The sequence below is a fragment of the Kitasatospora sp. NPDC059795 genome, assembly GCF_042732175.1.
GTDB lineage: Bacteria > Actinomycetota > Actinomycetes > Streptomycetales > Streptomycetaceae > Kitasatospora.
This window is the reverse complement of the sequence record NZ_JBHWID010000005.1, coordinates 54,029-277,454: the sequence shown is the minus strand read 5'-3', so window position 1 is coordinate 277,454 and position 223,426 is coordinate 54,029. Positions and strand designations below refer to the sequence as shown.

The 223,426-nt window shown below is 73.1% G+C and carries 210 protein-coding genes and 4 pseudogenes (1 of these 214 only partly in view); 121 read left to right on the top strand and 93 right to left on the bottom strand.

Features of this window, described 5'->3' with window-relative positions:
* From ACFV4P_RS13220 to ACFV4P_RS13210, 3 genes are all read right to left on the bottom strand, one after another.
* Window positions 1–240, bottom strand: partial view of a hypothetical protein gene (locus ACFV4P_RS13220; RefSeq protein ID WP_380470439.1) — the 5' portion only. It extends 60 nt beyond the left edge of the window; the window shows 240 of its 300 coding nt (coding positions 1–240); the start codon lies at window positions 238–240; the stop codon falls past the left edge of the window.
* 142 nt (window positions 241–382) lie between these two features.
* Entirely contained in the window at window positions 383–1,072 is a 690-nt protein-coding gene (locus tag ACFV4P_RS13215; RefSeq protein WP_380470437.1) for a hypothetical protein, read from the bottom strand.
* Window positions 1,073–1,347: 275 nt separating this feature from the next.
* Window positions 1,348–1,785 carry a hypothetical protein gene (locus ACFV4P_RS13210; protein WP_380470435.1) on the bottom strand — a complete coding sequence of 146 codons (438 nt, stop codon included), beginning with the start codon at window positions 1,783–1,785 and terminating at the stop codon, window positions 1,348–1,350.
* A 532-nt stretch (window positions 1,786–2,317) separates the two neighbouring features.
* Here ACFV4P_RS13210 and ACFV4P_RS13205 point away from each other — a divergent pair.
* The gene (locus ACFV4P_RS13205) at window positions 2,318–3,472 is read left to right on the top strand and encodes a hypothetical protein (protein ID WP_380470433.1); all 1,155 of its coding nucleotides are present in this window, start codon (window positions 2,318–2,320) and stop codon (window positions 3,470–3,472) included.
* Window positions 3,473–3,609: 137 nt separating this feature from the next.
* On the opposite strand, the gene ACFV4P_RS13200 is transcribed toward ACFV4P_RS13205, so the two are convergent.
* From ACFV4P_RS13200 to ACFV4P_RS13190, 3 genes are all read right to left on the bottom strand, one after another.
* Window positions 3,610–4,470: an NmrA family NAD(P)-binding protein gene (locus ACFV4P_RS13200; protein ID WP_380470431.1), complete on the bottom strand. Its 861-nt coding sequence runs from the start codon at window positions 4,468–4,470 to the stop codon at window positions 3,610–3,612.
* A gap of 109 nt (window positions 4,471–4,579) precedes the next feature.
* Window positions 4,580–5,044: a hypothetical protein gene (locus ACFV4P_RS13195; protein ID WP_380470429.1), complete on the bottom strand. Its 465-nt coding sequence runs from the start codon at window positions 5,042–5,044 to the stop codon at window positions 4,580–4,582.
* 157 nt (window positions 5,045–5,201) lie between these two features.
* On the bottom strand, window positions 5,202–5,720 hold the full coding sequence (locus ACFV4P_RS13190; protein WP_380470427.1) for a MarR family winged helix-turn-helix transcriptional regulator: 519 nt from the start codon (window positions 5,718–5,720) through the stop codon (window positions 5,202–5,204).
* Window positions 5,721–5,982: 262 nt separating this feature from the next.
* On the opposite strand from ACFV4P_RS13190, the gene ACFV4P_RS13185 reads away from it, so the two are divergent.
* Window positions 5,983–6,594: a TetR/AcrR family transcriptional regulator gene (locus ACFV4P_RS13185; protein ID WP_380470425.1), complete on the top strand. Its 612-nt coding sequence runs from the start codon at window positions 5,983–5,985 to the stop codon at window positions 6,592–6,594.
* A gap of 177 nt (window positions 6,595–6,771) precedes the next feature.
* Here ACFV4P_RS13185 and ACFV4P_RS13180 read toward each other — a convergent pair whose 3' ends face one another.
* Genes ACFV4P_RS13180 through ACFV4P_RS13170 form a run of 3 tightly spaced genes read right to left on the bottom strand, consistent with a single transcriptional unit; the run spans window position 6,772 to window position 9,685 of the window.
* Complete coding sequence (locus tag ACFV4P_RS13180; protein ID WP_380470423.1) at window positions 6,772–7,539, bottom strand: DUF4097 family beta strand repeat-containing protein; 768 nt, start codon at window positions 7,537–7,539, stop codon at window positions 6,772–6,774.
* Window positions 7,540–7,592: 53 nt separating this feature from the next.
* The gene (locus ACFV4P_RS13175) at window positions 7,593–8,933 is read right to left on the bottom strand and encodes an FtsX-like permease family protein (protein ID WP_380470421.1); all 1,341 of its coding nucleotides are present in this window, start codon (window positions 8,931–8,933) and stop codon (window positions 7,593–7,595) included.
* Entirely contained in the window at window positions 8,930–9,685 is a 756-nt protein-coding gene (locus ACFV4P_RS13170; protein ID WP_380470420.1) for an ABC transporter ATP-binding protein, read from the bottom strand. Before ACFV4P_RS13170 ends, ACFV4P_RS13175 begins: the two co-directional genes overlap by 4 nt.
* A gap of 126 nt (window positions 9,686–9,811) precedes the next feature.
* Here ACFV4P_RS13170 and ACFV4P_RS13165 point away from each other — a divergent pair, with 126 nt between their 5' ends.
* Both ACFV4P_RS13165 and ACFV4P_RS13160 read left to right on the top strand, forming a co-directional pair.
* Complete coding sequence (locus ACFV4P_RS13165; RefSeq protein ID WP_380470418.1) at window positions 9,812–10,987, top strand: histidine kinase; 1,176 nt, start codon at window positions 9,812–9,814, stop codon at window positions 10,985–10,987.
* Window positions 10,988–11,023: 36 nt separating this feature from the next.
* Window positions 11,024–11,689, top strand: coding sequence for a response regulator (locus ACFV4P_RS13160; RefSeq protein WP_380470416.1), 666 nt, complete (start codon window positions 11,024–11,026; stop codon window positions 11,687–11,689).
* 275 nt (window positions 11,690–11,964) lie between these two features.
* On the opposite strand, the gene ACFV4P_RS13155 is transcribed toward ACFV4P_RS13160, so the two are convergent.
* Window positions 11,965–12,996, bottom strand: coding sequence for a serine hydrolase domain-containing protein (locus ACFV4P_RS13155; RefSeq protein ID WP_380470414.1), 1,032 nt, complete (start codon window positions 12,994–12,996; stop codon window positions 11,965–11,967).
* Between the two features lie 194 nt (window positions 12,997–13,190).
* Between ACFV4P_RS13155 and ACFV4P_RS13150 the strand changes: the two genes are divergently transcribed.
* Entirely contained in the window at window positions 13,191–14,087 is an 897-nt protein-coding gene (locus tag ACFV4P_RS13150) for a serine hydrolase (protein WP_380470413.1), read from the top strand.
* A 27-nt stretch (window positions 14,088–14,114) separates the two neighbouring features.
* Here the strand turns inward: ACFV4P_RS13150 and ACFV4P_RS13145 are convergent, their stop codons facing one another.
* The gene (locus tag ACFV4P_RS13145) at window positions 14,115–14,480 is read right to left on the bottom strand and encodes a VOC family protein (protein WP_380470411.1); all 366 of its coding nucleotides are present in this window, start codon (window positions 14,478–14,480) and stop codon (window positions 14,115–14,117) included.
* Window positions 14,477–15,151, bottom strand: coding sequence for a TetR/AcrR family transcriptional regulator (locus tag ACFV4P_RS13140; protein ID WP_380470409.1), 675 nt, complete (start codon window positions 15,149–15,151; stop codon window positions 14,477–14,479). The genes ACFV4P_RS13145 and ACFV4P_RS13140 overlap by 4 nt, the downstream gene beginning before the upstream one ends.
* Before the next feature lie 281 nt (window positions 15,152–15,432).
* On the opposite strand from ACFV4P_RS13140, the gene ACFV4P_RS13135 reads away from it, so the two are divergent.
* The 7 genes from ACFV4P_RS13135 to ACFV4P_RS13105 all read left to right on the top strand — a co-directional run bounded on the left by ACFV4P_RS13135 (window position 15,433) and on the right by ACFV4P_RS13105 (window position 22,227).
* Window positions 15,433–16,275 (top strand): nitrilase-related carbon-nitrogen hydrolase, encoded by an 843-nt coding sequence (locus ACFV4P_RS13135; protein ID WP_380470407.1) that lies wholly within the window; start codon window positions 15,433–15,435, stop codon window positions 16,273–16,275.
* Between the two features lie 5 nt (window positions 16,276–16,280).
* Window positions 16,281–17,669, top strand: coding sequence for a dihydropyrimidinase (hydA, locus tag ACFV4P_RS13130; protein ID WP_380470405.1), 1,389 nt, complete (start codon window positions 16,281–16,283; stop codon window positions 17,667–17,669).
* Between the two features lie 36 nt (window positions 17,670–17,705).
* Window positions 17,706–18,707, top strand: coding sequence for a TIGR03842 family LLM class F420-dependent oxidoreductase (locus ACFV4P_RS13125; protein ID WP_380470764.1), 1,002 nt, complete (start codon window positions 17,706–17,708; stop codon window positions 18,705–18,707).
* Window positions 18,704–20,170: a multicopper oxidase family protein gene (locus ACFV4P_RS13120; RefSeq protein ID WP_380470403.1), complete on the top strand. Its 1,467-nt coding sequence runs from the start codon at window positions 18,704–18,706 to the stop codon at window positions 20,168–20,170. The genes ACFV4P_RS13125 and ACFV4P_RS13120 overlap by 4 nt, the downstream gene beginning before the upstream one ends.
* A gap of 38 nt (window positions 20,171–20,208) precedes the next feature.
* Window positions 20,209–20,688: a macro domain-containing protein gene (locus tag ACFV4P_RS13115; RefSeq protein WP_380470401.1), complete on the top strand. Its 480-nt coding sequence runs from the start codon at window positions 20,209–20,211 to the stop codon at window positions 20,686–20,688.
* Between the two features lie 108 nt (window positions 20,689–20,796).
* Window positions 20,797–21,654 (top strand): nitroreductase/quinone reductase family protein, encoded by an 858-nt coding sequence (locus tag ACFV4P_RS13110; protein WP_380470399.1) that lies wholly within the window; start codon window positions 20,797–20,799, stop codon window positions 21,652–21,654.
* Between the two features lie 72 nt (window positions 21,655–21,726).
* Entirely contained in the window at window positions 21,727–22,227 is a 501-nt protein-coding gene (locus ACFV4P_RS13105) for a MarR family winged helix-turn-helix transcriptional regulator (RefSeq protein WP_380470397.1), read from the top strand.
* Window positions 22,228–22,247: 20 nt separating this feature from the next.
* On the opposite strand, the gene ACFV4P_RS13100 is transcribed toward ACFV4P_RS13105, so the two are convergent.
* Window positions 22,248–23,120, bottom strand: a complete 873-nt coding sequence (locus ACFV4P_RS13100) for an arylamine N-acetyltransferase (RefSeq protein WP_380470395.1) — start codon at window positions 23,118–23,120, stop codon at window positions 22,248–22,250.
* A gap of 254 nt (window positions 23,121–23,374) precedes the next feature.
* On the opposite strand from ACFV4P_RS13100, the gene ACFV4P_RS13095 reads away from it, so the two are divergent.
* The gene (locus ACFV4P_RS13095; protein WP_380470393.1) at window positions 23,375–25,084 is read left to right on the top strand and encodes an AMP-binding protein; all 1,710 of its coding nucleotides are present in this window, start codon (window positions 23,375–23,377) and stop codon (window positions 25,082–25,084) included.
* 28 nt (window positions 25,085–25,112) lie between these two features.
* On the opposite strand, the gene ACFV4P_RS13090 is transcribed toward ACFV4P_RS13095, so the two are convergent.
* On the bottom strand, window positions 25,113–27,473 hold the full coding sequence (locus tag ACFV4P_RS13090) for an FAD-dependent monooxygenase (protein WP_380470392.1): 2,361 nt from the start codon (window positions 27,471–27,473) through the stop codon (window positions 25,113–25,115).
* Window positions 27,474–27,690: 217 nt separating this feature from the next.
* Between ACFV4P_RS13090 and ACFV4P_RS13085 the strand changes: the two genes are divergently transcribed.
* Together ACFV4P_RS13085 and ACFV4P_RS13080 are read left to right on the top strand one after the other, a co-directional pair.
* Window positions 27,691–28,296, top strand: a complete 606-nt coding sequence (locus ACFV4P_RS13085) for an AAA family ATPase (RefSeq protein WP_380470390.1) — start codon at window positions 27,691–27,693, stop codon at window positions 28,294–28,296.
* Window positions 28,297–28,523: 227 nt separating this feature from the next.
* The gene (locus tag ACFV4P_RS13080; RefSeq protein WP_380470388.1) at window positions 28,524–29,006 is read left to right on the top strand and encodes a hypothetical protein; all 483 of its coding nucleotides are present in this window, start codon (window positions 28,524–28,526) and stop codon (window positions 29,004–29,006) included.
* A gap of 22 nt (window positions 29,007–29,028) precedes the next feature.
* Here the strand turns inward: ACFV4P_RS13080 and ACFV4P_RS13075 are convergent, their stop codons facing one another.
* Entirely contained in the window at window positions 29,029–30,147 is a 1,119-nt protein-coding gene (locus ACFV4P_RS13075; protein ID WP_380470386.1) for a hypothetical protein, read from the bottom strand.
* Window positions 30,148–30,207: 60 nt separating this feature from the next.
* Window positions 30,208–31,974, bottom strand: coding sequence for a PT domain-containing protein (locus ACFV4P_RS13070; protein ID WP_380470385.1), 1,767 nt, complete (start codon window positions 31,972–31,974; stop codon window positions 30,208–30,210).
* Window positions 31,975–32,314: 340 nt separating this feature from the next.
* On the opposite strand from ACFV4P_RS13070, the gene ACFV4P_RS13065 reads away from it, so the two are divergent.
* On the top strand, window positions 32,315–33,250 hold the full coding sequence (locus ACFV4P_RS13065) for a hypothetical protein (RefSeq protein ID WP_380470383.1): 936 nt from the start codon (window positions 32,315–32,317) through the stop codon (window positions 33,248–33,250).
* Window positions 33,251–33,265: 15 nt separating this feature from the next.
* On the opposite strand, the gene ACFV4P_RS13060 is transcribed toward ACFV4P_RS13065, so the two are convergent.
* Entirely contained in the window at window positions 33,266–33,952 is a 687-nt protein-coding gene (locus ACFV4P_RS13060; protein ID WP_380470381.1) for a helix-turn-helix domain-containing protein, read from the bottom strand.
* Window positions 33,953–34,015: 63 nt separating this feature from the next.
* Between ACFV4P_RS13060 and ACFV4P_RS13055 the strand changes: the two genes are divergently transcribed.
* From ACFV4P_RS13055 to ACFV4P_RS13040, 4 genes are all read left to right on the top strand, one after another.
* Window positions 34,016–34,819 carry an NAD(P)H-binding protein gene (locus ACFV4P_RS13055; RefSeq protein WP_380470380.1) on the top strand — a complete coding sequence of 268 codons (804 nt, stop codon included), beginning with the start codon at window positions 34,016–34,018 and terminating at the stop codon, window positions 34,817–34,819.
* A gap of 350 nt (window positions 34,820–35,169) precedes the next feature.
* The gene (locus ACFV4P_RS13050; protein WP_380470378.1) at window positions 35,170–35,973 is read left to right on the top strand and encodes a GNAT family N-acetyltransferase; all 804 of its coding nucleotides are present in this window, start codon (window positions 35,170–35,172) and stop codon (window positions 35,971–35,973) included.
* Between the two features lie 79 nt (window positions 35,974–36,052).
* Complete coding sequence (infA, locus tag ACFV4P_RS13045; RefSeq protein WP_380470376.1) at window positions 36,053–36,277, top strand: translation initiation factor IF-1; 225 nt, start codon at window positions 36,053–36,055, stop codon at window positions 36,275–36,277.
* A 98-nt stretch (window positions 36,278–36,375) separates the two neighbouring features.
* Window positions 36,376–37,551: an 8-amino-7-oxononanoate synthase gene (locus ACFV4P_RS13040; RefSeq protein ID WP_380470375.1), complete on the top strand. Its 1,176-nt coding sequence runs from the start codon at window positions 36,376–36,378 to the stop codon at window positions 37,549–37,551.
* A 14-nt stretch (window positions 37,552–37,565) separates the two neighbouring features.
* On the opposite strand, the gene ACFV4P_RS13035 is transcribed toward ACFV4P_RS13040, so the two are convergent.
* Window positions 37,566–38,588, bottom strand: coding sequence for a hypothetical protein (locus tag ACFV4P_RS13035; protein WP_380470373.1), 1,023 nt, complete (start codon window positions 38,586–38,588; stop codon window positions 37,566–37,568).
* Between the two features lie 105 nt (window positions 38,589–38,693).
* On the opposite strand from ACFV4P_RS13035, the gene ACFV4P_RS13030 reads away from it, so the two are divergent.
* Entirely contained in the window at window positions 38,694–39,404 is a 711-nt protein-coding gene (locus ACFV4P_RS13030) for a hypothetical protein (RefSeq protein WP_380470371.1), read from the top strand.
* Window positions 39,405–39,636: 232 nt separating this feature from the next.
* On the opposite strand, the gene ACFV4P_RS13025 is transcribed toward ACFV4P_RS13030, so the two are convergent.
* The 3 genes from ACFV4P_RS13025 to ACFV4P_RS13015 form a co-directional block, all read right to left on the bottom strand.
* Window positions 39,637–40,416 (bottom strand): chitosanase, encoded by a 780-nt coding sequence (locus tag ACFV4P_RS13025; protein ID WP_380470762.1) that lies wholly within the window; start codon window positions 40,414–40,416, stop codon window positions 39,637–39,639.
* Window positions 40,417–41,004: 588 nt separating this feature from the next.
* Entirely contained in the window at window positions 41,005–42,255 is a 1,251-nt protein-coding gene (locus tag ACFV4P_RS13020; RefSeq protein ID WP_380470369.1) for an MFS transporter, read from the bottom strand.
* Window positions 42,252–42,830, bottom strand: coding sequence for an ArsR/SmtB family transcription factor (locus ACFV4P_RS13015; RefSeq protein ID WP_380470367.1), 579 nt, complete (start codon window positions 42,828–42,830; stop codon window positions 42,252–42,254). Before ACFV4P_RS13015 ends, ACFV4P_RS13020 begins: the two co-directional genes overlap by 4 nt.
* A 279-nt stretch (window positions 42,831–43,109) precedes the next feature.
* On the opposite strand from ACFV4P_RS13015, the gene ACFV4P_RS13010 reads away from it, so the two are divergent.
* On the top strand, window positions 43,110–45,263 hold the full coding sequence (locus tag ACFV4P_RS13010) for a M4 family metallopeptidase (RefSeq protein ID WP_380470365.1): 2,154 nt from the start codon (window positions 43,110–43,112) through the stop codon (window positions 45,261–45,263).
* 125 nt (window positions 45,264–45,388) lie between these two features.
* Complete coding sequence (locus tag ACFV4P_RS13005) at window positions 45,389–48,154, top strand: AAA family ATPase (protein ID WP_380470363.1); 2,766 nt, start codon at window positions 45,389–45,391, stop codon at window positions 48,152–48,154.
* A gap of 12 nt (window positions 48,155–48,166) precedes the next feature.
* On the opposite strand, the gene ACFV4P_RS13000 is transcribed toward ACFV4P_RS13005, so the two are convergent.
* Window positions 48,167–51,709 (bottom strand): NACHT domain-containing protein, encoded by a 3,543-nt coding sequence (locus ACFV4P_RS13000; protein ID WP_380470362.1) that lies wholly within the window; start codon window positions 51,707–51,709, stop codon window positions 48,167–48,169.
* 444 nt (window positions 51,710–52,153) lie between these two features.
* Here ACFV4P_RS13000 and ACFV4P_RS12995 point away from each other — a divergent pair, with 444 nt between their 5' ends.
* Together ACFV4P_RS12995 and ACFV4P_RS12990 are read left to right on the top strand one after the other, a co-directional pair.
* The gene (locus tag ACFV4P_RS12995) at window positions 52,154–52,411 is read left to right on the top strand and encodes a hypothetical protein (protein WP_380470360.1); all 258 of its coding nucleotides are present in this window, start codon (window positions 52,154–52,156) and stop codon (window positions 52,409–52,411) included.
* Between the two features lie 104 nt (window positions 52,412–52,515).
* Window positions 52,516–53,172 (top strand): HD family hydrolase, encoded by a 657-nt coding sequence (locus ACFV4P_RS12990; protein WP_380470358.1) that lies wholly within the window; start codon window positions 52,516–52,518, stop codon window positions 53,170–53,172.
* A gap of 61 nt (window positions 53,173–53,233) precedes the next feature.
* On the opposite strand, the gene ACFV4P_RS12985 is transcribed toward ACFV4P_RS12990, so the two are convergent.
* The 4 genes and pseudogenes from ACFV4P_RS12985 to ACFV4P_RS12970 form a co-directional block, all read right to left on the bottom strand.
* Window positions 53,234–55,387 (bottom strand): M4 family metallopeptidase, encoded by a 2,154-nt coding sequence (locus tag ACFV4P_RS12985; protein ID WP_380470356.1) that lies wholly within the window; start codon window positions 55,385–55,387, stop codon window positions 53,234–53,236.
* Between the two features lie 424 nt (window positions 55,388–55,811).
* A pseudogene (locus ACFV4P_RS12980) lies at window positions 55,812–55,993 on the bottom strand (TetR/AcrR family transcriptional regulator); the annotation flags it as partial.
* Window positions 55,994–56,721: 728 nt separating this feature from the next.
* Complete coding sequence (locus tag ACFV4P_RS12975) at window positions 56,722–57,264, bottom strand: MOSC domain-containing protein (protein WP_380470354.1); 543 nt, start codon at window positions 57,262–57,264, stop codon at window positions 56,722–56,724.
* 92 nt (window positions 57,265–57,356) lie between these two features.
* Window positions 57,357–58,280: a LysR family transcriptional regulator gene (locus tag ACFV4P_RS12970; protein ID WP_380470352.1), complete on the bottom strand. Its 924-nt coding sequence runs from the start codon at window positions 58,278–58,280 to the stop codon at window positions 57,357–57,359.
* Window positions 58,281–58,364: 84 nt separating this feature from the next.
* On the opposite strand from ACFV4P_RS12970, the gene ACFV4P_RS12965 reads away from it, so the two are divergent.
* From ACFV4P_RS12965 to ACFV4P_RS12950, 4 genes are all read left to right on the top strand, one after another.
* The gene (locus tag ACFV4P_RS12965; protein ID WP_380470350.1) at window positions 58,365–59,123 is read left to right on the top strand and encodes a succinate dehydrogenase cytochrome b subunit; all 759 of its coding nucleotides are present in this window, start codon (window positions 58,365–58,367) and stop codon (window positions 59,121–59,123) included.
* Window positions 59,124–59,155: 32 nt separating this feature from the next.
* The gene (locus ACFV4P_RS12960) at window positions 59,156–61,093 is read left to right on the top strand and encodes a fumarate reductase/succinate dehydrogenase flavoprotein subunit (RefSeq protein WP_380470760.1); all 1,938 of its coding nucleotides are present in this window, start codon (window positions 59,156–59,158) and stop codon (window positions 61,091–61,093) included.
* Window positions 61,090–61,818, top strand: coding sequence for a succinate dehydrogenase/fumarate reductase iron-sulfur subunit (locus ACFV4P_RS12955; RefSeq protein ID WP_380470348.1), 729 nt, complete (start codon window positions 61,090–61,092; stop codon window positions 61,816–61,818). The genes ACFV4P_RS12960 and ACFV4P_RS12955 overlap by 4 nt, the downstream gene beginning before the upstream one ends.
* Window positions 61,819–62,058: 240 nt before the next feature.
* Window positions 62,059–62,934: an IS5 family transposase gene (locus ACFV4P_RS12950; protein ID WP_380470346.1), complete on the top strand. Its 876-nt coding sequence runs from the start codon at window positions 62,059–62,061 to the stop codon at window positions 62,932–62,934.
* 263 nt (window positions 62,935–63,197) lie between these two features.
* On the opposite strand, the gene ACFV4P_RS12945 is transcribed toward ACFV4P_RS12950, so the two are convergent.
* Complete coding sequence (locus tag ACFV4P_RS12945) at window positions 63,198–64,772, bottom strand: carboxylesterase/lipase family protein (RefSeq protein ID WP_380470345.1); 1,575 nt, start codon at window positions 64,770–64,772, stop codon at window positions 63,198–63,200.
* An 87-nt stretch (window positions 64,773–64,859) separates the two neighbouring features.
* Between ACFV4P_RS12945 and ACFV4P_RS12940 the strand changes: the two genes are divergently transcribed.
* The gene (locus ACFV4P_RS12940) at window positions 64,860–65,237 is read left to right on the top strand and encodes a MerR family DNA-binding protein (RefSeq protein WP_380470343.1); all 378 of its coding nucleotides are present in this window, start codon (window positions 64,860–64,862) and stop codon (window positions 65,235–65,237) included.
* A gap of 122 nt (window positions 65,238–65,359) precedes the next feature.
* The gene (locus ACFV4P_RS12935; RefSeq protein ID WP_380470341.1) at window positions 65,360–65,596 is read left to right on the top strand and encodes a chaplin; all 237 of its coding nucleotides are present in this window, start codon (window positions 65,360–65,362) and stop codon (window positions 65,594–65,596) included.
* A 64-nt stretch (window positions 65,597–65,660) separates the two neighbouring features.
* Here the strand turns inward: ACFV4P_RS12935 and ACFV4P_RS12930 are convergent, their stop codons facing one another.
* Window positions 65,661–66,392: an alpha/beta fold hydrolase gene (locus ACFV4P_RS12930; RefSeq protein WP_380470758.1), complete on the bottom strand. Its 732-nt coding sequence runs from the start codon at window positions 66,390–66,392 to the stop codon at window positions 65,661–65,663.
* A 124-nt stretch (window positions 66,393–66,516) separates the two neighbouring features.
* A complete protein-coding gene (gene ligD, locus ACFV4P_RS12925; protein ID WP_380470339.1) occupies window positions 66,517–67,512 on the bottom strand; it encodes a non-homologous end-joining DNA ligase in 996 nt (331 codons plus the stop codon).
* Between the two features lie 142 nt (window positions 67,513–67,654).
* On the opposite strand from ligD, the gene ACFV4P_RS12920 reads away from it, so the two are divergent.
* Entirely contained in the window at window positions 67,655–68,719 is a 1,065-nt protein-coding gene (locus tag ACFV4P_RS12920; protein ID WP_380470338.1) for an ATP-dependent DNA ligase, read from the top strand.
* Here the strand turns inward: ACFV4P_RS12920 and ACFV4P_RS12915 are convergent.
* Window positions 68,692–69,717 carry a GntR family transcriptional regulator gene (locus tag ACFV4P_RS12915; RefSeq protein WP_380470336.1) on the bottom strand — a complete coding sequence of 342 codons (1,026 nt, stop codon included), beginning with the start codon at window positions 69,715–69,717 and terminating at the stop codon, window positions 68,692–68,694. The genes ACFV4P_RS12920 and ACFV4P_RS12915 overlap by 28 nt on opposite strands.
* A 169-nt stretch (window positions 69,718–69,886) precedes the next feature.
* Here ACFV4P_RS12915 and ACFV4P_RS12910 point away from each other — a divergent pair, with 169 nt between their 5' ends.
* Window positions 69,887–71,116, top strand: coding sequence for an FAD-dependent monooxygenase (locus ACFV4P_RS12910; protein ID WP_380470334.1), 1,230 nt, complete (start codon window positions 69,887–69,889; stop codon window positions 71,114–71,116).
* A 125-nt stretch (window positions 71,117–71,241) separates the two neighbouring features.
* Here the strand turns inward: ACFV4P_RS12910 and ACFV4P_RS12905 are convergent, their stop codons facing one another.
* The gene (locus ACFV4P_RS12905) at window positions 71,242–72,924 is read right to left on the bottom strand and encodes a carbohydrate binding domain-containing protein (protein ID WP_380470332.1); all 1,683 of its coding nucleotides are present in this window, start codon (window positions 72,922–72,924) and stop codon (window positions 71,242–71,244) included.
* A gap of 360 nt (window positions 72,925–73,284) precedes the next feature.
* Here ACFV4P_RS12905 and tdh point away from each other — a divergent pair, with 360 nt between their 5' ends.
* The 11 genes from tdh (at window position 73,285) to ACFV4P_RS12850 (ending at window position 83,748) form a co-directional block, all read left to right on the top strand.
* Entirely contained in the window at window positions 73,285–74,316 is a 1,032-nt protein-coding gene (gene tdh, locus ACFV4P_RS12900) for an L-threonine 3-dehydrogenase (RefSeq protein ID WP_380470330.1), read from the top strand.
* Window positions 74,317–74,365: 49 nt separating this feature from the next.
* Window positions 74,366–75,556: a glycine C-acetyltransferase gene (locus ACFV4P_RS12895; RefSeq protein ID WP_380470328.1), complete on the top strand. Its 1,191-nt coding sequence runs from the start codon at window positions 74,366–74,368 to the stop codon at window positions 75,554–75,556.
* 258 nt (window positions 75,557–75,814) lie between these two features.
* Entirely contained in the window at window positions 75,815–76,753 is a 939-nt protein-coding gene (locus tag ACFV4P_RS12890; protein WP_380470326.1) for a LysR family transcriptional regulator, read from the top strand.
* A gap of 93 nt (window positions 76,754–76,846) precedes the next feature.
* Entirely contained in the window at window positions 76,847–77,026 is a 180-nt protein-coding gene (locus tag ACFV4P_RS12885) for a hypothetical protein (RefSeq protein ID WP_380470324.1), read from the top strand.
* The gene (locus tag ACFV4P_RS12880; RefSeq protein ID WP_380470322.1) at window positions 77,023–77,424 is read left to right on the top strand and encodes a type II toxin-antitoxin system death-on-curing family toxin; all 402 of its coding nucleotides are present in this window, start codon (window positions 77,023–77,025) and stop codon (window positions 77,422–77,424) included. Before ACFV4P_RS12885 ends, ACFV4P_RS12880 begins: the two co-directional genes overlap by 4 nt.
* 127 nt (window positions 77,425–77,551) lie before the next feature.
* The gene (locus tag ACFV4P_RS12875; RefSeq protein ID WP_380470320.1) at window positions 77,552–78,478 is read left to right on the top strand and encodes a Gfo/Idh/MocA family protein; all 927 of its coding nucleotides are present in this window, start codon (window positions 77,552–77,554) and stop codon (window positions 78,476–78,478) included.
* A gap of 226 nt (window positions 78,479–78,704) precedes the next feature.
* A complete protein-coding gene (locus ACFV4P_RS12870) occupies window positions 78,705–79,556 on the top strand; it encodes a hypothetical protein (RefSeq protein ID WP_380470317.1) in 852 nt (283 codons plus the stop codon).
* Window positions 79,557–79,716: 160 nt separating this feature from the next.
* A complete protein-coding gene (locus ACFV4P_RS12865) occupies window positions 79,717–81,255 on the top strand; it encodes an AMP-binding protein (RefSeq protein WP_380470315.1) in 1,539 nt (512 codons plus the stop codon).
* Between the two features lie 107 nt (window positions 81,256–81,362).
* Entirely contained in the window at window positions 81,363–81,983 is a 621-nt protein-coding gene (locus tag ACFV4P_RS12860) for an MBL fold metallo-hydrolase (RefSeq protein WP_380470313.1), read from the top strand.
* A gap of 139 nt (window positions 81,984–82,122) precedes the next feature.
* Window positions 82,123–83,124, top strand: coding sequence for a phosphatase PAP2 family protein (locus tag ACFV4P_RS12855; RefSeq protein ID WP_380470311.1), 1,002 nt, complete (start codon window positions 82,123–82,125; stop codon window positions 83,122–83,124).
* A 429-nt stretch (window positions 83,125–83,553) separates the two neighbouring features.
* Entirely contained in the window at window positions 83,554–83,748 is a 195-nt protein-coding gene (locus ACFV4P_RS12850) for a hypothetical protein (RefSeq protein WP_380470310.1), read from the top strand.
* A 12-nt stretch (window positions 83,749–83,760) separates the two neighbouring features.
* Here ACFV4P_RS12850 and ACFV4P_RS12845 read toward each other — a convergent pair whose 3' ends face one another.
* From ACFV4P_RS12845 to ACFV4P_RS12835, 3 genes are read right to left on the bottom strand one after another with little or no spacing between them, the layout of a single operon-like run.
* A complete protein-coding gene (locus tag ACFV4P_RS12845) occupies window positions 83,761–83,964 on the bottom strand; it encodes a hypothetical protein (protein ID WP_380470308.1) in 204 nt (67 codons plus the stop codon).
* Between the two features lie 34 nt (window positions 83,965–83,998).
* Window positions 83,999–85,057: a hypothetical protein gene (locus ACFV4P_RS12840; protein ID WP_380470306.1), complete on the bottom strand. Its 1,059-nt coding sequence runs from the start codon at window positions 85,055–85,057 to the stop codon at window positions 83,999–84,001.
* 20 nt (window positions 85,058–85,077) lie between these two features.
* The gene (locus tag ACFV4P_RS12835; RefSeq protein ID WP_380470305.1) at window positions 85,078–85,530 is read right to left on the bottom strand and encodes a hypothetical protein; all 453 of its coding nucleotides are present in this window, start codon (window positions 85,528–85,530) and stop codon (window positions 85,078–85,080) included.
* 118 nt (window positions 85,531–85,648) lie between these two features.
* Between ACFV4P_RS12835 and ACFV4P_RS12830 the strand changes: the two genes are divergently transcribed.
* On the top strand, window positions 85,649–86,083 hold the full coding sequence (locus ACFV4P_RS12830) for a VOC family protein (RefSeq protein WP_380470303.1): 435 nt from the start codon (window positions 85,649–85,651) through the stop codon (window positions 86,081–86,083).
* Window positions 86,084–86,131: 48 nt separating this feature from the next.
* On the opposite strand, the gene ACFV4P_RS12825 is transcribed toward ACFV4P_RS12830, so the two are convergent.
* The 4 genes from ACFV4P_RS12825 to ACFV4P_RS12810 all read right to left on the bottom strand — a co-directional run bounded on the left by ACFV4P_RS12825 (window position 86,132) and on the right by ACFV4P_RS12810 (window position 88,348).
* The gene (locus tag ACFV4P_RS12825) at window positions 86,132–86,728 is read right to left on the bottom strand and encodes a GrpB family protein (RefSeq protein WP_380470301.1); all 597 of its coding nucleotides are present in this window, start codon (window positions 86,726–86,728) and stop codon (window positions 86,132–86,134) included.
* Between the two features lie 23 nt (window positions 86,729–86,751).
* Window positions 86,752–87,225, bottom strand: coding sequence for a GNAT family N-acetyltransferase (locus ACFV4P_RS12820; RefSeq protein ID WP_380470299.1), 474 nt, complete (start codon window positions 87,223–87,225; stop codon window positions 86,752–86,754).
* Between the two features lie 167 nt (window positions 87,226–87,392).
* Window positions 87,393–87,776, bottom strand: coding sequence for a glycine cleavage system protein GcvH (gene gcvH / locus ACFV4P_RS12815; RefSeq protein WP_380470296.1), 384 nt, complete (start codon window positions 87,774–87,776; stop codon window positions 87,393–87,395).
* Window positions 87,777–87,916: 140 nt separating this feature from the next.
* The gene (locus ACFV4P_RS12810; RefSeq protein WP_380470294.1) at window positions 87,917–88,348 is read right to left on the bottom strand and encodes a phage tail protein; all 432 of its coding nucleotides are present in this window, start codon (window positions 88,346–88,348) and stop codon (window positions 87,917–87,919) included.
* A 350-nt stretch (window positions 88,349–88,698) separates the two neighbouring features.
* On the opposite strand from ACFV4P_RS12810, the gene ACFV4P_RS12805 reads away from it, so the two are divergent.
* The 10 genes from ACFV4P_RS12805 to ACFV4P_RS12760 all read left to right on the top strand — a co-directional run bounded on the left by ACFV4P_RS12805 (window position 88,699) and on the right by ACFV4P_RS12760 (window position 103,266).
* Window positions 88,699–90,366 (top strand): acyclic terpene utilization AtuA family protein, encoded by a 1,668-nt coding sequence (locus ACFV4P_RS12805; protein ID WP_380470756.1) that lies wholly within the window; start codon window positions 88,699–88,701, stop codon window positions 90,364–90,366.
* Window positions 90,363–91,961 carry an acyl-CoA carboxylase subunit beta gene (locus ACFV4P_RS12800; RefSeq protein ID WP_380470292.1) on the top strand — a complete coding sequence of 533 codons (1,599 nt, stop codon included), beginning with the start codon at window positions 90,363–90,365 and terminating at the stop codon, window positions 91,959–91,961. The genes ACFV4P_RS12805 and ACFV4P_RS12800 overlap by 4 nt, the downstream gene beginning before the upstream one ends.
* Window positions 91,962–91,992: 31 nt before the next feature.
* Complete coding sequence (locus ACFV4P_RS12795) at window positions 91,993–93,942, top strand: acetyl/propionyl/methylcrotonyl-CoA carboxylase subunit alpha (protein ID WP_380470290.1); 1,950 nt, start codon at window positions 91,993–91,995, stop codon at window positions 93,940–93,942.
* Between the two features lie 80 nt (window positions 93,943–94,022).
* Complete coding sequence (locus ACFV4P_RS12790; RefSeq protein ID WP_380470288.1) at window positions 94,023–95,213, top strand: acyl-CoA dehydrogenase family protein; 1,191 nt, start codon at window positions 94,023–94,025, stop codon at window positions 95,211–95,213.
* A gap of 97 nt (window positions 95,214–95,310) precedes the next feature.
* A complete protein-coding gene (locus tag ACFV4P_RS12785; protein WP_380470754.1) occupies window positions 95,311–96,129 on the top strand; it encodes an inositol monophosphatase family protein in 819 nt (272 codons plus the stop codon).
* A gap of 157 nt (window positions 96,130–96,286) precedes the next feature.
* Window positions 96,287–97,864 carry an AMP-binding protein gene (locus ACFV4P_RS12780; RefSeq protein ID WP_380470286.1) on the top strand — a complete coding sequence of 526 codons (1,578 nt, stop codon included), beginning with the start codon at window positions 96,287–96,289 and terminating at the stop codon, window positions 97,862–97,864.
* Between the two features lie 51 nt (window positions 97,865–97,915).
* On the top strand, window positions 97,916–98,530 hold the full coding sequence (locus tag ACFV4P_RS12775) for a TetR/AcrR family transcriptional regulator (RefSeq protein ID WP_073815752.1): 615 nt from the start codon (window positions 97,916–97,918) through the stop codon (window positions 98,528–98,530).
* A gap of 159 nt (window positions 98,531–98,689) precedes the next feature.
* Window positions 98,690–101,215: a SpoIIE family protein phosphatase gene (locus ACFV4P_RS12770; RefSeq protein ID WP_380470284.1), complete on the top strand. Its 2,526-nt coding sequence runs from the start codon at window positions 98,690–98,692 to the stop codon at window positions 101,213–101,215.
* Between the two features lie 86 nt (window positions 101,216–101,301).
* Window positions 101,302–101,760 carry a hypothetical protein gene (locus ACFV4P_RS12765; RefSeq protein WP_380470282.1) on the top strand — a complete coding sequence of 153 codons (459 nt, stop codon included), beginning with the start codon at window positions 101,302–101,304 and terminating at the stop codon, window positions 101,758–101,760.
* A gap of 105 nt (window positions 101,761–101,865) precedes the next feature.
* Window positions 101,866–103,266: an MFS transporter gene (locus ACFV4P_RS12760; RefSeq protein WP_380470279.1), complete on the top strand. Its 1,401-nt coding sequence runs from the start codon at window positions 101,866–101,868 to the stop codon at window positions 103,264–103,266.
* Between the two features lie 215 nt (window positions 103,267–103,481).
* On the opposite strand, the gene ACFV4P_RS12755 is transcribed toward ACFV4P_RS12760, so the two are convergent.
* The 6 genes from ACFV4P_RS12755 to ACFV4P_RS12730 all read right to left on the bottom strand — a co-directional run bounded on the left by ACFV4P_RS12755 (window position 103,482) and on the right by ACFV4P_RS12730 (window position 109,592).
* Entirely contained in the window at window positions 103,482–104,057 is a 576-nt protein-coding gene (locus tag ACFV4P_RS12755; RefSeq protein ID WP_380470277.1) for a hypothetical protein, read from the bottom strand.
* The gene (locus ACFV4P_RS12750) at window positions 104,054–105,457 is read right to left on the bottom strand and encodes a hypothetical protein (RefSeq protein ID WP_380470274.1); all 1,404 of its coding nucleotides are present in this window, start codon (window positions 105,455–105,457) and stop codon (window positions 104,054–104,056) included. Before ACFV4P_RS12750 ends, ACFV4P_RS12755 begins: the two co-directional genes overlap by 4 nt.
* Complete coding sequence (locus ACFV4P_RS12745) at window positions 105,454–106,260, bottom strand: ABC transporter ATP-binding protein (RefSeq protein ID WP_380470272.1); 807 nt, start codon at window positions 106,258–106,260, stop codon at window positions 105,454–105,456. The genes ACFV4P_RS12750 and ACFV4P_RS12745 overlap by 4 nt, the downstream gene beginning before the upstream one ends.
* A gap of 43 nt (window positions 106,261–106,303) precedes the next feature.
* Window positions 106,304–107,122 carry a zf-HC2 domain-containing protein gene (locus ACFV4P_RS12740; protein ID WP_380470270.1) on the bottom strand — a complete coding sequence of 273 codons (819 nt, stop codon included), beginning with the start codon at window positions 107,120–107,122 and terminating at the stop codon, window positions 106,304–106,306.
* Window positions 107,119–107,679, bottom strand: a complete 561-nt coding sequence (locus tag ACFV4P_RS12735; RefSeq protein WP_073815765.1) for an RNA polymerase sigma factor — start codon at window positions 107,677–107,679, stop codon at window positions 107,119–107,121. Before ACFV4P_RS12735 ends, ACFV4P_RS12740 begins: the two co-directional genes overlap by 4 nt.
* Window positions 107,680–107,918: 239 nt before the next feature.
* Window positions 107,919–109,592, bottom strand: a complete 1,674-nt coding sequence (locus ACFV4P_RS12730; protein WP_380470268.1) for an FAD-dependent oxidoreductase — start codon at window positions 109,590–109,592, stop codon at window positions 107,919–107,921.
* Between the two features lie 224 nt (window positions 109,593–109,816).
* Here ACFV4P_RS12730 and ACFV4P_RS12725 point away from each other — a divergent pair, with 224 nt between their 5' ends.
* From ACFV4P_RS12725 to ACFV4P_RS12680, 10 genes are read left to right on the top strand one after another with little or no spacing between them, the layout of a single operon-like run.
* Window positions 109,817–110,959 carry a SchA/CurD-like domain-containing protein gene (locus ACFV4P_RS12725; RefSeq protein ID WP_380470266.1) on the top strand — a complete coding sequence of 381 codons (1,143 nt, stop codon included), beginning with the start codon at window positions 109,817–109,819 and terminating at the stop codon, window positions 110,957–110,959.
* Window positions 110,960–111,001: 42 nt separating this feature from the next.
* Window positions 111,002–111,433 (top strand): cupin domain-containing protein, encoded by a 432-nt coding sequence (locus tag ACFV4P_RS12720; RefSeq protein ID WP_380470265.1) that lies wholly within the window; start codon window positions 111,002–111,004, stop codon window positions 111,431–111,433.
* Complete coding sequence (locus ACFV4P_RS12715) at window positions 111,430–112,692, top strand: beta-ketoacyl-[acyl-carrier-protein] synthase family protein (protein WP_380470263.1); 1,263 nt, start codon at window positions 111,430–111,432, stop codon at window positions 112,690–112,692. The genes ACFV4P_RS12720 and ACFV4P_RS12715 overlap by 4 nt, the downstream gene beginning before the upstream one ends.
* On the top strand, window positions 112,689–113,912 hold the full coding sequence (locus ACFV4P_RS12710) for a beta-ketoacyl synthase N-terminal-like domain-containing protein (RefSeq protein WP_380470261.1): 1,224 nt from the start codon (window positions 112,689–112,691) through the stop codon (window positions 113,910–113,912). The genes ACFV4P_RS12715 and ACFV4P_RS12710 overlap by 4 nt, the downstream gene beginning before the upstream one ends.
* A 27-nt stretch (window positions 113,913–113,939) precedes the next feature.
* On the top strand, window positions 113,940–114,194 hold the full coding sequence (locus tag ACFV4P_RS12705; RefSeq protein WP_073815776.1) for an acyl carrier protein: 255 nt from the start codon (window positions 113,940–113,942) through the stop codon (window positions 114,192–114,194).
* 1 nt (window position 114,195) lies between these two features.
* Window positions 114,196–114,654 carry an SRPBCC family protein gene (locus ACFV4P_RS12700; RefSeq protein ID WP_380470259.1) on the top strand — a complete coding sequence of 153 codons (459 nt, stop codon included), beginning with the start codon at window positions 114,196–114,198 and terminating at the stop codon, window positions 114,652–114,654.
* A gap of 5 nt (window positions 114,655–114,659) precedes the next feature.
* On the top strand, window positions 114,660–114,980 hold the full coding sequence (locus ACFV4P_RS12695; protein ID WP_073815822.1) for a TcmI family type II polyketide cyclase: 321 nt from the start codon (window positions 114,660–114,662) through the stop codon (window positions 114,978–114,980).
* Window positions 114,981–115,026: 46 nt separating this feature from the next.
* Complete coding sequence (gene accD / locus ACFV4P_RS12690; RefSeq protein ID WP_380470257.1) at window positions 115,027–116,715, top strand: acetyl-CoA carboxylase, carboxyltransferase subunit beta; 1,689 nt, start codon at window positions 115,027–115,029, stop codon at window positions 116,713–116,715.
* Entirely contained in the window at window positions 116,712–117,218 is a 507-nt protein-coding gene (locus ACFV4P_RS12685) for an acetyl-CoA carboxylase biotin carboxyl carrier protein (RefSeq protein ID WP_380470255.1), read from the top strand. Before accD ends, ACFV4P_RS12685 begins: the two co-directional genes overlap by 4 nt.
* Before the next feature lie 9 nt (window positions 117,219–117,227).
* Window positions 117,228–118,583, top strand: a complete 1,356-nt coding sequence (locus tag ACFV4P_RS12680; RefSeq protein ID WP_380470253.1) for an acetyl/propionyl/methylcrotonyl-CoA carboxylase subunit alpha — start codon at window positions 117,228–117,230, stop codon at window positions 118,581–118,583.
* 106 nt (window positions 118,584–118,689) lie between these two features.
* On the opposite strand, the gene ACFV4P_RS12675 is transcribed toward ACFV4P_RS12680, so the two are convergent.
* On the bottom strand, window positions 118,690–119,808 hold the full coding sequence (locus ACFV4P_RS12675; RefSeq protein WP_380470251.1) for a methyltransferase: 1,119 nt from the start codon (window positions 119,806–119,808) through the stop codon (window positions 118,690–118,692).
* A gap of 45 nt (window positions 119,809–119,853) precedes the next feature.
* Window positions 119,854–121,089 (bottom strand): nitrous oxide reductase family maturation protein NosD, encoded by a 1,236-nt coding sequence (locus tag ACFV4P_RS12670; RefSeq protein ID WP_380470249.1) that lies wholly within the window; start codon window positions 121,087–121,089, stop codon window positions 119,854–119,856.
* A 227-nt stretch (window positions 121,090–121,316) separates the two neighbouring features.
* Between ACFV4P_RS12670 and ACFV4P_RS12665 the strand changes: the two genes are divergently transcribed.
* Window positions 121,317–121,604, top strand: a complete 288-nt coding sequence (locus tag ACFV4P_RS12665; RefSeq protein ID WP_380470247.1) for a hypothetical protein — start codon at window positions 121,317–121,319, stop codon at window positions 121,602–121,604.
* A gap of 85 nt (window positions 121,605–121,689) precedes the next feature.
* On the opposite strand, the gene ACFV4P_RS12660 is transcribed toward ACFV4P_RS12665, so the two are convergent.
* Window positions 121,690–122,388, bottom strand: coding sequence for a hypothetical protein (locus ACFV4P_RS12660; RefSeq protein ID WP_380470245.1), 699 nt, complete (start codon window positions 122,386–122,388; stop codon window positions 121,690–121,692).
* Between the two features lie 216 nt (window positions 122,389–122,604).
* Here ACFV4P_RS12660 and ACFV4P_RS12655 point away from each other — a divergent pair, with 216 nt between their 5' ends.
* The gene (locus tag ACFV4P_RS12655; RefSeq protein WP_380470243.1) at window positions 122,605–124,314 is read left to right on the top strand and encodes an alpha/beta hydrolase; all 1,710 of its coding nucleotides are present in this window, start codon (window positions 122,605–122,607) and stop codon (window positions 124,312–124,314) included.
* Between the two features lies 1 nt (window position 124,315).
* Here the strand turns inward: ACFV4P_RS12655 and ACFV4P_RS12650 are convergent, their stop codons facing one another.
* From ACFV4P_RS12650 to ACFV4P_RS12635, 4 genes are all read right to left on the bottom strand, one after another.
* Entirely contained in the window at window positions 124,316–125,974 is a 1,659-nt protein-coding gene (locus tag ACFV4P_RS12650; RefSeq protein WP_380470241.1) for an MFS transporter, read from the bottom strand.
* Entirely contained in the window at window positions 125,971–126,525 is a 555-nt protein-coding gene (locus ACFV4P_RS12645) for a TetR/AcrR family transcriptional regulator (protein WP_380470239.1), read from the bottom strand. Before ACFV4P_RS12645 ends, ACFV4P_RS12650 begins: the two co-directional genes overlap by 4 nt.
* 254 nt (window positions 126,526–126,779) lie before the next feature.
* Complete coding sequence (locus ACFV4P_RS12640; protein ID WP_380470238.1) at window positions 126,780–127,175, bottom strand: cell division protein SepF; 396 nt, start codon at window positions 127,173–127,175, stop codon at window positions 126,780–126,782.
* A gap of 395 nt (window positions 127,176–127,570) precedes the next feature.
* Window positions 127,571–128,101 (bottom strand): DinB family protein, encoded by a 531-nt coding sequence (locus tag ACFV4P_RS12635; RefSeq protein WP_380470236.1) that lies wholly within the window; start codon window positions 128,099–128,101, stop codon window positions 127,571–127,573.
* 211 nt (window positions 128,102–128,312) lie between these two features.
* Here ACFV4P_RS12635 and ACFV4P_RS12630 point away from each other — a divergent pair, with 211 nt between their 5' ends.
* Window positions 128,313–128,669, top strand: a complete 357-nt coding sequence (locus ACFV4P_RS12630; protein ID WP_380470234.1) for a YrdB family protein — start codon at window positions 128,313–128,315, stop codon at window positions 128,667–128,669.
* A gap of 34 nt (window positions 128,670–128,703) precedes the next feature.
* Here the strand turns inward: ACFV4P_RS12630 and ACFV4P_RS12625 are convergent, their stop codons facing one another.
* Both ACFV4P_RS12625 and ACFV4P_RS12620 read right to left on the bottom strand, forming a co-directional pair.
* Window positions 128,704–129,483 carry a TVP38/TMEM64 family protein gene (locus ACFV4P_RS12625; RefSeq protein WP_380470232.1) on the bottom strand — a complete coding sequence of 260 codons (780 nt, stop codon included), beginning with the start codon at window positions 129,481–129,483 and terminating at the stop codon, window positions 128,704–128,706.
* A 212-nt stretch (window positions 129,484–129,695) separates the two neighbouring features.
* Window positions 129,696–130,598, bottom strand: a complete 903-nt coding sequence (locus ACFV4P_RS12620) for a deoxyribonuclease IV (RefSeq protein ID WP_380470230.1) — start codon at window positions 130,596–130,598, stop codon at window positions 129,696–129,698.
* A gap of 198 nt (window positions 130,599–130,796) precedes the next feature.
* Here ACFV4P_RS12620 and ACFV4P_RS12615 point away from each other — a divergent pair, with 198 nt between their 5' ends.
* Window positions 130,797–131,441 (top strand): class I SAM-dependent methyltransferase, encoded by a 645-nt coding sequence (locus ACFV4P_RS12615; protein ID WP_380470228.1) that lies wholly within the window; start codon window positions 130,797–130,799, stop codon window positions 131,439–131,441.
* Window positions 131,442–131,615: 174 nt separating this feature from the next.
* Here ACFV4P_RS12615 and ACFV4P_RS12610 read toward each other — a convergent pair whose 3' ends face one another.
* The gene (locus ACFV4P_RS12610; RefSeq protein WP_380470226.1) at window positions 131,616–132,809 is read right to left on the bottom strand and encodes an MFS transporter; all 1,194 of its coding nucleotides are present in this window, start codon (window positions 132,807–132,809) and stop codon (window positions 131,616–131,618) included.
* Between the two features lie 85 nt (window positions 132,810–132,894).
* On the opposite strand from ACFV4P_RS12610, the gene ACFV4P_RS12605 reads away from it, so the two are divergent.
* The 4 genes from ACFV4P_RS12605 to ACFV4P_RS12590 all read left to right on the top strand — a co-directional run bounded on the left by ACFV4P_RS12605 (window position 132,895) and on the right by ACFV4P_RS12590 (window position 137,440).
* Window positions 132,895–134,151, top strand: a complete 1,257-nt coding sequence (locus ACFV4P_RS12605; RefSeq protein WP_380470224.1) for an ROK family transcriptional regulator — start codon at window positions 132,895–132,897, stop codon at window positions 134,149–134,151.
* A 105-nt stretch (window positions 134,152–134,256) separates the two neighbouring features.
* On the top strand, window positions 134,257–134,670 hold the full coding sequence (locus tag ACFV4P_RS12600) for a molybdopterin-binding protein (protein ID WP_073816105.1): 414 nt from the start codon (window positions 134,257–134,259) through the stop codon (window positions 134,668–134,670).
* 197 nt (window positions 134,671–134,867) lie between these two features.
* Complete coding sequence (locus ACFV4P_RS12595; protein WP_380470223.1) at window positions 134,868–135,569, top strand: glycerophosphodiester phosphodiesterase; 702 nt, start codon at window positions 134,868–134,870, stop codon at window positions 135,567–135,569.
* Between the two features lie 365 nt (window positions 135,570–135,934).
* Window positions 135,935–137,440: an AI-2E family transporter gene (locus tag ACFV4P_RS12590; RefSeq protein WP_380470221.1), complete on the top strand. Its 1,506-nt coding sequence runs from the start codon at window positions 135,935–135,937 to the stop codon at window positions 137,438–137,440.
* A 19-nt stretch (window positions 137,441–137,459) separates the two neighbouring features.
* Here ACFV4P_RS12590 and ACFV4P_RS12585 read toward each other — a convergent pair whose 3' ends face one another.
* Complete coding sequence (locus ACFV4P_RS12585; protein WP_380470753.1) at window positions 137,460–138,413, bottom strand: alpha/beta hydrolase; 954 nt, start codon at window positions 138,411–138,413, stop codon at window positions 137,460–137,462.
* A gap of 187 nt (window positions 138,414–138,600) precedes the next feature.
* Between ACFV4P_RS12585 and ACFV4P_RS12580 the strand changes: the two genes are divergently transcribed.
* A complete protein-coding gene (locus ACFV4P_RS12580) occupies window positions 138,601–139,443 on the top strand; it encodes a spermidine synthase (protein ID WP_380470219.1) in 843 nt (280 codons plus the stop codon).
* Between the two features lie 204 nt (window positions 139,444–139,647).
* Here ACFV4P_RS12580 and ACFV4P_RS12575 read toward each other — a convergent pair whose 3' ends face one another.
* Both ACFV4P_RS12575 and ACFV4P_RS12570 read right to left on the bottom strand, forming a co-directional pair.
* Window positions 139,648–140,652, bottom strand: a complete 1,005-nt coding sequence (locus ACFV4P_RS12575; RefSeq protein WP_380470217.1) for a GNAT family N-acetyltransferase — start codon at window positions 140,650–140,652, stop codon at window positions 139,648–139,650.
* 528 nt (window positions 140,653–141,180) lie between these two features.
* Window positions 141,181–141,396 carry a heavy-metal-associated domain-containing protein gene (locus tag ACFV4P_RS12570; protein WP_380470215.1) on the bottom strand — a complete coding sequence of 72 codons (216 nt, stop codon included), beginning with the start codon at window positions 141,394–141,396 and terminating at the stop codon, window positions 141,181–141,183.
* A gap of 393 nt (window positions 141,397–141,789) precedes the next feature.
* Between ACFV4P_RS12570 and ACFV4P_RS12565 the strand changes: the two genes are divergently transcribed.
* A complete protein-coding gene (locus ACFV4P_RS12565; protein ID WP_380470213.1) occupies window positions 141,790–142,350 on the top strand; it encodes a chloramphenicol phosphotransferase CPT family protein in 561 nt (186 codons plus the stop codon).
* Window positions 142,351–142,431: 81 nt separating this feature from the next.
* Window positions 142,432–143,163: a carbon-nitrogen hydrolase family protein gene (locus ACFV4P_RS12560; protein ID WP_380470211.1), complete on the top strand. Its 732-nt coding sequence runs from the start codon at window positions 142,432–142,434 to the stop codon at window positions 143,161–143,163.
* A 25-nt stretch (window positions 143,164–143,188) separates the two neighbouring features.
* On the opposite strand, the gene ACFV4P_RS12555 is transcribed toward ACFV4P_RS12560, so the two are convergent.
* Window positions 143,189–143,683, bottom strand: coding sequence for a DUF5709 domain-containing protein (locus ACFV4P_RS12555; RefSeq protein WP_380470209.1), 495 nt, complete (start codon window positions 143,681–143,683; stop codon window positions 143,189–143,191).
* A 357-nt stretch (window positions 143,684–144,040) separates the two neighbouring features.
* Between ACFV4P_RS12555 and ACFV4P_RS12550 the strand changes: the two genes are divergently transcribed.
* Entirely contained in the window at window positions 144,041–146,890 is a 2,850-nt protein-coding gene (locus tag ACFV4P_RS12550) for an ATP-binding protein (RefSeq protein WP_380470207.1), read from the top strand.
* A 3-nt stretch (window positions 146,891–146,893) separates the two neighbouring features.
* Here ACFV4P_RS12550 and ACFV4P_RS12545 read toward each other — a convergent pair whose 3' ends face one another.
* The 3 genes from ACFV4P_RS12545 to ACFV4P_RS12535 form a co-directional block, all read right to left on the bottom strand.
* Window positions 146,894–147,058: a hypothetical protein gene (locus ACFV4P_RS12545; protein WP_380470206.1), complete on the bottom strand. Its 165-nt coding sequence runs from the start codon at window positions 147,056–147,058 to the stop codon at window positions 146,894–146,896.
* Window positions 147,059–147,195: 137 nt separating this feature from the next.
* Complete coding sequence (locus tag ACFV4P_RS12540; RefSeq protein WP_380470204.1) at window positions 147,196–148,425, bottom strand: glutathionylspermidine synthase family protein; 1,230 nt, start codon at window positions 148,423–148,425, stop codon at window positions 147,196–147,198.
* A gap of 6 nt (window positions 148,426–148,431) precedes the next feature.
* A complete protein-coding gene (locus ACFV4P_RS12535) occupies window positions 148,432–148,686 on the bottom strand; it encodes a hypothetical protein (RefSeq protein ID WP_380470202.1) in 255 nt (84 codons plus the stop codon).
* A gap of 229 nt (window positions 148,687–148,915) precedes the next feature.
* Here ACFV4P_RS12535 and ACFV4P_RS12530 point away from each other — a divergent pair, with 229 nt between their 5' ends.
* Window positions 148,916–149,338 (top strand): DUF350 domain-containing protein, encoded by a 423-nt coding sequence (locus tag ACFV4P_RS12530; RefSeq protein ID WP_380470200.1) that lies wholly within the window; start codon window positions 148,916–148,918, stop codon window positions 149,336–149,338.
* Window positions 149,339–149,418: 80 nt separating this feature from the next.
* On the opposite strand, the gene ACFV4P_RS12525 is transcribed toward ACFV4P_RS12530, so the two are convergent.
* The 3 genes from ACFV4P_RS12525 to ACFV4P_RS12515 form a co-directional block, all read right to left on the bottom strand.
* On the bottom strand, window positions 149,419–150,561 hold the full coding sequence (locus ACFV4P_RS12525) for a homoserine O-acetyltransferase (RefSeq protein WP_380470198.1): 1,143 nt from the start codon (window positions 150,559–150,561) through the stop codon (window positions 149,419–149,421).
* Between the two features lie 8 nt (window positions 150,562–150,569).
* On the bottom strand, window positions 150,570–151,889 hold the full coding sequence (locus ACFV4P_RS12520) for a bifunctional o-acetylhomoserine/o-acetylserine sulfhydrylase (RefSeq protein WP_380470196.1): 1,320 nt from the start codon (window positions 151,887–151,889) through the stop codon (window positions 150,570–150,572).
* Between the two features lie 250 nt (window positions 151,890–152,139).
* A complete protein-coding gene (locus ACFV4P_RS12515) occupies window positions 152,140–153,027 on the bottom strand; it encodes a LysR family transcriptional regulator (protein ID WP_380470194.1) in 888 nt (295 codons plus the stop codon).
* Window positions 153,028–153,118: 91 nt separating this feature from the next.
* On the opposite strand from ACFV4P_RS12515, the gene ACFV4P_RS12510 reads away from it, so the two are divergent.
* A complete protein-coding gene (locus ACFV4P_RS12510; RefSeq protein ID WP_380470192.1) occupies window positions 153,119–154,066 on the top strand; it encodes an EamA family transporter in 948 nt (315 codons plus the stop codon).
* A gap of 35 nt (window positions 154,067–154,101) precedes the next feature.
* Here the strand turns inward: ACFV4P_RS12510 and ACFV4P_RS12505 are convergent, their stop codons facing one another.
* On the bottom strand, window positions 154,102–155,139 hold the full coding sequence (locus ACFV4P_RS12505) for an NlpC/P60 family protein (protein ID WP_380470190.1): 1,038 nt from the start codon (window positions 155,137–155,139) through the stop codon (window positions 154,102–154,104).
* Between the two features lie 195 nt (window positions 155,140–155,334).
* Here ACFV4P_RS12505 and ACFV4P_RS12500 point away from each other — a divergent pair, with 195 nt between their 5' ends.
* Window positions 155,335–156,186, top strand: coding sequence for a DUF4253 domain-containing protein (locus tag ACFV4P_RS12500; RefSeq protein WP_380470189.1), 852 nt, complete (start codon window positions 155,335–155,337; stop codon window positions 156,184–156,186).
* Between the two features lie 421 nt (window positions 156,187–156,607).
* Here the strand turns inward: ACFV4P_RS12500 and ACFV4P_RS12495 are convergent, their stop codons facing one another.
* The 3 genes from ACFV4P_RS12495 to ACFV4P_RS12485 all read right to left on the bottom strand — a co-directional run bounded on the left by ACFV4P_RS12495 (window position 156,608) and on the right by ACFV4P_RS12485 (window position 161,392).
* The gene (locus ACFV4P_RS12495) at window positions 156,608–159,184 is read right to left on the bottom strand and encodes an FtsX-like permease family protein (protein WP_380470186.1); all 2,577 of its coding nucleotides are present in this window, start codon (window positions 159,182–159,184) and stop codon (window positions 156,608–156,610) included.
* Window positions 159,185–159,220: 36 nt separating this feature from the next.
* Entirely contained in the window at window positions 159,221–160,096 is an 876-nt protein-coding gene (locus ACFV4P_RS12490) for an ABC transporter ATP-binding protein (RefSeq protein ID WP_380470184.1), read from the bottom strand.
* A 198-nt stretch (window positions 160,097–160,294) separates the two neighbouring features.
* Window positions 160,295–161,392 carry a hypothetical protein gene (locus tag ACFV4P_RS12485; protein ID WP_380470786.1) on the bottom strand — a complete coding sequence of 366 codons (1,098 nt, stop codon included), beginning with the start codon at window positions 161,390–161,392 and terminating at the stop codon, window positions 160,295–160,297.
* Between the two features lie 110 nt (window positions 161,393–161,502).
* On the opposite strand from ACFV4P_RS12485, the gene ACFV4P_RS12480 reads away from it, so the two are divergent.
* On the top strand, window positions 161,503–161,853 hold the full coding sequence (locus tag ACFV4P_RS12480; protein ID WP_380470182.1) for a 5-carboxymethyl-2-hydroxymuconate Delta-isomerase: 351 nt from the start codon (window positions 161,503–161,505) through the stop codon (window positions 161,851–161,853).
* Between the two features lie 129 nt (window positions 161,854–161,982).
* Here ACFV4P_RS12480 and ACFV4P_RS12475 read toward each other — a convergent pair whose 3' ends face one another.
* Together ACFV4P_RS12475 and ACFV4P_RS12470 are read right to left on the bottom strand one after the other, a co-directional pair.
* Window positions 161,983–162,564, bottom strand: a complete 582-nt coding sequence (locus ACFV4P_RS12475) for a peptidase inhibitor family I36 protein (protein ID WP_380470180.1) — start codon at window positions 162,562–162,564, stop codon at window positions 161,983–161,985.
* Between the two features lie 412 nt (window positions 162,565–162,976).
* Window positions 162,977–163,114 (bottom strand): annotated as a pseudogene (locus ACFV4P_RS12470) (IS630 family transposase); the annotation flags it as partial.
* Window positions 163,115–163,548: 434 nt separating this feature from the next.
* Between ACFV4P_RS12470 and ACFV4P_RS12465 the strand changes: the two are divergent.
* Entirely contained in the window at window positions 163,549–164,055 is a 507-nt protein-coding gene (locus tag ACFV4P_RS12465) for a DUF6624 domain-containing protein (protein ID WP_380470178.1), read from the top strand.
* A 762-nt stretch (window positions 164,056–164,817) separates the two neighbouring features.
* Entirely contained in the window at window positions 164,818–166,095 is a 1,278-nt protein-coding gene (locus ACFV4P_RS12460) for an MFS transporter (RefSeq protein WP_380470176.1), read from the top strand.
* 184 nt (window positions 166,096–166,279) lie between these two features.
* Here ACFV4P_RS12460 and ACFV4P_RS12455 read toward each other — a convergent pair whose 3' ends face one another.
* Together ACFV4P_RS12455 and ACFV4P_RS12450 are read right to left on the bottom strand one after the other, a co-directional pair.
* Window positions 166,280–166,912, bottom strand: a complete 633-nt coding sequence (locus ACFV4P_RS12455; RefSeq protein ID WP_380470174.1) for a hypothetical protein — start codon at window positions 166,910–166,912, stop codon at window positions 166,280–166,282.
* Window positions 166,913–167,054: 142 nt separating this feature from the next.
* Window positions 167,055–167,462 (bottom strand): DUF4345 domain-containing protein, encoded by a 408-nt coding sequence (locus ACFV4P_RS12450; RefSeq protein WP_380470172.1) that lies wholly within the window; start codon window positions 167,460–167,462, stop codon window positions 167,055–167,057.
* A gap of 91 nt (window positions 167,463–167,553) precedes the next feature.
* Between ACFV4P_RS12450 and ACFV4P_RS12445 the strand changes: the two genes are divergently transcribed.
* Complete coding sequence (locus tag ACFV4P_RS12445) at window positions 167,554–168,162, top strand: TetR/AcrR family transcriptional regulator (RefSeq protein ID WP_380470171.1); 609 nt, start codon at window positions 167,554–167,556, stop codon at window positions 168,160–168,162.
* 50 nt (window positions 168,163–168,212) lie between these two features.
* Here ACFV4P_RS12445 and ACFV4P_RS12440 read toward each other — a convergent pair whose 3' ends face one another.
* Window positions 168,213–168,362 (bottom strand): hypothetical protein, encoded by a 150-nt coding sequence (locus ACFV4P_RS12440; RefSeq protein ID WP_380470169.1) that lies wholly within the window; start codon window positions 168,360–168,362, stop codon window positions 168,213–168,215.
* Between the two features lie 192 nt (window positions 168,363–168,554).
* Here ACFV4P_RS12440 and ACFV4P_RS12435 point away from each other — a divergent pair, with 192 nt between their 5' ends.
* From ACFV4P_RS12435 to ACFV4P_RS12415, 5 genes are all read left to right on the top strand, one after another.
* Complete coding sequence (locus ACFV4P_RS12435; RefSeq protein WP_380470167.1) at window positions 168,555–168,881, top strand: helix-turn-helix domain-containing protein; 327 nt, start codon at window positions 168,555–168,557, stop codon at window positions 168,879–168,881.
* 79 nt (window positions 168,882–168,960) lie between these two features.
* Window positions 168,961–170,151: an NAD(P)/FAD-dependent oxidoreductase gene (locus ACFV4P_RS12430; RefSeq protein WP_380470165.1), complete on the top strand. Its 1,191-nt coding sequence runs from the start codon at window positions 168,961–168,963 to the stop codon at window positions 170,149–170,151.
* A 10-nt stretch (window positions 170,152–170,161) separates the two neighbouring features.
* Window positions 170,162–171,103, top strand: a complete 942-nt coding sequence (locus ACFV4P_RS12425; RefSeq protein WP_380470164.1) for a sigma-70 family RNA polymerase sigma factor — start codon at window positions 170,162–170,164, stop codon at window positions 171,101–171,103.
* Window positions 171,104–171,153: 50 nt separating this feature from the next.
* Window positions 171,154–171,969, top strand: coding sequence for an alpha/beta fold hydrolase (locus tag ACFV4P_RS12420; protein ID WP_380470162.1), 816 nt, complete (start codon window positions 171,154–171,156; stop codon window positions 171,967–171,969).
* 14 nt (window positions 171,970–171,983) lie between these two features.
* Window positions 171,984–172,754 (top strand): MerR family transcriptional regulator, encoded by a 771-nt coding sequence (locus ACFV4P_RS12415; RefSeq protein ID WP_380470160.1) that lies wholly within the window; start codon window positions 171,984–171,986, stop codon window positions 172,752–172,754.
* Window positions 172,755–172,756: 2 nt separating this feature from the next.
* Here the strand turns inward: ACFV4P_RS12415 and ACFV4P_RS12410 are convergent, their stop codons facing one another.
* Together ACFV4P_RS12410 and ACFV4P_RS12405 are read right to left on the bottom strand one after the other, a co-directional pair.
* On the bottom strand, window positions 172,757–173,131 hold the full coding sequence (locus ACFV4P_RS12410) for a MarR family winged helix-turn-helix transcriptional regulator (protein WP_380470158.1): 375 nt from the start codon (window positions 173,129–173,131) through the stop codon (window positions 172,757–172,759).
* 102 nt (window positions 173,132–173,233) lie between these two features.
* Complete coding sequence (locus ACFV4P_RS12405; protein ID WP_380470156.1) at window positions 173,234–173,959, bottom strand: class I SAM-dependent methyltransferase; 726 nt, start codon at window positions 173,957–173,959, stop codon at window positions 173,234–173,236.
* Between the two features lie 330 nt (window positions 173,960–174,289).
* On the opposite strand from ACFV4P_RS12405, the gene ACFV4P_RS12400 reads away from it, so the two are divergent.
* Window positions 174,290–174,664, top strand: coding sequence for a VOC family protein (locus tag ACFV4P_RS12400; RefSeq protein ID WP_380470153.1), 375 nt, complete (start codon window positions 174,290–174,292; stop codon window positions 174,662–174,664).
* Between the two features lie 32 nt (window positions 174,665–174,696).
* Entirely contained in the window at window positions 174,697–175,266 is a 570-nt protein-coding gene (locus tag ACFV4P_RS12395; protein ID WP_380470151.1) for a maleylpyruvate isomerase N-terminal domain-containing protein, read from the top strand.
* Window positions 175,267–175,330: 64 nt separating this feature from the next.
* On the opposite strand, the gene ACFV4P_RS12390 is transcribed toward ACFV4P_RS12395, so the two are convergent.
* Window positions 175,331–176,611, bottom strand: coding sequence for a YhgE/Pip domain-containing protein (locus ACFV4P_RS12390; RefSeq protein WP_380470150.1), 1,281 nt, complete (start codon window positions 176,609–176,611; stop codon window positions 175,331–175,333).
* 457 nt (window positions 176,612–177,068) lie between these two features.
* Window positions 177,069–178,268, bottom strand: a complete 1,200-nt coding sequence (locus tag ACFV4P_RS12385; RefSeq protein ID WP_380470148.1) for an alpha/beta hydrolase family protein — start codon at window positions 178,266–178,268, stop codon at window positions 177,069–177,071.
* Window positions 178,269–178,580: 312 nt separating this feature from the next.
* On the opposite strand from ACFV4P_RS12385, the gene ACFV4P_RS12380 reads away from it, so the two are divergent.
* Entirely contained in the window at window positions 178,581–179,153 is a 573-nt protein-coding gene (locus ACFV4P_RS12380) for a YbaK/EbsC family protein (RefSeq protein WP_380470146.1), read from the top strand.
* Window positions 179,154–179,349: 196 nt separating this feature from the next.
* Window positions 179,350–179,856: a peptide-methionine (S)-S-oxide reductase MsrA gene (gene msrA / locus ACFV4P_RS12375; RefSeq protein WP_380470144.1), complete on the top strand. Its 507-nt coding sequence runs from the start codon at window positions 179,350–179,352 to the stop codon at window positions 179,854–179,856.
* 43 nt (window positions 179,857–179,899) lie between these two features.
* Here the strand turns inward: msrA and ACFV4P_RS12370 are convergent, their stop codons facing one another.
* Window positions 179,900–180,469: a TetR/AcrR family transcriptional regulator gene (locus ACFV4P_RS12370; protein WP_380470142.1), complete on the bottom strand. Its 570-nt coding sequence runs from the start codon at window positions 180,467–180,469 to the stop codon at window positions 179,900–179,902.
* Window positions 180,470–180,574: 105 nt separating this feature from the next.
* Here ACFV4P_RS12370 and ACFV4P_RS12365 point away from each other — a divergent pair, with 105 nt between their 5' ends.
* Window positions 180,575–181,438: a class I SAM-dependent methyltransferase gene (locus ACFV4P_RS12365; RefSeq protein WP_380470141.1), complete on the top strand. Its 864-nt coding sequence runs from the start codon at window positions 180,575–180,577 to the stop codon at window positions 181,436–181,438.
* A gap of 2 nt (window positions 181,439–181,440) precedes the next feature.
* Here the strand turns inward: ACFV4P_RS12365 and ACFV4P_RS12360 are convergent, their stop codons facing one another.
* Window positions 181,441–181,809 carry a winged helix-turn-helix transcriptional regulator gene (locus tag ACFV4P_RS12360; protein ID WP_380470140.1) on the bottom strand — a complete coding sequence of 123 codons (369 nt, stop codon included), beginning with the start codon at window positions 181,807–181,809 and terminating at the stop codon, window positions 181,441–181,443.
* A 105-nt stretch (window positions 181,810–181,914) separates the two neighbouring features.
* Here ACFV4P_RS12360 and ACFV4P_RS12355 point away from each other — a divergent pair.
* Window positions 181,915–182,490, top strand: a pseudogene (locus ACFV4P_RS12355) (NAD(P)-dependent oxidoreductase); the annotation flags it as partial.
* Window positions 182,491–182,547: 57 nt separating this feature from the next.
* On the opposite strand, the gene ACFV4P_RS12350 reads toward ACFV4P_RS12355, so the two are convergent.
* Window positions 182,548–183,273: a GNAT family N-acetyltransferase gene (locus ACFV4P_RS12350; protein ID WP_380470138.1), complete on the bottom strand. Its 726-nt coding sequence runs from the start codon at window positions 183,271–183,273 to the stop codon at window positions 182,548–182,550.
* 155 nt (window positions 183,274–183,428) lie between these two features.
* Window positions 183,429–184,517: an alpha/beta hydrolase family protein gene (locus tag ACFV4P_RS12345; RefSeq protein ID WP_380470136.1), complete on the bottom strand. Its 1,089-nt coding sequence runs from the start codon at window positions 184,515–184,517 to the stop codon at window positions 183,429–183,431.
* A gap of 474 nt (window positions 184,518–184,991) precedes the next feature.
* Between ACFV4P_RS12345 and ACFV4P_RS12340 the strand changes: the two genes are divergently transcribed.
* Both ACFV4P_RS12340 and ACFV4P_RS12335 read left to right on the top strand, forming a co-directional pair.
* Window positions 184,992–185,948: a S41 family peptidase gene (locus tag ACFV4P_RS12340; RefSeq protein ID WP_380470133.1), complete on the top strand. Its 957-nt coding sequence runs from the start codon at window positions 184,992–184,994 to the stop codon at window positions 185,946–185,948.
* A gap of 183 nt (window positions 185,949–186,131) precedes the next feature.
* Window positions 186,132–187,202, top strand: coding sequence for an RNA ligase (ATP) (locus tag ACFV4P_RS12335; protein ID WP_380470131.1), 1,071 nt, complete (start codon window positions 186,132–186,134; stop codon window positions 187,200–187,202).
* A 101-nt stretch (window positions 187,203–187,303) separates the two neighbouring features.
* Here ACFV4P_RS12335 and ACFV4P_RS12330 read toward each other — a convergent pair whose 3' ends face one another.
* Window positions 187,304–187,576, bottom strand: a complete 273-nt coding sequence (locus ACFV4P_RS12330) for a hypothetical protein (protein ID WP_380470128.1) — start codon at window positions 187,574–187,576, stop codon at window positions 187,304–187,306.
* Window positions 187,577–187,726: 150 nt separating this feature from the next.
* Between ACFV4P_RS12330 and ACFV4P_RS12325 the strand changes: the two genes are divergently transcribed.
* Window positions 187,727–187,891, top strand: coding sequence for a hypothetical protein (locus ACFV4P_RS12325; protein ID WP_380470126.1), 165 nt, complete (start codon window positions 187,727–187,729; stop codon window positions 187,889–187,891).
* Complete coding sequence (locus ACFV4P_RS12320) at window positions 187,888–188,679, top strand: class I SAM-dependent methyltransferase (RefSeq protein ID WP_380470124.1); 792 nt, start codon at window positions 187,888–187,890, stop codon at window positions 188,677–188,679. Before ACFV4P_RS12325 ends, ACFV4P_RS12320 begins: the two co-directional genes overlap by 4 nt.
* Window positions 188,680–188,695: 16 nt before the next feature.
* On the opposite strand, the gene ACFV4P_RS12315 is transcribed toward ACFV4P_RS12320, so the two are convergent.
* Complete coding sequence (locus ACFV4P_RS12315) at window positions 188,696–189,484, bottom strand: GNAT family N-acetyltransferase (protein WP_380470122.1); 789 nt, start codon at window positions 189,482–189,484, stop codon at window positions 188,696–188,698.
* 153 nt (window positions 189,485–189,637) lie between these two features.
* On the opposite strand from ACFV4P_RS12315, the gene ACFV4P_RS12310 reads away from it, so the two are divergent.
* The 3 genes and pseudogenes from ACFV4P_RS12310 to ACFV4P_RS12300 all read left to right on the top strand — a co-directional run.
* A complete protein-coding gene (locus tag ACFV4P_RS12310) occupies window positions 189,638–190,120 on the top strand; it encodes an aldo/keto reductase (RefSeq protein ID WP_380470751.1) in 483 nt (160 codons plus the stop codon).
* Window positions 190,117–190,569: a DUF6228 family protein gene (locus tag ACFV4P_RS12305; RefSeq protein WP_380470120.1), complete on the top strand. Its 453-nt coding sequence runs from the start codon at window positions 190,117–190,119 to the stop codon at window positions 190,567–190,569. Before ACFV4P_RS12310 ends, ACFV4P_RS12305 begins: the two co-directional genes overlap by 4 nt.
* 33 nt (window positions 190,570–190,602) lie before the next feature.
* Window positions 190,603–190,710 (top strand): annotated as a pseudogene (locus tag ACFV4P_RS12300) (DUF2199 domain-containing protein); the annotation flags it as partial.
* 51 nt (window positions 190,711–190,761) lie between these two features.
* Here the strand turns inward: ACFV4P_RS12300 and ACFV4P_RS12295 are convergent.
* Window positions 190,762–191,976, bottom strand: coding sequence for an MFS transporter (locus tag ACFV4P_RS12295; protein WP_380470118.1), 1,215 nt, complete (start codon window positions 191,974–191,976; stop codon window positions 190,762–190,764).
* Between the two features lie 90 nt (window positions 191,977–192,066).
* Here ACFV4P_RS12295 and ACFV4P_RS12290 point away from each other — a divergent pair, with 90 nt between their 5' ends.
* The 3 genes from ACFV4P_RS12290 to ACFV4P_RS12280 all read left to right on the top strand — a co-directional run bounded on the left by ACFV4P_RS12290 (window position 192,067) and on the right by ACFV4P_RS12280 (window position 195,156).
* On the top strand, window positions 192,067–192,828 hold the full coding sequence (locus tag ACFV4P_RS12290) for a DeoR/GlpR family DNA-binding transcription regulator (RefSeq protein WP_380470116.1): 762 nt from the start codon (window positions 192,067–192,069) through the stop codon (window positions 192,826–192,828).
* A 70-nt stretch (window positions 192,829–192,898) separates the two neighbouring features.
* Window positions 192,899–193,390 (top strand): YfbM family protein, encoded by a 492-nt coding sequence (locus ACFV4P_RS12285; protein ID WP_380470114.1) that lies wholly within the window; start codon window positions 192,899–192,901, stop codon window positions 193,388–193,390.
* Window positions 193,391–193,518: 128 nt separating this feature from the next.
* The gene (locus ACFV4P_RS12280; protein WP_380470112.1) at window positions 193,519–195,156 is read left to right on the top strand and encodes an alkaline phosphatase D family protein; all 1,638 of its coding nucleotides are present in this window, start codon (window positions 193,519–193,521) and stop codon (window positions 195,154–195,156) included.
* 58 nt (window positions 195,157–195,214) lie between these two features.
* Here the strand turns inward: ACFV4P_RS12280 and ACFV4P_RS12275 are convergent, their stop codons facing one another.
* Complete coding sequence (locus ACFV4P_RS12275) at window positions 195,215–195,865, bottom strand: TetR/AcrR family transcriptional regulator (protein ID WP_380470110.1); 651 nt, start codon at window positions 195,863–195,865, stop codon at window positions 195,215–195,217.
* 167 nt (window positions 195,866–196,032) lie between these two features.
* Between ACFV4P_RS12275 and ACFV4P_RS12270 the strand changes: the two genes are divergently transcribed.
* Complete coding sequence (locus ACFV4P_RS12270) at window positions 196,033–196,485, top strand: PaaI family thioesterase (protein WP_380470107.1); 453 nt, start codon at window positions 196,033–196,035, stop codon at window positions 196,483–196,485.
* A 38-nt stretch (window positions 196,486–196,523) separates the two neighbouring features.
* Here ACFV4P_RS12270 and uppS read toward each other — a convergent pair whose 3' ends face one another.
* Window positions 196,524–197,300: a polyprenyl diphosphate synthase gene (gene uppS, locus ACFV4P_RS12265; protein ID WP_380470105.1), complete on the bottom strand. Its 777-nt coding sequence runs from the start codon at window positions 197,298–197,300 to the stop codon at window positions 196,524–196,526.
* Window positions 197,301–197,392: 92 nt separating this feature from the next.
* On the opposite strand from uppS, the gene ACFV4P_RS12260 reads away from it, so the two are divergent.
* The gene (locus tag ACFV4P_RS12260; protein ID WP_380470103.1) at window positions 197,393–198,421 is read left to right on the top strand and encodes a methyltransferase domain-containing protein; all 1,029 of its coding nucleotides are present in this window, start codon (window positions 197,393–197,395) and stop codon (window positions 198,419–198,421) included.
* Between the two features lie 55 nt (window positions 198,422–198,476).
* Here the strand turns inward: ACFV4P_RS12260 and ACFV4P_RS12255 are convergent, their stop codons facing one another.
* Window positions 198,477–199,700 (bottom strand): serine hydrolase domain-containing protein, encoded by a 1,224-nt coding sequence (locus ACFV4P_RS12255; RefSeq protein WP_380470101.1) that lies wholly within the window; start codon window positions 199,698–199,700, stop codon window positions 198,477–198,479.
* Between the two features lie 205 nt (window positions 199,701–199,905).
* Here ACFV4P_RS12255 and ACFV4P_RS12250 point away from each other — a divergent pair, with 205 nt between their 5' ends.
* Window positions 199,906–200,916 (top strand): hypothetical protein, encoded by a 1,011-nt coding sequence (locus ACFV4P_RS12250; protein ID WP_380470099.1) that lies wholly within the window; start codon window positions 199,906–199,908, stop codon window positions 200,914–200,916.
* A 4-nt stretch (window positions 200,917–200,920) separates the two neighbouring features.
* On the opposite strand, the gene ACFV4P_RS12245 is transcribed toward ACFV4P_RS12250, so the two are convergent.
* Complete coding sequence (locus tag ACFV4P_RS12245) at window positions 200,921–201,691, bottom strand: methyltransferase domain-containing protein (protein WP_380470097.1); 771 nt, start codon at window positions 201,689–201,691, stop codon at window positions 200,921–200,923.
* A gap of 141 nt (window positions 201,692–201,832) precedes the next feature.
* Between ACFV4P_RS12245 and ACFV4P_RS12240 the strand changes: the two genes are divergently transcribed.
* Both ACFV4P_RS12240 and ACFV4P_RS12235 read left to right on the top strand, forming a co-directional pair.
* Window positions 201,833–202,513, top strand: a complete 681-nt coding sequence (locus ACFV4P_RS12240) for a heme oxygenase (biliverdin-producing) (protein WP_380470095.1) — start codon at window positions 201,833–201,835, stop codon at window positions 202,511–202,513.
* Between the two features lie 125 nt (window positions 202,514–202,638).
* Window positions 202,639–202,938 carry a hypothetical protein gene (locus ACFV4P_RS12235; protein ID WP_380470093.1) on the top strand — a complete coding sequence of 100 codons (300 nt, stop codon included), beginning with the start codon at window positions 202,639–202,641 and terminating at the stop codon, window positions 202,936–202,938.
* On the opposite strand, the gene ACFV4P_RS12230 is transcribed toward ACFV4P_RS12235, so the two are convergent.
* The 3 genes from ACFV4P_RS12230 to ACFV4P_RS12220 all read right to left on the bottom strand — a co-directional run bounded on the left by ACFV4P_RS12230 (window position 202,935) and on the right by ACFV4P_RS12220 (window position 208,894).
* On the bottom strand, window positions 202,935–205,691 hold the full coding sequence (locus ACFV4P_RS12230; RefSeq protein WP_380470091.1) for a competence protein CoiA family protein: 2,757 nt from the start codon (window positions 205,689–205,691) through the stop codon (window positions 202,935–202,937). The two genes, ACFV4P_RS12235 and ACFV4P_RS12230, sit on opposite strands and share 4 nt — an antisense overlap.
* Window positions 205,692–205,875: 184 nt before the next feature.
* Window positions 205,876–207,393 (bottom strand): HtaA domain-containing protein, encoded by a 1,518-nt coding sequence (locus tag ACFV4P_RS12225; protein WP_380470089.1) that lies wholly within the window; start codon window positions 207,391–207,393, stop codon window positions 205,876–205,878.
* Window positions 207,394–207,460: 67 nt separating this feature from the next.
* Complete coding sequence (locus tag ACFV4P_RS12220; RefSeq protein WP_380470087.1) at window positions 207,461–208,894, bottom strand: HtaA domain-containing protein; 1,434 nt, start codon at window positions 208,892–208,894, stop codon at window positions 207,461–207,463.
* A gap of 159 nt (window positions 208,895–209,053) precedes the next feature.
* Here ACFV4P_RS12220 and ACFV4P_RS12215 point away from each other — a divergent pair, with 159 nt between their 5' ends.
* From ACFV4P_RS12215 to ACFV4P_RS12205, 3 genes are read left to right on the top strand one after another with little or no spacing between them, the layout of a single operon-like run.
* Complete coding sequence (locus ACFV4P_RS12215) at window positions 209,054–210,118, top strand: hemin ABC transporter substrate-binding protein (protein ID WP_380470086.1); 1,065 nt, start codon at window positions 209,054–209,056, stop codon at window positions 210,116–210,118.
* Window positions 210,115–211,200 (top strand): FecCD family ABC transporter permease, encoded by a 1,086-nt coding sequence (locus tag ACFV4P_RS12210; RefSeq protein WP_380470084.1) that lies wholly within the window; start codon window positions 210,115–210,117, stop codon window positions 211,198–211,200. Before ACFV4P_RS12215 ends, ACFV4P_RS12210 begins: the two co-directional genes overlap by 4 nt.
* Complete coding sequence (locus tag ACFV4P_RS12205; RefSeq protein WP_380470082.1) at window positions 211,197–211,982, top strand: heme ABC transporter ATP-binding protein; 786 nt, start codon at window positions 211,197–211,199, stop codon at window positions 211,980–211,982. Before ACFV4P_RS12210 ends, ACFV4P_RS12205 begins: the two co-directional genes overlap by 4 nt.
* Window positions 211,983–212,279: 297 nt before the next feature.
* Here the strand turns inward: ACFV4P_RS12205 and ACFV4P_RS12200 are convergent, their stop codons facing one another.
* Window positions 212,280–212,999 carry a TetR/AcrR family transcriptional regulator gene (locus ACFV4P_RS12200; RefSeq protein WP_380470080.1) on the bottom strand — a complete coding sequence of 240 codons (720 nt, stop codon included), beginning with the start codon at window positions 212,997–212,999 and terminating at the stop codon, window positions 212,280–212,282.
* Window positions 213,000–213,150: 151 nt separating this feature from the next.
* Here ACFV4P_RS12200 and ACFV4P_RS12195 point away from each other — a divergent pair, with 151 nt between their 5' ends.
* The 5 genes from ACFV4P_RS12195 (at window position 213,151) to ACFV4P_RS12175 (ending at window position 218,041) form a co-directional block, all read left to right on the top strand.
* A complete protein-coding gene (locus ACFV4P_RS12195; protein WP_380470078.1) occupies window positions 213,151–214,311 on the top strand; it encodes an FAD-dependent monooxygenase in 1,161 nt (386 codons plus the stop codon).
* Between the two features lie 124 nt (window positions 214,312–214,435).
* On the top strand, window positions 214,436–214,993 hold the full coding sequence (locus ACFV4P_RS12190) for a GNAT family N-acetyltransferase (RefSeq protein WP_380470076.1): 558 nt from the start codon (window positions 214,436–214,438) through the stop codon (window positions 214,991–214,993).
* 157 nt (window positions 214,994–215,150) lie between these two features.
* Window positions 215,151–215,321, top strand: coding sequence for a hypothetical protein (locus ACFV4P_RS12185; RefSeq protein WP_380470074.1), 171 nt, complete (start codon window positions 215,151–215,153; stop codon window positions 215,319–215,321).
* Window positions 215,322–215,480: 159 nt separating this feature from the next.
* Window positions 215,481–216,233: an ABC transporter ATP-binding protein gene (locus ACFV4P_RS12180; protein WP_380470072.1), complete on the top strand. Its 753-nt coding sequence runs from the start codon at window positions 215,481–215,483 to the stop codon at window positions 216,231–216,233.
* The gene (locus ACFV4P_RS12175) at window positions 216,230–218,041 is read left to right on the top strand and encodes a hypothetical protein (protein WP_380470070.1); all 1,812 of its coding nucleotides are present in this window, start codon (window positions 216,230–216,232) and stop codon (window positions 218,039–218,041) included. The genes ACFV4P_RS12180 and ACFV4P_RS12175 overlap by 4 nt, the downstream gene beginning before the upstream one ends.
* Window positions 218,042–218,099: 58 nt before the next feature.
* On the opposite strand, the gene ACFV4P_RS12170 is transcribed toward ACFV4P_RS12175, so the two are convergent.
* Window positions 218,100–219,812 (bottom strand): PxKF domain-containing protein, encoded by a 1,713-nt coding sequence (locus tag ACFV4P_RS12170; RefSeq protein ID WP_380470068.1) that lies wholly within the window; start codon window positions 219,810–219,812, stop codon window positions 218,100–218,102.
* A 280-nt stretch (window positions 219,813–220,092) separates the two neighbouring features.
* Here ACFV4P_RS12170 and ACFV4P_RS12165 point away from each other — a divergent pair, with 280 nt between their 5' ends.
* The 3 genes from ACFV4P_RS12165 to ACFV4P_RS12155 all read left to right on the top strand — a co-directional run.
* Complete coding sequence (locus tag ACFV4P_RS12165) at window positions 220,093–220,773, top strand: ArsR/SmtB family transcription factor (protein ID WP_380470066.1); 681 nt, start codon at window positions 220,093–220,095, stop codon at window positions 220,771–220,773.
* A gap of 355 nt (window positions 220,774–221,128) precedes the next feature.
* On the top strand, window positions 221,129–221,512 hold the full coding sequence (locus tag ACFV4P_RS12160; RefSeq protein WP_073816229.1) for a hypothetical protein: 384 nt from the start codon (window positions 221,129–221,131) through the stop codon (window positions 221,510–221,512).
* 187 nt (window positions 221,513–221,699) lie between these two features.
* Window positions 221,700–223,426, top strand: a 1,727-nt coding sequence (locus tag ACFV4P_RS12155; protein ID WP_380470064.1) for a hypothetical protein, incomplete at its 3' end; no start/stop codon positions are given.

Sequence of the window (223,426 nt, the reverse complement as noted above, 5' to 3'; positions counted from 1 at the left end):
CGCGGGGTCGGACTCGACTTCGGCCATCGTCCCGAGCAGGTCGATCAGTTCGCTCCTCTGGTCGCTCGACAGCTGGCCGGCCAGGTGGGCGACACCCTCCAGGACCTTGACGGCGTCGTCCGAATCCATCTGCTCGTCCTCACTGCCCTCAATGAACCACAGGACATCGACCAGGGCCTCGGCCAAGGCGTGGGTCAGAGACGAGTACACGGGCATGAAGGCGGTCTCCCAGCAGGTCACGGCAGCAGAGTCCGGCCATCCCAGCACACACCACTGACGTCACACTCAGTCAGCCCTTCACGGAAAGTGAGCCGGAACCCGAGAAGCGGCTCTGGCCGCGATTTCGTGAGTCAGCAGTTCAGGCGCACGTTCCTGGCGGGACCTACAGCGGCCAGCAGGCGGCACGACCGCGTGGGGTGAGCTTGAGGCCGAAGAGTGCTCGCGGCAGGCCGCGGACAGCAAGCAGCGCGGCTCCGGCAGATTCAACGGGCTCCGGAACAGTTGCTGACTTCCCCGGTGCGGGGGCGAAGTGGAAGACCACGAACGGGGCTCCACGGTCGCTGCTCGCGTAGCCGAGAGTTTTGGCGAGGTGCGGTGCGGGGTCGCCGAACGTGACCGACGCCGGGCCGAACTCGTCCAGAACGTCGTGCAGAGTGCGATCCGTGCCCGCCCAGACGGCTGCGCGGTCGAGGAGCGCGGCGTGGTCCGTGGCGGAGAGGCTCCGGTCCAGGTGGAGCCAGCCGCGTCGGTACGCGTCTTCGCCGTACTGGGATGCGGTCACGTGGACGGCCGGGTCGGTGAAGTGGTCCCGCACGAAGGGCGCGGAGCTGAGACGTTCATTCGCGTCCGGGATCCACAGCGCGTCCTCGGTCTGCGGGCCGGCTTCTGCAATCAAGTCAAGCAGTAGCGGCAGGACGGGCACTCCGCCGTGGGCCTCAGGTCGGCGAACCGCCTGATTGAGCTTCTCGATCAAACCGTCGGGGGTCAGGCGCCCCGGCCTCGGCCGGGCCGAGCCGGGCTCGGTGGTGCCCGTGTGGTACTCGGAGCCCTGTGTTTCCATGTCCACGGTCATGCGGCCATTTTGGCCGCATGACCCTATGGCAGCAATGGGCTCGCAGTCCGGGCCGGCCGCTGTTCATGGAGCAAGGTCGGAGCCGAACTCAGCCGGCGGCGCGGCGGGCAGTGACGCACCGCAGCCGCGACGAACAGCACACCGCCCGTCGCTCGCGCTGCTGTTTCTCGGGTTCTGGCTCAACTTCCGTGAAACGGCGCCGAACTCACTGCGGCGGACCCAGGTGCGGGCAGTCGACCTGCTGGCTGTCCGGTGTCGACAGGCCTGGCTTCGGGTCAGGTCCGCTTGCGGCGCGCGATCGCGTCAGAGAGCTGCTGCACCTGGGCGGGGTCCGCGTCCCGGGCAAGGGCGACGTAGTGGTCCATGACGGCCGGTCGGTAGCGCACGGGAAACGTCTGTCCTGGGGCGAGTCGGGTGAGCTCGGTGATCGTGAGGCTTTCGTCTGCGATACCGCGGAACGAGATGCCGTCGGCGGTGTCCACGTCGAACATCAGGGCCACGCGTGGATTGCTGTTGACCTCCCGCCAGTCGACGAGAACGCCGAGCGCAAGCGCCCCCGTGCGCAGTTCCGCATTGCGCTTCCGTGCATCACTGCTCAGGAACGGGTTCGGGGCGATGCCCGGGAAGTCGGGCCCGACGCCGAGCGATTCCCGGCTCAGGTCGGGCCTGAGCTGCGCCATCATGTCGTTGAGCTTCTTCCTCGAACCGAACATCCTGATCCCTCCCGCACGCCGGTGCCGGAATCTCGGCCTGGCGCTTCTCCCTCAGTGCGACTGTACGTCGCGGCCATTCCCGACCTCCGTCGACTGCGGTGTCGGTGTGGTTCACTGCGCGAACCTACCCGGCCCGCTCGGCGGTGGGCCAGCGTCTTCCCGCTCCGCTCCGCCCAGCTACGGGAACCGCCGGCCCGTCACCTGTGTGCCGTACCCCGTCGCCAGGGCCCCAACCCGGTGGCCGACAGGCAGGCAGCGCGCAGCGACCGACGCGAACGCCGGGGCCGTCTGCGACCTTCGGGCGGGTGCCGGCTCGAATCCGCCGCCTGCCGCGCCACCCGGCGTGGCCGCACAGCGGATCCGAGGGGTGGGCCCTGACCGGCTGCCGCATCTCCTGGCGACTCGTCGACCGGGCCCTTCAGCTCAGCCAGGACCGGCAGCCGCACCGCCAGGCGAGTTGTCGGTGGTGGCGGGCATGATCGGTCGTGGTCGGCGCGGGCGCGTCGGTGTGGCGGACTCGCGGGCGGCTCGAATGGACACGTGGCAGGAACTCGACGCGGTGGTGGCGGAGCGGCTGAGGTCGGTGTCGTCGGAGGAGCGGCAGGTCTTCGCGGCGGGCGTCGCGGAGCGGCTGATGCGTCGGCACGAGGCCCTGTCCGAGGGGGAGCGGGCGCCGTTCACGCTGAGCCTGCGGCCGCTGCTGGACGCCGTGTGGGAGGGCGTGCTCGGCGACTCGACGGCCTTCGCGGCGATCAACCGCGGCGTCGCCGAGTACATGCTCAGCGAGTACTGCCACAACGACGGCCAGCACGGCCCGGACGACGCCGACGAGTCCGCTGCGGCGGCCGCGCTGTACGCGGCACATGCCTACCTGTTCGGCTGCCGGAAGTACGCGAGGTGGAACAGCGGCCGGGCGCTGGAGGCCGTCGAACTGCACCTGGAGCAACTGTCCGAGACGGTCGAAGTCTTCGACGCCGACCAGGACGAGGCGATGTCCGCCGAACTGCGGCGGCAGCTGCGCGACCTCGACCTGATCGCGGGGTTCTCGAACGAGCTCCGCTACGCCAACCTCGGTCTGCCCGTCGACACTTCGACGCGCCTGCGCGCCGAGCTGCGTGAGCCGCTCTCGTCGGAGTCGCTGCTGCCTCTGCTGGCCGGTGACGAGGACGTCGTCGCGTTCTTCGCCGCCGTCGCGGACCTCGACGCGACGAGCCCGGACGCCCACGAGCTGGAGGACGGGATCCGGCTCGCGTCCGGGGCCCGGCTGGAGCAGTTCGCGCGGGCGGCCACCGGGGACGCGTACTGCTTCGTCGGCGACGGCGGAGAGGAGCGTCCGGTGGTGTACGTGAGCCTCGACGGGGAGGCCGGGCTGATTGCCGTCGGACTGCCCGAACTGGTGCGCCTGTGCCTCGCCGTGCCCTGGTGGGGAGAGGTGCGCGGAGGCTCGCTCGACGGGCTCGGGAGCGCCGCCGCCGACTACCGCGCGGACATCCCCGACCTCGACGCCCGCCGCGACCGCGCCGCCCGGGCCCTCGGCCTCGACCCGACCACGCTGCCCGCCGAGGCGACGGCCCTCGCCCGCCTCGCCGAACTCTCCCGGGGGCCGGTCGCCGAGACGTGCCTCGTCCTCGGCGGGGAGGGTAAGCCGCTGGAACCGCTCTTCCTCACAACAGCGGCGCTGGCGTAGGGAGTTGGCGGGCGCGCCGGTGTGACGACGACGTACGGCGCGGGCGGCACGGAGCCGGCCCCCGGTGCGTTCGGGGACCGGGGAGAGCTCCGGTAGCACTCGATGAGCCAGTTCCGCACGCGCCGAAGCAACCTGAATCACCGGAAGTGGGCGCGGTGTTCGTTCAGGAAGGCGTCGAGGGTGCGGGGCGGCCGGCCGAGCACGTCGGTGACGGTGGTGGTGGGGAACTCGGGTCGGGCGATGGCGAGTTGCTGGATCTCCACGACGTGGTCGGCGAGCCAGACGGGCATGCCGGCCTGGTGGACGAGGTTGTCGCGCAGCTCGTCCGGAGCGAGGTCGATGTACTGGATCCGGCGGCCGGTCAGTTCGGTCAGCCGGGCGGCGAGGTCGGGGTGGGAGACGGCTTCCGGTCCGGTCAGCGTGTAGGTTCCGCCGGCGAGGTGGCGCCGGGTGAGCACGGCGGCCGCGACGTCGCCGATGTCGCGGCAGTCGATGTAGTTGCAGGGCGCGTCCCCCATGGCGCCGAGGACGAGACCCTGGGCCACGGTGGGCGCGAGGCGCAGCAGGTTCTGCATGAATGCGTAGGGGCGCAGGACGGTGCCGGTGAGTCCGGAGGCGTGCAGGTGTTCCTCGACGGCGTGGTGTCCGCGGGATATCGCGACGGGCGCCTCGGGCTCGGCGGCGGGGGCGGAGAGCTTGACGATGTGTCCGATTCCGCTGTGGGCGGCGATGTCGATGACGCGGGTTTCGAGTTCGACCTGTGCGGGGCTGTTGGCCATGGCAAGGAAGAGCTGGTCGGCGCCCGAGAAGGCCGTGCGCAGCGAGTCGGGGTCACCGGCGTCGGCGTACCGGACCTCGACGCGCCGGTCGTGCCGGTCGTGCGGGCCGGTGGTGCCGGGGAGCGGTCGGTGCGGGGTGCGGGTGAGGGCGCGGACGGGGACGTCGAGGGCGCGCAGGCTGTGGAGCAGGGCGGTCCCGGTGGTTCCGGTCGCTCCCATGACGACGATCATCGGGTGTCTCCTCGGTGCTCGGTGGCGTCCGCGGCAGCCGGTGCTGCCGGGGTGGGTTCGGTGCGTCCGGGCGCCGGCGCCCGGGTGTCGGGGCCGGTCACGGCCGGGCTTTCGCGAGGGTGCCGCGCCAGCGCAGGGTGACGATGGTGGTGGCGAGGACGGCGGAGACGGGCAGGTCGATGCGCAGGCGCCGCAGCCAGGGGGCGGCGTGGAGCGAGGTGCGGGCCGGCAGCCACTCGGCGGCGAACCATCCCAGCGCTGCCGCCGCACCGGTGGCCGCGCTGACGAGCAGCGCGGTCAGGACGACGCGCGGCAGGGTCGTGGTCCAGCGTCGCGGCTGCCCGCCGTGCCGCAGCCAGGTGCCGACCAGGAACGCCACCACCGCGGAAGTGCCGGCGATGGAGGTGCAGGCCGCCACTGTCAGATCCGCCTGTCCGGTGACGACTCCCGCGGTACCTGCCATCAGGGCGGGGGCGGCGTAGGCGGTCAAGACCTCGCGCCACAGCGTGAACGGCCGGGCGGCCGCCCGGCGTGGGCCGGTTCTGTCGTTCGTTGCGGGCATCTTGGCCTCTTCATCTCGTGGGAGTTCCGAAAGGCGAAAGGGTGCGGGCGGGGCGTCGGCGGGCCTCTCCCGGCAAGGTAATTAGTTGGCTAATTACAGCCTCGTGAAAAGGGCTCCCATCCACGGGACGGGAGCCCGAGCCCGGCGGTCGGCCGGATCAGTCGGCGGTCAGGGCCGAGCTGCCGCGCACGACGCGCGCGAGCAGGTCCAGGAACGTTGCGCGCTCCTCGGCGGTGAGCCCCGCGACCATCGCCTCCAGTCGCCCGAAATGCTCGGGCGCCATGTCGCGCAGGCGCTGTGCGCCGCGCGCGGTCAGGATCGCGACCGTGCCGCGTCCGTCCTCGGTGGACGGACGCCTGGCGATCAGGCCCTCGCGCTCCAGGCCGTCCAGCAGGCCGGTGACCGTGGCCCTGGAGACATCGAGGTCGGCCGCAAGCTGCGAGGGGGACTTCTCTCCCCCGTGGCCTTCGAGGTCCGCGAGCAGCCGGTAGCGGCCCGTCGACAGCCCGAACCTGGCGAAGTGGGCCTCGGCCGCCCGGCCGACCCTCGCGCCTGCGGAGATCAGCCGCACCGCGACCAGTACCGCCTGCGGGTCCATCTCCAGGCCGTAGTGCCGCAGCTGCCATCCGGCCTGCTCCAGTGTGGGCTGTTCGCCGTCGGGCTCGTCCCTTGTCATGCAAGTAATATGGCAGCTAATGACTTTGGGCGTCAAGGTGCCGGCCTCAGGTCAATGGCACCCGACGGCTCCTGGCCGGCCGACGCCTCCCGGGACGGGATGCTGGTCGGGCGAAGCGTCGACGGGGCGGGCGTCGGGGTCCTCCGGTCGGGTGGCGGCCGAGGCGGCTGATGGCCGGTGATGGCCGGTGATGGCTGCGCCGCACGTCAGGCCGGTCACCACGTAGGATGCGCGGACCGTACTGTCCGACCGAGAGGGAGCGATGAGCCCGCGCAGCACCGTGGCCGAGGCGCGTCGGACCCGGGACCGGATTGTCGACCGGAGCGTGGCGCTGGCGTCCGTGGACGGGCTCGAAGGGCTCACCATCGGACGGCTCGCCACCGATCTCGGGCTCAGCAAGGCCGGCGTACTGGGCCACTTCGGCACCAAGGAGACCCTCCAACTCGCCACCCTGGAAAGGGCGTCCGCGCTCTTCACCAGCCTCGTGTGGGAACCGGCCGCGCACGCCGAGCCCGGGCTGCGACGGCTGCGCGCCGTCTGCGAGAGCTGGATCTCGTACCTGGAGCACGCCCGCGAGGTCTTCCCCGGCGGATGCCTGTTCACCACGGCCGCCGTCGAGTTCGACGCCCACGACGGACCGGTGCGCAAGAACGTCGCCCGCCTGCTGCTCGTCTGGCGCCGCCGACTGGCCGGCGAGGTCCGGCTCGCGATCGGGGCAGGGCAGTTGCCCGCCGACACCGACCCCGAGCAGATCGTCCACGAGCTGACCGGGATCTACCTGGCGCTCAACCAGGCCCTCCAGCTCCTCCGCGACCCCCTCGCCGCCACCCGCACCCGCCACGCCCTGAACCGCCTCCTGCCGCCGGCCGCCTGAGCGGGATCGAGGCCGGGGGATCGGATCGGGTTCCCCACGGGTACGGGAGAGCCGTCGAGCCTTCCTCGGCAGCAGCACCTGGCGGCGGCCATCGCTCCCAGTTGCTTGTTGGCCTTGAGCGCGAGGTTCGACTTTCGCGCTCGATCGAACGCTTCCGGCCCGGTCGCCACGCGGCGGCTAGGACTTCCCGCCCTTGCCGATGGCGATGCTGCCGTTGCGGGTCCGGACGGTCACGGAATGGCCGCTCGCGTCGTCCTTCGCGACGTTCACGGTGACGTCGCCCTTCTTCGCGGCCGTGCGGACCGCGTACGTCGATTCCGGCAGTCCCAGCTCGACGTCGCCGTCCCTGCTCTGCACGTCGACCAGGTCGGGCACGGCGGCCAGGCCCAGGTCGACGTCGCCGTTGCGCGACGTGACGCTGACGGACCGGGCGGAGATCCCGTCGCCCTTGATGCTTCCGTCGCCGCCCTCCAGGGCCAGCTCGGCTCCGTGGAGGTCCGACAACCGGACGTCGCCGCCGGCGGTCCTGGCCGAGAAGTCCGCGGTGAAGCCGGTGGCCTCGATGCGCCCCTTGCCGCTCTCGGCGGTGACGGCGACGGTGCGCGGCACCTTCACGGTGTACTTCGCGCCGCAGCCCACCGAGATCCCCGTGCAGTCCAGCGAGAGTGTGAGCGTGCCCCCTTCGAGCTGCCAGCCGGACCCCACCTCCCCGCCGACCTTCCTGCCGCTGACCCGTCGTTCCACCTGAACGCCCTCGATGTCGGCGGCCACCAGCGCGAGGTCGGCGGAACCGGAGTTGACGGTCAGGCTGCCACCGGCGAAGTCGAAGGACTTCGACTCCACGGTCGCGTCGGCCGATGCGCCGTCCGTGGTGCAGGCCGTGGCGGCGAGGCAGAGGAGCGCGACTCCGCCGAAGGCGAGAAGCGTGCGGGTGGTCGGTTCCATCGAAACTCTTCCTTCGTCGACGAACATGGTGGTGTGGATTCCCGCGCCCCGGTTCACGAGCGCAGCGCCCGGACCGCGACCGTGCGCGACACCCGGGCCGCCTGCAGGACCAGCGCGAGGCAGGTGGTGACCAGCGTCCCGGCGGCGAGCGCCCCGAGCGTGGCCCAGGGGAGGCCCGCCAGGACCCGGACGACGTCGATCCGGGCTCCCAGGGCGATGGTGAGACTCGACACGGCGACGAACAGCGCGCCGAAGACGATCGCAGTCCCCGCGTAGATCACCCCCTCGTAGACCATCGACCGGGTGACCACGCCCGGCCGCGCGCCGGCCACCGTCACGACGGCGGAGTCACGGGCGCGCTCCCGCCCGACGAGGGCGATCACGGCGAGGCCCCCGACCCAGGACACGACGAAGACCCAGCCCAGCACGACCAGGATGTTGTCCAGCCCGGCGCTGCCTCCGGGCATGACCTTCCCCATCACCATGAAGAGGCCGACGAACGACAGGGAGAGCGCGAAGGGCAGCACCGTGGTGACGCTCCTCGTCGCGCGGGCCCGGCACGACTGCACGGCAAGGTGCCAGGCGACGCCGCGCGAGGGCACCAGCGCCGTCCAGAGCTTCATCAGCGGGGTGAGCACCCACGGCCCCATCAGCAGCAGCAGGCAGACGAGGAAGAGGTTCCCGGCGAACGCGAAGGCCGTCCGCTGGGCGAGCCCGCCCTTGAGTTCGAGGCCCAGGCCGGGGACCCACATCCCGACCACACCGGCGAGCAGACACAGAGCGAGGCCGGCGCGGGCCACGCCCGGCCGCGCCGGGGGATCGGAGTAGTCCCGGAAGGCGCGCATCTCCGGCGTCCTGGCGGCCCGCCGGGTGACGCCCCAGCCCCCGAGCAGGCACGGAACCAGTCCGAACAGCACGCTCACGCCGACGTACCAGAACCGGAACCCGACCGAGGCCCCGTGCAGTTCGAGACCCGTCCCCTTCCACTGCGCGAGGGTGACACCCGCGACCAGCAGGGCGAGCGGTGCGGCCAGCGCGCCGGCCACCGCGCCCAGCACCACCATCTCCGTCCGCAGGATGGACCTGACCCGGTGGCGCGGAATCCCGAGGATCACCCACAGGGCGTGCTCGCGCCGCTGGGTCGTCAGCGTCAGACCGACCGCGGAGGCGACGATGCCCACGGCGGCGAGCACGGTGAAGAAGACGATGTTGCCGCCGAGGGCGATCGACGCGGAGACCATCCGTGCGTCACCCGCCGCCCGCGCCGCCGAGACGGCGGTGAACATCGCGACGGCCGAGCCCGCCGAGCACGCCGCGCCGACCGTGGCGCACAGGAGCGCCCACCACCACATCGACGCCTGCAGGCGGATGTCCGACAGCACGAGCCGGATCACGACTCCTCCCCGCCCGCTTCGTCCGCCGACTGCGCGGCGAGGACGGCGTCGCCCACCGCGCGGGAGTCGCCACCGGGGATGACGGCGTGCACCCGCCCGGACCCCATCACCACGACCTGATCGGCCCGCGCGGCCGCATGAGGGTCGTGGGTGACCATGAGCACCGTGCTCCCCTGCGCGGGAAGCGCCTGCAGCCAGTCGAGCACCACATGACCCGACTTGAGGTCGAGCGCACCCGTCGGCTCGTCGGCGAAGACGATCCGCGGCTGGTTCGCCACCACCCGGGCCACCGCGACGCGCTGGCGCTCGCCACCGGAGAGGCGGTCGGGGCGCCGCCGCGCGTGCTTGGCGATGCCGAGCCGCGCCATGGCGTCCTCGACCCGCGCCCTGGGCACCCGGCGGCCGGCGAGCCGCGCCGGCAGGGCGATGTTGTCCTCGACCGTCAGCGAGCTGACGAGGTTGTACTCCTGGAAGACGAAGCCGATGTTCTCGCTGCGGAACGCGGCCTGCTTGCGGGGGCTGAGTGAGCGGACGTCCGTCCCGAGGATCTCGACGGACCCCGCGGTCGCCCGCTCCAGCCCGGCCGTGCAGAGCAGGAGCGTCGACTTGCCCGAACCGGAGGGGCCGACGACGGCGGTCAGCCGGCCTTCGGGAATCTCCAGGTCGATGTCGTGCAGGACGCGCGTAGTCTCGCCCCGGCGGCCGGGAACGGGGAATTCCGTCCGGAGGCCGCGCAGACGAATGCACGGCACGGGAGCAGTAGTGGAAATTGGCATGAATCCAGGAAAGCAGGGCCGGGCAGTGGAGTGCACGGGTGCCTGCACTGCTATTGGAGGTAGACTTGGATCTACCGCCCGACCGGTCCGAACTGTGCGAAAATGTTGATCATGGCGCAGATTCGTGTTGCCCGGAGGCTGCTGACCGAATTCGTCGCAGCGGTCGCCTTTCCGATTCTCCTGATTTCCGTTCTCGCTGCGCCGGTCTCGGTTCCGGTGGTGGCCGAACTGGACCGCTCCAGGGCGCAGTGGTGCGGAGTCCGGACGATGCCGCTGCGACCCGCCGACCGCAGCTGGCCGCAGTGGGTGGCCGGTCGGCTGCGGACACGGTCGGTGTGGAGGACCGACCTCCCGGTGTTCGTCACCGCCGCGCTCCTGTCCGTGCTCTCGCTGGTGGTGGGCTTCTTCGGATTCGTCGGCGCTCTGGCGCTGGTTTTCTCCCCCGTCTTCTGGGGTTTCGGCATCGCCGCGCAAGTCGGCCCGTTCACCCCGGCCGCCCTGTGGGAAACCCTCGTGGCGGTGCCCGCGGGAATCGCCCTCGGTGCGGTCACCGTGGGCGCGCTGGCCGGCATCTCCCTGCTCCGCGACCTGCTCCTGCGGGCCTTCTCGGGGAGCCGGAACCCCGATCTGCTCGCGAAACTGGAGGAACTCCGCGCCAGCCGGGCCTCGCTGACGGCGGCCTTCGAGAACGAGCGCCGGCGCATCGAGCGTGACCTGCACGACGGCGCCCAGCAGGAACTCGTCGCCCTCGTCATGCGCCTGGGAATCCTGGAAGCCGCGGCGACGGCCGCCGACCGGGCGCGGATCGTCCAGCTGGCCCGCCAGGCCCAGGCCCAGGCGGAGCGCGCGCTCGAACGGCTGAGGGAGACGGTGCGCGACATCCACCCCAGCGAACTGAGCGATCTCGGTCTCATCGCCGCCGTCCGGGAACTGGTGGCCAGATCACCGTTGCAGGTCGAACTGACCAGCACCGGTACGGACGCCCGGCTCTCCTCGCCGATCGCCACGGCCGTGTATTTCACGGTCTCCGAGGCCCTGACGAACATCGCCAAGCACGCGGGCGTCGGGAGCGCCCGGATCGAGATGCGGTGCACCGAGAGCGGCGTCCGCGTCCGGGTGGGCGACGACGGCGCCGGCGGCGCGCGGATCAGCACCGGATCCGGGCTCTCCGGGCTGCGTGAGCGGATGCGAAGCGTCGGTGGGAACCTCGAAATCATCAGCCCGCCGGGCGGCGGAACGGAAGTCGTGGCATCCGCCCCGGCCCAACCCCCGTGGTGACGGAATTCGACCGGGAAAAGCGATGGGAAATCGATTGTGAGAATCATCCTGGCGGACGACAGTCTGCTGATACGCGCCGGAATACGGGAGATCCTGGTCTCCAATGCCCACGACGTGATCCGCGAATGCGAGGACGCCGACGAACTGGTCGCCGCTGTCGACGACCTCGCCGCCGCCGGAGCCGCCCCCGACCTGGTGATCACGGATGTTCGCATGCCGCCCGGGAACACCGACGACGGACTCCGGGCGGCGATCGACATTCGGTCGCGACACCAGGACCTGCCGGTACTGATCCTCTCCGCCTACGTCACGGGCCCGTACGTGCGCGAACTCCTGAACGGCCCGGGCGCCGACGGGGCAGTCGGCTACCTGCTCAAGGAGAAGGTGGGCAGAGTGGCGGAGTTCCTGCGGGCCGTCGAGACGGTCTCCGGCGGCGGAGTGGTGATCGACCCCGAGGTGGTCCGCCACGTCACCCGCGCCGACCCGCCGCGGGGCCCGCTCGCCCGGCTCACGGCCCGCGAACAGGAGGTGCTCGCTCTCATGGCCGAAGGCCGCTCCAACGCGGAGATCGCGGCAGAGCTGTTCCTCTCGGGCGCCGCCGTGGCCAAACACGTGGGGAACGTCTTCGTGAAACTCGGCATGCCCTCCGGCGAGGACAACCGCCGGGTGAAGGCCATCCTGACCTGGTTCGAATACAACTAGGACTTCAACGCCGCTGCGTCCACCGGCGGAGGCGTGAGGCACGTCCGTCTTCCATGGCGTGGATCTCGACAGAAAGGGCGTAGGTCTGGGCGGTTTGCGGTCGGGGCCGGCTCGCCGGACCGGTGACTGGTCGACGGCGTGGACGGTGTCGGCCCAGTCGGTGGGGGTCGGCGGGGTCGGTGGGGTCGGCGACGGTCAGGATGCGGTCGGCGGGGCCGCCGAGCCGCAGGGTGGTCAGGGGTGCGAGCGTGGTCGGTGCCACGGCCGGTTCCTCCCTAGGGTTCGGCGGTGATCGCCTTGAGCGCGAGGGCGCGCAAGGGCGCGAGGCGGGTGCGGTTGTCCTGGTGGTGGTAGACCGCGTTGGTGCAGATGACCAGGTAGCGGCCGGTGGCCGGGGCCAGGTAGAGGCTGGTTCCGGTGAAGCCGTGGTGGTAGGCCACCCGGCCGTCGGCGGTGAGGATCCAGGCCAGGCCCCGGTTCAGGCCCGGCTCGATCACCGCCTGCGGGACGGTGCTGCGGGCCAGCCAGCGGCCCAGGTCGGTGCCGTCGCGGTAACCGGCCAGCAGGGCAGTCGCGTAGGTGGCCAGGTCGGCGGCGGTGGTGAAGACGCCCGCGTGCCCGGCGATGCCGCCCAGCAGGGCCGCGTTGTCGTCGTGCGGGATCCCCCACAGCCGCGGGGCCCCGGCCAGGCGTTGTTCGGTCGGCGCGACCCGGCTGGAGCGGCTGATCGGACCGTACGCGGTGCTGGTCATGCCGAGTGAGGTCCACAGGTCGGCGGCCAGGTCGTCCAGGCGGCGGCCGGTCGCCCGGGCCAGCAGGAGGCCGGCGAGGATGAAGCCGCGGTTGATGTACCGGTGCCCGGCCCCGGGTTCAGCGATCAGGTCCTCGCCGCAGATCAGGGCGGCCAGGTCCTGGTTCCGGTTGCGGTACTGGTCCAGGCGGGTGTCGGCCCGAAGTCCCGTGGTGTGGGCCAGGATCTGGCCGACCGTCACCTTCCCGCCGGGCGCCTCGGCCGCCACCGTGGGCAGGAAGGTGCGGACCGGGGCGTCGAGGTCGATGCCGGTGCTGCCGATCAGCGGCCAGGTGGCGACCACCTTGGTCAGCGAGGCCGCGTCGTAGACGGTGTCCGGGCCGGGGCGGGCGTCGCCGCACTCGGGTGCGACGATGCCGGCGGTCAGGAAGCCGGACTCCCCGTCGAGGGCACCGTGGGCGATGACGCCGCCGGGCACCGTGCCGTCGGCGGTCATCAACTCCAGGCACTCGCGCAGGTCGGCGAGCTGGACGGGCTTCCACGCGGTGGCGGTCACGGCATCTCCTGATCAATCGTCAGCCTGGCACCGAGCGAGGCGAGTTTGGGCAGCAGGCCGCCGTAGCCACGTCGCAGGTGGTACCTGCCTCGGATCGTAGAGGTGCCCTCGGCCGCCAGGGCGGCGATCAGGGCGGTCCGTCGGCGGCGGACCCGGGGGTTGGGCCTGTGTGTGGCGCTGGCAGAATCCGCGGCATGACGGGAGACTTGCGGGAGATCTTTGAACGGGCGGGCTGCGAAGGCGCGTTGTGTGTGCGGGAGGTGGCGGGGGGCGGCGAGATCGTGCTGGATGCGGACCGGGTGATGGTGTCGGCGTCGGTGTTCAAGGTGCAGATCGCGCTGGAGGTGGAGAGCGCGTTCGTGGACGGGCGGCTGGACGGGCGGGAGCGGGTGGTGCTGGGGGCCGCCGAGCGGACGTTCGGGCCGGTCGGGACCTCGCTGTTCGAGGACGAAGTGGCCTTGTCCTGGCGGGATTTGGTGGTGTTGATGCTCACCATCAGCGACAACCCGGCCACCGACGCCCTGCTCGGCCGGGTCGGCGTCGACGCGGTGAACGCGACGGCGACGCGGCTCGGCCTGTCCGGCACGTTCGTCGAGTCGGACCTGCGGACCATGCTCGACAGCATCGGCGAGGACCTCGGCCGCGCCGACTGGGCGGATCTGCAGGACTGGGCGGCCGGTGCCGCGAAGGAGCAACTGGCGCGAGCGGACGGGCAGTTGCCGAACACCCGCGCCATGGACCCGGCGCACGGCACCAGGACCACCCCGCGCGACATGGCCGAACTGCTGCGCCTGATCTGGACCGACGGGGCCGGCCCGGCCGCGGCGTGCGCGCGGGTGCGGAAGGTGATGGCGAGCCAGTTGACCCGGCACCGGATCGCGAGCGGGTTCCGCCCGCCGGTGCGGGTCGCGGCCAAGAGCGGCAGCCTGCTCGGCGTGGTCCGCAACGAGATCGGCGTGGTCTCCTTCCCGGACGGTCGCCAGTACGCCGCCGCCGTCCTCACCCGCTCCCCGTTGGGCTCGGACGACGCCGCGATCAACCACGCGATCGGCGAGGCCGCCCGGCAGGCGGTCGCGGCCCTGCGGGAGTAGATCGGGAGTGGATCGGGGGTAGGCGCTTCAGGCGGTGGTCATGACTTCGAAGAGGTTGCCCGCCGGGTCGGTGAAGTAGAGGCCGCGGGCGTACAGCGGGTGGTCGGTGCGGCCGTTGTCGGGCGTGGACGGGTCGTTGCCGTACGGGGTGCCGGTGGCGTGCAGGCGGGTGAGGACGCCGTCGAAGGTGGCCGGGTCCACGTCGAACGCCAGGTGGTGGCCGGCCGGGTCGGGGACGGTCAGGAAGTCCAGGGTGAGGCCGGCGTTGACCCGGACGGGCGCGAAGTGGCGGTCGGGGCCCGCGTACTCCAGGCCCATCACGGTGGCGAAGAAGCGTGCGGCGGCCTCGTTGTCGACGGCCGGGACGACGGTGTGGTTCAGGGCGATGGTCACGATCGGCCTTCCGGGGTCGCAGGGGTCGCAGGGGTCGCGGGGGCAGCAGGGGCAGCGGGGCCGGTGAGTGTGCCGTGCAGGAGGACGTCGACCAGCTCGGCGGGGCTCAGGGGCTGTTCGTCGGCCGCGCCGGCCGCACCGGCGAACAGCAGGCCGAGGAACAGGGCCGCCAGCCGATCGGGCGGCAGGCGGAGCAACTCCCGTTCCGGCTCGAACAGTTCGGCCAGCGCCAGGCGCACCGGCAGCGTCCCCGCGGCGCGGTCGGGCGCCGCGCCGGTGCGGGCCTGTCTGCCGGTGCGGGCCCGTCCGCCAGTGGCGTGCAGTGCGCCCAGCAGTGCGCCCAGCCGGTCCAGGTGGGCGCGCAGTGCGGCGGCGGCCTCGACCAGCCGGTCGGGGAGGGGCAGCGCGAGCGGGATCGCGGCGATCCGGTCGAGCACGGGCCCCGGACGCAGCGCCTCGGCGACGCACGCGTCCAGCACCGCGTCCTTGTCGGCGAAGACCCGGAAGATCGTGCCCTCGCCGATCCCGGCGGCCCGGGCGATCTGCCGGGTCGTCACCCCGCCGCCGTGCTCGACGACCAGCGGCGTCGCCGCTCGGACGATCATCTCGCGCCGCTGTTCGGCGTCCATCGCGGGCGCTCTGCGCCGCCGTTCGGGCGGGGTGTCGGTCATGGCCGCCAGTATCGGAGTGAGTACTCACTCCGGTCAAGGGCCGCGCGTCCGCCGGTTACTCGTCGGCGGCTCCGGCGGGGGTCGCGCATCCGTCCAGTGCGGCGCGCACGCGGGGAGGCGGTGAGGACGAGTTCGCCACCGACAAACAGACGATCCGGAAATCGTGCCGATGTCGAATTTCCGTCGCTTCCCGCGTGGCACTTCGGCATTCCCCTTTCACCTCCTAGTCTCGACGATCTACGGTGCCTTTTCCGTCGGGCCTTCGAGCGAGGAGTGCGACCATGAGTCGTATCGTCAGGGCCGCCCTGTTCCAGACCGCGTGGACGGGCGACAAGGAATCGATGATCGCGGCACACGAGAAGGCCGCGCGGGACGCCGCCGCGCAGGGAGCGGGGATCATCGGCTTCCAGGAGGTCTTCAACGCGCCGTACTTCTGCCAGGTGCAGGAACCCGAGCACTACGCCTGGGCCGAGCCCGTCCCGGACGGCCCGACCGTGCAACGGATGTGCGCCCTGGCACGGGAGCTCGGCATGGTGATGGTGGTGCCCGTGTACGAGGTCGAACAGGCCGGGTTCTACTACAACACCGCCGCCGTGATCGACGCCGACGGCAGCTTTCTCGGGAAGTACCGCAAGCACCACATTCCCCAGGTGCACGGATTCTGGGAGAAGTACTACTTCCGGCCCGGAAATCTCGGCTGGCCGGTGTTCGACACGGCGGTCGGAAAGGTCGGCGTGAACATCTGCTACGACCGGCACTTCCCGGAGGGCTGGCGGGCACTCGGCCTCGCGGGCGCGGAGATCGTCTACAACCCGTCGGCGACCAGCCGCGGCCTCTCCGCGTACCTGTGGCAGCTGGAACAGCCCGCCGCGGCCGTCGCCAACGAGTACTTCGTCGCGGCGATCAACCGGGTCGGCGTCGAGGAGTACGGCGACGACGACTTCTACGGCACCAGCTACTTCGTCGACCCGCGCGGCCGGTTCGTCGGCGAGGTCGCCTCCGACAAGCACGAGGAACTCCTCGTCCGCGAACTCGACCTCGACGTGATCGACCAGGTCCGGCAGCAGTGGGCGTTCTACCGGGACCGCCGCCCCGACGCCTACGGCCCGCTCACCGGGGCGTGAGCGCCGTGACCCGGACCCTGATCAGCGGCGGACTGGTCGTCACGGCCGCCGACGAACTGCACGCCGACGTACTGATCGAGAACGGCACGGTCGTCGCCCTCGCCCTGCCCGGACGCCACCACTGGACCGCGGACCGGGTGTTCGACGCGAGCGGCAAGTACGTCGTCCCGGGCGGCGTGGACGCCCACACCCACATGGAGCTGCCGTTCGGCGGCACCTTCGCCTCGGACACCTTCGAGACCGGCACCCGCGCCGCCGCCTGGGGCGGCACCACCACGATCATCGACTTCGCCGTCCAGTCCAAGGGCGCCTCGCTGCGGGCCGGCCTCGACGCCTGGCACGCCAAGGCCGACGGCCGCTGCGCCGTCGACTACGGGCTGCACGTGATCATGTCGGACGTCAACGAGTCGACGCTGCGCGAGATGCCCGGCCTGATCGGCGAGGGCGTCACCTCGTTCAAGCTGTTCATGGCCTACCCGGGCGTCTTCTACTCGGACGACGGCCAGATCCTGCGCGCCATGCAGCAGGCCGCCGACACCGGCGGGCTGGTCATGATGCACGCCGAGAACGGCCCGGCCATCGACGTGCTGGTCGAACAGGCCCTCGCCCGCGGCGAGACCGACCCCCGCCACCACGGCGAAGTCCGCAAGGCCCTGCTGGAGGCCGAGGCCACCCACCGCGCCGTCCAACTCGCCCGCGTCGCCGGCGCGCCGCTGTACGTGGTGCACGTCTCCGCCCGCGAGGCGCTCGCCGAGATCGCCGCCGCCCGCGACCTCGGCCTGCCGGTGTTCGGCGAGACCTGCCCGCAGTACCTGTTCCTCTCCACCGACAACCTCGCCGAACCCGACTTCGAGGGCGCCAAGTACGTCTGCTCCACCCCGCTGCGCCCCAAGGACCACCAGGCGGCGCTGTGGCGCGGGCTGCGCACCGACGACCTCCAGGTCGTCTCCACCGACCACTGCCCGTTCTGCTTCAAGGGGCAGAAGGAACTCGGCCGCGGCGACTTCTCGAAGATCCCCAACGGCCTGCCCGGCGTGGAGAACCGGATGGACCTGCTGCACCAGGCCGTGGTCGACGGCCACCTGACCCGCCGCCGCTGGATCGACATCGCCTGCGCCGCGCCCGCCCGGATGTTCGGCCTCTACCCGCGCAAGGGCACCCTCGCGCCCGGCGCGGACGCCGACGTGGTGATCTACGACCCGCACGCCCCCCACACCCTGTCCGCCGCCACCCACCACATGAACGTGGACTACTCGGCGTACGAGGGCCGCACCGTCACCGGCCGGGTGGAGACCGTCCTGTCGCGCGGCGAGGTCGTCCTCGACCGCGGCCAGTACCTCGGCCGCCCCGGCCACGGCGCCTTCCTGCCCCGCTCCACCTGCCAGTACCTCTGAGACCCGCCGGCACCTCTGAAAGTGGGAACCCCCGCAGTGGACTTCGGACTCGTCCTGCAGACCGACCCGCCGGCCGCCACGGTCGTCGACCTGATGCGCCGCGCCGAACGCAACGGCTTCGGCTACGGCTGGACGTTCGACTCCGCCGTGCTCTGGCAGGAACCGTTCGTGATCTACAGCCGGATCCTCGAACACACCGAACGGCTGCACGTCGGACCGATGGTCACCAACCCCGGCACCCGCACCTGGGAGGTCACCGCCTCCACCTTCGCCACCCTCAACGACATGTACGGCAACCGCACCGTCTGCGGCATCGGCCGCGGCGACTCCGCGATGCGGGTGGCCGGCCGGGCGCCCAACACGCTCGCCCGGCTCGGCGAGGCCATCGATGCCATCCGCGACCTCGCCGAGGGCCGCGAGGCGGTCGTCGACGGCAGCCCGATCCGCATCCCGTGGATCAAGGACGGCCGGCTGCCCGTCTGGATGGCCGCCTACGGCCCCAAAGCGCTCGCCCTGGCCGGACAGAAGGCCGACGGCTTCATCCTCCAGCTCGCCGACCCCTACCTCACCGAATGGATGGTCAAGGCCGTCCGCCGCGCCGCCGAGGACGCCGGCCGCGACCCCGCCGCCATCACCGTCTGCGTCGCCGCGCCCGCCTACGTCGGCGACGACCTCGACCACGCCCGCGAACAGTGCCGCTGGTTCGGCGGCATGGTCGGCAACCACGTCGCCGACCTGGTCGCCCGGTACGGCGAACACTCCTCCGCCGTCCCCGAGGAACTCACCGCCTACATCAAGAACCGGCACGGCTACGACTACAGCCACCACGGCCGCGCCGGAAACCCCTCCACCGACTTCGTCCCCGACACCGTCGTCGACCGCTTCTGCCTGCTCGGCCCCGTCGAGGCGCACATCGAAAAGCTGCACAGGCTACGGGAGTTGGGCGTCGACCAGTTCGCCGTGTACGCCATGCACGACGCCCGCGAGAGCACCGTCGACGCCTACGGCGAGCACGTCATTCCGGCGCTGACCGCGTGAACCGACGCACCTTCCTCACCCTCGCCGCCCTGTCCGGCACCACCGCGACGGCCGGCCTCGCCGCGGGCTGCGGTTCCGACGCCGAGCCGCACCCCGCACCCCCGCCGCTCGACCTGTCCACCCCGCTGCGGATTCCGCCGCTGCTGAACCCCGCCCCCGAACCCGACGGCCTGCGCCGCTTCGAGCTCATCACGTTCGCCGGGCAGTCCGAGCTGCTGCCCGGCAAACCCACCACCACCTGGGGCTTCAACGGCGCCTACCTCGGCCCCACGCTGCGCGCCGGCCGCGGCGACCGGATCGCGATGACCGTCCGCAACACCCTCCCCGAGGCCACCACCGTCCACTGGCACGGCATGCGCCTGCCCGCCGCGATGGACGGCGGCCCGCACCAACTCATCGCCTCCGGCGGCCACTGGAGCCCCAGCTGGACCGTCGACCAGCCCGCCGCCACCACCTGGTACCACCCCCACCCGCACGGCACCACCTCCCGGCACGTCTACCGCGGCCTCGCCGGACTCTTCCTGATCGACGACGACCAGGACACCCGACTGCCCACCGCCTACGGCACCGACGACATCCCGCTGATCCTCCAGGACAAGAAACTCACCGAACGCGGCGGCCTCGACGGCGACCCGATGAGCGGCCCGTTCGGCATCCTCGGCGACCGCATCCTGGTCAACGGCACCTACAACCCGCGCTTCACCGTCACCACCGCGCGCGTGCGGCTGCGCCTGCTCAACGCCTCCAACGCCCGCATGTACCACCTCGCCTTCGCCGACCGGCGCACCTTCCACCAGGTCGCCACCGACGGCGGACTGCTGCCCGCCCCCGTCGCGGCCACCACCCTCGACCTCACCCCCGGCGAACGCGCCGAGATCCTCGTCGGGTTCGCGCCCGGCGACAACGTCGTGCTGCGCACCCTCGACAACGGCCTCGACATCGCCAAGGGCGACCTCGACCTGATCCGCTTCGTCGCCGCCGAACGCCTGAGCCCCGCACCCGAGTTGCCCGCCGCGCTGCCCGCGCCCGAGCCGATCGTGCCGCCCGCCGGCGCGAAGGTCCGGCACTTCACGCTCAGCGGACGCGACAGCATCAACGGCCGGCCGATGGACATGCAGCGCATCGACGAGGTCGTCCCCGCCGGCGCCGTCGAGATCTGGGAGGTCGAGAACGCCACCGGCACCTCGCACAACTTCCACATCCACGAAGTCGCCTTCCAGGTGCTGGACGCCGACGGCCGCCCCACCGGCGGCCACAAGGACACCGTCTTCACCCCCGCCCGCACCACCGTCCGGCTGGCCGTGCGGTTCGGCCCGTTCAGCGACCCCGTCGAGCCGTACATGTACCACTGCCACCTGCTGCGGCACGAGGACGCCGGCATGATGGGCCAGTTCGTCACCGTCGAGCCCGGGACGGAGAGCAGCGTGTCGCGACGGTACGCGGGCGTCGGGCACGCGCACTGACCGGGGCGGCTGTCGGCGGCGGATGGCAGCATGCCCGGATGGAACAGACGATCACCTACCTGTGCGGGGACGCCACCGCGCCGCAGGGCAAGGGCGTGCGGATCGTCGCGCACGTCTGCAACGACCTCGGCGGCTGGGGCAAGGGCTTCGTGCTCGCGCTGTCGCGCCGCTGGCCCGAGCCGGAGGCCGCCTACCGGCGCTGGCACCGGGAACGGGCCGGCAACGACTTCGGGCTCGGCGCCGTCCAACTGGTGCAGGTCGAGCGGTACCTGTGGGTGGCGAACATGGTCGGCCAGCGCGGCATGAAGACCGGCCGCTCCACCGGCGTCCCCGTGCGGTACGAGGCCATCGACACCGCCCTCGCCACCCTCGAAGGCCACGCCCGCCGACTCGGCGCCTCCGTCCACATGCCGCGGATCGGCTGCGGACTGGCGGGCGGCCGCTGGGAGCGCGTCGAGCCGCTGGTGACGGCCCGGCTCACCGACCAGGGGATACCCGTGACCGTCTACGATTTCTGATTGTCCGTCAAGTCCGGTGCCCGGATCCGGTGTTGACCTTCGGGGCGGAGCCTGCCTAGATTGTCTTTGCTTGCAAACGCAATTCGGGAGCGGGGGAGAGGATCAGCCATGGAGAAGACCTTCAACCAACGGGTCGTCGAAGAATTCCGGGCCCACGGCGGACGGGTCGAGGGCTTCGCCGCGATCCTGCTGCTCACCACCGCCGGCCGCAGCACCGGCCGGCCCCGCACCACCCCGCTCGCCTACCGCGAGGACGGCGGCCGCTACCTGGTGTTCGGCTCCAACGCCGGCTCCGCCGAACACCCCCAGTGGTACCGCAACCTGTTCGCCGCCGGCGGCGCCACCGTCGAAGTCGGCGATGGCGAAGGCGGGGTGACCACCCTGTCGGTGCGGCCCGTCGACCTCGACGGCGAGGAACGCGAGCGCCAGTTCGCCGAACAGGTCCGCCGCGTCCCGGCCTTCGCCGACTACGCCACGCGCACCGACCGCACCATCCCCGTCGTCGCCCTGCACCCGCTCGACCTGTCCGCCGACCCCGCGATCGCCGGCCGGGTGCTCGCCCAACTCAAGCTCCACCACGAGGACCTGCGCCGCGAACTCGCCGACCTGCGCACCCGGATCGACACCGCAGGACCCGTCCCCGGGCCCGACCTCGCCGCCCAACTGCGCGACCACTGCCTGCAGTTCTGCTACGGCCTCGGCATGCACCACACCCGTGAGGACGGCGCCTTCACCGCCTTCGAGAAGCAGTACCCCCAGCTGATCCCCGCCCTCGCCCGACTGCGCCGGGAACACCGCACCGTCGCCGACGCCCTCGCCCGCTTCGAGGCCCGCCTCGCCGCACCCGACACCGACCCCGCCGCGCTGCGCGCCGAACTCGACCGGCTCACCGACGGCCTGGAAGCCCACTTCGCCTACGAGGAAACCCAGTTGGTGCCGCCGTCCGCCCCGCACCCGCCGCGCTGAGCACGACTCCCCGTCCGCTACCGTGAGCGGGCAGAACAAGCCCGCAGGACCGTGCAGCAGCAGGAGGCCCGGATGGTCCACCCGGAACCGGACCGCGACCCGGACGACGGCCTCACCGCGCCCGACGCCGTCCGGGCCATGCTGCTGCTGATGCCCCGGGTCGCCGCGCGGGTCAAACGGATCGCCGTCCCCGACGCCCTGGCCGGACTCCAACTCGCCCCCCGGCACCTGTCGTTGCTCTCCTACCTGGTCTACGACGGCGCGATGCCGGTCGGCACCCTCGCCGAACGCCTCGAAGTCGCCCCCACCACCGTCAGCCTGATGGTCGCCGACCTCGCCAAGCAGGGCGTCCTCGACCGCACCCCCGACCCCGCCGACCGCCGCCGCACCATCGTCTCGCTCACCGCCGACCCCGCCACCCGCGCCGCCATCCACCGCTGGCTCGCCAACGGCGCCGCCGCCTGGCACGCCGCCTTCGCGCCCCTCACCCCGCCCGAACGCGCCCTGTTCGTCCGCACCATGACGGCCTACGAACAGGGCGCGGCCGGCGAAGGGCCGCCGGCGGGACGGTGACGGCCGTGCGTCGCGGACGCTCACGTCCCGCGTGACGCCGGCTCCTCCCGGTAGCGCGCGACGAGCGCGGCGGCGTCCTCGGCGTCCAGCACGATCCCGAACTCCTCGGCCAACAGCCCGGGCAGTTCCCCCGCCGGCACCCGGCGTCGCTCCTCCGTGAAGTCCGGCAGCAGCCGGGCGAGTTCCGTGTCGCGGAGGACCAGCCGGCGGTCGGCGGCAGGCTTCTGCACCAGCAGCCTGCCGTGAAAGGGAGAGAGGGGGTGGGTGGAGGTGAAGTGGCTGGTCACGGTGAAATCGATCGGGAAGCGCGGCTCGCCACCGATCGCGTAGAGGTCGAACCAGCCGTCGGGCCGCAGGAGGCGCAGCACGAGCGGCCCGGTCGTACCCGGGGTCGGGCCGTCCTCCCGGACCAGCCCGTACGTCCAGCCGGACTGCCGCGCGACCTCGCCGTCGCGCAGCCGGATCGGCTCCAGCAGGCCTTCGGCGCCGAAACCGACATCGGTGAACCACGCCTCGCCGTCGAGTTCCATCCGCAGCGAGTAGTGCGTGGCCGGGCGGAGCCGATGCTCGCCCAGGCGTACGCGGGACGCCGTCGCGGTGAAGACGAAGCCGAGCGCGTCCAGTGCGGCGGCATAGAGCAGGGTCTGTTCGCAGCAGGTGCCCCCGCGTCGCCGCCGGACCATCTTGGCCTGGACGGACTCCAGGTCGAGCCGGACGGCGCGGCCCAGGACGACCTCCAGATCCTCGAAGGCGAACGCGGCGATGTGGGCGGCGTGCAGCGCGCGCAGCACCCTCGGCGTCGGCGCGCGTTCTCCCGCGTACCCGATCCGGGCCAGATAGGCGTCCAGGTCCAGCTGCTGACCGCCCCAGACGGAGCCGACCGGCCTGCCCATGCGCTCCTCCTCGAACCGGCTGCACCACCCCGCGTGCCACGGCCGCACGGGGCCGGCGTCTCCGGAGACAGCCGGCCGACACCCGATGGTCTCCTCCTTACCCTTTCGGGTGCGCCGCAGCTTCGCAGGACACACCGGCCGACCCGCCGCCGTGTCAGAGTGCTGGCACGGGCCCGGCGAGCCGACGGGCCCGGGCGCCGAGGACCGGTCCGCATCGGGGGCGCCGTCCTCGCCACCCGAGGGAGCAGGAATCCATGCCGGAGCTGTTCGACGCCATGCGCCCGCTGCCCGCCACCGCCGCCCGCTACCGCGAGCAGGGCTGGTGGCGCGACGAAACCTTCCTGGACGACCTGCGCGACGCCGCCGAGCAGTCGCCCGACCGGCGCGTGATCATCAACTGGCGCTCGGCAGAACGCCGGGCCGTCACCCTGACCTTCGCCGAGCTGGCCGGCCAGGTGGAACGGTTCGCCGACGGGCTGCGCCGGCTGGGCGTACGGCGCGGCGAGGTGGTGGCCCTCCACCTGCCCGACCGGTGGGAGACGGCCGCCCTCACCCTCGCCTGCTGGCGCAGCGGCGCGGTCACCATGCCGCTCTCCCTGCGGTTCGGCCGACGCGAGGTGCGCCGGATGCTGGCCGCCACCGGCGCCGTCCTGCTGGTCACGGCCGACCGCCCCGCCGACCCGGAGCGGATGGCGGACCTCGACGGCCTGCCCGCCCTGCGCCACCACACCGCCCTCGGTGACGTCCCTGCCGCCGACGCCGACGCCGACGCCGACGCCGACACCCGCCCGCGCGCCGTCGACGCCGACACCCGCCCGCGCGCTGCCGACCGGGCCGCGCCGCACGACAGCGCGCTGGGACCGGACGAGGCCGCGACGGTGCTGTTCACCTCCGGCACCAGCGGCAGCGCCACCGCCGTCGTGCACAGCCTGAACACCCTGTACGCGGGCGTCCGCCGGCCGCTGCCGATCCCCGCCCTGCGGCCGGGGCAGCCCTTCCCGGTGCTGACCCCGCTCAGCCACGGCGCCGGGATCCGGAACGGCATGCTGCGGCCGCTCGTCCACCGCACCTGCGCCCTGTACGGCGACGAGTGGGACGCCGGCCGCTGGCTCGACCTGATCAGCACCTACCGGGCCGGCGCCCCGTTCGCCCCGCCTGCCATGCTGGAGGCCCTCGCCACCGAACAGGGCCGCCGACCGAGGGACCTGCCCGAATGGGAGGCCGTGGCCGCGATGGCCGCGAGCCCCTCGCGCGAGCTGGTCGACCTGCTGTGCCGCACCCTGAGCGGGCACGTCGTCAACGCCCTGGGCTCGACGGAATCCGGCGGGATCCTCGCCACCGGCCTCGCCGACCCGCCCGAACGGGCCGCCCGCAGCGTCGGCCGCCCGATGGCCGGCATCGAACTGCGGATGGCGCCCGCCATCGGACCGGACCAGGCCTCGCCGGTCGACCTGCGCAGCGCGTCCACCTGCCTGGGTACCTTCGACCGCGACACCGGCCGCCTGCTGTGGCGCGCGGCCGACACCGACGGCTGGTACGCCACCGGAGACCTGCTGCGCCCGGACGGTGACGGCGACCTGCGCTACGCCGGCCGGGCCTCCGACCGGATCTCGGGCACCACCCAGCTGATGATCCCCGTCCTGGACGTCGAGGCGGAGCTGCGCGAGCACCCGGCGGTCGCCGACGTCGCCCTGGTCGGCTACCCCGCCGAGCACGGCGACCTGCCCTGCGCGGTCGTCGTCCCGACCGGCGACCGCGCCCCCGACCTGGCGGAACTGCGCAGCTGGCTGGCCGGACGCGGCATGACCGACTGGTACTGGCCCACCCACGTCGAGACCGTGGCGCGCCTCCCCCGCAACGAGCTCGGCAAGATCCGCAAGAACGTCCTGCGGGACTGGCTCACCGGTGCCGGGCCACTGCCCGACACCGACGACGGCCCGACCGCTGCGCCCGCCGACCGCTGATCAGGCACGGCACGGTGCGCGAACCGCCCTACGGCGCCAGCCCGTTGCGCCAGCGGCGGTGCCGGGTGGCGGCGGGAGCCGGGTCGGGGCGCAGCGGCGGGTGCGCCCGGCGGGCCTCGACCCGGCCGGGGTGCGGCGGCCGGCCGCCGGGCCGGTACGGGACGGGCCAGAGCGCTCCCGGGCCGGTGTACCCCTGTTCGGCGGCGGCGTGCAGGGTCCAGTGGGGGTCGTACAGGTGCGGCCGGCCCAGGGCGCACAGGTCGGCGCGCCCCGCCAGGATCAGCGAGTTGACGTCGTCGTACGAGGTGATCGCGCCGACCGCCACGACGGGGACCGAGGCGGCGTGGCGGATCCGGTCGGCGAACCCGGAGTTGTGGAGCCGCCCGCGGTCGGGCCGCTCGTCCGGGACGACCTGGCCGCTGGAGACGTCCAGCAGATCGGCGCCGTGACCGGCCAGCGCACGGGCGATCTCGACGGCGTCGTCCCCGGTGTTGCCGCCCTCGGCCCAGTCGGTGGCGGAGACCCGCACGGCGAGCGGGCACTGGTCGGGCCAGCCGTCCTGCCGGACGGCGTCGAGGACTTCGAGCGGGAAGCGGAGCCGCGCCGCCGGCGAGCCCCCGTACGCGTCGGCGCGCCGGTTGGTCAGGGGGGAGAGGAAGGCGGACAGCAGGCTGCCGTGGGCGTACTGGAGCTCCAGCAGGTCGAAGCCGGCCCGCGCGGCGCGTCGGGCGGCCCGGACGAACTCGTCCCGGATCCGGGCCAGGTCGGTGCGGGTCAGCGCCCACGGCGTCGGGCCGTCGGCCGGCAGCGGTCGGTCAGGGCCGTCCCGGCCCGCGTGCGTCGGGCTCCGGAGGCCGGCGTGGCCGAGCTGCACGCCGATCGCGGAGCCGGTGTGCGCGTGCACGAAGTCGGTGACGCGGCGCCAGCCGGCGGTCTGGGTGTGGTTCCACAGCCCGGTGCCGCCGGGGCCGAGCCGCCCCTCGGGACCGACCCCGGCCATCCCGGTCATGACCAGGCCGGCCCCGCCCAGCGCGCGGGCGCCGAGGTGGACGAGGTGGAAGTCCCCGGGCTCGCCCCCGGCGCTGTCGGGGCCCGGCGCGGCGGAGCACATGTCCATGGGCGAGACCACCACCCGGTTGCGCAGCGTCAGTTGACGCACCGTCAGCTCGGTGAACATCGGCGGGGTGCCCGCCGGAACGCCGCAGGCGCGCTCGACCCGGGCCGTGAACTCCGGGTCGCGCAGCCGTAGATTGGCGTGGGTGACCCGGCGGCTGCGGCTGAGCAGGTTGAAGGCGAACTGCAACGGCGGCTGGTCGAGGTAGAGGGCCACGTTCTCGAACCACTCCAGACTGGCCCGGCCCGCCCGCCCGAGGGACTCGGCCACCGGGCGGCGTTCCGCCTCGTAGACCTCCAACGCGGCGTCCACGGTGGGCTGTTCGTGCAGGGCGGTGGCGAGCGAGAAGGCGTCCTCCAGGGCCAGCTTGGTGCCGGAACCGGTGGAGAAGTGCACGGTGTGCGCGGCGTCGCCGAGCAGCACGATGTTGCCGTCCCGCCAGCGGGAGTTGGCGACGGTGTGGAAGGTCGTCCAGTGCGGGGCGGCCCCGCCGAACAGGCGGTGCCCGGCCAGGACGTGCGCGAACAGCCGCTCGCAGGCGGTGACGGGCTCCTTGCGGTCGAGGCCGGCGGCCCGCCACACCTCGTCGCGCATCTCGACGACGAAGGTGCTGGCGTCCGCGCTGTAGGGGTAGGCGTGCAGCTGCATCACGCCGTGCTCGGTGGGGACGAAGTCGAAGCGGAAGGCATCGAGGACGAGGTCGGTGCCGAGCCAGATGTACCGGCAGCGGTGCGGGGTCACGGACGAGCCGAACGCCGCGGACCGTGCGTCGCGGGTCGCGCTGTGCACGCCGTCCGAGGCCACGACCAGATCGTGCTCCGCGGCCAGGAGCCCGGCCGGCGGCGCGGGCCGGCCGAAGCGCAGCCGGACGCCCAGCTCGCGGCAGCGGTCCTGGAGCACGGCGAGCAGTCGGCGGCGGGACATCGCTGCGAACCCGTGGCCGCCACAGGTGATCACCTCGCCGCGGTAGTGCACGTCCAGGTCGTCCCAGCGGGCGAACTCGCGCGCCATCGCCTCGTAGACCACCGGGTCGGCGGCGGCGACGCCTCCCAGCGCCTCCTCGGAGAAGACCACGCCGAAGCCGAAGGTGTCGTCCGGCGCGTTCCGCTCCCAGACCGTGACGTCCGCGTCCGGCGCGAGCCGCTTGAACAGCGCGGCGAAGTACAGGCCGCCGGGCCCGCCGCCGATGCAGGCCACCCGCATCGGGCGGCGGTGCGAACGGGCTGCCCGGGCCGGTCCGCCGTGCGGGGTGCGCCCGGTGTGCGGGTCCGCCATGTCCTGAGCCCCTTCCCATCCTGGCCACGCCACCGGCCGATCGCCGAAGGGCGGCGCGGGCGGCGCGGGCGGCGCGGGCGGCGTGGGTGGCATACGGGGTGCTATGCCGAATCTCCGGCCTCCGGGTCCGCGCCGCAAGCAGCGGCGAACTGGGCCCTGAGCCGGCGGCCGGACCCTGCTTCCCGGGCGGAGTTCCGCCGTCGCCTACGGTGAGCGCATGCGTAGCGATCACCATCCCTGGGACGTCCTGCTGATCGGGGGTGCCTCCGGCGTCGGGAAGAGCCGGGCCGCCGCCCGCCTCGCCGAGGCCCGCGGCGCGTTCACGGTCGAGTTCGACGACGTCGTCGCGGCGCTCCAGGCCGCGACCACGCCGGCCACCCACCCGTCGCTCCACCTCTTCGCGGGCCACCGCGACCCGGAGCGGGAGCTTGGCGCCGACCGGGTTCTGGAGCTGCAGATCGCCACCGCGCAGGCCATGGACGAGGCCGTGCTCGGCGTCGTGCGCAACCGGCTGAGCGTCGAGGTGCCGGCCGTCGTCGAGGGCGACTACCTCACCCCCGCCGCCGCCGCGCGGGCCGCCGCGGAGGCCGCCGAGCAGCACAGGCGCGTGCGCGCGGTCTTCCTCCACGAGGGCGACCCGGCGCGGATCGGCGCGAACTACGCCCACCGCGAGCCGCACCTCGGGCCCCAGCCCGGCCGCGCTGCCGTCAGCGCCGAATACTCCCACTGGCTCGCCGCCCAGGCCCGCGCCCACGGCCTCCCGGTGCTCGACTGCCGCCCCTACGACGCTCTTCCGCAGCGCCTGGCAGCCGCCCTGGCCTGAGCGCTCCTGGGTGCTTCGCCGCTCGGCAACGGTTTCGTGCGGGCCGCTGTCCGGGCGGCGGTGAGCGTGCCGGCGTGGTGATCCGTGCGGCGAGGGCGCGCAGGTCGGCGGTTGCGGGCGGCCGCGGAGCGTTCGGCGGTGCCGGTCCGCGCGCAGGCGGCCGCCGAAGGGCCTGAGCACAGGCAAACGCGTCGCTCCGCGCCGGAGCAGGTGGCTACGCTCGCGCCATGGAACGGGACGAGGCTCTGGAACCGCTGCGCCGGGTACTGCTGGAGCGCGCGCCCGGCGGAGTGGCGGAGGCGGTGGAGGCCGCGCGGGCGGCGTTGGCCGGCGGGGTGGACTGCCCGGGGCTGTGGGAGCTCGGGGTGCTGCCCGAGGGGGACGTCCTGGAGGCGCGCCGGCTGCTGGACGTGATCGCGCAGGAACTCGCTCCGGCGCTGCGGCTGCCCGCCGGCCGGAAGGCCCGGGAGTGGGCGTTGGCACGTTACTGGCTGCGGGATCTGCTGGACGGCCGCCTCGACCCGGCGGAGGCGGCCGCGCGGATCGGCTTCGGGCTGCGCCTCGCGGACGACCCGGGCTCGCCGCTGTGGCCGTTCTACCTGTGGCTGCACCGGGCGGAGGACCAGCGGGAGCACTGCGGCGGGGTGAGCGCGGAACTGGTGGCCGAACTGCACGAGCTGGCCGCCCGGTTGCTCGCCGAGCCCGGGTAGACCCTCGACCGGCGGCAGTGGGTCAGGACGCGGGAGCGCCGTCGCCCGGCGGCCACGGGCCGGCCAGCAGGCGGCGGGCCTCGGTGACCGTCGCGCGGCCGAGGTCGGTGCGGGAGAGGGCGTCCCGGGAGAGGCGATCCGGACTCAGCTCGACCAGCGGGCGCAGCGACTCGGGGCGGCCCAGCGGGCCCCAGCCGCCGTGGGTGATCACGCTGACGCCCGTCGAGGCGCGCAGCCCGCCGTCCAGGATCAGCCGCAGCCACCAGCGGACCAGCTCCCAGCGGGCCCGCTCGTACGGCAGGTCGGTGTCGTCGGCGGGCAGCGAGTCGGTCAACCCCAGCTCCGCAAGCACCTGTTCGAACAGTTGCGCCGGGTCCTCGCCACCGGCCGGCACGGCGAGGCGCGGCAGCGAGGGCGCGTGGACGCCGAGCGCGTCCGCCACCAGGCCCGCCGTGATCAGCTGCCGGTCGTCCACCTGACGGCCCACCAGCCGCTCCAGCGCCAGCATCCGCAGGTATTCGACCGCCTCGGTGGCGGTGGTCGCCATCGGGTCGTGCGGGGTGAGGTAGACGGTCTCCGGGCCGTCGGTCACGAAGTACGACCAGAACGGGACGGTGGAGACCGATACGCCACGATGCGGGCCGCTCGTGAACTCGGCGCGCACCCAGTCGGCCAGGTCGCGGCCGTACTCGATGATGTCGGTCTGGTACACCGACAGCACCGGGTGCCGCGGCCCGAACGGCGCCGCCGGCAGGTAGCGGTGGCCGTACAGCGGCACCAGTTGCGGCACGGTCGCCAGCGCCGCCCGGGCGACCCGCTCCCGCTCCGCCGCGTCCGCGGGCTCGGGGCCCCAGCGCGGGAACCAGTACCCGTGGCTGACGTCGAACAGCGTGCCCTCGACCGGCCAGGCCAGTCGCTCGCGCAGTTCCTCGGGGTCGCCGTACCGCCAGTCCGGCCAGCTCGGCCCGGTCGGCAGCCCCGCCGCCAGGAACACCCGGTGGTCGGGTGCGAACCGGAACCCGAACCGGGCCTCCACCGCGTCCAGTTCACGCTCCGACAGCCCGGGCGCGACATCCCGCAGCCCGCTCTGCCACGCCCTGGCCGTCTCGACGCTCGGCACCGCCACCGCCACCGCCCGCACCTCTCTCCTCGATCACTCCACCGTATCCGCCCCGCCCGGAGGGTTCTCGGCCGGCAGGGGTCAGTCGTGCACCCGACCCTGCAGAGCCTTCGACAACTCGGCCACGCAGGCGGCGAGTTGGGAGTTCGTGAGCTGGTTCGGGTCGCCGCCGCAGCCGCTCGCGGCGGGCTGGCCGTTCGGCTGCCCGCTCGGTTGGCCCGAAGGCTGGCCCGAGGGTTGGTCCGTCGGCTGGGTCTGCGGCTGGCCGCCCGGCGGGGTGATCTGGCCGGTCAGGGAGACCAGGTTGGGGGAGACCGTCGCGTCGCCGGAGAGGTCGATGTAGTCCTGGGTCTGCCCGTTGAAGTCCACGAAGCCGCGCCACATGTCCTTGCCGAACGGCACGAGCTCCTGGAGGGCGCCGCCCTGGCCCGCGCTGATGGTGATCGAGGTCTGCTGCGCCATGTAGGAGACCATGCGGCTGGCCAGCACGTCCAGGTTGACGGCCGGGGCGTCGTCGCTGCGGACATAGACGTGCAGGTCGTTGAGGCCGCCGCCGGCGCGGTCGGCCTGGAGGACGGCGTAGGCGACCACGAGTTGGGAGGAACTCTCCTTCGGGACCAGGGGAGTGACGTAGTAGAGGTGGCCGTCGGCCTTCGAACGGAGCAGGAACTCGCCGGGGTTGGTGGCGTTGGTGCTCGCCGAGGTGTGGTCGAAGCCGAAGCCGCGGTCGTCCTTCGCGCCGCGACCGCCCAGCCACTGCACCTCGTGGATCTGCGAGCGCACCACCGACGCCGGGTACACCGCGCCCGGCAGGTCGCCCGGTGCGACCTCGGCGCGGTAGGTGATGTCCGGCCGGCCGCTGGGCGAACCGCGCAGGACCAGGACGCCGGCGGGCGCGAGGACCGTGCGCTGCTTCCAGGCGGTCTGGCGGGCCACCGAGATCACCACCACCGGCTGCGCGGTGCGCGGGTCGGGGCCGTCGCAGTAGCCCCAGACGTCCTGGTCGCTGTGGACGAGGTCCGGGAAGCGCTCGGCCAGCAGGTTGCGCAGGCTGACCGCGCCCGTCCCGCCGAACGCCCGGTCGAACGCGTGGTCGCCGCGGAAGGCGCAGCTGACCACCGAGTTCGAGCCGCCGTCCCAGACCGCGATGCCCTCCATCGGCTGCTCGCCCGAGCCGTCCAGCACCGCCGTCCAGACCCCGCCGTCCTTCCCGGCGTTCGGCAGGTAGTGCAGGCTGTGGCCCATCAGGTGGATGCCGGAGGAGAGGCCGGCGCTGTCGGTGAGCGCCTTGGTGGCCGCCGCGTAGGAGGCGGTGCGCGCTTCGAAGTCGAAGTCCGGCATCGGCGCGGTCTTCACGCAGGCCGGCACGTCCGCCGTCCCGACCAGGTCGCAGCGGGTGCCGTCGCCGGGGCGGGTGTGCTCCGTCACGGCCTGCACCGAACGGGGGGTTTCGCCGCCCGCCGGCACGTCCAGGACGGTCGCCGCCGCGTAGAAGCGGCCCGCGTCCTTGTCGTTGTCCCAGATGCCCGTTCCGGCGCGCACCAGCGAACCGGCCACGGCCAGCGCCAGCACGGCGGCGGTCGCCCCGGCCCGCCAGCCGAGGCGCGAGCCCGTTTCGCCGGCGGCCCACAGCACCACCGCGCAGGCCGTGCCGCCCAGCCCCACCGCGACCCAGAGCCAGAACAGCGGCGCGGCGTCCACCAACCCGCCGTGCGGGAAGAACTCCCGCTTCAGCCACAGCCGGTAGCTCTGGTCCTGCTGGCCGAAGCCGCCGAACACCACATGCTTCACCGCCCACACCAGCGCGGCGAGCAGCGGCATCCACAGCCACCACAGTGCCAACCTCATTGTCCAGCTACGTACTTGACGCCCCATCGTCGTTCCCCTCCCCGGATCCGCCCCCGGATCCGCCCCCGGACCATCCCCGCTCCGTCGGCCCGCCAAGCCTCCCACCCGGCGGTGACAGCGGCCCGGTGGTTGGCCCCTCCGGTGCGTACGGCGGTTGACGCCGGATTGGCGAAGGTGACGCCGCGTCAGAAACCCTTGCGGGGTCGATCGTTCCGCGTCTTGGAGGAGAAGCGTGTCGAACCCCGCTCCGCCACCCGTCCCACCCGTCCCGCCCGTCCCGCCGGTCCCGCCCGCTCCGCCTGTTCCGCCGCCCGGGCCCGGGCCGAGCCCCGTCCCGCCGGTGCGCTGGTACCGGAAGGCGGAGACCTGGCTCGCGATCCTCGCCCTGGTGGTCGCGGGGGCGGCGATCGTCCCCGGGGTGATGGCGCTCGTCCCCGCGAACCGCTCCGCGAGTGCGGACGCCAACGGGGACCGGCGGGCGCAGCAGGAAGAGGAGGAGAAGAAGGCCCGCGCCGACGGGCCGCCGGTGTCCATCGCCGGGGGAGGGGCCGACTACGTGCCGCAGTACTTCGCGTTCCCGGGAGCGACGACGAGCCTCGGGCCGGCGGCCGGCTACGCGATCGGAACGCCCGCATACCGTTCCTGGCTCGACTCGAACGACGTGCGGGTGGTGGGCGCCGGGGCCGCGCGGTTCACGGTGCGCGCCCTGCACGAGGGCACCGTCATCATCCAGGGCATGCGGCTCACGGATGTCCGGTGCACGGCCCCGACCGACGGCACGCTGGTACTGCCAGGGCCGATCGGCGGACCGGGGGAGGAAGTGGAGAAGACCGTCCTGGCGTTCGACCTCGCCGAGCGCAGTCCCAGGGCCCGCACGCTGCTTCCGGGCGACACCGGGAGCCACTTCGCCCTCGGCGACCCGTACTTCTCCAAGTCGATCTACCTGGAGGGCGGGGCCGCCGGTGACGCCCGGACCTTCGAGGTGTACTTCGTGGCGGGCAGCCAGGACTGCGAGTTCGGGCTCGACGTCAACGTCACGAGCAACGACAAGGAGAGCTGGGTGCCGGCCGAGCTCGCTGAGGGGGTGAAGCGCTCCCAGGTGGCGGCGTTCGCCACGCGGTACCGGTCGATCGTCGCGCCGACCGGCCCGGAGGACGGCTGGGTCGGGCAGAAGCTGGTGCCGGTCGGCACCCCGATCCCGGGGCTCACGGTCACCAGTCCGGCGCGAAATCAAGAGGTTGCGCAGACAGGCGCGACGGGGCACCTCGGGAGATGAAGAGGCACAGGGAACTCAGGCAGTGCACGAAGTCGCTGCGGGGCGCCGGCCAGCGGTGAACGCGGCCGGTGGGACACCCATGAAGTGGCGGAACTCGGCCGTCATGTGGGACTGGTCGTAGTAGCCGGCCGTCGCGGCGATGTCCGCCCAGCGGCCCGTATCGGCCGCGAGCACGGTGCGAACGCGGTCAATGCGTGCGAAGTGCTTGGGGGACAAGCCGGTGGCGTCGGTGAACAGGGCGTGCAGGCGGCGCTCACTGATGTGCAAGCGGGCCGCGGTCGCGGTGACAGTGGTGCCGACCAGGAGACGCGCCGCCTCTTCGAGCCGCCCCGACGGCTCCGGGCGGTCGGCCAACGCTCTTTCGAGAACGGTGACCGGGTCGGCGGCGAGCTGGTCGATGTCCAGGTCCGGTAGTTCGCGGAGCGGCAGGGCACCGTCGGCGAGACCATTCAGCGAACGTCCGAGCAGGGCTTGGGCACGCCCCGGCCGCATCCGAACCCGCACGCACGAGTGGCCGGGCGCGGCGACGTGATAGGCGGCCCGGGTGCGGGGACCCATGACGACCAGCTCGGGCTTGTCCGTGCGCACGAGAAGCGTGGTGGCGTGGTCGGGAACATCGACCGCCGCCGACCCGACCGCCGTAGCGACCTCGATCCCGGCCACCCACCGCAGAAGGGCAGGCGGCACGACGAGAGAACTCACGCGGCCCACGATAGTGCCGAAACTTCCTATCAGGGGCCGCGAGAGCGCTGTCATCGTCGGGGCATGATCCTTGTTACCGGTGCCACCGGCACCATCGGCAGTCACGTCGTCCGCCTGCTCACCGAGCGCGGCCTACCGTTCCGGGCGATGTCCCGCCGCGAGCGGCCCGGCGGGGTGCGGGCCGACTTCGACGACCCGGCGTCGCTGGCGCGCGCAGTGGCCGACGTCGACACGGTCTTCCTCGTCACCGTGCCCCCCGCACCCACCGCGGACCACGACATCGCCCTGGTCACGGCCGCGCGGGCGGCAGGCGTCCGTAAGATCGTCAAGCTGTCCGCCATCGGCAGCGGCGAGCGGTTCGACGGGGCGACCGTCGGCGCGTGGCACCTCGCCGCGGAGGAGGCGATCGAGGCCAGCGGGCTCGCGTGGACGATGCTTCGCCCGCCGAGCTTCGCCTCGAACGTCTTGTGGCACCGGGCGCTGATCCAGGCCGGAGAGCCGATCCCGAACCTGACCGGCGACTCCCGGCAGGCCATCGTCGACCCGAGGGACGTGGCCGCGGTCGCCGTCGCCGCCATGACCAGCGATGCGCACGACGGGCAGCGGTACGACCTGACCGGGCCGGAGCTGCTGACGTTCGCGGACCAGGCCGCGATCCTGGCGGGCGTGCTGGAACGGCCGGTCAGGACCACCGACACGAATGCGCTCGACCGGTTGCCGGCCGGGATGCGCACCGGCGTCGGCTGGGCACGTGCCGGCGGTGCGGCCTACGTCACCGACCACGTGCCGCGAGTGCTCGGTCGGCCGGCGGGCACGTTCGAGCAGTGGGCACGCGACCATCGGGAGGCATTCGCGGCAATGCCGTAACCGACCGCCGCGCCGCGCAACTGGTTCCACAGGGGTTCGATCAGCCATGGCGGCAAGGCGGGCACAGGTCTCACGGTGATCACGGAGCGTCGCAGCCCCGTGATCACCGGGCCCTGTGTCTCTTCTTCTTCCGAGGTGCCCCACCGCGCCTGTCTGCGCGACCTCTAAATCGTTTGGCGGTACCGGAGGACGGCTGCTAACGTGCGGATCACCGTGACAGGATGCGAGGAGGTGAACACCCATGAGAGCTGGACCAAGGTGGGTGCTCCCCCTTTTCCTCACGGTGTGCGGCTGATCGAGTCGCTGTCGGGAGCGCCTTGCTGTGCAGGTACTTCCGAAAGGCGACAGCCATGAACACTGTGATGATCAACCGGGTCGACGAGGCCCAGTGGCAGGCGGTGGCGGACGAGCAGATCGTCGGCCACGGTGACGTCTCCCAGCGGCCCGACGGCCGACTCTTCGTCAGCATCGACGTCTGGCAGGACGAGGCGTTCGACCCGCTGGCCGACGCGATGCTGGGCGAACTGCCGGGCGCCGTGCTCCACACCCTGGTCGGCGGCGAGGACGCCGAACTGGCGTCGCGTTGGCAGCGGGCCGGGTTCACCGTCGAACGGCGCGAGTGGGAGTACCTGATGCCCACCCGCACCGAACCCGCCACCGAACCCGCCACCGAGCAGGCCGACCAGGCCGACCAGGCCGAGCCGGCCGGCGAGGGCGTGACGATCCTGCCCGCCGGCACCGCCGACGAGCAGCTGCTGCGCGCCCTCGACCGGGACGTCCGGGCGCAGGTCGAGGCCGCCGTCGGCTGGCACACCATGCCCGCCGAGCTCAGGCCGCACCCCGCCGGGGACACCCTGATCGACCCGTCGCTGTACGCGGTCGCCGTGCTGGACGGGCAGTACGCGGGCCTGATCCGCGTGGTGTCCCGGGGCCGCCGGGCCCGGATCGGGCTGCTCGCCGTCCGGGCCGAACTCCGCCGCCGGGGCGCGGGCCGGGCGCTGCTCCGGCACGCCCTCGCCACCCTGCACGAGGCCGGCATCGACACGGCGTGGACGGAGATCGACCAGTCCCACACCGCCGCCACCACCCTGTTCGAACAGTCCGGGGCCCGGCGCACGGGCCACCTCGCCGAACTGGTGCGCGGCCCGCACTGACACCGGCGCCCGCCACCCTCGCCACCCCTCACGACCACCCCCGCCACCCCCGCTTCACCGAATCGAGAAACGAGAAACCTTGCCGCGTATCAGCAAAGGCCTGGAAATAGAGGGCACCGTCATGGAGTGCCTGCGCAACGCCACCTTCAAGGTGGAGCTGGAGAACGGCCACCAGGTGCTCGCCCACATCAGCGGAAAGATCCGCAAGAACTACATCAAGATCCTCCCGTTCGACCGGGTCCTGGTCGAGCTCAGCCCGTACGACCTGACCAGGGGACGGATCATGTACCGCTACCGCAACTGACCCGTCCGGAACGGCAGCGGCCGCCGTCGGTGTGCGAAGGCGCACATCGCGGCGGCGGCCGTTGCCCCCGCGCCCGGCCGAGTGACAGAGTGCCGGGCATGGAAGAGTCGCAGGTCAGGGCAGGGGAGCGGGCCGCGCGCCCGGAGACGGTGTTCGACTGGGTGGACGCGGCGGCCGCCGCACGGGAGGCCGCCGGGCTGACCAGGCGGCTGCGCAGTCGCGCCGCCGAGGACGACGTGCTCGACCTCGCCTCCAACGACTACCTCGGCCTGACCAGGCACCCGGCGGTCACCGGCGCCGCCGCCGAGGCCGCCCGGCGGTGGGGCGGCGGCTCCACCGGCTCCCGACTGGTCACCGGCACCACCGCCGCGCACACCGAACTCGAACGCGAACTCGCCGAGTTCTGCGGCTACGAAGCGGCCCTGGTGTTCTCCTCCGGCTACACCGCCAACCTGGCCGTGCTCACCGCACTCGCCGGCCCGGACACCCTGATCGTCTCCGACGCCCACAACCACGCCTCGCTCATCGACGGCTGCCGACTGTCCAAGGGCCAGGTCGCCCGCGCCGCCCACAGCGACCCGCGGTCCGTCCGCGAGGCCCTCGCCGCCCGCACCCTGCCGCGCGCCCTGGTGGTCACCGACTCGGTCTTCTCGGTCGACGGCAACGCCGCACCCCTCGCCGAACACCTCGCCGTCGCCCGCGAGTTCGGGTCCGCCCTGATCCTCGACGACGCGCACGGCCTCGGCGTGCTCGGCCCCGGCGGCGCCGGAGCGGGAGCCGCCGCCGGAATCGCCGGAGGGCCCGACGTGGTCGCCACCGCGACGCTCTCCAAGTCGCTCGGCGCGCAGGGCGGCGTCGTGCTCGGCCCCGAACGGGTGATCCGCCACCTGGTCTCCGCCGCCCGCACCTTCATCTTCGACACCGGCCTCAACCCGGCCGCCGTCGGCGCCGCACTCGGCGCGCTGCGCCTGCTGCGCGCCGAACCCGGCCGGGCCGCCGACGCACTCCGGGTGGCCCGCGAACTCTCCACCCGGCTCGCCGAGTTCGGCCTCGACACCACCGCACCGGACGGCGCGGTGGTGTCGGTGCGGGCCGACGACCCGGAGCACGCCGTGCGCTGGGCCGCCGCCTGCCGCGACGAAGGACTCGCGGTCGGCTGCTTCCGCCCCCCGTCCGTGCCCGACGGCGTGCCCCGGCTGCGCCTGACCGCCCGCGCCGACCTGACCGACGACCAGATCGCCTTCGCGGTCGGCGTGGTGGTCAAGACCCGGTAGGCCCCGCTCGCCGGTCAGCCGCCGGTCAGCCGCCGAACACGACCTGACCTGGCCGCCCCACCCCACTGACGTTCGGAGTCGGCGGGTGGCGTCAGTGCGGCGGCGAGTCGGTCGACGCCGAATCCGCTGATCAGGAGGCGTTCTTTGCGGTTTCCGGTGAGGTGCTGGGTCCAGTCGACAAACCCGCCGTCCGCGACTTCCCGTTGCCAGCCGTGGACGGTGGCGTAGATCTTGTAGCAAAGGCCGGTGTAGTAGCCGCGTCCGGTCGCCCGGTCGGGATCGTCGACAATGTCAACGCCCGGTGTTCCGGCCAGCTCGGTACGTGTGCGGCCCAAGATCGGTGCGGTGGACCCGTCGAGGCAGGTGATGCGGATCTCGGTGTGGCGCACTCCGGCACGTGCCATCGCCCGGACGGCGAACTGCAGGTGCTCGACCAGGTGCTGCTGTTCGAAGGTCCGGCTGCCGGTGTCCCGACTGGCGGTCACCAGCGCGAACAGGTGGAAGTGTGCGAGCATGCCGGGCGCGTCGAAGTGCTGGGCACGCACGACTCGTTGGCTGGCGGCCATCCGGACCGGCACGGCCGAGCGGGGATCTGCGGCCAGGGCCTGGGATCTCCGCCGGGCTCCCTCCAGGGCCAGGGCATTGGTCGGGTCGGCCGCGACCTCGCTGCCACGAATGGTGGCGACGACCTTGCGCGGGTCGACGGTCGCGACCGCTGTGTGTGCTGCCAGGGGGACGAGCGGAGCCAAGGTGAGCAGCTGGAAGTCATCCGGCAGCGCCGCGAGCAGGAAGTCTTCGGCTCGTCGGATGTCCGCGAACGCTGTCGGGGCCGGGGTCACGAACCGGTCGGTGCGATAACGCCGCATCACCTCGGCCGGGGTGAGCCGATCGGCGCGACGTCGGAAGACCTCCAGGAGCAGTGTGGTCAGATCCGTCCCGGTCAGCCCCTTGGCCAGCAGGTCCAGCAGCTCCGGCCCGCCGGCCTTGTCCAGAACTCGTCGCAACGCGGGATCGGCCGAGTACTCATCGCTCGTCATGCGCGCCAGTTTCGCCCGGCCGGCACCGGAGAGACCATCGATTTCCGCGCATCGCGGCAATCATGCCGCCGTTCGGCCGGACTCCCCGCCCGCTACCGTCCTCCCATGGAACGGGCCACCCTCTTGAGCAGCCTCGCCGCGCGCGGAACCGACACCGCTCCGCAGCGACTCGCCGACCTTGCCGTCGAACTCGACATCCCGGCCGCCGACCTTCTTGTCGTCGCGGGCCACCCGGTGCCGGCGGACCTCCTTCCCCCGGAGCGTGACGCCAAGGTCATGAGGGAGTTCGCCTACCGCGTCAGTCACTCCGGCCACTCGCAACTGACCGCGCTGGAGGCCTTCGCTCGTTCGTTGCCCCGCGTGGACGCTCCCGGGGCCTTCGTGGAACCCGCCTGGCCGTCCCGGCGGCCCGCCGAGAGCAGGTTCGCCGCCGTGCTCGGCGGGTTGATCCGCAATCGCGGCTTCGGGCTCTACGAACTGCCGTTCATGGGACTGTCCCGCAGCTCGTTGCTCGGGATGGTGTGGCGCTGGGACCCCAGTCCGCACCGCCGGCACCAGCTGTGTGCCGTCGCCGGGCTGCTGGGTTGGAGCCTGCCCGATCTGTTCGCGGTGGGCGACGAGCCGTACTCGCCGGAGTTCCGCCCGGTGCTGCACTGCCACCACCTCGGGCGGGTCTTCGCGGCGGCCGTCCCCTTGACCACCGCTCAGCTGGTCGAGACCGCGCAGGAGGCGGATCGACTGAGCCCGCGTGGGGACCACGGCGTATGGCAACCCGTCTCGCAGGGCTTTGCCGAGGAGTGCCCGGACCTCCCCTGACGGCAGGGGCCGTCTTGGTGCCGGTGCCGAGCCCCGCCCTTCTGGAGCGGCTCCGGCGTCATCGTCGCGGCAGGCCGTCGGCGGCGGCCCGGCGCGGAGTGGGGGCTTCGCTCCGGCCGGGCGTTCACCACGCTTGGCACCGTCACCGTCACCGTCACCGTGGGCGGGGCACCGCCGGCCTGGGGCGGCTGGTGGTGCCCGGCGCTTCCGGTTGGCGTCGTCCGAGTACCGGTCAGGCCGGGATGGTGTAACTGTCGCCGTAGACCTTCCAGTTCAGGGGCGGCCGCAGGTCGAGGTTGCCGGCCTGGAGGAACACCCGCTGTGCGGTGTCGATTCTGGAGGTGTTGCGGTTCGGGTCGGCGGCCAGCATGTAGGCCTTGCGGGCGTCCAGGAAGGCGTTCAGGAACGCGGTCTCGTCGCCGCCCGTGGCCGGGGTCCTGGCCTTGCCCAGTGCGGCGGTGCGGATGGTGGCGAAGCCGACCGGGCCGTGCACGACGAGCGCGTCGTAGTAGGCGAACTGGCCGAGCGCGTGCAGCCCGTCCGTCTTCGCCTGCTGCACTGACGGGGTGAAGTACTGCCGGTCGCGTTCCTCGTTCTGCGCCTGCTGGAGCAGCGGGTCCTGCGCGGCGAGCCGCCAGTCGCCGACGAAGGTCGGGTCGAGGCCCTGGTGCGAGGCGCTGCCGTCGAGCGCGGCCAGCGCGGGCAGGTACTTGGCCAGGATGTTGTTCGGCTTCAGCGCGGTGTAGCGGGTGATGACGTCCGCCAGGTCGCCGGTGCCGGAGCAGAAGCCGATGATGCCGGCGGTGTAGCCGTTGCCGTCGCCGATGTCCTCGACGTACGGGTACTGGGAGCGCCAGTCGAGGGTGGAGTTCTCCGCACTGGAGACCAGCTCCTGCGCGTACTCCTTCCAGCGCGGGTCGGTGAGGTCCGGCCGTACGGCGGTCGAGGCGGTCGCGGTGGGCGTCGGGGAGGGCGTCGGCGTCGGGGAGAACTGGGCCAGGACGGACGAGATGCCGGAGGGGAGCGCGGTGGCGCCGGCCGGTGCGGGCCGGAACGGGGCAACGGCCGTGGGCGAGCCGGTCGGCGAAGTGGACGCCGCAGCGGGGGAGTTGGACGCGCCGGCGGATATCGACGCCGGGGCCCCGGCGTGCCGGGCGGCGGCCGATTCGCCCGGGGCGCCGGCCGCGGCGAGGCCGGTGGTCATCGTCGCGACCACCCCCACCGCCAGCGCCACCTGGACGGGGCGCGGCCGTCCACCGGTTCTGCTTGCTCCGCTCTGCATGGGAATTCGGCTCCGTTTTCTGTCGGTGACCGCCCCGCCCGGGGGAGCGGGGCCGCAGTGGTCCGACCGGCGGCTGCCGCGCGGCCGGGGTTCCTCCCACCGAAAGCGGAGCATCCGAATCCGGACCGGGGCCTGACGCTACCTCAGTCCCGGGCCGGTGTCTGCCCGGATCGCCCGATCACCCGGGCACTCGCCCACCCGGGCACCCGCCCGGATCGCCCGATCACCCGGGCACTCACCCACCCGGGCACTCGCCCGGATCGCGGTCGGCCCGAGGGAGGCCCGCGAGCGGGCGGCCGGCAGGGGTGGGCAGCACCCTCAGAGGGAGTCGAGGTCGCGGATCCGGGGGACCGGCGAGACCAGCAGCCACAGGGCGGACAGCGCGCCGCCCACCGCGGCGACGAGCAGCGCGGGGCGGAGGCCGAACGCAGTGGCGAGCAGGCCGCCGGTGAGCGCGCCGAGCGGGCGGATGCCGTAGTTGACGGTGGCGAACGCGCCGGAGACGCGGCTGCGCAGGTCGTCCGGGATGACGGCGGCCTGCAGGGAGTTGAGGTTGATGTCGAACAGCATGACGCCCAGCGCGGACAGGAACTCGGCCGCCGCCAGCACCCCCGCCCGGGCCCAGCCGGGGCCGTCCGCCGCCGCCAGCAGGGCGATCGGGGCGGGAAAGAGGACCGAGCCGAGGACGATCGTGCGGCCGAGGCCGAGGCGGCGGGACACCGCCGGGGCGAGCAGCGCGCCGAGCAGGCCCCCGGTCGCGCCGAGGCCGAACGCCGCGCCGATGGTGCCCGCCGAGAGGCCGAGCGTGCGTCCGGCGAACAGCAGTACCAGGCCGTAGCCGAGGAAGGTGAAGAAGTTGACGGTGGTGCAGCAGCCCAGACTCGCCCGCAGGACGGGGTGGCGCACCACGAACCGCAGGCCCGCGCGGGCCCGGGACAGCATCGGCTCACCGTCGGTCGCCGCCTCCGACACCCCCCGGATGCGGCCGATCAGCAGCGCCGATGCGAGGAAGGACAGCGCGTCCACCAGCACCGCGACGGGCGCGGTCAGCGCCTGCACCAGTGCCCCGCCGAGCGCCGGTCCGGCGATCTGCGCGGCCGAACGGGTGGTGCTCAGCCTGCTGTTGGCCGCGAGGTAGGCGGAGCGCGGCACCAGGTGTGCGAAGAACGGCGCGTACGCGTTGTTGAACAGCACCCCGGCCGCGCCCGTCACCACCGCCACCGCATACAGCTGACCCAGCGTCACCGCGCCCGCCAGCGCTGCCAGCGGCAGCGAGGCCAGGGCCGCCGCCCGGACGAGGTCGGCGACCACCAGCAGCCGGCGCCGGTCGGCGCGGCCGTCCACCCAGGCGCCCAGGAACACCGCCAGCACGTTCGGCGCCCAGAGCAGCGCCGTCAACTCGGCGACCTGCGCGGTGGAGGCGCGCAGCGCCGTGACGGCGATCAGTGGGAGGGCCAACTCCGTTATTCGGTCGCCGAATTGGGAGACCGCCTGGCCGGCCCAGAAGCGTCGGAAGCGACGGTCACCCCGCAGTGCACGGGCGGCCGGAGACCGGGTCGCGGTGGTCACTCCTCGCCCTCCGGCAGGGTGTAGCGCATCAGTCGGACCGGGCGGGCGTCGGCCGGCCAGTCGCCGGCGTCGCGGTGCACGTACGGCGCGAGCAGGCGCTCCACCGCGTCGGCGAGTTCGGCGAGTTCGGCGGGGGAGAGGACGACGCGGGTGTCGGCCAGGCCGCCGAGGCGTCGCCACTCCGTCGGCAGGCCCGGCTCGACCTCGGTGATCCAGCGCGTCGGCAGGTCAGCGGAGCGCAGGAACATCTGCTGCGAGAGCGCCCGCGCGGCCGCACCGCCCTCGCCGTCGTCCGTCGGCGCGAACCGGAACCCGCGCCCCACGGCCTCCCACCGCCGCGTCCGCCGATCCGTCCCGGGCTCCGCGTCCCGCACCAGCCCGAACTCCGCGAGGTGCCGCAGATGCCAACTGGTCACCGTCGGCGTCGCCCCCACGTGCGGTGCCAACTCGCTTGCCGTGGCTGCCCCATGACGGTTCAGCCGTTCCAGCACGGCCAGCCGTACGGGGTGGGCGAGGGCGCGCATCGCCCGGGGATCGGTGAGTTCGACATCGCCGAGCGGGTTCTCCGGATTCATTCCTGAGAGTGTCCTCTCACACTTTCTGAGAGTCAACTCTCAGATCCCCGGCGACGATGGGAGCCGACCGGTGGGGTCGGCGGGCCGGCGGGGGTCGGGCCCTGACGGCGAGTCAGAGGGACCCTTGTGCGTCCCTTGTGGGGTCGGCGAGGGCATGTCGGCAGGGGTGTCGGTGGATCTAGCGTCCTGCCCGCCGAGCTGAAACCGGTCGCGACGCCACACCCCATCGGTGTCGTCGGCCGTCCCCCATCAACCCCGGCTCGGTGGGAGGAATACCCGATGAACCGCAAGACCGCTCTGGCGGCAGCCGTTGCGGCGGCCCTCACCCTGGGCACCGCCGCTCTGGCCACGTCGCAGAACGTCGCGCAGGCCAGCGCCGCCGCACAGCCCGGCGCCGGGTTCCAGGCGATGAGCACGATCGGCCGGCAGGCCGCGCTGGACCAGGCCGGCAAGGAGGCCGCCGAGACGGCGAAGGCGCTGGGCCTGGGCCCGGACGAGCGCCTGGTGGCCAAGGACGTGCTGGTCGAGAACGACGGTGCGCGGCACGTCCGGTACGACCGCACCTACCGGGGCCTGCCGGTGGTCGGCGGCGACCTGGTCGTGCACCGCGCGAAGAACGGCAAGCTCACCTCCACCACCTGGGCCCACGACGGCGCGCTCAAGGTCGCCGGGGCCACCCCCAAGCTGTCCACGCAGGACGCGTCGAAGGCCGCCGAGCGCAGCGCCAAGCACGTCAAGCAGGCCCGCACCACCAACCTCGACAGCAGCCAGCTGGTGGTCTGGGCGGTCGGCAAGGTCCCGGTGCTGGCGTACCGCAGCACCGTCACCGGCGCGGGCGAGGCCGGCGCCAACACCCGCGAGGCGGTCCTCGTCGACGCGGCCAGCGGCGCCGTCCTCGACCAGTACGAGGTCAACCCGGAGATCTCCGGCACCGGCAACGGCGTCAACGTCGGCCAGGTCACCCTGGAGACCAGCCAGGGCGGCAGCGGCTACACGCTGACCGACGCGCTGCACGGCTCCACGGTCGTCTACGACTCGTACAACAGCCCGCAGTCGAACCCGGCGCAGAACGCCCGCACCTTCAGCAAGTCCACCAACTCCTGGGGCAACGGCTCGACTTCGAGCCGCGAGAGCGCCGCCGTGGACGCCTCCTACGGTCTCGGCAAGACCTGGGACTACTACAAGAACACCTTCAACCGCAGCGGCATCCGCAACGACGGCCGCGGCGCGCCCGCCTACGTGCACGTCGACAACCAGCTGCTGAACGCGTTCTACGACGACAGCTGCTTCTGCATGTCCTTCGGCGACGGCTCCTCGCAGAACGGCAACACGCCGCTGACCGCGCTGGACGTCTCCGGCCACGAGATGAGCCACGGCGTCACCGCCGCCACCGCCAACCTCAACTACTCGGGCGAGTCCGGCGGCCTCAACGAGGCCACCTCCGACATCTTCGGCACCATGGTCGAGTTCTACGCCAACAACACCACCGACCCCGGTGACTACTACATCGGCGAGAAGCTCCACATGGGCAACGGCTACCTGCGCCGGATGGACAACCCGGCCGCCGACGGCAACTCGCTGTCCTGCTACAGCAGCCGGGCCGGCCAGGTCGACGTGCACTACTCGTCCGGCATCGGCAACCACTTCTTCTACCTGACCGCCGAGGGCACCGGCGCCAAGACCATCGGCGGCCTGCCGCACAACGGCACCCCGTGCAACGGCGACACCTTCAGCGGCATCGGCAAGGACAAGGCCGCGGCGATCTGGTACCGCGCCCTGTCCACCTACATGACCTCCACCACCAACTACTCCTCGGCGCGCACCGCCACCCTGCAGGCCGCCGCCGACCTGTACGGCGCCAACTCGCAGGAGCGGTACATCGTTTCGAAGGCGTGGGCGGCCGTCTCGCTCGGCACCGCGCTGCCCGACCCGGGCGGCTCCACCTCCTCCCCGAGCCCGTCCCCGAGCGGCTCGCCGACCGGCAACCCCAACCCCGGGAACGCCCTCACCAACGGCGACTTCGAGCAGGGCGCCACCGGCTGGACGCAGAGTGCCAACGACATCACCAACTCCAACCAGCAGACCCCGCACGGCGGTTCGTGGTACGCGTGGATGATGGGCTACGGCTCCGCCGCCACCGAGACCCTCTCGCAGAACAACATCGCCGTCCCGGCCACCGGCAGCCCGAAGCTCACCTTCTGGCTCAAGGTCACCACCCAGGAGACCGGCTCGACCGCGTACGACACCCTCAAGGTCAACCTCAACGGCACCACCGTCGCGACGTACTCCAACGCCAACGCCGGCGCCGGCTACGTCCAGAAGACCGTCGACCTCAGCGCCTACCGCGGCCAGACCGTCAACCTCCAGTTCGCCGGCCAAGAGGACGCCTACCTGTCCACCCTCTTCCTGATCGACGACGTCTCCGTCGGCTGACCCCGACGGCCCCCGACCGGGACCCAACCCGGCAGCCTTAAAGGGGACTTAACGCAGGGTCGTGAAGGTGTCGTGTTCATGTGACACCCTCGCGCAACCCGGTCGGAGGCGGCACACTGACCGCCATGACCGGCATCCTCCCCGGCCCGGCCGGACCCGCCAGCACCACGGCAGGTCCGGCCGAGCCCGCACTCGTCGACCGTGCGAACCTGCTCGCCGACATCCGCTCCACCCTTGCCGCCACCGGCGGCGCCCTGCTCCACGGCCCGGCCGGCATCGGCAAGACCGCACTGCTCGACGCACTCGCCCGGGAAGCCCACGCGGCAGGGGAGCCGGTCCTGCGCAGCAGCCCCACCGCGGCCGAGGCGGACCTGCCGCACCTCGCCCTGATCGACCTCCTCGGCGAGACCCTTCCCGCGCTCGCCGAGGAACTCCCCAGCCACCTGCGCCAGGCCCTCGAATGCGCGCTGCTGCACCGCGCCCCCCAACCCGGCACCCCCACCGACCCGTTGGCCGTCCGGGTCGCCGTACTGGAGACCCTGCGCCGACTCGCCGCCCGCGGCCCCGTGCTCGTCCTGCTCGACGACACCCAGTGGCTCGACGAGGCCAGCCGCCAGGTCATCGCCTTCGCCGCCCGCCGCCTCACCGACCGCCGGGTCCGCTTCGCCGTCACCGAACGCACCGAACACGCCGACACCGCCCCCACCATGGGCGCGCTCTGCCCGCCCGCCGCCCGCGACCTCCCCGTCGGACCGCTCGGCGAACGCGGCACCGGCGCCCTGCTGCGCGAACGCCTCGGCCTGCGCCTCAGCGGCCTCACACTCAGCCGCGTGCACGCCGTCAGCGGCGGAAACCCCTACTACGCCCTGGAGTTGGGGCGCTCACTGGCCGCCGGCGGCAGCGACGCCGCACTCGCCACCGACCCCGCCCGCCCGCTCGACGTCCCGCACCGGCTGCGCGCCCTGGTCTCCGCCCGCCTCACCGAACTCCCCGACTCCGCCCGCGCCGCCCTCACCGTCCTCGCCGCCGCCCGCCCCGGCACCGCCCTGCCCGCCACCGTCACCGAACCCCTCGCCGCCGCCCGCCGCCACCGCATCATCCGCCAAACCCCGTTCGGCACACCCCAGTTCGGACACCCGCTGATCGCCGAAGTGGTCCTCGCCGACGCCACCCCCGCCGCCCTGCGCGACGCCCACCGCCTGCTCGCCGCCCTCACCGCCGACCCCGTCGAACAGGTCCGCCACCAGGCCCTCGCCGCCGAACACCCCGACCCCCACCTCGCGTCCCGCCTCACCCGCGCCGCCGACACCGCCCTCACCCGCGGCGCCCCCGGCACCGCCGCCGAACTCCTCCGCCACGCCGCCCACCACACCCCCGACCCCGACACCGCCGGACGCCGCCTGCTCGCCGCCGCCCGCAACGCCGCCGCCGCCGGCCTCCCCGACCTCGCCCGCGCCTGCGCCGAAACCCTGCTCGGCGCCCCCGCCGCCGACCTGCGCGTCCACGCCCGCCTGCTGCTCACCCGCCTGCTCGGCCCCGACCACCCCGACGCCGAAACCCTGCTCACCGACGCCGCCGACGACACCGGCGGCCACCCCGCCCTCACCGCCGCCGTCCACCAGGAACGCGCCGTCCGCGCCCTGCACCGCGGCGACCGCACCGAGGGCTTCGCCGAACTCGAAACCGCCGAGAAGTACGCCGACCACGCCGACAACCCCGACCTGCTCGTCGAACTCCTCGCCCTGCGCGCCCCCATCACCCTGCTCACCGACCCCGCCCACGGCCTCGCCCTGCTCGAACGCGGCTGCCGCCTCGCCGCCGGCCGGCCCCCCACCGCCGCCGCCGTCCTGTGCCGCGAAGGCCTCGCCGTCGCCGCCCTGCGCAGCGGCGACACCCCCCGCGCCCTCGCCGAGGTCGAAACCCTCCGCGCCGAGATCGACGCCTCCGGCCGCACCGAGGACCTCGCCAACGTCCTCTACATCGCCGCCTCCGTCTATGAGCGCGCCGGCCGCTGCACCGAGGCCTACGACGCCGGCCGCGCCGCCCACGACCTGCGCGAACGCATCGAACCCACCCCCGGCCCGGCCCGCGTCCTCGGCGGCGCCGCCGAACTGAACGGCGGCACCGCCGAACGCGCCGCCCACCTCCTCGACTCCGCGATCCGCGCCGCCGAGGACGACCACGACCACGAATGGCTCGCCTACGCCCACGGCCTGCGCGGCCGCGCCGCACTCCTCCTCGGCCACCTCCCGACCGCCGTCCACCACCTCACCCACTGCCAACTCCTGCTCCGGCGCATGCAGTTCACCGACCCCAGCCTCTTCCTGGTGGACGCCGACCTCGCGGAGGCCCGCGCCCTCTCCGGCCACCCCGCCGACGCCGCCGCCACCCTCGCCGACGCCCGCGACCGCGCCGCCCGCCTCGGCCGCGACGTCGTCCTCCTCGGCCTGCACCGCGCCGAAGCCCACCTCACCGCCCTCACCGACCCCCGCCACGCCGCGGACACGCTGCGCTCGCTGCTCCCCGCCGCCCACCCCTACCCCCTCGAACTCGCCCGCGCCCACCTGGCGTTGGGCACCCTCGAACGCCGCGCCCGCCGCCGCGCCGCCGCCCGCACCGCCTTCCAGGACGCCCACGCCCGCTACACCGCCGCCGGCTGCCTGCCCTGGATGCGGCACACCGAGAACGCCCTCGCCTCCCTGGACGCACTGGAAGCCGACCCGACCCCCACCCAGCAGCAGATCCTCGGCCTCGTCCGCAGCGGCGCGACGAACCGCGAGATCGCAGCGACACTCCACCTCTCGGTGAAGGCCGTGGAGGCGAACCTCACCCGCCTGTTCCGCCAGTACGGCGTGCGGGGGCGCACGGAGCTGGCCAAGTATCAGGATTAGCAGGGCTGTTGGTCAGTCGACGATGACGCCGCCGAGTCGGACGATGGCCGCGAGAGTGTCCTCGTCGAACCCGCAGTCCCGCGAGAACCGGGCGCCGCGCAGCCGGTCGGTGAGCGCGACCTGGTGCAGTACCTCGCCGGTGCGGAAGTCGAGCAGCCAGAGCTCGCCCAGGTGCGTGACGGCGGCGAGGCGCTCACCGGCCGGGTCGGCCCAGATCCCGTCCGCCCTGCTGCCGATCGCGCGCTCCCAGATCGGCACGCGACCATCGGCCGCCATCGACCAAGCGGTGAGCCGCCCGCCCTGGGCGAGCACCGCCTGCCCGACGGCCGCGCGGAACACGAAGCCGTCGAGGACGGAGTCCGGGTCGACCGTCAGCGGCAGACCGTCAGGACTGACGAGCGTCTGCTCGGCGACTCCGTCGACCGCCATGACAGGACGCCCATCGAGGACGAGCAGGTGGCAGTGCCCGGAACCCACCTGGATGATGCGGTCGGAGTCGTCACCGAGCTCCACCACCGCGACGGTCCGCCAGCCGCCGACCGCGTCACTGTCGGCGACGACGTACGACACCTGCGGTCCGAGCGCCAGGAGACCGACCCGGAAGTGGCCGGCGAGGATCACCCAGCCGTTGGCTTCGACGGGGATCGTGGAGTCCTCGACCACGCGGCCGTTCTCCGGGTCGTAGATGCGGCCGTCCGTCGGGTCCATCAGGAGCCGGCGGCCACGCCACCGCAGGGGCACCAGCAGCGTATCCGGGTACTCGACGTCGTTCATGGGGCGACCCGATCGCGAGTCGACCAGCTGCCCGCCGGCGAAGTCGGACAACCACCAGGCGGCCTCGCTCCACTCGTGGACCGTCAGCGAGCGGGGGATCTCGAACCGCAGGGGCGGCTCGGACAGCAGGCCGTCGGGCCAGTGCAGCGCCGTACGGCTGTTGCAGGCAGCGAGGGCCCCGTCCGGCGTGAGCAGGCAGCTCCAGAGACCGGCAGTCCAGAGGACGGTCGGAGAGAGAAGTGCCCCCGTCAGATCGGCGCCCGCGAGGTCGGCGCCGAACAGGAGCGCCTCGGCCAGATTCGCGCCGCGCAGGTCCGCGCCCGCCAGCGACAGCGGGCGGCCGTTCACCCGTCGGGCCTCGAACTCGGTCAGGTCCAGTCCGGCCAGCGGGGCATCCACCAGATTGCCGTCGGCCGCGGCCAGCAGGTGCAGGCAGTTGAGCACTGGCCTGCCGGGGCTGCTCGCGCGGGCCAGCTCCAGCAGCCGGGCACGGTGGTCCGGGTGCTCGCGCACCATGGTCGCCAGGAGATCGAGAACCGTCTCGTTCAGCATCTGCGCACCGAACGTCTCGGCCAGCACCCCCACCGGCTCGGGTACGAACGCGGCCAGTCCGGGCAGGCTCCCGTCCGCGCCGCGCGCCCCGAAGTGCTGGGACCACGACCGGGAGTCGTTGTCCTCCGCTGCACCGGGGACCCGGACGGCGTCCAGGAAGTCGCCCGTCAGCAGGCCGAGTTCACCCGCGAACTTCAACGCGACCAGAAACTCCAGCAGTGATTTGTGCGACGGTCCGTAGTCGCCCTCCGCGTTGCGTACCAGCATGCCCTGGTTCCGCATGTCATGTTCCCAGAAGTCCAGGTCTGCGTCGCGCTGCACCACCGGACCGAAGAACGAGCGCAACCGGCCGGGGAAGTCACGGTAGTTGAGGACGAGTCGCTCGGTGGAGAGCATCTCCCAGGCGACCTCGCAGAGGAAGTACACCTTGTCGGCGCGGGAGGTGAAGGTCCGTTCGGCGTGGATGTCGCGATCCATCTTGCGGCACACCGCGTACAGATAGATCCGGGCGAGGTCGATCTCCGCCCCCTGCTCGATCTCGGGCAGTGCCTCGATCACCAGCTCGGACATCAGCGGACGCCGCATCAGCCCGCGCAGGGCGGGGTGCTCCATGATCTCGCGGGCCTTGTCCTTCGGCAGCCGGCATCGGAGCATCCGCTCGATCTGCTCGTCGTCGAACTCGACGAGTTGGACGATCTCGAAGGTCGGCCCGCCCGTCGTCACGCCGTGCCCGGCCGTGGAGATCTTCGCGCCGAACAGGTCGCGCGCCTCCCGGTCGTCCCGGAAGTGCTCCTTGCGGCTGCTCAACAGCACCTTCGCGCCCTGGTCGACCGCCGACGCCAGCGACCAGAAGTTCGCCACCACCGTGTTGCGGTCCGCCCGCGCGGCCATCTCGTCGAAGCCGTCGAAGATCAGCAGCAGCCGGCCCATCCGGTTGAGCACCCGGACCACCTCGGCGCTGCGCAGGTTCACCTGGTGCTTGTCGAAGAAGAACTCCGCCAGCAGCCCCTCCACCCGGGTCTGCTTGACGTAGTCGCGCAGCGGTATCAGCAGCGGCAGCCGGGGGCGGGGCACGCCGCGGCGTTTGGCGTCCCGCCAGGCCTGCACCATGGTGTAGGCCAGGTGCAGCGCGAACCACGACTTCCCCATGCCGAACTCGCCCAGAACGGAGAGGTGTTGCTTGGTGGGATCGTCCAGCCAACGGGCCACGAAGTCGTCCAGGCCGCCGTCCTGCCAGTGGTAGCGGCTGGTGGCGATCGGCTGCCCGCTGGCCGGGTCGATCTCGCTCTTCTCGCAGGACTGCGGCACGTAGCGGGTGTCGATGCCGCGCCGCCGCACCTCTTCCTCGACCCACGCGAGGTACGGCTCGAAGTCGGCCTCCAGGTCGATGAGTTCGTCGAACGAGTAGCAGTACATGCGGCTGCCATCTGCGGCCGCCATGGCCCGGGCCGCCGCGCTGACCCGTAGCCGGGCGATGCCCCATCCCTCCTGGGCCTTGGTCGAATCCACCAGTTCGGCAAGGGTGTTCAGGTGATGCGGGCCCAACTCGTCCGCCACGCACAGCATCACGATCGGGATGCGTCCTCGGAAGTTCGGAATGTCGACCCGCAGCGCGACCGCGTCCTCACCGACGGACCACTTCCGCAGGACGTCGTACCTGACCGCCCGGAACCACTCCTCCGCGTCCTGGGCCAGCCGCTGCGCCGGCGTCAGCTCGGCGCGGCCGGGCTCGATGCGCAGCCGGCGGCCCTCCTCCTCGTCCCGGGTCCGGTCGGCGGTCCTGACGAACTTCTTGACCATCTCCTCGAACCGCACCTCGTGCGGCGCCCTGGTCCGGTCGACCACCTGCTCGAACGTGGCGGCGAACGCGTCGACGTGCTCCTCGAAGCCGTGTGCCAGGTGCCCGAACTCGCCGGTCTCCCGGTTCCGTTCGACCGCCTCCGCGACCTCCCGGCGCACCCGCGCCAGGTCCCGGGCCTCGAACGACCGGCGGAACGAGTCGATCACGTACTGGTCGCGGAAGACGGCGAGCACCGACTCGGCGCGGTCCGCGCAGTACTCGATCAGCGCGTACGCGTAGATGCCGTCGAAGTCCCTCGGCGGCTTTCGCGGATCCAGCCGGACGGCCTTCAGCGCCCGCAGCACCCGCTCCTGCCGCATCGCCGCATCCGTCAGCGGCTTCGCGACCACTTTCCCGAGTACGCCCGCCGCCGTCGCGATCACCGACATCCCACTGCCCCCTTGCTCCCGCACGTCCCCGCCCGCACCCTACCGGCCCGGAGCTGGGCCACGACTCCCGTTGAGGTAGGCCGAGTTGAGGTGGCGGGCCGGTCGTGATGACTGATCGTCAGGAAGGTGATCCGGGCGCCGTCCTCACGGATGCGAATCGGCTGTACGTTCGATAGTGCGGGCAAATTCCTGACGGATGGTCAGCTGTACGTATCTCCGGCGAATCCGCACCCTTGGAAGCGCCTCCCGCCCCCGAGTGGGCGCCCCTCAAGGGTGAACCTTCGAGGGGCTCCGGCCCGGCGGGCGCAAGGGCTCCTGATGTGGCGTCAGGCCCACACGGACGCACGGTCCCTTTGCGGGCCTCCGGAACCCGTGGCGTCCTGGAACAGGCAGGGGCAACCACTGTGCCCCGCCAAGAACCGACCTACTCGGAGGAGAAACATCATGCGTGCCATCAAGCGTGTCCTGGCCGTCGGCGCCATCGCTGCCCCCCTCGTGATCGGCTGCGCCGGACTCGCCGCCGCCGACGAGCCGAGCGCCCACTTCAGCCAGAGCCAGTTCGTGGCGAACGAGGACGGCGCCGGTGAGGCCGGCGTCTCCTCCGTCGTCTCGCCGGACTGCGTCGAGCACATCAAGGGCTGGGTCTGGTCCGGCGACGAGGGCGTCACCGGCTCCTTCTCCGACTCCGGCGCGCACTTCTAAGCCCACAGGCTGACGCTCCGCTCATCCGGTGCCCGGCGGGAACCCCACCCGCCGGGCACCGCTGTGTGGCTACGGGCGGTAGGGGCCGTGGCACGATGGGCCTCATGAGCGACGAACCCCGCCCCCTGCTGGTGGACCGCACGCCCTTCCCGGACGGAATCGACGAGCGCCTGCGGGCCCAACTGACCTTCCTGGTCGAGATCGACCAGCTCAAGACGATCCTGCGGCAGTCGCCGCTGGTGGCCGCCGAGCGGCGGGAGAACGACGCCGAGCACTCCTGGCACCTGGCGATGATGGTGACCGTCCTCGCGGAGTACGCGGACGAGCCGATCGACACCGGCCACACCGTCCAACTCGTGCTGCTGCACGACCTGGTGGAGATCTACGCCGGTGACACGCCGCTGTACGACACGGCGGCGGGCGTCGACCAGGAGGCGCGGGAGGCGGCGGCCGCGGGCGAGCTGTTCGGGCTGCTGCCGAAGGAACAGGCGCTGCGGATGCGGGAGTTGTGGGACGAGTTCGAGGCGCGGCGCACGCCGGAGGCGCGGTTCGCGAAGGCGATGGACCGCTTGCAGCCGCTGCTGCTCAACTGGATGGCGCAGGGCGGTACTTGGCGCACCCCGGGAGTGACGGCGGACGACGTCCGGGCGCGCAAGGCGGTGATCGGTGACGCGTCGGCGGCGCTGTGGGAGGCCGGGCGGCGACTGATCGACGAGGGCGAGCGCCGCGGCTGGTCCCGCAAGGGCGGCGGGCAGAGCTGAACGGCGCCGGCCGTGAGGGTGCCGGGGACGGATCGGCACCCTCACGGCCGGACGCGAAAGGTCAGCCGATCTTCACGTCGTCGACCAGGAAGGTCGTCGCGAGCGACGCGTCCTCCTGGCCGGCGAACTGGAGGTTGACGGTCTGGCCGCGGTAGGCGCTGAGGTCGACGGTCTTCTGGACGTAGCCGGCGCCGGCGTTGGCGTTGGAGTAGGTGGCCAGGGTGGTGCCGTTGAGGTTGACCTTGAGGGTGTCGTACGCGGTCGAGCCGGTCTCCTGGGTGGTGACCTTGAGCCAGAAGGTGAGCTTCGGGCTGCCGGTGGCCGGGACGGCGATGTTGTTCTGCGAGAGGGTCTCGGTGGCGGCGGAGCCGTAGCCCATCATCCACGCGTACCACGAACCGCCGTGCGGGGTCTGCTGGTTGGAGTTGGTGATGTCGTTGGCGCTCTGCGTCCAGCCGGTGGCGCCCTGCTCGAAGCCGCCGTTGACCAGCGCGTTGCCCGAACCGGGCGTGCCGGTCGGGGACGGGGTGGGCGTCGGGGTCGGGGTGGAGCCGCCCGGGTCAGGCAGTGCGGTGCCGAGCGAGACGGCCGCCCACGCCTTCGAAACGATGTACTGCTCCTGCGAGTTGGCGCCGTACAGGTCGGCGGCGGCCTGCAGGGTGGCGGTGCGGGCCGCGGCGTAGTCGGTGGTGGAGGTCATGTAGGTGGACAGGGCGCGGTACCAGATGGCCGCGGCCTTGTCCTTGCCGATGCCGGCGAAGGTGTCGCCGTTGCAGGTGGTGCCGTTGTGCGGCAGGCCGCCGATGGTCTTGGCGCCGGTGCCCTCGGCGGTCAGGTAGAAGAAGTGGTTGCCGATGCCGGAGGAGTAGTGCACGTCCACCGAGCCCGCGTTGCTGTTGTAGCAGCCCAGCGAGCTGCCGTCGAGCGTCGGGTCGTCCATCCGGCGCAGGTAGCCATTGCCCATGTTGAGCTTCTCGCCGATGTAGTAATTCCCGGGATTGACCGGGTCGTTGGCGTAGAACTCGACCATGGTGCCCATGATGTCGCTGGTGGACTCGTTGAGGCCGCCGGACTCGCCGGAGTAGTTCAGGTTGGCGGTGGCGGCGGTGACGCCGTGCGTCATCTCGTGGCCGGAGACGTCCAGTGCGGTCAGCGGCGTGTTGTTGTTCTGGGAGGAGCCGTCGCCGAAGGACATGCAGAAGCAGCTGTCGTCGTAGAACGCGTTCAGCAGCTGGTTGTCGACGTGCACGTAGGCGGGCGCGCCGCGGCCGTCGTTGCGGATGCCGCTGCGGTTGAAGGTGTTCTTGTAGTAGTCCCAGGTCTTGGCGAGGCCGAACGAGGCGTCCACGGCGGCGCTTTCGCGGTTCGCGGCGGTGCCGTCGCCCCAGCTGTCGGTGGACTTGCTGAACGGCTGGGCGTTCTGCGCGGGGTTCGACTGCGGGCTGTTGTTGGAGTCGTAGACGACCGTGGAGCCGTGCAGGCCGTCGGTCAGCGTGTAGTTGCCGCTGCCGTCCTGGCTGGTCTCCAGGGTGACCTGGCCGACGTTGACGCCGTCGCCGCTGCCGGAGATGCCCTGCTCGACCGGGTAACTGTCCAGCACCGCACCGGTGTTGGCGTCGAGCAGGACGGCTTCCTGGGAACCCGCACCGGCCTCGCCCGCACCCGTCACGGTGGTCCGGTAGGCGAGCACCGGGGTCTTGCCGGCCGCCGCCCAGACCACCAGCTTGCTGCTGTCGAGATTGGTGGTGCGGGCCTGCTTGACGTGCTTGGCGCTGCGCTCGGCGGCCTTCGACGCGTCCTGGGTGGACAGCTTCGGCGTCACCCCGGCGACCGTGATCGCGCCCTGGTGGGCCCAACTCGTCGACGTGAGCTTGCCGTTCTTCGCGCGGTGGACGACCAGGTCGCCGCCGAGCACCGGCAGGCCCCGGTAGGTGCGGTCGTACCGGACGTGCCGCGCACCGTCGTTGTCGACCAACACGTCCTTGGCCACCAGGCGCTCGTCCGGGCCCAGGCCCAGCGCCTTCGCCGTCTCGGCGGCCTCCTTGCCGGCCTGGTCCAGCGCGGCCTGCCGGCCGATCGTGCTCATCGACTGGAACCCGGCGCCGGGCTGTGCGGCGGCGCTGGCCTGCGCGACGTTCTGCGACGTGGCCAGTGCGGCGGTGCCCAGGGTGAGGGCCGCCGCAACGGCTGCCGCCAGAGCGGTCTTGCGGTTCATCGCGTTTCCTCCCACCGAGCCGGGTTGACGGGGGGACGGCCGACGACACCGAAGGGGTGTGGTGTCGCGGCGGGAATCGGCTCGGCGGCAGGACGCTAGATCCGCCGGAAGCCCTTGCGACATGTCCGCGTCGAACGGCAAGGGAATCGCAAGGGGAAAGCAAGGGGGAATGCCGCACCGGCGTAGGGTGGGTCCGATCCGACGCACCGTCAGTAAAGCGACGGGAAAAGGAAGTTGTCGGACGATTCAAGGTACCCCAGGAGGCGATTCGAGCACAAGGACTCTTGGCGTCGGCAATGCTCACACCTGGGAGGACCGGGGGCCGATGCGGGGGCGGAAGAGGCCTGCGGATGGCGTGGGAGGCGGTGGTGACGGTCCGCTCGGGAATGCGACTGGGCGGGAATTGCGCGACATTCCGCGCGCGTCAGGGGAGTTGACTTTCGAGCTCGGCGAGGTGGGCGGCGAGAATCTCCTCGAACGCGGCGGGGCGGTCCGCGCCGAGCGGGCGAATTGGGCAGGGCGTTCGGATTCGGCGTCGACCACGGCGACGCGGAACTGCTCCGTGGCCTGCTCGTGCTCGCTGGCGGTGATGCCGGACCCGGGTGCGGTGGTCGAGTGGCAGACCTCCGCGCTGCCCGGGCGCGACCTGCCGGTGCGGGTGTACCGGCCGGCCGTGACGAGGGAGCCGCTGCCGCTGGTGGTCCACGTGCACGGCGGCGGGTTCCCCGGGACGGCGGCGCAGTGCGACTGGACCAGCAGCCGCCCCGCGGCCCGACTGCCCGCCCTTGTCGGCTCGGTCGAGTACCGCCGGCTTGCCCCCGGCGGCACGCTCGCGCACGCCGCCGACGGCTGGGACGCCTTCGTCCACGTGCTGCGGCGCGCCGAGCGGTGGGGTGTCGACCCGGTGCGCAGGGCCTGCGGATCAGGGCGCAGGTCCTGGTCAACGCGGTGGTGGACGTCACCGGGCGATGTCCGACCACGCGTCCGTGGCCGAGTACGCGGACCGCCCGGGCCGGGCCCTGGCGCTGCTGCGGCTCCGTCAGCGGCTGGCCGTCCCGCCGGGCATCGACGCCGACGCCCTGTCGCCGCTGCACGCGGACGACCTGGGCGAGTCGCGCCGACGCTCGTGGTGGTGCCGACCCGCGACGCCGTCGGCGACCACGGACGGCGCTAACCCGAGCGGCTGCGGCGGGCGGGGACGGCCGTGCGGCTCTCCGAGTGCCCGGGCGCGAAGCGCGCGTTCCTCACCCTGCCCAGGCTCGAACCGCAGGCCGGGGCCGCGGAGGCGGAGATCCTGGCGTTCCTCCGTGCGGCGCCGGCGAGCTGGCGCTGCGTCAGACCCGGTCGAGCGGCCGGTGCGGCCCGTCCGGCAGGGTGACGGTGACGGAGTCGCCGGGCCGGACCGGGCCGCCGGCGCGGACGATGCCCATGATGCCCGCTCGGCGGACGATCGCGCCGTTCTCGTCGCGGCCGACGACCTGCTTCAGCAGCCCGTGCTGGAAGTTGTCGATCTGCGCACACGGGTTGCGCAGGCCGGTGACCTCCACCACCGCCTCCGCCCCGAGGCGCAGCAGCGCACCGACCGGCAGACCCAGCAGGTCCAGCCCGCGGGTGGTGACGTTCTCGCCCAACTCGCCCGGAGCGACCGCGAATCCGGCCTCGGCGAGCTCGTCGAACAGCTCGGCCTGGATCAGGTGGACCTGACGGAGGTTCGGCACGGTCGGGTCCTGGGCCACCCGGGAGCGGTGCTTGACGGTCACGCCCGCGTGCACGTCCCCCTCGACGCCGAGGCCTTCGAGCAGCCGGATCGCGTCCCGGTTGGGCTTGGTGAACGAGTACTCGCCGTTGCTGCTGACCGCCAAAACAGTGCCGGACATCCGGACCACCTCTCGCTGTAACGATGTTCCGTGCAGCCACCCTATGCGTGGCCGGGGGCCGGTGGAAGGGTCGTCCGGCTCGCGGACCGGGGTCAGTCGGGAGGCAGCAGCCGGGTGCCCGGGGGGAGGGAGCCGGCGCGGTCGGCTTCGACGAGGTAGGCGAGCAGGGCGCCGCGGAAGGCGTCCGCGGCGTGGGTGAGGGGGAGGTCGCGGCCGTGGGCGAGGGCGATGGTGCGGCCGAGGCCGGGTGGGGCGAAGGGGGCGGCGTGCAGGCCGGAGCGGGCGGCGACCATGCCGGGGACGACGGCGGGGCCGAGGCCGGCCCGGACGGCGGCGAGGACGGCGTCCATCTCGCCGCCCTCGACGGCGTAGGAGGGCTCGAAGCCGGCGGCCCGGCACGCGGCGAGCGTGGTCTCGCGGACGTCGTAGCCCTCGCGGAACATCACCAGGCCCCGCCCGCGCAGGTCGGTGATCCGGGCCCGGCGGCGGGGGAGCGGCTCGGCGGAGACCAGCACCAGGTCCTCGTGCAGCAGCGGCGTGACGGACAGCGCGGCGGGCGCGGCCGACGGCGCGGCGATGATCAGGGCGAGGTCGAGTTCGCCGGCCTCCAGGTCGCGGACCAGGTCGCGCGAGCCGCCCTCGGTCAGGCGCAGGTCCACCCCGGGGTGCAGCGCCCGGTAGGCGCGCAGCACCTCGGGCACCAGGCTGGCGCAGAGCGAGGGCGGCGCCCCGAACCGGACCCGGCCCCGGCGCAGCTGCACCGTCTCGGCGACGGCCCGCCGGGCGCTCTCCGCGTCGGCCAGGATGCGCCGGGCCAGCGGCAGCAGCGCCTGTCCGGCGTCGGTCAGCGAGGTGCCGGAGCGCGAGCGGTGGAACAGCTCCGCGCCCAACTCCCGTTCCAGCGAGCGGATTTGTTGCGAGAGTGACGGTTGTGACACGTGGGTCAGCTCGGCGGCCCGGGTGAAGTGCCGGGCGTCGGCGACCGCGACGAAGTAGGCGAGCTGCTGCAACTGCACACCGGCCATCATAGGCATCGCCTATCGTCGGCAGCGCTTTCATGTCTTGGACACGGCCTGCACGGCCGTCCTACCGTCATGCCCATGGCTTCTGCTACCCGGACAAACCGGGTGAACCGGAATCCCGCCCCCGGTCGGACCCCCGAGACCCCCGGTCCTGGGCGGCGCCCGTCCAAGGCGGCGGCACTGTGGCGCAGCTCCGTCGGCAAGAAGGCGGTGATGGCCGTCAGCGGGCTGGTGATGCTCGCCTACCTGGTGGCCCACATGCTCGGCAACCTCAAGGTGTTCTTCGGCCCCGACGACCTCAACGGCTACGCGCACTGGCTGCGCACCATCGGCGAGCCGGTGCTGCACCACGGCTGGTTCCTGTGGCTGGCCCGGCCCGCCCTGCTGGCGGCCGTGGTCGCGCACGGCGTCGCCGCCTACCAGCTGAGCCGCCGCGACCTGAAGGCCCGCCCGCAGCAGTACGCGCACCGCCGCCGGCAGAGCACGTACGCGACCCGGACGATGCGCTGGGGCGGGGTGATCCTCGGTCTGTTCATCGTCTGGCACATCCTCGACCTGACCACCCTGACGGTGAACCCGCTCGCCGAGGAGGGGCACCCGTACCAGAACATCGTGGCCTCGTTCTCCACCTGGTACGGCGGCGGGATCTACTGCCTGGCGATGCTCGCGCTCGGGCTGCACGTCCGGCACGGGTTCTGGAGCGCCGCGCAGACCCTCGGCGTCAACAACCCGCGCCGCGACCGGGCGTTGAAGCTCGCCGCGAACGGGCTGGCGCTGCTGCTGACGGCCGGCTTCCTGTCGGTGCCGGTCGCCGTGATGGCGGGACTGGTCCGATGAGCCACGACGACACCAACGCCGGAGAGGCCCCGATGAGCTACCTCGACTACACCGTCGGCGCGCCGGTCGCCGACACCCGGGCCCCGGCCGGGCCGATCGAACAGCGGTGGGACCAGCGGCGGTTCGAGGCCAAGCTGGTCAACCCGGCCAACCGCCGCAAGCACACCGTGATCGTGGTCGGCACCGGCCTGGCCGGCGGCGCGGCCGGTGCCACGCTCGCCGAACAGGGCTACCACGTCGTGCAGTTCTGCTTCCAGGACTCCCCGCGCCGGGCCCACTCGATCGCCGCCCAGGGCGGCATCAACGCCGCGAAGAACTACCGCAACGACGGCGACTCGATCCGCCGACTGTTCTACGACACCGTCAAGGGCGGCGACTTCCGCGCCCGCGAGTCCAACGTGCACCGGCTGGCGCAGGTCTCGGTGGAGATCATCGACCAGTGCGTGGCGCAGGGCGTCCCGTTCGCCCGCGAGTACGGCGGCCTGCTCGACACCCGCTCCTTCGGCGGCGTCCAGGTCTCCCGCACCTTCTACGCCCGCGGCCAGACCGGCCAGCAGCTGCTGCTCGGCGCCTACCAGGCGCTGTCCCGCCAAATCGCCGCCGGGAACGTCGAGTTGCACGCCCGCACCGAGATGCTCGACCTGATCGTGATCGACGGCCGGGCCCGCGGCATCGTCGCCCGCGACCTGGTCACCGGCGAGATCCGCACCCACCTGGCGGACGCCGTGGTGCTGGCCACCGGCGGCTACGGCAACGTCTTCTACCTCTCCACGAACGCCAAGAACTCGAACGCCACGGCCATTTGGCGCGCGCACCGGCGCGGCGCGTACTTCGCCAACCCGTGCTTCACGCAGATCCACCCGACCTGCATTCCGCGCTCCGGCGACCACCAGTCCAAGCTGACGCTGATGAGCGAGTCGCTGCGCAACGACGGCCGGATCTGGGTGCCGAAGGCCAAGGGCGACACCCGGCCGCCCGGGCAGATCCCCGAGGACGAGCGGGACTACTACCTGGAGCGGATCTACCCGGCGTTCGGCAACCTGGTGCCCCGCGACATCGCCTCCCGCGCCGCCAAGGTGGTCTGCGACGAGGGCCGCGGCGTCGGCCCCGGCGGCCAGGGCGTGTACCTGGACTTCGCGGACGCCGTCGCCCGCCTCGGCCGGGACGCCGTCGAGGCCAAGTACGGCAACCTGTTCGAGATGTACGAGCGGATCACCGCCGAGGACCCGTACCGGGTGCCGATGCGGATCTACCCGGCGATCCACTACACGATGGGCGGGCTGTGGGTCGACTACGACCTGCAGACCACCATTCCGGGCCTGTTCGCGATCGGCGAGGCCAACTTCTCCGACCACGGCGCGAACCGGCTCGGCGCCAGCGCCCTGATGCAGGGCCTCGCCGACGGCTACTTCGTGCTGCCGCCCACCCTCAACGACTACCTGGGCCGCACGCCGCTGCCGCCCGTCCCCGACGACCACCCCCAACTCGCCGAGGTGGAGGCCGAGGTGACCGACCGCCTGCACCTGATCCTCGCGGTGGACGGCGACCGCACCCCCGACTCCTTCCACCGCGAACTCGGCGAACTCCTGTGGGACAACTGCGGGATGGCCCGCGACGAGGCCGGCCTGCGGCGCGCGCTGGCCCGGATCCCCGCACTGCGCGAGGAGTTCTGGCGGCGGATCAAGGTCCCCGGCACCGGCGCCGAGCTCAACCAGGCGCTGGAGAAGGCGAATCGACTCGTCGACTACTTCGAACTCGCCGAACTGATGTGCCTGGACGCGCTGCACCGCGGCGAGTCCTGCGGCGGCCACTTCCGCACCGAGTCCGCCACGCCCGACGGCGAAGCCGCCCGCCGGGACGAGGAGTTCAGCTACGCCGCCGCCTGGGAGTACACCGGCGACGCACCCGTCCTGCACAAGGAAGAGCTCGTCTTCGAGCACGTCCACCCCACCCAGCGGAGCTACGCGTGAACCTCACCCTGCGCATCTGGCGCCAGCAAGGCCCGGACACCCCGGGCGAGATGACCGTCTACCAGGTGTCCGGCATCAGCGAGGACATGTCCTTCCTGGAGATGCTGGACACCCTCAACGAGGAACTCATCCTGCGCGGCGATCGGCCCGTTGCCTTCGACCACGACTGCCGCGAAGGCATCTGCGGCGCCTGCGGCATGGTCATCAACGGCCAGGCCCACGGCCCCGAACGCACCACCACCTGCCAGCTGCACATGCGGCACTTCAACGACGGCGACACCATCGACGTCGAACCCTGGCGGGCCGGCGCGTTCCCCGTGGTCCGGGACCTGGTGGTGGACCGCTCCGCGCTGGACCGGATCATCGGCTCCGGCGGCTACATCACCGCGCCCACCGGCTCCGCGCCCGAGGCGCACGCCACCGCCGTCCCCAAGGAGGCCGCCGACCTCGCCTTCGAGCACGCCGAGTGCATCGGCTGCGGGGCCTGCGTCGCCGCCTGCCCCAACGGCTCGGCGATGCTGTTCACCGCCGCCAAGGTCGTCCACCTCAACGTCCTCCCGCAGGGCGCGCCCGAACGCGCCTCGCGGGTACGGAACATGGTGAGCGCGATGGACGCCGAAGGGTTCGGCGGCTGCACCAACACCGGCGAGTGCGCCACCGCCTGCCCCAAGGGCATCCCGCTGACCGGGATCGCCCGACTCAACCGCGAATTCCTGCGAAGCTGACCGGCTCGCCGTACAGCCGCCCCTGGTAGACCTCCGGAACACCGGGCTGCTCGGGCGGGAGCGCGAAGGCCCCACCAACTCGGCCAGCAGGTCGAGCAGTTGCTCGCGGTGACCGTCCTTCGGAGTGAGGAAGCCGTACAGCGCGACGAGCTGTCCAGGGCCACCGGCGTGCCGGTGCGACTGCTGCGCTACTAGACCGTGTATCGAAAGTGGATCTTGGGCTGTGAATGATCGTGTTTCATGGCGCGGGGAGATCTCACGGACGAGCAGTGGGCGGTGCTGGAGTCGCTGTTGCTGAGGGGGGCGAAGGCGGGGCGGCCGCCGGTCTGGCTTCGGCGGCAGTCGGTCGACGGCATACGATTCCGGGTCCGGGCCGGAGTTCCGTGGCGGGACATCCTCGCCAAGTACGGGCCCTGGAGCCGGGTCTATGACCTGTTCCGCCGGTGGCAGCGCAACGGCACCTGGCAGAGGATCCTCACCCGGCTTCAGTCCCTGGCCGACGCGAAAGGCGCGATCGTCTGGAACCTGAGCGTCGACTCCACGGTCTGCCGCGCCCATCAGCACACGGCCGGGGCCCGCAAGCAGGGCGACCTGCCGAAGGAACCACCGGACGGCATCTTCACCGAGCCCCGTGATCACGGGTTGGGACGGTCGCGCGGCGGGTTCACCACCAAGCTCCACCTGGCCGTCGAGCAGGGTCAGAAACTCATGTCGATCGTGGTGACGGCAGGGCAGCGTGGAGACTCGCCGCAGTTTGAACCCGTGCTGGAGAAGGTCCGCGTGCCCCGCATCGGACCGGGTCGGCCACGCGTCCGCCCGGATCGCGTGCGGGCCGACAGGGCGTACGCCTCCCGCAAGAACCGCGCCCACCTGCGCCGACGCGGGATCCGTTGCACCATCCCGGACAAGGCCGACCAGGCACACAACCGCCGGAAGCGCGGTTCCCGTGGCGGCCGGCCACCACTTTTCGACCCGGTCGACTACCGCGAGCGTCATGCGGTCGAGTGCGGGATCAACCGCCTCAAGAGGAACCGCGCTGTCGCCACGCGCTACGACAAGCCGGCAGTCCGATTCGAGGCGACCGTGCTGGTGGCAGCGATCAACGAGTGGCTATGACCCTGTCGTACGAGAACCGCGTCAGCGCCCTCGTTCGGTAGCCAAGACCATCCCGTGGCGGGTACCTGGCGTACCTGGGTCATGTCCCACGTGTATTCGGGCAGGAGGTCGGCGACGGCGGTGTGGAGGGCTCCGTGAGGGCCGCGGGGCGGGCCGCGCTGCCGCCGTGCTCGCGCACGCGCGCGGCCCGCCGGGAGCCCTGGCCCGCAGTGCGAGCGGGACCCCGGCGGGGCAGGGCGTTCAGCTGATCGCGGAGGGAGGGTTCAGTCCTCGGTCTTGGTGAGGAAGTCCACGCCGTCCCAGAGCTGCCGCTCCTGGGAACGGGGGTCCTTGACGACCTCGTTGGCCGAGGTGCCGTCCTTGGCGAAGGTCATGACCGGGCGGTCGACGACGTCGTAGGCGGGCCAGTCGTCGCCGGGCTTGCCGGTGCGCGCGAACGCGATCCAGTGCGAGCGGATCGTCTTCGCCAGGTCGGCGGGCGGGTTGGCACCGAGGAGCTCCGCGGTCTCGGGGCCGTCGAGGTTGTCCCAGACGAACGGGAGGTCGACGATGTGGGCGGCGCCGAACGGGACCTTCGTGTCCGTGGAGGCGGGCGAGCGCCACCCGAGCTCGTAGACGTAGGCCGGGGCCGCGCCCTCCCGCTGCCGGGTCTCGGCGACGTGGTAGCTGGGGATGCGGAAGAGCCGGTCCGTCATCACGGCGGCGAAGGTCTCGGCGGGCGTGGAACGCGGGTAGGCGTCCCCGGAGTTGGCCCGGTAGACGTCGTACGCGTTCGCCGGCGCCCCGTAGACGGCGAGCCGTTCCTTGAGCTTGTCGGCGGGCGCGTCGACGATGTCGGAGTACGGAGCGACGAAGAAGCGGTTCTCCTCCGTGGTCGTCCCGATCAGCAGCGGGATGTCCGCCCCCACACCCTCGCGGAGGGACTCGATCGGGGCCTTGGGAACCAGGTAGTCGCCGATGACAGGGAGGAACGACATACCGCACGAGTCGATGGTGGTGTCGCCCCACGACTCGCGATCGGCGGACTCGACGACGGCGCCGTGCACCGCCTGCTGGGCCTTGACCACGTCGGCAGGGGCCTTCTGACCGAGGTAGGCCGCGCTGGGGGAAGGGGCACCGACGGAGAGCGCGACCACGTAGGACAGACGGCGCGCGTCCTCCACGCTCTGGCCGATGCTCGCGGTGCCGCTCTGCACGATCGCCTTGTGGAACAGGCCGTCCTCCGAGGCGACGCCACTGGATATCAGGGCCAGGATGCTCATCGCGCCGGCCGATTCGCCGAAGACCGTGACGTTCCCCTTGTCACCGCCGAACTCGGCGATGTTCTCCTGCACCCACTCCAGAGCCGCGACCTGGTCCTGCAGACCCCGGTTGGCCTCCCCGGTGTCGAGGCAGCCGAAGCCCTCCATGCCCAGCCGGTAGTTGAAGGTCACGAGCACGACCCCGTCGCGCGCGAAGGTGGATCCGTCGTAACAGGTCCCGGCGGAGGAACCGCGCAGGAACGCGCCGCCGTGGAACCACACCATGACCGGCCGCGGATCGGCCTGCTCGCGCGGCGCCCATACGTTGACGGTCAGGACGTTGTCGCCGCCCACGAGCGCAGGGTCGCCGCTCAGCAGCGTGTCGAAGATCCCCTCGGTGGCGCGGGACGGGGCGGGCCCGAACGCGTTCGCCTCCAGCACGCCCTCCCAACCGAAGGAAGGCGACGGCGCCGCGTACCGTCGGGTGCCGACCGGGGGCTCCGCGTACGGGATGCCGAGGAAGCTCCCGACCCCGTTCTCGACCCGCCCCGCCACCGTGCCGGCCCCAAGCTCGACCTTCCACACCTCACTGGACACGTTCGTTCCCACCTCGTCTTCGCATCATGGAGTCGCCGTCCTCCGTGGGGATACGGGGACGGCTCACGGACATCATGATCAGAGAGCGTGAGGCAGGCGGCGACTCACCACCGATTCACCCGATCGAGTGAACCGGCCGTCGACAAGCAGCATGAACAGCGCTTTCGATACGCGACCTACGAGCAGCAGGAGCTGCTCACCGCGCACCGCACCCCCGGCGGCCACCGAGAGTGCGAGGCCGACGCGCCCGTCCAGGTCGGCCGGATCCGCGCCCTGCTCGCCGCCGGGCTCACCAGCCGGACCATCCGCGAACTGATGCCGTGCTACGAGGACGGGAAGCTGCACCCCTGCGTGCGCGACCGGCTCACCGCCCAGCTCGCCGAACTGAACGCCAGGATCGGCGAGTTGAGCACCGCACGGGACGCCCTCGCGGACCTCGCCGCCCGGGTGCCGCAGGCTGCCTGACGGCGGGTCGGGAGGGCGTCCGCGCGGACACGCCCACGATCCGTCCAATTCCGGGGTTCGGAGCGGTCCGGCAGGTGTGATCGAGGCATCCGATTGTCGGATCATCACTCCAGGAGAATTCCATGCGTATTCGCACGTCCCTCGCCGCCTCCGGTCTGGCCGTGGCCTGTCTGCTCGTCGGGGCGGGCTCGGCTGCCGCCGACGCCATCGCGGAAGGCGTTGCCTACGGTTCGCCCGGCGTCCTCTCCGGCAACCAGATCCAGGTTCCCGTCGACGTCCAGCTCAACATCTGCGGCAACTCCGTGAACCTCGTCGGCATCGCCAACCCCGCGTTCGGGAACATCTGCGTCAACCGCTGACCGCCGTCGCTCGGGCCCGTCGCGCGAGGGGGGCGGCGGGCCCGAACGGCTGGTCTCCCGCGCGCTACGCGGCGAGCGCCGCCGCGGCCGCCCGGACGAAGGCCTCCGGGTTGTCCAGCATGATGTTGTGCCCGCAGTCGGGGACGGGCACCACCGACACCCCGGCGGCGACCAGCCCGTCCGCGCCCGGCAGCGGGCCGTCGGCCGCCGGGAAGAGGAACGCGCGCGGGACGGACAGCCCGGTCAGTCGCTCCCGCACCGTCGGCGAGGTGTTGCGGGCGCTGTGGACGGCGCTGCGGTACAGCGCCTCCCGCCCGGTCAGCCGCATGGTGGACCACCAGTGCGGCCCCACCAGGTCGGCGAACTCGGTCCAGCCGCCGGAGACGAACTCCTCCTCGGTGTACGCGGCGATGCCGCTGCTGCCGGGCGATCCGGGGCGCGGGGCGGTCGGATCGAGGTTGGCGTCGACCACCACCAGCCGGGACACCAGGTGCGGGTGCCGGTCGGCGAGGACCACCGCCACCGAGCCGCCCATGCTGTGCGCGATCACCTCGGCGCCCGTCACGCCTGCTGCTGTCAGTACGGCGGCCAGAGTGTCGGCGTGGGACTCCAGGCGGTAGTCGAAGTGGGTCGGCCGGTCGCTGAGGCCGTGACCCAGCAGGTCCACCAGCAGCGAGCGGCGGCCGGCCAGCAGCGGATGGACGGCCGAGGCCGCGAAGTACGCCGGGGCGCTGGACCCCAGCCCGTGAACGTAGACCCGGGCGGGCTCCTCTCCCGCGAACTCCACCCAGCGCATTCGATCGCCCTCGGGCGTCACCGTCGTGGTCTGCACAGTCCCCCAGCTCCCTCTGTGTCCCGGGAATGTGTCCCAGGGATCGATGGGGCGAGATCCTACGGTATTCGCGCGCGTGTTCGAACTGCTATTTCCTCCGCGCCCGGCTGGGCTGCACCCGGGCCGGCTCGCCCGGCATCTTCGGGTGGTCCGGCGGGTACGGCAGATCGCCCGCGTCCTGGTGCGCGTACAGCTCCAACACCCGTTCCAGGGAGAAGCGTTGCGCCTCCATGTCGGCGTGCACGTCGCCCAGTTCGGCGAACCGCTCGGGGATGGTGCGTAGGGTGAAGTCGGCGGGGGAGACCTGTTCGACCTCGTCCCAGCGCAGCGGGGTGGAGGCGGTGGCCTGCGGGCGGGGGCGCAGCGAGTACGCGGAGGCGATGGTGCGGTCGCGGGCCATCTGGTTGTAGTCGACGAAGATCCGCTCGCCGCGTTCCTCCTTCCACCACTTGGTGGTGACCTCGCCGCCGGTGCGGTGCTCCAGCTCGCGGCCGAGCGCGATGACGGCGTGCCGGCAGTCGGTGAACGTCCAGCGCGGCTCGATCGGCACGTACACGTGCAGGCCCCGGCCGCCGGACGTCTTCGGCCAGCCCGTCAGGCCGAACTCCTCCAGCAGCGGCCGCAGTTGGAGCGCGGCGCGGGCGGCGTCGGTGAAGTCGGTGCCGGGCTGCGGGTCGAGGTCGATGCGCAGTTCGTCGGGGTGCTCGGTGTCCTCGCGGCGCACCGGCCACGGGTGGAAGGTCAGGCAGCCGAGGTTGGCCGCCCACAGCACGGCGGCCTCCTCGGTCGGGCAGATCTCGTCGGCGGTGCGGCCCGAGGGGAAGGCGATCCGCGCGGTCGGCAGCCACTCCGGCAGGCCCTTCGGCGCGCGCTTCTGGTAGAAGAACTCCGCGTCCACGCCGTCCGGGAAACGCTGCAGCGTGGTCGGCCGGTCGCGCAGCCCGCGCAGCACCCCCGGGGCGACGGCCAGGTAGTACTCGGCGACGTCCCGCTTCGTGTACCCGGGCTCCGGGTAGTAGATCTTGTCCGGGTTGGTCAGCCGCACCGTCCGGCCGCCGACCTCCAGTTCCACAGCAGAAGGCATGCGCTCCACGCTAGGTGGGGGCCGCCCGCACGTCGCGCGTTGCGCCGCTCCGGGCGTGGCGGGGGCGTTCGGACAGCTGCCGACACGCCGGGTGGGCCCGACACGCCGTGGGGCGGCGCGGGGGACAGCGACCATCGGAGGCATGCAGCTACCCGTGATGCCACCGGTCTCGCCGATGCTCGCCAAGGCGGTGGCCGCCATCCCGCCCGACATGCAGTACGAGGCGAAGTGGGACGGCTTCCGGGCGATCGTGTTCCGCGACGGCGACGAGATCGAACTCGGCTCGCGCACCGGCAAGCCGCTCACCCGGTACTTCCCCGAGGTGGTGGCGGCCGTCCGCGAGCAGCTGCCCGAACGGTGCGTGGTGGACGGCGAGATCGTCGTCGCGCACGACGGGCGCCTGCACTTCGAAGAGCTGCTGGAACGCATCCACCCCGCCGCGTCCCGGGTCCGCACCCTCGCCGAGCGCACCCCCGCCTCGCTGGTCGCCTTCGACCTGCTCGCCCTCGATGACGACGACCTCACCGCCCGCCCGCTGGTCGAACGCCGCGCCGAACTCGCCCAGTTGCTCGCCGACGCGGCCCCGCCCGTCCACCTGGCCCCCGCGACCACCGACCTGGACCTCGCCCGCACCTGGTTCTCCCGCTTCGAGGGCGCCGGCCTGGACGGCGTGGTCGCCAAGCCGCTCGACGCCCCCTACCGGCCCGGCGAGCGCACCATGTTCAAGGTCAAGCACGCCCGCACCGCCGACTGCGTGGTCGCCGGCTACCGCGAACACAAGAGCGGACCCGTGGTCGGCTCCCTGCTGCTCGGCCTGTACGACGCCGACGGACGCCTCCAGCACGTCGGCGTCAGTGCCTCCTTCACGATGGCCCGCCGGGCCGAACTCGCCGAGGAACTCGCCCCGTTGAGGCTGGACGCCGACGACCTGGGCGGCCACCCGTGGGCGGCCTGGGCGGACGAACGGGCCCAGGCGGAGGACCGGCTGCCCGGCGCGGTCAGCCGCTGGACCGGCAAGAAGGACCTGTCCTGGGTGCCGCTGCGCCCCGAACGGGTGGCCGAGGTCGGCTACGACCACATGGAGGGCACCCGGTTCCGGCACACCACCCGGTTCAAGCGCTGGCGGCCGGACCGCACGCCCGAGAGCTGCACGTACGCACAGCTGGAGGAGCCGGTCTCCTACGACCTGGGCGAACTGCTGCGCTGAGCGGCGCCCGCGCCGGCCGGTACGGTGCCCGCGCCGGCCGGTACGGTGCCCGGTCCGGTCGGCGCGGCGCCCGATGGGACCAGTACGGCGAAGCCGTCCAGCAGGCGCTGGAGGCCGAACTCGAAGAGCTGGTCGAGGTCGAAGTCGTAGCCCTCGCGGGTGAGTCGGAGGAAGGTCGGGTGCGCGGCGACCAGGTCCATGAACAGGGCCTCCTGCTGCGCCATCCAGGCCTCGGCGTCCTGCCCGGTGGCGGCCTCGGCGGCGGCCTCCATCTCCAGGTTGAGCGCCGTGCCGCGGACGTAGTTGAACAGCGACAGGTACACCGTGAACGCCGTCGGCAGGTCCAGGCCCTCGGCGACCATGGTGGACAGCATCCACTCGCCGAACGGCAGTGCGTTGCCGACCGGCTGGGGGCGGGTCAGCGACAGCGCCGACGCCAGCCAGGGGTGCGCGCGGAACAGGTCCCACATCAGGCGGGCGGCCAGCTCCAGCCGGGGCCGCCAAGGCAGTTCGGCGTCGGCGTCGGAGAACGCGACGGGAGCGAAGACCTGTTCCATCATCAGGGTGACCAGGCCGTCCTTGTCCGGCACGTGCCGGTACAGCGACATGGTGGCGGCGTCCAGCTCGGCAGCGACCCGGCGCATCGACAGCGCTTCCAGGCCCTCCGCGTCCGCGATCTCCACCGCCGCGGCGACGATCCGATCCGTCGTCAGGCCGCCCTCCGCGGCGGGTCGGCGGGGGATCTGCCGCTCGCCGGCGGCCGGGCGGGACGGGGACCGCACGGGTGGGTCGGCGTCGGCGACCACCGTGCCGACGCCCGGAACCGCCCGGACCAGGCCCTGGCCGCGCAGCTCCGCCAGCACCTTGGTGGCGGTGGCCATCGCCACGTTCCACCGGCGGGTGATCTCCCGGGTGGACGGCACCCGGTCGCCGGGCCGCAGCTCGCCGCGCTCGATGCGCTGCCGCAGTTCGCCCGCGATCTGCTCGTAGCGGTCCACCCGCTCCACCTCCGCACTAGTGCACCAGTCGGCCCATGCTAGCTGCCGAGGTCGGTGCCGCACCAGGGCGCGGGCCTGCCCGGAGCGCACTAGTGCACTAGTGCAGCAGTTCGGGAATCCGCGATGAATTGCTTGCGCAGTGCGGTGCGTACGCCGTACGTTCGGTGACATGAAGAGCGACATCGAGAACGCGGACATCCTCGTCTCCGGCGGCGGCATCGCCGGACCCACCCTGGCGTACTGGCTACGCAGGGCCGGCTTCCGTCCCGTCGTGGTGGAGCGCGCCCCCGCGCCCCGCCCGGGCGGGCAGACCGTCGACCTGCGCGGCGCCGGGCGGACCGTCATCGACCGGATGGGCCTGCTCGACCAGGTCCGACAGGTCGCCGTCGACCAGCGCGGCCTCGCCCTGGTCGACCGGAACGGCAAGCACCTCGCCGAACTGCCCACCGAGGCCTTCGGCGGCGAAGGCATCGTCTCCGACCTCGAAATCCTCCGCGACGACCTCGCCGCCGTGCTCCACCGGGCCACCGCCGACGACGTCGAGTACCTCTTCGACGACACCGTCACCTCCCTCCGGGAGGACGCCGACGGCGTGCACGTCACCTTCGAGAACGCCCCGCCCCGCCGGTTCGACCTGGTGGTCGGCGCGGACGGCCTGCACTCCACCGTCCGCCGCCTCGCCTTCGGCCCCGAATCCGAACTGGTCTCCCCGCTCGGCTGCTACACCGCCTGGTTCACCGCCCGCACCGACCTGGACCTCGACGGCTGGTTCCTGATGTACAACGCCCCCGGCGGCCTGGTCGCCTCCGCCCGCCCCGGCCGGCTGCCCGGCGAGGTCAAGGCGGGCTTCAGCTTCCGCTCCGGCCCGCTCGCCTACGACCGCCGCGACCTCGCCACCCAGCGGCGCCTGCTCACCGACCGCTTCACCGGCCGCGGTTGGGAGTGCGACCGGCTGCTCGCCGCGATGGCCGACGCGGACGACTTCTACTTCGAGTCCCTCGGCCAGGTCCGCCTCGACTCCTGCACCCGCGGCCGGGTCGCCCTGATCGGCGACGCCGCCTGCTGCCCCAGCCCCCTCACCGGGCTCGGCACCAGCCTCGCCCTGGTCGGCGCCTACCTCCTGGCGGGCGAACTCGCCTCCGCCCGCGGCGACTTCACCACCGCCTTCGCCCGCTTCCAGCAGCAGATGAAGCCCTACGCCGCCAAGGCCCAGGAACTCCCCCCGGGCGGCGTCGCCGGCTACGCCCCCAACCGCCGCACCATGATCACCCTCCGCGCCGCCTCCATGCGCTGGATGACCCGCCGCCCCTTCCGCACCCTCATGGAGGCCCAGGCCGCCAAGGCGGGCGACGTCGAACTGCCCGACTACGCCGTCGCGTCGGCCGCGCCCGGGGCCTGAGCGGACGGCCGCGCGCCGGTCACGGAGTGGTGCGCCGAAGTCGGGGCCGCCCGACGACCACCAGTGCCGCGGCAAGGGAACGGCCCCGGCCCCGTGGGGGGAGGCCGGGGCCGTTCGGGGGTGCGTCAGCCGGTGAAGCCGGCCGTGATGGTGCTGAACTGCCAGTCGCTCTGGGCGATGCCGGAGCAGGTCTCCTGGAGGCCGCCGCCCGGGCAGCCGCGGTCGCGGTTGACGGACCAGAAGGCGAGGCGGGCGATGTGGTTGGTGTTGGACCAGTCGCGGATGGCCGTCCAGTTGGCGAGGGAGGTGGTCTCGTTGTTGTCGCTGAGACCGTTCATGCCGGAGATGCCCAGGTGCGAGTAGGCGGTGGCGTCGTCCCAGCCGTACGCCGACTTCAGCTTGTTCTTCAGGCCGTTGGCCGCGCTGACGGTGGCGGCGTACATGTCGGTCGAGGCGTTGCCGAAGTCGAACGGCATGATGGTGAAGACGTCGATGTCCGCGCCCAGTGCCTTCGACTGCTCGATCAGCCGGTTGCCGGGCGCCGTCGGACCGCTGGTGGCGGTGCCGAAGGTGACGATGGTGCGGATGCCCGGGTTCTTCTGCTTGACGATCTTCAGCGCTCCCAGGATGCGGTCCTGGACGGTGTAGTTCTCGAACTCGTCGGTGTTCTCGATGTCGATGTCGATCGCCTTCAACTGGTAGGCGTCGATCACCTTCTGGTAGGCGCCCGCCAGCGCGGTGGCGTCCGCGCAGGCCGGGCCGAGCTTGTTGCCCGACCAGCCGCCGAAGGACGGGACGACGTCGCCGCCGGCAGCTCGGACCGCGTTGACGGTCTGCTGGTCGACGCCGTTCAGCAGCGGCCGCTGACTGTCCCAGGTCGGGTTGCAGCCGTTCTGCGCCAGCACGAACGCCAGGGTGAACCACTTGATCCCGCTGGCGTTCATCACCGTGGTCGGCGACGGCGGGTTGCCCCACCCGTTGTACAGGTACGGCGCGGCCTGCTTGAAGCCGCCCGGCGTGCCGCCGCCGGTCGAAGGCGTCGTCACCGCAAGGGAGTTGGAGGAGGCCGAGACGTTGCCCGCGGCGTCGTGGGCCTTGACGGTGAAGGTGTAGGCGGTCGAGGCGGTCAGGCCCGTGACGGTCGCGGAGGTGCCGGTGACGGTGGTCGCCAGCGTCCCGTTGCGGTACACGTCGTAGCCGGTCACGCCGACGTTGTCGCTCGACGCGCCCCAGGAGAGCGAGACCTGCGTCGCGGCGGTGGCGGTCGCCACCAGGCCGGTCGGGGCCGTCGGCGGCTGGGTGTCGGTGACGGGGCCGCCGCCGGGGCCGTCCAGGCTGACGTCGTCCGCGTAGTACGTGCCCTGGCCGAACCACCCGTTCAGGTAGACCTCGGCGCTGGTCTGGGCGGCGCCGGTGGTGAACGTCACCGACAGCTGCTTCCAGTCGGACGCCGACGGCGTCCAGGTCGAACCGGCGCCCGTCACGCCCAGGTACACGTAGGTGCCGCGCACCCAACTCGACAGCGTGTAGGTGGTGTTGGGCTGCACCGCGACGGTCTGCGCGCACTTGGCGGTGTCACCGGCGGTGACCGCGCCGGCCAGCGCCTTCGAGCCGCCGTGCACGGGGGTGGAGACCACCGAGCCGGTGCCGCCCGAGCAGGACCAGCCACTCAGGGTGCCGGACTCGAAGCCGGGGTTGGTCAGGATGTTCGCGGCACTCGCGGAGCCCGGGACGGCCGCGACCGCGGCGCCCGCCAGCAGCAGCGCCGCTGCTCCTACGGCCGTGGCACGGCGATTGAAGGCATGCATGGGGGACCTCCAGTGGGGGTGGGGGTTGGAGGTGCGGGGAGCGCGGACAACAAAATGGACTGGACCAATCCCGACTGTCAAGACCAGGTCAAGGATCGGACGGTGAACCGACCCGCCGTCAGGGCCCGCCGCGCTGCTCCGTCCGGGTGCCTTCCGGCACGCCGCCGAACCCCGCGCCGCCCTGCTCGGGCACGATCGTTCAGCCCTGCTGTGGCACCCGTTAAGAATTCCTCGATGGACCGAACCCGCCGTGACCAGGCAGATTTCACCCTGCCCGGCCGGTCCACCGCCGCATGCCGGGCCGCCCCCCGGGCCTGCCGACCGCAGGACCACCCGCACTTCGCGTCAGGAGCCCTCGCAGTGAAGGCACTCGTCAAGCTGGACGCCGCCCCCGGCCTGTGGATGACCGATGTCCCGGAGCCGGAGATCGGCCCGGGCGACGTCCTGATCAAGGTCCTGCGCACCGGCATCTGCGGCACCGACCTGCACATCCGCAAGTGGGACGGCTGGGCCCAGCAGACCATCAAGACCCCGATGACCATCGGCCACGAGTTCGTCGGCGAGGTCGCCGCCATCGGCGCCGCCGTCTCCGACATCACCGTCGGCGACCTGGTCAGCGGCGAGGGCCACCTGGTCTGCGGCAAGTGCCGCAACTGCTTGGCCGGCCGTCGCCACCTGTGCCGCAACACCATCGGCCTGGGCGTCAACCGGGACGGCGCGTTCGCCGAGTACGTCGCGCTGCCCGCCTCCAACGTCTGGGTGCACCGCGTCCCCGTGGACCTCGACGTGGCCGCCATCTTCGACCCGTTCGGCAACGCCGTGCACACCGCGCTGTCCTTCCCGATGGTCGGCGAGGACGTCCTGGTCACCGGCGCCGGCCCGATCGGCATCATGGCCGCCGCCGTCGCCAAGCACGCCGGCGCCCGCAACGTGATGATCACCGACGTCTCCCCGTACCGGCTGGAGCTGGCCCGCAAGGTCGGCGTCACGCTCGCCCTGGACGTCTCCCAGCACACCATCGAGGACGGCCAGCACCAGCTCGGCCTGCGCGAGGGCTTCGACGTCGGCCTGGAGATGTCCGGCCGCCCCGAGGCCATGCAGTCGATGATCGCCAACATGACGCACGGCGGAAAGATCGCCATGCTCGGCCTGCCCGCCGACCAGTTCCCGGTCGACTGGTCCGCCGTGGTCACCTCGATGCTCACCATCAAGGGCATCTACGGCCGCGAGATGTTCGAGACCTGGTACGCGATGTCCGTGCTGCTCGAAGGCGGACTCGACCTCAGCCCGGTGATCACCGGCCGGCACCCCGTCCAGGAGTTCGAAGCCGCTTTCGACGAGGCCGCCGGCGGCAACTGCGGCAAGGTCATCCTGGACTGGACCACGCTCTAGGCACCAAGCTCGGCAAGCCAGTTGACCCTTCGTTAGGAGCGACACACCCGTGTTCGACACCGTCCGCGACGACCTCGCCGCCACCCTCGCCGAGATCCGCGAAGCCGGCCTGTTCAAGCCCGAGCGCGTCATCGGCACCCCGCAGTCCGCCGAGATCACCGTCACCTCCGGCAACGGCGGCCAGGTGCTCAACTTCTGCGCCAACAACTACCTCGGCCTCGCCGACCACCCCAAGGTGGTCGACGCGGCCAAGGAGGCCCTCGACCGCTGGGGCTACGGCATGGCGTCCGTCCGCTTCATCTGCGGCACCCAGGACGTGCACAAGGAACTGGAGCAGCGCCTCTCCCAGTTCCTCGGCCAGGAGGACACGATCCTCTACTCCTCCTGCTTCGACGCCAACGGCGGCGTCTTCGAGACCCTGCTCGACGAGCGCGACGCCGTCATCTCCGACGCCCTCAACCACGCCTCCATCATCGACGGCATCCGCCTCTGCAAGGCCCGCCGCCACCGCTACGCCAACCGTGACCTGGCCGACCTGGAGCAGCAGCTCAAGGACACCCAGGACGCCCGCCGCCGCCTGATCGTCACCGACGGCGTGTTCTCCATGGACGGCTACATCGCGCCGCTCGCCGAGATCTGCGACCTCGCCGACCGCTACAACGCCATGGTCATGGTCGACGACTCGCACGCCGTCGGCTTCGTCGGCCCCACCGGCCGCGGCACCCCCGAACTGCACGGCGTGATGGACCGCGTCGACATCATCACCGGCACCCTCGGCAAGGCCCTCGGCGGCGCGTCCGGCGGCTACGTCGCCGCCCGCCGCGAGATCGTCGCGCTGCTGCGCCAGCGCTCCCGCCCGTACCTGTTCTCCAACTCGCTCGCCCCGGTGATCGCCGCCGCGTCGCTCACCGTGCTCGACCTGCTGGAGACCAGCGACGACCTGCGGGCCAAGCTCGCCGCCAACACCGCGCTGTTCCGCACGAAGATGACCGAGGCGGGCTTCGAGGTCCTGCCCGGCGAGCACGCGATCGCCCCCGTCATGGTCGGCGACGCCGCCAAGGCCGGACGCCTCGCCGAGCTGCTGCTGGAACGCGGCGTCTACGTGATCGGCTTCTCCTACCCGGTGGTGCCGCACGGCGCCGCCCGGATCCGGGTCCAGCTGTCCGCCGCGCACAGCACCGAGGACGTCGAGCGCGCCATCGCCGCGTTCATCGACGCCCGGGCCGCGCTCGGCGAGTAGCCGCCACAGCCTGGCGCGGGCACCCTCGACCGCGCCATCCCGACGGATCGCCCCGACCTTCCCATCCCGGGGCGGCCCGCCGCGGCGCGGGGAGCCATCCTGCCGGCTCCCCGCGCCCACTCTCGTCCGTGCGGACCGGCCCCGGACCCGCGCGTGCCCGGACCCGTGCGCCCGGACCTGTGCGCCCAGACCGGCCCGGACCCGCGTGCGCGGACCCGCCCGTACGGAGCAGTCCCGCGGCGCTGGCAGAATTGAGTCGTGATCGACGCACGACGGCTGCGGACCCTGCGGGCCGTGGCCGACCACCGGACCGTGACCGCCGCGGCGGCCGCGCTCTACCTCACCCCCTCCGCGGTCTCCCAGCAGCTCGCCGCGCTCGAACAGGAGACCGGCCACACCCTGCTGGTCCGCGACGGCCGGGGCGTCCGCCTCACCGCCGCCGGCGAGATCCTGGTCTGCCACGCCGACGCCGTCCTCGCCCAACTGGAACGCGCCGAGGCCGACCTCGCCGCCTACAGCTCCGGCGCCGCCGGCGAAGTCACCGTCGCCGCGTTCGCCACCGGCATCGCCATGGTCCTCGCCCCCGCGATCGCCGCCCTGGCCGGCAGCGACCCCGGCCTGCGGGTCAAGGCGCTCGACGCCGAGGGCGACGCCAGCCTGCCGATGCTGCTCGACGGCCGCGCCGACATCGCCGTCGCCGTCGAGTACCGCGGCGCGCCCCGCCCCGACGACCGGCGGCTCACCCGGCTCCCGCTGTACGCCGAACCCTTCGACGCCGTCCTCCCGCTCGGCCACCCGCTCGCCGACGGCAGCGGCCCCGTGGCCGTCGCCGACCTCGCCGCCGAGCCGTGGATCGGCCCCTACCCCGGCAACCCCTGCCACGACGTGGTGCTGCTCGCCTGCGAGAACGCCGGCTTCCAGCCCCGCCTGGTGCACTCCTCCGACGACTTCAGCGCCGTCACCGCACTCGCCTCGGCCGGCGCGGGAGTCGCCCTCGTCCCGCGCTCGGCGCTGCGCGGCACCGACCTCGGCCGGGTCGCCGTCCGGCCCGTCGACAGCGCCCTCGCCACCCGCAAGGTGTTCGCCGCGACCCGGGCCGGAGCGGAACTCCACCCGCTGATCCGGCCCGTCCTGGTCGCCCTCGCGGAGGCCGCCGAGCACCTCGACAGCAGCGTCCGGGCCTATCAGGCGGTCTGACGGACCGTCCGCGGAAAATCGTTGGACGGGCCGTGACTCCTTCACTACCGTCGGTGTCCAAACCGATGGAGACCCGGGAGGGGGCGCGCCGCGATGGAGCAGCAGCACGACCAGCAGGGCCGGCAGGAACAGGACCGACAGCAGGATCTGCGGCAGCGCGCCGAGCAGCGTGTCGAGCAGCGTGTCGAGCGGCGTGTCGAGCGGCGCGCCGCGCTGGTGGCGCGGATACGCGCGGCCAATGCGGAGACGCTGGAGAGGCTGGCCGAGCTGTGACGACCGGTCGGTTCAACGGCTTCACCGACTTCCTGGACGAGGACGACATCGCGTACCTGCTGGGCGAGGTCGCCACCGTCCGTGAGCACTCGTTGCTGCAGTCCGCGCTGGGCCGCCCACGCGCCTCGGTGTTCGGCGCCGACGCGTACCCCGACGTGTGGACCAAGGCGGTCGCGCTCGGTGAGTCCCTGTCCCGCAACCACCCCATGACGGACCGGAACAAACGCACCGCCTTCGAGTCGATGCTGCTGTTCCTCGACTACAACCAGCAGCCCTACACCGACCCGCACCCCGACGCGGCGGTCGACTTCGTGCTGCGCCTCGCCCAGGGCGGCTACGCGGGTCAACTGCCGGACGCCGTCGCTGACTTCCGCCGGATGGTGGGTATGTCGGAGTAGGGCCGGCACGGGGCACGGTCCGTCGTGCGGTCGTGCGGCCCCTGCGTCCCGACTGTCCGGCGCGGGCCCTGGCATATGCTGCCCGGTGGCCCGCGCCGGCCGTCACCCACCTCGCAGGAGAGCACCGATGAGCGATTTCGAGTCCGACCGCACCGCGCTTCCGATCGGCGTCATCGGGCTCGGAGACATCGCGCAGAAGGCGTACCTGCCGGTCCTGACCGCCCAACCCGGCCTGGACCTGCGGCTGATGACGCGGGACCGGGCCAAGCTGGACCGGATCGCGGACTCCTACCGGATCCCGTTCCGCACCACCGACCTCGACGAGCTGATCGACTCCGGCATCCGGGCCGCGTTCGTGCACGCCGCCACCGAGCAGCACGTCCCGATCGTGGAGAAGCTGCTCACCCGGGGCGTGGACGTGTACGTCGACAAGCCGCTCGCCTACGACCTGGACGGCGCACGCCGCCTGGTCGAACTCGCCGCGAGCACCGGCCGTTCGCTGATGGTCGGCTTCAACCGGCGGCACGCGCCCGGCTACCTGCTGGCCGCCGAACGGCCCCGCGACCTGATCGTGCTGCAGAAGCACCGCGAGGGCCTGCCCGAGCAGGCCCGCACCCTGGTGTACGACGACTTCATCCACGTCGTCGACACCCTGCGCTTCCTGGCCCCCGGCGAGATCGAGCACGTGGACGTCCGCTCCCGCACCCGCGACGGGCTGGTCGAGCACGTCGTGCTCACCCTCGCCGGGGAGGGCTTCACCGCGCTCGGCCTGATGAACCGGGTGTCCGGCTCCACCGAGGAGATCCTCGAAGTGTCCGGCGCCGACTCCAAGCGCGAGGTCCACAACCTCGCCGAGGTCGTCGACCACAAGGGCCAGCCCACCGTCCGCCGCCGCGGCGACTGGGTGCCGGTCGCCAGGCAGCGCGGCATCGAACAGGTCGTGCTGCACTTCCTGGACGCCCTGCGGGCCGGCAAGACCCTCGACGCCGCGGACGCGCTGCGCACCCACGAACTGTGCGAACTGATCGTGGAACGCATCGAGTCCGCGATCTGACCTGCCGTCGGGCTCTCCCCGCGGCCGGTCGCTCGAACGAGCGATTCACTCGATCGGTGCGCACCCCGAAAGGATCAGTTCCGCTTGTGCCGGTACGGGGCATGCGCCCAGCAGCGAAGCCGCTGATCAGCTGCCCGGCAGCCGCGGCCGCCGGTCCGCCCGGACCGGCGGCGGCCCGGGCCAACGGTACGGTGGCGAACGAGATCTGACCGCATGGAGAGCCACCGTGACCGCACCCGAGCCCGGGCCCCCGCCGCACGAAGGGGAGCACCCGGACGGCCCGCACCACGACGAGGGCCACGCGCCGGACCGGGTGACGTTCCACGCCTCCCGCGAAGGCGTCTCCTGGGAGGCCCCGGACACCCCGGCGACCCGCCGCGCCATCCTGCTCTCGCTCTCCATCGTCGGGACGGTCGCCACGATCACCGTCCTCGCCATGAACGCGGCCGGCATCATCACGGCCCTGCCCATCGGCGCCAAGTCCGTCGACGCCGTCCGCACCAGCCAGGCCCCGCCCGCCACGCCCTCGCCGCCCGCGCCACCGTCCGTACCGCCGTCACCGTCGCCTTCGCCGGTGCCCTCGCCGTCCGCCGAGCCCGGCCCGAGCGTCCGGGCACCGCGCACCGTCCCGCTCCAGATCGACGTGGTCAGCGGCGGCTACGAACTGATCGACCTGGACGCCCCGAACGACAAGCCGATCTCCACCCTGGTCAGCGACGAGGACTGGAACGCCATGACCGACGCCGACCAGAAGTCCTACGAGATCGTCGTCCACGACCACCCCGCCCCCACCCTCGTCCTCGGCAACCTCGCCGCCGTCCTCCCGGCCGGGGCCGACCTCACCGAGGCCACCTGCCGCGAAGCCGCCCGCGCGGGCACCATCAAGAGCTTCCGCTACGCCACCGCCGCCGAACGCCCCGCCAACGACGCCAAGGGCATCCGCGCCGGCGCCACCCTCTGCCTCACCAGCAGCAAGGGCGCCGTGATCGCCGTCCGGATCACCGACATCCCGTACGACCTCGGCCTGGTCAAACTCGACGTCACCAGCTGGCCCCCGACCACCACCGCCCCGGGCTGACGCCCCGGTTCGCACCCGCGCGCGCCCCCGAGGGTGCTCTCCCTGCTTTCGAGCCCGGCAGCGGAACGTTCGCGCCATTTGCTCGTGGCCGCTCCCCGGCGGAGCCGTTGTGCGGGGTTAGCCTGTGGCCATGGTTGCCCAACGGAATGAAGAAGTAGCCATGTCTGACGGGGAGTTCGTCAGCGGGCCCGCGCTCGTCCTCCGGTCTCTTGCCGCCGACCCCGATCGGCGGGCCATCGTCGACGCCGACGGCGTCGGCATCACCGCGGGGGAGTTCGCCGCCGCGACCTACCGCCTCGCGCACGAGCTGGTCGCCCGCGGCGTCACCGTCGGCTCCACCGTGACGCTGATGACGGGGAACACGCCCGAGGCGCTGAGCGCCCGGTACGCGGCAGGCCTCGCGGGCGCCCGGGTGGTGAACCTGTACGACGGGATGAGCGCGCCGGTGCTGGCCGAGATCGTGTCGAGCGTCGACACGGCGGTGATACTGGTGGACGCCGAACGGTACGCCGGCGCACCGGAGTTGCTGCGGTACGTCGAGGTGCCGACGGTCCTGACCCTGGGCCCCGGGCCGGACGGCGACGGGACGCTCGGGGAGGACGTGATCGCCGCGTCCGCGCACCGGCCCGCCGAGCCGCCGGACGTCCGGATCGGGCCGGACGACGACATCAGCATCCGGCACACCGGCGGCACCACCGGCATCCCGAAGGGCATCCTCACCCGGCACGGGACGTACCGGCTGATCTTCGACGACCCGGTCGGCAACGAGGAGGCGCCCCGCCTGCTGGCCGCCACCCCGCTGGCGCACCTCGCCGGGGTCTTCTCCGACCTGGTCCTGTACCACGGCGGTCTGGTGGTCCTGCTGCGTTCCTTCGAGCCCGGCGCCGTGCTGTCGGCCGTCGAACGCGAACGCATCACCGAGTTCTGGGTGCTGCCGGCGCTGCTCCACCAACTGCTCGACCACCCGGCGCTCGCCCGCACCGACCTGTCCAGCGTGCGGCAGATCATCTACGGGGGCAGCGCCGCCTCGCCGACCCGGATCCGGGAGGCGATGAAGGTGTTCGGGCCGGTGCTGGTCGGCGTCTACGGGATGTCGGAGGCGCAGATGATCTCCGTGCTGACGCCCCCGGAGCACGCCCGGATCGGCAGCGGCGGGCAGGTCCCGGTCGGCAGGCCCGTCCCGAACGTCGAGGTGGTGATCCGCGGCCTCGACGGCAAGGAGGTGCCGACCGGCGAGCAGGGCGAGATCCACCTGCGCTCCGACGCGATCATGGCCGGGTACTGGAAGCAGCCGGAACTGACCGCCAAGGTGATCCAGGACGGCTGGCTGAACACCGGCGACGTCGGCTACTTCGACGAGGACGGGTACCTGTACCTCTCCGACCGGGCCAAGGACCTGATCATCGTGGTCGGCGGCCACGTCTACCCCTCCGAGGTGGAAGACCTGCTGGTGACCCACCCGACGGTGGCCCGCTGCGCGGTCTTCGGCGTCCGCGACGACCAGGAGACCGAGCACGTGCACGTCGCCGTCGTCCCCGCCGCCGGCCGGCAGCCGCACCTGGACGAGCTCCGGGCGTTCGTCACCGAGCGGAAGGGCCGGATCTTCGCGCCCGAGGCGCTGCACCTGGTCGACGAGATCCCGCTGACGCCCGTCGGCAAGCCGGACAAGAAGCGTCTGCGCGAAGCCGTCACGGGCTGACCGCCGTGATCGCCCCTGGCACCGACGAAGCGTCAGGGGCGAGGCGCGTCCGGGGCGGTGCGGAAAACGGGAGGCGGCGGCCCGGCGGCGGCCGGTACGTTGACCGGATGCTGCTGACGAAGTATGCCCACGCGTGCGTCCGGATCGAGGACGGCGAGAAGTCCGTGCTGATCGACCCGGGCTGCTGGACGGCGCCGGAGGCGTTCGAAGGCGTCCGCGCGGTGCTGATCACCCACGGGCACGCCGACCACCTGGACGACGACCTGCTCGCGGCGGCCCGGAAGGCCGCCCCGGCGCTCCAGGTGTTCGCGCCGCAGGACGTCGCGGACGAACTGGGCGACGGCGTACGGCCGTTGACGGTGGGGGAGCAGTTCGAGGCGGGCGGCTTCGCGGTCCGCGCCGTCGGCGGCCGGCACGCCCAGGTCATCGACAACCACCCCGACTGCCCGAACCTCGGCTACCTGGTCGAGGGCGTCTACCACCCGGGCGACTCCCTGCACGTCCCGGACGAGGAGGTGCGCGCCCTGCTGCTGCCCGCCTCCGGGCCGTGGATGACGATGCGCGGGGCGATCGAGATGGTGCGCGCCGTCCGGCCCGAACGGACCTTCCCGATCCACGACGCCAACCTGAGCGAGATCGGCATGGCCAACTTCGACGGCTGGCTCGGCGAGGAGGCCGGCACCCGCTACGCGCGGATCGCGATCGGCGGATCCGCCCCGCTCGACTGAACCGGCACGCGCGGTCCACGGGCCCCCGGATCGGGTGAGACGATCCGGGGGCCCGTCCGTGTGCCGTCTGGGAATTCACTGGGAGCCAGGGCGCGCGGCACGAGGTTTCTCAAAGACGGTCTTGCTAGCTTCGTGACGCATGATCGACTCGTCCCACCTGGCAGCCCGGTCACGATCGTTGGTGGTCCACCTGCTGGCCCGGCTCCGCCCCAGGCACCTCGCCTGGCCGCTGTTCGCCCTCGCCTTCTGGCGCTACCTCGCGGTCTACGGACTGCCCTACGCCAACGACGTGGTCTTCCTCTGGCTGATCGCCGCACTGGTCGCCGCGTCCGTGCACAGCGGAGGCCGCAAGGGCTGGCTGCATGTGCTGCGCGACTGGGTGCCGGTGATGGCCGTCGTCTGGGCGTACTCGCTGCTCAGAGGCTACGGGGCGCACACCCCGTGGCGGCCGCACTACGCCCCGCAGATCGCCTTCGACAAGGTCCTCGGCTTCGGCGAGACCTGGACGGTGCGCCTCCAGCACCTGCTGTACCACCCCGGACAGCCACAGTGGTACGACTACGCGATCGTCGTGGTCTACATGTCGCACTTCTTCGCGGTGTTCGGGATCCTCGCCGTGCTCTGGAAGCGCAACCACGCCCGCTTCCGGCACTTCCTCGCCTGCTACCTGGCGATCACCTTCGCCGGCTTCCTCACCTACGTGCTGTACCCGGCCGACCCGCCGTGGCTGGCCGCGATCGAGAACCACCTGCCGGCCGTCGACCGGATAGTGAACGCCGTGCTGGAGAACAGCGGCCTGCACCGGGCCGGCACCATCTTCGAGAACGGCAGCCGGTTCGCCAACGACGTCGCCGCGATGCCCTCGCTGCACTCCGCCTACCCGATGATGATCGCCCTGGTGTTCTGGCCCCGGGCCGGCCGCACCCTGCGGGCGGTGCTGGCCGCGTACCCCGTGGCGATGGGCTTCACCCTGGTCTACGGCGGCGAGCATTTCATCATCGACGTGCTGGTCGGCTGGGCCTACGCCTGGGCGCTGGTCACCCTCGTCAACCGGCTGATCGCCCGCCGCGCCGCGACCCGCGCCGCGAAGCAGGACGCCGTGGCCGTCGCCGTGACGCCGCCCTCCGTCCCGGTCGGCTGAACGCCGGTCTTCACCCATGCGGGGCACCCGGCCCCGGTCCGGCAAGGTGGCGCCGGACCGGGGCCGGGGCGTTTCCGCAGGACCTCCGCGAGACCGCCGCGCGCTCGGCGCGTTCTCCTCACCGCCCGCGCAACCGCCCCGGAACCCCCCTCCGAGCGGCCGGGGAGTTTCCTGGGCGTTCGCTGGGAGCCGGACGCCCCGCGTCGCCGCCGGTCGGCCCGCGTACCGGAGCTGACCCACCGTCAAGAACCGCAGCCGGGCCGGGTCCCCGAGGGATGCGGCGAAGGCTTTGCCAATCCGTGGCGGAGTCTTGTTGCGGGCGGAGGTAGCGTCGTGCGGAACACCGCAGGAGGACCCCACCATGGCCGCACCCAACCCCCCGTCTGCGCCCGGCGAGCGCCCCCGACCCGCCGCCCGGCCGACGGCCCGATGATCTCCGGCCACACTCTCGCGCCTGCGCTGTGGGTGATCCTGACCCCGCTCGGTGTCCTGCTCTTCGGCGCCGGCCTGGCCTCCACCATCCGCATCCGCCCCGGCACCGACCGCCCCCGCGACCACCTCCTGGGCCCGCTGCTGATCGCCGCCGGCATCGTCGTCGCCGGCTTCGGCCTCTGGCTGCTCTGACCGCCCCGGCGATCAGTCGGCGAACAGCCGCACCCGGTCGAAGGTCCGACGCCACGCCGTCAGGCCCGCCGCCCAGCCGACCAGCGCCCCGACGACGGCCGCCGGGTCGTTCGTGAAGGCCTGGTAGTGCTCGGACGGGACGCCGTCGCGGTACTCCACCTGGTAGCGCCCGGGGTCGCGCAGCGACAGGCCGCGCTCGGTCGTCATCAGAAGCATGGCCGGAGCATGGCGCACCCCACCGACACGTCCCTCAGTCGGCGGCCGCCGACCAGCGGTGGAGCGTTCCGGTCGGGGCGTCGAAGGTCAGCCAGGTGCCGTCGCCGAGCGGTTGGGCGTGGCCGGGGGTGCGGCCCGTCGGGTAGGCGACGCGGTGGCGCGGGGCGAGGGTGGCGGCGTCGAGCAGCCAGTGGGCGCCCCGGTCGTCGTCGCAGTCGAGGGTGGAGGCGAGGACGGTGCGCGGGTCGACGAAGCCGCACGGCCAGTCCCAGCGGGCCGGGCGGTCCGGGTCGGCGGTGGGCGGCGGCGTGCCCTCGGCGAGCAACGTGCCGTCCAGGGCGTGCAGTTGGACGTCCCAGCCGTCGTGCTGCACCGTCAGGTACACGGGCCGCTCCGGGTGGACGCCGGTCAGGATGCGCTCGCCGACCGCCTCCGCGCGGACGTCGTGCAGCCGTGCGCCATCCCAGCGCGCCCAGTACAGGCCGATGCCGTCCTGGCCCATGCCCACGCACAGCCCGACGTGGCCGGTGCCCGGGTGCGAGAGCTGGTGCGAGCCCGCCGCGAAGGACTCCGGCAGCGGCAGCCGGGCCAGCTCCCGGCCGTCGGCGGCGTCCAGCACCACCCACGCCTCGGCGTAGTCGTCCTCGCCCGGGCCGGTCACCGGGATGTGCGCCCACACCGTCCGGCCGTCGTCCGCGACCCGGCAGGAGCCGTGCTCGGAGCCCTCGCACACCTGCTGCTCGTCCCCGCTGTGCGGATGGCCCGGTTCCGGCCCCCAGCAGCTGTGCCGGAACTCCCAGCGGGTCGTGCCGTCACGGTTCACGGCCCGCACCGCGCGCTGCCCGGAGAACACCGCGAACGAGCCGTCCGGGCCCACCGAGTGCACGCCGCCCGACCAGCCCGGCCACGGCAGCGGGAACGTCGCCTCCGGGGGCCCGCCGGCGACCGCGTCCAGGTCGAACACGGCCAGCCGCGCCCCGTCCCGCAGCAGCGCCCGGCGCGAACCGGCGCGCCCCTCGAACCCGAACCCGTGCACCAGCTCCCGCCCGCCCGGCAGGGCGAGCGTGCCGCGCAGCACCGCATCGACCGTCATCCGGCCGACCCTACAACGCGCTACGGGCAGACCCAGCAGTACAGGTGGGCGCCCCGGGCCGTCGAGCGGACCGCGATCGCGGCCAACTCGCCGAGGAACCGGGCGAGTTCGTCCGGATCGGCCGGGCCGTGGAAGGCCTCCTCGGCTGCCGCCCAGCGTTCGGCGACCTCGCGCAGCGCTTCGTCGCCGCGCCGCGCCAGCGCGTCCCGGAAGACGTCCGACAGCGCCAGCACCACCACCTCGCCGTCCTCGATCATCCCGACCAGCGCCCCGCGCCGCCGGTCCGCCCGGAGCTCCGCGTCCGAGCGCCCCGTCAGCAGCTCCTCGGCCGGCCCGAGTGTGACGATCGGGTCGATGCCCTTCACCTCCGTCCCGTCGTACCCCGCCCCGAAGGGCTCGTCGTCGTCCCGGACGATCGCGCCCAGCGCGTCGTCGTCGTCAGCAGCGGCGAAGTAGCCGAACAGCACACCCATGGCCCGGAGCATGGCACCCGCCGCCGACAACGGGTCGCGGACTGCGGCCGCTGCTTCGTCAACTGGCCGCCGTCGAAAAGCAATCGAGGGCAAGATCCACCTTTGCTATGGTGGCGCGATGCCATCGGTCAAGAAGTTCCAGATCACCTTCGACTGCGCCGATCCGGAGCGTGTCGGCCGCTTCTGGTGCGAGGCGCTCGGGTACGTCCCGCCGCAGACGCCGGACGGGTTCGACAGCTGGGAGGCGTACACCGCGGCGCAGCCCGCCGAGCAGCGCGGCTCCTGGTTCGTGGCGAGCGACCCCGAGGGCGTCGGCCCGCGGATGTACTTCCAGCGCGTCCCCGAGGGCAAGGTCGTCAAGAACCGCGTGCACCTCGACGTCCGGATCGGCACCGGCCTGGTCGGCCAGGAGCGCCTCGCCGTGCTGGAGGCCGAGTGCGCCCGCCTGGTCGCGCTCGGTGCGACGCGCGGTCAGCTGCTGCTGGCGGACGAGCACAACGAGTCCTGCCAGAACATGCAGGACGTCGAGGGCAACGAGTTCTGCCTCGACTGACCGGCCCCGTCACCCGGCCCCGTCACCCGGTCCCGTCACCCGGTCCCGTCATTCGGCCTCGGCGTGCGGCGTCCAGCCGCTCGACGCCGCCCAGGGCTCGGCGACGGTGACGACGAGGTCGACGACCGGGTCCTTGACGTCGGCGTAGGTGTCGACGTCGTGGACGACGCCCGCCAGCACGGACTTGAACCGCGCGTACGCCGGCACCGCCTCGGGGTGGGCGCGGAACCAGTCGCGGAAGAGCAGCGCGAGCCGCTCGTTCGGCGAGCCGAGAAGGCGGACGTGCAGGTTGCAGTCCGCGCCGGGGTGTCCGCGTCGCCGCCAGAACCGCTTCGTCCACCGCTCGGGGTCGTCCTCGATGCCCGCGGGCACATGGTCGTACCGGTGCGGGAGGCGCTGGAAGCCCTTCTCGGCCAGCACCCGGTCGAACGCGCGCTCCGCCCCGGGCAGGTCCGCGACGGTGATCTGCAGGTCCAGGACCGGCTTCGCGGCCATGCCGGGGATCGCCGTGCTGCCGATGTGCTCGACGTGCAGCGCCAGCGGCGCGAGGTCCGCGCGGAGCTCGTCCGCGAGGGCGCGGCCGCGCTCCGCCCACGCCGGGTCGTGGTCGAGGACGAGGGGTGCGGAGGTCGTGTCCGTGGTCATCCGATCAAGGTACCCCAGGGCCGTCACGGGGCGACCGGAAGCTCCAACAGCTCCTCGGGCGGCCGGAATCCGGAGCGCCGGTAGAGCGGGGCGCTGCGTTCGGACGGCCAGACGATCAGCGTGTCGAGGCCCTCGGCCTCCGCGTACCGCCGGACAGCCGCCAGCAGCGCCGCGCCCGCGCCCCGGTTCCGGTGCGGCGGCGTGACGTAGAAGTTGGTGACGTACCCGAGCGGGTCGTTGTCCGCGTACGGCTCCGGCACCCGCTCCACCAGGTGCAGGAACACGTGCCCGCAGACCTCGCCGTCGTGCTCCACCACCCAGGCGGGCCACCGCCCGCCGCCGAGCCGGTCGCGCAGCCACCGCTCGGCCTGCTCCACCGGCCGGGCGCCGGCCGCCGGCGACCCGTCGTGGTCCTCGTGCTTGAACGCCCAGCGCAGTTCCGCCAGCACCCGCGCGTCGCCGGGCCGGGCCGCGCGTACGGTCAGATCGTCCGCCATGACGAAGAGTCTGGCCGACCCCGGCGCACACGGAGGAACCGCCCCCGGGACTTCCCGCGGGGGAGCGGCCGTTCGGTCCGCCGCCGCGGTCTTCGGCCACCGCCGGAGCGACCGGCCGGGGCCGATATTCGGCCGATCCCGTTCCGGATCCCGGTGGCCGCAGGGCCTCACTCGCCGATGGCCGCCCGGTAGCCCGCGGCGTCCAGCAGCTCCTTGAGCTCGGACTTCTCGGACGGCTGGAGCTTGAAGATCCAGGCGTCGTAGGGCTCCTCGTTGAGCAGCTCCGGGCTGTCGGCCAGTTCCTCGTTCACGGCGACCACCTTGCCGCCGACCGGCGAGTAGATGTCCGACGCGGCCTTGACCGACTCGACCACGCCGGCCGCGCCGCCGGCCGTGAAGACCTTGCCGACCTCCGGCAGCTCCACGAACACCACGTCGCCGAGCGCCTTCTGGGCGTGATCGCTGATTCCGACCGAGACCGTCCCGTCGCCCTCCAGGCGCGCCCACTCGTGCGACTCGGCGAAGCGCAGATCGGCAGGGATGTTCGACATTTCCTTCTCCTTCAGGGGGGTGGGTCGAGCAGCAGCCTCAGCATGCCCGAGGCCGTTCGGCGGCGATCGGATTTCCCGCGCGTCGCCGACGGAACGTCAATGTCGGTTGACGGAAGGGCGGTCGACGCAGCGCGCGTCCGTCAGTGGAATTCGACCGCGAGCCGGTCGGTGACGAGCATCAGGTCCTCGATCGTGCCCTCCCCGGTCGCGTCGTCGACGTCCCGCCGGCCCAGTCGCACCGGGACGGCGTCGGTGATGGTCCAGGTGGCGAGCAGGGTCTCGCCGCTGCCGTCCGTGAGGGAGACCCGGCAGTCCTTCCGCTCGACCCGGTTCCGGCTGGCCTCGTGGAGCCAGCTGAACAGCGGGCCGTCCTTCGGGGCGACGCCCTTGCGCAGGCTGATGGTCGCGGACCGCCGGCGACCGGGTGCGCGGTACCGGACGTCCTCGGCGTCGAAGGCCAGGCCCAGGGCCGAGGCGAAGAAGCCGTCGGCCCTGCCGTGACCGCCGAGGTCGAGGCGGAACCAGTGGTTCGGAACGCTGTGGCCCGAGGTGGCGAACTCGGTGGGGGCCATGCCGGTGCTCCTGGGCGGAGAGAAGTGGATCAGTCGCACGCATGCTCGCGAACAAACCCCGAGGCCGGCGCGGAAACGCCGGAAGATCACCGGTTCGGGGGACAGCGGCGGGGCGAGGCGGGGCGGGACGGGGCGAGCCGGCCGGGCCGGTGCCGGGTTCGGCAAGAAACAAGCACGCGTGCTTGATTTGTCGGCGGGACGGTGCCACGCTCGGTCCCGACCGGATCGGCGGAGGGCTCGCCGATCCGGCCGAACGACTGTTCTTCGAGCGGGAGTCGAGGAGGTGCGCCGTGTTGCGGATCGGCAATGCTTCGGGGTTCTACGGGGACAGGTTCGCGGCGTTCCGGGAGATGCTGACCGGCGGCCCGCTGGACGTCCTCACCGGCGACTACCTGGCCGAGCTGACGATGCTGATCCTGGCCCGCGACCGGCTGCGCGACCCGGGGCTCGGCTACGCGCGGACGTTCCTGCGGCAGGCCGAGGAGTGCCTCGCGGAAGCACTCGACCGGGGCGTGCGGATCGTCGTCAACGCGGGCGGCCTGAACCCGGAGCGGCTCGCCGAGGCGCTCGGCGAGCTCGCCGACCGGCAGGGCGTCCGGGCCCGGATCGGGCACGTCACCGGCGACGAACTACTGCCCCGCGCCCAGGAGTTCGGCTGGACCGGGGAGGACCCGCGCCGCCCGCTGCTCGCCGCCAACGCCTACCTGGGCGCGTTCGGCATCGCCGAGTGCCTGCGCGGCGGCGCCGACGTGGTGGTGACCGGCCGGGTGACCGACGCCGCGCTGGTGGCCGGACCGGGCATCGCGCACTACGGCTGGACGCCCGACGACCTGGACGCGCTGGCCGGCGCGGTGGTCGCGGGCCACGTGCTGGAGTGCGGGGCACAGGCCACCGGCGGGAACTACGCCTTCTTCGCCGAACACGCGGCCGGGAGCCTCGACCGCCCCGGCTTCCCGCTCGCCGAACTCCACGCCGACGGCAGCAGCGTGATCACCAAGCACCCGGGCACCGGCGGAGCGGTGACCGTGGAGACCGTCACCGCCCAACTCCTGTACGAGACAGCCGGACCGCGCTACCTCGGCCCCGACGTCACCGCCCGCCTGGACACCGTGACGCTCACCCCGGACGGACCGGACCGGGTACGGATCGACGGAGTGCGCGGCGAGGCCCCGCCCGCCACCCTCAAGGTCGGGCTGAACCGGCTCGGCGGCTACCGCAACGAGCTGGTGTTCGTCCTCACCGGACTCGACATCGAGGCCAAAGCGGCACTCGTGCAACGGCAGTTGACGCAGGCGCTGACCGACCCGCCGGCCGAGCTGCGCTGGACGCTGGCCCGCACCGACCACGAGGACGCCGACACCGAGGAACGGGCCAGCGCGCTGCTCCGCCTCGCCGCCCGCGACCCGGGGGAGGCCAGGGTCGGCCGCGCCCTCACCGCCGCTGCCGTCGAACTCGGCCTGGCCGGCTACCCCGGCTTCCACCTGACCGCGCCGCCCGCCCCGGCCGCACCCTACGGGGTGTTCGAGGCACGGGAGTTGGACGCCAAGGAGGTCGAGCAACTGGCCCACCTGCCCGGCGGCGAAACCGTCACCGTCACCGTCCGTCCGGCACCCCACCCCGCACCCCGCCCCGGGGCCCAATCCGCGCAGGAACAACCGCAGTTGCCGAACGAGCCCGGCCCGGGGCCGACCCGCCGCGCCCCGCTCGGACTGGTCGCCGGCGCCCGCAGCGGCGACAAGGGCGGCGACGCCAACCTCGGCGTGTGGGCCCGCAACGACGCCGGCTGGCGCTGGCTCGCGCACACCCTCACCGTCGAAAACATCCGCGAACTCCTGCCGGAAACAGCGGAGTTGACCATCGAGCGGCACCTGCTGCCGAACCTCCGCGCGGTGAACTTCACCCTCCGCGGCCTGCTCGGCGAAGGCGTCGCCGCCCAGGCCCGGTTCGACCCGCAGGCCAAAGCGCTGGGGGAGTGGCTGCGCTCCCGGCACCTCGACATCCCGGAGGCACTGCTGTGACCGTACTGCCCACCCGGCTGGACACCAGCGGGCCCGCGTACACCGCCGACCGCGCCGCCATGCTGGAGAAACTCGCCGCGCTGGACGCCGAGCACGCCGGGGCACTGGCCGGCGGCGGCCCCAAGTACGTGGAACGGCACCGCAGTCGGGGCAAACTGCTGGCCCGCGAACGGATCGAGCTGCTGATCGACCCGGACTCGCCGTTCCTCGAACTGTCGCCGCTGGCCGCCTGGGGCAGCGACTACCCGGTCGGCGCGTCGCTGGTCACCGGGATCGGCGTGATCGAGGGCGCCGAGTGCGTGATCACCGCCAACGACCCCACCATGCGCGGCGGTTCGTCCAACCCGTGGACGCTCCGCAAGGCCCTGCGCGCCAACGAGATCGCGCTGCGCAACCGCCTCCCGCTGGTCAACCTGGTCGAGTCGGGCGGAGCGGACCTGCCCAGCCAGAAGGAGATCTTCATCCCGGGCGGCGCCCTCTTCCGCGACCTCACCCGCCTCTCGGCCGCCGGAATCCCCACCGTGGCCGTCGTGTTCGGCAACTCCACGGCCGGCGGCGCGTACGTGCCCGGCATGTCCGACCACGTGATCATGGTCAAGGAGCGGGCCAAGGTCTTCCTCGGCGGCCCGCCGCTGGTCAAGATGGCCACCGGCGAGGAGGCCGACGACGAATCCCTCGGCGGCGCCGAGATGCACGCCCGCACCTCCGGCCTGGCCGACCAGCTCGCCCTCGACGAACCCGACGCGCTGCGCCTGGCCCGCCGCACCGTCCACCGCCTGCACTGGCGCAAGTCCGGCCCCGGGCCCGACAGTCGGCACCTGCCGCCGAAGTACGACGAGGACGAACTGCTGGGCGTCGTCCCCGGCGACCTGAAGGCGCCGTTCGACCCGCGCGAGGTGATCGCCCGGATCGTCGACGGCTCCGACTTCGACGAGTTCAAACCGCTGTACGGCAGCAGCCTGGCCACCGGCTGGGCCACCGTCCACGGCTACCCGGTCGGCATCCTGGCCAACGCGCAGGGCGTGCTGTTCAGCCAGGAGTCGCAGAAGGCCGCCCAGTTCATCCAACTCGCGAACCGGCGCGACCGGCCGCTGCTGTTCCTGCACAACACCACCGGCTACATGGTCGGCCGGGACTACGAGCAGGGCGGCATCATCAAGCACGGCGCGATGATGATCAACGCGGTGTCGAACAGCACCGTCCCGCACATCTCGGTGCTGATGGGCGCCTCCTACGGCGCCGGCCACTACGGCATGTGCGGACGCGCCTACGACCCGCGCTTCCTGTTCGCCTGGCCCAGCGCCAAGTCCGCCGTGATGGGCCCGCAGCAACTGGCCGGCGTGCTCTCGATCGTGGCCCGCCAGTCCGCCGCCGCCAAGGGCCTGCCCTACGACGAGGACGCCGACGCCGCCGTCCGCGCCATGGTCGAGCAGCAGATCGAGGCCGAGTCGCTGCCCGCGTTCCTCTCCGGCCGGCTCTACGACGACGGGGTGATCGACCCCCGCGACACCCGCACCGTGCTCGGCGTCTGCCTCTCCGCGATCCACAGCGGCCCGGTCGAGGGCGCCCGCGGCTACGGCGTCTTCCGGATGTAACACCAGCCCACTGACGAAGGGGAATTGACGGATGATCACCTCACTGTTGGTGGCCAACCGCGGCGAGATCGCCCGCCGGATCTTCCGCACCTGCCGCACCCTCGGCATCGCCACCGTCGCCGTGTACGCCGACCCGGACGCCGACGCCCGGCACGTCCAGGAGGCCGACACCGCCGTCCGGCTGCCCGGCGCCGCGCCCGCCGACACCTACCTGCGCGCCGACCTGCTGATCCGGGCCGCCCTCGACGCGGGCGCCGACGCCGTCCACCCCGGCTACGGCTTCCTCTCCGAGAACGCCGCCTTCGCCCGCACCGTGCAGGACGCCGGACTGCTCTGGGTCGGCCCGCCGCCCGCCGCGATCGCCGCCATGGGCTCCAAGACCGCCGCCAAACGCCTGATGGCCGCCGCCGGCGTGCCGGTCCTCACCGTCGGCCCCGAACCCGCCGAGGCCGACCTGCCGCTGCTGGTCAAGGCCGCGGCCGGCGGCGGCGGACGCGGCATGCGGGTGGTGCGCACCCTCGCCGAACTGCCCGACGCGCTGGCCGCGGCCCGGGCCGAGGCGGCCGCCGCGTTCGGCGACGACGAGGTGTTCTGCGAGCCCTACCTGCCCGCCGGCCGTCACCTGGAGGTCCAACTGCTGGCCGACGCGCACGGCACCGTGTGGGCCGTCGGCGACCGCGACTGCTCGCTGCAACGCCGGCACCAGAAGGTGATCGAGGAGGCCCCCGCGCCGGGCCTCGACCCCGCACTGCGTACCCGCCTGCACGCCGCCGCCACCGCCGCCGCCCGTGCCATCGGCTACCGCGGCGCGGGCACCGCCGAGTTCCTGCTCGCCCCCGACGGGCGACTCGCGTTCCTGGAGATGAACACCCGCCTCCAGGTCGAACACCCCGTCACCGAAGCCGTCACCGGCCTCGACCTGGTCGCCCTCCAACTCGCCGTCGCCGAGGGCGAGAAGCTCCCCGCCACCGCGCCGCCCGCGCGGGGCTGCGCGATCGAGGCGCGCCTGTACGCCGAGGACCCCGCCCGCGACTGGCAGCCCGCCACCGGTACCGTCCACCTGCTCGAAGTCCCCGGCGTGGACGTCGAGTTCGACACCCTCCCGGCGCCCGCCGGCCTGCGCCTGGACGCCGGCATCGGATCGGGCGCCGGCGACGCGCACGCCGACCGGATCACCGTCCACTACGACGCGATGCTCGCCAAGGTGATCGCCTGGGCCCCCACCCGCCGCGCCGCCGCCCGCCGCCTCGCCGACGCCCTCGCCCGCACCCGCCTGCACGGACCCGCCACCAACCGCGACCTGCTGGTCCGCGCCCTGCGCCACCCCGCCTTCCTGGACGGCGCCGTGCACACCGCCTTCCTCGCCGAGCACGCCGACCAACTCCTCGGCCAGGACGCCAAATCCGCCCAGCTCGCGGCCCTCGCCGCCGCCCTCGCCGACGCCGCCGCCCGCCCCGGCGCCACCGCCCCGTCCGGCTGGCGCAACCTGCCCTCCCAGCCGCAGCACAAGCGCTACCGCACCACCGACGGCGCCGAATTGGACGTCCGCTACCGCCTCACCCGCGACGGCCTGCGCGCCGAGGACCACCCCGACGTCCAACTCCTCGGCAGTACAGCGGAATCCGTCGACCTCGCGGTCGGCCCGCTGCGCTGCCGCTACCGGATCGCCCGGCACGGCGACCAGGTCTTCGTGGACAGCCCGACCGAGCACCACACGCTGACCGTCCTCGACCGATTCCCGGACGCCGCAGCTCAGTTGGCCCCCGGAACGCTGCTCGCCCCGATGCCCGGCACGGTCGTCCGGATCGCCGCCGAACCCGGCCGGACCGTCACCGCCGGGCAGCCGCTGCTCTGGCTGGAGGCGATGAAGATGGAACACCAGGTCACCGCCCCGGCCGACGGCACGCTCGCCGAACTCCCTGTCGCCGTCGGCCAGCAGGTCGAGACCGGCGCCGTGCTCGCGGTGGTCACCGTCACCTGAGACTGCCTTCGAAACCCTTGCGCACCAAGCCGGTTGGGCGATCCCGCACACCGGCCACCCTCGCCCGGAAGGACCCGCCGATGTCCGCACCGCGCACCACCGCCTTGCCCGCCTCCCCGCTGATCGAGTCCGAGGACCGCCGCGCGCTGCGCGAAGCCGTCGCCGCGCTCGGCCGCCGCTACGGCCGCGAGTACTTCCAGCGCAAGGCCCGCGAGAACCAGCCCGTCGAAGAACTCTGGTCCGAGGCCGCCAAGTTGGGCTACCTCGGCGTCAACCTGCCCGCCGAACACGGCGGCGGGGGCGCGGGCATCAGCGAACTCGCCGTCGTCCTGGAGGAGTTGGGCGCGGCCGGCTGCCCGCTGCTGATGCTGATCGTCTCGCCCGCGATCTGTGGCACCGTGATCGCCCGGTTCGGCACCGAGGAACAGAAGCGGCGCTGGCTGCCCGGCCTCGCCGACGGCAGCAAGGTGATGGCGTTCGGCATCACCGAGCCCGACGCCGGCTCCAACTCGCACCGCATCTCCACCGTCGCCCGCCGCGACGGCCAGGACTGGCTGCTCAGCGGCCGCAAGGTCTTCGTCTCCGGCATCGACCACGCCGACGCCGTGCTGTTCGTCGGCCGCACCGAAGACGCCCGCACCGGCAGGCTCAAGCCCGCCCTGTTCGTCGTCCCGCGCGACACCCCCGGCTTCGAGTACCGCCCCATACCGATGGAACTCACCGCCCCCGAACGGCAGTTCCAGGTCTTCCTGGACGACGTGCGGCTGCCCGCCGACGCCCTGGTCGGCGACGAGGACGCCGGGCTGCTGCAACTGTTCGCCGGACTCAACCCCGAGCGGATCATGACCGCCGCCTTCACCCTCGGCATCGCCCGCTACGCCCTCGACACCGCCGTCGCCTACGCCCGCACCCGCACCGTCTGGGACAAGCCGATCGGCGCCCACCAGGGCATCGCCCACCCGCTCGCCCAGTGCGCCATCGAGGTCGAACTCGCCCGCCTGATGACCCAGAAGGCCGCCCACCTCTACGACGCGGGCGACGACCTGGCCGCCGGCGAGGCCGCCAACATGGCCAAGTACGCCGCCGGCGAAGCCTCCTGCCGCGCCGTCGACCAGGCCGTCCAGACCCTCGGCGGCAACGGCCTCACCCAGGAGTACGGCCTCGCCGCCCTGATCACCGCCACCCGGGTCGGCCGGGTCGCCCCGGTCAGCCGCGAAATGATCCTCAACTACGTCGCCCAGCACACCCTGGGCCTGCCCCGTTCGTACTGACGGACCGTCAGGAACCCCCGTGCGCCGGTGCGCGAAGCAATTCGAGGGATCGGCGTCCCGCGCCGGGACGGGCGGTTACGCTCCCGCCATGACGATCATGCACAAGTCCGACGAGCACACCGACGCCGGTCTCGCCCGCCGCGCCGCCGAGGCCGGCGCCGAGGCCGTCCGGGCCCACGCCTGGGCCACCGCCGAGAAGCACCACAAGGGCGGCGGCGACTTCGCCACCGCCGCCGACCTGGCCGCCGAGGCCGCCGTCCTCGACCTGCTGCGCGCCGCCCGCCCCGGCGACGCGTTCACCGGCGAGGAGAGCGGCCGCACCGGCGCGGCCGACGCCGACCGGCGGTGGCTGATCGACCCGCTCTGCGGCACCCTCAACTACGCCGTCGGCACCCACCTGGTGGCCGTCAACGTGGCCCTGCGCGAGCACGGCCGGACGGTCGCCGCCGCCACCGCCGACCCGTACACCGGCGAGACGTACTGGACCGACGGCGAGCGCGCCCACCTGCGCCACGACGGGCAGGACACCCCGCTGGTCCCGTCCGCACAGTCCGCGCTCGTCGACCTCAACCTCGACCCGCCCTACCCGAACGCCGCCGCGTTCCGCGCCGCGCACCTGCTCACCGACCCCGACTTCGAAGCCGCGTTCCGCCCCCGGGTGGTCTCCAGCACCCTGGCCGTCGCCTGGGTCGCCGCCGGCCGCCGCGCCGCCTACATCACCGACGGACACCTCGCCGACAGCGTCCACTTCGCCGCCGGCCTCGCCCTGTGCGAAGCGGCCGGCTGCACCGTCACCGACCTGCGCGGCAAGCCCCTGCACAGCGGCGGGGGCGGCCTGCTGGCCGCCGCCGACGCCGACACCCACGCCCGCCTGCTCGACCTGATCGACCGCCAGTACCACCGCGCGACCCCCTGATCACGCCACGCGCCCTGCCCGCGCCCCTCCCCGCCCCGGCAGCCTTGGCCAACAGCAGGCAGGAGCCCGCACCACCGAGACGCACGCCCGCACCACCGGCACCACCGAACAGGACCGCGCCGCCACCCCGACCGCCGAGCCCGCCCCGGAGGCCCGCATGGTGTTCCACAGCGACTACCCGACCGTCGCCCCGCTCGACCTGCCCATCCACGACGCCGTCCTCGGCGACTGCGCCACCGGCGAGCACGCCGAACGGCCCGCCCTGGTCGACGCACTGACCGGGCGGACCGTCAGCTACCGCGAACTCGACACGGGCAGCCGCCGGATCGCCGCCGGGCTGGCCGCGGCGGGCGTCGGCAAGGGCGAGGTGGTGGCGCTGTTCAGCCCGAACACCGTGGCCTACCCGCTGGCGTTCTACGGCGCCACCCGCACCGGCGCGACCGTCACCCCGGTCGGCTCGCTCGCCACCGCCGCCGACCTCGCCGGCCAGCTGCGCGACTGCGGCGCCCGCTGGATCATCACCGTCGCCGCGTTCCTGCCCGTCGCCCTCGAAGCGGCCGCGAGCCACCCCGTCGCCGAGATCTTCGTCTGCGACAGCGCCGACGGCCACCGCTCGCTCGCCGACCTGGCCGCCACCGACGCCCCCGAGCCGACCCCGGAGTTCGACCCGGCCGCCGACCTCGCCGTGCTGCCGTACTCCAGCGGCACCACCGGCCTGCCCAAGGGCGTGATGCTCACCCACCGCTCGGTCTCCACCAACCTCGCCCAGCTCGACGCGATGCTGAAGACCGCCCCGGGCGAACGCATCCTCGCCGTCCTCCCGTTCTTCCACATCTACGGCCTGACCGCGCTGCTGAACCGCCCGCTGCGGGCCCGCTGCACCGTCGTCGTGCTGCCCCGCTTCGACCTGGAGCAGTTCCTGACGGCCATCCAGGAGCACCGCATCGAGGCCGTGTTCGTGGCCCCGCCGATCGCCCTCGCCCTCGCCAAGCACCCGCTGGTGGACCGCTACGACCTGTCCTCCGTGCGCTACGTGCTCAGCTCCGCCGCCCCGCTGGACGCCGAACTCGCCGCCGCCTGCGCCCGCCGGCTCGGCCTGCCGCACCTGCTCCAGGCCTACGGCATGACCGAACTCTCCCCGGCCACCCACGTCGTCCCGCCGCACGACCCCCACCCGCCCGTCGGCACCGTCGGCCGCCTGCTGCCCGGCACCGAACTGCGGGTGCTGTCCTTCGACGAGCCGCGCCGCGACCTCGGCCCCGACGAGGACGGCGAACTGCTGTTCCGCGGCCCGCAGGTGATGAAGGGCTACTTCGGCCGGGACTCCGACACCGCCGCCACCGTCGACGCCGACGGCTGGCTGCACACCGGCGACGTCGGCCACGTCGACGAGGACGGCTACCTGTACGTCGTCGACCGGGTCAAGGAACTCATCAAGTACAAGGGCTACCAGGTCGCGCCCGCCGAACTGGAGGCCCTGCTGCTCACCCACCCCGCCATCGCCGACGCCGCGGTCATCGGCGTCACCGACGCCGAGGGCACCGAACGCCCCAAGGCGTACGTGGTGCCCGCGTTCGGCTGCGAGATCGCCGAGCAGGAGGTCATCGAGTACGTGGCCCGCCGGGTCGCCCCGTACAAGAAGGTGCGCGAGGTGGAGTTCCTGGACGCCGTGCCGAAGTCCGCCACCGGCAAGATCCTCCGCCGCGAACTGCGGGACCGCGCCGCGCGCGGCTGACGGTCTGCGAGGATCGGGACACGCCGAGAACCAGCCGAGCAGGAGCCGCCGATGACGACCAGCACCCCCGCCGCCCGCACCCCCCAGCAGGACCGCAGCCGCGCCACCCGCCGCCGGCTGCTGGAGGCGGCGGTGGAGTGCCTGGCCGACGTCGGCTGGAACGGCTCCACCGTCGCCGTGGTCGCCGAACGGGCCGGCGTCACCCGCGGCGCCGCCCAGCACCACTTCCGCACCCGCGAGGACCTGTTCACCGCCGCCGTCGAACACGTTGCCGCCGAGCGGCTGGCCGCCGTCCTCGCGCACATGCGGGAGCTGCCGCCGCCCGGGCCGGAACGCACCGAGGCGGTGGTGGAGATGATCGTCCGCCTCTACACCGGCCCGCTGTTCCGGGCCGCCCTGCACCTGTGGGTGGCCGCCGCCACCGAGCAGCCGCTGCGCGAACGGATCGTCAGCCTGGAGAACCACGTCGGCCGCGAGGCGCACCGGGCCGCCGTCGAGTGCCTGGGCGCCGACGAGAGCGCCACCGGCGTCCGGGAGACCGTCCAGGCGACGCTCGACCTCGCCCGCGGCCTCGGCCTGGCGAACCTGCTCACCGACGACGGCCCGCGCCGGGCCGGCATCGTCCGCCAGTGGTCGCGCCTGCTGGACGCCGCGCTGGCCGGCTGAGCCCCGGCCGGGCCGCCGTTGTGGCCGGTCACGGCCCTGACCGGCGGCGAAACCGGCAGATCACCGCCTTCCCCTTGCCGCGAAAGGCCCGGATCGAGGAGACTTCGACCTTCGGTCACATCGCCCGTACGACCACCAGTCGCAGGGGTGCGACAGGCCATGCAGTCTGGTGGAAGCCGGAACGACCGGCGGAACCGGGGAAGGTACCGGGCAGGTGTCCAACTGAGCACGCACGGATTCGAACAGAAGCCCGGTCGCGACGCGGCGGGCGACGCCTCCGCGCGTCTGGCCGGGCACCGCCTGGTCCCGCTGGCCACCGCGCTGGTCCAGGACGACGGCCGCATCCTGCACTGGAGCGAGGAGGCCGAGGCGCTCACCGGCTGGACCGCCCAGCAGGCCCTCGGCGCCCACCCCGCCCGGCTGCTGCTCGCCGACGACGGGGTCGACGACGGCGAGAAACTGTTCGCGAAACTGCTCGCCGGCCGCGGCTGGTCCGGTACCCACCCGGTCCGCCGCCGCGACGGCTCCACCGTCGAACTGGAGTTCCACACCTACCCGATCGCCGGGCCGGACGGCTCCACCCTGCTGCTGGCCACCGCCTCCGACGTGCACGCCCTGCACGAGGTGGAGTCCGACCTCGCGGTCTTCGACGGCTTCTTCAACCAGTCGCCGATCGGCCTCGCCGTCTACGACACCGACCTGCGCTTCGTCCGCCTCAACGGGGCACTCGCCCGGATCAACGGCCTCACCGTCGAACAGCACCGCGGTCGGCGGATCACCGCCGTGCTGCCCGGCATCAACGCCGCCGAGGTCGAAGCCGTCATGCGGCAGGTGCTGGCCACCGGAAAGCCCGTCATAGACGCCCGCTCGCACGGCCGCGTCCCCGCCGACCCGCGCCGCGACCGGGCCTGGTCCGCGTCCTACTTCCGGCTGGAGGACTCCACCGGACGGGTGCTCGGCGTCGCCTCCTCGATCATCGACGTCACCGAGCGCTTCCAGGCCGAGGCCCGCGCCGCCCGGGCCCAGGAACGCCTCGCCCTGCTGGCCGCCGCCGGCGCCCGGATCGGCACCACCCTCGACCTCCAGCGCACCGCCGAGGAACTGGTCGAGGCGGTCGTCCCCCGGTTCGCCGACTTCGCCACCCTCGACCTGCTCGAACCCGTGGTACGCGGCGAGGAACCCGCCCCCATCCAGCCCGGCAGAACCGTCCAGGTCCGCGCACTGGCCGTCGGCGAGGCCTACGGCACCAGCCTGACCGGCGCCGCCGACCAGGTCGGCGGCACCGTCGAGTACGGCCCCGAGCGCACGTACACCAAGTGCCTGCGCAGCGGCCGCACGATGTTCAAGCCGCAGGTCGACGAGGAGGTGCTGCGCGGCATCGTCCCCAGCGAGGACCGGGTCGCCCCCGGCGTCGCCGCCGGCATCCACTCCTACCTGCTGGTGCCGGTGATCGCCCGCGGCATGGTGCTCGGCGGCGCCGAGTTCATCCGCACCCGCAACCCCGAGCCGTTCGGCGCCGCCGACGTCTCGCTCGCCGAGGAACTCGTCGCCCGCACCGCCCTCGCCATCGACAACGCCCGCCTCTACCGGCGCGAACGTGAAACCGCCCTCACCCTGCAGCGCAGCCTGCTGCCGCAGGAGATCCACCGCACCCTCGGCCTGGAGATCGCCCACCGCTACCTGCCCTCCAGCGTGGTCAGCGAGGTCGGCGGCGACTGGTTCGACGTCGTCCCGCTGTCCTGCGGACGCGTCGCCCTGGTGGTCGGCGACGTGATGGGCCACGGCATCCGCGCCGCCGCCACCATGGGCCAACTCCGCACCGTCGCCCGCACCTTGGCCACCCTCGACCTGTCGCCCGAACAGGTCCTCGGCCGACTCGACGAGACCGCCTCGGCGATCGGCGACGGCCAGTTCGCCACCTGCGTGTGCGCCGTCTACGACCCCGTCGACCGCAGCGTCGTGATCGCCTCCGCCGGCCACCTGCCACCCGTACGGGTGGAACCCGACGGCACCGCCCAGATCATGCACCTGCCGCCCGGCGTCCCGCTCGGCATCGGCGGCGGCGCGTTCGAATCGACCGAGTTCACGCTGCCCGCCGGCTCCACCTTCGCGCTCTACACCGACGGCCTGGTCGAACGCCGCGGCCGCGACATCGACGAGGGCATCGACCTGCTCGCCCGCACCCTCGCCACCCCCGGCCGCACCCTGGAGGAGAGCTGCGACGCCGCACTCTCCACCCTGGTCACCGACGGCACCGAGGACGACATCGCGATGATCATGGCCCGGGCGCTGCCCCTGCCCGCCGACCGCATCGCCACCCTGGTCCTGCCCACCGAGGGCCCGCTGCCCGCCCGCGCCCGCCGCTTCACCCGCGCCACCCTGGAGAGCTGGGGCCTGTCCGGCCTCACCGACTACGCCGAACTCGTGGTCAGCGAACTCGTCACCAACGCCCTGCTGCACGCCGACGCCCCCCGCCGGCTGCGCCTGTTCCGCGACCGCACCCTCACCCTGGAGGTCTCCGACGCCGGCGGCCAGCCGCCCCGGCTGCGCACCTCCGCCGAGGAGGACGAGGGCGGCCGCGGCATCCACCTGGTCAGCGAACTCGCCCACCGCTGGGGCACCCGCCCGACCAAGCACGGCAAGGTCGTCTGGGCCGAGATCGAACTGCCCTACCGGCAGGGCTGACACCCGCCCGGCGGACACCGCTCGCCCGTCCGGCGGGGCTGACGGACAGTCGGAGCAACCCCCTCCTCCGTCCGGAAGGCCCCGTCGTGCAGTTCCGCCTCCCCGCCGCCCTCGCCGCCCTCGCCCTGGGCCTGGCCCTCGCACCCGCCGCCGTCGCCGACGAGGAACCCGGCGCCTCCGACGCGGCCACCGCCATCGAGATCACCGGGATCACCATCGACCCGAAGGTCCCCAGCCGCGTCCGGGTCGAACTCGACTACACCTGCGCCCCCGCCGACGGCCCGCGCTCGCTCAACACCTCCGTCGAACAGACCGACCCCGACGACCCCGCCACCGTCGCCTTCGGCTCCACCCGCACCTCGCCCACCCTGGTGGCCTGCGACGGCGCCGAACACAGCCAGAGCGTCGTCGTCCAGTCCAAGACCAGCAACTGGCTGGAAGGCGTCGACGCCGTCGTCATCACCACCCTCGCCGACCTCGGCGCCGCCCCGCCGGCCTTCGCCGACGCCCAGCAACTCGTCCTCGACCTGCCCGCCGACTCCTGACCCGCAGTCGGCCGACCGGCCGACCGGCCGTCAACCCCGGCGCGCCGCACGCCCGCCGCCGTCCGCGCCGCCCAGACTGGGACGCCGGACGGAAGGACACCGCGGATGGCCCAGCCCACCACAGCCGGCGACACCACCACCGAGGTACGCCGCTGGCGGGCCCTCGCGGTCTGCCTGGTCGCCGGCTTCATGACGCTGCTGGACGTGTCGATCGTCAACGTCGCACTGCCGTCCGTGCGCGCCGGCCTGGACATGTCGGAAGCAGGCCTCCAATGGGTGCTCTCCGGCTACTCGCTGGCATTCGGCCTGGTCCTCGTCCCCGCCGGGCGGCTCGGCGACGCGGTCGGCCGCCGGCCCGTCTTCCTCACCGGCCTCGCCCTGTTCACCGCCACCAGCGCGCTGGCCGGCGCCGCCCAGAACGAGGACTGGCTGGTCATCGCCCGACTGCTCCAGGGCCTGTCCGGCGGCCTGCTCGTCCCGCAGGTCTCCGGCTTCATCCAGCAACTCTTCCGGGGCGGCGAACGCGCCCGCGCGTTCGGGTTGCTCGGCACCACCATCGGCTTCTCCACCGCCGTCGGACCGCTCCTCGGCGGCCTGCTGATCGCCGCGTTCGGCGCCGAGGAGGGCTGGCGCTGGGTCTTCTACGTCAACCTGCCGATCGGCCTGGTCGCCCTGCCCTTCGCCCGCCGCCTGCTGCCCGCCCCCACCCCCGACACCTGCGCCCGCCGCGACTTCGACCCCGTCGGGGTGCTGCTGCTCGGCGTCGGCACCGTCCTGCTGCTGCTCCCGCTCGTCCAGGCGCAGTGGCACGACGCCCGCAAGTGGCTGCTGATGGCCGGATCGCTGCTCGTGCTCGCCGTCTTCGTCTGGTGGGAGCGGCGGTACGCGCGCCGCCGCGAACCGCTGGTCCACCCCGAGCTGTTCCGCACCCGCTCGTTCACCGCCGGCTCGCTGGTGTCGCTGCTGTACTTCGCCGGGTTCACGGCCGTGTTCTTCGTCTTCACGCTGTACCTGCAGTCCGGCCGCGGCTACAGCGCGCTCTACGCGGGCCTCGCCATCACCCCGTTCGCGCTCGCCTCCGCGGTCGCCTCCACCATCGGCGGACGGATCGTCACCCGGCACGGCCGCCGGCTGATCGCGTTCGGCCTCGCCACCGTCGCCGTGGGCCTGGCCCTCGCCGCGCTCGCCGTCCACCTCTTCAACGGCCCCTTCGTCGGCTGGGCCACCGCCCTGCCCCTGCTGATCGCCGGACTCGGCAGCGGCCTGGTCGTCTCCCCGAACCAGGCCCTCACCCTCAACGAAGTGCCCGTCGCCCGGGCGGGCAGCGCCGGCGGCGTCCTGCAGACCGCCCAACGGATCGGCTCCGCCGCGGGCATCGCCACCGTCGGAGCCACGTTCTTCGGGCACCTGCACACCCCCGCCGACTACCCGGGGGCGTTCCAGCTCAGCCTCGCCGTGGTCATCGGCTTCGTGCTGCTGGCGCTGGTCGCTGCGCTCCGCCCCTGAGGGCCGGGGAGAGCACCAACAGGGGCGCGGGGAACTGCGCGGAGGGGAACGCACCACGTCCGCAAGATCGCGACGCAGGACAATGACCTGCACGTGATCGCGCCCTTGCGGACGTGGTGTGCGCTTGTCGCGCAGTTCTCCCCCAGCCCTGGCGGGCCGGGAGGTACCCCCACGCGCCCCTGTCTTCGCGCCCTCCCGGGTTCGCGCCCGCAGGGCTATCGTCGCGGCCCGGCGAAGGCGTAGAGCGTGGTGCCGACCAGGAACAGGGCCGACGCCGTCGCGGTGGACGCCGTGGTGCCGGCGGGCTGGTTCAGCCACATCGCCACGCGGCCCGGCGTCCCGCCGATCGGCGGGACCAGCAGCGTGAAGGCGAGCCAGCCGGTCGGCAGCGTCCACCCGTACGTGGTGCCCCAACAGGCGGCGCCGAGCGCGGCCAGGCCCGCCAGGCCCGCGCTGTCACGGACCACCACCGAGGCACCGGCCAGGTGGGGCCCCGCGGCCTGGACGGCCAGCAGGACCGCTCCGGCGGCGGCGCCGATCAGCAGGACGTGCGCGGCCCGGCGCGGCGCCCAGCGGATCGCGGCGGTGCGGTCGAGCACCGCGTCCTGCCCGCCGAGGCCGACGATCGCGGCCAGCACGTTCGCGGCCAGCACGAAGGCGGTGGTCCCCAGGTCGTCAGAGCCGTCCGGGGCACCGTCCACCAGCGCCCACACACTCAGCGCGACGGTCGCCACCACCGCCGCCGAGAGCGGCACCTGACGCGAACGGGCATACAGCACAAGCCAGTTCATCGAGCCTCCGGTCCGGTCAGGACAGTCGCACGGTGGTCCACCGAGCAGGACAGCGCGGCGTCGTGCAGCGCGGCGATCCGGGCCCGCTGCTCGGCCGGGGGAGTGGCGGCGAACGCCGTCCAGGCGGCCCGGGCGTCCTCCCAGCCCTGCCGGTCGTACATGCTGGTGCCCGGGGTCTCCACCGGGACCAGGGCGCTCTCGCCGAGTGCCCAGCTCGCGGCGACGCTCTGCGTGGCGGCGTCCTCGACCATCCCGCCCTCCCGGTCGGTGCGGGCGTAGCAGGTCGGGACGAGGCCCTGCGCGACCAGGGCGCGGGTGAGGTCCCGGCCGCTCGCGTGGGCGAACTCCCGTTCGTCGAAGTCCACCAGGACCGTTCCGGCGTCGATCCGCCGCACCTCGCCGAGGGCGCGCGGCTCGGCGTCCTCGCGGATCGCCTGCGGCGCCCGGTCGCCCAGTACCTCGTGCAGAATGTGCAGCGCCTCCGCGCCGCGCGCCGACAGTTCGGGCAGCCGGTGCCGGTTCGCCGTCGTCACGCACACCGGTCCGTCGCAGACCGGCCGGGCCGCCGCCGCGTCCACCACGTACGTGCGGCGGGCGTCGCCGGGCAGCACCGCCAGCGCCAGGGCCGCGCCCACCAGCACCGGGACGAGGGCCAGCAGCCGGGCCCGGCGGGTCGCGGCGACCAGCAGCGCGAATCCGGTCGCGGCCAGGCCCAGCAGCCACAGCGTCTGGCCGAGGTGGACGGAGCCGGACAGGGTGAGCAGCGACTCCCGCGGATCGACCGTCACCGGGGAGAGCAGGGCGAGCCGGTTCGGTGCGAAAGGGGCGCCGGGCACCGCGCCGTCGGTGGTGAACCGCAGCAGCATGGACACCGTCATCAGCGAGAGCACCACCAGCGCGGGCGGTGTCAGCACCGACGGCACGGCCCGCGCCACGCCCATGCCGAACACCGCGGCCGCCGCCAGGGCGAGCACCGCCACCAGCGAGATCGGCACCCAGCCCAGCGGCCAGTACCGGGTGTCGCCGAGCGCCACCTGCACGCCGCCCGCCACCACCACCAGGCCGAACCCGGCCATCAGCACCCCGGCCATCGCCCCGGCGGGCAGCGCGGCGCGCCGCCAGGCCGGCTTCGGCACGGTGCCGAACAGCTCCGCCGTCCCCGAACGGGCGTCGCGCAGGCCGTACAGCGCGCCGGCGCCGACCGACAGCGGCCACCAGAAGGCCAGCAGCCAGCGCGTCCACATCGCCATCGGCGTCCACTGCGCCGTCCAGCCGGCCGTGCCGCGCCACCAGATGCCGTCGATCGCGAACAGGATCGCCAGCGAGCCGCCGAGCACCAGGAGCCCGGCCCAGGGTGCGGCCGAGCGTCGCAGCTCGGTCCGCAGCACACGTGTGTTCACCAGATGCCCCCGGGCTGCTCGGTGTGGCGGAGCAGCGCCGAGTAGCCGCGCTCCAGCGGGCTGTCGCCCGGGTGTTCGGGCCCGCCGGCGGCGGCCAGGTCGTCCGGGGTGCCCTGGAAGACCAGGCGGCCGTCCGCGAACAGCACCACGTCGGAGCAGGCGGCGGCGACGTCCTCGACCAGGTGGGTGGAGACCACCACGCAGGTGTCCCGGCCGAGTTCCTGCAGCAGCTCGCGGAAGCGCAGCCGCTGCGCCGGGTCCAGTCCGGCGGTCGGCTCGTCCAGCAGCAGCAGGTCGGGGTCGTTGACGATGGCCTGGGCGATGCCGGCCCGCCGCACCATGCCGCCGGACAGCGTCTTCATCCGGTGGTCGGCGCGGTCCGCGAGGCCGACCCGTTCCACCGCCCGCTGGACGGCGCCGGGGATCTCGGCCTTCGGGACCTCCTTCAACCAGGCCATGTACTCGACGAACTCGCGGACGGTGAAGCGCCGGTAGTAGCCGAAGTCCTGTGGCAGGTAGCCGATCCGGCGGCGCAGCGCCCGCAGGTCGGCGCGGTCGGCGGCGGTGCCGAGCAGTTCCAGCTCGCCGCCGGCCGGGCGCAGCACGGTGGCCAGCGCCCGGATCAGGGTGGTCTTGCCGGCCCCGTTCGGGCCGAGCAGCCCGTGGGCGCCGGTCCCCAGGGCGAGGTCGAGGCCGTTGACGGCCATTTTCTTGCGTCCGGCCCGGACGAGCAGGCCCTCGGCGCGGATCTCCCAGGCATGGGTTTTGGGCGCGACGGAGGCCGCGCTGACGGCGCGTGGCATGGAGGTGGTTCCTTCCGGAAAGGGGTGGGTGGAAAGGGGTGGGTCAGGTACGGGGTGCGGAGTAGGCGCGCCGACGGGCGAGCACGGTGGCCGCGCCGAGGACGAGCAGCAGCGCCCAGCCGGGCGACTGCTCGGGCCGCAGCACGAACGGCAGTCGGCCGGTGGCCCAGACGGGAGCCGCGACGGCGGCGGCCCAGACGGCGACCAGCGCGGCGGCGGCCCGGCCGACGCCGACGACGCTGCCCAGGGCGAGCGCGGTGGTGGTGAACGCCAGCGACGGCAGCAGCCACTGCGCGGCCGACATCGCGCCGGTCAGCCCGCCCGCCGCCAGCAGCACCGGCAGCACCACGGCCAGCGCGGCGACGGTGCGCCGCAGCAGCAGCGGAAGGCCGGAGCGCGGAGCGGCGGCGGTCAGTTCGTACGCCGGGTCGAGGCCCGGCGCCCAGGCCGCGGCGGCCGCGCACAGCGGCAGCACGGGTGCCACCAGCAGCAGCGGAGACACCCGGCCGAGCAGGTCCGGCGGCCCGGCGGAGTCCAGCGTCAGCGCCAGCAGCACCACCGCGACGGCGGTCAGCAGCCAGGGCGTCACGGCCGGCACGGCCCAGGCCGGCAGCCACCGGGCCCGCCGCCGCACCGGCACCGGGCGGGCCGTGCCCAACTGCGGCCCCAGCGCGGCGTGCACGGAGCCGACCAGCGCCGCGACGCCGGGCGCCGCGGCGGGCACGGCCGCCGCCAGCAGCCCCCGGCAGGGCGCGCAGCCCTCCAGGTGCGCCTCCAACGCCCAGACGGTGTCCGCGGGCAGGCCGTCGCCGCCGCGCGCGTACTCGTCGATCAGCCCGGCCGAGGCGTGGTCCGCGCTCATGCCAGCTCCTTCCGCATCGCGATCCGGGCCCGGCGCGCACGGGTCTTGACCGTGCCCTCGGGCAGTCTGAGCAGGACGGCGGCCTCCCGCACCGAGAGCCCGTCCAGGACGGTGGCCTGCAGCACCGCGCGCAGCTCGGGGGCCAGACGGCGCAACGCGTCCCCCACGTCCCCGCCGACCGACGCGGCCAGCGCCTCCTCCTCGGCCGCCGGGGCGGCGGCCAGGTGGGCGGCGGCGGCCGGCGGCTCGGCGTGGTGCGCCCGGCGGCGGAAGGCGTCGACCAGACGGCGGGCGGCGATCGTCCACAGCCAGCCGACGGCACTGCCGCCCACCACGCTGCCGGCGAACGCGCCGGCCGCGCGCCACACCGCCAGGAAGGTCTCCTGCATCACCTCGGCGACGATCTGCTCGTCCGCGCAGCGGCGGCGCAGACGCACCGCCAGCCACGGGGCGGTGCGCCGGTACAGCTCGTCGAACGCCGCGCGGTCGCCCTTGGCGACCAGGCGGAGCAGACGTTCCTCGTCCAGCTCGTCCAGTGCTCTCCTGCGTGCTCTCACACCTGCCAGACGCGAGGGCTTGCGCCCGGGTTCTCGGTTCGGCGTGATGCCCGTCACATTTCACGGGGGAGGGTGTGAAACCGGGGAGAGCACCGTCAGGGGCGCGGGGAACTGCGCGAAGCGGAAGGCACCCCACCGCAAAGATCGCGACGCAGGACAATGACCTGCACGTGATCGCGACCTTGCGGACCGGCCTTGCGCTTGTCGCGCAGTTCCCCGCGCCCCTGGCGGTGCTTCTCTCAGGCCAGGCCGGCGATCCCGCGGACGGCGACCCGCAGGGCCGCGGCCGGGTCGCCGACGGCGCCTGTCGCGCGCCAGCCGACGAAGCCGTCCGGGCGGACCAGCGCCGCGCCGCCCGGGTGCAACCCGTACGCGGCGGGCCAGGTGGTGGGGGAGACCGGGCCGGTGGGGCGGGCACCGGAGGGGAGGTCGGCGGGCGGGGGCTCGGGGAGGAGGTCGCCGCCGTCGCCGATCAGCAGGCAGCGCAGCGGCACGCCGGTCTCTTCGGCCACCAGGCGGGCGGCGGCCGGCCAGGCCCCGCCGCCCTCGACGGGGGCCAGCAGCAGCGGACCGGCGGAGAACAGGTCGAGGGTGGAGAGGCGCGTCCCGGCGGCGTCGCGCAGCCACACGTGCGGGGCGCGGGTGCCGGGTTCGCCGGTGGCGGCGAAGCGCTCGGGAACGACGCCGGCCGTGGCGTCCGCGCCGATCAGCGCGCCCTCCGGGTAGCGGTAACCGAGCGCCACCGCAAGGACGTTGGTGCGCGGCCCGCCGGCGGGGGCCGCGTCGAAGCCGGGGTGCTGGTGCTCGACGGACCGGGCCGCCGCGCGGGCCGCGGTCTGCACGGCGACCGGGCGGCGCTCGCTCTCGTAGGAGTCCAGCAGCCGGGGCCCGCCCCAGCCGGCCAGGACGGCGGCGAGCTTCCAGGCCAGGTTGTGGGCGTCCTGGATGCCGGTGTTGGAGCCGAACGCGCCGGTCGGCGGCATCTCGTGCGCGGCGTCCCCGACCAGGAACACCCGCCCCGCGCCGTACCGGTCCGCGACCCGTTCGGCGGCGTGCCAGGGGGCCCGGCCGGTGATCTCCAGCTCCAGGTCGGGGACCCCGGCGGCGGCCCGGATGTGCGCGGTGCAGCGGGCGTCGGTGAAGTCCTCGACGCTCTCGCCGCGCTCGGGGTGCCAGGGCAGGTGGAACACCCAGTTCTCGTGGTTGTCGACCGGCAGCAGCGCGCCCGCCCCCGCCGGCTCGGTCAGGTAGCAGGCGATGAATCGGCGGTCGCCGACCACGTCCGCCAGCCGCTTGGCCCGGAAGGTGACGCTGACGTTGTGGAACAGGTCTCCGCGCCCGGACTGCCCGATGCCCAGGCGCTCCCGGACGGGACTGCGCGGACCGTCCGCGGCGATCAGATAGTCGGCCCGCACCTCGCGTTCCTCGCCGGTGGCCCGGTCCCGCAGCAGCGCCGTCACCCCGTCCGGGTCCTGCTCGAAGGAGAGCAGCTCGGTGTTGAAACGGACGTCGCCGCGCCCGGCGGCGTGCCGCAGCAGCACCGGCTCCAGGTCGTTCTGGCTGCACAGGCACCACGCGGACGGACTGAACCTGGCCAGGCCCCCGCCCGGGTCGATCTCCCGGAACAGCCACTCCTGCTCGCCGCCCGACAGCGTCTCGGCCTGCAGGATGCCGTGGTTGTCGGCGAGCACCGACGCCGCCGCCCGGATGTCGTCCTCCACCCCGGCGGCGCGGAACAGCTCCATCGTGCGCAGGTTGTTCCCGCGCCCGCGCGGATGCCGGGAGGTCTCCGCGTGCCGCTCCACCAGCAGGTGCGGCACGCCGAGCCGGCCGAGGAAGAGGGACGCCGACAGCCCCACCAGGGAACCGCCCGAGACCAGGACCGGAACCCGGTCCGCCATCTGTGTGTTCATCAGCTCTGCTCCATCCGTGCGGGGCGCTGGATACGCCGGACCCTGCATCCATCCCCCGCCGCCGACGGCCACGCAGGGTGCTTCCCTCGGATGGCCGTGAAGTCTCGCGCCCGCCCCCCACCCCCGTGACGATCGAGTGCGAACCACGCCCCGCCCGCCGAGACCGAACGGCACCGCGGCCGGCCGAGGGCCCCGGAGCGAACCAAGGACAGGATTCCGCCACCATGACCCTGCTCTCCGAACCCGAGGAGACCGCCACCGGCCGGCCCGTCGCGGGCCGGCTTCGCGTCGTCCTGATGCTCGACGTCCACGACGGCGCCCAGGACCGCTTCCTCGACGCCTACGAACTGCTGCGCCATCAGGTCTCCGCCGTGCCCGGCCACGTCAGCGACCAGCTCTGCCAGTCCATCGACGACCCGTCCCGCTGGCTGATCACCAGCGAATGGGACAGCGCCGCACCGTTCCTCGCCTGGGTCGACAGCGCCGACCACCGCGAGATGGTCAAGCCGATGCACGGCTGCGTCCGCGACACCCACTCGCTGCGCTACACCGTGCTGCGGGAGACCCACGGCGACCGCACCTTCGACAGCGCTGCCGCGCCGCTGCGCCCCGGCGAGCACCACCCGGGCGTGCCCGCCGCGCCGCGCCCCGGGCCCGACGGCGTGGTCCGGCACGCGCTCAGCTTCACCGTCAAGCCCGGCGCCGAGGCCAGGGCGGCCGAGCTGCTGGCCGGCTACCGCTCCCCGCAGGCCCGGGTCGACGATCGAACCCGGCTGCTGCGCACCTCGCTGTTCATGCGCGGCAACCGGATCGTGCGCTGCGTCGAAGTCGCCGGCGACCTGGTCGTCGCCCTGCGGCACGTCGCCAGGCAGCCCGAGGTGCGGGCCGTCGAGGAGGCCATCAACCCGTACCTGGAGGAGGACCGCGACCTGGACGACCCGCTGTCCGCCCGCGACTTCTTCCAGCGCGCCGCACTGCCCGCCGTCCACCACCACGCCGCGCTCAAATCCGGCCGGGTGCAGCGGCACGCCTACCTGTACCCCGTCCGGCCCGGCTGCGGCGCGGCGCTCGCCGCACTGCTGTCCGGCGAGGACGAGCACGCCGCCGCCGACCCCGGATCGCCGCTGGTGCGCGCCACCGTCCACCGCCGCGAGGACCTGGTGGTACGGCTGGTCGACCTGCTCGCCGACCCGGCCGCCGACCCCGCCACCGCCCTCGGCGTGGCCGGACCGCGCGCCGCCGCCGTGCTCGGCAAGCTCGCCGACATCCCCGCCGAACACCCCGTGCCCAGTGCCGACGGCCTGCGCCACCTGCTCGCCGAGTGCGCGATGACCCCGGTCACCGACCGCCACTCGGCCGACACCTGACCACCCGCCACCCACGTCCCCATGCCCGAGAGGAAGCCCACCGTGACCACCGAGATGCCACGAGTCGTCCACGTCGACGACGCGCCCCCGAACCGCAAGCGCGGCGGCGACCTGCGGGCCATGCTCACCCCGACGGCGGTCGGTGCGACCAGCGGATTCATGGGGGTGGCGATCGTCGAACCGGGGGAGCGGATCGGCGAGCACTACCACCCGTACTCCGAGGAGTTCGTGTTCGTGATCTCCGGCGAACTCGAGGTCGACCTGGACGGGGAGACCCGGCCGCTGCGCCCCGACCACGGGCTGATGATCCCGATCGGGATGCGGCACCGGTTCCGCAACGTCGGCGCCGGCCAGGCCCGCATGGTCTTCCACCTCGGGCCGCTCGCGCCCCGGCCCGAACTCGGCCACGTCGACACCGAGGAGCAGAACGCCTCCGAGTCGGGGCCGCCCGAACCGGCCGGGGCGGCGTCGTGAACCGCCGGGTCGCGGTCACCGGGATCGGCGTCGTGGCCCCCGGCGGCATCGGCGTACCGCAGTTCTGGCAACTGCTCACCGACGGCCGCACCGCCACCCGCGGCATCACCCTGTTCGACCCGGACGGCTTCCGCTCCCGGATCGCCGCCGAGTGCGACTTCGACCCCGTCGCGCACGGCCTGACCGCCGAACAGATCGCCCGCAACGACCGCTACGTGCAGTTCGCGCTGGTCGCCGCCGACGAAGCGGTCGCCGACGCCGGACTCGAACCCGCCCGCGAGGACCCGTGGCGGATCGGTGTCTCGCTCGGCACCGCCGTCGGCGGCACCACCCGCCTCGAACACGACTACGTGCTGGTCAGCGGCCGCGGCGACCACTGGGACGTCGACCACCGGCCCGCCGAACCCCACCTGGAGCGGGCGTTCTCCCCCTCCACGCTGGCCTCCGCCGTCGCCGAACGGCTCGGCGCGCACGGCCCCGTGCAGACCGTCTCCACCGGCTGCACCTCCGGCCTGGACGCCGTCGGCTACGCCGCCCTCGCCATCGAGGACGGCCGCGCCGACGTGATCGTCGCCGGAGCCTGCGACTCGCCGATCTCCCCGATCACCGTCGCCTGCTTCGACGCCATCAAGGCCACCTCCGCCCGCAACGACGACCCCGAACACGCCTCCCGCCCGTTCGACGCGAGCCGCGACGGCTTCGTGCTCGGCGAGGGCGGCGCCGTCATCGTGCTGGAGGAATGGGAGCACGCCGAGAAGCGCGGCGCCCGGATCTACGCCGAACTCGGCGGCTTCGCCACCTTCGGCAACGCCTACCACATGACCGGCCTCACCCGGGACGGCGTGGAGATGTCCGAGGCCATCGACCGGGCCCTCGCCCACGCGAAGCTGCCCGGCGACGCCGTCGACTACGTCAACGCGCACGGCTCCGGCACCAAGCAGAACGACCGGCACGAGACCGCCGCCGTCAAACGCTCCCTCGGCGCGCACGCCCGGCGCACCCCGATGAGCTCCATCAAATCCATGGTCGGGCACTCGCTCGGCGCGATCGGCGCCATCGAACTGGTCGCCTGCACCCTCGCCCTGCACCACGGCGTGGTCCCGCCGACCGCCAACTACACCGAACGCGACCCCGAGTGCGACCTCGACTACGTCCCCCGCACCGCCCGCGAACTGCCGCTGCGCCACGTGCTGTCGGTGGGCAGCGGCTTCGGCGGCTTCCAGTCCGCGGTGGTGCTGAGCAGAGCGGAGGCGGCATGAGCCCCACCCGCAGCGCGGTGATCACCGGCGTCGGCGTGGTCTCCCCGCAGGGCATCGGCGCCGACGACTACTGGAAGGCGCTCTGCCAGGGCCGTTCCGCGCTCGCCCGGATCGACCGCGAGGGCTGCGAGAACCTGCCGCTGCGGATCGCCGGCCTGGTGCGCGGCTTCGACGCCGAGGAGTACGTCGAGCCGCGCTACCTCGTCCAGACCGACCGGTTCACGCACTTCGCGATGGCCGCCGCCGAACTCGCCATGACCGACGCCGGCCTGACGCCCCAACCGGACGACCCGTTCCAGGTCGCGGTGGTCACCGCGGCCGGCTCCGGCGGCGGCGAGTTCGGCCAGCGCGAACTCCAGCACCTGTGGGCCGAGGGACCCCGCCACGTCGGCCCCTACCAGTCGATCGCCTGGTTCTACGCCGCCTCCACCGGCCAGATCTCCATCCGCGGCGGCTTCAAGGGCCCCTGCGGGGTGGTCGCCTCCGACGAGGCCGGCGGCCTCGACGCCCTCGCGCACGCCGCCCGCGCCGTCGGCCGCGGCACCGACGCCGTGCTGGCCGGCGCCGCCGAAGCGCCGATCGCCCCCTACTCGATGGTCTGCCAGCTCGGCTACCCCGGACTGTCCACCACCGACGACCCCGACCGCGCCTACCGGCCGTTCGGCTCCGACGCGGCCGGCTTCGTCCCCGCCGAGGGCGGCGCCATGTTCGTCGTCGAGGACGCCTCCACCGCCCGCCGGCGCGGCGCCCGCACCCGGGCCCGGATCGCCGGACACACCGCCACCTTCACCGGCGCCGCCCGCTGGGCCGACAGCCGCGAAGGACTCGCCCACGCCGTCCGCGGCGCCCTCGCCGAGGCGCACTGCGCACCCGACGAGATCGACGTGGTCTTCGCCGACGCGCTCGGCGTCCCCGAGGCCGACCGCGCCGAAGCCCTCGCGCTCGCCGACGCCCTCGGCGAACACGCCGAACGCGTCCCCGTCACCGCCCCCAAGGCCGGATTCGGCCGCGCCCACTGCGGCGCCCCCGCGCTCGACGTCGCCGCCGCCGTGCTCGCCCTCGAACAGGGCCTGATCCCGCCCACCCCGCACACCGAGGACTGCCCGCACGGCCTCGACCTGGTCATCGGCCACCCGCGGCCCGCGGAACTGCGCACCGCCCTGGTGCTCAGCCGCGGCCTGATGGGCTCCAACACCGCCCTGGTACTGCGCCGGGCCTGACCGCCACCCCACCGCAAGGAGCAACAGATGGCATCCGAGATCACCTACGAGGAACTCGCCACCCTGATCAAGGCCCGGGCCGGCGTCCAGGTCACCGTGGACGAACTCGCCGACCCGGGCTGCATGTTCCTCGACCTCGGCGTCGACTCGCTGGGGGTGCTCGGCGTCCTCTCCGACCTGGAGAACCGCTACGGCGTCTCCATCGACTCCTCCGACCTGCTCGGCCGTCCCGTCGCCGAGTTCCTGCAGACCGTCAACTCCACCGTGAAAGCTGGTGCCTGAGATGCCCGGACACACCGACAACACCATTCTCATCAACGCCCCCGTCGACCTGGTCTGGGACATGACCAACGACCTGGAGCAGTGGCCGCAGCTGTTCAGCGAGTACGCCTCCGTCGACGTCCTCGACCGGCAGGGCCAACTGGTGCGGTTCCGGCTCACCATGCACCCCGACGAGAACGGCCAGGTGTGGAGCTGGGTCTCCGAACGCGAGACCGACCGCGACGCGCTCGCCGTCCGCGCCCGCCGCGTCGAACCCGGCCCGTTCGAGTTCATGGAGATCCGCTGGGAGTACGAGGACCTCCCGAAGAGCACCCGGATGCGCTGGATCCAGGACTTCGCGATGAAGCCCACCGCGCCCGTCGACGACCTCCAGATGACCGACCGGATCAACCAGAACTCCAAGATCCAGATGGAGCTGATCCGCGCCAAGGTCGAACACCGCGCCGGCGCGGCCGGATGACCGGCATGCACCGCACCCTGATCGTCGCCCGGATGAAACCCGGCACCGCCGACCACATCGCCGGCGTCTTCGCCGACTCCGACCGCGGCGCCCTGCCCGGCCTGATCGGCGTCAGCGGCCGCAGCCTGTTCCAGTTCGGCGACGTCTACCTGCACCTGATCGAGTCCGAGCGCCCCGCCGGACCCGAGGTCGCCAAGTACGCCGACCACCCCGAGTTCCGCGACGTCAGCGAACGGCTCGCCGTCTACGTCGACGCCTACGACCCGGCGACCTGGCGCAGCCCCAAGGACGCCATGGCCCACGAGTTCTACCGCTGGGAACGCTGAACACCCGCACCACCACAGGGAATTGCACAGAGAAGGGAGAGCCGCCGTGGCCGAACCGGGCGAACCGACGGACTGGGTGCGCTGCGAGGGCTGCGCCGGCCTGCTCTACGGCAGACGCTGGGCGCGCACCCTGCAGGTGTGCCCCGACTGCGGGCACCACGGGCGGCTCACCGCCCCGCAGCGGCTCACCCAACTCCTCGACCCGGGCACCGCCGAACCCCTCGGACCGGTGCCCGCCCTGCACGACCCGCTCGGCTTCGTCGACAGCCGCCCCTACCAGGACCGCCTCGACGAAGCCCGCGACCGCACCGGCCTGCACGACGCCGTGCTGTGCGCCGCCGGACAGATCGAGGGCCAGCCCTGCGTCACCGCCGTGATGGACTTCCGCTTCCTCGGCGGCAGCCTCGGCTGCGCCGTCGGCGCCCTCATCACGCACGCCGCCACCACCGCGCTCGACCGCCGCGTCCCGCTCGTCCTGGTCACCGCCAGCGGCGGCGCCCGCATGCAGGAAGGCGTGCTGTCGCTCATGCAGATGGCCAAGACCGCGCAGGCCATGGCCGAACTCGACGAAGCCGGCATCCTCACCGTCTCCGTCATCACCGACCCCACCTACGGCGGCGTCGCCGCCTCCTTCGCCGCCCTCGCCGACGTCATCCTCGCCGAACCCGGCGCCCGGATGGGCTTCGCCGGCCCCCGCGTCATCGAACAGACCACCGGCGAGAAACTCCCCGAAGGCTTCCAGACCGCCGAATTCCTGCTCGCCCACGGCATGGTGGACGACGTCGTGCCCCGGATCGGCCTGCGTCCCGTCCTCGGCCGCCTCCTCGGCCTGCGGCCCGCCGGCCCGACCGGGGCCGCCGCCGCACCCGACCCCGCCGCCATCCTGCGCGCCGTCGACGAACTCGCCGACCGCGACCCCTGGCAGAACGTCCGCCTCGCCCGGCACCCCGAACGGCCCACCACCCTCGACTACATCCGCCGCCTCGTCGACGACTTCCAGGAACTGCACGGCGACCGGCTCACCGAGGACTGCCCCGCCATCGTCGCCGGCACCGGACGCCTGGCCGGCACCCCCGTCGTCCTGATCGGCCACGACAAGGGCGGACCCGACCTCGGCGAACGCCGCCGCCGCCGCTTCGGCATGGCCCAGCCCGCCGGCTACCGCAAGGCCAACCGGCTGATGCGCCTCGCCGCCAAACTCGGCCTGCCCGTCGTCACCCTGATCGACACCCCCGGCGCCAACCCCGGACCCGAGGCCGAGACCGGCGGACAGGCCGCCGCCATCGCCGAGAACCTCCGCCTGATGGCCCGCCTCCCCGTCCCCATCGTCGCCGTACTGATCGGCGAGGGCGGCAGCGGCGGCGCCCTCGCCCTCGCCGTCGCCGACCGCGTCCTGGTCAGCGCCAACGGCATCTACTCGGTGATCAGCCCCGAAGGCTGCGCCGCCATCCTGTGGAAGGACCCGCAGGCCGCCCCTGCCGCCGCCGCCTCACTGCGCATGCACCCCGGCGACCTGCTCAGCCTCGGCGTCGTCGACGGCATCGTCCCCGAACCGCCCGAAGGAGCCCACCAGGACCACGCCGCCGCGGCCGACCTGCTGGAGGCCGCCGTCACCGAGGCCCTGCGCGAACTGATCCCCTGGGACCCGGACCGGCTGCGCGCCGCCCGCCGGGCCCGCTTCCACCGCTACGGCGCCGACCGAGGCACCGCCGCGGCAGATTGGAGCCAGCCATGACCGTCGAGGTGAAAGACCAGCCGTCCCACGGACGGATCGCCCTCACCGGTGACGGCTCCGGCGGCCCCGAGCCCGGCGCGGACCTCGCCGAACTGTGCCGCAGCATCGCCGAACTCGCCCGCACCAGCAGCCGCCCGCCCCGCCGGATCCGACTCGAACACCTCGGCACCGCCGTCGAGGTCGAATGGGACGGGGACGGCGCTCCGGCCGCACCCGGGACGGCCGGCCGGCCGCCCGCCGCCGCACCGGAACCGCAGGACGGCCACCACCACGTGTGCGCCCCGATGATCGGCACCTTCTACCACGCGCCCGAACCGGGCGCGCCGCCGTTCGTCAAGATCGGCGACACCATCACCCCCGGCCAGCCGATCGGCCTGCTCGAAGTGATGAAGATGATGAGCCCCGTCGAGGCCGACACCGCCGGCCGGGTGGTGGAGATCCTCGTCGCCGACGGCACCGCCGTGGAGTTCCAGCAGCGGCTGATCGCCGTCGAACCGGCCTAGGAGGACGGCGTGTTCACCACCGTGCTGATCGCCAACCGCGGCGAGATCGCCCTGCGGATCGCCCGCACCTGCCGGGAGATGGGCATCCGCACCGTCGCCGTGCACTCCACCGCCGACCGGGACTCGGCGGTGGTCCGCTTCGCCGACCGCGCCGTCCACCTCGGCCCGGCCGCGTCCAGAGCCAGCTACCTGCACATCCCGTCCATCGTCGAAGCCGCCCGGCTCACCGGCGCCCAGGCCGTCCACCCCGGCTACGGATTCCTCTCCGAGGACCCCGACTTCGCCGAGATCTGCGAAGCCAACGGCCTCACCTTCATCGGCCCGCCCCCGCAGGTCATCGAACAGCTCGGCGACAAGTCCGTGGCCCGCCGGCTGATGGCCGAAGCCGGACTGCCCGTCCTGCCCGGTTCCACCGGCGCCGTCCGCGGCCCCGCCGAAGCCCGCGAGATCGCCGCCCGCACCGGCTACCCCGTCATCCTCAAGGCCATCGCCGGCGGCGGCGGGCGCGGCATGGCCGTGGTCCGCGACGCCGCCGACCTGGCCACCGCCTTCCAGGAGACCCGCGCCCACGCCCGCGCCGTCTTCGGCGACGACCGGCTCTACCTCGAACGCTACGTCGACAGCGCCCGGCACATCGAGGTCCAGGTGCTCTGCGACCACCACGGCAACGCCATCCACCTGGGCGAACGCGACTGCTCCGTGCAACGCCGCCACCAGAAGCTGATCGAGGAATCGCCCGCACCCAACCTGCCGGACCCGCTGCGCCGCGAGATCTGCGCCGCCGCCGTCCGCGGCGCCCTCGCCGTCGGCTACGTCGGCGCCGCCACCTTCGAGTTCGTGCTCGGCCCCGACGGCTCCTTCCACCTGATGGAGGTCAACTGCCGCCTCCAGGTCGAACACCCCGTCACCGAGATGGTCACCGGCATCGATCTCGTCCGCGAACAGCTCACCATCGCCGCCGGCGAACCCCTGACCCACCGCCAGGACACCGTCGCACCGCGCGGCGCGGCCGTCGAAGCCCGGGTCAACGCCGAGGACCCCGACCGCGGCTTCCTGCCCACCCCCGGACTGCTCACCGAATTCGTCCCGCCCGGCGGCCCGTTCGTCCGGGTCGACACCCACGCCTACCCCGGCTGGCCGATCGGCCCCGACTACGACTCGCTGCTCGCCAAGACCATCGCCTGGGCGCCCGACCGCGAACAGGCCGTCGCCCGCCTCGACCGCGCCCTCGCCGAGTTCCGCATCGACGGCCCCGGCGTCCGCACCACCACCGACTACCTGCGCCGCACCCTCGCCGACCCGCGCTTCCGGGCCGGCCGGCACACCACCGCGCTGGTCGCCGAGATGGCGGCGGAGGCGGTGTAGCGCGCGCTCCCGCGCACTCGCGCTCCCGTGCAACGGAGAAGCCGTCCGGACGACCTCCGGACGGCTTCTCCGTCGGCACCGGTCAGGGGCCTCGGGGGACGGTGCCTCAGGGGACACTGCAGGTGAAGGCGTGCAGGTACGCGTTGACCGGGGCCACCGACCGCAGCAGCAGGCCGGACTCCTCGATCAGCGCCGTCAGACTGCCCAGCGTGTGCTTGGCGCCGCCGACGTTCAGCAGCAGGAGCAGGTCCATCGCCGTGGTGAAACGCATCGACGGGGAGTCGTCCACCAGGTTCTCCACGATCACCACCCGGGCCCCCGGACGGGCCACCTGACGCAGGTTGCGCAGCGTGCGGCGGGTGGACTCGTCGTCCCACTCCAGGATGTTCTTCACCAGGTACAGATCGGCCTGCACCGGGATCGCGACCCGGCAGTCGCCCGGCACCAGCCGCGCCCGCTCCGCCAGCGCACCGCCCGGCAGCAGCCGCGGATCGGCGTGCTCGACCACCTTCGGCAGATCCAGCAGCGTGCCGTGCAGCGCCGGATGACGCTCCATCAACGCCGCCAGCGCCTGCCCCTGGCCGCCGCCGATGTCGGCCGCCGTGGCGACGCCCGCCAGATCCAGGAAGTCCGCCAGGTCCTGCGCGGACTGCCGGCTGGACTGCGTCATCGCCCGGTTGAACAGCGCGGCCGACTGCGGCGCGTCGTCGTGCAGGTACTGGAAGAACTCCTTGCCGAAGGCGTCGGCGAACACGCTGCGCCCGGTGCGCACCGCGTCGTCCAGCCGTGACCAGGACTGCCAGGTCCACGGCTCGGTGCACCACAGCGCGATGTCGCGCAGGCTGCCCGGCTCCTCGGCGCGCAGCAGCCGCGACAGCGGGGTGTGGCGGTAGCGGCCGTCGGCGGCCCGGTCGAACACCTGGTAGCAGACCAGGGCCCGCAGCAGCCGTTCCAACGGGCCGGCTTCGACGCCCAGCCGGGACGCCAACTCCTCGGCGGTGGCGGGCTGTTCGTCCAGCGCGTCGGCCAGCCCCAGACTGGCGGCGGCGCGCACCGCGCCCGCGCAGGCGGCGCCGAAGACCAGCTCGCGCAGCACCATCGCGGGCGGCACACCGGCGACTTCGGCTGCCTCGGCCGCCTCCTCTGCTGCGGTGGCCGCGGCGATGGGAGAGGTGGCGGCGGGGGTGGGGGAGGACGGGACGGGTCGGGTCGGGGCGGAGGTCATGGGCGCGGCGGCCTTTCGTCAGGGCTGGAGGGCTCGGATGGCCGGTCAGCAGTGGCCGGCGGGCTGGGAGGTGCGGCAGGCGTTGTTCGTGAAGGAGCTCCCGGTGTCCTGGTCGAGGTCGGCGATGTCGGCGGGCTGGTTGTCGCTCAGCATGTTGCCGGTGATCACCGCGCGGGCGTTCGGCGCGCCCACCACGCTCGGGTACAGCACGATGCCGCCCGACATCGGCGAGGTGCCGGAGTGGTCGGCGACCTGGTTGTCGGAGACCACGACGTCCTCGGTGCCGGTCAGCAGGATGCCGGTGCCCTGGACCGCGTCCAGGCGCGGATTGGGCGCGCAGTAACGGTTGTTGGCGCGCACCACGTTGTCGGAGACGGTCAGTGATCCGGCCCGCGGCACCCCGTCGTCGCCGACCACGAAGATGCCGCCGCAGTTGCCGTACGCCAGGTTGCCGATCGCCGTCAGGTCACGCACCCGGCGCAGCTGCAGGCCGATCCGATTGTCGGTCAGTCGGTTTCCCGCCACCTGGGTGCCGCGGGTCTCCAACGCACCGCCCTTGCGGTCGAACCAGTTGGCGACGAAGATCCCCGCCTGCCCGTTGTCCCGAGCCTCGTTGTCGGTCAGCACCGTACGGGTCGACATCTCGACACTGATGCCCTGCAGGCCGTTGTCGTGCGAGGACACCTCATGGACCGTCAACCGGTCGGTGACGGCCGCGGCGATCCCGCTCTTCGGGAAACCCGCCACCGCCAGCGACTCCACCACCGCGCCGGACACCGGCCGCACCGGCATCCCCCGGTCGTCCGCCACACCCGTCACGCACAGCCCGTTGCCGGCCGCGGCGCACGCGCTGCGGTCCGCCGGGTCGGGCACCAGCACGGTGCGGTTGCCCTGCCCGCGCAGCGTCACGCCGTCGGTGGCGAGGGTGACGCTGCCCGGGAAGGTGCCTGCGGCCAGCTCCACCACGTCGCCCGGGCGGGCCGCGTCCACGGCGGCCTGCACGGAGGCGCCGGGCGCGAGGTGGTGCACGTTCGGGCGGCCGGCGCTGCCGGGTGCGGCTGGACCGGGCTCGGCTGCACCCGGCACGGCTGCTGCGCCGGGCACGGTGGTGCCGGGCACGGTTGCGCCCGGGGCGTGGCCGGGGGCGAGCCAGGGGGATTTGTCGACGGTGAACGGGGCGGGCGTCGTGGCGCCCAGCAGGGCGGGCACGGTGGCCGCGGTGGCGAACAGAACGGCGGCGAGGCGGATGCGCGGACGCGCCGGGGCGAAGAGAGAAGTCATCTGGGAAAGCCGGCTTCCAGGGGTCGCGGTCGCGGACGGCCTTGGCGCGCGCCCGCCGCCTCGAAGCTATGGTCGCGCCCCGCCCGCGGCCAGCCGGGTTCGGTCGCAAGAGTTGCGCACGCCGCCGACCGGGTGGCCCGACGGGCCCGGACCCCCGGTACACCCGATCGGGGGGCACACCGGCCGGGCACCGGGCCCGCCCAGGCCCACCGAACCACTATGGACCCATGAACATGCAAAGTGGACGAATCGCCGAACACACCGACCCAGCCCCCGACGACCTGCGCCCCACCGGCGTCGGCCGCACCGAGCTGTTCCCCGCCGAACCGCACTCCGCCGACCACTACCGCACCGAGCGGCAACGCAGCGAGGAGTACCGGCTCGACGAGGAACTCGCCGCCCGACAGGCCGCCGTGGACGTCGGCCCCGAGACCGAAGCGGAGACCGCTGTCTGGCCGGACGCCGAGGACCCCGCCTGGGACTACGACGACGTCATCCTCCGGTCGGTCAACTGAGTGCCCCTCAGCACGCGGTGCCCGCCGCTCGGCCACGGTCGAACGGCGGGCACCGCGCGCTGAGGGGCACTCAGCTCCGCGGACGTCAGTAGCGCTGGGCCTTCACCACCACCGGCACCAGCGTGGTGTCCGAGCTCTTCGTCGAGAACACCACCGGGTTCTCGGTCGCGCCCGCCGCCAGGTTCTCCACGCCCACCACCGCCGAGTCCACGGTCTGCCCCGAGCCGTCGGTGAAGTCCACCTGGATCGCGTACGAGGCGGTCGCCCCGGTGCTGTTGCGGACCGTCACCTTCGCCGCGGTCAGACCGCCGGTCACCTGCGTCGGCACCCCCGTCAGCGTCACGTCGCCCAAGGCGTTGCCCGCGTCCGGGACGCCCGCCAGCACCTGGGTCGCCTTCTCCCGGCCCGCCGCCAGCTGGGCGTTGGCCGAGGACTCGAACGCCGCCGCCTGCCGCGACGCCGACGCCTGCGCCGACGAGACCGACGCCAACGCCGAGGAGTGCACCGAGGCGAGCGGCGACGCCGGTTCGCCCGAGAAGTTCCCCGCCCCCACCGTGAACGTCGACATCGCCGCCTGGGTCGGGTTCTCGCCCGAGGTGCCGCCGCAGGACGCCATCACCGCGATCCCGGTGGTCGCCGCGCCCAGCGCCAGCGCCAGCCGCACCCCGCGGCGGGCCGGCCGGCCGGGCCGGACCGGCCGGACCGGCGGGCCGACCCGGCCCTGGCGCAGCAGCGGCCCGCGGGGCGCGCCGGTGGGGGAACTGTTCTGGTCCGCGTCTCGCATCGCGCTGCACCCTTTCGCTCAGGACCGCGCCGGCCACTGTGCGCCGCGGTCGATCGGGCGAGCCGTCGGCCCGCGCCAGGACGTGCGGAACCGACGCTCCGCCCACCGTCCCCATCGTCGGAGCGCGCCAACCCCCGGAGCCAGCGGCGCTGCGCCATTGGGAGGAGTCCGACGGGTCGTCAGATCGACGGCCCGGGCGACGGATACGTATGGCGGGTGACCGATGGGCGAAGCAGCGCGGCGACAGCGCCGAGGGCAGTGGGGGAGCAGCGGATCGTACGGCGGTGGCCGAGTTGGAGCGCGCTGGTCGGGGCGGTGCTGTTCTACTGCCTGTCCTTCACGCCGTCGCTGCTGCCCCGCCCGTGGCACCTGCAGGCCGCGGCCGGGGCGATCACCGCGCTCTTCGGCTACGGACTCGGCGCGTTCTTCGGCCTGGTCGCCCGCCGGTGCGGGCTGCGGCCGGCGCCGGCCGTGCGGCGCGCCGGGTGGTGGGCACTGGCCGCAGTGGGCGGCGGGGCGGTCGTCGCGGTCACCGCCTGGAGCGTGCGCTGGCAGGGCGACGCGCGGCGGGCCGTCGGTCTCGACCCGCGGATCGGCTGGTGGCAGTGGGCGCTGGTGCTCCCCGTCGCCGCGCTGCTCGGCGCGCTGCTGGTGCTCGCCGCGCGGGCCGTGCGGCTCGGCACCCGGACGCTGCGGCGGCTCCTCGGCCGTGCCGTCCCCGGCTGGGCGGCCGCCGCCGGGGCCGGCGCGCTCGCCGCCGTCCTGGTCTCCGGCTTCGTCGAGGGCTTCCTGCTGCGCGGCCTGCTCGGCGTGGCCGAACGCGCCGCCGCCCTCGCCGACCGCTCGACCGCCCCCGGCATCGTCCGTCCCGACCTTCCCACCCTCTCCGGCAGCCCCGCCTCGTTCGAGAGCTGGGACAGCCTCGGCGCGAAGGGCCGCGACTTCGTCGGCCACGCCCCGACCGCCGCCGAGATCTCCGCGTTCACCGGACGGCCCGCCAAGGACCCCGTCCGGGCCTACGTCGGCCTGCGCTCCGGCGAAGGGATCGGCCTCACCGACCCGATGCACGTGCTGGAGGACCGGGCCCGGCGGGCCGTCGCGGAACTCGACCGGGCCGGCGGCTTCCGGCGCAAGGTCCTGGTGGTGATGGGCACCACCGGCAGCGGCTGGGTCAACGAACGGATCGCCCAGCCGCCCGAGTACCTGTACGACGGCGACAGCGCCGAAGTCGCCTTCCAGTACTCCTACCTGCCGAGCTGGATCTCCTTCCTGACCGAGGGCGAGGCCACCGACGCGGGCCGGGCCCTCTACGACGCCGTCCACGCGCACTGGTCGCAGCTGCCCGCCGACAGCCGCCCCCGGCTGCTGGTCGCCGGCGAGAGCCTCGGCTCGTACGCCGTCGAACGGGCCTTCCCCGACGGCGTCGACCAGCTCGCCGCCGAGACCGGCGGGGCCCTGCTGGTCGGGCCCACCCCCGACAACCCGCTGCGCAGGACCATCACCGACGGGCGGGCGCCCGGCAGCCCCGTCTGGCGGCCCGTCTACCAGGACGGCCGCACCGTGCGCTTCGCCCAGCAGCCCTCCGACTTCGCCGTCCCCGACGCGCCGTGGCCGCAGCCCCGCGTGGTGTACCTGCAGAACGGCAGCGACCCGGTGGTGTGGTGGCAGCCCGCGCTGATCTGGAGCCGCCCCGCCTGGCTGAACGGGCAGCGCGCCCACGACGTCTCACCCGCCATGCGCTGGTACCCGCTGGTGACGTTCTGGCAGGTGACCTGCGACCTGGCGGCCTCCGAGGCGGTGCCCGAGGGGCACGGGCACCGCTACGGACTGATGCCGGTCGAGGCCTGGGCGCGGATCGTCCCGCCCGAGGGGTGGAGCTCGGCGGACACCGAGCGGCTGGTGGCCCACCTGCGGGAACAGGGGTGAATCAGTGGCGGACCGGGTCGTGCCGGGGAGCGGTGGCGCTCCGGGCGGCGCTCTCGGTGCGGGGGCGCAGGAGGTGGCGGGCGAGGGCCGCGGCGGTCAGCAGCAGCGCGGCCGAGATCCACGCGGCGACGTTGATGCCGTGGACGAACGCCGTGTTCGCGGCCGCCAGGAGCTGTTCGGCGGGGCCGGCCGGCAGCGTCGAGGCCACCTCCACCGCGCCGCCCAGCGACTGCCCGGCCTGGTCGGCGAGCGCCGGGTCCGTGTGCGCCGGGACGGTCAGCGACCCCGCGTACAGGGCCGTCACGATCGAGCCGACCAGCGCGATGCCGAGCGCCGCGCCCAGCTCGTACGCCGTCTCCGACACCGCCGAAGCGGCGCCGGCCTTGTCGGCCGGAGCGGCACCCAGCACCAGGTCCGAGGAGAGGGTGTACACCACGCCCTCGGCGGTGCCCAGCGCCAGGAACGACGAGCCGATCAGCAGGTAGGCGCTGTCGGCGTGGATCATGCCCAGCACCGCGATGCCCAGCCCCATCACCAGCAGGCCGACCGTCAGCACCCGGCGCGCACCGGCCCGCCGCGCCAGCCGGGCCGTCAGCAGACCGCCCGCCACCGAACCGACGAAGGCCGGCAGTTCGGCGACTCCCGCGGAGAGCGGCGAGTAGCCGCGGACCAGCTGGAGGTACTGCGACATGAAGAAGATCACACCGGACAGGCCGATCAGACTGATCAGCGAGGACAGCACCGCCGCGGTGAAACGAGGGTCACGGAACAGCCGGACCTCCAGCAGCGGCGTCGCCAGCCGGAGCTGACGCCGCACGAACAGCGCCAGCGCCGCCGCACCGAGGACGAACACCGCCGGGGTCGTCCAGTCGGACAGGCCGTGCGCGGCGAACTCCTTGATCCCGTACACCGCGCCGATCACGCCCGCCATCGACAGCAGCACGCTCGGCATGTCCCAGCGGCCCGGGCGCGGATCGCGGGACTCCGGCAGCAGCCAGCCGCCGAACACCAGCAGCAGCACCATCACCGGCAGGTTCAGCAGGAACACCGAGCCCCACCAGAAGTGCTCCAGCAGCACCCCGCCCACCAGCGGCCCGAGCGCCGCACCCGCCGTCGCGCCCGCACCCCAGACACCGATCGCGGTCGCCCGCTCCCGGGCGTCCGGGAACAGTGCGCGAATCAGCGACAGCGTGGACGGCATGATCGTCGCCCCCGCCACGCCGAGCAGCGCCCGGGCCAGGATCAACCAGCCCGGACCCGGCGCGTACGCCGCCAGCAGCGAGGCCGCGCCGAACGCTGCCGAGCCCGCCAGCAGCACCCGCTTGCGGCCCAGCCGGTCGCTGAGCGCGCCCATCGACACCAGCAGGCCGGCCAGCACGAACGAGTAGACGTCGCCGATCCACAGCAGCTGGGTGCCGGAGGGGCGGAGGGTTTCGGTGATCGACGGGATGGCGAGGGAGAGGACCGTCGCGTCGACCGCCACCAGGGTGACGGCGAGCACGAGGACGGCGAGGCCGGTCCAGCGGCGGCCGGTGGTCGGGTGGGCGGGCGAGTTGTGAGTGGTGGGGTTGGGGGCGGCCTCGGTGTCGGCAGTCGAGTCGTGGGTGGGCGGCAGGTGGCCGGGCGGGCCCGGCGGGGTCGTGGGGAGGGGGGAACTCATCGGGTATCAGGTCTCCGTAGAGCGCCGCCGAGGAACAACTCGGCGAGCGAGAATGCGCTTTCGCGAGGGGCGAGCCGGCCTTCCTGGACGGCCCAGCCGATGCCGGCCACCAGGTCGAAGAACGCCTCACTGAGCCAGCCGGCCGAGAGCTCGACCCTGAACGCCCCCTCCTGTTGGCCGCGCAGGAACAGCGCGCGGACCCGGGCGTCCTGGAGCTCCCAGAGGTCGTTGATCTCGGGATCGTCGTACAGCTGGTTCTCACCGGCCAGGAAGGCGCACAGCGCGGCATCCGGCACCACCGCGTCCACCAGTCGGCGCAGCGCGGACTCGGCGTCGCCCTCCTCCACCTGCGCGGTGTGCAGCGCGGCCGAGAAGCGACGCAGACCGAGCGCGCCCACCTCGCGGATCAGGGCCTCCCGGCCCGGGAAGATCCGGTGCAGGGTGGCGCGGCTGATGCCGGCGGCGCGGGCGATCTCGTCGAGATGGGCGGTCGGGCGTCGCGAGAGGACGCCGACGGCTGCCTCAAGGACGGAGTCGCGGTCGGTTGCCATGAGAGCAGCTTAGCGCAGGTGAGACATTGGTGTCTCAATTTGGGGGTGGAGGTCTCAATGGTGGTGGGAGTGTGGAGGGGGGCGCACGACGAAGACCCCGCGCGGGGCGCGGGGTCTTCGGGGGTGGCGCTGTGGTATTGCCGTGCGGCCGGGGCGTCGGATCGGGTTGCCAGGGTGGCCGGCTCAGTGGCCGGTGCTGCTGGTCAGCGCTGGTGGCGGCCTTGGTCGTCAGGCCCGGTCGTCAGGCCTGGTCGTCAGCTCTGGTTGTAGAAGCCGGACTCGTCGAGCGGGCGGTCGATCACCATCACCTCGACGTCCGCCGGTGTGAGCAGGAACACCCGGCGGGCGATCCGCTCGATGCCGCCGCGGGTGCCGAAGATCAGACCGGAGGCGAAGTCGACCATCCGCTTGGCCTCGGCGTCGTTCATCTCGGTGAGGTCCATGACCACCGGCGTGGCGGCACGGATGTGCTCGCCGACCGTGCGGGCGGCCTCGAACCCGGTGGGCCGGAGCGAGACGATCTTGGACGGCCCGGGCTGCCCGCTCGGCAGCGTCTCCTCGCCGTCCCACGATTCCTCGTACATCGCGGCCGGGTAGCTGCCGGAGGGCATCAGCCACCCGTTGTGGTGCTCGTCGCGAAGTGCTCCCATAAGCCGCGCCTCCCTGTCTCGTTCCGTACTCGTCCCCCGGGGGACAACGGTCGTTTTGACACGTCATCCACTTGTTGGAACTGTCCGAGTATCGCACTGATCACTGTCGAAGTGCCCGCACGCGACGCCCCAGCAGGTTGTGGCGTGGGCGAATATCCGTGCTTGCCCGGATATTCGCAACGACGCAGTCGGCCGGTGAACGGTTGCGCGCGACGACACTATCGGTGGCGGCCGGAGGACAGTTGACTGTGTGTCAACAATCATGTAACGGCTTCACCTGATGGGGTTCACCTTGGGCGGTCGGTTCGCGGGACTGTGCTCTCTTCCGACCGCGTGTCGTGGGGGTCGGCGGGGCCGGAACCCTGGAAGCGGGGGTGGGCCGGCGTTCGGTGGGGTCACTCGCCGGTGGCGCCGTCGATCCGCTCGCGGAGCAGGTCGGCGTGGCCGTTGTGGCGGGCGTACTCCTCGATCATGTGGACCAGGATCCAACGGAGCGTCACCTCGTCGCCGCGCCGCGGGAGCTTGGCGACCGTGTCCAGCGGGACGTCCTTGACGGCGGCGCGGGCGTAGGCGACGTCCTCCTGCCAGGCGGCGGTGTCGGCCACCGGGTCCGCGTCCTCGACCAGGTCGAAGTCGCCGTCCGGGTATGCCTCGGACCAGTACCGGCTGGTCGGCCCGAGATCCTCGCCGTTCAGGTACCGGCGGAACCAGTGGCGCTCCACCTCCGCCATGTGCCGGACCAGCCCGAGCAGCGACATCGGGGACGGCGGGCAGGAGCGTTCGCGGAGCTGGTCCGGTGTCAGGCCGTCGCACTTGAGGGCGAGGGTGGCGCGGTGGAAGTCGAGCCAGGACGTGAGCATGGTCGCCTCGTCGGAGGCGAAGGGCGGGTTGGTGCGGGTGATGGCGGGGGCGGGGTTGTCTGTCATGTCGCCATGGTGGGGGAGGGACGGGGAGGCGGGCGAGCCGTTTTGGGTGCGGGCTGGGTGTGGTCCGGGGTAGTCGGGGTGCCGTGCGGTTCGGGCGGGGCGGGGTGAGGGGTGGGGAGGCGCGGGGTGGGTGTGAGCGAGGGGTGTGGTGCGATGATCGGGGTAGTCGTTGCTTGTTCATGTGGGTGGGGGTGCGGGTGTGCGCAGGGTGATGACTGGGGCGCAGTTGGCGCTACGTCTGTTGCTGGAGCTGGCCTCACTGGTGGCGTTGGCGGTCGGCGGCTACGGGCTGTGGGGCGGAGGCCCCGTGGTGGTGCGCGTGCTGATCGCGCTGGCGCTTCCGGTGGTGGCGGCCGTGCTGTGGGGACGGTACGCGGCGCCGCGACGGCCCGTGCGCGACTCGGCAGCGGCCTGGTACGGCGTCCAGTTGTTGATCTGGGGCGGCTCGGTCGCCCTGCTGGCGGTCACCGGACACGTGAGCTGGGCGATCTGGCTCGGCGCGCTGATGATCGTCAACACGGTGTGGCTGCGGCTCGTCGGCGAGTGGTCGCCGGAGATCGAGCGGTAGCGAGTGACCGCGTTCGAGCGGTGAGGCGAGGCGGTCAGACGGAGCGGCGGGGGCGGGCACGCCAGAGCGAGACGGCGCTGAACACGCACATCGCCGCGATCACCGACGCCGAGATCAGGAAGGCCGGGGAACCGGGCGAGCTCGCGCTCGCCCCCGCGATGACGTAGGCCGCCGTGGTCGGGACGACACCGAGCACAGTCGCCGCCAGGTACGGCCAGAAGCGGACGCCAGAGAACGCGCACGCGAAGTTGCCCGCCTGGAACGGCGCCCCCGGGAACAGCCGGACCAACAGGACGCTGCGGAAACCCTGCTCGGACAGTCGGCGGTCGATCTCGCTCAGCACCTTGCCGCGCACCAGCGGCCGCAGCGCCTCCCGGCCGAGCGACCGGCCGAGCGCGAATGCCACGATCGCGCCGATCGCCGACCCGGCCACCGCCAGCGGCACGCCCCACAGGGACCCGAACAGCAGCCCCATCCCCGCGTTCAACGCCGGACGCGGCAGAAACGCCACCGTCCCGAACGCGTAGGCCGCCAACGCGATCGGCATCCGCCACGGACCGGTTGCCGCCGCGAGCACCGCCGCCGGACTCCAGAGCAGCAGCGAGGCCGCGGCGGCGGCCAGGACGGCCACCAGCAGACCGAGGCGCAGCAGCGCGCGGCGGTGCGGGTGGGGGTGCGGGTGGGGGCTCGTGCGGGAGTGGTCGGTGGGCGCGTCGCTGTTCGGGCCGGCGCTCGGGGTGGTGCTGGTCGCGCTGGAGTCGGCGTCGGCGGGGCGTGACGCGGTGGGGCCGGGTGTCGGCTGCGGGGCTGGCACTCGGGGAGCTTAACCGGCGCTGTGACCGAGAATTGTCGAGGGGCCCCGGTAGGGGGTGCGCGGCACCGAGGGGCCTCGGCGAAATGCCGAGTGGGCGTGGGAGGGGAGCTCTCAGCAGGGGACCGGTCGCCCCACGCGGGCGGCCGTCGAGCACCATGGGGCCTCTCGGCACTCGCGCCTCGCTGCGGACGCGCTCATGGGCGGGGTCGGGATCAGGCGGCGGGCCGGCGCAGTTTCTTCAGCAGGGTGATGTCGGCGGCGTGGCGGACGCCTTCGACGCGCTCGGGGTCGTGGCGGCCGTCCGGAGTCTCGATGATCAGCGGGACGCCGGCAGTGGCCGGGTGCGCCAGCAGAGCCGCGAACGCGGCGGCACCGATGTGGCCGGTACCGATGTTCTCGTGGCGGTCCTTGCGGGCGCCCGCGACGTCCTGCGAGTCGTTGGCGTGGATCAGCTTGAGCCGGTCCGGGCCGACTGCCCGGTGCAGCGCGTCGAAAAGCTCGTCGACGCCGTTGGTGGCGGCCAGGTCGTGACCGGCGGCGAAGGCGTGGCAGGTGTCCAGGCAGACGCCGACCAGGGGATGGTGGTCGAGCGCGTCCAGGTAGGCGGCGAGGTCCTCCATCCGCGCGCAGAGCGAGCTGCCCTGACCGGCGGTCGGCTCCAGCAGCAGCCGCGGGGCGTCGTCCCCGTACCGGTCGAGGCCGTCCAGGATCGGCAGGACGTGCGCGCGAACCTGGGCCAGCGCCTCCTGCCGGGTGCCGCACAGCGCCGATCCCGTGTGGACCACCGCACCGAGCGCGCCGATCGCCGCCGAGCGGTGCAGCGAATGCGTCAGCGACTCCGCCGAACGCTCGCGGGTCGCCGAGGAGTCCGACCCGAAGTTGATCAGGTACGGCGCGTGGACGTACGCCGGGATGCCCTGCTCGGCACAGGCCGTCCGGAACGCCAGATCGTGCGCGGGATTCCCGGCCGGCGTGGCCCACCCGCGCGGATTGGCGACGAACACCTGCACCGCCTCCGCGCCGACCTTGGCCGCGTAGGCCAACCCCGTCCCCACCAGCCCCTTCCCGGCAACAGGAACATGGGCGCCGATCGGGTTTCGCGGGGCGGAATTCATGGCGACGAGCATCCCACGGCAGGATGGACCCGCTGGTCACCGGGGTCGACGACGGCTCTCCGCCGGAGCGGCCTGCTTCGTCGGCGCAGCTGGCTCGGCCGGGTCGGCGGGGTCGGCCTCATGGTGTTGGTCGGGTCGGCCTCGCAGGGTCGGTCGGGTGGCCGGCGGGCGGACCATGGGACGGAGAGGCGAGAGCAGATGGGCGATTCGCTGGCGCGGGCGCAGCGTGAGCACTGGGAGCGGACGTACTCCGCGCACCCCGGCATGTACGGGGACCGGCCGTCGGAGTCGGCGGAGTACGCCGCCACGGTGTTCCCGCCCGGGGGAGTCGTTCTGGAGCTCGGCGCCGGCCATGGGCGCGACGCGCTGTTCTTCGCCCGCCGGGGCTTTGCCGTCATCGCGGCCGACTTCAGCCCCGTCGGCCTGGATCAGCTCGGTGCCCGCGCCGTCGCCGACGGCTTGGCGGTGACCACCCTGGTGCAGGACGTTCGCCGGCCGCTGCGCCTGCCGGACGGGTCGGTCGACGCGGTGTACGCGCACATGCTGTTCTGCATGGCGCTGACCACGGCCGAGTTGGAGGCGCTGGTCGGTGAGGTGCGGCGGGTGCTGCGCCCCGGAGGCGTGCTGGTGTACACCGTGCGACACACCGGAGACGCGCACTACGGAGCCGGGACCGGCCACGGCGACGACATCTGGGAGCACGGCGGCTTCGCGGTGCACTTCTTCTCGCGCGACCTGGTGGATCACCTCGCGGCAGGTTGGGGCCCGGCCGAGGTCGAACCGTTCGAGGAAGGCGACCTGCCGCGCCGGCTGTGGCGTGTGACGCAGCGACGGCCAGGCTGAGGTTCGGCAACGGGCCGTCGGGCGCGGCGGCGTGGGTCCGTGCGCTCGGCGTGCTCCGTGGCGCGCCCGCCGGTGACGGAGGAGGCCCGGGGCCGCGCTCCTCGTGCGGCAGGGTCGGCTGTCGGCCCGGCGGGAGGTGCCGCCGGGCCGGGCCGTGGTCCGGTCTCGGCGACCTCAGCCGGTGGGCTCCAGGGAACCGGCTCCGTCCGGGGAGCCGGCCTCCTTGCGGTGGCGCATGGCAGTGGCGGACGGAACCAGCGCGGCCGCCAGCAGCGTGACGACGGTGAAGGAGACCGTCAGCGAGCTGGACTGGGCGATGCCGCCCACCACGGCCGGGGCGACCAGGCCGGAGGTGTACGTGATGGTGGCGACACCGGCGATGGACTGGCTCGGGTTGCTGCCGGCCCGGCCGGCGGCGGCGAACGCGAGCGGAACCACCACCGCGATGCCTATACCGATCAGCGCGAACCCCGGAATGGCCGCGTACGGGCTGCGGGTGAGGACCACCAGCAGGCCGCCGACAGTGGCGACCACGCCGCCGACCCGCACTGTGCGTACCGGGCCGAGCCGCCGGACCACCGCGTCGCCCGCCAGCCGGGCGACGGCCATGGTGGCGGCGAACGCCGTGTAGCAGGCGGCGGCGGTCGACGCGGAGGCGCCGGTGATGTCGCGCAGGTAGACGCCGCTCCAGTCCATCGACGCGCCCTCGGCGAAGACGGCGCAGAAACCGACCAGGCCGATGACCAGGGATTCCTTCGGCGGCAGTGCGAAGCGGGGCGGCGCCTCCTGGTCGGTGGTCGGTCGAACGTCCAGCACGCCGCGCGAGACGACCTGCGCGAGCACGACCAGGATCAGCGCCGTCACCGTGTACTGGGCCCGGGCGTCCACCTGCTGGTGCGCCGCGAGCACGCCGAACCCGGAGGCGACCAGGCCGCCCAGGCTCCACATTCCGTGCAGGCCCGACATGATCGACCGGCCGAGCCGTTCCTCGACCTCGACGCCCTGGGCGTTCATCGCGACGTCCGACATGCCGGACGTCGCGCCGTAGACGAACAGCGACAGGCAGAGGACCGCCAGGTTGGGGGAGAACGCCGGCAGCACCAGCGAGAGGCACCACAGCGACAGCAACCCCTGCAGCGCCGCCCGGGCACCGACGCGGTGCACGATGCGACCGGCCAGCGGCATCGCGAGCGACGCGCCGATCGCCGGGAACACCAAGGCGAGACCGAGCTGACCAGGGCTCAGATCCAGCTGGTCCTTGATCCACGGGATGCGGCTGACGAAGGTGCCGGTGACGGCACCGTGGACGGCGAACACCAGCGCCACGCTCAGTCTTGCGCGCCGGACGTCCTTGAGAGTTTCGCCCATGCCGGGCTCCCCCTTGGGTCGGTCGGATTGGCAATAAACTATCAGGTACCCTGCCTGATAGAAACCTCTGGAAGGATGCAGGCTCATGACGACCGCTCGCACCGCCACGCCGAGCACCGCCCGGGCCATCAACGACCGGCTCGCTCTCGACCTGCTGCTCGAACGGGGCCCGCTCACCGCATCCGACCTGCGCACGCTGACCGGACTCTCCCGGCCCACCGTCGCCGATCTGCTCGAGCGCCTCCAGCGCAGCGGACTGGTCGCCCAGGCCGGGGAGAGCGCCGCACTCCGCCGTGGCCCCAACGCCCGCCTGTACGGACTGGTCGCCGATCGTGCCCACCTCGCCGGGATCGACATCCGGGCCACCGGGGTCAGTCTGGTGGTGGCCGATCTGACCGGGCAGACCCTCGGCACGGCCACTGTCGCGGCCACGGCACGGACATCGGCCGGGGCGGACGGCCCAGCCTCGACGTCTGCCCGCGCGGAAGCGGGCGAGGTCGCGGAGGGCGGGGCGGGGGACGGCGACCTGCTCGTGGAACGGACCGTCGAAACGCTGCTCGCGACCGCAGCCGAGGTCGGCGCCCGCGAATTGCACACCGTCGCCGTCGGCGCGCCCGGGCTGGTGGACCCGGTGAGCGGCTCGCTCAACAACTCCGGAAAGCTGCCGGAGTGGCACGGCAAACTGCTCGCGGCCCTGCGTGCCCGTCCCGGTACGGAGGTGATCCTGGAGAACGAGGTGAACCTGGCCGGGATCGCCGAGCATCGGATCGGCGCGGCCCGGGGCCGCAAGGACTTCGCCCTGATCTGGCTGGGCCACGGCATCGGCGCATCGGTGGTGCTGGACGGCCGGCTGCGGCGCGGCGCCTCCGGCGGAACCGGCGAGATCGGCTTCCTGCCCGTCCCCGGGACCAGCGGCCTGCCGGACGCCACCCGGTGCGACGGCGGCTTCCACTCGCTGGCCTCCAGCGCCGCGATCTGCGAACTCGGCGCCCGCCACGGCCTGACGGCCGAGCCCGACGGATCGGAGCCCGGTGCCGAAGCCGTCGTCCGACTCGCTGTACGGAGCGGAGCCGACGACTTCCTCGACGAACTGGCCGGGCGGATCGCCGTCGGAGCCTCCGCGATCTGCGTGGTCCTCGACCCCGGCTGTGTGGTGCTGGGCGGCGAGATCGGCCAGGCGGGAGGCCCCGAACTGGCCGCCCGAGTCGAACGCCAGCTGGCCCGGCTCTCTCCGCTCGCCACCGAGGTCCGGGCCGGCACGGCGGGCGGCGGCGCGGTGCTGGCCGGCGCGGTGCTGACCGCCGGGGACGCGGCGCGACGCGAACTCTTCGGAGGCGAGTGAGGCTCCGGCAACGGCCGAGAGTGGGGTGTGCACGGGGGCGGCTGCCAGTACGGCAGGATGGCGGAGTCTGTCCCGCCTACCGTGAGCCGCCCAGGAGCTGCATTCATGGCCATCCCCGACCGGCCCGTCCACCCGTACCGCATCGGCGAGGCGGCCTCCATGCTGGGGGTGAGTGCCGACACCATGCGACGGTGGGTGGACGCGGGGCGCCTGCCCGCGACCCGTGACGAACACGGACACCGGATCATTGCCGGGGCCGAACTCGCTTCCTTTGCACGCGAGTTGGCGCGCCCGGAGAACAGCGATGCGGAGGGCCGGTCCTCGGCGAGGAACCGGTTCCCCGGGATCGTGACCGCGGTCGTGCTGGGCGACGTGGCCGCAAAGGTGGAGATCCAGGCCGGGCCGTTCCGAGTGGTCTCGCTGATCAGCCGGGACTCGGCGGAGGAACTCGGCCTGGTGCCCGGTGCACCCGCCACCGCCGTCATCAAGTCGACCAACGTGGTCGTCGAGCGTCGCTGACCCGCTGCCCGGTCGCTGAACCGCGGCCGGTGGCCCGACGGCCTTCCGGACCGGCGGGACGCGGCGGCCGCCAGCAGGTGCCGGAGGTACCTGCGCAGTGCCGGACAGGCGCCGCCTAGGATGCGGAGTCCTGCGGCCAACCGCTGGCGAAGCGGCCCGTGGTGTGAGTTGCCCGACCGTGCGAGAGGACGACCCCGTTGAAGAGCCGCGTGCGCGCCGTTGCCCACCGAGGCGAGCCGTATCAGCACCGCGAGAACACCCTGCCTGCGGTCAGCGCTGCCCTCGCCGCAGGAGCGGACGCCGTCGAGGTCGACGTGCAACTCACCCGGGACGGCGTGCCGGTACTGCTCCACGACCGGACCCTGGAGCGGCTCTGGAACGACCCGCGCCCGATCAACCGCGTGACCGCCGAACAGCTCGCCGACGTGGCCGCGCCCGGCCTGCGGATCCCCACCCTCGCGGAGACGCTCACCGTCGTCGCGCAGACCGACGGCCGACAGCTGCTGATCGACCTGGACGACGCCCAGCCGGCCGCAGCGACCTGGCGGACCGTCAGCGACCTCGGACTGGCCGACCGTGTCGCGTTCTGCGGGCCCGTTCTCGCGATGCTCGCGGTGCGGGAGCTCGCTCCCCAGGCGGAGATCTCGCTGACCTGGAGCCGGCCTCAACTGCCCAAGCAGCGGCTGCTGGAAGAACTGCGTCCGACCTACCTCAATCCCCCCTTCGGGCTGGTCGACGAGCGCCTGGTCGCGACCGTGCACGACGCAGGCTTTGCGCTCGCCACCTGGACCGTCGACCTGCGCAGGACGATGCGGCGAATGCTCGACCTCGGCGTCGATTCGCTCACCTCCAACCGGGTGGCGCTGCTGCGCCGGACGATCGACCAGCACCACGGCTGACCGTCGCCGATCGGCCCGGCGGCCGGCGACCCGAGTGGCGGCTCCGGCCAGCGGCCTGAGAAGGCCGACGGCCGTGATGGCGCGTGAAGTCATAGAGGTGTCCGATCTGCTTGTCGGCCCGGCGGCGCGTTCGGGGAGGGCGCGTGGGCGCGGTTGGTGGTCAGGAGGGGGTCTCGGCAGGGGTGAAGCCGAGCGGTCCGGCCAGGTGGTGGCTCGTTCGGTGGTGGTGGTGGTGGTGGTGGCGACGATGGTGCGTGCGGTGCGCCGCACTGCACGCACCGCAGCCAGCTATCTGCTGCGATGACCGTTATGTGCTGAAATGAGACGATCATGACGGCGCGTCAGCGGTGGAGGTGGCGGTGGCAATGGAAGGCTCCCCGGAACCACACGAGTCGAACGAGCACGGCGGACCGCCGACAGAGCCCGACGACGAGGGCGGTCCGGAGCAGCCCGAGGGGAACGGCTCGGATCGGGGTCCGTCAGCAGCAGAGCCGGCTGATCGCAGGCCATCGGACGGCGGACAGGACGGTCCAGCCGATGCCGATGCCGATGCCGACGACGGCGCAACCGGTGCGGCCAGCGGAGAGCGGTCCGACGGTGCTGTCCCCGGCGGGAAGGCAGGGGAGAGCGACCGTGGGGCTGCCGGACCCGGCGCGGCGCACGCATCTGGCGAGCGATCGACATCAAGTGGAACCACCTCCATAGGTACTGAGAGTTCGTCGGGTACGGGTACGGGTATGGGTGCGGGTGCGGCGGTGGCCACCACCGGAAGTGCGGCACCGGACAATCGGAGACCGGCCCTGATGCTGCCGCCGTCCATCCGCGCGGCCGCTGCCTGGTCGGCAGCGGTGATCCTCTTCATCACCGTCGCCGGGTTCGCGGTGTTCGTGGTCGTGGAACTCAGGGCAGCCACCATCCCGATGCTGATCGCCCTGCTGGCCACCGCCCTGCTCTACCCCGTCATGCCATGGCTGGTGAAGCGGGGCGTCAGCCGTGGCACCGCAGCAGGGCTGACCTGTGCCACCCTGGTGCTGGTCGTCACCAGCGGCATCGGACTGCTGGTCAACTCACTGGTGAGCAGCGCCCCGCAGATCGCCGCGGGTCTTCAGCAGGCGGGCGACCGGATCGCCTCCTGGCTCGGACCGCTCGGCGACCGGATCCAGTACGCACTTCGGCAGAGCGCCGGTTCGGGAAGCACCCTGGTGGACTCCCTCGCCAACGGAGTGCTGTCCGGACTCGGCCTGATCACTCAGCTGCTGACCGGAGGTGTGCTCGCCCTCGCTCTGGTCTTCTTCTTCCTGCGCGACGGCCACCGGTTCGGTGACGCCATTCACGAAACGATGCCGGGCAAGCACTCCGACACCGTGATCGCCTGCGGTCAGCAGGCCTTCGCGGCCATGGCCGGCTTCATGCGCGGCACCACCCTGATCGCGCTGATCGACGCGACCTTCATCTCCATCGGACTGCTGCTCCTCGGCGTCCCGGGTGCAGCAGGCCTGGGCGCTCTTGTCTTCCTTGGGTCCTACATTCCGTTCGTCGGCGCCTTTCTCTCCGGGACGGTCGCGGTCCTCGTGGCCCTGGCGAACGGTGGTCTCGGCACCGCTCTCTGGGCTCTCGGTGTGGTGTTGGCGGTACAGGCGATCGAGGGCAACATCCTCCAGCCGGTCATTCAGAGCCGGACCGTCGAGCTCCACCCCGCGACGATCATGATTGCGGTGGTGGCCGGTTCCGGAATCGCCGGAATCATCGGAGCGCTGCTCGCCGTTCCGGTCAGCGCGGCCGGTCTCGGAGTGGTGGCAGTACTGCGCGGCGGTGCGGAGACACCGTGGGTGCCCGCGAGCCGCCGCAAGCGACAGCGCTCGGAGAACTGAGGTGCTCGCCGCGAGGCGGCTATGGAGTGGGGAAGTAGGCGGCGAGCCAGCGGTCGAGCTCCACGAACACCTGGGCCCGGACCGGCTCGGCTGAGAGGACCAGGTCGTGGATGCCGCCTTCGATGCGGATGGTGGTGACATGACGGCCGAGGCGCGGTGCGAGCGCGGCGATGTCATCGGCGCGCAGGACCGCGTCGGTGTGCATCAGAGCGGGATCCCACCGGCTGGTGACGGTGGAAGCCGTGGAAGCCATCATCAGTACCGGACAGTCGACGGAGATCCCGCGCCGGAGCGTGCGGTGCCCACGCTGGATCGCTGCCAGCCAGCCGGCGTAGAGCGGAAAGCCCTCGGCCGGCTTCATCGCGAGGTCGAAATCCCAGCTGCCCCGGTGCTCGCGGTGAAGACTGTGGACGTAGTGCGGGTTGAGCGGGGCAGGCAGCTTCCGGGTGGGGGAAGCGCGGCCGAGGGCATCGAGAGCCGGAGCCCCGAGCGTACGAACCGCGGGCGAGGCAGGCATCGACAGGAACGGACTGTTGAGGAACAACCCGTCGACCAGCCCACGCCCGGCGCGCCGGGACGCCCACAGCGCAGTCACCAGCCCGCCGGTGGAATGCCCGTTCACCAGCAGCCGGGTATGGCCGTCGAATTCCCGGATCACGCGAATCGCCTCGTCCAACTCCTCGTCGTACACGGCGAGATCTGTGACGAAGTTGGGGGAGTGGTGAGGCCGGAGCGACCGGCCGTACTTGCGCAGGTCCAGGGCGTAGAAGGAATAGCCGGCGGCGACGAAGTGGTCGGCGAGGTGGGTCTGGAAGAAGTAGTCGGTGTAGCCGTGCACATACAGCACCGCCCGGCGGGAACCCGGGACCAGCCGGCGGACCAGGGTGGCACTGACCGCCCCTTCCTCGTCCGGGACCAGTGGGAGCTCCGCCGCCTCGTACGGGGCACCCAGGATGTCTTCGCGGAACTCCATGCCAGCCACACCCACTTCCTGCTCTGCCGCGCCGCCCCGGGCTCTCCGAGGCGGTACCACTTCCGCGACCATACCGGGCGGTAGGTCGCTCCGTTTGGGAAGACTGCCCTGGTCGGGCCTAAGCTGCCCGCATGGCTGTCCCTTCGTCGATCGTTTTCCGCCCCGTCACGTTCCGGAGGCCTGTCCGATGACCGGACCGGCCGGACTGCCGGACCCGCGCCCTGTGGAGCGCGAGGTGGCGCTGGGGACAGCCAAGTTGATGCCCGACATCGATGACGAGGGCGGTTGGCTGCTCACCCTCGACGGCACGCCGCAGTCGTATGTCGATCTTCAGGACCCCACGCATCTCGAGTTCGAGTACGTCCAGCGGATCGCTCATCTGCTGGACGTGATCGCGGAGCCCGGGGAGCCGCTCGACGTCCTGCACCTTGGCGGTGGCGCGCTCACTCTGCCTCGCTATCTCGCTCGGACTCGGCCGCGCTCGCGGCAGCAAGTGGTCGAGGTCGACGGCCCGTTGACCGAGTTCATCGCAGAGCACCTCCCCTGGCCGCCCGGTATCGACGTGGTGGTCGGCGACGCCCGGTCGGCACTCGAATCCGTGGCGCCCGGAACGTTCGACGTGGTGGTCGCCGACGTGTTCCGAGGCTCGCGGACGCCGGCGCATCTCACCAGCGTGGAGTTCGTCCGGCTGGCTGCGGCCACGCTCCGGCCCGGCGGATGCTACGCGGCGAACCTCGCAGACGGCCCGCCGCTTGCATTCGCCAAGGCCCAAGTGGCCACCGTTGCTGCAGTTTTCGCCCACGTCTGCCTGGTGGCCGAGCCCAGCGTGCTGCGGGGCCGCCGTTACGGGAACGTCCTGCTGATCGGCTCCGACGAGCCGTTGCCCGCGAAGGAGTTGAGTCGGTTGCTCGCCTCCGACCCCTTCCCGGCCCGGCTGACGGAATCGCCGCAGCAGGCTTCCGAGCCGGTCACAGATGCGACCGCCGAGGACTCGCCGCCCCCACCGGCGGGCGCGTTCTCGTTGAGTTGAGACCGACCTCAGGCTGCGCGGAGTGCTGTGCAGGAAGTCGTACTTGATGGCGAACTCCTTTCCATGGAAGACGACGGCTACGAGTCAGGCACCGGCAGGTGGCCAGCGTCGGCCGGACGGCGAGCTGGAACGGCGGCGGGGGCGGGCCGTCCGGCCGACGGCAGTCATGGGTGGTTGTCCCGACTGGGTATGCGGTGGGGCTGATCAGCCAGCGGAGAGAACCAGCCGGCGCGCTATCTCGTTGTAGCCGAGCAGTTCAAAGGCGGCGATCATGGGGTGGTTGGTGAGGTCGGTGTCGGCACGGACGACGGTCTCCTTGGCCTCGGTGGCGAGGACTCGGGTGATTTCGGCGAGGATCTCGGCCACGAAGCCCCGTCCGCGGAACTCGGGGAGGACACCGAGGTAGCCCACCACCGAGGTGTTGGAGTTGCGCGAGGGGATCCCGAAGCCGACCACCTGACCCGTGGACATCCGGGCTATTCGCCACCAGGAGCGTTCACCGAGCATGTCGTGGCGGTAGAAGGCGACATCGTTCCGGGCTTGCTCCTCGGGACCGACGAGCAACGCCTCGCGTGTGGTGGCCGCGTCCAGGCTCCCGGGGAGAGTGCGGCGGAGGAGATCGACGAACACCTCGTCGTCGGGCTCCGGCGTGAAGACGAGCCGCTCCGAGACGGAGGGGACCGGGCCTTCCGCAGTCCATTCGAAGCGGAGACGTTCGGTGACAACGCGTAGGCCGGCCGCCTTCGACGCCTCGCGGCGCCACTTCACTGCTGCCGCAGTCTCGGGTTGGTCGCGCCAACTCGGCGGCAGGAACAGGTGGTACTCCGGCAGGGCGGTGAGGCCGTCGGCGGCGAAGACCTGATGGGCGGCGGTGAGCAAGGCAGCAGTAGTTGCGATGCGCGGATCGCCGGAAGGCTGGGACGGAGGGAACGTGCGCGCATCGGGACCGGTGAGAACCGATGAAGCAGCGGTGGAGAACAGGCCGTCCAGGCTTCGGGGGTAGGCGTCGCCAGGCATGCCCCACCAGATGGCGAGCAGCAACGGCGCTCGCCCAGGACCTGCCTCTGCGACCCAGATCCACTCCGGACGGTACTCGCCGTCGGCGAGCCGGGACCGGACGACGTCGGCGGAGAGCATGGTGGATGAGTCGGGCTGGATGTAGGAAAGGACAGCGTCCAGCTCTTGGGGAAGGATCGGACGGAAGATCACAGGGCCTCCGGAACAGGGAAGAGTGGGAGGCGATCCCGATCGTGACGATCCGTGATGACCCCCCGCAGGTGGTGGATCAGGTGGTCGCGCGAGCGATCGGGTGCGCCGTGGGGCTGGGACGAGCTATCGGAACCACCGCGGAACCTCCTCTCGAAAGCTGAAAGCGCAAGCTCGGCATCAGTTCTTTGCTGGGCCGGTATCGAACCCTCGGTAGAACCGACCTGCCGTCAGTGGCTCGAAGCCTAGAGGGCTGTCGGACCGCCTGCAAATTATTTTTCGGGGGACTTTTCGCAGGGCCTCGGTGGTCCTGAAGGCGGCGGACTTGGGTGTTACAGCTAATTACCCGAAAGAGTGGACCCGGAAATACTGGCACCGAGCGAGATTGGTGAGGCTGCGGTGGCGGTAGAACTGGCGATGGCGGCGGCGAGCTTGAGAGGAGGTGCCGGCCGATGAGTGGGCAGAGTGACGGGCCGGCACCGGTGGACGGCAGCTGCTAGGGGCTGAGGCGCCCCACGGCGATGCCGTAGGTCAGAGGCGGTCGCCGAGGGCGAAACCGGCAGAGGTGGCGGCGGCTCGGACCTGGTCGTCATCCAGCGGTTGAGCCGACTCGATGATGATTCGGCCGGCCTGCATGTCGGCGCTGACACCGGTGATGCCGGGCAGCGCGTTCAACCCGGCGGTGACAGTGCGCCCGCAGTGGCCGCAGCTCATTCCGTTGAAGGTGAACACGGTGATGGTGGGCATGGATTACCTCCGTTGAACCGATCGGGTGCGGCAGTCGGTCAGTGAGTCGACGATGCCGCAAGGTCCAACGTGGGCAAGGCGGTGTGGGCACTGGGGTGAGCCGTGTTGTGCCCCCATCGGGTGGTGTCCCGGGAGGGCCTTTGTTGATTGTCAGCTAATCATGACTCTTTTGATGGCGATCGGAATGTGCCGCCTGCATTGCGGGTGCGGATTCAGCCGGCGGTCGAGGAAATCGTCTGGCCGATTTTCGAATCAGGAGGAAAGGCGAGTGTTCGGTGTTCATAGTGGAAAGCTCATTGCCCCTGGCTGCGCCGATTCCGGGGGCTGCCGAGTGGTGAGGTCTGCTGATCTGGCAAGGTTGGCTGCAGTCGGAAACGTGACAGGGGTGGTCGTGTGGGTGAGACGGTGGGGCGCATCATTTTTCTCAATGGCACATCCAGTTCGGGGAAGTCGAGCGTTGCGTACGAGCTGCTGGACGTGCTCGACGACGAGGTCTGGTTCCATCTCGGCGTCGACAGGTTCAACGCGATGCGGACCAAGCGGGCCATGGAGCAGGCTCAGTTCGACGAGGCGCTGAAGCGGACCAGGATGGGGTTCCATCGGTCGATCGCCGCGATGGCGGAAGTCGGGAACAACGTGGTCGTCGACCACGTCCTGAGCGAACCGTGGCGGCTGGCGGACTGTCTCGACGTGCTCAGCCCCTACCGGGTCTTGTTCGTAGGGGTTCGCTGTGGCCTGGACGAGTTGATTCGACGTGAGACCGCGAGGGGTAACCGGCCATCCGGGCTGGCGGCCGTTCAGTACGACCTGGTGCACCGTCATGGCGACTACGACCTGGAGTGTGACAGCGGAGCGTACTCACCCCGCGAGTGCGCCGAGCAGATCAGAGCGTTCCTGCCGAACCAACCGGAGTCGACCGCCTTCGGGCGACTGCGGGAAGGCGCAGGTCGGTAGCCTCGTTCGGCTTCCGGGTGAGGCCGGGGCGATGGCGGTCGGTCAAAGCGGGCGGTCGGAGTGTCAGGGAAGGGAAGCGGCATGGTGCAGGTTCGGGTGGCGGCGGCGCAGTTCGAGTGCGTGCCGGGAGACGTGGAAGCGAACGTCGAGCAGATTACGGAGCTGGCGCGGGAGGCGCGGAAGGCCGGCGCAGCTGTGGCGTTCGGGCCGGAGCTCTGCCTCACGGGGTACGAGCTCGAGATGATCGCTACGGACCACGGGCTGTGGACGGAGCCGGACGACAGGCGCCTCGATCCGCTGCGCGAGGTCGGCATAGCCGTGGTGGTCAACGGCGTTGCCGCGGGTCCGGGTGGTGAGCCGCAGATCGTCAGCACCGTGTTCGGGCGGGACGGCGCCGTGGTGACGACGTACGCGAAGGAGCACCTGTACGAGAACGAGCAGGAGGTGTTCACGGCGGGCAGCGGTGGCGGCCGGTTCTGGCTGGACGGGGTCGGCTACTCGCTGGCCACCTGCTTCGACAACCATTTTCCCGAGGTGACGGCACGGAACGCTGAGCTGGGGTGCCAGGTCCACCTCGCCAGTTCGCTGTACGGCACCGCGGGCGGGCGGGAAGAGCGGCGTACGGTGCATCCGGCGATCGCGAAGGCGAGCGGGATGCACGTGGTGCTGGCCAACCACGTCGGTGTCGCCGGGCCGTGGACGGGCTGTGGAGGCAGTGCTGTGTGGGCACCGGACGGGTCTGTGGTGGCGGAGGCGGACGAGACCGGTCCGCAGCTGCTGGTGGCCGACCTGGAGGTTCGGATGAACAGGTGAGACGGACGGGAACGGGCGGCGGACGTCAGCGGTACTCGTCGTCGGGCACCCGGTCGGCCAAGTCGTCGAGAACGGTGAACCCGACCGCTTCGCGCAGTGGCTCGTCGGGGACGGCGTCGTCGAACTCGGCCTCGGCGTCCTCGTCGGGGTAGACCAGGTGCACGGCGGCCTCCTCGGCGCTGGCCGCCCCGCCGTCGGGGCCCACGTCGGAGCCGGCGGTGTCGATTCCGTCCTCGACCAGGCGTCCGGCACGCGGGGAGGGCCCGGCGGTCCAACGGTCGTCGACCACCTCGGAGTTTTCGTCGGGTTCCTCTTCCGACAGCAACTGCTCCAGGGACTCCCCGCGTGCCGCCTCCCCGGGCGTGGTGCCGTACGCGGTCGCGCCGTGGTAGCGGTCGGAGGGGAGGATGCCGGTGTCCAGCGGGTCGTCGTCGAGCCGGTCCGTGAGCAGGGAGTCGGCCGGTTCGAGAACGCCGTCGTCCTCGGCAGGATCCGGGTCCTGGGAGTCCCAGTCGGTCATGACAACACCTGTCCTCGTCACTCGGGGTGAGGTCCCACGCAGCTTCTTCATGCTTGCCAGGGAGCCACCCGGCTCGCAACAGGACGCGGTGGCGGCGGCCTGGGAATGCGTTGCGGGACAGCTGGGCGGAGGCGAGTGAGCGGGGGCACTGGTTGGGCGATGGGCGGAGCTGGACCGGCGTCGGCTTTGTTGAGTGCGAAGTGGTGCCGAGGCGGGACGGCAGCGGCGGAAGGCGGAGGGCGGAGCTGGTCGGGTCGGTGGTGCAGCAGGGAATGTGAGTGGTTCGGAGATCGAGCGGACTGGTCGGTCGGTGCGGTGGGCGGGAACGATGTGGGCGAACGGAGGAGGTGCGCAGTGATGAAGGGCGGCGGAGTGCCGGGGTTCGTCGGGCGGCGGCGTGAGCTGGCTCGGCTGGCCGCAGCGTTGCGGGCGGCGCCCTCGGTGGTGCTGGTGGAAGGCGAGGCGGGTACCGGGAAGTCCGCACTGGTGCGTCAGGCACTGGCGGTGGCCGGGACGGCACCGGAGCGCGTGCTGAGCGGGTACTGCCATCCGATCGCCGAGCCGATGCCATACGGGCCGGTGCTGGATGCGTTGCGGTCCAGCGGTCCGCTACTTGCGGAGGCAGCGCCGTTGCCGGCGAGCACAGGCGCGCTTCGGTCGTGGCTGCCGGAACTCGGAGCGTGGCTGCCGCACGCATCCGACGGCGGGGACGAACGGCATCGGTTGGTGCAGGGCATCCGGGCGCTGCTCGACGCGCTGGGCCGTGTGGTGCTGGTGGTCGAGGACGCGCAGTGGGCGGACCGGGCGAGCCGTGAGCTGTTGCTGCTGTTGGCCAGGGATCCTCGGCCGGGTCTGTCGTTGCTGGTGACGTACCGGGCGGAGGAGCTGGCTGCGGGTGCGCCGGTGCTGGGCGCGGCCTACCGCTGCCCGCCTGGGGTGGCCGGCGGATTGGTGCAGCTCGGGCCGCTGGAGGAGGCAGAGGTACGGGAGCTGGCGGCCCGGGAGTGGAGTGCGGAGGCGGTGCCCGAGCTGGTGGCCGTGCTGGGCGAACGGTCCGGTGGCCTTCCGGCCCTCGTTGTCGAGGACCTGGCGGCCTTGCGGGAGAGCGGTCCGCACTCTGAGCCGGCGATGGCACTGGCGGAGGCCGAGCTGCCACGCGGGCTGCGGGACGTGGTCGCCGAACGGTTGGCCGGGCTCGGACCGGATGCTCTCGCGGTGGCGGAGACGGTGGCGGTGCTGGACGCGCCGACCAGCGAGGAGGTGATCGGCGAGGTGGCGCAGCTGTCGGCCGAACGGGTGGCGACGGCCCTGGTGGACGCGCTGCGGGCAGGGGTCCTGGCCGAGCCCACGGCGGCCCGGTACGCGTTTTGCCGGGAGCCCGTCCGGCAGGTGGCGTATCGGCGCATCCCGGGGCCGGTGAGGTCGGCGCTGCACCGGCGGGTGATCGCCGTGCTGCGTGCTGCCGAGCCGCAGCCGCTCGCCCGGATCGCCGCGCACACCAGGGCCCTCGGTGACCGGGCCGCCTGGCAGGGGGTGGCCGAGGAGGCCGCCGGGCAGACGGCCGAGCAGGGTGACCCGGCGGCGGCCGGGCTGCTGTTGCGGGAGCTGCTGGCGGAGACGGATCTGGCCCCCGAGCGGCGGGTGCGGGTGGCTCGGGCCCTGTCGGCCATCGCCGCGAACGCCGCCGACGACACCGCGAGCACTGCCGCGCTGGGCGGGATCGTCGCCGACCCGCGTCTGCCGGTCGCGGACCGGGGCGAGATCCGGTTGACGCTCGGGCTGCGGGTGGCCGTCCAGGGCGGTGACCGGGCCGGGTTCGCGCAGATCGAGCGGGCCGCCGACGAACTCGCCGAGCGTCCCGCCAGGGCCGCGCGTGCGCTGGTGGCGCTGGCGATGAACGAACGCGACGGTGCGGGTGCAGCCGCCCGGGAGCACATGGCGAAGGCCGCCGCGGCGCTGGAGGTCGAGCCGGACGAGGAGGTCGCCGCCGCCTACCGTGCCACCCTGCTGACCTTCCAGGCCCGCGAGGGCGACCCCGCGCTGTGGCCCGAACTGGACCGGCTGCCACGTGACTCCACCAACCCGGAGCTGGTTCGGCAGACCACTCGGGCCCTGTACAACGTCGGCGACATCGCCCTCGACACGGGGCACGACCAGCGAGCGGGCCGGTTGCTCGCCGAGAGCCGGGCGTTGGCCCGGCAGGCCGCGAGTTCCTACCTGGAGTGCTACAGCCGGATCGCCCTGCTGCGGCTGGACGGGCTGGCCGGGCGCTGGCAGGGTCTCGAGGAACGGTTCGCGGCGCTGGGCACGGAGTTCCCGGACGTGGCGATGGCCGGTGTCGAACGCGCCATGCTGCTGGGGCGATTGGCCGCCGCGCGGGGGCGGCTGGCGGTGGCCAGAGCGGAGTTCACCAGCGCGGCCGAGTACGGGGAGCGGGAGTCGCAGGTCACCGCGGCGCTGCGGGCCGCGGCCGGTCTCGGTGCGCTCGAACTGGCCGAGCACGGCGGGGCGGCGGCTGCAGTCGTGGTGGCACCCGCCGTGGCGATCCTCCGGCAGGCGGGGGCCTGGGCGCGCAGCGGGGAACTGCTGCCGGTGGCAGTGGAGACGGCACGAGCGATCGGCGACATCGACGCCGCCCGGCACCTCACGGAGGAAGCCGCGGAGGCACTGGGCGGTGTCGATGCACCGGCCGCGTACGCCGGACTCGAACTGGCCCGGGGCCACCTGCTGGACGGCCTCGGCGGCACCGGCACCGGCACCGAAGCCGGCGGCGGTGCGGCCGAGGCGTACCGACGGGCACGGGACGCCTGGCGGGCGATCGGCCGCCCGTACGAGGCCGCCCGTGCGGAGGAGCGGCTGGCCCGGGTGCTGGCCGAGCACGACACGCAGGCCGCGGCCGAGTGGCTGACCGCCGCGGAGGCGGCCTTCACCACGCTCGGGGCGGCGTCCGACGCGGCGCGCTGCCAGCACGTCCGGCGTGATCTCGGCCTCGGGCGGACAGCCTCGCCGGGGCGGCGAGGTTACGGCGAGGCTCTTTCGCCACGCGAGCGGCAGGTGGCGGAGCTGGTCGCGCAGGGGGCCGGCAACCAGGACATCGCGCAGGCGCTGTTCCTGTCGCCGCGTACGGTCGAGCACCACGTGGCGAGCGTCCTGCGCAAGCTCGGGGTGGGGCGGAAGGAGGTGGCGGAGGCGTTGGCCGCCAGGTGACGGTCAGTCGACCGTGCGGGAGTGGTGGGGCAGGCGGGCGAGGTGGGCGAGGGTGGCCCGGCGGGTCTGGCGTTCGACGGTGCCGCGGCGCGGACAGCGCGCGGCGGGGTGCTCGGGGGCGGTGAAGTGCTCGCTGGCGTAGAGGCGGAAGCGTTCGCGGCGGGTCATCCGGATCTCCTGACTGGGGGTGGGGAGAGCGGACACCAGCTTCGCCGTGGGTCGGTGGGCTGATCAATGCGTAGGGGATACCCATCCGGAGCGGCGAAGAGTACGTAGTCGCAGTGTGGGTCGGCGGGTGAGGAGGTTCAGCGAATGATGTGCGGGAGGAAACGGGCGCCCTGGTGGGTGATGGGGCTGTCGTCGGTCTCGCGGATGCCGAGGCCGGCGGATTCACCGTCGACGACCCAGGTGCCGAGGACGGGGCGGTTGCCGTCGAAGTCGGGGAGGGGGTGGTACTGCTGGTAGCAGTGGCCTTCGGAGCCGTAGCGGTCCGGGTCGCCCGCCCAGTCGGCGAGGCGGGTCTGGGTGCCGTCGGGTTCGACGATGCGGATGCCGGCGCCCTCGCGGCCCAGCAGCGGCTTGGCTGCGTAGCCGGGGCCGTCGGGGTCGGCGAGTTCGCGCGGGCCGTCGAGGTAGGCGGGCAACAGGTTCGGGTGGCCGGGATTGAGTTCCCACAGGACGGCCAGCAGCGCCTTGTTGGACAGCAGCATCTTCCAGGCGGGCTCGATCCACAGCGTGGAGCCGGTGCCGCCGCCGAGGTCGATGACGTCGAGGAGCCGGTCGGCGAACTCGTCCTCGACGAGCCACTCCCACGGGTAGAGCTTGAACGCGGAACGGATGAAGCGGTGTTCGAGGTCGACGAAGCGGCCGCTCAGGCCGTCCCAGCCGATGTCCTCCATGGCGATGCCGACGGTATCGAGACCGGCCTGTTCGGCGCACTCCTGGAGGTAGAGGGTGGTCAGCCAGTCCTCGCCCTCGGTGTCGCCGCGGGAGTGGGCGAAGTGCACGGGCCCGGGCGGGAGCAGGTGCTTCTGGCGCTGCCAGGAGGCGATCAGGCGTTCGTGGAGGGAGTTCCACTGGTCGGCGTGGGGGAAGCGGTCCTCCATCCAGAACCACTGCGGTCCGGCGGCCTCGATCAGCGAGGTCGGGGTGTCGGCGTTGTACTCGAACAGCTTGGCTGGGCCGGTGCCGTCGTAGGCGAGGTCGAACCGGCCGTACACGCTGGGCTGTTCGTCGCGGCGGTGCCAGGACTCGGCGACGGCCGCGGCCAGTCGGAGGTCGGTGATGCCGAAGTCGGCGAAGCGGCCGGTGCGCACCACGTGGTCGGCGGCGGCGAGGGAGAGTTCGTGGAGTTCCTCGACGACCTCTTCCAGGGCCTCGACCTCGGGGAGGGAGAACTCGTAGTAGGCGCTCTCGTCCCAGTAGGGGTGCGGGCCGCCCTGGTTGCAGGGGTCGGAGCACATCGCGTACACGAGGCCCTGGGACTCGACGGTGGCCAGCCAGTCGGCGCGTGGAGTGATGGTGTGACGGCGCATCAGGGATCAGCCGCCGCCCGAGCCGCTGCTGCTGCCCTTGGGGCAGCCGAAGCCGCCGCGCTTGGTGGCGGCCTTGTCGAAGGTGCCACCGTTGACGGTGTCGGTGCCGTACCCGCAGTAGTACCAGCGGCCCGCGCCGGCACCGCCGGCCGAACAGGAGTGGCTGTCCAGCACCTTCAGCGTGGTCGGGTCGACGCAGCGGCTGGGCGGAGTGCTGGAGGAGGAGCAGCCGGACAGGGTGAGGGCGAGCGTGCCGACCATGCCCAGCGTGACGAAGCCCGACCGGCGGCGGGTACCTGGTATCGGTTGGTCCGGGGCGGGAGCGGCGGGCGGCGGCGGTGTCATGGCGGACCATCGTACGCGGAGGGTGTGATGGTCGGACCATTCCCGTCGGAAACTGACGACCTGCCAGGACGATGGGCTATCTTTTGCCAATCCTTGACCATGGCGCGGCCCGGCGCGGCCGCGCGACCCCGGGGGAGCCCCGCTGATGAACGAGATAGTCCACGGCCTCGGCGCGGCCGCCGTCTACGGCCTGGTCGGCCTGCTGCTGTTGCTGCTCGGCTACCTGCTGATCGACGTGCTCACCCCGGGCAAGCTCGGCCGGCTGATCTGGGCGGAGGGCAACCGCAACGCCGCCCTGCTGCTCAGTTCGGCGCTCCTCGGCGTGGGCGGCATCGTGTACACCGCGATCCGCACCACCTACGACGACTTCGGCAAGGGCCTGGTCTCCACGCTGTGCTTCGGCGTCCTCGGGCTGCTGCTGATGGCGCTCGCGTTCTGGCTGCTGGACGTGCTCACCCCCGGTCGGCTGGGCGCGATCCTGGTCTCGAAGGAACCGCACCCGGCGGTGTGGGTGTCGGCCAGCTGCAACCTGGCTGCCGCAGCGATCGTCGCCGCCTCGATCGCCTGACGGAACACCTGACGGAACACCTGACGGAACAGGTGGCGGATCGCCGGACGGGCCGCCGCCTCCGACGGCGCGTCGCGGCGTCATCGGTGCGTGGCCGGAAGGAGTTCGGCGAGCAGTGGTGCCACCTGGCCGGTCTCCAGCAGGAAGCCGTCGTGGCCGTACGGCGAGGAGATCACCCGGAGGGCGTCGGCGTGCGGCAGGTGCGCGGCGAGTTCGGCCTGTTGGGAACGCGGGTAGAGCCGGTCCGAGTCGACGGCGGCGATCAGCGCGGGCGCGGTCACCCGGCGCAGCGCGGCGGCCGTCCCGCCCCGGCCGCGGCCCAGGTCGTGGGCGTTCATCGCCTCGTTGAGGACGACGTAGCTGCCCGCGTCGAAGCGGTGCGCGAGCTTCGAAGCGTGGTGGTCGAGGTAGGACTCGACGGCGAACCGCCCGCCGCGCCAAGGGTGTTCGCCGGCCTGTGGGGCGCGGCCGAAGCGGGTCGCGAGTTCGGTCTCGCTGCGGTAGGTGATCTGGGCGAGCCGGCGGGCCAGGCCGAGACCGCGGTGCGGCCCGGCGCCGGGCGGCAGATGGTGGTAGTCGCCGCCGTGCCAGCCGGAGTCGGTGCGGATCGCGTGCACCTGTGTGGAGGCGTGCGCGATCTGCTCGGCGGAGGCCGCCGCCGCGGTCGCCAGCACCAGCAGCCCGCCCACCCGCTCGGGGTGCGCGACCGCCCATTCCAGCGCCCGCATCCCGCCCATCGACCCGCCGACCACCAGCGCCCACCGCGCCACGCCGAGCGCGTCGGCGAGGAGCGCCTCGGCGGCCACCTGGTCGCGCTGGGTCAGGAGCGGGAAACGCCCGCCCCAGGCCCGCCCGTCGGGCGCGGGGGAGGACGGCCCGGTGGAGCCCTGGCAGCCGCCCAGCACGTTCGGCGCCACCACGAACCAGCGGTCGGTGTCCAAGGGCCGCCCGGGGCCGACCAGTTCGTCCCACCAGCCGGCCGTGGGGTGGCCGGCCGCGGCGGGCCCGGCGAGGTGGCTGTCGCCGGTCAACGCGTGCAGCACCAGGACGGCGTTGGAACCGTCCGGTGCGAGCGAGCCCCAGGTCTCGTACGCCAGTCGCGCGTCCGGCAGGGTGCCGCCCGCCTCCAGGACGAGCGGCCCGGGCAGCGCGAACCAGCGCCGCCCGCCGGCCGGGTCGCCGTCCCGCCAGGCCCCGGTGGCAGGCGGGACGGCAAGGCCCACAGTGCTGTTCAGGACACGCCCTTCGCCGAACGGAAGCCCGCCTCCAGGTCCGCCTTCAGATCGACGACGCTCTCCAGCCCGACCGACAGCCGCACCAGGCCGGGCGCGGTGCCGGTGGCCGCCAACTGCTCGGCGTCCAGCTGGCTGTGGGTGGTGGACGCCGGGTGGATCACCAGGCTGCGGACGTCCCCGATGTTGGCGAGGTGGCTGAACAGCTCCAGCCCGTCCACGAACCGCCGCCCGGCCTCGACGCCGTCGCGCAGCTCGAAGGAGAGCACCGCGCCGGCGCCGCGCGGCAGGTAGTGCTGGGCGGCGGCGTGCCAGCGGCTGGACGACAGACCCGGGTAGTGGACGGCCGCGACCTCGTCGCGGGCCTGGAGCCAGCGGGCGAGTTCCAGCGCGTTGGCGGTGTGCCGCTCCAGTCGCAGCGACAGCGTCTCGATGCCCTGCAGCAGCAGGAACGCCGAGTGCGGGGCGAGCGCGGGGCCGAGGTCGCGCAGCAGCTGCACCCGCAGCTTGGCGGCGAACGCGCCCGGCCCGAGGGCGTCCCAGAACCGCAGGCCGTGGTAGCTCGGGTCGGGCTCGGTGAAGCCGGGGAAACGCTCGGCGTGGGCGCCGAAGTCGAAGGTGCCGCCGTCCACCACCACGCCGCCGATGGTGGTGCCGTGCCCGCCGAGGAACTTGGTCGCCGAGTGCACCACGACGTCCGCGCCGTGCTCGATCGGCCGCAGCAGGAAGGGAGTCGGCACGGTGTTGTCGACGATCAGCGGCACCCCGGCGGTGTGCGCGACATCGGCGACGGCACGCACGTCGAGTACGTTGCCGCGCGGGTTGCCGAGCGACTCGGCGAACAGCGCCTTGGTGTTCGGACGGATCGCCGCCCGCCAGGCGTCCAGGTCGTCCGGGTCGTCGACGAAGCTCACCTCGATGCCGAACCGGGGCAGCGTGTGCCGCAGCAGGTTGAAGGTGCCGCCGTACAGCGACGCCGAGGAGACCAGGTGGTCGCCCGCCCCGGCGACCGTCAGCAGAGCCAGCGTCTCGGCGGCCTGACCGGAGGCCAGTGCGACCGCCGCCACGCCGCCCTCCAGGGAGGCCAGGCGCTGCTCCAGCACGTCGGTGGTCGGGTTGTGGATCCGGGTGTAGATGTTGCCCGGTTCGGCGAGGGCGAACAGGTCGGCGGCGTGCGCGGTGTCCCGGAACGCGAACGAGGTGGTCTGGTAGATCGGCACCGCCCGGGCCCCGGTCGCGGGGTCGGGCTGCGCGCCCGCATGGATCTGCCGGGTCTCGAACGACCAGCCGGGAGTGGCCGCAGGGCTCTGCTCGGACATGCTGCTCCTGTACGCGTGCGGGGAGGGGCGGACGGCTGCGCGGGCAGGGCGGAGCCGTCACGGGAGGAGGGGCGACGGACCGTCGGGATGTTCGGGCGGCGGAAGGAGGCCGCCGGGACGGTCACGGCGTCAGGTAAGCACAGCGCGGGAACGACCCGCCAGCGGATCGTCGGAGTGGACATGGGGGGACACGCGACGACACATCCAGGAGACCTGACGGTGCATCATCGGACAGTCAGGTTATGTGATTTCAGGCGGTCGGGGCTTCGGGAGGGATGCCCAGAAGGTCGAGGAAGGCGGCGGTCGCCGGAGTCCGGCCCGACCGGCTCCACACCGCCGTCTCGACCCGGGTGGGCGCGTCCGACACCTCGACGACGGCCACCCCCGTCAACCGGGACACGTACGCGGCGGGAAGCATCGCCACCGCCAGCCCCGGGCCGACCAGGCGGGGGATGTACGCGGCGTCGCTGACCTCGAACGCCACGTCACGGACCAGGCCGGCCGCGTTGAACGCCAGGTCGGTCTGGGTGCGGCCGGCCGTGCCCGCGGGCAGGTCGACGAACGGTTCGGCGGCGAGCGTGCGCAGGCTCACCCGGCGGCGGGCGGCCAGCGGATGGTCCGGCGCCACGACCGCGACCAGGCGGCCGCGGGCCAGCTCGCGTGCCGTCACCCCCGGCGGGCGCAGCGTCGGCGGCAGGCCGAGGAAGGCCACGTCCAGCGAGCCCCGCCGGACCTGTTCGATCAGGTCGTCGCTGGCGCCGACCCGCAGGCTGATCCGCACCTGCGGGTGACGGCCGCGGAAGGCGTGCAGCCCGGCCGGGATGTCCACGGCGGTGACGGTCGGAATCAGGCCCACCGCGAGCCGCCCGCGCACCTCGCCGACCGCCGCCGCGACCTCGGCCGCCGCCCGTTCCGCGGCCTCCAGGCACTGGCGGGCGGCCGGCAGGAAGGCCTCGCCCGCCGGGGTCAGCCGTACCCGGCGGCTGGTGCGCTCGAACAGCCGGGCGCCCAGCTCCTGTTCGAGGCGGGAGATCTGGTGGCTGAGCGCCGACTGCACGACCAGGCAGCGCTCCGCGGCGCGGGTGAAGTTGAGCGTTTCGGCGACCGCGAGGACGTAGCGCACCTGTTGAAGCTCCATGAACCCATCCTGTATCCATCGTGATTCCGGATCAATGCGCTGACAAACATGTGTTGGACTCATCGATCGGGTGAACGCCAGACTTTTCGACATGACAGCGACCGTCCCCACCCCGTCCGCCGACCAGCTCACCACCCGTCCACCGTCCGGCAGTTCGGGCCGCGGCCCCGGCGTCCTGCCGCGCACCGCGCTGACCGCGATCGCGCCCGCCGTCTGGGGCACCACCTACGTGGTCACCACGCAGCTGCTGCCGCCCGGACATCCGATGTTCGCGGCCCTGCTGCGCGCCCTGCCCGCGGGCCTGATAGCGCTGGCCGTCACCCGGACGCTGCCGCGCGGCAGTTGGTGGGGCAAGGCGGCCGTTCTCGGCGTACTGAACATCGGACTGTTCCTGCCGCTGCTGTTCACCGCCGCCGAGCGCCTGCCCGGCGGAGTCGCCGGAACCCTCGCGGCCGCCCAGCCGATGATCGTCGCCGTGCTGGCCGTGGTGGTGCTGCGTCAACGCCTCTCCGGCCGACGGCTGCTGTGGGGCCTGGTCGGAGTGCTCGGCGTCGGACTGGTGGTGATCGGCCCGAGTGCCGCCCTGGACGCCGTCGGCGTGGCCGCCGGACTCGGCGGCGCCGCCACCATGGCGCTCGGGGTCACCCTCACCAAGCGCTGGGGCCGCCCCGAGGGCGTCTCCCCGCTGGCGCTCACCGGATGGCAACTCACCTCCGGCGGCCTGTTCCTGCTCCCGCTGACCTTCCTCTTCGAAGGCGCCCCGCCGGCCGTCGACGGGCGAGCCGCACTCGGCTACCTGTGGCTCGGCCTGATCGGCGGACTGCTCACCTACGCCCTCTGGTTCCAGGGCATCACCAGCCTTCCCGTCACCAACGTCGCAGTGCTGGGGCTGCTCTCTCCGCTGGTGGCCGCCCTGCTCGGCGCGGTGGTGCTCGACCAGACCCTCGGCCCGGTCCAGCTGGTGGGCTTCGCCCTCGCACTGGCCTCGATCGTCGCCGGACAGTTGCCCGACCGCCGCCCCGCCCCCGCCCGGAGCTGATCGGCGATCGGATGTCGCGGCCTTCGCCCGGCTCGTCAGACCCGGCGGATCACATTGATCGAGATGGCGTCGACCTTCATCACCTTCACCACGTCACCGGCCTTCGGCGCGTGCACCACCTGGCCGTTGCCGATGTACATGCCGACGTGACCCCGGTCGGACTTGTAGATCACCAGGTCGCCGGGCTGCGCGTTGTGCCAGTCCGTGCCCACGTTGGTGCCGACCGTGGCCTGCTCCTGAGAGGTGCGCGGCAGCGCGACGCCGGCCTTCGCGTACGCCCACACCATCAGGCCCGAGCAGTCGAAGGTGCTCGGGCCGGACGCGCCCCAGATGTAGTCCGCGCCCTGCTTGCTGAGCGCGGCCTCCACCGCGACCTTGGCCGCGCCGGTGGCCGGGGGCAGAGTGGTCGGGTCGACCCGGGAGGCGCTGCGTGAGGCGGAACCGTCGGTGCCCCGGACGATCTCCGCGCGATCGGCGGCGGACACCGTGGCCAGCAGGCGCTGTGCCTCCTGCAGCTTGGACTGCACGGTGCCCTTGGCGTCGTCGAGCGCCCGGGTCTGGCCGTCCAGGTCGGCCAGGACGGCCGAGGCCTCCTGCTTCTGCTGGTTCAGCCGGCGTTGCTGCTCGTCCAGCGCCTTCAGGGTCTCGGCCTGAGTGCTGGCGGCCTGGTCGAAGGAGGACGCCTGGGACAGGTACCGGTCCGGGTCGGAGGAGAGCATCAGGCGCACCGACGGGTCGATGCCGCCCTGCCGGTACTGGTCGCCGGCCACCGCCGCCAGCCCGGTGGACAGTTCGTTCAGCTGCTCCTGGCCGCGCGCGATCTGGTCCTGCAGCTGGTCGGCCTGCTTGCGCAGCTGGTCGGCCTTCTCCTTGGCGCCGTTGTACTTCTCGGCGGCCTGCTCCTGCTCCTCCAGCAGCTTGTCGACCTGCGCCTTCACCTCGTTCTTGTTCGGCTGGGCCGGGGCGGCGTGCGCGCTCACCTGGGCCGACAGGGCCACCGCGGTGGCGGCGGCACCGGTCAGGACGTAAGTGCGGGCGCGGCTCGCTTGTTTCGGGCGTCGATGGGAAGCCATGCGGTTCCTGCTTTCTGCTCCGGTCGAGTGCATCAGTGTGCGTGATAATCCGACAATGAGTTTGAGGCCAGACCGTAATCAGCTCAGGGCCTCCACGTCCACTTCCGCAGGTCGCCAATTGGGCCGAGACGGCCCGGCATTGATTACTTCTCAGTAGGAAGTGGCCCTGTCGGCGAGGCTCGTTAGCGTGCACGCATGACCGACGCCCTCCACGAACTGCGCCACCTGCGGCCCTACGCCGACCTGACCGCCGTCGCCGCCCTGCTCCCCGCCGGACGGCTGGTGACGCCGGACGACCACGACGCGGACACCGCCCCCGTGCTCTGGATGAGCGACGGGCCCGCGCCCCTCGGCCTCTGGGAGAAGCTCCACCGCGAGCACCCGAACACCGGGCTGTGGCCGCTGCTGCTCGCCCCTCTCTCCACCACCGACGCCGCGTTCCGCCCCTGGGGATCCGGCGAACTCCAGCCGCGCGACGCCGGCGAACCCGACTGGTACGACCCCGCCGCGCTGCTGCGCACCGGCTGGGAGTGTTCCACCACCCCCGGCGGCGAGGACGGGGAGGCCGACCCGGAGGAGAGCGCCGAACTCGCCGAAAGCATCGCCCCGTTCACCGACGGCTGGCCAGGAACGGCGCCCATTCCCGAAGGACCCGGAGACCCCGACCGGGCCGCCCGCGCCCTCGCCCGCGAACTGCTGGCCAACAACGCGCACCTGCGGATCGGCCTGGTCCCCGCCGCCACCGGCGCCGAGGCGCTCGCCGCCTGCGGCTGGACCGGGCCGGTCAACCACGAGGGCGACATCGCCAAAGTCTCCGCCGTGCTCCTCGACTGGGAACGCCGCTACGGCACCCGACTGGTCCAGGTCGGCTTCGCCGACCTCGAACTGAGCGTTGGAGCGCCGCCCGAGGACGACGACCTGGCGCTCCGGATCGCCGCCGAACACCTCGCGTTCTGCCCGGACAACATCTTCCAGGGCGTCGGCACGATCGCCGACTACGCCCCCGGCCTGATCAACGCCGAGCAGTGGTCCTTCTGGTGGGACTGACCGGGACTCGGGACTCCGGCAACTCCCTGATCTGAGAGCGGAGATGGCAGAGCGTCAGCTTTGGCGGAGCCCGATTCACGCGTGCGGGCGGAGAATTGGCCGTTGGCTCACCCTGCGGGGTGGTTTGAGGCCCGGACCAGCAGGTTTGACCGGGAACCGCCCCTAGGCTTCGGACCATCCGGAACCGGCCGAAGCCGAACGGTCATTGAGCGGCCGTCGGGCCACCGGAGCGAAAGGGAGTACGGACCCATGACGCACACCGCGCAGGCGGAAGCGGACTCCACGCTGCGCCGCACCCTCGGAGGAGGAGTGCGTCCGGGGCTTCACCGAGTTCTTCACCGGCCGCACCGGCAGCGTGGCCGGGACCAACTCCTCGGCCGACCATGACGGCCGCCCGGCTGGGCGGCAGCCGGGCGGGCAGTCAGAGTGCGGTGGTGGGACGGGCGCGCAGCAGGACGCGCCCGGGGAGAGCGGTGGCGGCCAGGCACAGGAGCGTGGTCGCGGCGACGAGCGGAAGGGCGGAGGTGAGCGGAACGTGCGGGGCATCGGAGGTCAGCACACGAGTGAGCGGGGTGAGCGTCGCCCAGGCGATCGCGGCGCCGGTCACCAGACCGATCGCGGCGATCAGCAGCGCCTCCCAGCGCAGCATCGAGCGGACCTGCCGGCGGGTGGTGCCGGCCAGCCGCAGCAGGGCGATCTCGCGGCGGCGGTCAAGGACGGTCATCACCAGGGTGTTCGCGGCGGTCAGCGCCGCGAACCCGGCCAGCACGCCTGCCATCACGTTGTTCGCCCAACTGTTCAGCTCGCGGTCCTGGTCGTCCTGCTGCGCGTAGCCCTGGCGGTCCTTCACCGACAGGCCCTGCGGGGCCAGCTCGGACAGGGCCTTCGCGGTGGCGGCGCCGTCCGCGCCAGGAGCCTCCGCGACCAGCAGGCGCGCCGGGTACGGCGAATCGGTGTGTGCGGCGACCGCCGCCTTCGGCAGCAGCGCCTGCCCGAAACCGAGACCGCGGCCGTAGATCGCCACCACCGTCGGTTCGACCCGGGTGCCGTCACCGAGCCAGAACGCCGCCCGCTGACCGACCTTCACGTGCAGGCCCTCGGCCAGGAAGGAGTCCAGCGCGACCGTGTCGGCGGAACGGGAGAGGTCGGCCAGTGCGCCGGATGTCACACCCAGGTCCAGCACCTTCGTCAGGGCGGCCGGGTCGCCGTCCACCGCGACGGCGGGGGCCGAACTGAGCGCGCCGGAGGACGAGTACACCAGGCCGGTGGGCAGCAGGCCGACCGCGGAGTCCACACCCGGCAGGTCGGCCGCGCGGTCCACGACGTCCGAGGGCAGGCCGGGCGCGGAGACGGCGGTGACCACCCGGTCCGCCGTCAGCCCCTCGCGGACCTGCACCGAGGCGGCATGGTCGAGGCTGGACTGCAGGAACAGCAGCGTCCCGCAGAAGGCCGTGACCATCACGATCGGGACGGTCGCGGAAGCCAGCCGGCGGGAGGCGGACCCAGCATTGTCGGCTGCCAGCGAGGCCGATGCTCCAGCGGCGCGCAGCAGCACACCCACCAGGCCGACCGCGCCGCGCACCAGCCACGGGCCGAGCAGCCCGACCGCGACGAGGAAGCACAGCACCACACCCAGGGCGAGGTTGGCGGCCGTCGCACCCGCCATCCCGGCCGCCGCCACCGCCAGGGTGACGGCGCCGGCGGCGAACACCCCACCGAACACCGCCCGTACCACGCTCGGCGTACCCGGCCCGATGTCGGCCGCGCCGAGTGCCTGGGTCGGCCGCATCCGGGCGCTGTGCCGGGCCGCGACCAGACCGGCGGCCAGCGCCGTCCCCGTGCAGAGGGCGACCGCGACGAGCAACGGCAGCGGTCCCACATCGAGCGACACCCCGGCGGGCACCGCACCGCGAGAGACCAACTCGCCGAACCACCAGCGGGCCAGCAGCACCCCGGGCAGGACGCCGATCGCAGCGGCGACCGGGGCGATCAGGCCCGCCTCGGTGGCGATCGAACGGCGAATCTGGCGGGGCGTCGCCCCGATGGTCCGCAGCAGCGCGAACTCGCGGGCCCGCTGACCGGTGGCCAACGTGATGGTGCCGGCCAGTACGAACACCGCGACCGTGGTGGCCGTCCCGCCGAAGGAGCCGCCGATCCCGGCCAGCACCTCCTTCGCCTCCAGCAGCGCCGGCTGCTCCACCTCGCCGCGCTGCAGGCCCGTCGTCACCTGCGCCTTGCCGTCCAACGCCTGGCGCAGGGTCTTGGCCAGCGCGCGCGGGTCGGCGCCCGGCGCGGGGCGGACCGCCAGGGCGTCGATCCGGCCCGGGTGACCGGAGATCCGGTCGGCGGTGGCGTCCGGGAACCAGACGGTGGCCCGGCCGGGCTGCGCCTCGGCGAGACCGGAGATCCGGTAGGGCGCGGTGCCGGCAGGCGTGTCGAGGGTGAGGGTGGCGCCCGGGGCGAGGTGGGCGGCGCGGGCACTGGCGGCGTCCAGCACCAGTTCGCCGTCGGAGGGGGCGCGTCCCTCGGTGAGGCGCTCGCCGGGGGCGATGCCGAGGGCGGCCCAGCCGCGACCGGTGAGCCCGGGCAGACCGGTGAGCCCGGGCAGGTCGGCTTGCTCGGGTTGGCCGGCTTGGCCGGGCTGGCCGGGTCGGCTTGCGGACACCGGGAACGCGGAGTCGGGGCGGGCCTCGCCGACGCCCGGCACGGCGGCCACCACGGCCGTCAACGAGGCGTCCAGCCGGGCGAGTTCGGGCAGGGGTCGGGTGACGGTGTCGGGCCGCTTGCCGTGGACGACCGTGATCTTCACGTGCTGGTCGGCGGAGACCACGATCGGCGCATCCGCGTACCGGTCGGGCTTGACGGACGCGGTCAGACCGGTCTGCAGCAGCACGCCGCACGCGGTCACGATGGCGGAGGCGAACAGCAGCGCCAGGAAGGTGCCCGCGAACGAGGCGGGTCGGAAGCGTACGGCGGCGCGGGCCAGGCCGTTGGTCATGCGGTCAACTCCGAGGAGGCGAAGGGGAGACGGCGGTCAGGGACGGGCGGGCCGGGCGGCGAGGGTGAGCATGCGGTCGGAGACGGTGCGCGGGTCGGGATGGTGGAGTTCGCCCGCCAGCAGGCCGCCGGCCAGGAAGACCGCGCGGTCGGCGAAGGAAGCGGCGACCGGGTCGTGCGTCACCATCACCACCGTGGCGCCCAGGCCGTCCACCGCGTTGCGGAGCAGACCGAGGACTTCGTGCGCACTGCGCGTGTCGAGCGCGCCGGTGGGTTCGTCGGCGAAGATCACGTCGGGCCGGGTGATCAACGCCCGGGCCAGTGCGACGCGCTGCTGCTGCCCACCGGAGAGCTGGCCGGGGCGGCGGGCGGCATGCTCGCCCAGACCGACCCGGGCGAGCAGTTCGTGGGCGCGCGCCTTGTCCTGTCGGCCGCCGGCCAGACGCTGTGGGAGCAGCACGTTCTGCAGGACCGTCAGCGAAGGCAGCAGGTTGAACGCCTGGAAGACGAAGCCGATCCGGTGGCGGCGGAGCTTGGTCAGCGCGTCCTCGCCGAGCGAGCTGATCGGTCGGCCGGACAGCAGAACCTGCCCCGCGTCGGGCCGGTCGAGCCCGGCGGCGCACTGCAGGAAGGTGCTCTTGCCGGAGCCGGACGGGCCCATCACGGCCGTGAAGCTGCCGGCGGCGAGCGCCAGGTCGACCCCGCGGAGGGCGTGCACCGCACCCGCGCCGCGACCGTAAGTCCGGCGCACCCCGCGCAGTTCCACCGCCGGCAGCTCGGAGGCGGACGGCCCGGGCTGTCCGGACCATCCGGACTGGCCGGGCACGGCTGCGGCTGCTGCGGCTGCTGCGGCGTCGAAGGCGGGCTCGTGGGCGGGCCGGCCGGGCTGGGAGCGGCGCAGGCGGGGCGACATGGTGGGGCCTTCCTCGGAGGTGACGCCCCGGGGGTCCTCTCTTCCGGGGCATCGCCAACGCTAGGAAAACCGCAGGTCACCCGCCATGAAGGGGGCAGGAGGCTTCGAGGTGGGGTTATCCCCACCATCACCCGGCTGCCAACCCCCGGTAGACGCCCGGGGGTTGAGGCGGCACCGGGCAGTCGGTCCGCCGACGGCTCACACCGGCTTGGTGGCGTGCGCCGGGATCTGGTTGGTGACCGCCAGCACCTCGCCCCGCGGCTGCACGCCCGTGGCACGCCGGAGTTCGGCGACCTCCGGGTCGGCCACCGACACCGTGACGGTGTAGGGCGCGGGGCCGGTGATGGTGTTGGCACCGTCGGTGCGCACCATCAGCCCGGCGGAGAGGGCCTGCGCCTCCACGTCCGGGCAGAGCGCCGCCACCGGCAGGACGACGTGCGCCACCGCGCCGTAGTCGGAGACCAGCCAGCCCTTGCCGTCCGCGGTGTGCTTCGCGCCCTCGATCGTGGCGGGCAACCCGTACGCGGCGGCGACCAGCCCGTCCGGGCCCTCGATCTCCACCGCGACGCCCTCCGGGCCGAGCGGTGCGGACAGCACCATCGGCGTCGCGGAGCCAGAGCTGAGCCGCAGGTCGAAGGTGAACTCCTCCTGCCGGCCGGCGTCGAGGCGCTGGTATCCGTAGGCGGCCAGCAGGAGTGCCGGCCCCGACGCCCCCTCGACGGTGAGCGAGGCGGGGGCGGTCGGGAAGCGGTGGTAGCCGCGCGTCCCGCACCGGCTGCCGGTGAACACGCCGCCGCCCGGAAGCGCGCGGTCCGTCGAGGGCGAAGGGCTGCCCGGGCTGCCGGCGGCGCGGCCCAGTTGCGGGGTGTGGGCGCGCTGCGGCACGAACAGCACCCCGCCGGCCACCATCAGGACGATCAGCAGCCCGAGCACCACCGTCCACTGCTCGCCCCGGCTGAGCGAGCGGAAGCCCCTCAGCCGCCCGAAGCTGGCACTGCGGTACGGGAGTTGGGCCGCGTCCGGGTGGTGGCGGTGGCGTCGATGGCGGCGGAAGCGGTGCGCGAAGCGGTCGCGGAACCGACGGCTGCGGCCCGGGTCGCGGCGGGACGGGCGGGCGGTCGACCAGCGGCGGCCGCCCGGGTCGACCGGCGGCTCGTGGTGCCAGCGCTCGGCCAGCATCCGGGCCCGCGCGGACGGCTCACTGACGGTGGCGGAGCGGACGAACTCCTCGTCCAGGACCAGACCTTCGAACGGGTCCGGCGGTTCGACGGCGTCGGGCGGGCGATGGTCGGACATTGCGCCAGTATGCCTGCCGACAGTGACATCGCGAGGCTATGTTTTCGATCACGGACGCCACCGCCCCCGGGAGGTTCCCGGGCCGCCGCGCGTCCAGGAGGACTCCCGCCATGCCACAGATTTTGATCGACCACTCGCCCGGCCTGGACTTCGACGCGACGGCGTTCGCGAAGGAAGCCCACCAGCTGATCCCCGAGGTGATCGACACAGCCACCGCCGACTGCAAGACGCTGGTGCGACCGGCCGCCACGCACCTGGTCGGTGACGGTTCGTCGGGCGAGGCCGTCGTCCTGGTCGAGATCAAGATCCTGGCCGGGCGCAGTGCCGAGGCCCGCAGCGAACTGTCCGTCCGGATCACCGACCTGCTGCGCTCGCACATCCGGGTGCCGGCCGCGTTCTGCGTCCAGGTGACCGAACTCGACCGGGAGACCTACGTGTTCGTCCACCACGCCGGGCACTGAGGCTGCCTGCGGAGGCGCGGTTGTTCGAGGCCGAGGCGGAACGATTCGCCTCGGCCTTGGGCGGTTGGTCAGTTGGCGTCGGCCGGGTCGGGCCGGGGGGTGGGGGAGGGCCGGGGAGGGGGGCGGCGGTTACAGGCCCGGGGTGGCTTCGTCGAAGAGCAGGCAGCGAGCCCGATTGTCCAGGTCGAGGGTGCGTCCGGAGATGATCTGACGGCCATCCCTGTCCACGTCCCGGGCGGTGTGGTGGATGCCCTTGACGCCGTCCAGATCCGGTTGGCGTGCGGTGCGTTCCGGGCGGCTGCTGCGCGGCAGGAAGATCAGGTACTCCCAGTCGCGGGACGGGTCGTGCACCGTGGCGCAGCTGTTCGGCGACAGTCGGACGGTGGTGAACCCCGGGTCGTTGGCGACCGCGGAACGGCCGAAGCCGGCCGCCCCCGCCCGGGTCAGGTCGAGACGGGGCGTGGGTGCGCTGCCGTGGTTCTGCTGCTCGTACACCCAGACCCGGCCGGGAGTCCGTCCGTTGTAGTTCTCGTGCTCGTAGAGGCAGAAGGAGTCCGGCGGGCAGGCCGCGACGCCCTGGCCGTGCGTCATCCGGCCGCCGGTGTGCGGGATGTTTGCGGCGTCGGCCGGGTTTGCGGTGGCGGTGGCGGTGGCGGTGGCGGTGGCGGTGGTGATGGCGAGGAGCAGCCCGGCCGACGTGCGAGTGATCATTTTCGTCATGCCCCACCAACGAGAGCTGATCGGGTCGGGTACGCGGGCGCTGCTATTCGTGACGTGGCGTCACCCGGGCGGCCGTCTGTCCTGGGTCGGCCCGGTCGGTGCTGTCGGTCGGGTGGAGGAGGATGTCGGATGAGCGATGCCGAGGTGTTGCTGGAACGGGTGCGACGCGCTGAGCGGACAGCGAGGACCTCGGGAACACGATCACGTCGGGGGAACTGGAGGCGGTGGAGCGGCAGTTGGGGTTCCCGCTGCACCCGCTCCTTGCCGCGCTCTATACCACGGTGGGAAACGGCGGGTTCGGCCCGATGGACGGTCTGCTGCGCCTCTGCGCCCCCGAGCTGACCGACCAGGACGGGAGGACGGGGCTCGGGACCACGCTCCGGTGCAGGGCGGAGGCCGGTTCGGGGCGGTGCTGGCCCGCTGACAGCACCATCTGGGCCCGCCGCCAGGTCACCACCGACCCAGTGCCCCGGCGGACGATCCGTAGCAGCTGTCTGCCCTCGTCGTCATCGATCCCACGGACCTGCACGCATTCAGCCACGTGATCATTCTGACGGCCCGGTGCCGCCTGGCACAGCAACCGGGCGACATGTCATGCCAGGGCGAACGTTGCCTGATGCGGCAGTCCGTTCCTTCGCCGTCATGCTCACCGAGCGCCAGGGCGAGCGGCTCCCCGGAACGGCTCGACGTGGCCGCCAGGACGACCTGCCCAGCCTCGGGCGAACGGTCCGGCTGCGGTGACGGGTCAGAGGTTGAAGCCTTCGGGGAGGTGGATATCCAGGACGGGCTGCCTCGCGAGCGTTCGGCGAGTGCTTCGTCGCATCCGGGCGTTGGGGCGTGGAGGGGCGGTGAGTTCAAGTATTCCGGTGTTCGGAGGGGGTTGTCACCGTTCCCTGGAAGGAGATTTGGCGCGATTCGGGTGCCTAGGGTTGCGGATGACCGGTAGGGGACCGCGAGCTGACGTGGAGTGGGGAAATGGCATCCGAATTCGAGGCATTGGCCGCTGAGTTGACCGCCATGGCGGCGGCGGATCACGGGGCGGTGGGGCTGGCGAACAGTGAGGATCCGGTGGAGCAGTTGGCGTGGCGGCGGTTGACTGCGCGGCATGCGGATCGGCTCGGCGAGATCATGGAGGTGCACGGGTGGCCGACCGCGGAGCTGGTGGGGGAGGACGCGGCGCGGGCTGCGTGGTTGATTGCGCAGCACGCCGATCGGCAACTCGATGTGCAGCGGCGGGCGTTGGGGTTGATGGAGCGGGCGGTGGGCGCGGGTGGGGCCAGTCCGCGTGAGCTGGCGTTTCTGCGGGATCGCACGCTGGTGAACGAGGGGCGGAAGCAGGTCTACGGCACGCAGATCGCGGGGGTGAGGGACGGCGCGCCGGTTCCGTGGCCCTGTGAGGACCCGGAGCGCATGGACGAGCGGCGTGCGGAGGTCGGCATCCCGCCGTTCGCCGAGTACGTGGCGCGGTTCTCGCCGGCCTGAATCGCTTTGGGCGGGCCAGGTTTCTCTTGTGGGGAGCTTGGAGGCCTTCGACGCGCGCAGGCCGGTGGGCGGTATGGGTCGGTGTTTCGGCGGCGGCACCGAGGTGTTGTGTCGTCCCTGCGGTGGCGGTGCCGGGATGCCGTCGGTGATGGGGCTGTTGAAAGAACGTGAACGTGCTGCTCGGCGGCGGGTGGAGAGCCTTGGCGTCGACCGGTGCGAAGGAACGGAACAGCGACGCCAGGATCGGTACGACAGCGGCTTCTCGGAGTCATGGAGTCGGATCGATTCCTGGCCGGCGAGGCATTCGGCTTCCGGCCTCGCTCGGCTCAACCCGCCGGCGACATGATTCGGGCCCGGCATCCCGTTGCCCGGTGATCGCGCCATCGCGCCGAGTCTCTGCGATGCCCGGTCCGCCGACGTCGACGAGCTCTTCGAGGGGCAGCAGCCTGGTGCGAGGCAAGGGTTGGCAGGGGCGGCTGCTGCGATCAGGGCGGCGTGGGGCAGCGAGCTTCTGCAGAAGAGGATTGACGGCTGGTCAGGTTCGGGAGCGGCGAGCGTTCTTTCTTGAGATGATCATGAAGCCTTGGCTTGCCGACCGGGGGCGCGGTGAGCGGATCAGATGAGCGGATCAACAGGGGCGGCTTCGGTTGAACCCCGCGCCCGGGTTCGCCGAGGCGTTCGACGCGCGGCTCGCTCCCGGGCGCTGCGCCGCGCCGCGCCGTCCGTCCCCGCCCAGCCGTGATCAACATGCAGGAGTACCACGTGAGTCGGACCAGCACACTGTCCCCCGAGGGCCGTCAGGAGGACGCAGCCTCGGACGGTCGGCCCTGGCTGGTGCGTCGAGGGCTGCTCCTGGAGTCCGGCCCGCAGCGCAGGCTGGCGTTCGGGGGCTTCGTCAACCAGCTCGGCACTGCGGCTTTCCTGGCGACGGCGCCGCTGTACGCGCTGCGGGTGGTCGGCCTGCCGATCGGGCAGGTCGGACTCGGGCTCGGGGTCGCGGGAGTGGTCGGTCTGCTTGCCGGTCCGCCCGTCGGGCATCTCGCCGACCGTCGCGGCCCTCGCGGCGTCTTCCTGGTCACCCTGTTGATCCAGGCCGTTTCCGTGCTGTCGCTGTTGTTCGCCCACTCGTTCGTGGCGTTCATGGTGTCCATGGCGGTGACCGACCTGGCCGGTGCCTCGGGGGGTGCGGCGCGCGGCCCGATGATCCGCCGGTTCGGCGGTGACGAGGTGCCGAAGTTCCGCTCCTACCTGCGCTCGACCGCCTTCCTGGCCAGCACCTTCGGCGCGCTGGCCGCCGGTGTGGTGATCCAGCTCGATTCCGGCTCCGCCTATCGTGCGCTCATCGTCGTCAACGCCTTGACGTTCATCGGCTGCGCGGCCGTCATGCTCCGGGTGCCCAAGCTGGAACCGCTGCCCGCATCGACCGGGTCGAACCGGTGGCTCGCGCTCAGGGACAAGCCGTACATGGCGTTCGTCGTGCTGGACGGCATCCTGTGGATCCAGGGCGAGGTGGTGACCTACGCCCTGCCGCTGTGGGTGGTCCTGCACACCGATGCGCCGCGCTGGTTCACCGGCATCGCGCTGGCCGTCAACACCGTGATGGTGGTGGTCCTTCAGATCCGGACCAGCCGCGGGATCAAGGGCGGCCAGGTCGCCGGCCGGGCCACCCGGCGCGCCGGGCTGGCGTTCCTGGTCGGCATGGCGGTCATCGCGACGGCCTCGGGCCTGCCGGGCTGGGCCGCCGCGGCGATCATGACGGTCGGCGTCGCCATCCACACCGTGGGTTCGCTGTGGCACGCGGCCGGGTCGATGGAGCTGCGGTTCCGGCTGGCCCCCGCGCACGCGCAGGGGCAGTACTCCGGCGTGTTCGGCATCGGCATGGGCCTCTGCTACACCGTCGCTCCGGGCCTGCTCGGCCTGCTCTGCCTGAGCTGGGGCGTCCCCGGCTGGCTGGTCATGGGCGGCGTCTTCGTCGCGGCGGGCCTGGCCATGCCGTTCGTGGTCCGGTGGGCCGGACAGTCCCGGGAGCTCGGCGTCTGAGCGGGCGGACCGGGGCTCGGGCCGGTCCTTCGGAGGGTCCGGGCTCCTTTCATGAACGGACGGACCGAGGATCGCTCGATTCGGCCGACCCGGCAGGCGGGGCATGCGGGGGCGGCGAGATTCGCTGCGGGGTTGTTCGGCGGCCGTGTTGCCGTCGGTGGGGGGCCTCGCGGTGGTCGGAAGGTCAACGGTGCTGCGGGGAAGGGGGGTTGGGCCGACTGCGGTAGGCGGGAGGGATGTCCCATTCGATGAGGGAGGCGGGGAACCAGGTGACCGGTTTGGTGTCGGTGCGGGTGTTGGCCCAGGTGGCGAGGCGGGCGGCGGTGGGGTGGTCGGGGAGGAGGCCGCGGGTGTCGGTGCGGATGTCGAGGTCGCGTACGGCGTCGTGGTGGAGGTCGTTGCAGAGCCAGGTGTGCAGCCAACCGCAATCGTATCCGAGGACTTCCCAACCGAGTTCGCGTCCGCCCGGAGTGGCGGCGAGGGCGTGTGCGCGGTCGTCGCCGGTGGGGGTGGGGTCGGTGACGCGGGGAAGGAGGACCGGTTCGTGGGCCTGGCCCGTGCGGATGTCGGCGAGGATGGCGGGGAGGTGGGCGACCGGCACCAGCAGGGCGTAGAGGCGTGCGTCTGCGGGGAGAGGCGCGCAGGCCGTCAGGGCGTCCTGCGGGGTGGCGAACCGGGTGTCGTCCGCCGGGAGTTGGTCGATCAGGCAGGCGGACGCCGTGGTCAGTCGCTCGACCCGAGGGAGGCCGGGGCCGATCATGGGCTCCGGGACGGCGACGAAGTAGCAGCAGAGCCGTTCGTGGGGCGCTTCCTCCACCGGGCGGGTCCTCTCCGGGTGATACGGGCTTCGCCGACCGGGGGTGGACGGTGGGTCGATCGTCGCAGGTCGGGTGGTGCGGGCGGGACCCGGCCGGACGCCGCGCGGTGCCGGACGTGGACGGTGGGTCGATCGTCGCAGGTCAGGTGGTGCTCTCGGCGGGCCGGTGCGGTTCGGGGCCGGTGTCGGCCAGCCAGAGGAAGAGGGGCGGCAGGGCCAGTTCGACGGCGCCGAGGACGATCTGGAACCAGTGCGGCCAGCCGTGCACGGCGAGGGAGAGGAGCCGGCCGAGGGCACCGAGGAAGAAGATGCCGGCCAGCCCGCGGACGGCGGTGGTGCGGATCGGGGACTGCCGGGCGGCCCGGAGCCAGGCGACGCCGTAGCCGGCGAAGATCGCGCCGAAGAAGCGTCCGAGGCTGTCGACGGTCGCGTCGGCCGAACTCTCGCCGGGGATCGCGGCGTTGCCGGCCAGCACGTGGAACAGTCCGATCGCCACGCACGCGTACCCCATGGTCAGCATCAGCCCGCGCAGTGCCTTGGCCTTCGTCATGGCAGTGCCACCCCCGTGTTAGTAGACACGTGTCAACCAGTGCTGCCAGGCTACGCGCCACTGGTAGACACGTGTCAAGTAGCATGGGTCCGTGCCTCCCCGCCAGCGTCTCAGCCCCACCGACCGTCGTGCCCAACTTTTGGGCGTCGCAGCGCAGTTGTTCGCAGCGCAACCGTACGACGAGGTGCTGATGGAGGACGTCGCGGAGCGCGCCGGGGTCTCCCGCGCGCTGCTCTACCGGTACTTCCCGAGCAAACGCGACCTGTTCGCCGCGCTCTACCGGCAGGTCTCCGACCAACTGCTCGCCAGCACGCGGTTCGACCCCGCCGACTCCCTGGTCGAGCAGCTCGCCGAGGGCCTGGACGCGCACATCGAGTACTTCGCGGAGAACCGCAACACCGTGCTCGCCGCAAACCGGGTGCTGGCCGGCGACCGGCTGGTCCGGACGATCATGGACGACGAGCTCGACGCCCTGCGCGAGCGGCTGCTCGGCGTGCTCCCGATCGGCGACGACCGGGCCCGGCAGGCGGTGTCCGGCGTCCTGAAGAGCTGGCTGGTGTTCGTCCAAGTCCTGTGCGTGGACTGGCTGATCGAGCCGCACTGCACCCGCGCCGAACTCCGCGACGTCTGCATCGGCGCGGTCCTCGGCGCGATCCGGCCGCTGCTGGACGAGGACCCCGCCCCGGACTGGCCGCGCTGAGCACGCGCTACGCGCTACGGGCTGAGCAGGTACTACGGGCTGAGTAGGTACTACGCGCTGGGCGCGGGCTGGGCGTACGTCAGGACGGTCCGGCCGTGGGCGGCGGCGATGCGGCGCAGGACCGGGTCGGCGTGCAGGTCGGGGTTGCCCTGGGCGAGCGGGCCCCGGGGCGGGAGGACGGTGCCGTGGCGGTCGTGCACGGGGCCGAGATCGCGTCTGCTGATGGAAGGGGTGGGTCTCGCACTGGTGGACGGTGGGGCAACCCGGCTGTGGGTGGACCAGGTCGAGGAAGCGGCAGGGGTGGAGGTTGGGGACGCCGATGGCCCGGACGCGTCCCTCGTCGAGGAGTTACTCCATGGCCGCCAGGTGCCGAAGACGTCGTTGAACGGCTGGTGCATCAGGTCCACGTCGAGGTGGTCCAGTCCCAGGCTGTCGAGGAGGCCGCTGCGTTCCTGCGCTCCCGCCGCGAGCGGATCACCCCCGAGCGGCCGGGGCTGCGCCGGGGCGAGGTCGCGACGCCGGCCGGCGTCAGCGTCGAGTGCTGCACGCGGCTGGAGCGCGGCAACCTCAAGGGCGTCTCCGGCAGTGTGCTGGACGTCGTCGCGGCGGCGCTGCGCCTGGACGACACCGAACGCATGCACCTGTACGACCGGGCCCGCGCCGCCGGGCCCGCAGCGCGGGCGCGGGTGCGGCGGCGAGAGGGCGCGTCGGCGGGGTGACGCGCGTCACGTGCGGGTGCTGTCAGCAATCGGTGCGCCGTCCCGTTCAGAGGGCACGCGAACCAGACAGGAGCACCCCATGAGGCACCGCATCGTCGTCCTCGGCGCCGGCTACGCCGGAGCCTTCGCCGCCGGAAACCTGGCCCGCCGGCTGTCCGCCGACGACGTCGAGATCACCGTGGTCAACGCCGCCCCCGACTTCGTCGAGCGGATGCGGATGCACCAGCTCGCCACCGGCCACCCGGTCGGCCTCCGCGCGCTCGCCGACCTGTTCGCGGGCACCGGCATCGCCGTGCGGGTGGCCCGCGTCACCGGGCTCGACCCCGAGCGCCGGACCGTCGCCGTCACCGGCGAGGGCGGCGACGCCGAACTCGGCTACGACACCCTGCTGTACGCGCTCGGCAGCACCGTGGAGCGGCACGACGTCCCCGGCGTGGCGGAGCACGCGTTCGACGTCACCGGCCTGCCGTCGGCGCTGCGCCTGCGCGAGCGGCTGGCCGAACTCGCGGCCGGGGCAAGCGTGTTGGTGGTGGGGGAGGGGCTGACCGGGATCGAGACCGCCACCGAGATCGCCGAGGCCCGCCCCGACCTGAAGGTCGCGCTCGCCGCCCGCGGTGAACTCGGCGACCGGCTCTCCCCGAAGGCCCGCCGCCACCTGCGTGCCTCCTTCGCCCGCTTCGGCATCGCCGTCCACGAGCACACCGCGGTCGCGGCCGTCGAGCCCGGTCGGGCCCTCGCCGCCGACGGCCGTGTCCTGCCCGCCGACGCGACGGTCTGGACGGCCGGGTTCGCCGTGCAGCCGCTGGCGGCCGCGAGCGGGCTGGAGGTCGCTGCGGACGGTCGGATCGCGGTCGACCGCACGATGCGGTCCGTCTCGCACCCCGAGGTGTACGTCGTCGGCGACAGCGCCCACGCGGTCGGCGTCAACGGCCGCCCGCTGCCGATGTCCTGCGCCACGGCCGGCCTCACCGCCGGGCAGGCCACCGCCGCGATCATCGCCCGCCTGACGGGCCGGGACGTGCAGGTCTCCGCGCTGAAGTACTACGGCAACCACATCAGCCTCGGCACGCACGATGCGATCGTGCAGATGGTGGACGCCGAGGTGCGCGCCAAGTCCTGGTACCTGGGCGGCCGTTCCGCCGCCCGGTTCAAGTCGGGCGTGATCAAGGGTGCCGGGTGGACCATCGCCCACCCGACGTACGGTCTGCCCAAGCGCAAGCACCGCCTGGCGGCCGCCCCCACGCGGCCCTCCGTGCGGAGCGCCGCCTAAGTTGTTGCGCATGGACAGCGTCGCCATCGACCGCTTCGAGGCCGGCCGGGGCCGGCTGGCCTCGCTCGCGTACCGTCTGCTCGGCTCCGCCGCCGACGCCGAGGACGCCGTACAGGACGCGTTCCTGCGCTGGCAGGCCGCGGACCGGGACCGGATCGAGGTGCCGGAGGCGTGGCTGACCAGAGTGGTCACCAACCTCTGCCTGGACCAGCTGCGTTCGGCCCACGCCCGGCACGAGCGGGCCGCCGGCGACCTGCTGCCCGAACCGCTGCTGCAGGGCGACCCGATGCTCGGGCCCGCCGACACCGTCGAGCAGCGCGACTCGGTGTCGCTGGCCGTGCTGACGGTGATGCAGCGCCTCGCGCCGGTCGAACGCGCCGCGTACGTGCTGCGCGAGGCGTTCTGCTACCCGCACGCCGAGATCGCCGGGATCCTCGACATCAGCGAGTCCGCGAGCCAGCAGCACGTCCACCGGGCCCGCCGCCGGGTCGCCGCCGAACGCCGGGGCGGCGGCGCGGAGGTGGACCCGGCGTCCGCGCGCCGGGTGGTCGAGGAGTTCCTGACCGCCACCACCTCCGGGCGGGTGGACCGGCTGGTGGCGATGCTCACCGCCGACGCCACCGCGGTCTCCGACGGCGCCGGACTGGCCAGGCGGCTGCTGCGGCTCACCGGCCCCGAACAGATCGCCGCCAACGTCCGGGCCGGCTTCCGGCCCACCCCCGCCAAGATCCGGCTGGCCGGCGGCACGCCCGTGTTGTACATCGCCGAGGTCAACGGCGCCCCCGCGGTGCTCGCCCTGGTCGACGGCCGGGTGCGGGGCGCCGTGGTGCTCGACCTGCGCGACGGCAAGGTCGCCGGGCTGTGCGGCATCGCCGCGGCCGGCCGGCTGGCCCGGCTCGACGCGGCCTGGCAGCGGCTCGACAACGTGCCGCCGGCGGTCGCCGGTTGGTGAGCGGACCCCGGGCTTGACCTTGACCCGAGGTCAAGCTCCAGGCTGACGGCATGACGAGGAACGCGAACGCGACGACTGCCCGGACCGGACTGATCGCGGTGGAGGACACGGCGCTGGCCGTCACCGACACCGGCGGCGCCGGGCAGCCCGTGCTCTACCTCAACGGCTCCTACGCGACGCAGCGGAACTGGCGGCACGTGATCGCCGAACTCGGCGACGGCTACCGGCACATCACCTTCGACGAGCGCGCCCGCGGCCGCTCGAAGACGTCCGCCGACTACTCCTTCGAGGCATGCCTGCGCGACATCGACGCCGTGCTCGACGCCACCGGCGTGCAACGCCCGCTGCTGGTCGGCTGGTCCTACGGCGCGGCGCTCGCCCTGCACTGGAGCACCCGCAACCCCGGGCGGACGGCCGGCGCGGTGATGGTCGACGGCGGCTACCCCTGGGACTACCTGGCCACCGTCGAGGGCGGCCGGGACGCCGGACGCGAGCAGATCCGCAGCATGTTCCGGAAGTTCGGACGGATCATGCCGCTGGTGCGGCCGCTGGGCATGGCCGCCCGGATGTCCGCCGCGCAGCACGCCGAGATCAACATCGAACTCAACGAGATCGTCGCCGACAGCGACCCGGTGTTCGACCTGGTGGCCTTCCCGATGCGGTTCCTGGTCGCCACCGGCGCCAGCCTCGGCGGCACCGAGGAAGGGCTGACCGCGATGCGCGCCACCCTCGACCCGATCCTCGCCCGCAACCCGCACGTGACGGTCGGCGCCACCGTCCCGAGCAAGCACACCACCATCGTGCGCAAGGACTTCCGCGCCATCGCCACCGCCGTCCGGGAGGTTTGCCAGGACACCGCGCAGTGAGATTCTCTGACGGTATGACAGACGGGATCACCATCGGTCGGGCCGCCGCGTTCGCCGGCATCACGGTGAAGACCATCCGGGTCTACCACCGCAGCGGCCTGATCGAGGAACCCCGCCGCGACAGCTCCGGCTACCGCCGCTACGACACCGCCGACCTGCTGCGCCTGGTCCAGGTCCGCACCCTCGCCGCGGCAGGCGTACCGCTCGCCGGGATCGGGCCGATCCTGGACGCCGAGGGCGAGGACTTCACCGCCGCGCTCGACCAGGTCGAGGAGAACCTCACCCGGCGCATCGAGGAACTCACCGCCCGCCGCGCCACGCTGCGCCGACTCGCCACCGGCGACCGGCTGCTGCTGCCCGACCGGGCCTGCGCGATCCTCGACCGGATGCCCGGCCTCGGCTTCTCCGCCGCGGACGTCACCACCGCCCGCGAAGGACTCGTCCTGGTCCGGACGATGATGCCGGACGGCTTCGACGAGTACCTCGCCCAGATCGAGCACGGCCTGGACGACCCCCGGCACGTCGCGCTGATCAAACTCACCTGGAGCGCCGGGAGCTGGGCCGCCGACGACCCCCGGATCGAGGAACTCGCCGAGGAGATGGCCCGCCACTTCCTCGACGACCCCTCCCTGCTGCCGACCCTGACGGGCCTCCAGGACCAGGACGACGCCGCCACCCGCCGCGACCTGCTCGCCCGCCACGGCGAGGACGACCGGCCCGGATGGACCACGCTCACCGCGCTGATCCGGCGGAAGCTGCGCGCGGCCGGAGTCGAACCGGCCTGACGTCAGACTCCGAACTGCCTGCCCACATGCAACCGGCCGAGCGACGCGACGCACTTGAGCACCAGCCGGGCCGGCTTCGGGCGCTCGCGCTCGTCCCAGTCGGCGGCGATGCGCTCGAACGCGGCGCGCCGGCGGCGGCGGACGTGCGCCATCAGCGCGCCGCCGGCCGGGCCGAGGTGCAGCACGGTGCGGCGGCCGTCGTGCTGCGAGGGGGCGCGGAACAGGTAGCCGGCCTTGATGGTGTCGGTGACCATCCGGCTCGCGACCGAGGGGTCGACGCCGAGGAGTTCGGCGAGGCCGCCGACGGTGACCTCGTGCTCCGCGTCGCGGGTGCCCTCCAGGACGTTCGGCGACACCATCCGGACGCTGCTCGGCACGCCCGAGCGCAGCTTCCGACAGTGGGTGACGGAGAACGCCGCCGCCTTCGCCGCCCACCGACCCGAGCAACCGGCCGGGGGCACGAGGCCGGTGACGGACCGTCAGGTACGGCGGGCCAGGAAGACGAGTTCGCGGCCGGGGCGGTCGGGGGCGTCGCGGACTTCGCGGAGGTCGAAGCCGGCGGTGCGGAGGTCGGCCGCTATCTCGGCGCGGTCGCGGAAGCGCAGGGTGGAGTCGGAGGTGAGGTGCTCGCCGTCCGCGGCGAAGACGTAGTGCCAACGGAACGTCACCAGCGGGCCGTCGACGTCCAGCAGGTCCACCCAGGTCTCCACCGGGCCGACGTCCGGCACCTCGTCGACGCGGTGGGAGGCCTCGCGGGTCCAGGTCTCCCAGGCGCGGAGGGACGGGTCACGGGTCTCGAACACCAGGTGGCCGCCGGGCCGCAGCGCGTCGTGGACGGCGCGCAGGGTGGCACGCCAGTCGGCCGGGTCGGTGATCGACTGGGCGGCGTTGGCCGTCATGGTGACCACGTCCACCCGGAGCGGCGGCAGGGCGGTCGCGTCGCCGGTGATCCAGCGGACGGCGTCGCCGCCCGGCTTGGCCGCCGCCACCTCGACGGACGCCGCCGCCGGGTCCGCCCCCGTCACCTCGATGCCGCGCCCGGCCAGCAGCAGCGCGAACACGCCGGTGCCGCAGCCGAGATCGAGGACGCTGCGCGCGCCGAGCTCGTCGACCATGGCCAGGTAGGGGAGCAGATCGGAGCGGTCCGCGTCGAGGGCGTCGTAGAGCGGGGCCAGCCGAGGATGGGTGAAGCATTCGTCAGCCATGACGGCGAGGGTACGTCCGGTGGGCGGGCCGGTGCCCGTGGGTTTCGGCAGGGCTTCCGGCAGGGTTTCCGGCAGGGGTTTCGGCGGGGGTTTCGGCAGGGCGTGAATAATCCGTTGCCGTCGGGGCCGGGTGTTGCGTACGGTGTGCGCGTGAACACCGGAACGGCCATGGGCCATGCACGGATCGGTGACCCGGTGGGCGGCTGAGGCCGCCCCGGGTGCCTTGGGGGCGCCCGCCGGTTCGGGGACCGCCCGGTCCCGGGAGCACTGCCTCCCGGAACTGAGCCCTGCGTCAACTCCCCGAAACCGGAACGAGGTTCATCCAGAGTCATGTCTGCTGCCTTCAACCACACCATCATCGCGTCCACCGACCGCGTCGTCTCCGCGGACTTCTACCGTGAGCTGCTGGAGGCCGAACAGGCGCCCTCCTGGGGCCCGTTCACCAACCTGACGCTGGCCGACGGCGTGCTGCTGCAGTTCGCCGAGCCGCCGGTGGAGATCCAGCGCCAGCACTACGCCTTCCTGGTCGACGACGAGCACTTCGACCGCGCCTACGCGCTGCTGTGCGAGCGCGAGATCCCGCACTGGGCCGACCCGCAGATGCAGCTGCCCGGCGAGACCAACACCGGCCACGGCGGACGCGGCGTGTACCTGCTCGACCCGGCCGGCCACTTCCTGGAACTGATCACCCGCCCCTACCTGTAGGCCACTTGAGGTGCGGGTGCGAGGATGGACCGATGGACCATCGGGATCTGCGCGCAGCCCTCGCGGAGCTGCGACTCACCCTCGCCCCGCACCTGGACGCCGACTGGAGCGGGCCGGCCGGCGGGCTGGAGTGGTCGTGCCAGGAGACGCTGGCGCACATCGGCCACGACCTGCTCGCCTACGCCGGCCAGCTGGCGGCCCGTCCCGACGACCGGTACCTGCCGTTCGACCTGACGGTCCGTCCGGGCGCCGACCCCGCCACCACCTTGCAGATCGCCCTCGCCTGCGGCGAGTTGCTGGCCGTCGCGCTGGCCGCCGCCGATCCCGCGCTGCGGGCCTGGCACTGGGGCCCGACCGACCCCGGCGGCTTCGCCGCGATGGGCGTCGCCGAGATCCTGCTGCACACCCACGACATCGCCGCCGGCCTCGGCCTCGACCGGACGCCGCCGCCCGCCCTGTACGCCGCCGTGCTGGCCCGGCTGTTCCCCGACGCGCCGGACGGCGACCCGGTGCCGGTGCTGCTGTGGTGCACCGGGCGCGGCGAACTGCCGGGCCTGGCCCGGCGCGAGTCCTGGGGGTGGAAGGCCGCGCTGCCCGAGTGACCCGGGCCCGTTTGCCCGGCGGAAGGGGGCCGTCGTGCCCGTCAGGAGTGACCCGTCCGGCCCGTCAGGAGGGGGTCGGGACCATGCGGTGGAGGCCCTTGCGGTCGTAGTAGGTCGTCATCGCGAAGCCGAAGACCAGCGCCACCACGAACCCCACTCCGATCATCACCCAGGCCCGGGTCAGCCCCGCGTCCGCCTGCGCGTCGAAGTACAGGATCGCCCGCACCCCGCCCGCGACCTGCCGCATCGGCTCGAACGCGCCGAGGAAGCGGTAGAAGGACGGGGTGGCCTGGAGCGGGATCGTCGCGCCGGAGGACGGCAGGGCCAGCGCGATGAAGACGAACATCGCGACCAACTGGCCGAGGGAGCCGAAGGCCGCGTTGATCGCCTGCGCGCCGAGTCCCACCGTCGCGCAGGCGGCGAACGAGAACAGCCAGAGCAGCGGCAGGTGCGGGGCGTCCATGCCGAGGATGCCGATCGTCGCCACCATGATCATCGTGGCGGTGACGGCCGCCAGGCCCGCCGTCATCTCCATCTTCACGATCAGCGTCTGGGTGCGGTTGATCGGCACCGTCGGCCGCCGGGTGTGCCACGGGCCGATCTCGCTGTCCGCGTAGCCGAGCGCAGTGTCCACCCCGTTGTGCACCAGGTTGGCGCTCAGGAAGCCGGCCAGCACCAGCAGCAGCGTGTAGTAGAACGCGCTCAGGCCCAACCCCGTGTGCCGGGCGATCGGATGCCCCTGCTGCACCTGCACGTCCGCCGGGTCCGCCAGCAGCAGCTTCGCCGTCGCCGAGGCGTTCGGCGCCGCCGACGTCAGCTGGTGGCCGATCGCCAGCGAGGAGCGGTGCGCCGCCTGCTGGGTGATCTGGGACGCCAGTGAGGACGCCAGCGAGCCCACGCCCGGGTTGGTCAGCGTCAACAGCACCGGACGCGCCGAGGACTGATCGGACAGCAGGCCCGCCACCGTGCGGGAGAAGTCCTCCGGGACCACCAGCGCCCCGTACACCCGGCCCGACGCCAACTGCTCCTGCGCCTCCGCGCGCGACACCCGCCGCCACTGCACCTGGCCCGGCGGCGTCCCCGCCGCCACCGCGTCCGCCACCTGCGCTCCCAGCGGCGCGGACTGCCCCGGCAGCGGCGGGCCGGCGTCCGCGTCCACCAGCGCGATCGGCATCCGGTGCAGATCGTCCTGCGGGGTCAGGATGCCGCCCATGTACAGCAGCGACAGCACCAGCGCCACCAGCGCACTCAGCACCCCCGGGATCAGCCACAGCTTCCACCGGCGCAGCACCTGCCCCGCGCGGGCCTGCGGGGCGTGCACCTGCGGGGGGATTCCACTCGCCATGTCACTCCGCCCGGTTCGACACCACCTCGACCCCCGGCCGGGGCCTCCGACGAGGCTAGGACGCGGGCCCGGGCACGCTGCCTGCGACGCCCGGCGGCGTTATAGCCGCTCACCCCAACGGGCCACCCCCAACGGGCCACCCCTGGCGGTCCGCCAGTGCAGCGCCGCGTTGATCCTTCGGGGTCGCCGGTCAGTCGGCGGGGTCGCCGAGATAGCGGCCGACGGCGCAGCCCGTCCGCGCTTCAACACCCACCACACCCCCGAACACGCCTGCCGGCTCAACCAAGTCGAGCTGTTCGTCTCCACCCTGAGCCGACGTCCACTACGCCGCGGCCATCGACACCTTCGTCCTGTCCTGCGACGAACACGACGCCAAGCAGAAGCCCTACCGCCGGACCTGCGACGGCAGCCCGTTCACTGCCGCATGAACCCCCGAAGGATCAACGCGGCGCTGCGGCTAGGACTGGAAGAGCACTTCCGGATTGTTCGGCGAGGGGCCGTCCAGGAGCGGGCTGTGGATTCCCTTCAGCGTCTGGTCGAAGAACGCTGTCACGTACTCGCGGGTGATCATCACTCCGCGTTCCGGGGAGAGTGGCGACGTCGGGAACCCGGCTTCCGCCAGAAGCAGGTCCTGGTCGGCGAAGCTGAAGTGGTCGGCACCGGCTACCGTCAGCCACTTCTTGTAGCCGCCGAGGGCGGGCCAGGCCTGCCCCCACGTGGTGTCGTGGCCGTCGACCGGGTGGTTCTCGGCCGTGCCCAGCATGAGGAACGGCCGGTTGATCCGGCCGGGCAGCGGGGCCGGGTGGAAGGAGCCGTCCATGTTCACTCCGGCCCGTATCCGCGGGTCGGCGATCATCGTGGCGGCGGCCGCCGCTCCGCCGATGGAGTGTCCGGCCATACCGATCTCGTGCTTGTCGATGAGGTGTGCCAGGCGCCACGCGGTACTGCCGTGCGTCAGCTGGTCGATCACGAAGGACACGTCCAGCGCGCGGCCTGCGGCGACGGAGTCGAAGTCGAGCGTCGGGTCGTCGCAGATCGCGCACGGCGGCGTCCGGCCGTTCGCCAGCGTCTCGCCGCTGTCCTCGTAGGTGTGGCCGACGAGCGCGACGACGTAGCCGTGACTGGCCAGGTCGGTCGCGAGCGAGGTGAGCATCATGCGCGGGTTCTCGGCCGCGGGTGAGAGGACCACCAGCGGATACTTGCCGCGCTGCGGCCGCGCGCCGTCGAAGGCGTGAGTGGTGACGCCGGAGAGGTTCTGCGGGGTGATGCCGGAGCCCGTCGGCAACTTCCGGCGCTGGATGATTCCGGCTGCCTCGGCGAGGGTCGTGTAGGGGGCCGGATTCCCGGTCCCGGGGACGGCCGGGTAGACCATCGTGACGGTCAGTTGGCGGGGGCCGGACGACGGCACCCACGGGTCGGGACGGCTCGCGTCGGTGAGGTGGATGACGTCCTCGCCGGCGGCGTAGGGGCCGGTCGGCGCGGGGAGCGTGCCTTGGAAGGACCGCGGGGGCGCGGCGGCAGCTGTGGCGGCGGTCGCGTGCACGGCGGAGGGCGGGGTCGTGGCGGCGAGTCCGGTGCCGGTCGCGGCCATTGATGCGGCGAGACCCAGGATGGCGACAGCGCTGATACGGCGCTTGCGGTGCGAGGTGGTGTTCACGGGAACGATCCTGCCCGGCCCCGCCCTGACGTTCGATCATGCAGGCTTCCGTCTTGAGGGTGGTACTGGCTACACCCTGAGATCCCCAGCGGCGCGAGGTTCCCTTCGCCGGCACCGTCGAGCGCCACCGTCGTCCTGGCCTACGACGAACACGACGCCAAGCCCGGGCACGTCGCCTGCTCCACCCGGCGGCGCACGGCCGCTCACCCCAACGGGCCACCCCGGACGGTTCGCCAGGGCCTGTCTTCGAACCCCCACCGGACGCCGAGGGGCCGCGGCGCGGGTTCGAAGACAGGCCATAGGCTGGGCCACATGGACGAGAGCACTCCGTTGGACATGCAGGTGACGGCACCGTTCGGGAACTTCGCCGAGGTGCGGCGGGCGGTCGACGCCGATCTGGTCGGGCCGGTGGCCGCCGCGCTGAAGCAGTGGGACCCCGAACTGGCGTACGCCGTGCGGTACGTGGACACCGACCCGGAACTCGCCGACACCGCCGTGTTCTGCGCCGCGTACGACGTCCCCGCCGAGGCGTCCGCGAACTGCGTGGTGGTCGCCGCCAAGCGCGGCGGCGAGACCACGCTCGCCGCCGGAGTCGTGCTCGCCACCACCCGGCTCGACGTCAACAAGGCGGTGCGCGGCCACCTCGGGGCGCGCAAGGCCTCCTTCGCGCCGATGGACACCGCCGTCGGCGAGAGCGGCATGGAGTACGGCGGGATCACCCCCGTCGGCCTCCCCGCGCACTGGCCGCTGCTGATCGACGCCGCCGTCGCCGCCACGCCGTGGGTGCTGATCGGCAGCGGGCGGCGGCGCGGCAAGCTGATCCTGCCCGGCGCCGCGCTTGCGGCGCTGCCCGGTGCGGTGGTGTTGGAGGGGCTGGCGGGCTGAGGCGGGGCGCCGGTGGTGGGGCCGGCCGACGCGGGGCACCGCTGGAGGGGCCGGCAGGCCGACGTGGGGCGGTGCGGTGGGAACACCGGGCGGACGGCGGAGGTTGGACGGGATGGTTCCCCGCCGGCGACGCCGGGCGGACGGGCCACGCACCGCACCAGGGGTGCGGACGTCCCACGCGAGGAGTGAGAACGAGATGACCACGGACCGGGCTGTCCTGGCCGGCGGGTGCTTCTGGGGGATGCAGGAGCTGATCCGCAAACTCCCCGGCGTCCAGTCGACCCGCACCGGCTACACCGGCGGCGAGAACGCGCACGCCACCTACCGCAACCACCCCGGCCACGCCGAGGCGCTGGAGATCGTCTACGACCCGGAGCGGATCAGCTACCGCACGCTGCTGGAGTACTTCTTCCAGATCCACGACCCGAGCACCGTGGACCGCCAGGGCAACGACATCGGCAGCAGCTACCGCTCCGCGATCTTCTACGCCGACGAGCAGCAGCGCGCCACCGCGCTCGACACCATCGCCGACGTGGACGCGAGCGGCCTGTGGCCCGGCAAGGTGGTCACCGAGGTGACGCCCGTGGGCGACTTCTGGGAGGCCGAGCCCGAACACCAGGACTACCTGCAGCACTACCCCAACGGCTACACCTGCCACTACCCGAGGCCCGGGTGGAAGCTGCCGGTGCGGGACGGGGCCTGACGGCAGGTCGGGGGGTCTCGGGCCGGGGCTCTTCGGGGTTGGGTCAGCGGTCGGCGCGGGCGCGGAGCAGGGCGTCGAGGGAGTCGACGATCCAGTCCCAGGACGCCTGCGGGTCCACCGGCGTGTGGGCGAAGCCGCCGGCGGCCTCCAGTTCGATGTAGCCGTGGAACGCCCCGCCGAGCAGGCGCACCGCGTGCGTCTGCTCGGGCTCCGGCAGGTGGTAGCCGCGCAGGATCGCCCTGGTCAGCTGGGTGTGCCGGGGCGCCGCACTGGCGGCCGCGGTCTCCGGGTCGAGCCGCAGCCGGGTGGCCTGGTAGCGGCCCGGGTGCTCGCGGGCGTAGCCGCGGTACGCCTCCGCGAACGCCGCCAGCGCGTCGCGCCCCGCCCGTCCCGCGATCGCTTCGGACGCCCGGTCGGCGAGTTCGGTCAGTGCCAGCAGGGCGATCCGCACCTTCAGGTCCTGCGAGCTCTTCACGTGCGAGTACAGGCTCGCGACCTTGACGTCGAAACGCCGCGCCACCTCCGTCACCGTGACCTGCTCGAAGCCCACCTCGTCGGCCAGCTCCGCACCCGCCTTGGTGAGCACTTCCGCCGACAGACCTGCACGTGCCACCGGACCCGCCTCCTGCTCCTTGATCGTGTCGTACGCTCGGTGATTATCCGTTTGCCTAAATGGTTTAGGCAAACGGGTGCGGCATTTCGTGGGAGGGGTGGGTTCGTGGACGCGGTCGACGCGGTCGACGCGGTCGACGCGGTGGAAGCGGTGGAAGCGGTGGAAGCGGTCGACGCGTTCGATGCGCTGGAGCGGCGGATCTGGGCGGCGAGTGCCGGTGGGTACACGGCGAGCGTCGCCCGGCTGTGCGCCCACACCGTGCCCGCGCTGCTGGACGCCGCCGACGTCCGGCCGGGCGTCGCGGTGCTCGACGTCGGCACGGGGACAGGCGCTGTAGCTGCGGCGGCCCGAGCCCGCGGGGCGCGCGTCGTCGCCGTGGACGCCGAGCCGGCCATGGTGGCCGAGGCCGGGCGGACCGTGCCCGAGGCCGTCGTTGCGGCGCTGCCCGAACTGCCGTTCGCCGACAGCACGTTCGACGTGGTGCTGGGGAACTTCGTGCTCAACCACGTCGGACGGCCGGCGGCGGCACTGGCGGAACTGCGGCGCGTGCTGCGCCCGGCTGGACGGCTCGGGCTCACCGCCTGGGCCGCCCCCGCGCCGCCCGGGCAGTCGCTGCTGGCCCGAGCCTTCGAGGCTGCCGGGGCGGTCCGGCCCGCCGACCTGCCCTCACCACCCGCCGCGCTGGCAGCCGTCACCGAGGTGGAGGGGTTCCGGGCGCTGCTCGCCGACAGTGGGTTCGGTGCGGTGGACGGGCGGGTGGTGCGGTGGGACCACCGGACGAGCGTCGAGGCGTGGTGGGGCGGCCCCGCCGGCGGGGTGGCGTTTCTCGGGGAACTGCTGCGCCGCCAGTCGCCGGAGGCCCGGGTGGGGGTGCGGCGGGAGTTCGAGCGGCTGGCCGGCGAATTCATGGGCGTGGAAGGTGAGTTGGCGTTGCCGCACGCTGCGGTGCTGGTGTCGGCGCGGCGGTGAGGTCAGGCGCGGCGGTCGGCTGCTTCGCGGGCGTCGAGGAGTTCGGGCAGGTGGGTCTCGGCCCAGGCGCGGGCGGTGGCGACGACGTCGAGGAGGCTGCGACCGAGCGGGGTCAGCTCGTACTCGACGTGGCGGGCCGGGAGGGCGTGGACGGTGCGGAGGACGAAACCGTCGCGTTCGAGCGCGCGGAGGGAGGCGGTCAGCACCTTCGGGGTGACGGTGCGCAGCGGGACCCGGAGTTCGGAGAAGCGGCGCGGGCCGCCCTCCAGGCACTGGACGATCATGCCGCCCCACTTGTCGCCGATCCGGATCGGCATCAGCTCGGACGGGCACACCGGGTCGAACATCTCCGGATCCAGGGGTTCGCGCACCGTGCCACGGTAGTGCGGTATCCGGGAGGTAACCACGGGGGTGGCTAGCTTTCGGACAGGTCGGCGGAGAGGCCGACGGACGGTTCGAGAGATCGGCGGTACTTCGTGAGCGAGATCGTGGTGTTCGGTGCGGGCGGGCGTGTGGGACGGGCGGCGGTCGCGGAGGCCGTCCGGCGGGGGCACCGCGTCACGGCGGTGGTGCGGAACCCGGATGCGCACCGGGACGTGGCGGGCCCGGGCGTCCGCCTGGTGGACGGTGACGTCACGGACGCGGGTGTCGTTGCCGACCTGGCGGCCGGGCATGACGCGGCGATCGCGGCCGCGTACGACGGTGGCGCCCGGCCGGAGGAGTTCTTCGTGGCGGCCGCGCACGCCCTGCTCGACGGGCTGGGACGGGCCGGCGTCGGGCGGCTGATCACCGTCGGCCTGGCCGCGACGCTGGAACTCGCCCCCGGCACACCGCTGATGGACGCGCCCGGCTTCCCGCAGGAGTTCCGCCCCTTCGCCGCCGCCCACGCCACCGCGACCGCCGCCCTCCGGGCCAGCACCACCCCCGTGGACTGGCTGATCATCAGCCCCGCCGGCGACTTCGACCACACCGCCGCACCGACCGGCCGCTACACCCTCGCCGCCGGCGTCTTCGCGGCCCGGGTCACCCATGGCGACTTCGCTCGCGCGCTGCTGGACGAGATCGACGTGCCGTGCCACCACCGGACGCAGGTCGGGGTTGTCGGGAGGTCAGGGGACGTGGGCGGAGAGTTGGGTGCCCAGGGGGTGGAAGCCGAGGTGGGTGGCGACGCGTTGGGAGGCGGGGATGCGGGCGCGCCATTGGGGGAGGAGGCCGGCGGATCGGGCGTGGTGGGCGGCGGCGGTGGCGGTGTGGCGGGCGAGGCCCTGGTTGCGGTGGGCGGGGTCGGTGAGGACGGCGAAGTGGGCCGTGTCGAAGGGCCAGGCGCGGTAGCCGCAGGCGGCGATGACGCGGTCGTCGGCGGTGAGGACGGCGAAGGCGGGGGAGGTGAGGCCGTCGAGGCCGGCTTCCTCGGCGTCCGTCCTGCCGGTGCGGCGTTCGAGGTCGCGGAGGCGGGGGTCGGTGGGCGGGAGTTGATGGACGGTCAGGTCGGCGGGCGGCTGGGGGAGGAGTCCGTCCGGGGGGAGGTAGGCGAGGGCAGCCGGGCCCAACGTCCCGGCGAGCGGTAGGAGTTGGCGCAGTTGCTCAGGGTCGCCGGCGAGTTCTGCCGGACGCTCGCGCAGGGCGGCCCGGACCAGCGCGGCTCGCCGCTCGTCGGGCGCGGTCGCCAGGACCGCACCGCCCAGTGCGATCAGCCCGACCCAGCCGGGCGGGCAGAGGCCGGAGTCCGGGGAGACCACGACGGTGGCCCCGCCGGGTGCGGGGAAGGGGGCCGGGACGCCGGCCAGGCCTTCCCAGCGGCGCCAAACGGACTGCAGCAGTGGTGAGTTCGTCATCGTCGCATCCTGCCCGCTGCGCCGCGCGCCCGGCACTCCGATTCTCTGCGCCACAGGAGTTGGACCGGAACCCGAGGTTGGACAGCGGTCAGGCATCGTGGCCGATACGGCGGGCGCCGGCCCGTTCCGTGGGTGGGGGCGGGCCGGCAGGGTGGTCAGTGTGGCTGGCTGAACCAGCGCACGATGGCTGCTGTGGCGGCGACGTTGGTGCCGAGATGGGTGGAGCCGGCGAAGTCGGGGGTGCCGAGGTTGACGACTGCCGGGTTCACTCCGTGGGATCGGAGGGTGGCCTCGCAGTGGTCGGTGTTGGCGGGGGCCGCCTGCTCGTCCGTGTCGGCCACGTACAGGCGGACCGGGACGCGTGGGGTCCAGTCGCAGGTGCTGTCGGCCACCCGGAGGGCCTCGGCCAGGCGGCCGGTGGGGTGGCGGAGCATGTCGAAGCCGTGCGGGGTGAGCAGTGCGTCGAGGGTGTCGGGCGTGCCTGCGAAGAGTTGCGGGCCGGTGTGCGAACCGTCGAACAGTGCCTCGATCGTGCCGGCGTACGGCGGCTGGAAGACCTCGTCCGGGGAGTCGTACAGGTGGTGCAGCCGGTTCCAGGCGACGAGAAGGTACGCCGAGTACAGCACGCTTGACTTCGCGTCGAGAGAGCCGCCGAGCAGTGCCGGCAGTTCGGCGTGCTGGAAGTCGTAGGCGCCGCTGACCGGGGCGACGGCCCGGAGCCGGAACCACCGGTCGTCGCCGGCCTGGAGCGCCCGGGCGAGGCCCATCGCCGCCGAGGCGCCCTGGGAGAACCCGGTGACCAGTACGTCGTGGCCCAGTGCGCGGCCCGTGGTCGAGACGAAGGTGCGGGCTGCCCGGAGCATGTCGAGGGAGGCGGTCGTCTCCGACGGCACATCCATCCAGGGGTGGAGTCCCGGGCCGGCGCCCAGGCCGAGGTAGTCCGGGGCGACAGTGGCGAACCCGGCGGAGGCGTACGTGAGGGCGGGCGAGGACGCGAACCCGGCCTTGACCATGGAGGAGGGAGCGTCCGAACGGTAGCTGGTCGTGCCGTGGGTGAACGACACCGTCCGCAGCTCGTGTTCGCCGCCGCGGGGCAGCACCAGCAGCCCGCTGGCGGTGATCGGCCGGCCGCCGGGGTCCACGGTTTCGTACACCAGCCGGTAGGCGTCCACGCCGAACCGGACCGTGCTCGGGTCGTATCCGACGGCGGCGAGTGCCGCGGCGACGTCTTCTTTCGTGGCCATGGTGGTCGTCTGCTGGGCGGACACCAACCGTCCGCGATCGCTTCGGTGCACCGGCTCCGCCGATGCGGCTCCCGTCGTCACGGTCGCGGCGGCCAGGACGGCCAGAGCCGTCCCGACGTTCAGCCGACGAAGCGCGGACCGTAACGTGCCTGCCCGGTAGGGGGATTTCATGTCGCCGACGCTACGTTCGGTCGCCCTCGTGCCGCAGTCCGGCCAGCAGGCGTATCCGTCCTGTGGCTGTCCCTACCGCGGCACCGGATGCCAGCAGGGGGTTGGACGAAGGCCGGCCGGCCGCGGTCGTAGCCTGGGGGCGCGGGGAGAGCGAAGCCGGTGGTGCATCTGCTGTCCGGGTTGCGGGGGTTCGGCCTGGTGAACGCGTCGCGACGGGACGGGGCTTGGCGCCGGCTGCCGGTGCGTCCGATCAAGCGTCGAGTGTGATTGACGCTTCGGCAAGCCGCTGATCTACTCCCGCCCATGACCTCCACCACCTCGCAGCCTGCGCTGGACGTTGCCGCCGTCGTCGAGTCGATCGCCGACCTGGTGCACGCGAACTACGTCTTCCCCGACGTCGCCCGGGAACTGGCGGACCTGCTGCGGCGCCGGAGCGCCGAGGGGGCCTACCGGGCGGATTCCGCCGAGGAGTTGGCGGAGCCGGTCACTGCGGACCTGCGGTCGGTCAACGGCGATCTGCACCTGTCGCTCAAGCACCATGCCGTGCCGGTGCCGCGTGAGCGGGGCGAGGCGGCGATGGCCGCGATGCGGCGGAGGTTCGACGCCTCGCTGGGCGGTGTGCCGAGGGTGGAACTCCTCGACGAGGGCGTCGCCGTCCTGGAGATCGCGCCCAACATGTTCCCGCTGGACTGGTCGGCGCAGGCGCTGACCGCGGGGCTCTCGCTGGTGGCCCCCGCCCGCGCGCTCATTCTGGACCTGCGCGGCAACACCGGCGGCGACCCGAGCACGGTCGCGTTCATCTGCGGGTACCTGCTCGACGGGCGTACGCATCTCAACACGCTGGTCTCCCGGCAGGGGGAGGTCGCCGAGCAGTTCTGGACGCCGCCGTTCGTGCCGGGCGCCCGGTACGGCGGCAGCAAGCCGCTCTACGTGCTGACGAGCGCGGACACGTTCTCCGCAGGTGAGGAACTCGCCTACGACCTGCAGCAGCTCGGGCGCGCCGTGATCGTCGGGGAGACCACCCGGGGCGGCGCGCACCCCCGCGAAGGCTGGACGGTGCACCCGCACCTGGAGCTCGCCGTGCCGGTCGCGCGCGCGGTCAACCCCGTCTCGGGCGCGAACTGGGAGGGCGTCGGCGTGCGGCCCGATGTGCCGTGCGAGGCCGGGGCGGCGCTCGACCGTGCGCTGGCCCTGGCCGTGGCCCCGGCCCCGGCCCCGGCCCCGGCCGTGACGGGACCGGTTCGGGGTTCGCACGGATAGGCGGTCGGTGGGACCGGCCGGCCGTGCGTCCTGCGGCACGGTCGCTCCTATGGGGCTCCCGCGGGGCGACGGCTCGGACGTGGCCCGCGCCGTGGAAAACCCCTGGCGGCGAGCGGTGCCCGCCCGGCAGAGTGGATCTCGTCCGGTTCGCGGACATGTCGAGAAGAGGAGGACGAAACCGCCATGTCCACACTGCGGGTGACCGCCGAGCGTCTGACTGTCCTGGAGCACCCGAACGCCGACGCGCTGGAGTTGGCGCAGGTCGGCCTCTACCGGGCCGTGGTGGCCAAGGGGGTGTTCCGGACCGGGGACTTCGCGTGCTACATCCCCGAGCAGTCGGTGCTGCCGTCCGAGCTGATCGAGGAACTCGGGCTGACCGGCCGGCTCGCGGGCAGCAATGCCGATCGGGTCAAGGCGGTACGGCTGCGCGGCGAGCTGTCGCAGGGCATCGTCTGCCGCCCCCGCGCCCTGGCCGGGGTCGACCTGGCCCGGTCGGCCGAGGAGGGCACGGACTTCGCGGAGCTGCTCGGCGTCACCAAGTGGGCGCCGCCGGTGCCGACCATGATGAGCGGCGACGTCGAGGCGGCGCCCGACCTGCTGCCCTGGGTGGACATCGAGAACGTCAAGCGCTTCCCCGAGGTCTTCGAGCCGGGCGAGCCGGTGGTGGTCACCGAGAAGCTGCACGGAAGCTGCTGCCTGCTCACCTTCCACGCCGACACCGGCGCGGTCCAGGTCTCGTCCAAGGGGCTCGGGGCGCAGGGGTTCGCGCTGAAGGAGGACGGGGGGAACCTCTACTGGCGTGCCGTCCGGGCCTACGGCATACCGGTGTCGGCGGCCCGGCTCGCCGATCGGCTGGGGGCGAGCCGGATCGGGATCTTCGGCGAGGTGTTCGGGCAGGGCGTCCAGGACCTCGGGTACGGGGCGAGCAGCCGAACCGAGCAGCCGCCCGGGTACGCGGTGTTCGACGTGTCGGCGGTGATCGACGGTCAGCTGCACTGGCTGGACGCGGCCCAACTGCTGTCCGGTGAGCTGCCGTTGGTGCCCGAGCTGTGGCGTGGACCGTTCGACGCGGAACGCGTGCTGGAGCTCGCCGAGGGGCGCGAGACCGTCTCCGGGCGGCAACTGCACACCCGGGAGGGCGTGGTGGTCCGGCCGGCGGTCGAGCGCTACAGCCCGGTCCTGGGCGGCCGGGCGATCGTCAAGGCGGTCGGCGGCGGCTACCTGACGCGCAAGGGCGGCACCGAGTACGAGTAGGAGGCCGGGCGGGTGGCACGGGACGAGGCTTCAGCCCCGGAGCCGAAGCCCCGGAGCCGAAGTCCTGGAGCCGAAGCCTCGTTCCGGTGGGCGGTGCCTGCTCAGCCGCAGTTCCCGCCGTTGACCGGGGTCGTGCCGGCCTGCCCGGCGGGCGCGTCCGTGCAGAGCTTCGAGACGTCGGGGAGCTTCTGGTCCATGCTGGCGGGGTTGCGCTGCCAGTGCTGCGGCGGGGCCGACTCGGAGCTCTGGGCCTTCGGGGCCGGGGCCGGGCCCGAACCCGAGCCGGCGTCGGTGACGTGGGTGGTGCCGCAGGCGGTCAAGGCCCCGGTGGCGGCGAACATGACGGCGGCGAGAACCAGGGCGGGACGCTTCACGGCGAACACTCCATAGAACAGTGGCTGGCCCCGGACGGGCCGTTCCCCGGCGCGCATTCTTCCGTGTGCGGCGCGCCGTTCGCCAGAGTTTCCGGACGGCAGTTCGAAATTGCGTGGCGCGGTCCGGGCGGGTGCTGTCACGCTCGGCGGATGGGAGTGTTGGGCAGTGTGGCGGCGAGAGTCGCGGGTGGGGCCACGGTCGAGTTCCGGCCGAGCAGCTCGTCGATGCTGCCGCTGATCCGCAGCAGGCAGCCGGTGGTCGTGGCGCCGGTGGACGGCGTCCCCCGGCCCGGCGCGTCGGGGCGGACGCGGTGACCCGGCCCGGGGAGGAGAACGAGCGGGCGAGGCACGGTTCGTCGTTCGGCGCGTCCGCCCGGGCGTACGCCGCGCACCGGCCCGACTACGCGCCGGAAGCCGTCCGGTGGGCGCTCGAACTCGCGCCCGGCCGACGGGTGTTGGACCTCGGGGCCGGGACGGGCAAGCTCACCGGGTGCCTGCTCGCGGCGGGGGTCGAGGTGGTGGCCGTCGAACCCGACCCGGCGATGCTGGCCGAGCTGCGCCGGGAGCTGCCGGGGGTCCGGGCGCTGACGGGCAGTGCGGAGTCGATTCCCTTGCCGGACGGGGCAGTTGACGCAGTGGTGTCCGGCAACGCGATGCACTGGTTCGACATGGACGCGGCCGGGCCGGAGATCGCCCGGGTGCTCGCGCCCGGCGGTGTGCTGGCCGGGCTGTGGAACCTGTTCGACGACGGCGTCCCCTGGGTGGCCGGGCTCGCCGAGGTCGGCGGGAGCGAGGCGATCGGTCCGCGCGACGTGCCCGTGAGCTGGCGCGCCGCGACGGCCGCGATGCACCTGCCGCCGTCCGGCGGGCCCGCCCGGTTCGGTGCGGCCGGGCAGGCCGAATTCCCGCACGGGCAGCGCCGGACCGCCGAGTCGCTGGTGGCCACGCTCGGTACCAAGGCGGGCCTGCTGGTCATGCCGGAGCCCGAGCGGCAGGCGCGGTTGGCGCAGGCCCGGGACTACCTGGCGGGCCGGCCGGAGACGGCGGGCGGCGAGTTCGTGGTGCCGATGCTGACGGGAGTGCTGCGGGCGACACGACTCTGAGGGCGCGTGCGGGCGGCTATGCGCGCAGGGGGACGGCGTACACCGGCTCCGGGCCGAAGGACGTGAAGCCGGCCTTGCGCAGGATCGGGCCGGAGGTGGTCGGGTTCGCCTTGACCAGGGCCATCGTCGCGCCGTGCGTCACCGCGTAGGACAGCCGGCCGCCGAGCACGGCGCGGTACACCCCGCGGCCGCGCCAGGGCGGGGCGACCACGCCGCCGGAGAGGCGGGCGACGCCGTCGACGACCGCGACGCCGCCGGTGCCGACGGGCTCACCGTCCACGTAGGCGACGAGCAGGCCGCCGCGGCCGGCCGGGACGGTCTCCGCGTTCCGGGCCGCGACCGCCTCGATCCGTTCGGCGGGCGGGAGTTCGCCGCGGAAGCCGGCGGCCTCGATCGCGAGCCCGTCGCGGGCGGTCGCGGTGTCCGTGGCCCAGCGGAGGTCGACGTCCACTGTCGGCGGGCGGAGGGCCGGTCCGCCGTCGCTCAAGTCGGCGGCGAGGATCTCCAGTTCGAGCTTCACCCGGCCGCCGCGCGCCGCCAGTTCGGCGCCCAGGCCCGGCGGGTCGCCGAGCAGCACCTGCCAGTCGAGCGTGGGCACCTCGAAGGCCCGGGCCCGGGCCACCACGGCGTCAACGACCCGAGGCAGCGGGCGAGTCGGGGTGAAGGACACGACGGAGAGGTCGAAGGCGACGTAGTCGGGCAGCCGGAGCATGGTGAACTCCGGATCGGCGACGACCTCGGCGTCGTCCGGCATCCACACCCAGGCCGCACCGGCGGCGGCGACATCAGCAACTGACAGGCTCATGCGGGGAGCGTACGGGGGAAGTGGCGGCGGGGCGGCGGCTGTTGCGTGATCATGACCGGACGGTGACACAACCCGGGGCGCGGCGGCAGCACAACCCGGGGCGCGGCGGTACGAGTCGGGTGCGGCGGCGCGGCGAGGTGGCCGGCGGGAGCGATCGGCGCTCGACCGGCGACCTGCCCGGCAGGGGCATGCCGTACCGGTGATACCGGGGCCGCCCTCCGGGGCGGGGGCCGTCACGGCCTTCCGACGTCGTCCCGTCACGGTCCGGGTGTGCTGGCCTGGTCGCCGCTCGGCGGGGGAGTCCTCGCCGGACGGTACGCGCGCGGCACGGCGCCTGACGGCTCGTCGCGGATCGGGCGGCTGCTGGGCTCGCCGTCACCGCTCGCGCGGGCGTGGGCCGGTAGCCTGCTCACCGGGCGGAACCTGGGCATCGCCGAGGAGGTCGCCGACGTCGCTGCGGCCCTGGGGGCGACGTCCACCGCCGTTGCGCTGGCGTGGCTCCGGCGGCGGAGCGGCGTCACGTCGGTGATTCTCGGGCCGCGTACGGTCGGTCAACTCGTCGACAACCTGGCGGGGTTCACCCTGGAGCTGCCGGCCGAGGCGGTCGCGCGACTGGACGAGGTCTCGGGCACATGAGCAGGGCCGGCGAAGGAGTGGACGTGCAGGGCGTGGTGGCGGTGCGGTGTGCGGATGCGGCGGGCGTCGGGGTGCGGCTGGTGGACCGGGCGGGGCCGGAGGCGGGCGCGGTCCGGTTCGCGGTGGAGCTGTCGGCGCCCGGGCTGGCCGCGCGGCTGGACGGGGTGGTCGGCTGGGTGGGGGCGACCGACGGGCTCGCGGCGTTCCTGGCGGGACTGGCGGACGACTTCCGCGGCTGGGAGGGCGAGCGGGACTGGCGGACGCCGGACCGGGACCTGACGGTCCGCGCGGTGTTCCGTTCCGGCGGCCACGTCGGCCTGACCTGGGTGCTGCGCCCGTGGCGGACGGCGCAGCGCGGCTGGGAGGCGTCGGTGACGACGTGGCTGGAGGGCGGGGAGCAAATGGCCGCGCTGGCGGCGGACGTGGGGGAGTTCGTCGACCGGGGATAGGCTCGCGCCTCATGTCGGTCGATCCAGGATTCCGTCGAACCGGAGCCGACCGACCACCCGTTGGCGGTCGAGCAGCGCAGCGGGATCTCGATGGAGCGGGTGCGGGAGATCGCGGAGGCGGTGCTGCACGCCGGGGCCTGAGGCGAGGTGTCGACGGCGGCGCCGCGGCCCCGGCCCGGGCGGTGCGGACGGTCAGTGGGTGCTGCCGGCCGGCGTCGGAGTGGGGTGGGGGTCGGTGCCGGGGGTGGGGGTGGTGTGCAGGATGCCGGCGGTGGCGGCGGTGGCCGCGCACATCAGGGTGAGCAGCAGGAAGGCGTGGTGGAGGGCGGTGAGGCGGGTGAGCCAGCCGATGACGGCGGGGCCGGCGAGCATGCCGAGGTAGCCGAGTCCGGCGACGCGGGAGACGTTGGCCCCGGCGGCGGCGGGGTCGGCGTGGCCGGCGGCGCTGAACAGTTGGGGGACGCAGCCGGACAGCCCGAGGCCGAACAGCGCCCATCCGGCGAAGGCCGCCCACACCCAGGGGGTCAGCGCGACGAGGGTGATGCCGACGGCGGCGGTGAGCGCGCCGTGACGCAGGACGGCCATGGAGCCGTAGCGGGTCACGATCCGGTCGGTGAGCAGGCGTCCGGTGGTCATCGCGGCGGCGTAGGTGCCGTAGGCGAATGCGGCGGTGCCGGCGGGCGCGCCGAGGACGTCCTTGAGGTGCAGGGCGCTCCAGTCGTTGGCCGCGCCCTCGCACAGCATGACCAGCAGGGCCAGTACGGCGAGCACCCGGATCTGCCGGCTGGCGCCGTTCCCGGCGGCGGGCACCGGGGCCTCGGTCGCGGGCGCGTCGTCGCCGGAAGGCGCGGTGCCGGGCAGCAGGCTGCGCGCGGTCAGCAGCGCGACGACGAGGCCGGCGGCGCCGAGGACGGCGAGGGTGGCGGCCGGGCCCAGGCCGGCGGCGCCGGCCGCGGCGGCGGCCAGCGCGGCGATCACGCCGCCGACCGAGAACGTGGCGTGGAAGCCGGACATGACGGGCCGTCCGTAGGCCTTCTCCACGTGGACGGCGTGAGCGTTCATGCTCACGTCCAGGCAGCCGTTGGCGAACCCGAAGACCACCAGAGCGCCGGCCAGCGTCCACGGGTTCGGCGCGAGGCCGGGCAGCACCAGCGACGCGGCGCACACGGCGCCGGAGGCGGGGACGACGGTGCGGGCGCCGAGGCGGTCGGTCAGCCGGCCGGCCACCCGCATGCCGGCGAACGCGCCGAGGCCGAGCAGCACCAGCAGGCCGCCGAGCGCGGCGTGGCCGATGCCGACCCGGGTCTCGACGGCGGGGATGTGCACCACCCAGGCGCCCATCAGGGTGCCGCACAGGACGAAATAGACGTAGGTCGCGACGCGTGCGGCCTGGAGCGAGCGTTTCATGCCATCGACCATAATGAACATTCTAAGTGTTCGAAAGCCCATCCATCGAACAGTTTGTCTGTGCGTTGCGGGGTGCGGTTCAATCTCGGTATGAACACCGCGGAGCGCCACACCCTGATCGCCCAGGCCGTCCGGGACGCGGGCAGCGCCACCGTCCTCGAACTCGCCGAGCTCACCGGCGCGTCCGAGATGACCGTCCGGCGCGACCTCGACGCGCTCGCCGCCCAGGGAGCCCTGGAACGCTTTCGCGGTGGCGCGCGCACCCTGCTGCTGCGCGGTGAGGAACCGCCGTTCGCGCTGCGCGCCCGCGAGGCCGTCGACGCCAAGCGCCGCATCGCCGCCGCGGTCTGCGCTCTCGTCGCCGACGGCGAGACCGTGCTTCTCGACAGCGGCACCACCTGCGTGGAGGTCGCCCGCCTGCTGCGCGAGCGCCCCGTCACCGTGATGCCGCTGTCGCTGCCGGCGGTCCACGTCTTCGGCGACGCTCCCGGACCGGCCACCCTGCTCGTTCCCGGCGGGCAGCCGCGCGCCACCGAAGGCGCGCTGACCGGCCCCCTCGCCCTCGCCTCGATCTCCGCCCTGCGCTTCGACACCGTCGTCCTCGGCTGCTGCGGCCTCAGCGCCGCCGACGGGCTGACCGCCTACGACCTCGACGACGCCACCGTGAAGAAGGCCGCCATGGCCGCCGCCCGCCGGACGATCGTGGCCGCCGACAGCGGCAAGCTCGGCCGTACCGCCTTCGCCCACGTCGGCCCTGTCGGACTCCTGCACACCGTCGTCACCGACACCGCCGCCCCCGCCGACGAGATCGCCGCACTCGAAGCGGCAGGCGCCACCGTCGCCAGCGTCTGAACCCGCTGTCGGGCCGACGGGATGTCAGCGCCGGGTGCTTGGGTGTGCGGGACGGAGAGGAGGCGCCGGGATGGCGTGTCGGGGTGTGCTGTTCGCGTTGACGGAGGGCGAGCGGGAGCGGTTGGCGGCGTGCGGCGGGGATGAGGACGTGCTGGCGCTGGTGGGGGAGGTGGAGGAGGCCTGGACCGAGCCCTGGGTGTGCGAGGTGGACAAGGCGTGGGACGCGCTGCACCGGTGTCTGACGGACGGGCGGCTGGAGTTCGGGAACGGGGAGTTCCCGCTGTCGCACGTCATTCTGGGCGGGCGGCCGCTGTACGACGGCGAGGACTACGTGGTCTGCTACGTGGACCCGGGCGAGGTACGGGCGGTGGCGGCGGCGCTGGAGCAGGTCGACGAGGGACGACTGCGCCAGCGGTACGCGGAGCTGGATTTCGAGGACTACGAGGGGGCCCGGGGCGAGGAGGACCTCGGGTACACGGTGGGCTTCCTGCCGGAGCTGCAGGAGTTCTACCGGCGCGCGGCCGAGGACGGGCGGGCCGTGGTGTTCACCGTCGACCAGTGAAACAGCGGCCTTCACGATTTTGCCATCAGATGATCATTCGTTTGCCGGGGCGATGACCACGGGCGGACCACCTGAACGGATCGGATGTGCTTCGCACACCGGCCCATTCAGCGAAAGGCGCCCGTCCGATGAGCAGCAGTGCCCACCGTCCCACGCCCGACCAGCAGTTGCGTGCCGCCGCGGCCCGACTCGACCGCCGACGGTTCCTGACCGTCACCTCGGCCGCCGCCGCGCTCGCGTTCGGCGTCAACCTGCCGAGCGCGCACGCGGAGGCGAACGAACTCGCGCCGCGCACCCTCACCGAGAACCCGTTCACCCTCGGCGTCGCCTCCGGTGATCCGCTGCCGGACGCGGTGGTGCTGTGGACCCGGCTCGCGCCGCGCCCGCTGGAGCCGGGCGTCGGACTGCCGCCGGCCGGGAACATCCGGGTCGGCTGGGAGGTCGCCCGGGACGAGCGGTTCCGCCGCGTCGAGCGGCGCGGCACCGCGCGGGCGCACGCCGAGTTCAACTGGTCGGTGCACGTGGACGTGGACGGCCTGGAGGCGGGCCGCGCCTACTGGTACCGGTTCACCGTCGGCCAGTGGAGCAGCCCCGTCGCCCGCACCCGCACCGCGCCCTCGCACGGCCGCAAGCTGGACAGCACGAAGATCGGGCTGGTGTCCTGCCAGGCGTACGAGGACGGCTACTTCACCGCCTACCGCCACCTCGCCGACGAGGACCTGGACGCGGTGTTCCACGTCGGCGACTACATCTACGAGTACGGGATCGACTCCGTCGGCGGCGACCGCCGGTACACCGACCGGGTGCTGCCCGCCGCGCTCGGCCACGAGACCACCACGCTGGAGGACTACCGGCTGCGGTACTCGCTGTACAAGACCGACCCCGACCTGCAGGCCGCGCACGCCGCCCACCCCTGGTACGTCACCTGGGACGACCACGAGGTCGAGAACAACTACGCCAACGGCATCCCCGAGAAGAACCAGGACCCGGCGCCGTTCGTCGCCCGCCGGGCCGCCGCCTACCGCGCCTACTGGGAGAACCAGCCGCTGCGGATGCCCAAGCCCAACGGCACCGAGCTGACCCTCTACCGCCGGTTCCAGTACGGGCAGTTGGCGCAGTTCGACATCCTCGACACCCGCCAGTACCGCGACGACCAGGCCAACGGCGACGGCTGGCAGTACCCCACCCCCGAGTCCGCGGACCCGAAGCGCACCCTGATGGGCGCCGCCCAGGAACGCTGGTTCGCCGACGGCCTGCGCCGCTCCAAGGCGGTGTGGAACGTGGTGCCGCAGCAGGTGGTGTTCTCCCGCCGCAAGAACACCACCGCCGCCAGTTCCAAGCTGTCGATGGACGCCTGGGACGGCTACCCGGCCGCCCGCGAGCGCTTCCTGACCGCCGTCGAGCAGGCCGGCGTCAAGAACCTGGTGCTGCTCACCGGCGACGTCCACGTCGCCTACGCGCTCGACGTCAAGCGCGACTTCGACGACCCGAACTCCCGTACCGTCGGCGTCGAGTTCGTCGGCACCTCGATCAGCAGCGACGGCGACGGCGAGGCCCACCCGTCCAACTGGGCCACCCTGACCGCCGCCAACCCGCACATGAAGTTCTACGACGGGCGGCGCGGCTACACCGTGGTCACCCTCGACCGGCACCAGGCCCGCGCCGACTACCGCGCCGTCAGCCACATCACCCGCCCCGACGGCACGCTGCTCACCGCCGCCTCCTTCGTCACCGAGGCCGGCAACCCGGGCGTCAAGCCCGCCTGATCCCCGCACCCCTGACGCCCGTCGGACGCCCGTAGCGGCGCCGGCGGGCCCGTCGGGTTCAGGGTGCGGTGTGCGGGAAGCGGTGCAGGAAGGTCTCGGCGAGGAACCGGGCCATCGCGGTGAGGCGTTCGGGCGGGTAGTGGTCGGGGTCGCCGAGGACGAGTCGGCCGCCCTCCTCAAGTGCCGCCAGCAGAACGCGGATCAGCAGCTCGACGTCGAGGTCGGCGGCGTCGGGGGAGTCGCGGAGGAACCAGCGGATCGCCTGGGCGAACTGCTCCCGGACCAGCGCGTCGCTGCGCTCCTTGTACCTGCGCACGGCGGGTGGCGTACCGTCCACCGGGAGCAGGATCGCGCGCCAGCGGCTCGGGGCGCCGACCACCGCGTCGTAGTAGCCGCGGGCGACGCCGGTGAAGACCTCGACCGGGTCCGCTCCGTTCAGGTCGTCCGGCAGCGTGGCCGCCATCTGGGCCTGGGCCCGCCGGCCCTCGCGTTCGAGCAGGGCGCGCAGCAGGTGGTCCGCGTCGGTGAACTGCCCGTAGACCACGGGCCGGGTGACCTGGGCGGCTTTGGCGACGGCATCCACCGACACGGCTGCCACGCCGTCGCGGTTGATGATCTCCAGTGCCGTGTCCAGGAGTTGCTCCCGCCGTTCGGCGGGGGCCATCCGCGGGGCGTACGGGCGCTTCGCGGGTGTGCGGGGGCGAGCCATGGCACCAGCCTATCGTGCCGCCTTGTGAAAGCTACACAACTGTAGCTACAGTCCTGAAGCAATTGCCCCGCGGCTTTCGGGGCATCCTGGCGGCCCGTCGGGAGGACCGGCGCGCACGAGCCCTCCGAGACCCGCCGGCCGTACCCGCCCCTGCCGAAAGGAACGCCATGACAGGCCAGACGCTCCCGTTCAACCCGTCCCAGGACCTCGTCGACCGCCTCGCCGGCCCCGGTGCCGACCCCGGCCTCATCCCGCTCGGCCACCTCGCCGAACGGCTCGGCATCCGCATCCTCGAAGCCACCCCGGACCGGGTCGTGGGCGTCATGCCGGTCGAGGGCAACGAGCAGCCGTACGGCCTGCTGCACGGCGGCGCCTCGGCGGCGCTCGCGGAGTCCCTCGGCTCGATCGGCGCAGCCCTCCACGCCGGGCCCGGCCGGTACGCGGTCGGCGTCGACCTCAACGCCACCCACCACCGGCCGGCCACCTCCGGCCACGTCACCGGCGTCGCGACCGCCGTCTTCCGGGGCCGGACCGCAGCCACCTACGAGATCGCCATCAGCGACGAGACCGGGAAGCGCATCAGCAGCTGCCGCCTGACCTGCATGCTGCGCGACGCCTGATCCCCGGGGTCCGCTGTCGGGGCCGAGGGCGTTCGCCGTCAGGCGCCGTAGCGGCGGCGGCGGGCCGCGTAGGCGCGGACCGCGCGCAGGAAGTCCAGCTCGCGGAAGGCCGGCCAGTAGGCCTCGCAGAAGTACAGCTCCGCGTAGGCGCTCTGCCAGAGCAGGAAGTTGGACATCCGCTGCTCGCCGCTGGTGCGGATCACCAGGTCCGGGTCCGGCCGGCCCGCGGTGTACAGGTGGCGGGCGACGGACTCGGCGGTCAGCGCGTCCGCGATCTCCCGGACCGAGCGGCCGGCGTCCGCCTCCTCGTGCAGCAAGTCCCGTACCGCGTCCACGAGTTCCTGCCGACCGCCGTAGCCGACCGCGAGGGTCAGCTGGGCGCCCGTCGGGCAGTCCGCGGTCGCCTCCGCCGCGTGCTTCAGGGCGCGGGCCGTGGAGTCCGGCAGGGTGTCCAGGTCGCCCGCCAGGTGCACCTGCCAGCGCGGGCGGGGGACGGTCAGGTGGGCGGTCAGGACCTCCTCGATCACCCGCATCAGGTAGCCGATCTCGTCGTCGCCGCGCCGCTGCAGGTTCTCCGCCGAGCACACGAACACCGTCACGTGCCGCACCCCCAGCGCCTCGCACCAGCCCAGCACCGAGCCCACGTGCTGCGCGCCGAAGCGGTGGCCGAGACGGGTGTCCGCCAGGCCGCGTTCGCGGGCCCAGCGGCGGTTGCCGTCCATGATCAGGCCGATGTGGCGGGGCAGTTCGGCGCCGGCCAGGCGGCGGCGCAGGCGGCGGGTGTACAGCGCGTACAGCGGTGCGGCGAGGCGCATGTGACGGCCCTTCGAGGGTCGGTGGGCGGCGGTGCATACTGGACCATGAATAGCACGCGCCGCGTGTTATCGGGAACCGGAACGGGAGCCAGGTGCGCACCAACGACGCCCAGATGCTGGTGCTGAACGCACTCGCCGACGGCCCGCTGCACGGGTACGCCGTCAACACCGCCATCGAGCGGACCACCGGCGCCCGGCTCGGCCGCGGCAGCCTCTCCAGCGCCCTCGCCCGGCTGCGCGACAAAGGCCTGATCGCCTACCTGGACGGCGACGGCCGACGCCGCCCGATCCGGCTCACCGATGACGGACGGGCCACGCTGACACGGGAGTTGGGCGCACTCGCCGAGGTCGCCGAACGGCTCTTCGAGACCGTCGTCCCCGACCGGATCGCCTACCAGGAACGGCTCGCCGCCACCGACCAGGTCCGCGCCTACAAGCAGACCCTGCTGGACGCCCTGGACGCCCGCCCCGGACAGCTCGTGCTCGACTGGGGCTGCGGCCCCGGCACCGACCTGGACGCCCTGACCCGCGCCGTCACCGCCCGCGGCCGCGTCCTCGGCATCGACCACGACCCGGCGATGGTCCGGCAGGCCGCCGCGACCACGCCGGCCTCGGTCCTGCGCGCCGACGTGCACGCCCTGCCGCTGGCCGCCGACAGCGCGGACCGGATCCGCACCGACCGGCTGCTGCAACACCTCGCCGACGTCCCCCGGGCCCTCGCCGAGGCCCACCGGGTGCTGCGCCCCGGCGGGCGGCTGGCCGTCGCCGAACCCGACTGGGACACCCTGGCCGTCGACCACCCCGACCTCGGCATCGCCCGCGCCTGGACCAGGCACCTCGCCGACCGGATCGTCCGCAACCCGGTGATCGGACGCCAACTGCCGCGCCTCCTCGGGGAGTCGGGCTTCGAGGTGCGCGCGGTCGTGCCCGTCACCTCGGTGTACCGCGAGGTGCGGGCCGCCGACCAGCTGCTCGGGCTCCAGCGCAACACCGAACGGGCGGTCGCCGCAGGGTACTTGACGGCCGCACAGGCCGAGGAGTTCCTCGACCACCTCGCGCGCGGACCGTTCCTGGCCACCGTCACCCTGCACGTGGTGACGGCCGAGAAGCCCCGGCAGTGAGAGGCGGCCGCCCCGCTCGGACGGGGAGCGGGGGGCCTCCGTCACTGCGGTCGGGTCAGGAGGTGGGCTTCGGGCCGCAGAAGGTCCGGTCGATCAGGTCGATGACCGTCGGGGTCAACTCGGCGCCCTTCTGCGGGTCGTACGGGTTCGCCGAGATCGCGATCTGGCGGGTGCCGGAGCGGTCGCCGAACAGGTACGTGACGTAGCCGTAGATCCCGCCCGGGTGGCCCCAGACCTCGCCGCACGAAAGCCGCAGCTGCATCAGGCCCAGGCCGTAGCGGGTCGGCGGCTGCTCGTCCGCCGCCACCGTGGTCGTCATCTCGGCGAGCTGCGCCGGTGGCAGCAGCCGGCCGCCGAGCAGCGCCGCGTCGAAGCGGGCCAGGTCGTCCGTGGTGGAGATCAACTCGCCGGCCGCGCCGCCCATCGACGGGTTCAGCTCGGTGATGTCGGCCGGGCCGTCCGGCAGCGGCAGGTAGCCGTGGCTGTGCGGTCCCGGGACGGTGGTCGAGGTGCCCGGCAGGAAGGTGTGGCGCAGGCCCAGCGGCTGGAGGACGCGGTGGTCGACCTCCGTGCGCCAGTCGTTGCCGGTGACCTGACGCACCAGTTCGCCCAGCACCAGGTAGTCGGTGTTCGAGTAGTGCCAGCCGCCGCCCGGCGCGAAGTACGGCTCGTGCGAGACGCCGACGGCGATCAGGTCGCGGGGCGCGAGGGTCTTCCACCGGTCCACGGCGAGCAGCCGGCGCAGCGCGTCGTCCGACTCGTAGGCGAACCGCGGGTCCTCCAGGAAGTCGAACAGCCCGGCGGTGTGGTTCATCACCTGACGGACCGTGATGGCGTCGCCGTTCGGGACCAGGCCCGGCAGGTGCCGCTCGATCGGGTCGTCGAGGCCGAGGCGGTGCTCCGCCACGAGCTGGAGCACCACGGTGGCGACGAAGATCTTGGTGATGCTGCCCGCCCGGAACTCCCCGTTCACCGGGGCAGGTTGACGGGTGGACAGGCTCGCGACGCCGGACGTGCCGCGCCACACCGCCCGCCCGTGGTCGCGCACCTCGGCGATCGCGCCGGTGGCGCCCGCGCGGTCGGTCAGCGCGTCCAGGCCCTGCTGGAGGACGGACCGCTGCGGCACCGGCACGGAACCGGGCCCGCCCGGCGTGGTGGCGCCCGGCGTGGTGGCGGCCTGCGCCGTGGTGGCCGCTCCGGCCGCGGGCGCGAGGGCGAACACCGACACACCTGCCAGCACGGACGCGGCCAGCCGCAGTGCGGATCGGTAACTCTTCACACGATTCTCCTTCGACAAACGCTCTGACGTTCGGACAGGGGTTCGTCGCAGGTCAGCTTCACGGCTGCGCCGTCCGCGCGGCATCCGTCGCCGGGAGGAGGAGCCGGCGCGGAAGATCGTTCTGCGGGCGGAAGGTGACGGTCCGGCACCCCGTCGATCGGCGGGGAGCGCGGCGCTGTCGGAGGCGCGCGCTAACGTCCCCGCCATGAGCGACCTTTCGCAGCAGCGTCCCGTCGTCACGCGCATGGTGGACGGCGAGATCTGCGCCTACCGGCCCGACACCGCCACTCCCGCCGCCGCCCCGGGCTCGGGCGCGAGTGCGGGTGCGAGTACAGACTCGGGCGCGGGTTCGGTCGAGCTGGCGCCCGTCGCCGTGTTCCGGCCGGTCGCCGGCGACGAGCCGGTGAGCCGCGCGGTGCCCGCCGACCTCGCCCGGGCGTACTACGCGACCTCGGACGCCGTGGTGTGCGTGGACCCCGCCGGCGAGCAGCTGTGGCGCTACGCGTTCGAGCCGGCGCAGGGCGGGGCGTGGAACCACACGCCCAACTGCGTGGTGGCACCTGACGGTCGGACCGTCTGGGTCTACCAACCGGACGCGATGGCCGGGCGGGCCGACGCCGACCGGTGGGCGGTGCTGGACGCGGCCACCGGTGCGCTGCTCGGGCAGGCCGACCTGGAGACCGCCGGCCACGGCGGCGAGCAGTGGGTGGACGCGGGCGGCGGCGCGATGCTGCTCGGCGTCGGCGAGGGCCAGGACGGCACCACCGTCCACCGGGGCACGCTGACCGAGGACGGCCTGCGGGTGGAGCGCCTGCCCTGGGACGACCGGTGCGCGATCGGCCTGTCGCCCGACGGTCGCCACCTGCTGACCGTCGACCACGGGCAGGACGACGCGACCGTGCTGGCGCTGGCCGACGGCGAGGTCCGACTCACCGTCGCCCTCGGCGACTTCGGCCCCGACGCCGAGGAGCGGGAGGCCGTGGTGGAATGGAGCGGCGGCTACCTCGACGCGGACACCCTGTTGCTGGTCCTGGTCGGCGAGACCGAGGACGAGGAGGAGTGGTTCCGGACCTACCGGGTCGACGCCCACGACGGCCGGGTCCTCGGCGAGTTCGCCACCCACGGCGAGCACCCCTACGACCTGGAGCCGCTCGGCGACGGCAGCTGGCTCACCACCGGCCCCGCCGGCCACCCCGTGCGGTGGTTCGTGCGCTGACGCTTCAGGCGGCGGGCTTGCGGGCCTCGATCAGAGTGCGGGACATGGTGGAGACGAACACGCCCTCCCGGCCGATCAGTTCGTGCAGCTCGCGCAGGCGCTCGCGGTAGCGGTCCACCGAGAAGTCCGGCACCGTCCAGATCACCTTGCGCAGGAACCACGCGACCGCGCCGACGTCGAAGAACTCCAGCCGCAGCCGCTCGTTGCGGCACTGCACCACCTCCAGCCCCGCCGCCCGCGCCTGCGCCGCCTCCACCTCGTGCTCGCGGGCGTCGGCCGGCTCGAACGGGCCGAGGAAGAACGCGCTCAGCTCGACGTTGGTGCGCCCGCCGACGTGCTGCGCGACGTAGCTGCCGTCCGGCGCCAGCACCCGGGCGATCTCCGCCCAGTGCACGACCGCCGGGTGACGGCTCGTCACCAGGTCGAACGCGCCGTCCGCGAACGGCAGCGGGGCGTCCTCCGGGACGGCCGCCAGCACCGCGCCGAGCGGGTGCAGCAGGCGGGTCGCCCGGGCCGCGTTCGGCGGCCAGCCCTCGGTGGCGACCATGGTGCGCGGGAAGCCCGCCGCGCGGGCGGCCGCGCCCGCGAGCACCTCGCCGCCGCCGGTCTGCACGTCCAGTGCGGCCGACGCCCCCGACAGCCGCTCGCCCAGCAGCCGCCGGTACCCCCAGGAGGGGCGCTGCTCGGTGGCCCGGCCGTCCAGCCAGGAGAAGTCCCAGCCGTCGACCGGGGCGGCCTCGGCCTCGGCGAGAAGCTCGTCGAATGAACTGTTCATGCCAGGCATCCAAGCAGGTGGGGCGTCGGCGAGCGAGCGAATTGACGGTGTGCGGGGTTTCCGACGCGGCGTCGGCAAGAGGTTTGACTAAGGCAAGCCTTACCTAAATAATCGGGGTACTCGATCTCTGGAGGCCCCACCATGCCCGTCCACGCCCCCGTCACCGCCCCGTTCTCCGTCCAACTGCGCACCGCCAGCGCCGAGGAACACCAGGCGGCCGAACAGTCCTCCTTCATGAGCGACCTGCTCGGGGGGCGGCTCGGCATCCAGGCCTACACCGACCTCACCGCCCAACTCCGGTACGTCTACCGCGCCCTCGAAGCCCACCTCGACACCCTCGCCCGGCACCCCGTCACCGGACCGCTCACCGATCGCGCTCTGCTGCGCACCGCCGCCATCGAACGCGACCTCGACCACCTGGCCGGCCCGCACTGGCGCGACACCCTCACCCCGCTGCCCGCCACCGCGGCCTGCGCCGAACGCATCCACACCCTCGCCACCGACTGGCCGGCCGGCTACCTGGCCCACCACTACACCCGCTACCTCGGCGACCTGTCCGGCGGCCAGATCATCCGCGGCGTCGCCGAACGTACCTTCGGCCTGGCCCGCAAGGGCGACGGCGTCCGGTTCTACGTCTTCGAGGAGATCGACAACCCCGCCGCGTTCAAGCGCGACTACCGCGCCAAGCTGGACGCCGCGGGCGAACTGCTGGACGCAGCGGAGCGGGAGCGCGTCGCCGCGGAGTGCAAGGCGGCCTTCGGCCTCAACGGCGCGATATTCGCCGAACTCGCCGAACGCCACCCGGCGGGCCGCCAGGCCTGAGCCGTCGGGCCTGAGCCGTCGGGCCTGAGCCGTCGGGCCTGAGCCGTCGGGCCTGACCGCTGCCTGCTGCCCGCGGGCCGGGACGGGGTGACGCGGCAGCCGTTCGCTCGGGCATCATCGACGCCATGAGCGACACGCACCCCGACCGGCTCGCCCGCCTGTGGCAGGACTTCCTCACCCTGCCCTTCCCGCGCAGCTGCTACCGGCAGCCCCCGGTCGGCGACGACCTCGTCCTGCTCGACAGCCACCTCGCCGGCTGCGTGTCCTCCGCCCTCACCGGCCCCCTCGACCACCGCCGCCGCGAAGCCCTCCGCCACGGCATCGCCACCCTCCACCGCATCCTCCCCGCCCTCGCCGACGACCCGGAGGCGAGCGAGTACTTCACCCGCCTCCGCGAACTCGCGGTGCTGGCCGCCGAACGCTAGCGGGTCTGTGCGCGGCGGTGACGCCACAGCGAGTGCAGTCGCAGGACGTCCATCTGCCAGTGCTGGTGAAGCCCGTCCGGTACGCGCGGTAGTTCTCTGCCGAGCCTCGCTGCGACCTCGCGGTAGATGGGAAGCGGGGTGTGCTCGGTCGTCACGACCAGGGCGGACAGCAGCGGCTCGTCGGCCGGCGTGGAGGCGTCGATCCTGGTGAGCAGGTCACGCTGGTCGGGGCCCTGGAGGCGCGGGAGTTCGCGCTCCAGGCGGCGGCTGATGCCTGACCAGGTGATGGTCGACTGGTGCCGGGCGACGTCCCGCAGGACAGGTCCGACGAACCCGGCGAGTTCGACGAGCGTGGCCTCCGGAAGGGCGTGGCCCGCCGCCGTCCTGCCGGGCCTCTCCTCGATCGTCGTCCGGGAGCAGAGTTCGAACAGCTCCTGAAGATCCTGCGGGACACCGCCGACGACCTTGCGCCGCAGGATCCTGGCATGGGCCAGAGCGCTGCGCCGGGCGAGCCGGTCCCCGTTCTCGGCGGCTCGGCGGGCACTCTCCAACAGGGCGCGGATGCGGAGCAGGACGTCGTCCGTCTCACGCGAGGCGATCCACTGGTGCAGGTCCCCGGCCAGCCGCCGGAGGGTCTTCGCAGTCTGGCGCGGCAGCCCGGGCATACCGAGGGCGTGCGCCAGCTCCTCACGGATGCCGGCCGCGGCGGACAGGTCGTCGGCGGCCCTGGCCTCGGCGAAGCGGTGCGCCAGTCCGGCCGCGAGGGCGGCGTGGACGGGCGAGGGCGGATCCGTCCGGCGGGCGGGAGGGACATCGGTGGGCCCTGCCGCGGCGGCATGCTTCGTCCCGGCATCGCGGGCCGGGCCGGCGACATTTGCGGTCTTGGAGGCGTCCGTCGCCGCGGCGGTGCGTTCGGGCCGGGCGGTGGCCGCGGTCCTCGTCGCCCGGTCGGCACTGCTGCGGGCGGCGGCCGTCGGCGTCGCCGGGACGGCGTGGCCGAGCACCCGGGTGAGTTCGTCCAGGACGCCGGAATGGGGAAGCGCGACAACTCCCCTGGCGCGGGCCGTCTCGAAGTCCCGCAGCTGCCGTTCCGCCTTCGGGATCGCGGCGGCCAGCCGCTTCGCCCGCCGGCCTTCGGTACGCGGCCGCAGGGCTAGGGCCTCGCTCAGCGCCCGCCGCAGCTCCTGGACCGTCGGCGGTTCCTCCGCATCGAGCCGGGCGCGTCGTATGGGCGTCGAGGCCGACGCGGGGCTATACCGGGTGTGGACCTCACGGACAGCCCGCTCGCACCACCGTCGGAAGGCGGTCTCCGCCACCGGCGCACTGGCGTCCAACTGGCGCAGCACGGTGGGAAGGTAGGGGAGAACGCGGCCGGATCGGCTCTTCACCAGGACACAGAGCGGGGCTTGCTGCGGAAGGAGAGGCTGGTCGACCTCGACCAGCAGGGAGCGTCGTTTCGGGTCCGGCATATGCGACAGATCGAACGCGATCCGCCCGGAAAGCTCCTCCCACGACGTGCTTCTGCCCTCGCGGGCGACCTCGATCAGTGCCCCTCGCAGGAGCTCCGCGAGCGGGCTGCGCGGGGCACTGTCGGGCCCGGTCCCGGCCAGGGGTGGCACGTCCTTCGCGGCCGGAGTCGGCGGATCGGCTGAGGCCGGATCCTCCAGGGCGACCTCGGGGCGCCACAGGCCGGTCCGTTCGGCGTCCAACCCGTTCAGGGCTGTGAGGCCGTCGGTGTGGATGGCCCAGCCGCCACTCCCTCCGGAGCCGTCGAAGTCGTCCACCAGTAGCCGGGCCGTGCCGCTGAGTCGATAGACGAAGTGCTCGGTGGGAACCGGCACGGCCTCCGCCAACGAGACGTACGCGCGCACAATCCGGCCGGCGGGTGCCTTCGCGAACACTGCGACCAGGTAGCGGCCGGGTACGACCAGGTGTGGCGGGGCGGGGGGAGCCGAGGCCGGGTCCACCGCGAAGACGATGCCGGTGTCCCGGAGCGGCAGGGTCGCCGGGAACGGTGTCTCTCCTGCGGCGCGGACGTGTACGTTGCTCCGCAGGGCGTCCAGCGCCGGGTGGACGAGGCCGTCGACGGTCATCCGACAGGACTCCAACGGCACCCATTGGACAGCAGCGGTGCCGTCGGTTACCAGGCCGATCAGGACACGGCGGTCGCTTCCCTGCGTCTCGCAACGGACCCGCAGGGCGTAGCCGCGCCGTGCCACCATGTCGTCCATCACGGCGCCGCCATGACCGAAGACCCATTCGACCCGGCCGGTCTTCGCGCCGAGGCTCTCGACGGCCTGCCGCCAGTTCCGGTAGTCGCCGGGACGGAGCGCGAAGCGCAGGTGCTGCCCGGTGGCGCGCAGCCAGAAGTCGACGGCGTCCCAGGACCCGTGCCCGAGGCTGCACAGGTCGGCCTGGGCCAGATGCCCCTGATCGGCCAGCCAGGCTTTCACATCGCGCTTGATGAACAGATGGTCGGCGCTCTCGGCACCGGTCGAGCTGCGGTGGCAGGCCGGCTTGGTGCCGTCGTGGTCCGGGAAGTGGGAGAAGTGGCAGACCTTGTGCTCGTACCGCTTGGTCATCAACTTCTCGCCACAGCCGCCGAGTTGCGTGCCGCACCAGAACCCGTCGGTGCCGTAGTGGCGTCGGAACTCGTCCAGATTGTGCGGCTGCTCCGGGACGATGACAGGCCGGTCCGAGTCCGGGCCACCGATGACGGCCGTCTGTACGCGTCGGCTGTCGACAACTGCCACTGATTACCGCCCGATCGTTCTGCCGAATGCTTTGGCAGAGGGTATGCCGGGGCGGCCCGTCAGCAGGGCCGATCGTCCGAATCGTGATCCGGGCCGGCCGGGCAGAGTTCGGGACCGGAGGGCTGCGGTGTGGTCAGTAGGGGCCCGGGCGGGGGTTGGGGGCCGCCCGGGGCCGGTGGGGTGGTCAGTCGGTGGTGCGGCGGCGGACCAGGACGGTGGTGGCGCCGCCGAGGAGGACGAGGCCGGCGGCGGTGGCGAGGAGGGGGAGGGAGTTGCCGCCGCCGGTGAAGGCGAGTTCGCCGTCGGTGGTGGAGGAGGTGGTGAGGGTGGGGGTGGTGTCGGTCGTGGTGGTGCCCGAGGTGGGGGTCGAGGTGGGGGTGGGGAGGGTGGCGTTGCGGTCGAAGGCGAGGGTGACGGTGAGGGCGTCGAGGGTCTCGCCGGCCGGGTAGGTGCCGAAGGCGGGTGCGCCGGCGGCGGTGAGCCTGGCCGGGACCTGGCGGAGCGTCACCACACCGTCGACGGGCCTGAAGTCGGCCTTGGAGAGGTCGAGTTCGGCGAGGCGCACCCCGCTGAGGGCGACCGGCGCACCGCCGCCACGGGTGGCGGCCGCGACATCGGCGACCAGGTACGCGCCGGAGCCGTCCACCCGGATGCCCAGGCGGGAGAGCCGGGTGTCCAACTCGTAGTGGCCGTCGGCGGACTGGTGGCCGAGGAAGCGGACCGAGCCCGCGAAGTCGGCCGTCAGGGCGTGGGAGTCGGTGCGGTAGCTGCCGGTGGCCGATCCGAAGCGGTAGTCGCTCGCGCCGCCGTCGAACTGCACCTTGCCGGCCGCGATCGGACCGGTGACGTAGGTGCGGAAGCCCTCCTTGACGCCCCACTCCAAGCGGCCGTCGGCGATGGCGAGTTCGGTGCTGGGCGGGGTGGAGGGGGACGGGGAGGTGGAGGGAGAGGGGGACGGCGAAGTGGTGGGCCGGGTCGACGGCTCGGTGGTGGGCTGAGTGGAGGGTTCGGTGGTGGGTTCGGTGGTGGGCTGGGTGGAGGGTTCGGTGGTCGGGGTGGGCGAGGGGGAGGGGGATGCGGGGGACTGCTTCAGGAGGACGGACAGCGGGTCGAGTTCGGCGCCGGGCTGGTAGAAGCCGGCGAAGGCCTTGGCACCGGCCTCGGTGAGCTTGGCGGGGGTGGGGGTGCCGTTGGTGGTGTCGCGGGCGACGGTGAAGGTGGCCAGCGGGACGTCCTGGCGGAGCGTCGGGGCGGGGGCACCGACGGTCTCCTTGGAGGCGGTGTCGGCGGTGAGGGTGCCGGTGGTGCCGCTGGTGGTGATGCGCAGGTCGCTGAGGGCCACGTCGAGTGCGCCGCCGTGGGCGAGGAAGCGGACGCCGCCGTCGAAGGCCGCGTTCAGGGAGTGGGTCGTCGGGTCGTAGCCGGCGGAGGCCAGGTTGAAGTGGTAGGTGCCGTCCGTGTTGAGGGTTGCGCCGCCGGTCAGTTCGATGCTGCCGCCGCCCGCCGGGCCGGTGACGTAGGTGCGGAAGCTGGCCTTGACGCCCCAGTCGAGGGAGCCGGTGTCGTAGCTGACGGAGGTGGGCGCGCCGGCGCCGAAGGCGAGGCTCGGCAGGCCGAAGGCGGTCAGGCCGAGGCCGGTGGTGACGGCGGCGAGGGCGGCCAGACGGGTGCGGTTGCGGTGGGACGTGGCGGTGCGGGACATGGGTGATGGGCTCCTTGAGCAGGGGGGACGGGGGTGGTCAGGGGCGGCGCGGGGGAGACGCGGCGCGTCAGGTGCGGCGTCGGCGGCGGAGGGCGAATGCGATGGCGGCGGCCGCGAGGAGGGCGGTCGCGGTGAGGACGAGGGCGGCGGTGGGCCGGGAGGCGGTGGTGGCGGCGGCGATCGGGGCGCGGTCGGAGGAGGGGGAAGGGGTGGTGGGGCTGCCGAGGTCGGGGAGCGGAGGGAGGGCGGCCGACGGGTCGAGGGCGACGGCGAAGGTGAGCGGGTCGAGTTCGGTGCCCGCCGGGTAGAGCGAGCCGAAGGCCTGGGCGCCGGAGGCGGTGAGGGTCAGGGGGAGGTCGGTGGCGGTGAGCAGGCCGTTCCCGGTCTTGAGCTCGGTCGCGGGGAAGGTCGCGAGCTCGGTGGCGGGGGCGTTGCGGGTGGAGCCGTCGGGGGTGCGGCCGTTGACGTCGGCGAGCAGGCGGCCCTGACCGCCCGTCACGGACAGGCGCGGGTTGGCGAACGTCAGGTCGAGGCCGAGGGTGTCGCCCTGGCGCAGGCCGGTGAAGTGGACGGCGCCGGTGAACGAGGCGTCCAGGGCACCGGCGGACGCGTCCCAGGTGCCGTGGGCGGGCGTCCAGCGGAAGAACGCCCCGCCGTCCGCCGCGCCGTCGGCCGGCTGCCAACTCCCTTGGGCGATCGAGCCGGTGACGTAGTCGCGGAAGGTCCGGCGGACGCCCCAGTCGAGGGCGCCGTTGGTGAAGGAGGCGGGGGCCGAGGTCGAGGGCGCGGAGGAGGGTGCGGCGGCGGAGGAGGACTCGGAGGGGGAGGGCGCGGGCGCGGAGGGCGCGGGCGTCGGGGCGGACTTGAGGGTGACGGAGAAGGTGAGCGGGTCGAGGGCCGTCCCGGCGGTGTAGAAGCCGCCGAACGCGGCCGCTCCGGCGGAGGTGAGGGTGGCGGGCACCCGGCTGAGCGTGACGGTGCCGGACGCGCCCTTCAGCGAGACGCCGGAGAGCGAGAGGTCGGCCAGCCGGGACTGGGCGGTGGACGAGGTGCTGCCGGTCTGGCGGGACTTGGAGCTGACGTCGGCGTACAGCGCGGCGCCGCCGTCGGGGTCGGCCTTGACGGTGAGGCGGGAGATGCTCAGGTCGAGCGCGTTGCCGCCGTTCTCCTGATGGCCGGTGAAGCGGACGCCGCCCTGGAACGCGGCGGACAGCCGGCCGGTCTCCGGGTCGTAGCTGCCGGTCGCGGAGTGGAAGCGGAACACCGAGCCGCCGACCGTGGACGCGCCGCCGCTCAGGGCCCACTTGCCGTTCGCCACCGGGCCGGTGACGTACGTCAGGAAGCTCGCCTTGATTCCCCAGTCCAACCGTCCGCCGGAGACCGCCGGGTCGGCCGCGACGGCCCGGCCGGGGAGACAGAGCAGGGTCAGCAGTACGGCCAACGGCAGGGTGAGGGCGGCGCGGAGGCGGGCCGGAGCTGGGGGCCGTCCGGGGACGGGCATGGCGGATCACTCCTCGGGGAGGGGGAAGCGGCAGGGGCGCGGGGACAGCCCGCTTGCCGAGGTGAGGTAAGGCTAACCTAATATATGGGTCATGCGTTCCGCCCACGACCCGCACGGTCGGCCTCGACGGGACGTCAACGCACCCAGAAAGGCCCGACGTTGAGCAGTCCCCGCGGCCCCCGCAGCCCTCGCAGCCCACACCGTCCACGCGCTCCTCGCACCCGCCTGCGCGCCCGCGCCGGAGCCGCCCTCGGGGGGCTCCTGCTGCTGCTCGGCGCGAGCGCCTGCGCCACCGGCGAGCCCGCCGCCGCGCCGACGGCGGCCGGCGGCGCCGCGAGCCCGGACCGGATCGAGGCGCTGCCGGGGACGCCGACGCCCCGACTGCCCGTCACCGTGCCGTCCGCCGACGGGCGACAGGTCACGGTCGACAGCGTCGAGCGGATCATTCCGCTGAGCGGGAGCCTCGCCGAGCTGGTCTTCAGTCTCGGACTCGGCCCGCACGCGGTGGCCCGCGACGTGTCCACCACCTTCGAACAGGCCGCGCAGCTGCCCGTGATCACCCAGGCGCACGAGGTCTCCGCCGAGGGCGTGCTCTCGCTGCGCCCCACCGTGGTGCTCGCCGACCGCAGCACCGGCCCGGCCGAGGCGGTGCAGCAGATCCGGGCCGCCGGCGTCCCGCTGATCGTGGTGGACGACGCGAAGCAGCTCGCCGACATCGGCGCCCGGATCGACCGGGTCGCCGCCGCCCTCGGCGTCCCCGAGGCGGGCGCCGAGCTCAAGTCCCGTACGGAGCAGCAGATTTCGGAGGTGCGGTCGGGGATTCCGGCCGCCGCGAAGCGCCCCAGGGTGGCATTCCTCTACCTGCGCGGCAGCGCCTCGGTGTTCCTGCTGGGCGGCCCGGACTCCGGCGCGCCCTCGCTGATCGAGGCCGCCGGCGGCGAGGACGCCGGAACGGCCGCCGGGCTGACCGGCGACTTCACCCCGCTGACCAGCGAAGCCCTGGTCAAGGCCGCGCCCGACGCGATCCTGGTGATGAGCAAGGGCCTCGACTCCGTCGGCGGCGTCGACGGACTGCTCGACCTCGCGGGCGTCGCCCAGACCCCCGCCGGACTCGACCGCCGGATCGTCTCCGTGGACGACGGACGGCTGCTGTCCTACGGACCGCGCACCCCGCAGGTGCTGCGCGAGCTCGCCGCCGGACTGCACCGGGACGGCGCCCGGTGACCACCACCGTCGTGAAACCCGAAGAGACGTCGACCGGCAAGACGGGCAGGGCGGTTCGCGACCGGCGGCCGTTGCTGCTGGCCGCCCTCGGCGTCGCCCTGCTGGCCTGCGCGCTGCTCGCCGCCGGCACCGGCGCGTACCGGATCCCGCTCGGCGACATCCTCGCCTCGCTCGCGCACCGCGCCCACCTCGGCGGCCACCCGCTGGAACGCGTCCCCGAGTCGGTGCTGTGGAACGTCCGGCTGCCCCGGGTGGTGCTCGCCCTGCTGGTCGGCGCGGCGCTGGGCTGCGCCGGGGCGCTGATGCAGGGCGTGTTCGGCAACCCGCTGGCCGAGCCCGCCGTGATCGGCGTCTCCTCCGGCGGCGCGGTCGGCGCCGTCGCCTGCATCGTGCTCGGCCTGGACGCCCTCGGCAGCTGGACCGTCACCGCCGCCGCGTTCGCCTCCGGACTGCTCACCGTCGGCGCCGTCTACGCCATGTCGCGCAGCGGCGGCCGCACCGAGGTGGTGACGCTGCTGCTCACCGGCGTCGCCGTGAACGCGTTCTGCGGCGCGCTGATCGGCCTGCTGCTGTTCACCGCCGACACCGCCGCGATCAGCCAGGTGACGTTCTGGCAGCTCGGCTCGCTCTCGCAGGCCGGCTGGAGCAAGGTGCTGGCCGTGCTGCCGTTCGCCGCGCTCGGACTCGCCGTCGCCCCCCGCTACGCCCGCCGCCTCGACCTGCTCGCCCTCGGCGAGCGGCCGGCCCGGCACCTGGGCGTGGACGTCGAACGGATGCGGATCGTCCTGATCACCGTGGTCGCGCTGCTGACCGCCGCCGCCGTCGCCGTCAGCGGCATCATCGGGTTCGTCGGCCTGGTCGTCCCGCACCTGCTGCGGATGCTCGCCGGGCCGGGCCACCGGTTCCTGCTGCCCGCCTCCGCCGTCGGCGGCGCACTGGTGCTGGTCGCCGGCGACCTGGCCGCCCGCACCCTCGCCGCACCCGCCGAACTCCCGCTCGGCGTCCTCACCGCACTCATCGGCAGCCCGTTCTTCTTCTGGCTGCTGCGCCGCACCCGACGCCGCCAGGGAGGCTGGGCATGACGGAACTCCTGCACGCGGACGCGGTCGGCTGCACCGTCGGCGGCCGGCCGCTGCTCGCCGACGTCCGGCTGACGGTGCGCCGGGGCGAGATCCTCGCGCTGCTCGGCCCGAACGGCGCGGGCAAGTCGACCCTGCTGTCGGTGCTGGCCGGCGACCGGCGACCCACCGACGGCCGGGTGCGGCTGGACGGGCGGCCGCTCGCGGCCTACCGGCCCGCCGAACTCGCCCGGCTGCGCGCCCTGTTGCCGCAGCACCACGAGGTGTCGTTCCCGTTCGCGGCCGGGGAGGTGGTCCGGATGGGCCGCGCGCCCTGGGCCGGCACCCCCCGGGCGGGCGAGGACGAGCAGGAGGTGGCCCGCGCGATGGCCGCCACCGACTGCGCGCACCTGGCGGCCCGGCCGTTCACGGCGCTCTCCGGCGGCGAACGGGCCCGGGTCGCGCTGGCCCGGATCCTCGCCCAGGACACCCCGCTGCTGCTGCTCGACGAACCCACCGCCGCCCTCGACCTGCGCCACCAGGAACTCGTCCTGCGGATCGCCCGGGAGCGCGCGGAAGCAGGACGGGGCGTGATCGTGGTGCTGCACGACCTCACGCTGGCCGCCGCGCACGCCGACCGGATCGCCCTGCTCGACGCCGGCCGCACCGTCGCCGTCGGCCCGACCGGCGAAGTCCTGGACGCCGCACTGCTCAGCCGGGTCTACCGGCACCCCGTCGAAGTACTGGCGCACCCGCACGGGGGCGCGCCCATCGTGCTGCCCGAGCGCCCCCGCGAAGCAGATTGACGGATCGTCGGCCCGGGAAGATCCACAGCCGGGGGACGACCGACCGGGAGAGATCCGGACCGCGACGCGGTCCGGGCGGGTGATCCCACGTCGGCGCCCACATGGCCGCGCCCGGCACGGGAACGGCCACCAGCAGGAACCGGACCACCCGGAGGCACCGCATGCACCTGACCATGGTTCTGCTGCTCACCCCCCTCGTGCTGGCCGGCGCCGTGAGCGCCACCCGCACCCCCGCCCGGCGCGGCCGCCATCGCGCCGGGCCGCGCCGTCCGGCCCCGTGAAACGTCGGTAGGTCGGTCAATCCGCCCGGTTGTCGAGGGGCTTCCGGCGGTCGATCAGGGCGGCCAGGCCGTCCAGGATCCGTTCGACGCCGAAGTCGAAGGCGTTGTCGCGGCCCTCGCCCGGCTCGGCCATGGCGGCGGCGAGGGCCGGGTAGCGCTCCGCGTGGGACGCCACCAACCCGCCGAGCGCGCGCAGCATCTCCGCCTCCGGCGAACCCTCCCGGGACTGCCGCTGCTGCGCGGCGATCGTCCGCACGTGGCCGACCAGCAGCACGGCGGCGTCCATCCGCTCGGCGCCGCTCAGCCCGTGGCCGTCCAGCGCCGCCACCACCCGCTCCAGCCAGGCCAGTTCGCGCGGGCCGGTGAGCCGCGGGCCGCCGGACAGCGCGTCCAGCACCCAGGGGTGGGCGGCGAACAGCGCGGCCATCCGGTGCGCCCAGTCGGTGAGTTGGTCCCGCCACGGGGACGCGCTCGGCGGCGGGGGCTCGCCGACCGTGTGCTCGACCATCAGGGCGATCAGCTCGGCCTTGCCCGGCACGTACCGGTACAGCGACATCTTGGTGTACGCCAGCAGCCCCGCCACCCGCTGCATCGACACCGCCGCCAGGCCCTCGGCGTCCGCGATCTCGACCCCGGCCCGGGCGATCGACTCCAGGGTGAGGGCCGGCTTCGGCCCCCGGGTCGGCCGCGCCGGGGGACCCCACAGCAGCCGTACCGCCGCGTCCTGTTCGTTCACTGGCCCTCCCTGGTGCCGGGCCGGGACCGCCTTGCGTCCGGCCGGAAACTGTGTCTACGGTACACAGCAGCAAACAGTGTCCGCGAGACACATTTTCTGTTCCGGGCCCGGGGAGGGCCCGTTGGACTCTGCTCTCCGAGGGGGAAACACCGTGCAGATCCTGATCTCCGGCGCCGGTATCGGCGGCCCGGCGCTCGCCCACTGGCTCGGCCGGTACGGCCACCGCCCCACCGTGGTCGAACTCGCACCCGCGCTGCGGCCCGGCGGCCAGGCCGTCGACTTCCGCGGCCCCACCCACCTGACGGTGCTCGAACGCATGGGCCTGCTGGACGAGCTGCGCGCGCTCGACACCGGCGGCAGCCCGATGACCTTCACCGACCGCCACGGCCGCGTCCGGCTCCGGCTGCCCGCCGACTTCGCCGGCGGCGAGATCGAGATCCCGCGCGGCGAACTCGCCCAACTCCTGTACCGGCACAGCGAATCCACCACCGAGTACCTGTTCGGGGACACCGTCACCGCGCTCCAGCAGGACGACCGCGGCGTCCGCGCCGCCTTCCGCTACGGCCCCGAACGCCGCTTCGACCTGGTGATCGGCGCCGACGGACTGCACTCCCGGATCCGCGCCCTCGCCTTCGGCCCCGAGAAGGACTACGTCCGCCACCTCGGCTACTACGCCGCCACCTGGCAGTTCCCCAACCGGCTCGGCCTGCCCGCCGGCAGTACCGGCGTCAACACCCCCGGCCGGCTCGCCGCGGCCGGGGCAAACCCCCGCGATCCGGACCGTGCAGGAGCGTTTCTGCTGTTCGCCTCGCCGCCGGTCGACCACGACCGGCGCGACACCGACGCCCTCAAGTCCCTGCTGCAGCAACGTTTCGCCGACCTCGGCCGCCCTGTCCCGCACCTGCTGGAGACCCTCCGCGACGCCGACGACCTCTACTTCGACTCGATCAGCCGCGCCGACGTGCCCAGCTGGTCCCACGGGCGGATCGCGCTGCTCGGCGACGCCGCCTGCGGCGCCACCATCGGCGGCATGGGCACCGGCACCGCACTGGTCGCCGCCTACGTCCTCGCCACCGAACTCGCCCGCGCCGACGGCGACCACCGCACCGCGTTCGCCCGCTACGAGCGGACGGTGCGCCCCTGGGCCGAACGCTGCCAGCGCGGCGGCGACCGCACCGGCCCGTTCCTCGCCCCGCGCACCGCCGTCGGACTGCGGGCCCGCAACGCCCTGCTAAGCAACGGGCGGATCCTGCGGCGGATGCTCGAACTCGGCAAGGACGTCGCCACCTTGGAACTGCCCGAGCCGGTGTGAGCCGGCTGGCGGTGTGAGGCGGTGTGAGGCGTGTGAGGCGGTGCGGGCCGGTGTGAGGCGGTGCGGGGCGGCCGGCGGTGAAAAGTGGTTGCCCGCGTTCCCGCAGCTCAGCGAGGATCGGACGATGAACCACGTGATACGAGCCACCACCGCCTCGGACTGGCAGCGCACCAAGGGACTGCGCCTGGACGCGCTGCGCGACCCGGTCGCGAACATCGCCTTCCTGGACACCTACGAGGCCGCGTCCGCGCAGCCGGACGAGCACTGGCAGGGGCGCGCGGCCGGTGCCCGCGGCGACATGATCTCCCAGCAGTTCGTCGCCGAGCGGCCGGACGGGAGCCTGGACGGGTCGGTGACGGTGCTGATCGAGCGGGCCGGCCGCCAGGACGTCTTCGGCGGGCCGGCCCTCGTCGACCAGGCCCACCTGGTCGGCGTGTTCGTCCGCCCCGAACAGCGCGGCACCGGCCTGGCGCGCGAGCTGTTCGACGCGGCGATCGCGTTCGCCCGGCAGCTCGACGAGCCCTCGGTCGCGCGGGTGCGGCTGTTCGTGCACCAGGACAACGCGCGCGCCGAGGCGTTCTACCGGCGGATCGGGTTCGCCCGCAGCGGCCTGTCCGTGCCCATGCCGGGGGACGAGGCCTCGGTGGAGCACGAGATGGTGCTGGGCGGGCCTGCGGTCTGACGGCCTGCCGGTACGGTCATCGGCCCACCGGTGCCGGTGCCTGGGTCTGGGTCTGGGTCTGGGCCTGGGCCTGGGCCTGGGCCGGTGCCTGTACGCGGGCCGCGCCGAGGGACGCGCGGAGGCACCGGCCGGAGCGGGCACCGTCTTCAACGCCGCCATGACGGCCTACCGCACCTGGCCGCAGACCATGCCGCCGCTGTTCGCGTCGATCCTCGCCGCGATCGAGGTGAGCCACCTGTTCGACCGCCCCTTCCTGGTGGACGACAGCGACCTCCGCGACACCTTCGGCCTCACCTCCTCGACGCTGCGCGAAGCGCCGGCGGAGTGAGACCTCGGCCCTCGGGGGCGGGCGGGCTGCGCATGCCCCGAGGGCCGGGTGGACTCGCCTCGCCCGCACCGGCGTTCGGTCGGACCGGGAGGGGCGGAAAACCGTGCGCGGGCAGCGGGCGATACTTGGTCGACCAATCCGTCGAGAGGCGCCGTCCACATGGCCAAGAAATCCGCCGCACCCCGTGCCGGCGCCCGTCCAGCGTTGCTGAAACTGACCGGGGTGAGCCGCGCGTACGGCGGCCGGGAAGTGCTCCACCCCGTCGGTCTCGAACTGGCGGCCGGTGAATGCGTGGCGCTGCTCGGGCACAACGGATCCGGGAAGTCCACCCTGCTGCGCATCGCGGCCGGCCGCGACCTGCCGACCACCGGAACCGTTCGCTTCGACGGTCTGCCGATGAACGAGAACGACCCGCGGATCCGCGCCCGGGTCGCGGTCGTCGGTGACACGGTCGCCTGCTACCCCGACCTGACCGTGCGCGAGCACCTGCTGCTGGTCGCCGTCGCGCACGGCGTCGCCGACGCCGCCGACTGGGTCGCACAGGTGCTGGAGAACCGTTCCCTCACCGAACGGGCCGACGCGCTGCCGTCCGCCCTCTCCTCCGGACAGATGCAGGCCCTGCTGCTGGCCTGCGCCCTCGTCCGGCCCCGGGACCTGCTGCTGCTCGACGAGCCCGAGCAGCGCCTCGACCCGGACGCGCGCCGGCGGCTCGCCGAACTCCTGACGGCGGAACTCGCCGACGGGGTCGCGGTGCTGCTGGTCACCCACCACACCGACCTCGCACGGGAGGTCGCCGACCGGGTGGTGGTCCTGGAGGAGGGACGGATCGTCCGGCAGGGCGCACCCGCCGCCGTCCTCGGCGCCGACGGCACCGGCACGGCCGGTCGCGCCGCCTCGGCGGGCGCCCGATGAGCCGCCCCGAGGCCGCGGCGACGGACAGGGTGGCGGCGACGGACGAGGCCGCGGCGACGGACGAGGTCTCCGCGACGGGCGAGGCCGAGAACGACGACCGGGGCGGGGACGACGCGCGGGCCGGCGGCGACGAGTGGGATGGGGGTGCGACCGCCGCGGAGTGGACCGAGGACGACGACTGGACCGACGAGGCACTGGCGGTCCTGCGCGCCCTGCGCGCACCGCACCGGCGCAACCGGGCCAAGCAGGTCGGGTTCGCGCTCTACTGCACCGTGCTCATCCTGGTGATGTGGGGCGGTCTCCCCAGCCTCGGCCTCTTCGTCCACGCCTCGGAGGGCGCCGACTACACCGGCCACGGCCCCGACCTGCTGGCCGCCATGCCCAGCGGCATCGCCGCCGTCGGACTCGCCACCCTGCTGCTGGCCGTCCGCGACGGACTGTGGCGCGGGCCCGTCCTGCCGCCCCGGGCCACCACCGACTGGCTGCTCGCGCACCCCGTCCGGCCCCGCCCGGTGCTGCGCCCGTGGTTCTGGCTCTCCTGCGGACTGGCCGCCTTCCCCGGACTGGTGATCGCCGTCGGCGGCATGGTCGCGCTCGGCCTGACCGCGCGCGTCGGCCTGCCCGCCGCCCTCGGCTGGTGCCTGGTCGGCGGACTCTGCCTGCCCCTGCTGGGCGTCTGCGCCGGACTGCTGGTGCAGAGCAGCCCGTCGGCCGCCCGCTGGGCACGCAGGCTGACCCCGTACGCGACCCTGCTGATCCTGGCGCTCGCGGCGCAGAGCGCGCTGGCCGTCGCCGGCCACCCCGTCCACTGGCTGGAGCAGGCGGAGCTGTGGTCGGGCCCGTGGGGTTGGGCGGGACTCGCCGCGCTCGGCCCGACGCCCGCCGCGGTCCCCGGGGCCGCGCCCGCCGCCGCGCTGCTGGTGGTGGCCACCGCGGCCTCCCTGGTGCTCGCCGACCGGGCCGCCGGCACCCTGCCGCTGCCCCTGCTGCGCGAGCGCGCCCGGGCGGCGGCCGGCGTGCTGGCCGCGCTGCGGACCGTCGAACTGCGCGCCGCCCGGCTGGCCGTGAGCGGCGCGTCCGGCAACGGCCGACAGCTCCGGTTCCGGCTGCCCGCGCCCCGGCAGGCCTGGCTGATCCTGTACTGGCGGGACGCCCTCGCCCTGCTCCGCACGCCCGCCCGGCTCGGGCGCGCGGTGCTGCTGACCGTGCCGGCCGTGCTCTGCGCGGTCCTCGCGCACGGCACCGGCGGCGTGCTGTCCTGGGCCGTGACCGTGGTCGCGCTGGCCTTCGACTACCTGGCGGTCGCCCAACTGCTGGAACCCGCCCGGATCGAGACCGACGACGTGCGCCGGGCGTCCTGGTCCCCGTACCCGTTCGCCGGCCTGATGCAGCGCCACGCGGTGGTGCCCACCCTGCTCGGCCTCGTGCTGGCGGTGGCCGGGTCGGCCGTGACGCTGTTGCTCGGCGGCGGGCCGGCGGCCTGGCTGGCGCCCATCGCCGTCCCGCCCCTGGTCGCGGCCGCACTGGTGAACGCCTGCCGCGGCGCGGCCCGCCGGGACCTGCTGTACCGCCCGCAGCCGTCCGGGGGCACCGGTGTCGCGTTCTTCGCCGCCTGGTACGCGGCCGGTCCGGCGGTCGCCGTCCCGGTGCTGGCCCTGTCGTTCTCGGCGGCGCTGCGCGGCGGGTCGGCGAGCGCCCTGGTCCAGGCCTCGGTCATCGCCCTGACGATGGCCGCCGTCCTGTTCCAGTGGGCGTCGGCGAGGGCGGGCCGGCTCCCCGCGCAGGCCCGGCCCGCCGCGGCAGGGTAGGCGGGGACAGGGCCGGGCGGCGAGGAGGGTCCGGCCCGCCGCCCGGCCCCGGCCTCGGCTAGCTGAAGCGGAACAGCGCGGTGTGCAGGGTGCCGTCGTTCAGGCCGAGGGTGAACAGCCGGCAGCTGCCGGCGTAGGCCCGATCGGTCTTCCAGACGTAGCTGTACGTGTCGGCGGCCCGGTCGTACCGCAGCCCGCCGTCCGTGGCGGCGGTGGGCACGGGCGGGCCGAGCGGTGCGCCGGTGGTGCAGTCGACGCGCGTGGCGGTCGGATAGTCGCGGGAGACGACGTCCGGGCCGCGGTCGCCGCCCAGGCCGAACTTGATCGGGACCGCCCGGCCGGCGTTCATCCGGTTGACGGCGGGCGGGTCGGCGACCGGCGGCCGGAAGCCGCTGAACGGATACGCGTAGGTGTATCGGCCGGCGGTGCTGACGGGGCTGGTGCCCGCCGGGGTGGTCACCGTGACGTTCACCGCCCCGCCGGGCCGCGCCGGTGCGGTCGCCCTGAGGGTGGAGTCGTTGACGACTGTGACGCCGGTAGCCGGCGTGTCGCCGAACATGACCGCCCCGGCGCCGGCCAGGTGGGCGCCGACGATCGTGACGCTGTTGCCGCCCGCGTCGGGCCCGTGGCCGGCCCGAACCCCGGTCACGGTGGGCGCGACGGTGGCGACGGCCAGGCCGTACGGGGAGCTGCCGGTGTCGACCGTACGGGTGACGTTGCGGGTGGCGGTGTCGATCACCGACAGGGTGCCCGCGCGGCTGTTGGCCACGTACGCGGCGCCACCGGCCGGGTCGACCAGCACGCCGACGGGGGTGGCGCCGACCGCGACCGTGTCGCTGACGCCGCCGGTCCCGGTGTCGATCACCGAGACGGTGTCCTCGTTCTGGTTCGCCACGTAGGCGTGGGCGCCGTCCGGGGTGATCGACACGCCCCCAGGACCGACCCCGACGGGGACGACGCCGGTGATCTCGTTACCGGCGGTGTCGATCACCGAGACGTTGTCGCTGGCGAAGTTCGCGACGTACACCCGGCCGCCGTCGGGCGAGACCGCCACGGCGGCGGGCATCCGGGCCCGGCTGTCGACGATCGTCTCGGTCAGGCTGTTGGTGGCGGTGTCGATCACCGAGACCGAGCCGCCGATCAGGTTCGCCACGTACGCGTGCGCCCCATCGGGGGCCACGGCGATGCCGAACGGCTGGCTGCCGACCGCCACGGTCGTGATGACCGTCCGGGTCGCGGTGTCGATGACATCGACGCCGCCGGCCCGCGCGCTGACGTAGTGCCCGACGTACGCGTGCGTCCCGTCCGGGGAGAACGAGACCGGTCCGGGCAGCCGGCCGACCGCGATCGTCGAGCCGACCGTGCCGGTGGCGGTGTCGATCACGGACACCGTGCCGCTGCCGTTGTTGACGACGTACGCCTCGCTGCCGTCCGGGGAGACCGCCACCGCCTGCGGGTACGTGCCGACCGGAATGGTCGCGACGGCCGAGGCGGTCGACGGGTCGTAGGCGGTGACCGAGTTCGCGCGCGAGTTGGCGATGTAGACCAGCCGGTGCGCGGAGGCCCTGCCGGGTGAGGGGGCCTCGCCGACCTCGCCGGCCGCGTGCGCCGAGGACACGGGCACGACCACGCCGAGGGCTCCGAGCGCGCCGGCCACCGAGACGGCCACCGACACGGCCACCGACACGGCCACCGGGACGACCGCCGCTCGGTGTCGCAGCCTTCGAAGGCGGCCCGGCGATCCGGCCCGTCCGCTGGGGAGCGCTGTCATGTGACTCCACCTCTCTGTCCGGTGCACCGACCGGGGATCCGCCCGGCGAAGCGACGCGGGGGTTGTGGGGGTGTGGGGGTGCAGGGGTGCAGGGGGGAGCCCTCGGGAGAAGCCTGGCGCACCGGGGCGTGCCGCACCAGGGCGCACGGCCCGGCTCAACTGGCCTTTTGTCAGCGGGTGTTGACGATTCCTCGGCACTTCTTCCGCTGCTTCGGCCGGGGGGCTGCGCGGTGGCGGAGTACCCTTATTCCATAGAATTGCCGAGAAAGGGGTCGCAGCCATGGCGGACCGGGCCGCGAAGACCGAGCTCTACGAGGCGTTCGCCGCCACCGGCAAGGCCCTCTCCAGCGGCAAACGACTCGAACTGCTCGACCTGCTGGCCCAGGGCGAACGCACCGTCGACGCGCTCGCCAGAGCCGCCGGACTCAACCTCACCACCGCCTCCGCGCACCTCCAGACCCTGAAGCAGACCGGACTGGTCGCCACCCGCCGCGAGGGCGTCCGCATCCACTACCGCCTCGCCGGCGAGGACGTCGCCCAACTCCTCGACCTGCTGCGCCGCGTCGCCGAACGCCACCAGGCCGCCGTCGCCCCCGCCCGGACCGCCTACCTCGGCCCCGAAGCCCGCGACGAGCCCGACGCCGTCCGCCGCGAGGACCTGCTGACCCGGATCGCCGCCGGCCGCGCCGTCGCCCTCGACGTCCGTCCCGCCGAGGAGTACGCCGCCGGGCACATCCCCGGCGCACTCTCCATCCCCGTCGAGGAACTCGCCGAACGGATCGGCGAACTCCCCGAGGACGCCGAGGTCGTCGTCTACTGCCGCGGCGCGTACTGCGCCCTCGCCTACGACGCCGTCCGGCTGCTCACCGCGCGAGGGCGGCGGGCGATCCGGTTGGACGACGGGATGCTGGAGTGGCGGCTCGCGGATCTGCCGGTGGACGCGGGCGGGGCGGCGGCCTGACTTGCCCGCGTGTGCGGCCGGTGGCGGTGATGTGAAGGCCCTGTGGGGTGGCGGTGGGCCTTCCGGGTCCGGTACCGGTGGGGCCGGTGGGGCACTTCGTCGGCGGAGCGCCTTTGCGGATCAAGGCCTGTGGAGCTCGGGCGGGCGATCCGGGCCGGTGCGGGTCAACTGCACGGCGGTGGAGGTGTGGTGACAAGCTTTTGCGACGTTGGTGGGCGGCATGGCTTGGCAATGGTTCCGGCCCTATGATGCAGGGACCAAAATTGGACCCGCCGCCGTCGGAACCGACCCGGGGGTCCCGAACTCACGGGGTCAGCAGTGCGAGCGGCCCCGGTGGTCCGAGTCGGGGGCGGGCATGTCTCAGCAGATCGTGGTCGATTCGCAGAACCTGCGGGCCGAGGGCCGGAACATGGCCGCCGTCGGGCAGGACTTCCTCTCCGCCCTCGGCACCCTCTCCGGCCGACTCGAAGCCCTCGAACAGGGCGACACGCCGCCCTGGGGCGACGACGACCTCGGCGAGAAGTTCGGCATCGTCTACGAGGGCCTGCGTGACGGCATGAAGGAGTCGATGGAGTCCCTCGGCACCCGGATCGGCGAGATCGGCGACAAGCTGCAGAACATGGCGGCCAGTCACGAGTCCAACGAGGCCGACACCGAGGACACCCTCCACACTATGGAGGCCCGCGCGGACGAACTCGGCGGCGGGATCCAGTCGTTGCAGCGGCCGCGGGTCTACTGACGGTTTTTTGGGCGCCGGGCTTCCGGGAGTCCGGTATTCGGGCCCCGGGGGCTGGCGAGGTCGGCCCTTTCCCTGTGCCGTCGGGGTGAATTGACGGTCTGTTGGTCCGTCCGCTTGTTGGTCCGCTTGTCGGTCCGTTTGTTGGTCCGTTTGTTCGTTTCCCGTGAGGCGCAGGGGGTTTGGCGAAGTGTCGCTGATGTTGCCGGACAGTGTCGAGTGGGTCCTGGAGATGCTCGGCTTCGACTGGCCGACCGCGGACGAGGACAAACTCCGGGAGTCCGCGCAGGTCTGGCGGGACTTCGCCGACCAGGTCGAGGAGATCCACTACCGGGGCGCGACCGCCGCCAACAGCGTGCTGTCCAGCAACTCCGGCGACAGCATCGACGCCTTCGGCAAGACCTGGGAGAAGTTCTCCGGCGGCGGTTCGGACGGCTACTTCGCCGACGCGGCGATGGCCTCCCGACTGATCGCCGCGGCGTTCGACGCTGCCGCCGTCATCGTGATCACCTGCAAGGTGGCGGTGATCGCCCAATTGGTGGCGCTGGCGGTCGAGTTGATCGCCGCGCAGGCTGCCGCGCCGTTCACCCTCGGCCTGTCGGAGCTGGGTGCGGCCGGGGCGACGGCGGCGACGAAGATGATTGTTCGTCGCTTGTTGAAGGAGCTTCGTAAGGCGCTGATGGAAGCGATCATGGAGACCCTGAAGGAGCCCGCCGTCTCGGCGATCCAGGGCATGATCAGCGACCTGATCGCGCAGACCGTCAACCAGGGCTTCGGCGCGCAGAACGGCTACGACCTGGGGCGCACGGGCAAGCGCGGACTCGACGACTTTAAGGAGTCCGTCAAGAACTCCGGCCAGACCTTCACCGAGTCCCTCCGCGACGGCCTCGGCTCGCGCGCCGGCGGCCACGTCCGCAGCGGCATCGACCACGCGGCCGGGCGCGGCGACTCCTCGTCGGGCGGCGAGCACGACGGGGCGAGGAGCGGGGGAGGGGAGTCTTCGGGCACCGGGGCCGCCTCCGGGTCCGGGGTTGGGTCCGGCTCCGGGGTTGGGGCGGGTTCGGGGTCGGGGTCGTCGGCCGGGCATGGCGATGGGGCCGGGGCGAGTGTCGGCACGGGTGGCGGCGGGTCGGTGCCGTCCGGTGGCGGGCACACGAACTCGTCTTCCGGGGGCGGGAGTTCGTCCACCGGTGGGCCCTCGCAGCACGGAAATGGCGGGAGCGGCCCGACGATCAGTTCGTCCGGTTCGGACGGCGCGAGCGGCGCGAGCGGTACGAACGGTTCGACGGGGAGCGGTCACGAGCAGTCGGCACCGGCCCGACCGCCGCGCGACAACAGTCCGGCGCTCGACCCCTTCGGCACCCGGATCGGCGCCGACCACCAGCCCCCCGCCCACGACACGAGCGCCGGATCGTCCACCCCGTCGCACGACGGCCCCACGCGGACGGGCGCGGACGGTGTGAACTCGCCCGGCCACGACGGCCGTTCGGGAGCGCCGACGCCGACGCACGACGGTCCGACGCGGACCGGTGCGGACGGTGCGGGTCAGAGCGGCGCTGACGCGGGTCGGCCGACGGGGCATGACGGCGCGCCGCATCGGCCGGATGCTGATGCGGGTCGGCCTGCGGGTCACGAGGGTGCGCCGCGCCCGGGTGCTGATGGTGGCCGTCCGGCCGGGCATGACGGTGCGCCGCACACGGGCGCTGATGCGGGTCGGCCGGCAGGGCATGACGGTTCGTCGCACACGGCTGGGCCTGATGCGAGTCGGCCGGCGGGTCATGAGGGTGCGTCGCACACAGGTGCTGATGGTGGGCGTCCGGCTGGGCATGACGGTTCGTCGCACACGGCTGGGCCTGATGCGAGTCGGCCGGCGGGTCATGAGGGTGCGTCGCACACAGGTGCTGATGGTGGGCGTCC

Coding starts and splice junctions, on each gene's coding strand:
- ACFV4P_RS12920 (WP_380470338.1), top strand. CDS start 67,655: ATGCAGCTACCCGTGATGCCACCGGTCTCGCCGATGCTCGCCAAGGCG.
- ACFV4P_RS12490 (WP_380470184.1), bottom strand. CDS start 160,096: ATGTCGCCCCGCCTGCGCCGCTCCCAGCCCGGCCGGCCCGCCCACGAG.
- ACFV4P_RS13190 (WP_380470427.1), bottom strand. CDS start 5,720: ATGACAAGGGACGAGCCCGACGGCGAACAGCCCACACTGGAGCAGGCC.
- ACFV4P_RS12450 (WP_380470172.1), bottom strand. CDS start 167,462: ATGACGAAGGCCAAGGCACTGCGCGGGCTGATGCTGACCATGGGGTAC.
- ACFV4P_RS12885 (WP_380470324.1), top strand. CDS start 76,847: ATGGAGCAGCAGCACGACCAGCAGGGCCGGCAGGAACAGGACCGACAG.
- ACFV4P_RS12405 (WP_380470156.1), bottom strand. CDS start 173,959: ATGGCTGACGAATGCTTCACCCATCCTCGGCTGGCCCCGCTCTACGAC.
- ACFV4P_RS12340 (WP_380470133.1), top strand. CDS start 184,992: ATGACCTCCACCACCTCGCAGCCTGCGCTGGACGTTGCCGCCGTCGTC.
- ACFV4P_RS12550 (WP_380470207.1), top strand. CDS start 144,041: ATGAAGGGCGGCGGAGTGCCGGGGTTCGTCGGGCGGCGGCGTGAGCTG.
- ACFV4P_RS12165 (WP_380470066.1), top strand. CDS start 220,093: ATGGCGGACCGGGCCGCGAAGACCGAGCTCTACGAGGCGTTCGCCGCC.
- ACFV4P_RS12495 (WP_380470186.1), bottom strand. CDS start 159,184: ATGACCAACGGCCTGGCCCGCGCCGCCGTACGCTTCCGACCCGCCTCG.
- ACFV4P_RS12305 (WP_380470120.1), top strand. CDS start 190,117: ATGAGCAGGGCCGGCGAAGGAGTGGACGTGCAGGGCGTGGTGGCGGTG.
- ACFV4P_RS12250 (WP_380470099.1), top strand. CDS start 199,906: ATGAGCGACCTTTCGCAGCAGCGTCCCGTCGTCACGCGCATGGTGGAC.
- ACFV4P_RS13050 (WP_380470378.1), top strand. CDS start 35,170: ATGAACACTGTGATGATCAACCGGGTCGACGAGGCCCAGTGGCAGGCG.
- ACFV4P_RS13205 (WP_380470433.1), top strand. CDS start 2,318: ATGGACACGTGGCAGGAACTCGACGCGGTGGTGGCGGAGCGGCTGAGG.
- ACFV4P_RS12675 (WP_380470251.1), bottom strand. CDS start 119,808: ATGACCTCCGCCCCGACCCGACCCGTCCCGTCCTCCCCCACCCCCGCC.
- ACFV4P_RS12190 (WP_380470076.1), top strand. CDS start 214,436: ATGAACCACGTGATACGAGCCACCACCGCCTCGGACTGGCAGCGCACC.
- ACFV4P_RS13210 (WP_380470435.1), bottom strand. CDS start 1,785: ATGTTCGGTTCGAGGAAGAAGCTCAACGACATGATGGCGCAGCTCAGG.
- ACFV4P_RS12615 (WP_380470228.1), top strand. CDS start 130,797: ATGGGCGATTCGCTGGCGCGGGCGCAGCGTGAGCACTGGGAGCGGACG.
- ACFV4P_RS13195 (WP_380470429.1), bottom strand. CDS start 5,044: ATGCCCGCAACGAACGACAGAACCGGCCCACGCCGGGCGGCCGCCCGG.
- ACFV4P_RS13140 (WP_380470409.1), bottom strand. CDS start 15,151: ATGACCGACACCCCGCCCGAACGGCGGCGCAGAGCGCCCGCGATGGAC.
- ACFV4P_RS13040 (WP_380470375.1), top strand. CDS start 36,376: ATGGAAGAGTCGCAGGTCAGGGCAGGGGAGCGGGCCGCGCGCCCGGAG.
- ACFV4P_RS12740 (WP_380470270.1), bottom strand. CDS start 107,122: ATGAGCGCGGACCACGCCTCGGCCGGGCTGATCGACGAGTACGCGCGC.
- ACFV4P_RS12775 (WP_073815752.1), top strand. CDS start 97,916: ATGACGACCAGCACCCCCGCCGCCCGCACCCCCCAGCAGGACCGCAGC.
- ACFV4P_RS12950 (WP_380470346.1), top strand. CDS start 62,059: ATGGCGCGGGGAGATCTCACGGACGAGCAGTGGGCGGTGCTGGAGTCG.
- ACFV4P_RS13215 (WP_380470437.1), bottom strand. CDS start 1,072: ATGACCGTGGACATGGAAACACAGGGCTCCGAGTACCACACGGGCACC.
- ACFV4P_RS13105 (WP_380470397.1), top strand. CDS start 21,727: ATGGTCCACCCGGAACCGGACCGCGACCCGGACGACGGCCTCACCGCG.
- ACFV4P_RS12830 (WP_380470303.1), top strand. CDS start 85,649: ATGCCATCGGTCAAGAAGTTCCAGATCACCTTCGACTGCGCCGATCCG.
- ACFV4P_RS12400 (WP_380470153.1), top strand. CDS start 174,290: ATGTCTGCTGCCTTCAACCACACCATCATCGCGTCCACCGACCGCGTC.
- ACFV4P_RS12270 (WP_380470107.1), top strand. CDS start 196,033: ATGACAGGCCAGACGCTCCCGTTCAACCCGTCCCAGGACCTCGTCGAC.
- ACFV4P_RS12290 (WP_380470116.1), top strand. CDS start 192,067: ATGAACACCGCGGAGCGCCACACCCTGATCGCCCAGGCCGTCCGGGAC.
- ACFV4P_RS12810 (WP_380470294.1), bottom strand. CDS start 88,348: ATGGCCCCCACCGAGTTCGCCACCTCGGGCCACAGCGTTCCGAACCAC.
- ACFV4P_RS12505 (WP_380470190.1), bottom strand. CDS start 155,139: ATGGCTTCCCATCGACGCCCGAAACAAGCGAGCCGCGCCCGCACTTAC.
- ACFV4P_RS12590 (WP_380470221.1), top strand. CDS start 135,935: ATGGAAGGCTCCCCGGAACCACACGAGTCGAACGAGCACGGCGGACCG.
- ACFV4P_RS12275 (WP_380470110.1), bottom strand. CDS start 195,865: ATGGCTCGCCCCCGCACACCCGCGAAGCGCCCGTACGCCCCGCGGATG.
- ACFV4P_RS12700 (WP_380470259.1), top strand. CDS start 114,196: ATGCCCGGACACACCGACAACACCATTCTCATCAACGCCCCCGTCGAC.
- ACFV4P_RS13135 (WP_380470407.1), top strand. CDS start 15,433: ATGAGTCGTATCGTCAGGGCCGCCCTGTTCCAGACCGCGTGGACGGGC.
- ACFV4P_RS12335 (WP_380470131.1), top strand. CDS start 186,132: ATGTCCACACTGCGGGTGACCGCCGAGCGTCTGACTGTCCTGGAGCAC.
- ACFV4P_RS12535 (WP_380470202.1), bottom strand. CDS start 148,686: ATGGTCGGCACGCTCGCCCTCACCCTGTCCGGCTGCTCCTCCTCCAGC.
- ACFV4P_RS13100 (WP_380470395.1), bottom strand. CDS start 23,120: ATGGGCAGGCCGGTCGGCTCCGTCTGGGGCGGTCAGCAGCTGGACCTG.
- ACFV4P_RS12760 (WP_380470279.1), top strand. CDS start 101,866: ATGGCCCAGCCCACCACAGCCGGCGACACCACCACCGAGGTACGCCGC.
- gcvH (WP_380470296.1), bottom strand. CDS start 87,776: ATGTCGAACATCCCTGCCGATCTGCGCTTCGCCGAGTCGCACGAGTGG.
- ACFV4P_RS12540 (WP_380470204.1), bottom strand. CDS start 148,425: ATGCGCCGTCACACCATCACTCCACGCGCCGACTGGCTGGCCACCGTC.
- ACFV4P_RS12640 (WP_380470238.1), bottom strand. CDS start 127,175: ATGGGAGCACTTCGCGACGAGCACCACAACGGGTGGCTGATGCCCTCC.
- ACFV4P_RS12745 (WP_380470272.1), bottom strand. CDS start 106,260: ATGCCACGCGCCGTCAGCGCGGCCTCCGTCGCGCCCAAAACCCATGCC.
- ACFV4P_RS12325 (WP_380470126.1), top strand. CDS start 187,727: ATGGGAGTGTTGGGCAGTGTGGCGGCGAGAGTCGCGGGTGGGGCCACG.
- ACFV4P_RS12805 (WP_380470756.1), top strand. CDS start 88,699: ATGCTGACCGGCGGCCCGCTGGACGTCCTCACCGGCGACTACCTGGCC.
- ACFV4P_RS12795 (WP_380470290.1), top strand. CDS start 91,993: ATGATCACCTCACTGTTGGTGGCCAACCGCGGCGAGATCGCCCGCCGG.
- ACFV4P_RS12930 (WP_380470758.1), bottom strand. CDS start 66,392: ATGCGCTGGGTGGAGTTCGCGGGAGAGGAGCCCGCCCGGGTCTACGTT.
- ACFV4P_RS12965 (WP_380470350.1), top strand. CDS start 58,365: ATGGCTTCTGCTACCCGGACAAACCGGGTGAACCGGAATCCCGCCCCC.
- ACFV4P_RS12585 (WP_380470753.1), bottom strand. CDS start 138,413: ATGGAGTTCCGCGAAGACATCCTGGGTGCCCCGTACGAGGCGGCGGAG.
- ACFV4P_RS13150 (WP_380470413.1), top strand. CDS start 13,191: ATGACGGGAGACTTGCGGGAGATCTTTGAACGGGCGGGCTGCGAAGGC.
- ACFV4P_RS12620 (WP_380470230.1), bottom strand. CDS start 130,598: ATGAATTCCGCCCCGCGAAACCCGATCGGCGCCCATGTTCCTGTTGCC.
- ligD (WP_380470339.1), bottom strand. CDS start 67,512: ATGCCTTCTGCTGTGGAACTGGAGGTCGGCGGCCGGACGGTGCGGCTG.
- ACFV4P_RS12770 (WP_380470284.1), top strand. CDS start 98,690: ATGCAGTCTGGTGGAAGCCGGAACGACCGGCGGAACCGGGGAAGGTAC.
- ACFV4P_RS12670 (WP_380470249.1), bottom strand. CDS start 121,089: ATGACTTCTCTCTTCGCCCCGGCGCGTCCGCGCATCCGCCTCGCCGCC.
- ACFV4P_RS13095 (WP_380470393.1), top strand. CDS start 23,375: ATGCCGGAGCTGTTCGACGCCATGCGCCCGCTGCCCGCCACCGCCGCC.
- ACFV4P_RS12610 (WP_380470226.1), bottom strand. CDS start 132,809: ATGGGCGAAACTCTCAAGGACGTCCGGCGCGCAAGACTGAGCGTGGCG.
- ACFV4P_RS12510 (WP_380470192.1), top strand. CDS start 153,119: ATGACAGCGACCGTCCCCACCCCGTCCGCCGACCAGCTCACCACCCGT.
- ACFV4P_RS12865 (WP_380470315.1), top strand. CDS start 79,717: ATGTCTGACGGGGAGTTCGTCAGCGGGCCCGCGCTCGTCCTCCGGTCT.
- ACFV4P_RS12285 (WP_380470114.1), top strand. CDS start 192,899: ATGGCGTGTCGGGGTGTGCTGTTCGCGTTGACGGAGGGCGAGCGGGAG.
- ACFV4P_RS13015 (WP_380470367.1), bottom strand. CDS start 42,830: ATGAATCCGGAGAACCCGCTCGGCGATGTCGAACTCACCGATCCCCGG.
- ACFV4P_RS13090 (WP_380470392.1), bottom strand. CDS start 27,473: ATGGCGGACCCGCACACCGGGCGCACCCCGCACGGCGGACCGGCCCGG.
- ACFV4P_RS12205 (WP_380470082.1), top strand. CDS start 211,197: ATGACGGAACTCCTGCACGCGGACGCGGTCGGCTGCACCGTCGGCGGC.
- ACFV4P_RS12390 (WP_380470150.1), bottom strand. CDS start 176,611: ATGGCGAGTGGAATCCCCCCGCAGGTGCACGCCCCGCAGGCCCGCGCG.
- ACFV4P_RS12475 (WP_380470180.1), bottom strand. CDS start 162,564: ATGATCACTCGCACGTCGGCCGGGCTGCTCCTCGCCATCACCACCGCC.
- ACFV4P_RS13180 (WP_380470423.1), bottom strand. CDS start 7,539: ATGGAACCGACCACCCGCACGCTTCTCGCCTTCGGCGGAGTCGCGCTC.
- ACFV4P_RS13005 (WP_380470363.1), top strand. CDS start 45,389: ATGACCGGCATCCTCCCCGGCCCGGCCGGACCCGCCAGCACCACGGCA.
- ACFV4P_RS12935 (WP_380470341.1), top strand. CDS start 65,360: ATGCGTATTCGCACGTCCCTCGCCGCCTCCGGTCTGGCCGTGGCCTGT.
- ACFV4P_RS13055 (WP_380470380.1), top strand. CDS start 34,016: ATGATCCTTGTTACCGGTGCCACCGGCACCATCGGCAGTCACGTCGTC.
- ACFV4P_RS12910 (WP_380470334.1), top strand. CDS start 69,887: ATGAAGAGCGACATCGAGAACGCGGACATCCTCGTCTCCGGCGGCGGC.
- ACFV4P_RS12905 (WP_380470332.1), bottom strand. CDS start 72,924: ATGCATGCCTTCAATCGCCGTGCCACGGCCGTAGGAGCAGCGGCGCTG.
- ACFV4P_RS12220 (WP_380470087.1), bottom strand. CDS start 208,894: ATGCCCGTCCCCGGACGGCCCCCAGCTCCGGCCCGCCTCCGCGCCGCC.
- ACFV4P_RS12245 (WP_380470097.1), bottom strand. CDS start 201,691: ATGAACAGTTCATTCGACGAGCTTCTCGCCGAGGCCGAGGCCGCCCCG.
- ACFV4P_RS12875 (WP_380470320.1), top strand. CDS start 77,552: ATGAGCGATTTCGAGTCCGACCGCACCGCGCTTCCGATCGGCGTCATC.
- ACFV4P_RS12705 (WP_073815776.1), top strand. CDS start 113,940: ATGGCATCCGAGATCACCTACGAGGAACTCGCCACCCTGATCAAGGCC.
- ACFV4P_RS12790 (WP_380470288.1), top strand. CDS start 94,023: ATGTCCGCACCGCGCACCACCGCCTTGCCCGCCTCCCCGCTGATCGAG.
- ACFV4P_RS12295 (WP_380470118.1), bottom strand. CDS start 191,976: ATGAAACGCTCGCTCCAGGCCGCACGCGTCGCGACCTACGTCTATTTC.
- ACFV4P_RS12685 (WP_380470255.1), top strand. CDS start 116,712: ATGACCGTCGAGGTGAAAGACCAGCCGTCCCACGGACGGATCGCCCTC.
- ACFV4P_RS12695 (WP_073815822.1), top strand. CDS start 114,660: ATGCACCGCACCCTGATCGTCGCCCGGATGAAACCCGGCACCGCCGAC.
- ACFV4P_RS12845 (WP_380470308.1), bottom strand. CDS start 83,964: ATGCTTCTGATGACGACCGAGCGCGGCCTGTCGCTGCGCGACCCCGGG.
- ACFV4P_RS12600 (WP_073816105.1), top strand. CDS start 134,257: ATGGCCATCCCCGACCGGCCCGTCCACCCGTACCGCATCGGCGAGGCG.
- ACFV4P_RS12185 (WP_380470074.1), top strand. CDS start 215,151: ATGACGGCCTACCGCACCTGGCCGCAGACCATGCCGCCGCTGTTCGCG.
- ACFV4P_RS12350 (WP_380470138.1), bottom strand. CDS start 183,273: ATGACGAACTCACCACTGCTGCAGTCCGTTTGGCGCCGCTGGGAAGGC.
- ACFV4P_RS12240 (WP_380470095.1), top strand. CDS start 201,833: ATGCCCGTCCACGCCCCCGTCACCGCCCCGTTCTCCGTCCAACTGCGC.
- ACFV4P_RS12725 (WP_380470266.1), top strand. CDS start 109,817: ATGACCCTGCTCTCCGAACCCGAGGAGACCGCCACCGGCCGGCCCGTC.
- ACFV4P_RS12315 (WP_380470122.1), bottom strand. CDS start 189,484: ATGAGCCTGTCAGTTGCTGATGTCGCCGCCGCCGGTGCGGCCTGGGTG.
- ACFV4P_RS12180 (WP_380470072.1), top strand. CDS start 215,481: ATGGCCAAGAAATCCGCCGCACCCCGTGCCGGCGCCCGTCCAGCGTTG.
- ACFV4P_RS13030 (WP_380470371.1), top strand. CDS start 38,694: ATGGAACGGGCCACCCTCTTGAGCAGCCTCGCCGCGCGCGGAACCGAC.
- ACFV4P_RS12660 (WP_380470245.1), bottom strand. CDS start 122,388: ATGCGAGACGCGGACCAGAACAGTTCCCCCACCGGCGCGCCCCGCGGG.
- ACFV4P_RS12975 (WP_380470354.1), bottom strand. CDS start 57,264: ATGTCCGGCACTGTTTTGGCGGTCAGCAGCAACGGCGAGTACTCGTTC.
- ACFV4P_RS12850 (WP_380470310.1), top strand. CDS start 83,554: ATGATCTCCGGCCACACTCTCGCGCCTGCGCTGTGGGTGATCCTGACC.
- ACFV4P_RS13080 (WP_380470388.1), top strand. CDS start 28,524: ATGGAACGGGACGAGGCTCTGGAACCGCTGCGCCGGGTACTGCTGGAG.
- ACFV4P_RS13115 (WP_380470401.1), top strand. CDS start 20,209: ATGGAACAGACGATCACCTACCTGTGCGGGGACGCCACCGCGCCGCAG.
- ACFV4P_RS12630 (WP_380470234.1), top strand. CDS start 128,313: ATGACTGGGGCGCAGTTGGCGCTACGTCTGTTGCTGGAGCTGGCCTCA.
- ACFV4P_RS12555 (WP_380470209.1), bottom strand. CDS start 143,683: ATGACCGACTGGGACTCCCAGGACCCGGATCCTGCCGAGGACGACGGC.
- ACFV4P_RS12635 (WP_380470236.1), bottom strand. CDS start 128,101: ATGACAGACAACCCCGCCCCCGCCATCACCCGCACCAACCCGCCCTTC.
- ACFV4P_RS12665 (WP_380470247.1), top strand. CDS start 121,317: ATGAACATGCAAAGTGGACGAATCGCCGAACACACCGACCCAGCCCCC.
- ACFV4P_RS13010 (WP_380470365.1), top strand. CDS start 43,110: ATGAACCGCAAGACCGCTCTGGCGGCAGCCGTTGCGGCGGCCCTCACC.
- ACFV4P_RS12995 (WP_380470360.1), top strand. CDS start 52,154: ATGCGTGCCATCAAGCGTGTCCTGGCCGTCGGCGCCATCGCTGCCCCC.
- ACFV4P_RS12560 (WP_380470211.1), top strand. CDS start 142,432: ATGGTGCAGGTTCGGGTGGCGGCGGCGCAGTTCGAGTGCGTGCCGGGA.
- ACFV4P_RS12380 (WP_380470146.1), top strand. CDS start 178,581: ATGGACGAGAGCACTCCGTTGGACATGCAGGTGACGGCACCGTTCGGG.
- ACFV4P_RS12225 (WP_380470089.1), bottom strand. CDS start 207,393: ATGTCCCGCACCGCCACGTCCCACCGCAACCGCACCCGTCTGGCCGCC.
- ACFV4P_RS13035 (WP_380470373.1), bottom strand. CDS start 38,588: ATGACGAGCGATGAGTACTCGGCCGATCCCGCGTTGCGACGAGTTCTG.
- ACFV4P_RS13085 (WP_380470390.1), top strand. CDS start 27,691: ATGCGTAGCGATCACCATCCCTGGGACGTCCTGCTGATCGGGGGTGCC.
- ACFV4P_RS12520 (WP_380470196.1), bottom strand. CDS start 151,889: ATGTCCGAGCAGAGCCCTGCGGCCACTCCCGGCTGGTCGTTCGAGACC.
- ACFV4P_RS12280 (WP_380470112.1), top strand. CDS start 193,519: ATGAGCAGCAGTGCCCACCGTCCCACGCCCGACCAGCAGTTGCGTGCC.
- ACFV4P_RS12500 (WP_380470189.1), top strand. CDS start 155,335: ATGACCGACGCCCTCCACGAACTGCGCCACCTGCGGCCCTACGCCGAC.
- ACFV4P_RS13000 (WP_380470362.1), bottom strand. CDS start 51,709: ATGTCGGTGATCGCGACGGCGGCGGGCGTACTCGGGAAAGTGGTCGCG.
- ACFV4P_RS12415 (WP_380470160.1), top strand. CDS start 171,984: ATGACAGACGGGATCACCATCGGTCGGGCCGCCGCGTTCGCCGGCATC.
- ACFV4P_RS12755 (WP_380470277.1), bottom strand. CDS start 104,057: ATGAACTGGCTTGTGCTGTATGCCCGTTCGCGTCAGGTGCCGCTCTCG.
- ACFV4P_RS12530 (WP_380470200.1), top strand. CDS start 148,916: ATGAACGAGATAGTCCACGGCCTCGGCGCGGCCGCCGTCTACGGCCTG.
- ACFV4P_RS13070 (WP_380470385.1), bottom strand. CDS start 31,974: ATGAGGTTGGCACTGTGGTGGCTGTGGATGCCGCTGCTCGCCGCGCTG.
- ACFV4P_RS12485 (WP_380470786.1), bottom strand. CDS start 161,392: ATGTCCGACCATCGCCCGCCCGACGCCGTCGAACCGCCGGACCCGTTC.
- ACFV4P_RS12430 (WP_380470165.1), top strand. CDS start 168,961: ATGAGGCACCGCATCGTCGTCCTCGGCGCCGGCTACGCCGGAGCCTTC.
- ACFV4P_RS12480 (WP_380470182.1), top strand. CDS start 161,503: ATGCCACAGATTTTGATCGACCACTCGCCCGGCCTGGACTTCGACGCG.
- ACFV4P_RS12645 (WP_380470239.1), bottom strand. CDS start 126,525: ATGGCAACCGACCGCGACTCCGTCCTTGAGGCAGCCGTCGGCGTCCTC.
- ACFV4P_RS12825 (WP_380470301.1), bottom strand. CDS start 86,728: ATGACCACGGACACGACCTCCGCACCCCTCGTCCTCGACCACGACCCG.
- ACFV4P_RS12420 (WP_380470162.1), top strand. CDS start 171,154: ATGACGAGGAACGCGAACGCGACGACTGCCCGGACCGGACTGATCGCG.
- ACFV4P_RS12235 (WP_380470093.1), top strand. CDS start 202,639: ATGAGCGACACGCACCCCGACCGGCTCGCCCGCCTGTGGCAGGACTTC.
- ACFV4P_RS13165 (WP_380470418.1), top strand. CDS start 9,812: ATGTTGATCATGGCGCAGATTCGTGTTGCCCGGAGGCTGCTGACCGAA.
- ACFV4P_RS13185 (WP_380470425.1), top strand. CDS start 5,983: ATGAGCCCGCGCAGCACCGTGGCCGAGGCGCGTCGGACCCGGGACCGG.
- ACFV4P_RS12170 (WP_380470068.1), bottom strand. CDS start 219,812: ATGACAGCGCTCCCCAGCGGACGGGCCGGATCGCCGGGCCGCCTTCGA.
- ACFV4P_RS12395 (WP_380470151.1), top strand. CDS start 174,697: ATGGACCATCGGGATCTGCGCGCAGCCCTCGCGGAGCTGCGACTCACC.
- ACFV4P_RS12785 (WP_380470754.1), top strand. CDS start 95,311: ATGCACAAGTCCGACGAGCACACCGACGCCGGTCTCGCCCGCCGCGCC.
- uppS (WP_380470105.1), bottom strand. CDS start 197,300: ATGCGCCTCGCCGCACCGCTGTACGCGCTGTACACCCGCCGCCTGCGC.
- ACFV4P_RS12835 (WP_380470305.1), bottom strand. CDS start 85,530: ATGGGTGTGCTGTTCGGCTACTTCGCCGCTGCTGACGACGACGACGCG.
- ACFV4P_RS12990 (WP_380470358.1), top strand. CDS start 52,516: ATGAGCGACGAACCCCGCCCCCTGCTGGTGGACCGCACGCCCTTCCCG.
- ACFV4P_RS12820 (WP_380470299.1), bottom strand. CDS start 87,225: ATGGCGGACGATCTGACCGTACGCGCGGCCCGGCCCGGCGACGCGCGG.
- ACFV4P_RS12860 (WP_380470313.1), top strand. CDS start 81,363: ATGCTGCTGACGAAGTATGCCCACGCGTGCGTCCGGATCGAGGACGGC.
- ACFV4P_RS12515 (WP_380470194.1), bottom strand. CDS start 153,027: ATGGAGCTTCAACAGGTGCGCTACGTCCTCGCGGTCGCCGAAACGCTC.
- ACFV4P_RS13200 (WP_380470431.1), bottom strand. CDS start 4,470: ATGGGAGCGACCGGAACCACCGGGACCGCCCTGCTCCACAGCCTGCGC.
- ACFV4P_RS12730 (WP_380470268.1), bottom strand. CDS start 109,592: ATGAACACACAGATGGCGGACCGGGTTCCGGTCCTGGTCTCGGGCGGT.
- ACFV4P_RS12545 (WP_380470206.1), bottom strand. CDS start 147,058: ATGACCCGCCGCGAACGCTTCCGCCTCTACGCCAGCGAGCACTTCACC.
- msrA (WP_380470144.1), top strand. CDS start 179,350: ATGACCACGGACCGGGCTGTCCTGGCCGGCGGGTGCTTCTGGGGGATG.
- ACFV4P_RS12960 (WP_380470760.1), top strand. CDS start 59,156: ATGAGCTACCTCGACTACACCGTCGGCGCGCCGGTCGCCGACACCCGG.
- ACFV4P_RS12855 (WP_380470311.1), top strand. CDS start 82,123: ATGATCGACTCGTCCCACCTGGCAGCCCGGTCACGATCGTTGGTGGTC.
- ACFV4P_RS12345 (WP_380470136.1), bottom strand. CDS start 184,517: ATGGCCACGAAAGAAGACGTCGCCGCGGCACTCGCCGCCGTCGGATAC.
- ACFV4P_RS13110 (WP_380470399.1), top strand. CDS start 20,797: ATGGAGAAGACCTTCAACCAACGGGTCGTCGAAGAATTCCGGGCCCAC.
- ACFV4P_RS12465 (WP_380470178.1), top strand. CDS start 163,549: ATGGCATCCGAATTCGAGGCATTGGCCGCTGAGTTGACCGCCATGGCG.
- ACFV4P_RS12710 (WP_380470261.1), top strand. CDS start 112,689: ATGAGCCCCACCCGCAGCGCGGTGATCACCGGCGTCGGCGTGGTCTCC.
- ACFV4P_RS12985 (WP_380470356.1), bottom strand. CDS start 55,387: ATGAACCGCAAGACCGCTCTGGCGGCAGCCGTTGCGGCGGCCCTCACC.
- ACFV4P_RS12160 (WP_073816229.1), top strand. CDS start 221,129: ATGTCTCAGCAGATCGTGGTCGATTCGCAGAACCTGCGGGCCGAGGGC.
- ACFV4P_RS12570 (WP_380470215.1), bottom strand. CDS start 141,396: ATGCCCACCATCACCGTGTTCACCTTCAACGGAATGAGCTGCGGCCAC.
- ACFV4P_RS12650 (WP_380470241.1), bottom strand. CDS start 125,974: ATGAGTTCCCCCCTCCCCACGACCCCGCCGGGCCCGCCCGGCCACCTG.
- ACFV4P_RS12780 (WP_380470286.1), top strand. CDS start 96,287: ATGGTGTTCCACAGCGACTACCCGACCGTCGCCCCGCTCGACCTGCCC.
- ACFV4P_RS12580 (WP_380470219.1), top strand. CDS start 138,601: ATGACCGGACCGGCCGGACTGCCGGACCCGCGCCCTGTGGAGCGCGAG.
- ACFV4P_RS12175 (WP_380470070.1), top strand. CDS start 216,230: ATGAGCCGCCCCGAGGCCGCGGCGACGGACAGGGTGGCGGCGACGGAC.
- ACFV4P_RS12425 (WP_380470164.1), top strand. CDS start 170,162: ATGGACAGCGTCGCCATCGACCGCTTCGAGGCCGGCCGGGGCCGGCTG.
- ACFV4P_RS12840 (WP_380470306.1), bottom strand. CDS start 85,057: ATGACGGTCGATGCGGTGCTGCGCGGCACGCTCGCCCTGCCGGGCGGG.
- ACFV4P_RS12605 (WP_380470224.1), top strand. CDS start 132,895: ATGACGACCGCTCGCACCGCCACGCCGAGCACCGCCCGGGCCATCAAC.